The sequence below is a fragment of the Paenibacillus dendrobii genome (assembly GCF_009807035.1).
In the GTDB taxonomy this organism is placed as follows: domain Bacteria; phylum Bacillota; class Bacilli; order Paenibacillales; family Paenibacillaceae; genus Paenibacillus_AQ; species Paenibacillus_AQ dendrobii.
This window is the reverse complement of the sequence record NZ_WUBI01000003.1, coordinates 1-230,686: the sequence shown is the minus strand read 5'-3', so window position 1 is coordinate 230,686 and position 230,686 is coordinate 1. Positions and strand designations below refer to the sequence as shown.

Annotated in this window: 209 protein-coding genes, 1 rRNA gene, 2 pseudogenes, 2 riboswitches and 1 other annotated feature (1 of these 215 cut by a window edge); of the genes and pseudogenes, 160 read left to right on the top strand and 52 right to left on the bottom strand. The window is 50.0% G+C overall.

What is annotated here, in order from left to right; all coding sequences use genetic code 11:
- The 17 genes from GRF59_RS19215 to GRF59_RS19135 form a co-directional block, all read left to right on the top strand.
- Positions 1-126 carry the final stretch of a DEAD/DEAH box helicase gene (locus GRF59_RS19215; protein WP_160499339.1) on the top strand. The gene continues 2,961 nt to the left of window position 1, outside the view, so only the last 126 of its 3,087 coding nucleotides appear in the window; the start codon falls outside the window, past its left edge; it ends in the stop codon at positions 124-126.
- A gap of 31 nt (positions 127-157) precedes the next feature.
- On the top strand, positions 158-895 hold the full coding sequence (locus GRF59_RS19210) for a hypothetical protein (protein ID WP_160499338.1): 738 nt from the start codon (positions 158-160) through the stop codon (positions 893-895).
- 125 nt (positions 896-1,020) lie between these two features.
- Positions 1,021-1,854, top strand: a complete 834-nt coding sequence (locus GRF59_RS19205; RefSeq protein ID WP_237391920.1) for a M15 family metallopeptidase — start codon at positions 1,021-1,023, stop codon at positions 1,852-1,854.
- Between the two features lie 253 nt (positions 1,855-2,107).
- Positions 2,108-2,872 (top strand): VWA domain-containing protein, encoded by a 765-nt coding sequence (locus tag GRF59_RS19200; RefSeq protein ID WP_160499337.1) that lies wholly within the window; start codon positions 2,108-2,110, stop codon positions 2,870-2,872.
- Between the two features lie 15 nt (positions 2,873-2,887).
- A complete protein-coding gene (locus GRF59_RS19195; protein WP_160499336.1) occupies positions 2,888-3,343 on the top strand; it encodes a tellurite resistance TerB family protein in 456 nt (151 codons plus the stop codon).
- A 254-nt stretch (positions 3,344-3,597) separates the two neighbouring features.
- Entirely contained in the window at positions 3,598-4,197 is a 600-nt protein-coding gene (locus GRF59_RS19190; RefSeq protein ID WP_160499335.1) for a TerD family protein, read from the top strand.
- Positions 4,198-4,225: 28 nt separating this feature from the next.
- On the top strand, positions 4,226-4,807 hold the full coding sequence (locus GRF59_RS19185; protein WP_160499334.1) for a TerD family protein: 582 nt from the start codon (positions 4,226-4,228) through the stop codon (positions 4,805-4,807).
- Between the two features lie 106 nt (positions 4,808-4,913).
- The gene (locus GRF59_RS19180) at positions 4,914-5,495 is read left to right on the top strand and encodes a TerD family protein (RefSeq protein WP_160499333.1); all 582 of its coding nucleotides are present in this window, start codon (positions 4,914-4,916) and stop codon (positions 5,493-5,495) included.
- Positions 5,496-5,501: 6 nt separating this feature from the next.
- A complete protein-coding gene (locus tag GRF59_RS19175) occupies positions 5,502-6,788 on the top strand; it encodes a TerD family protein (protein WP_160499332.1) in 1,287 nt (428 codons plus the stop codon).
- Positions 6,789-6,817: 29 nt separating this feature from the next.
- On the top strand, positions 6,818-7,615 hold the full coding sequence (locus GRF59_RS19170; protein WP_160499331.1) for a TerC family protein: 798 nt from the start codon (positions 6,818-6,820) through the stop codon (positions 7,613-7,615).
- Between the two features lie 134 nt (positions 7,616-7,749).
- The gene (locus GRF59_RS19165; RefSeq protein WP_160499330.1) at positions 7,750-8,988 is read left to right on the top strand and encodes an HpcH/HpaI aldolase/citrate lyase family protein; all 1,239 of its coding nucleotides are present in this window, start codon (positions 7,750-7,752) and stop codon (positions 8,986-8,988) included.
- Positions 8,936-10,291 (top strand): phosphoribosyltransferase family protein, encoded by a 1,356-nt coding sequence (locus GRF59_RS19160; RefSeq protein WP_237391919.1) that lies wholly within the window; start codon positions 8,936-8,938, stop codon positions 10,289-10,291. Before GRF59_RS19165 ends, GRF59_RS19160 begins: the two co-directional genes overlap by 53 nt.
- 22 nt (positions 10,292-10,313) lie before the next feature.
- On the top strand, positions 10,314-11,459 hold the full coding sequence (locus GRF59_RS19155; protein ID WP_160499328.1) for a cysteine protease StiP family protein: 1,146 nt from the start codon (positions 10,314-10,316) through the stop codon (positions 11,457-11,459).
- A complete protein-coding gene (locus GRF59_RS19150) occupies positions 11,456-12,307 on the top strand; it encodes an HAD family hydrolase (RefSeq protein ID WP_160499327.1) in 852 nt (283 codons plus the stop codon). Before GRF59_RS19155 ends, GRF59_RS19150 begins: the two co-directional genes overlap by 4 nt.
- Positions 12,304-13,317 carry an ATP-grasp domain-containing protein gene (locus GRF59_RS19145; RefSeq protein WP_160499326.1) on the top strand — a complete coding sequence of 338 codons (1,014 nt, stop codon included), beginning with the start codon at positions 12,304-12,306 and terminating at the stop codon, positions 13,315-13,317. The genes GRF59_RS19150 and GRF59_RS19145 overlap by 4 nt, the downstream gene beginning before the upstream one ends.
- A 64-nt stretch (positions 13,318-13,381) precedes the next feature.
- Entirely contained in the window at positions 13,382-14,065 is a 684-nt protein-coding gene (locus GRF59_RS19140; RefSeq protein WP_237391918.1) for a hypothetical protein, read from the top strand.
- A 21-nt stretch (positions 14,066-14,086) separates the two neighbouring features.
- Positions 14,087-15,184, top strand: coding sequence for a toxic anion resistance protein (locus GRF59_RS19135; RefSeq protein ID WP_160499324.1), 1,098 nt, complete (start codon positions 14,087-14,089; stop codon positions 15,182-15,184).
- A 261-nt stretch (positions 15,185-15,445) separates the two neighbouring features.
- Here GRF59_RS19135 and GRF59_RS19130 read toward each other — a convergent pair whose 3' ends face one another.
- From GRF59_RS19130 to GRF59_RS19120, 3 genes are all read right to left on the bottom strand, one after another.
- Positions 15,446-16,063 carry a GTP pyrophosphokinase gene (locus GRF59_RS19130; protein ID WP_160499719.1) on the bottom strand — a complete coding sequence of 206 codons (618 nt, stop codon included), beginning with the start codon at positions 16,061-16,063 and terminating at the stop codon, positions 15,446-15,448.
- A 334-nt stretch (positions 16,064-16,397) separates the two neighbouring features.
- Entirely contained in the window at positions 16,398-16,766 is a 369-nt protein-coding gene (locus GRF59_RS19125) for a hypothetical protein (protein ID WP_160499323.1), read from the bottom strand.
- Positions 16,767-16,830: 64 nt separating this feature from the next.
- On the bottom strand, positions 16,831-18,981 hold the full coding sequence (locus GRF59_RS19120; RefSeq protein ID WP_160499322.1) for an ATP-dependent helicase: 2,151 nt from the start codon (positions 18,979-18,981) through the stop codon (positions 16,831-16,833).
- A gap of 295 nt (positions 18,982-19,276) precedes the next feature.
- Between GRF59_RS19120 and GRF59_RS19115 the strand changes: the two genes are divergently transcribed.
- Positions 19,277-20,125: a zinc ribbon domain-containing protein gene (locus tag GRF59_RS19115; protein WP_160499321.1), complete on the top strand. Its 849-nt coding sequence runs from the start codon at positions 19,277-19,279 to the stop codon at positions 20,123-20,125.
- A 124-nt stretch (positions 20,126-20,249) separates the two neighbouring features.
- Complete coding sequence (locus tag GRF59_RS19110) at positions 20,250-21,092, top strand: TrmB family transcriptional regulator (protein ID WP_160499320.1); 843 nt, start codon at positions 20,250-20,252, stop codon at positions 21,090-21,092.
- A gap of 36 nt (positions 21,093-21,128) precedes the next feature.
- Here the strand turns inward: GRF59_RS19110 and GRF59_RS19105 are convergent, their stop codons facing one another.
- Positions 21,129-21,761, bottom strand: a complete 633-nt coding sequence (locus tag GRF59_RS19105) for an NUDIX hydrolase (RefSeq protein WP_160499319.1) — start codon at positions 21,759-21,761, stop codon at positions 21,129-21,131.
- A gap of 134 nt (positions 21,762-21,895) precedes the next feature.
- On the opposite strand from GRF59_RS19105, the gene GRF59_RS19100 reads away from it, so the two are divergent.
- Positions 21,896-22,201: a hypothetical protein gene (locus GRF59_RS19100; protein ID WP_160499318.1), complete on the top strand. Its 306-nt coding sequence runs from the start codon at positions 21,896-21,898 to the stop codon at positions 22,199-22,201.
- Positions 22,202-22,245: 44 nt separating this feature from the next.
- Here the strand turns inward: GRF59_RS19100 and mscL are convergent, their stop codons facing one another.
- Positions 22,246-22,773, bottom strand: a complete 528-nt coding sequence (gene mscL, locus GRF59_RS19095) for a large-conductance mechanosensitive channel protein MscL (protein WP_160499317.1) — start codon at positions 22,771-22,773, stop codon at positions 22,246-22,248.
- Positions 22,774-23,038: 265 nt separating this feature from the next.
- Positions 23,039-23,139: riboswitch (purine riboswitch) on the top strand.
- Positions 23,140-23,280: 141 nt separating this feature from the next.
- Here mscL and GRF59_RS19090 point away from each other — a divergent pair.
- The gene (locus GRF59_RS19090; RefSeq protein ID WP_160499316.1) at positions 23,281-23,853 is read left to right on the top strand and encodes a xanthine phosphoribosyltransferase; all 573 of its coding nucleotides are present in this window, start codon (positions 23,281-23,283) and stop codon (positions 23,851-23,853) included.
- Between the two features lie 75 nt (positions 23,854-23,928).
- Entirely contained in the window at positions 23,929-25,296 is a 1,368-nt protein-coding gene (locus GRF59_RS19085; protein WP_160499315.1) for a nucleobase:cation symporter-2 family protein, read from the top strand.
- A 110-nt stretch (positions 25,297-25,406) separates the two neighbouring features.
- Here GRF59_RS19085 and GRF59_RS19080 read toward each other — a convergent pair whose 3' ends face one another.
- The 4 genes from GRF59_RS19080 to GRF59_RS19065 form a co-directional block, all read right to left on the bottom strand.
- Positions 25,407-26,303, bottom strand: coding sequence for a diacylglycerol/lipid kinase family protein (locus GRF59_RS19080; RefSeq protein WP_160499314.1), 897 nt, complete (start codon positions 26,301-26,303; stop codon positions 25,407-25,409).
- Between the two features lie 96 nt (positions 26,304-26,399).
- Positions 26,400-26,741: a DUF4870 domain-containing protein gene (locus GRF59_RS19075; protein ID WP_160499313.1), complete on the bottom strand. Its 342-nt coding sequence runs from the start codon at positions 26,739-26,741 to the stop codon at positions 26,400-26,402.
- A gap of 165 nt (positions 26,742-26,906) precedes the next feature.
- Positions 26,907-27,191 (bottom strand): transposase, encoded by a 285-nt coding sequence (locus tag GRF59_RS19070; RefSeq protein WP_160499312.1) that lies wholly within the window; start codon positions 27,189-27,191, stop codon positions 26,907-26,909.
- 14 nt (positions 27,192-27,205) lie between these two features.
- On the bottom strand, positions 27,206-28,321 hold the full coding sequence (locus GRF59_RS19065; RefSeq protein WP_160499311.1) for a serine hydrolase domain-containing protein: 1,116 nt from the start codon (positions 28,319-28,321) through the stop codon (positions 27,206-27,208).
- A 359-nt stretch (positions 28,322-28,680) separates the two neighbouring features.
- Here GRF59_RS19065 and GRF59_RS19060 point away from each other — a divergent pair, with 359 nt between their 5' ends.
- The 15 genes from GRF59_RS19060 to GRF59_RS18990 all read left to right on the top strand — a co-directional run bounded on the left by GRF59_RS19060 (position 28,681) and on the right by GRF59_RS18990 (position 41,629).
- A complete protein-coding gene (locus GRF59_RS19060) occupies positions 28,681-28,869 on the top strand; it encodes a hypothetical protein (protein WP_036651115.1) in 189 nt (62 codons plus the stop codon).
- 180 nt (positions 28,870-29,049) lie between these two features.
- The gene (map, locus tag GRF59_RS19055) at positions 29,050-29,799 is read left to right on the top strand and encodes a type I methionyl aminopeptidase (protein WP_160499310.1); all 750 of its coding nucleotides are present in this window, start codon (positions 29,050-29,052) and stop codon (positions 29,797-29,799) included.
- Between the two features lie 377 nt (positions 29,800-30,176).
- Positions 30,177-31,220 (top strand): cytochrome c oxidase subunit II, encoded by a 1,044-nt coding sequence (coxB, locus tag GRF59_RS19050; RefSeq protein WP_160499309.1) that lies wholly within the window; start codon positions 30,177-30,179, stop codon positions 31,218-31,220.
- A 78-nt stretch (positions 31,221-31,298) separates the two neighbouring features.
- Positions 31,299-33,149 carry a cytochrome c oxidase subunit I gene (gene ctaD, locus GRF59_RS19045; protein ID WP_160499718.1) on the top strand — a complete coding sequence of 617 codons (1,851 nt, stop codon included), beginning with the start codon at positions 31,299-31,301 and terminating at the stop codon, positions 33,147-33,149.
- Entirely contained in the window at positions 33,146-33,772 is a 627-nt protein-coding gene (locus GRF59_RS19040) for a cytochrome (ubi)quinol oxidase subunit III (RefSeq protein ID WP_160499308.1), read from the top strand. Before ctaD ends, GRF59_RS19040 begins: the two co-directional genes overlap by 4 nt.
- 3 nt (positions 33,773-33,775) lie before the next feature.
- Complete coding sequence (locus GRF59_RS19035) at positions 33,776-34,099, top strand: cytochrome C oxidase subunit IV family protein (protein ID WP_160499307.1); 324 nt, start codon at positions 33,776-33,778, stop codon at positions 34,097-34,099.
- Between the two features lie 99 nt (positions 34,100-34,198).
- Positions 34,199-35,110: a cytochrome c oxidase assembly factor CtaG gene (gene ctaG / locus GRF59_RS19030; RefSeq protein WP_160499306.1), complete on the top strand. Its 912-nt coding sequence runs from the start codon at positions 34,199-34,201 to the stop codon at positions 35,108-35,110.
- Between the two features lie 30 nt (positions 35,111-35,140).
- On the top strand, positions 35,141-35,605 hold the full coding sequence (locus GRF59_RS19025; RefSeq protein WP_160499305.1) for a DUF420 domain-containing protein: 465 nt from the start codon (positions 35,141-35,143) through the stop codon (positions 35,603-35,605).
- A gap of 547 nt (positions 35,606-36,152) precedes the next feature.
- Positions 36,153-36,818 carry a DUF4850 domain-containing protein gene (locus GRF59_RS19020; RefSeq protein WP_160499304.1) on the top strand — a complete coding sequence of 222 codons (666 nt, stop codon included), beginning with the start codon at positions 36,153-36,155 and terminating at the stop codon, positions 36,816-36,818.
- A 230-nt stretch (positions 36,819-37,048) separates the two neighbouring features.
- Positions 37,049-37,768 carry a hypothetical protein gene (locus GRF59_RS19015; RefSeq protein ID WP_160499303.1) on the top strand — a complete coding sequence of 240 codons (720 nt, stop codon included), beginning with the start codon at positions 37,049-37,051 and terminating at the stop codon, positions 37,766-37,768.
- A 77-nt stretch (positions 37,769-37,845) separates the two neighbouring features.
- The gene (locus tag GRF59_RS19010; protein WP_160499302.1) at positions 37,846-38,256 is read left to right on the top strand and encodes a GntR family transcriptional regulator; all 411 of its coding nucleotides are present in this window, start codon (positions 37,846-37,848) and stop codon (positions 38,254-38,256) included.
- Entirely contained in the window at positions 38,257-39,171 is a 915-nt protein-coding gene (locus GRF59_RS19005; protein ID WP_160499301.1) for an ATP-binding cassette domain-containing protein, read from the top strand.
- Between the two features lie 2 nt (positions 39,172-39,173).
- The gene (locus tag GRF59_RS19000; protein WP_160499300.1) at positions 39,174-40,076 is read left to right on the top strand and encodes an ABC transporter ATP-binding protein; all 903 of its coding nucleotides are present in this window, start codon (positions 39,174-39,176) and stop codon (positions 40,074-40,076) included.
- Positions 40,069-41,364 (top strand): ABC transporter permease, encoded by a 1,296-nt coding sequence (locus GRF59_RS18995; RefSeq protein WP_160499299.1) that lies wholly within the window; start codon positions 40,069-40,071, stop codon positions 41,362-41,364. The genes GRF59_RS19000 and GRF59_RS18995 overlap by 8 nt, the downstream gene beginning before the upstream one ends.
- A gap of 82 nt (positions 41,365-41,446) precedes the next feature.
- Complete coding sequence (locus tag GRF59_RS18990; protein WP_160499298.1) at positions 41,447-41,629, top strand: hypothetical protein; 183 nt, start codon at positions 41,447-41,449, stop codon at positions 41,627-41,629.
- A 183-nt stretch (positions 41,630-41,812) separates the two neighbouring features.
- Here the strand turns inward: GRF59_RS18990 and GRF59_RS18985 are convergent, their stop codons facing one another.
- From GRF59_RS18985 to GRF59_RS18965, 5 genes are read right to left on the bottom strand one after another with little or no spacing between them, the layout of a single operon-like run.
- Positions 41,813-42,904, bottom strand: a complete 1,092-nt coding sequence (locus GRF59_RS18985; RefSeq protein ID WP_160499297.1) for a GerAB/ArcD/ProY family transporter — start codon at positions 42,902-42,904, stop codon at positions 41,813-41,815.
- A gap of 14 nt (positions 42,905-42,918) precedes the next feature.
- Positions 42,919-43,143, bottom strand: a complete 225-nt coding sequence (locus tag GRF59_RS18980; RefSeq protein ID WP_160499296.1) for a hypothetical protein — start codon at positions 43,141-43,143, stop codon at positions 42,919-42,921.
- Entirely contained in the window at positions 43,140-44,339 is a 1,200-nt protein-coding gene (locus GRF59_RS18975; protein ID WP_160499295.1) for a Ger(x)C family spore germination protein, read from the bottom strand. Before GRF59_RS18975 ends, GRF59_RS18980 begins: the two co-directional genes overlap by 4 nt.
- The gene (locus GRF59_RS18970; RefSeq protein ID WP_160499294.1) at positions 44,336-45,439 is read right to left on the bottom strand and encodes a GerAB/ArcD/ProY family transporter; all 1,104 of its coding nucleotides are present in this window, start codon (positions 45,437-45,439) and stop codon (positions 44,336-44,338) included. The genes GRF59_RS18975 and GRF59_RS18970 overlap by 4 nt, the downstream gene beginning before the upstream one ends.
- A 29-nt stretch (positions 45,440-45,468) precedes the next feature.
- Positions 45,469-47,034 carry a spore germination protein gene (locus tag GRF59_RS18965; RefSeq protein WP_160499293.1) on the bottom strand — a complete coding sequence of 522 codons (1,566 nt, stop codon included), beginning with the start codon at positions 47,032-47,034 and terminating at the stop codon, positions 45,469-45,471.
- A gap of 419 nt (positions 47,035-47,453) precedes the next feature.
- On the opposite strand from GRF59_RS18965, the gene GRF59_RS18960 reads away from it, so the two are divergent.
- The gene (locus GRF59_RS18960; RefSeq protein ID WP_160499292.1) at positions 47,454-47,900 is read left to right on the top strand and encodes a GNAT family N-acetyltransferase; all 447 of its coding nucleotides are present in this window, start codon (positions 47,454-47,456) and stop codon (positions 47,898-47,900) included.
- 26 nt (positions 47,901-47,926) lie between these two features.
- Here the strand turns inward: GRF59_RS18960 and GRF59_RS18955 are convergent, their stop codons facing one another.
- Together GRF59_RS18955 and GRF59_RS18950 are read right to left on the bottom strand one after the other, a co-directional pair.
- On the bottom strand, positions 47,927-49,585 hold the full coding sequence (locus tag GRF59_RS18955; RefSeq protein WP_160499291.1) for an ABC transporter substrate-binding protein: 1,659 nt from the start codon (positions 49,583-49,585) through the stop codon (positions 47,927-47,929).
- Between the two features lie 122 nt (positions 49,586-49,707).
- Positions 49,708-50,718, bottom strand: coding sequence for an ABC transporter substrate-binding protein (locus GRF59_RS18950; protein WP_160499290.1), 1,011 nt, complete (start codon positions 50,716-50,718; stop codon positions 49,708-49,710).
- 292 nt (positions 50,719-51,010) lie between these two features.
- On the opposite strand from GRF59_RS18950, the gene GRF59_RS18945 reads away from it, so the two are divergent.
- The 4 genes from GRF59_RS18945 to GRF59_RS18930 all read left to right on the top strand — a co-directional run bounded on the left by GRF59_RS18945 (position 51,011) and on the right by GRF59_RS18930 (position 55,596).
- Positions 51,011-52,045, top strand: coding sequence for an NAD(P)/FAD-dependent oxidoreductase (locus tag GRF59_RS18945; protein ID WP_160499289.1), 1,035 nt, complete (start codon positions 51,011-51,013; stop codon positions 52,043-52,045).
- A gap of 232 nt (positions 52,046-52,277) precedes the next feature.
- On the top strand, positions 52,278-52,871 hold the full coding sequence (locus tag GRF59_RS18940) for an RNA polymerase sigma factor (RefSeq protein WP_341480112.1): 594 nt from the start codon (positions 52,278-52,280) through the stop codon (positions 52,869-52,871).
- Complete coding sequence (locus tag GRF59_RS18935) at positions 52,868-53,788, top strand: hypothetical protein (RefSeq protein ID WP_237391915.1); 921 nt, start codon at positions 52,868-52,870, stop codon at positions 53,786-53,788. The genes GRF59_RS18940 and GRF59_RS18935 overlap by 4 nt, the downstream gene beginning before the upstream one ends.
- A gap of 233 nt (positions 53,789-54,021) precedes the next feature.
- Positions 54,022-55,596, top strand: coding sequence for a sigma-70 family RNA polymerase sigma factor (locus tag GRF59_RS18930; RefSeq protein ID WP_160499287.1), 1,575 nt, complete (start codon positions 54,022-54,024; stop codon positions 55,594-55,596).
- 240 nt (positions 55,597-55,836) lie between these two features.
- On the opposite strand, the gene GRF59_RS18925 is transcribed toward GRF59_RS18930, so the two are convergent.
- Positions 55,837-56,715, bottom strand: coding sequence for a LysR family transcriptional regulator (locus GRF59_RS18925; protein WP_160499716.1), 879 nt, complete (start codon positions 56,713-56,715; stop codon positions 55,837-55,839).
- 145 nt (positions 56,716-56,860) lie between these two features.
- On the opposite strand from GRF59_RS18925, the gene zwf reads away from it, so the two are divergent.
- From zwf to gndA, 3 genes are all read left to right on the top strand, one after another.
- Positions 56,861-58,414 carry a glucose-6-phosphate dehydrogenase gene (zwf, locus tag GRF59_RS18920; RefSeq protein WP_160499286.1) on the top strand — a complete coding sequence of 518 codons (1,554 nt, stop codon included), beginning with the start codon at positions 56,861-56,863 and terminating at the stop codon, positions 58,412-58,414.
- A 63-nt stretch (positions 58,415-58,477) separates the two neighbouring features.
- Positions 58,478-59,143 carry a fructose-6-phosphate aldolase gene (gene fsa, locus GRF59_RS18915; RefSeq protein ID WP_160499285.1) on the top strand — a complete coding sequence of 222 codons (666 nt, stop codon included), beginning with the start codon at positions 58,478-58,480 and terminating at the stop codon, positions 59,141-59,143.
- Positions 59,144-59,176: 33 nt separating this feature from the next.
- A complete protein-coding gene (gene gndA, locus GRF59_RS18910; RefSeq protein ID WP_160499284.1) occupies positions 59,177-60,595 on the top strand; it encodes an NADP-dependent phosphogluconate dehydrogenase in 1,419 nt (472 codons plus the stop codon).
- 132 nt (positions 60,596-60,727) lie between these two features.
- On the opposite strand, the gene GRF59_RS18905 is transcribed toward gndA, so the two are convergent.
- Positions 60,728-61,795, bottom strand: coding sequence for a LacI family DNA-binding transcriptional regulator (locus GRF59_RS18905; protein WP_423802971.1), 1,068 nt, complete (start codon positions 61,793-61,795; stop codon positions 60,728-60,730).
- Between the two features lie 527 nt (positions 61,796-62,322).
- Between GRF59_RS18905 and GRF59_RS18900 the strand changes: the two genes are divergently transcribed.
- The 6 genes from GRF59_RS18900 (at position 62,323) to GRF59_RS18875 (ending at position 72,256) form a co-directional block, all read left to right on the top strand.
- Entirely contained in the window at positions 62,323-63,219 is an 897-nt protein-coding gene (locus GRF59_RS18900) for an ABC transporter permease (protein WP_160499715.1), read from the top strand.
- 17 nt (positions 63,220-63,236) lie between these two features.
- On the top strand, positions 63,237-64,118 hold the full coding sequence (locus GRF59_RS18895) for a carbohydrate ABC transporter permease (protein WP_160499282.1): 882 nt from the start codon (positions 63,237-63,239) through the stop codon (positions 64,116-64,118).
- Between the two features lie 56 nt (positions 64,119-64,174).
- A complete protein-coding gene (locus GRF59_RS18890; protein ID WP_160499281.1) occupies positions 64,175-65,773 on the top strand; it encodes an ABC transporter substrate-binding protein in 1,599 nt (532 codons plus the stop codon).
- Between the two features lie 90 nt (positions 65,774-65,863).
- Complete coding sequence (locus GRF59_RS18885) at positions 65,864-67,327, top strand: glycoside hydrolase family 32 protein (RefSeq protein ID WP_160499280.1); 1,464 nt, start codon at positions 65,864-65,866, stop codon at positions 67,325-67,327.
- A gap of 41 nt (positions 67,328-67,368) precedes the next feature.
- Positions 67,369-68,250, top strand: coding sequence for an ROK family protein (locus GRF59_RS18880; protein WP_160499279.1), 882 nt, complete (start codon positions 67,369-67,371; stop codon positions 68,248-68,250).
- A 181-nt stretch (positions 68,251-68,431) separates the two neighbouring features.
- Positions 68,432-72,256: a GH32 C-terminal domain-containing protein gene (locus GRF59_RS18875; RefSeq protein ID WP_160499278.1), complete on the top strand. Its 3,825-nt coding sequence runs from the start codon at positions 68,432-68,434 to the stop codon at positions 72,254-72,256.
- Between the two features lie 164 nt (positions 72,257-72,420).
- Here the strand turns inward: GRF59_RS18875 and GRF59_RS18870 are convergent, their stop codons facing one another.
- Both GRF59_RS18870 and GRF59_RS18865 read right to left on the bottom strand, forming a co-directional pair.
- Entirely contained in the window at positions 72,421-73,800 is a 1,380-nt protein-coding gene (locus GRF59_RS18870; RefSeq protein ID WP_160499277.1) for an Nramp family divalent metal transporter, read from the bottom strand.
- Between the two features lie 295 nt (positions 73,801-74,095).
- Positions 74,096-74,776, bottom strand: a complete 681-nt coding sequence (locus GRF59_RS18865; protein WP_160499276.1) for a M50 family metallopeptidase — start codon at positions 74,774-74,776, stop codon at positions 74,096-74,098.
- A gap of 174 nt (positions 74,777-74,950) precedes the next feature.
- On the opposite strand from GRF59_RS18865, the gene GRF59_RS18860 reads away from it, so the two are divergent.
- The 5 genes from GRF59_RS18860 (at position 74,951) to GRF59_RS29465 (ending at position 79,650) form a co-directional block, all read left to right on the top strand.
- Positions 74,951-75,574 carry a TetR/AcrR family transcriptional regulator gene (locus GRF59_RS18860; protein ID WP_160499275.1) on the top strand — a complete coding sequence of 208 codons (624 nt, stop codon included), beginning with the start codon at positions 74,951-74,953 and terminating at the stop codon, positions 75,572-75,574.
- A 59-nt stretch (positions 75,575-75,633) separates the two neighbouring features.
- The gene (locus GRF59_RS18855) at positions 75,634-76,851 is read left to right on the top strand and encodes a YhgE/Pip domain-containing protein (protein WP_160499274.1); all 1,218 of its coding nucleotides are present in this window, start codon (positions 75,634-75,636) and stop codon (positions 76,849-76,851) included.
- Positions 76,852-77,212: 361 nt separating this feature from the next.
- On the top strand, positions 77,213-78,907 hold the full coding sequence (locus GRF59_RS18850; RefSeq protein WP_160499273.1) for a DUF4127 family protein: 1,695 nt from the start codon (positions 77,213-77,215) through the stop codon (positions 78,905-78,907).
- A gap of 197 nt (positions 78,908-79,104) precedes the next feature.
- Entirely contained in the window at positions 79,105-79,479 is a 375-nt protein-coding gene (locus GRF59_RS18845) for a hypothetical protein (protein ID WP_160499272.1), read from the top strand.
- A gap of 3 nt (positions 79,480-79,482) precedes the next feature.
- Positions 79,483-79,650, top strand: a complete 168-nt coding sequence (locus tag GRF59_RS29465) for a hypothetical protein (protein ID WP_202128766.1) — start codon at positions 79,483-79,485, stop codon at positions 79,648-79,650.
- On the opposite strand, the gene GRF59_RS18840 is transcribed toward GRF59_RS29465, so the two are convergent.
- Both GRF59_RS18840 and GRF59_RS18835 read right to left on the bottom strand, forming a co-directional pair.
- Complete coding sequence (locus tag GRF59_RS18840) at positions 79,640-79,957, bottom strand: hypothetical protein (RefSeq protein ID WP_160499271.1); 318 nt, start codon at positions 79,955-79,957, stop codon at positions 79,640-79,642. The genes GRF59_RS29465 and GRF59_RS18840 overlap by 11 nt on opposite strands.
- Positions 79,958-80,125: 168 nt before the next feature.
- Positions 80,126-80,707: a DUF6609 family protein gene (locus GRF59_RS18835; protein WP_160499270.1), complete on the bottom strand. Its 582-nt coding sequence runs from the start codon at positions 80,705-80,707 to the stop codon at positions 80,126-80,128.
- Positions 80,708-81,032: 325 nt separating this feature from the next.
- Here GRF59_RS18835 and GRF59_RS18830 point away from each other — a divergent pair, with 325 nt between their 5' ends.
- The 29 genes from GRF59_RS18830 (at position 81,033) to GRF59_RS18690 (ending at position 115,065) form a co-directional block, all read left to right on the top strand.
- Positions 81,033-81,203, top strand: coding sequence for a thiazolylpeptide-type bacteriocin (locus tag GRF59_RS18830; RefSeq protein ID WP_160499269.1), 171 nt, complete (start codon positions 81,033-81,035; stop codon positions 81,201-81,203).
- A gap of 56 nt (positions 81,204-81,259) precedes the next feature.
- Positions 81,260-81,433, top strand: a complete 174-nt coding sequence (locus GRF59_RS18825) for a thiazolylpeptide-type bacteriocin (protein WP_160499268.1) — start codon at positions 81,260-81,262, stop codon at positions 81,431-81,433.
- 54 nt (positions 81,434-81,487) lie between these two features.
- Positions 81,488-81,661 carry a thiazolylpeptide-type bacteriocin gene (locus GRF59_RS18820; RefSeq protein WP_160499267.1) on the top strand — a complete coding sequence of 58 codons (174 nt, stop codon included), beginning with the start codon at positions 81,488-81,490 and terminating at the stop codon, positions 81,659-81,661.
- Positions 81,662-81,709: 48 nt separating this feature from the next.
- Positions 81,710-84,226 (top strand): hypothetical protein, encoded by a 2,517-nt coding sequence (locus GRF59_RS18815; RefSeq protein WP_160499266.1) that lies wholly within the window; start codon positions 81,710-81,712, stop codon positions 84,224-84,226.
- A 31-nt stretch (positions 84,227-84,257) separates the two neighbouring features.
- A complete protein-coding gene (locus GRF59_RS18810; RefSeq protein ID WP_160499265.1) occupies positions 84,258-85,337 on the top strand; it encodes a hypothetical protein in 1,080 nt (359 codons plus the stop codon).
- Positions 85,334-87,178 carry a YcaO-like family protein gene (locus GRF59_RS18805; RefSeq protein ID WP_160499264.1) on the top strand — a complete coding sequence of 615 codons (1,845 nt, stop codon included), beginning with the start codon at positions 85,334-85,336 and terminating at the stop codon, positions 87,176-87,178. The genes GRF59_RS18810 and GRF59_RS18805 overlap by 4 nt, the downstream gene beginning before the upstream one ends.
- A gap of 31 nt (positions 87,179-87,209) precedes the next feature.
- A complete protein-coding gene (locus GRF59_RS18800) occupies positions 87,210-88,073 on the top strand; it encodes an ABC transporter ATP-binding protein (protein WP_160499263.1) in 864 nt (287 codons plus the stop codon).
- On the top strand, positions 88,070-88,795 hold the full coding sequence (locus tag GRF59_RS18795) for an ABC transporter permease (protein WP_160499262.1): 726 nt from the start codon (positions 88,070-88,072) through the stop codon (positions 88,793-88,795). Before GRF59_RS18800 ends, GRF59_RS18795 begins: the two co-directional genes overlap by 4 nt.
- 5 nt (positions 88,796-88,800) lie before the next feature.
- Entirely contained in the window at positions 88,801-89,991 is a 1,191-nt protein-coding gene (locus tag GRF59_RS18790; RefSeq protein WP_160499261.1) for a M20 metallopeptidase family protein, read from the top strand.
- On the top strand, positions 89,963-92,542 hold the full coding sequence (locus GRF59_RS18785) for a lantibiotic dehydratase (RefSeq protein ID WP_160499260.1): 2,580 nt from the start codon (positions 89,963-89,965) through the stop codon (positions 92,540-92,542). Before GRF59_RS18790 ends, GRF59_RS18785 begins: the two co-directional genes overlap by 29 nt.
- Positions 92,523-93,623, top strand: a complete 1,101-nt coding sequence (locus GRF59_RS18780) for a hypothetical protein (RefSeq protein WP_160499259.1) — start codon at positions 92,523-92,525, stop codon at positions 93,621-93,623. The genes GRF59_RS18785 and GRF59_RS18780 overlap by 20 nt, the downstream gene beginning before the upstream one ends.
- Positions 93,604-94,941: a hypothetical protein gene (locus GRF59_RS18775; protein ID WP_160499258.1), complete on the top strand. Its 1,338-nt coding sequence runs from the start codon at positions 93,604-93,606 to the stop codon at positions 94,939-94,941. Before GRF59_RS18780 ends, GRF59_RS18775 begins: the two co-directional genes overlap by 20 nt.
- Complete coding sequence (locus GRF59_RS18770; protein WP_160499257.1) at positions 94,938-96,875, top strand: TOMM precursor leader peptide-binding protein; 1,938 nt, start codon at positions 94,938-94,940, stop codon at positions 96,873-96,875. Before GRF59_RS18775 ends, GRF59_RS18770 begins: the two co-directional genes overlap by 4 nt.
- Positions 96,876-96,890: 15 nt before the next feature.
- Positions 96,891-97,805 carry a thiopeptide-type bacteriocin biosynthesis protein gene (locus tag GRF59_RS18765; protein ID WP_160499256.1) on the top strand — a complete coding sequence of 305 codons (915 nt, stop codon included), beginning with the start codon at positions 96,891-96,893 and terminating at the stop codon, positions 97,803-97,805.
- A complete protein-coding gene (locus GRF59_RS18760) occupies positions 97,789-98,616 on the top strand; it encodes a SagB family peptide dehydrogenase (RefSeq protein ID WP_160499255.1) in 828 nt (275 codons plus the stop codon). Before GRF59_RS18765 ends, GRF59_RS18760 begins: the two co-directional genes overlap by 17 nt.
- A gap of 14 nt (positions 98,617-98,630) precedes the next feature.
- The gene (locus tag GRF59_RS18755; protein WP_160499254.1) at positions 98,631-99,419 is read left to right on the top strand and encodes a hypothetical protein; all 789 of its coding nucleotides are present in this window, start codon (positions 98,631-98,633) and stop codon (positions 99,417-99,419) included.
- Positions 99,420-99,586: 167 nt separating this feature from the next.
- Entirely contained in the window at positions 99,587-100,507 is a 921-nt protein-coding gene (locus GRF59_RS18750; RefSeq protein WP_160499253.1) for a polyprenyl synthetase family protein, read from the top strand.
- A gap of 170 nt (positions 100,508-100,677) precedes the next feature.
- Positions 100,678-100,851 carry a competence pheromone ComX gene (gene comX / locus GRF59_RS18745; RefSeq protein ID WP_160499252.1) on the top strand — a complete coding sequence of 58 codons (174 nt, stop codon included), beginning with the start codon at positions 100,678-100,680 and terminating at the stop codon, positions 100,849-100,851.
- A 53-nt stretch (positions 100,852-100,904) separates the two neighbouring features.
- Entirely contained in the window at positions 100,905-103,280 is a 2,376-nt protein-coding gene (locus tag GRF59_RS18740; RefSeq protein WP_160499251.1) for an ATP-binding protein, read from the top strand.
- Positions 103,258-103,917 (top strand): response regulator transcription factor, encoded by a 660-nt coding sequence (locus tag GRF59_RS18735; RefSeq protein ID WP_160499250.1) that lies wholly within the window; start codon positions 103,258-103,260, stop codon positions 103,915-103,917. The genes GRF59_RS18740 and GRF59_RS18735 overlap by 23 nt, the downstream gene beginning before the upstream one ends.
- A gap of 225 nt (positions 103,918-104,142) precedes the next feature.
- A complete protein-coding gene (locus tag GRF59_RS18730) occupies positions 104,143-104,772 on the top strand; it encodes a TetR/AcrR family transcriptional regulator (RefSeq protein WP_160499249.1) in 630 nt (209 codons plus the stop codon).
- Positions 104,773-104,823: 51 nt separating this feature from the next.
- Positions 104,824-106,314: a DHA2 family efflux MFS transporter permease subunit gene (locus GRF59_RS18725; protein WP_160499248.1), complete on the top strand. Its 1,491-nt coding sequence runs from the start codon at positions 104,824-104,826 to the stop codon at positions 106,312-106,314.
- Between the two features lie 204 nt (positions 106,315-106,518).
- Positions 106,519-107,712: a GGDEF domain-containing protein gene (locus tag GRF59_RS18720; protein WP_237391914.1), complete on the top strand. Its 1,194-nt coding sequence runs from the start codon at positions 106,519-106,521 to the stop codon at positions 107,710-107,712.
- Between the two features lie 171 nt (positions 107,713-107,883).
- Positions 107,884-109,194, top strand: a complete 1,311-nt coding sequence (locus GRF59_RS18715; protein ID WP_160499246.1) for a hemolysin family protein — start codon at positions 107,884-107,886, stop codon at positions 109,192-109,194.
- A gap of 3 nt (positions 109,195-109,197) precedes the next feature.
- On the top strand, positions 109,198-110,355 hold the full coding sequence (locus tag GRF59_RS18710) for an AI-2E family transporter (protein WP_160499245.1): 1,158 nt from the start codon (positions 109,198-109,200) through the stop codon (positions 110,353-110,355).
- A 153-nt stretch (positions 110,356-110,508) separates the two neighbouring features.
- The gene (locus GRF59_RS18705; protein ID WP_160499244.1) at positions 110,509-112,458 is read left to right on the top strand and encodes a helicase C-terminal domain-containing protein; all 1,950 of its coding nucleotides are present in this window, start codon (positions 110,509-110,511) and stop codon (positions 112,456-112,458) included.
- A gap of 337 nt (positions 112,459-112,795) precedes the next feature.
- Positions 112,796-113,272 carry a MarR family winged helix-turn-helix transcriptional regulator gene (locus GRF59_RS18700; RefSeq protein ID WP_160499243.1) on the top strand — a complete coding sequence of 159 codons (477 nt, stop codon included), beginning with the start codon at positions 112,796-112,798 and terminating at the stop codon, positions 113,270-113,272.
- 58 nt (positions 113,273-113,330) lie between these two features.
- The gene (locus tag GRF59_RS18695) at positions 113,331-113,642 is read left to right on the top strand and encodes an ArsR/SmtB family transcription factor (protein ID WP_160499242.1); all 312 of its coding nucleotides are present in this window, start codon (positions 113,331-113,333) and stop codon (positions 113,640-113,642) included.
- A 226-nt stretch (positions 113,643-113,868) separates the two neighbouring features.
- On the top strand, positions 113,869-115,065 hold the full coding sequence (locus GRF59_RS18690) for an MFS transporter (RefSeq protein WP_160499241.1): 1,197 nt from the start codon (positions 113,869-113,871) through the stop codon (positions 115,063-115,065).
- Here GRF59_RS18690 and GRF59_RS18685 read toward each other — a convergent pair.
- Together GRF59_RS18685 and GRF59_RS18680 are read right to left on the bottom strand one after the other, a co-directional pair.
- Positions 115,050-115,784 (bottom strand): ZIP family metal transporter, encoded by a 735-nt coding sequence (locus tag GRF59_RS18685; protein WP_160499240.1) that lies wholly within the window; start codon positions 115,782-115,784, stop codon positions 115,050-115,052. The two genes, GRF59_RS18690 and GRF59_RS18685, sit on opposite strands and share 16 nt — an antisense overlap.
- 225 nt (positions 115,785-116,009) lie before the next feature.
- Positions 116,010-116,657 (bottom strand): peptidylprolyl isomerase, encoded by a 648-nt coding sequence (locus tag GRF59_RS18680; protein WP_202128765.1) that lies wholly within the window; start codon positions 116,655-116,657, stop codon positions 116,010-116,012.
- A gap of 185 nt (positions 116,658-116,842) precedes the next feature.
- Between GRF59_RS18680 and GRF59_RS18675 the strand changes: the two genes are divergently transcribed.
- The 3 genes from GRF59_RS18675 to GRF59_RS18665 all read left to right on the top strand — a co-directional run bounded on the left by GRF59_RS18675 (position 116,843) and on the right by GRF59_RS18665 (position 118,716).
- Positions 116,843-117,772: a hypothetical protein gene (locus GRF59_RS18675; RefSeq protein ID WP_160499238.1), complete on the top strand. Its 930-nt coding sequence runs from the start codon at positions 116,843-116,845 to the stop codon at positions 117,770-117,772.
- 126 nt (positions 117,773-117,898) lie between these two features.
- The gene (locus tag GRF59_RS18670) at positions 117,899-118,273 is read left to right on the top strand and encodes a zinc ribbon domain-containing protein (RefSeq protein WP_160499237.1); all 375 of its coding nucleotides are present in this window, start codon (positions 117,899-117,901) and stop codon (positions 118,271-118,273) included.
- Complete coding sequence (locus GRF59_RS18665) at positions 118,273-118,716, top strand: hypothetical protein (protein ID WP_160499236.1); 444 nt, start codon at positions 118,273-118,275, stop codon at positions 118,714-118,716. Before GRF59_RS18670 ends, GRF59_RS18665 begins: the two co-directional genes overlap by 1 nt.
- Before the next feature lie 86 nt (positions 118,717-118,802).
- On the opposite strand, the gene GRF59_RS18660 is transcribed toward GRF59_RS18665, so the two are convergent.
- Both GRF59_RS18660 and GRF59_RS18655 read right to left on the bottom strand, forming a co-directional pair.
- Entirely contained in the window at positions 118,803-119,084 is a 282-nt protein-coding gene (locus tag GRF59_RS18660; RefSeq protein WP_160499235.1) for a hypothetical protein, read from the bottom strand.
- 48 nt (positions 119,085-119,132) lie between these two features.
- Positions 119,133-120,413: an ArsB/NhaD family transporter gene (locus GRF59_RS18655; protein WP_160499234.1), complete on the bottom strand. Its 1,281-nt coding sequence runs from the start codon at positions 120,411-120,413 to the stop codon at positions 119,133-119,135.
- Positions 120,414-120,717: 304 nt separating this feature from the next.
- Between GRF59_RS18655 and GRF59_RS18650 the strand changes: the two genes are divergently transcribed.
- From GRF59_RS18650 to GRF59_RS18640, 3 genes and pseudogenes are all read left to right on the top strand, one after another.
- The gene (locus GRF59_RS18650) at positions 120,718-122,409 is read left to right on the top strand and encodes a glycoside hydrolase family 13 protein (RefSeq protein WP_160499233.1); all 1,692 of its coding nucleotides are present in this window, start codon (positions 120,718-120,720) and stop codon (positions 122,407-122,409) included.
- Between the two features lie 556 nt (positions 122,410-122,965).
- Positions 122,966-125,005 (top strand): annotated as a pseudogene (locus GRF59_RS18645) (endonuclease MutS2).
- A 263-nt stretch (positions 125,006-125,268) separates the two neighbouring features.
- Positions 125,269-125,694 carry a TipAS antibiotic-recognition domain-containing protein gene (locus tag GRF59_RS18640; RefSeq protein WP_160499232.1) on the top strand — a complete coding sequence of 142 codons (426 nt, stop codon included), beginning with the start codon at positions 125,269-125,271 and terminating at the stop codon, positions 125,692-125,694.
- 67 nt (positions 125,695-125,761) lie between these two features.
- Here the strand turns inward: GRF59_RS18640 and GRF59_RS18635 are convergent, their stop codons facing one another.
- Positions 125,762-126,241, bottom strand: coding sequence for a GAF domain-containing protein (locus GRF59_RS18635; RefSeq protein ID WP_160499231.1), 480 nt, complete (start codon positions 126,239-126,241; stop codon positions 125,762-125,764).
- Between the two features lie 203 nt (positions 126,242-126,444).
- Between GRF59_RS18635 and GRF59_RS18630 the strand changes: the two genes are divergently transcribed.
- Together GRF59_RS18630 and GRF59_RS18625 are read left to right on the top strand one after the other, a co-directional pair.
- Positions 126,445-126,753: a hypothetical protein gene (locus GRF59_RS18630; protein WP_160499230.1), complete on the top strand. Its 309-nt coding sequence runs from the start codon at positions 126,445-126,447 to the stop codon at positions 126,751-126,753.
- A gap of 100 nt (positions 126,754-126,853) precedes the next feature.
- The gene (locus GRF59_RS18625; protein WP_160499229.1) at positions 126,854-127,327 is read left to right on the top strand and encodes a hypothetical protein; all 474 of its coding nucleotides are present in this window, start codon (positions 126,854-126,856) and stop codon (positions 127,325-127,327) included.
- Between the two features lie 120 nt (positions 127,328-127,447).
- On the opposite strand, the gene GRF59_RS18620 is transcribed toward GRF59_RS18625, so the two are convergent.
- Positions 127,448-128,467: an alpha/beta hydrolase gene (locus GRF59_RS18620; RefSeq protein ID WP_160499228.1), complete on the bottom strand. Its 1,020-nt coding sequence runs from the start codon at positions 128,465-128,467 to the stop codon at positions 127,448-127,450.
- A gap of 276 nt (positions 128,468-128,743) precedes the next feature.
- Here GRF59_RS18620 and GRF59_RS18615 point away from each other — a divergent pair, with 276 nt between their 5' ends.
- Together GRF59_RS18615 and GRF59_RS18610 are read left to right on the top strand one after the other, a co-directional pair.
- Positions 128,744-129,469, top strand: a complete 726-nt coding sequence (locus GRF59_RS18615) for a DsbA family protein (protein ID WP_160499227.1) — start codon at positions 128,744-128,746, stop codon at positions 129,467-129,469.
- Positions 129,470-129,515: 46 nt separating this feature from the next.
- The gene (locus GRF59_RS18610) at positions 129,516-129,965 is read left to right on the top strand and encodes a disulfide oxidoreductase (protein ID WP_160499226.1); all 450 of its coding nucleotides are present in this window, start codon (positions 129,516-129,518) and stop codon (positions 129,963-129,965) included.
- A 143-nt stretch (positions 129,966-130,108) separates the two neighbouring features.
- Here the strand turns inward: GRF59_RS18610 and GRF59_RS18605 are convergent, their stop codons facing one another.
- Positions 130,109-130,627, bottom strand: coding sequence for a hypothetical protein (locus tag GRF59_RS18605; protein ID WP_160499225.1), 519 nt, complete (start codon positions 130,625-130,627; stop codon positions 130,109-130,111).
- Between the two features lie 68 nt (positions 130,628-130,695).
- On the opposite strand from GRF59_RS18605, the gene GRF59_RS29810 reads away from it, so the two are divergent.
- The 6 genes from GRF59_RS29810 to GRF59_RS18580 all read left to right on the top strand — a co-directional run bounded on the left by GRF59_RS29810 (position 130,696) and on the right by GRF59_RS18580 (position 136,358).
- Entirely contained in the window at positions 130,696-130,902 is a 207-nt protein-coding gene (locus GRF59_RS29810) for a hypothetical protein (RefSeq protein WP_237391913.1), read from the top strand.
- A gap of 85 nt (positions 130,903-130,987) precedes the next feature.
- The gene (locus tag GRF59_RS18600; RefSeq protein WP_160499224.1) at positions 130,988-131,548 is read left to right on the top strand and encodes a GNAT family N-acetyltransferase; all 561 of its coding nucleotides are present in this window, start codon (positions 130,988-130,990) and stop codon (positions 131,546-131,548) included.
- Positions 131,549-131,632: 84 nt separating this feature from the next.
- Positions 131,633-132,406, top strand: coding sequence for an energy-coupling factor transporter transmembrane component T family protein (locus GRF59_RS18595; protein WP_160499223.1), 774 nt, complete (start codon positions 131,633-131,635; stop codon positions 132,404-132,406).
- A gap of 132 nt (positions 132,407-132,538) precedes the next feature.
- A complete protein-coding gene (locus GRF59_RS18590; RefSeq protein WP_160499222.1) occupies positions 132,539-133,156 on the top strand; it encodes an ECF transporter S component in 618 nt (205 codons plus the stop codon).
- Positions 133,137-134,672 carry an ABC transporter ATP-binding protein gene (locus GRF59_RS18585; RefSeq protein WP_160499221.1) on the top strand — a complete coding sequence of 512 codons (1,536 nt, stop codon included), beginning with the start codon at positions 133,137-133,139 and terminating at the stop codon, positions 134,670-134,672. The genes GRF59_RS18590 and GRF59_RS18585 overlap by 20 nt, the downstream gene beginning before the upstream one ends.
- A 165-nt stretch (positions 134,673-134,837) precedes the next feature.
- The gene (locus GRF59_RS18580; RefSeq protein ID WP_160499220.1) at positions 134,838-136,358 is read left to right on the top strand and encodes an MDR family MFS transporter; all 1,521 of its coding nucleotides are present in this window, start codon (positions 134,838-134,840) and stop codon (positions 136,356-136,358) included.
- Positions 136,359-136,476: 118 nt separating this feature from the next.
- Here the strand turns inward: GRF59_RS18580 and GRF59_RS18575 are convergent, their stop codons facing one another.
- The gene (locus GRF59_RS18575) at positions 136,477-136,944 is read right to left on the bottom strand and encodes a MarR family winged helix-turn-helix transcriptional regulator (RefSeq protein ID WP_160499219.1); all 468 of its coding nucleotides are present in this window, start codon (positions 136,942-136,944) and stop codon (positions 136,477-136,479) included.
- Positions 136,945-137,240: 296 nt separating this feature from the next.
- Between GRF59_RS18575 and GRF59_RS18570 the strand changes: the two genes are divergently transcribed.
- The 3 genes from GRF59_RS18570 to GRF59_RS18560 all read left to right on the top strand — a co-directional run bounded on the left by GRF59_RS18570 (position 137,241) and on the right by GRF59_RS18560 (position 140,674).
- Entirely contained in the window at positions 137,241-138,536 is a 1,296-nt protein-coding gene (locus GRF59_RS18570; protein ID WP_237391912.1) for an MFS transporter, read from the top strand.
- Positions 138,537-138,594: 58 nt separating this feature from the next.
- Positions 138,595-139,314 carry an ABC transporter ATP-binding protein gene (locus tag GRF59_RS18565; protein WP_160499217.1) on the top strand — a complete coding sequence of 240 codons (720 nt, stop codon included), beginning with the start codon at positions 138,595-138,597 and terminating at the stop codon, positions 139,312-139,314.
- Positions 139,315-139,402: 88 nt separating this feature from the next.
- Positions 139,403-140,674, top strand: a complete 1,272-nt coding sequence (locus GRF59_RS18560; protein ID WP_160499216.1) for an ABC transporter permease — start codon at positions 139,403-139,405, stop codon at positions 140,672-140,674.
- A 62-nt stretch (positions 140,675-140,736) separates the two neighbouring features.
- On the opposite strand, the gene GRF59_RS18555 is transcribed toward GRF59_RS18560, so the two are convergent.
- Entirely contained in the window at positions 140,737-142,014 is a 1,278-nt protein-coding gene (locus GRF59_RS18555; RefSeq protein ID WP_341480109.1) for a BaiN/RdsA family NAD(P)/FAD-dependent oxidoreductase, read from the bottom strand.
- Positions 142,015-142,182: 168 nt separating this feature from the next.
- Between GRF59_RS18555 and GRF59_RS18550 the strand changes: the two genes are divergently transcribed.
- From GRF59_RS18550 to GRF59_RS18535, 4 genes are all read left to right on the top strand, one after another.
- Positions 142,183-143,949, top strand: a complete 1,767-nt coding sequence (locus tag GRF59_RS18550; RefSeq protein ID WP_202128763.1) for an ATP-binding protein — start codon at positions 142,183-142,185, stop codon at positions 143,947-143,949.
- A gap of 205 nt (positions 143,950-144,154) precedes the next feature.
- Complete coding sequence (locus tag GRF59_RS18545) at positions 144,155-144,589, top strand: BrxA/BrxB family bacilliredoxin (protein ID WP_160499214.1); 435 nt, start codon at positions 144,155-144,157, stop codon at positions 144,587-144,589.
- Between the two features lie 144 nt (positions 144,590-144,733).
- On the top strand, positions 144,734-145,543 hold the full coding sequence (gene nadE / locus GRF59_RS18540; protein ID WP_160499213.1) for an ammonia-dependent NAD(+) synthetase: 810 nt from the start codon (positions 144,734-144,736) through the stop codon (positions 145,541-145,543).
- Between the two features lie 4 nt (positions 145,544-145,547).
- A complete protein-coding gene (locus tag GRF59_RS18535) occupies positions 145,548-145,754 on the top strand; it encodes a hypothetical protein (RefSeq protein WP_160499212.1) in 207 nt (68 codons plus the stop codon).
- Here the strand turns inward: GRF59_RS18535 and GRF59_RS18530 are convergent.
- Entirely contained in the window at positions 145,739-146,527 is a 789-nt protein-coding gene (locus tag GRF59_RS18530) for a CPBP family intramembrane glutamic endopeptidase (protein ID WP_160499211.1), read from the bottom strand. The genes GRF59_RS18535 and GRF59_RS18530 overlap by 16 nt on opposite strands.
- A complete protein-coding gene (locus GRF59_RS18525; protein ID WP_160499210.1) occupies positions 146,508-147,056 on the bottom strand; it encodes a PadR family transcriptional regulator in 549 nt (182 codons plus the stop codon). The genes GRF59_RS18530 and GRF59_RS18525 overlap by 20 nt, the downstream gene beginning before the upstream one ends.
- 196 nt (positions 147,057-147,252) lie before the next feature.
- Here GRF59_RS18525 and acpS point away from each other — a divergent pair, with 196 nt between their 5' ends.
- Both acpS and mutY read left to right on the top strand, forming a co-directional pair.
- Complete coding sequence (gene acpS / locus GRF59_RS18520; RefSeq protein ID WP_160499209.1) at positions 147,253-147,648, top strand: holo-ACP synthase; 396 nt, start codon at positions 147,253-147,255, stop codon at positions 147,646-147,648.
- 44 nt (positions 147,649-147,692) lie between these two features.
- Positions 147,693-148,853 carry an A/G-specific adenine glycosylase gene (gene mutY / locus GRF59_RS18515; protein ID WP_160499208.1) on the top strand — a complete coding sequence of 387 codons (1,161 nt, stop codon included), beginning with the start codon at positions 147,693-147,695 and terminating at the stop codon, positions 148,851-148,853.
- Positions 148,854-149,002: 149 nt separating this feature from the next.
- Here the strand turns inward: mutY and GRF59_RS18510 are convergent, their stop codons facing one another.
- Complete coding sequence (locus GRF59_RS18510; protein WP_160499207.1) at positions 149,003-149,620, bottom strand: superoxide dismutase; 618 nt, start codon at positions 149,618-149,620, stop codon at positions 149,003-149,005.
- A 639-nt stretch (positions 149,621-150,259) separates the two neighbouring features.
- On the opposite strand from GRF59_RS18510, the gene GRF59_RS18505 reads away from it, so the two are divergent.
- The 6 genes from GRF59_RS18505 to folE all read left to right on the top strand — a co-directional run bounded on the left by GRF59_RS18505 (position 150,260) and on the right by folE (position 155,436).
- Positions 150,260-150,688, top strand: a complete 429-nt coding sequence (locus tag GRF59_RS18505) for a GNAT family N-acetyltransferase (protein WP_160499206.1) — start codon at positions 150,260-150,262, stop codon at positions 150,686-150,688.
- Positions 150,689-150,926: 238 nt separating this feature from the next.
- The gene (lepB, locus tag GRF59_RS18500; protein ID WP_160499205.1) at positions 150,927-151,532 is read left to right on the top strand and encodes a signal peptidase I; all 606 of its coding nucleotides are present in this window, start codon (positions 150,927-150,929) and stop codon (positions 151,530-151,532) included.
- 51 nt (positions 151,533-151,583) lie between these two features.
- A complete protein-coding gene (gene queG / locus GRF59_RS18495) occupies positions 151,584-153,350 on the top strand; it encodes a tRNA epoxyqueuosine(34) reductase QueG (protein WP_160499713.1) in 1,767 nt (588 codons plus the stop codon).
- Positions 153,351-153,407: 57 nt separating this feature from the next.
- Entirely contained in the window at positions 153,408-154,442 is a 1,035-nt protein-coding gene (locus GRF59_RS18490; RefSeq protein WP_160499204.1) for an HD-GYP domain-containing protein, read from the top strand.
- A gap of 78 nt (positions 154,443-154,520) precedes the next feature.
- Positions 154,521-154,778: a YneF family protein gene (locus GRF59_RS18485; RefSeq protein ID WP_423802967.1), complete on the top strand. Its 258-nt coding sequence runs from the start codon at positions 154,521-154,523 to the stop codon at positions 154,776-154,778.
- Positions 154,779-154,842: 64 nt separating this feature from the next.
- Entirely contained in the window at positions 154,843-155,436 is a 594-nt protein-coding gene (gene folE, locus GRF59_RS18480) for a GTP cyclohydrolase I FolE (RefSeq protein WP_160499202.1), read from the top strand.
- Positions 155,437-155,500: 64 nt separating this feature from the next.
- Here the strand turns inward: folE and GRF59_RS18475 are convergent, their stop codons facing one another.
- The gene (locus tag GRF59_RS18475; protein ID WP_160499201.1) at positions 155,501-156,532 is read right to left on the bottom strand and encodes an alpha/beta hydrolase; all 1,032 of its coding nucleotides are present in this window, start codon (positions 156,530-156,532) and stop codon (positions 155,501-155,503) included.
- Positions 156,533-156,804: 272 nt separating this feature from the next.
- Between GRF59_RS18475 and GRF59_RS18470 the strand changes: the two genes are divergently transcribed.
- A complete protein-coding gene (locus GRF59_RS18470; protein ID WP_160499200.1) occupies positions 156,805-157,545 on the top strand; it encodes an IclR family transcriptional regulator in 741 nt (246 codons plus the stop codon).
- A 171-nt stretch (positions 157,546-157,716) separates the two neighbouring features.
- Here the strand turns inward: GRF59_RS18470 and GRF59_RS18465 are convergent, their stop codons facing one another.
- The 6 genes from GRF59_RS18465 to acnA form a co-directional block, all read right to left on the bottom strand.
- A complete protein-coding gene (locus GRF59_RS18465) occupies positions 157,717-159,708 on the bottom strand; it encodes a S9 family peptidase (RefSeq protein ID WP_160499199.1) in 1,992 nt (663 codons plus the stop codon).
- Between the two features lie 126 nt (positions 159,709-159,834).
- Positions 159,835-161,469: an alpha/beta hydrolase family protein gene (locus GRF59_RS18460; RefSeq protein WP_160499198.1), complete on the bottom strand. Its 1,635-nt coding sequence runs from the start codon at positions 161,467-161,469 to the stop codon at positions 159,835-159,837.
- A gap of 80 nt (positions 161,470-161,549) precedes the next feature.
- Positions 161,550-162,647 carry a DUF1648 domain-containing protein gene (locus GRF59_RS18455; protein WP_160499197.1) on the bottom strand — a complete coding sequence of 366 codons (1,098 nt, stop codon included), beginning with the start codon at positions 162,645-162,647 and terminating at the stop codon, positions 161,550-161,552.
- The gene (locus GRF59_RS18450; protein WP_160499196.1) at positions 162,647-163,045 is read right to left on the bottom strand and encodes a GntR family transcriptional regulator; all 399 of its coding nucleotides are present in this window, start codon (positions 163,043-163,045) and stop codon (positions 162,647-162,649) included. Before GRF59_RS18450 ends, GRF59_RS18455 begins: the two co-directional genes overlap by 1 nt.
- 222 nt (positions 163,046-163,267) lie before the next feature.
- Positions 163,268-163,408, bottom strand: a complete 141-nt coding sequence (locus tag GRF59_RS18445) for a hypothetical protein (protein WP_160499195.1) — start codon at positions 163,406-163,408, stop codon at positions 163,268-163,270.
- A gap of 304 nt (positions 163,409-163,712) precedes the next feature.
- Positions 163,713-166,427: an aconitate hydratase AcnA gene (gene acnA / locus GRF59_RS18440; RefSeq protein WP_160499194.1), complete on the bottom strand. Its 2,715-nt coding sequence runs from the start codon at positions 166,425-166,427 to the stop codon at positions 163,713-163,715.
- Between the two features lie 181 nt (positions 166,428-166,608).
- Here acnA and GRF59_RS30040 point away from each other — a divergent pair, with 181 nt between their 5' ends.
- From GRF59_RS30040 to GRF59_RS18410, 7 genes are all read left to right on the top strand, one after another.
- Positions 166,609-166,731 carry a hypothetical protein gene (locus GRF59_RS30040; protein WP_272915007.1) on the top strand — a complete coding sequence of 41 codons (123 nt, stop codon included), beginning with the start codon at positions 166,609-166,611 and terminating at the stop codon, positions 166,729-166,731.
- A gap of 142 nt (positions 166,732-166,873) precedes the next feature.
- Positions 166,874-167,893, top strand: coding sequence for an amidase domain-containing protein (locus GRF59_RS18435; protein WP_160499193.1), 1,020 nt, complete (start codon positions 166,874-166,876; stop codon positions 167,891-167,893).
- Positions 167,894-167,964: 71 nt separating this feature from the next.
- A complete protein-coding gene (locus GRF59_RS18430) occupies positions 167,965-169,059 on the top strand; it encodes a D-alanine--D-alanine ligase (protein WP_160499192.1) in 1,095 nt (364 codons plus the stop codon).
- Between the two features lie 100 nt (positions 169,060-169,159).
- Positions 169,160-169,480: a hypothetical protein gene (locus GRF59_RS18425; protein ID WP_160499191.1), complete on the top strand. Its 321-nt coding sequence runs from the start codon at positions 169,160-169,162 to the stop codon at positions 169,478-169,480.
- Positions 169,481-169,518: 38 nt separating this feature from the next.
- Positions 169,519-170,520 (top strand): UV DNA damage repair endonuclease UvsE, encoded by a 1,002-nt coding sequence (gene uvsE, locus GRF59_RS18420; RefSeq protein ID WP_160499190.1) that lies wholly within the window; start codon positions 169,519-169,521, stop codon positions 170,518-170,520.
- Between the two features lie 191 nt (positions 170,521-170,711).
- Positions 170,712-171,581: an inositol monophosphatase family protein gene (locus GRF59_RS18415; protein WP_160499712.1), complete on the top strand. Its 870-nt coding sequence runs from the start codon at positions 170,712-170,714 to the stop codon at positions 171,579-171,581.
- Positions 171,582-171,687: 106 nt separating this feature from the next.
- Complete coding sequence (locus GRF59_RS18410) at positions 171,688-171,948, top strand: hypothetical protein (protein ID WP_160499189.1); 261 nt, start codon at positions 171,688-171,690, stop codon at positions 171,946-171,948.
- Positions 171,949-172,049: 101 nt separating this feature from the next.
- On the opposite strand, the gene GRF59_RS18405 is transcribed toward GRF59_RS18410, so the two are convergent.
- A complete protein-coding gene (locus GRF59_RS18405) occupies positions 172,050-172,589 on the bottom strand; it encodes an NAD(P)H-dependent oxidoreductase (RefSeq protein WP_160499711.1) in 540 nt (179 codons plus the stop codon).
- Between the two features lie 254 nt (positions 172,590-172,843).
- Between GRF59_RS18405 and GRF59_RS18400 the strand changes: the two genes are divergently transcribed.
- The 8 genes from GRF59_RS18400 (at position 172,844) to GRF59_RS18365 (ending at position 183,159) form a co-directional block, all read left to right on the top strand.
- The gene (locus GRF59_RS18400; protein WP_160499188.1) at positions 172,844-173,197 is read left to right on the top strand and encodes a winged helix-turn-helix transcriptional regulator; all 354 of its coding nucleotides are present in this window, start codon (positions 172,844-172,846) and stop codon (positions 173,195-173,197) included.
- 240 nt (positions 173,198-173,437) lie between these two features.
- Positions 173,438-174,790, top strand: coding sequence for an ABC transporter substrate-binding protein (locus GRF59_RS18395; RefSeq protein WP_160499187.1), 1,353 nt, complete (start codon positions 173,438-173,440; stop codon positions 174,788-174,790).
- A 221-nt stretch (positions 174,791-175,011) separates the two neighbouring features.
- The gene (locus GRF59_RS18390) at positions 175,012-175,968 is read left to right on the top strand and encodes a carbohydrate ABC transporter permease (RefSeq protein ID WP_160499186.1); all 957 of its coding nucleotides are present in this window, start codon (positions 175,012-175,014) and stop codon (positions 175,966-175,968) included.
- On the top strand, positions 175,965-176,834 hold the full coding sequence (locus tag GRF59_RS18385) for a carbohydrate ABC transporter permease (RefSeq protein ID WP_160499185.1): 870 nt from the start codon (positions 175,965-175,967) through the stop codon (positions 176,832-176,834). The genes GRF59_RS18390 and GRF59_RS18385 overlap by 4 nt, the downstream gene beginning before the upstream one ends.
- A gap of 250 nt (positions 176,835-177,084) precedes the next feature.
- Positions 177,085-178,809, top strand: coding sequence for a sensor histidine kinase (locus tag GRF59_RS18380; protein ID WP_160499184.1), 1,725 nt, complete (start codon positions 177,085-177,087; stop codon positions 178,807-178,809).
- Positions 178,810-178,857: 48 nt separating this feature from the next.
- The gene (locus GRF59_RS18375; RefSeq protein WP_160499710.1) at positions 178,858-180,204 is read left to right on the top strand and encodes an ABC transporter substrate-binding protein; all 1,347 of its coding nucleotides are present in this window, start codon (positions 178,858-178,860) and stop codon (positions 180,202-180,204) included.
- A complete protein-coding gene (locus GRF59_RS18370; RefSeq protein WP_237391911.1) occupies positions 180,201-181,817 on the top strand; it encodes a response regulator in 1,617 nt (538 codons plus the stop codon). The genes GRF59_RS18375 and GRF59_RS18370 overlap by 4 nt, the downstream gene beginning before the upstream one ends.
- Before the next feature lie 85 nt (positions 181,818-181,902).
- Positions 181,903-183,159 (top strand): SGNH/GDSL hydrolase family protein, encoded by a 1,257-nt coding sequence (locus tag GRF59_RS18365; protein ID WP_160499182.1) that lies wholly within the window; start codon positions 181,903-181,905, stop codon positions 183,157-183,159.
- Between the two features lie 132 nt (positions 183,160-183,291).
- On the opposite strand, the gene GRF59_RS18360 is transcribed toward GRF59_RS18365, so the two are convergent.
- From GRF59_RS18360 to trpS, 6 genes are all read right to left on the bottom strand, one after another.
- Entirely contained in the window at positions 183,292-184,095 is an 804-nt protein-coding gene (locus tag GRF59_RS18360) for a response regulator transcription factor (RefSeq protein WP_160499181.1), read from the bottom strand.
- Positions 184,088-185,788: a sensor histidine kinase gene (locus GRF59_RS18355; RefSeq protein ID WP_160499180.1), complete on the bottom strand. Its 1,701-nt coding sequence runs from the start codon at positions 185,786-185,788 to the stop codon at positions 184,088-184,090. The genes GRF59_RS18360 and GRF59_RS18355 overlap by 8 nt, the downstream gene beginning before the upstream one ends.
- A gap of 105 nt (positions 185,789-185,893) precedes the next feature.
- Positions 185,894-187,549 (bottom strand): ABC transporter permease, encoded by a 1,656-nt coding sequence (locus GRF59_RS18350; protein ID WP_160499179.1) that lies wholly within the window; start codon positions 187,547-187,549, stop codon positions 185,894-185,896.
- Positions 187,546-188,652, bottom strand: coding sequence for an ABC transporter ATP-binding protein (locus tag GRF59_RS18345; RefSeq protein ID WP_160499178.1), 1,107 nt, complete (start codon positions 188,650-188,652; stop codon positions 187,546-187,548). The genes GRF59_RS18350 and GRF59_RS18345 overlap by 4 nt, the downstream gene beginning before the upstream one ends.
- Positions 188,653-188,682: 30 nt before the next feature.
- Complete coding sequence (locus GRF59_RS18340; protein ID WP_160499177.1) at positions 188,683-189,705, bottom strand: ABC transporter substrate-binding protein; 1,023 nt, start codon at positions 189,703-189,705, stop codon at positions 188,683-188,685.
- A gap of 240 nt (positions 189,706-189,945) precedes the next feature.
- The gene (gene trpS, locus GRF59_RS18335; protein WP_160499176.1) at positions 189,946-190,956 is read right to left on the bottom strand and encodes a tryptophan--tRNA ligase; all 1,011 of its coding nucleotides are present in this window, start codon (positions 190,954-190,956) and stop codon (positions 189,946-189,948) included.
- Positions 190,957-191,110: 154 nt separating this feature from the next.
- Positions 191,111-191,412: a binding site (T-box leader), on the bottom strand.
- A 142-nt stretch (positions 191,413-191,554) separates the two neighbouring features.
- Between trpS and GRF59_RS18330 the strand changes: the two genes are divergently transcribed.
- The 9 genes from GRF59_RS18330 (at position 191,555) to GRF59_RS18290 (ending at position 204,560) form a co-directional block, all read left to right on the top strand.
- The gene (locus GRF59_RS18330; protein WP_202128761.1) at positions 191,555-193,930 is read left to right on the top strand and encodes a glycoside hydrolase family 65 protein; all 2,376 of its coding nucleotides are present in this window, start codon (positions 191,555-191,557) and stop codon (positions 193,928-193,930) included.
- 59 nt (positions 193,931-193,989) lie between these two features.
- Entirely contained in the window at positions 193,990-196,296 is a 2,307-nt protein-coding gene (locus tag GRF59_RS18325) for a glycoside hydrolase family 65 protein (protein WP_160499175.1), read from the top strand.
- Between the two features lie 28 nt (positions 196,297-196,324).
- Positions 196,325-196,960, top strand: coding sequence for a beta-phosphoglucomutase (gene pgmB / locus GRF59_RS18320; protein WP_160499174.1), 636 nt, complete (start codon positions 196,325-196,327; stop codon positions 196,958-196,960).
- Positions 196,961-197,065: 105 nt separating this feature from the next.
- Positions 197,066-197,683 carry a VanZ family protein gene (locus tag GRF59_RS18315; RefSeq protein WP_160499173.1) on the top strand — a complete coding sequence of 206 codons (618 nt, stop codon included), beginning with the start codon at positions 197,066-197,068 and terminating at the stop codon, positions 197,681-197,683.
- Between the two features lie 244 nt (positions 197,684-197,927).
- Entirely contained in the window at positions 197,928-199,727 is a 1,800-nt protein-coding gene (locus GRF59_RS18310) for a sensor histidine kinase (protein WP_237391910.1), read from the top strand.
- Between the two features lie 17 nt (positions 199,728-199,744).
- A complete protein-coding gene (locus GRF59_RS18305; RefSeq protein WP_160499172.1) occupies positions 199,745-201,076 on the top strand; it encodes a response regulator in 1,332 nt (443 codons plus the stop codon).
- 107 nt (positions 201,077-201,183) lie between these two features.
- Positions 201,184-202,101, top strand: coding sequence for a carbohydrate ABC transporter permease (locus GRF59_RS18300; protein WP_160499171.1), 918 nt, complete (start codon positions 201,184-201,186; stop codon positions 202,099-202,101).
- A gap of 1 nt (position 202,102) precedes the next feature.
- Positions 202,103-202,978: a carbohydrate ABC transporter permease gene (locus tag GRF59_RS18295; protein WP_160499170.1), complete on the top strand. Its 876-nt coding sequence runs from the start codon at positions 202,103-202,105 to the stop codon at positions 202,976-202,978.
- A gap of 118 nt (positions 202,979-203,096) precedes the next feature.
- Positions 203,097-204,560, top strand: coding sequence for an ABC transporter substrate-binding protein (locus GRF59_RS18290; RefSeq protein ID WP_160499169.1), 1,464 nt, complete (start codon positions 203,097-203,099; stop codon positions 204,558-204,560).
- 360 nt (positions 204,561-204,920) lie between these two features.
- Here the strand turns inward: GRF59_RS18290 and GRF59_RS18285 are convergent, their stop codons facing one another.
- Together GRF59_RS18285 and GRF59_RS18280 are read right to left on the bottom strand one after the other, a co-directional pair.
- The gene (locus GRF59_RS18285; protein WP_160499168.1) at positions 204,921-206,240 is read right to left on the bottom strand and encodes a glutamate-1-semialdehyde 2,1-aminomutase; all 1,320 of its coding nucleotides are present in this window, start codon (positions 206,238-206,240) and stop codon (positions 204,921-204,923) included.
- Positions 206,241-206,285: 45 nt separating this feature from the next.
- Positions 206,286-207,311 carry an LCP family protein gene (locus tag GRF59_RS18280; RefSeq protein ID WP_160499167.1) on the bottom strand — a complete coding sequence of 342 codons (1,026 nt, stop codon included), beginning with the start codon at positions 207,309-207,311 and terminating at the stop codon, positions 206,286-206,288.
- A 157-nt stretch (positions 207,312-207,468) separates the two neighbouring features.
- On the opposite strand from GRF59_RS18280, the gene bcp reads away from it, so the two are divergent.
- The 5 genes from bcp to GRF59_RS18255 all read left to right on the top strand — a co-directional run bounded on the left by bcp (position 207,469) and on the right by GRF59_RS18255 (position 212,128).
- Positions 207,469-207,927: a thioredoxin-dependent thiol peroxidase gene (bcp, locus tag GRF59_RS18275; protein WP_160499166.1), complete on the top strand. Its 459-nt coding sequence runs from the start codon at positions 207,469-207,471 to the stop codon at positions 207,925-207,927.
- Between the two features lie 240 nt (positions 207,928-208,167).
- Entirely contained in the window at positions 208,168-208,626 is a 459-nt protein-coding gene (locus GRF59_RS18270) for a MarR family winged helix-turn-helix transcriptional regulator (RefSeq protein WP_160499165.1), read from the top strand.
- A gap of 12 nt (positions 208,627-208,638) precedes the next feature.
- Positions 208,639-209,916 carry an ABC transporter permease gene (locus tag GRF59_RS18265; RefSeq protein WP_160499164.1) on the top strand — a complete coding sequence of 426 codons (1,278 nt, stop codon included), beginning with the start codon at positions 208,639-208,641 and terminating at the stop codon, positions 209,914-209,916.
- Positions 209,917-210,164: 248 nt separating this feature from the next.
- On the top strand, positions 210,165-210,617 hold the full coding sequence (locus GRF59_RS18260) for a MarR family winged helix-turn-helix transcriptional regulator (RefSeq protein ID WP_160499163.1): 453 nt from the start codon (positions 210,165-210,167) through the stop codon (positions 210,615-210,617).
- The gene (locus GRF59_RS18255; RefSeq protein ID WP_160499162.1) at positions 210,614-212,128 is read left to right on the top strand and encodes a DHA2 family efflux MFS transporter permease subunit; all 1,515 of its coding nucleotides are present in this window, start codon (positions 210,614-210,616) and stop codon (positions 212,126-212,128) included. Before GRF59_RS18260 ends, GRF59_RS18255 begins: the two co-directional genes overlap by 4 nt.
- Before the next feature lie 79 nt (positions 212,129-212,207).
- On the opposite strand, the gene GRF59_RS18250 is transcribed toward GRF59_RS18255, so the two are convergent.
- A complete protein-coding gene (locus GRF59_RS18250) occupies positions 212,208-212,867 on the bottom strand; it encodes a DedA family protein (protein ID WP_160499707.1) in 660 nt (219 codons plus the stop codon).
- A 135-nt stretch (positions 212,868-213,002) separates the two neighbouring features.
- Between GRF59_RS18250 and GRF59_RS18245 the strand changes: the two genes are divergently transcribed.
- From GRF59_RS18245 to GRF59_RS18205, 9 genes and pseudogenes are all read left to right on the top strand, one after another.
- Positions 213,003-214,289, top strand: coding sequence for a polysaccharide deacetylase family protein (locus GRF59_RS18245; protein WP_237391909.1), 1,287 nt, complete (start codon positions 213,003-213,005; stop codon positions 214,287-214,289).
- Between the two features lie 108 nt (positions 214,290-214,397).
- Entirely contained in the window at positions 214,398-215,387 is a 990-nt protein-coding gene (locus GRF59_RS18240) for an AAA family ATPase (RefSeq protein WP_160499161.1), read from the top strand.
- Positions 215,388-215,395: 8 nt separating this feature from the next.
- Positions 215,396-216,697, top strand: coding sequence for a DUF58 domain-containing protein (locus GRF59_RS30145; RefSeq protein WP_160499160.1), 1,302 nt, complete (start codon positions 215,396-215,398; stop codon positions 216,695-216,697).
- A gap of 1 nt (position 216,698) precedes the next feature.
- Positions 216,699-218,906 carry a transglutaminase TgpA family protein gene (locus GRF59_RS18230; protein ID WP_160499159.1) on the top strand — a complete coding sequence of 736 codons (2,208 nt, stop codon included), beginning with the start codon at positions 216,699-216,701 and terminating at the stop codon, positions 218,904-218,906.
- A 77-nt stretch (positions 218,907-218,983) separates the two neighbouring features.
- Positions 218,984-220,522, top strand: a complete 1,539-nt coding sequence (guaA, locus tag GRF59_RS18225; RefSeq protein ID WP_160499158.1) for a glutamine-hydrolyzing GMP synthase — start codon at positions 218,984-218,986, stop codon at positions 220,520-220,522.
- A 414-nt stretch (positions 220,523-220,936) separates the two neighbouring features.
- Positions 220,937-221,263, top strand: a complete 327-nt coding sequence (locus GRF59_RS30035) for a class I SAM-dependent methyltransferase (RefSeq protein WP_160499157.1) — start codon at positions 220,937-220,939, stop codon at positions 221,261-221,263.
- Positions 221,260-221,691, top strand: a complete 432-nt coding sequence (locus tag GRF59_RS30030) for a class I SAM-dependent methyltransferase (RefSeq protein ID WP_160499156.1) — start codon at positions 221,260-221,262, stop codon at positions 221,689-221,691. Before GRF59_RS30035 ends, GRF59_RS30030 begins: the two co-directional genes overlap by 4 nt.
- Before the next feature lie 699 nt (positions 221,692-222,390).
- Entirely contained in the window at positions 222,391-222,777 is a 387-nt protein-coding gene (locus tag GRF59_RS18210; RefSeq protein ID WP_160499155.1) for a hypothetical protein, read from the top strand.
- Positions 222,778-223,923: 1,146 nt separating this feature from the next.
- Positions 223,924-224,100, top strand: a pseudogene (locus GRF59_RS18205) (GMP synthase (glutamine-hydrolyzing)); the annotation flags it as partial.
- Positions 224,101-224,248: 148 nt separating this feature from the next.
- On the opposite strand, the gene GRF59_RS18200 reads toward GRF59_RS18205, so the two are convergent.
- Complete coding sequence (locus GRF59_RS18200; RefSeq protein ID WP_160499154.1) at positions 224,249-224,521, bottom strand: hypothetical protein; 273 nt, start codon at positions 224,519-224,521, stop codon at positions 224,249-224,251.
- 308 nt (positions 224,522-224,829) lie between these two features.
- Between GRF59_RS18200 and GRF59_RS18195 the strand changes: the two genes are divergently transcribed.
- The 5 genes from GRF59_RS18195 to GRF59_RS18175 form a co-directional block, all read left to right on the top strand.
- A complete protein-coding gene (locus GRF59_RS18195; RefSeq protein ID WP_160499705.1) occupies positions 224,830-225,924 on the top strand; it encodes an alanine racemase in 1,095 nt (364 codons plus the stop codon).
- Between the two features lie 20 nt (positions 225,925-225,944).
- Complete coding sequence (locus GRF59_RS18190; RefSeq protein WP_160499153.1) at positions 225,945-227,549, top strand: N-acyl-D-amino-acid deacylase family protein; 1,605 nt, start codon at positions 225,945-225,947, stop codon at positions 227,547-227,549.
- 46 nt (positions 227,550-227,595) lie between these two features.
- Positions 227,596-228,057 (top strand): RidA family protein, encoded by a 462-nt coding sequence (locus tag GRF59_RS18185; RefSeq protein ID WP_160499152.1) that lies wholly within the window; start codon positions 227,596-227,598, stop codon positions 228,055-228,057.
- Positions 228,058-228,168: 111 nt separating this feature from the next.
- Positions 228,169-228,268: riboswitch (purine riboswitch) on the top strand.
- 161 nt (positions 228,269-228,429) lie between these two features.
- Positions 228,430-229,800, top strand: coding sequence for an NCS2 family permease (locus GRF59_RS18180; RefSeq protein ID WP_160499151.1), 1,371 nt, complete (start codon positions 228,430-228,432; stop codon positions 229,798-229,800).
- Between the two features lie 525 nt (positions 229,801-230,325).
- A 16S ribosomal RNA gene (locus GRF59_RS18175) occupies positions 230,326-230,686 on the top strand; the annotation flags it as partial.

Sequence of the window (230,686 nt, the reverse complement as noted above, 5' to 3'; positions counted from 1 at the left end):
GAGCTGATTGAACATAAAAAGGCGCTGTCCGAGCAGGTCGTTGGCTCCGGCGAAACCTGGCTCACCGAAATGTCCGACAATGAGCTTCGGGAGCTGATTACGCTTCAGGGAGAAGATTGGATGTAGGCATTCATGACAACAGACCGGGAGGGGTACGATGTTAAAGAAGAATGAGCCGTACGAGCTGAGTATTGTACCCGGCTGGATTCACGCGAAAGAGGCTCAAAGCCAGAAATCAGACTCGGGCCCGGGAATCGCGGAAGCAGGCTGGAAAGTGGATATTCCTTACCCGCTGCTTACGATGGATGGACAGGTGGAGATCGGTGAGCGGTTTGCCGGTCATCCGTACGCTTTATATGCTTTGTTGAAGAACGAGGCGCCGTCTTGGCTGGATGGACTGCTCCCGGATGGGGCCTCTTTGCCTGAACAGGCGGTTTGCAGTTGCGGAACAGATGGTTGCGGCCATATCCAGGCAGTCATGGAGGCTGCGGAACAGAAGCTCCGCTCCGAGCCGCTGCTGCGGCTTGTCTTACGGGGGCTCACCCGGGAAAATCTGTTGAACCATGTCTTTCGGGAATGGGCCGAAGAGGTGCCTCCGGCGGCTGAAACTGCGGATGGAGAGGCGCTAAGCAAGCTGGAGGAGAAGGGCAAGGCAGGCCCCTCTTCGGGAGAATGGCTGGCGGAGGCTGCCGAGCAGGGCAAGCTTCATGAGCCGGGCGCCGCTTATCGGGAAGTATCCGTTTCCCCGAAGGCTGTACCGGAAGATGAACTGGAAATTGATGACTGGACGGAATTGCTGCCGAAAGTCAAAGCTGTGCAGCAGGTAGTCCGGCAGATCACCCTGGAAGCCGCAGGGAAGGCAAGAGATCGTTTGAATATGACCAAAGATTCCTGATAACCACCTAACAAACGTCGACGTTCCATGCAAGCGGATCTCGGCGTTTTTTGCCGCTTTTCCGAGAATCAAGTACAATGTACATATGACAGGACAGGTAGAGTAAAGAGTAAGGAGAATGGTTTATGAGCAAGCAGCAAATGTGGAAAAAAGGAATTTGGACATGCCTGCTGATTAGCGCGTTGGTGCTTCCAACCGCCGTGCTAAGCGGCTGTGAGAAAACCGGCGGTTCCGCTAAAGAGCAGGGACAAGCCCTGCAAGGCGCAGGCAAGAGCGAACAGGAAGGGCAAGTTCCCGCGGATCCGGTCATGGCCAAACGCAGCGAGAACTCCCTTCAGACGACGATTAAAGAAGTGGATGGCAAGGAAGTCGTAACGAATCCGGAAGCAATGACCGTTATCGTGAACAAGCAGCGCAGTCTGCCGGATGGCTACGAGCCTGCGGATCTTGTCGAGCCGAACGTTCTGTTTTCCTTTGACGGACCGCATGAGAAACGCCATATGCGGAAGGAAGCCGCCGACGCGCTGGAGAAGCTGTTTGCCGGAGCGAAGGAAGATGGCATCGAGCTTCGTGCCGTATCGGGATATCGATCTTACAGCCGCCAAAAGTCCATTTATGAGAATAATGTCCGGACCAAAGGCGAGGAATACGCTTCACGCGTGAGTGCCGTGCCGGGAACCAGTGAGCATCAGACTGGGCTGACCATCGATGTATCCAGTCCCAGCGTAAAAAACGAGCTCGAGGAGAACTTCGGCGATTCGTCAGAGGGGAAATGGCTTGCCGAGCATGCAGCAGATTACGGCTTTGTCATCCGCTACCCCAAGGATCGTGAAGACATAACGGGTTACGTATACGAGCCGTGGCATATCCGCTATATCGGTACGGATCTTGCGCAGGACGTTGCCAAAAGCGGCATGACACTGGAAGAATATTTTGATGAGGCGAACATTAAGCTGTAAACGGAGTAGAGTTCAACCACAGAGCAGATGTTTCCAAGTTTTCGACTTGGGAACATCTGCTTTTTTTGTTCCAACAGTAAGGTGAATCTATTAGAATCATCATCGTTTGGAAAATATAGGTTGACGCAATATGACATAAGTTGTATACTTTCGACAACCAGACCCTGTATTTGCAAGTAATTAGAGGTTAGAATGTTATATCTATTATTATTTTACTGTATTTACTATTTTCTGCCGAGGAGGTGCTTATGGATTGAGTATTGACCTGCAAAAGAAGGCCCGCGAGCAATTAATCGATTTGTCGAAAAAAGCAAGCATTTCTTTGGCAAAAAAAGGGCTTCAGGGGCAGACGGCACGGGTTGCGCTTGCTTTGGATATCTCCGGATCGATGACGAATCTCTATAAAACGGGGATTGTCCAGAAGGTAACCGAGCGGACGCTTGGACTCAGCATGAACTTTGACGATAACGGCGCTGCAGACGTATTTTTGTTTGGCCTGAAGGATTATGAGGTCGGGGAGATACAGCAGGAAAATTTCTACGATTTCGTGAATCGGAATATTTATACCAAGTACAGATTGGAAAATGGAACGAATTACGCCGGCGTGATGCGGAGAATCGTTAACTACTATTTCCCAGGATCGCTGAGCATGAAGAAGAGCGGCATTTTTGGAATGGGCAAAAAGGAAATTTACATAGACAGAAGCAGCTATCTGAACCAGGAGCCGGTATATGTGATCTTTGTGACCGACGGTAATTGCTTTGACCATCAAGAGACGGCAGAGATGGTTGTACGTTCAGCCGAGCTCGGAATCTTCTGGCAGTTCGTAGGCGTGGGGGATGAAAGATTCGAATTTTTGAAGGCTTTGGATCATTTGCAAGGCCGGTTCATAGATAACGCCAACTTTTTTCAGATCAAAAATCTTGGCCAAATCTCAGACGATGAGCTATATGACCGTTTGTTGAACGAATTTCCATCCTGGATTCAAGAGGCAAAAACAAAATCATTAATTAAGTGATATGGAGGGATTCACATGGCTTCAGTAAGTGCTTTTCAAGGCTGGTTATCGAGAACGAAAACCGGTTTAAAGGATCAGGTCAAACGGTTTAAGAACAAGGATCTCATGGACGCCATCGTTGCAGGCTGTGCGGTTGTTGCGGTCGCCGACGGTACGATTGATGCCAGCGAGAAGCAAAAGATGGCGGGTTATCTGGGGAGAAGCGAGGAACTGAGCGTTTTTAACATGAGCGAGGTCATTGACCGCTTCAACCATTTTGCCGGCAATATGGATTTTGATGTCATGGTTGGCAAACAGGAAGCGCTGCGCGTTATCGCCAAGTTCAAGTCCAAGCCGGAGATTGGCCGGATTATCGTGGGGGTATGCTGCGCCGTTGGGGCCGCAGACGGCAATTTCGATGACCAGGAGAAGGTTGTGGTCCGCGATATCTGCAATTGTCTCGGGCTGAGTCCAGGCGAGTTTGGTCTGTAAATGGCCCGTCACTCCTAGGTATCTTTTCATGCAAATATTCCAGGGAAGCACCTCCTTTTGACCCGTTTGTTTAAGTCTATCGAGGTGCTTTTATATTTCTACGGAAGAAAATAATGAATATGTTTGAAACTTCAACAAAATAACCCCGTATTAGAGGATTAATCCCATAAATAGACAATATATCATTGATATTCTATGAATATGAAAAGTATAATTTATGTGGGTTAACTAGCATAAAAAGGAGGTTGTGGAATATGACGGTTTCTCTGGTCAAGGGTCAAAAGGTTGACCTTACCAAAGGGAATTCAGGATTGCAGAAAGTGATTGTCGGCTTGGGCTGGGATCCTGTACAGACGGAAACAAGAGGCATTTTCGGAATGAAGAAGAAAGCGGCTGATATCGATTGCGACGCTTCTGCACTTCTACTGAACGCGAGTGGAAAGCTGAGCCAATCCAAAAATACGGTATGTTTTCACAATTTGGTCAGTCCCTGCCGTTCCGTGCGCCATTCAGGAGATAATCTGACAGGCGAAGGGGAAGGGGATGACGAACAGATTCAAATCGAGCTATCGAAGGTTCCGGAAGATGTCAGTAAAATTCTGATGGTCGTGAATATCTATCAATGCGAGGCGCGCGGTCAGGACTTCGGCATGATTCGTTCTGCGTATATTCGCGTCCTTAATCCTGCGAGTAACCAGGAACTGATAAGATTCAACTTGACCGAGAATTATGCGGGCAAAACCGCACTTATCGTAGGCGAGATTTACCGACACAACGGCGAATGGAAATTCAACGCCATCGGCGAAGGAACCCATGCGGCCCATATCAATCAATTAGCAGCACTATATTCCTAATCCATCATAAAAAAGCGAGGTAATAATCATGGCGATCAGTTTGCAAAAAGGACAAAAAATCGATCTTACGAAAACGAACCCCGGCCTGACTAAAGTTCTGGTGGGTCTTGGATGGGATACCAACAAATACGACGGCGGAAAGAACTTTGACCTGGATGCTTCAGCCTTTCTTCTGAATGCTACCGGTAAAGTAAGCTCTGAAAAGGAATTCGTATTCTATAGCAATCCACAAAGCTCGAACGGAGCAATCGTACATACGGGAGATAATCGCACGGGCGAGGGCGAAGGCGATGATGAGCAGCTCAAAGTCGATCTGGCTGCCATTCCGGCTGATGTAGAGAAGGTCTCGTTCTGTATCACGATCTATGAAGCCAACGAGCGCAGCCAAAATTTCGGACAGGTATCCAATGCCTTTGTACGTATCGTCAACGAAAGCAGCGGCGAGGAATTGATCCGCTATGATCTCGGAGAGGATTTCTCCGTTGAAACGGCTATCGTGGTGGCAGAATTGTACCGTAATAACGGCGAGTGGAAGTTCAGTGCGGTCGGTAGCGGGTATCAGGACGGACTTGCGGGCCTTTGCCGCGATTTTGGTCTCGATGTAGCTTAAGGTTAACCGGTAATTCTTCGCTTCAGCGGCCGTTCACTCAGAGGGCGGTCCTGAAGCTCATTCTAAAAGATTCTTGCCAATGAAAAAAAGAATGGGGTGTATCTTTATGTCTATCAGTTTGGCCAAAGGTCAGCGCATCGATCTGACGAAAACCAATCCGGGGCTTCAAAAAGTGATTATCGGTCTAGGGTGGGATACCAATAAGTATAACGGCGGAGCGGAGTTTGACCTGGATGCTTCAGCATTTTTGCTTCACCAGGACGGCAAGGCCAAAGGGATCGAGGATTTTATCTTTTATAACAATTTCCAAACCTCTAACGGCTCCGTTATTCATACAGGGGACAACCGTACGGGAGAAGGCGAAGGAGACGACGAGCAGATCAAAATCGATTTCTCGCTGTTGTCGGAGCAAATTCAGCGCATTGGCATTACGGTTACGATTCATGACGCACAGGCACGAAGCCAGAATTTTGGACAAGTATCGAATGCCTTCGTAAGAGTTGTTGACGAATTGAATAACCGGGAAGTCCTCCGCTATGACCTGGGTGAAGATTTTTCCGTCGAAACAGCCGTTGTCATCTGCGAGCTTTACCGTCAAGGAACCGATTGGAAATTCCAAGCTGTAGGTTCAGGCTTTTCGGGCGGGCTTGCCGCGTTATGCAATAATTATGGGCTTGATGCAAACTAAGCGAATATGACGATTTCCTTGGTAAAAGGGCAAAAGGCGGATTTGACGAAAACCAATCCAACACTCGGTCGCATTATTGTCGGCATGGGCTGGCGGAGCCCGGAAAATGTAGAGATTGATTTTTCCGCCTTCATGCTAAACGAGCAATCGAAGGTAACCCGGGATGAAGATTTAATATTTTACGGCAATCCTGTTGGCGGTAACGCATCTGTATCTATTCAGACCGGCGAAAAGCTTATGCTTTCCGGCATCCAAGATCAGGAGCAGGTTACCATCGTACTTCAGAATATACCGCAGCAATATCATAGAGTCGCATTAAGCTTGACCATATACGAGGGAGATCGGCGTAAGCAGAATTTCGCACTTACGGACGGGATGTTTATCAGAATCATGGATGCCTCCACCGGCAACGTCCTGATTCGTTATGATCTTGGCAAGGCGTTCTCCGTTGAAACGGCGATTGTCGTTGGAGAATTATATAGGTATAACGGCGACTGGAAATTTAGTGCCGTAGGTTCAGGTTATTCAGGTGGTCTTGAGGCGTTGTGTGAAAGTTTCGGCATCGAGGTAAAGGCTGAGCCGTCGAGCGCTACTCCCACCCCTAAGCCGATACCTGAACCGGTCCCTGTGCCAATCCCTTCACCCGTTCCTGTTCCGCCTATACCCACGCCAATGAATCAACATTCAACGCCGCCTCCCGCCCCGCTGGCCAAAATCGAACTCAAAAAGCGCGGCGATGTCATTAACCTGCAAAAGGGTTCAGGGCCTATCGGAGAAATCCGGGTGAACCTGAATTGGAATCAAAAGAAAGCGGGATTTTTTGGCGGACGCGGCGTTGACCTTGATTTAGGCTGCTTGTTCGAAATGAAGGACGGAAGTAAAGGTACCGTTCAAGCATTAGGGGAATCCTTTGGTTCGTTTTTTTATCTCCCGTACATAGAGCTCGATGGCGATGACCGGACGGGCATGACCCAAACGGGGGAAAATTTGCGAATCAATGGTGCCCAGGTGCAGGACATCAAACGCATTCTCATCTATGCCTTTATTTATGAGGGAGTCAGCAAGTGGTCTGAGGCGGACGGCGTGGTCACGATCCGTCAGCAGGAGGGACCGGATATCGTCATTCGGATGGATGAGCATAAAAACGGCAAGGGAATGTGCGCTATTGCGATGATTACCAATGTAAATGACCAAACATTTAGTATCGAGAAGCTGGTTCAGTATTTTTCGGGTCACAGGGATATGGATGAAGCCTATCGTTGGGGGTTGCGGTGGGTAAAAGGATCCAAATAATGTGGACAGGCTCTTGAGGAGGACAATTCATGTCGAGCTTTATCCAAAGTTTCATTGATAATTTTTCTAATTTTTTTAATTGGTCTGTCATCGTTCAAACTCTTTCGGATCCGGTGAACTGGGGAGTCATTGGTACATTAATTGTCCTCGAAGGACTGTTGTCGGCGGATAATGCGCTAGTACTAGCGGTTATGGTCCGCCATTTACCGAAAAGCCAGCAGAGAAAAGCCTTGTTCTATGGGATTCTCGGAGCCTATATATTCCGGTTCGTTGCGATAGGAATCGGTACCTTCCTGGTAAAAATCACTTGGATCAAGGTCGTAGGCGGTATTTATCTGCTATGGATCGCCTGCAGCAACCTGTTTGGTCTTGAAATCAAATGGGCCCGCATCGGGGGAGTTCCCCTGATTCCGCATATCGGCAAAAAGGATGACGGAGAGGAAGAAGTTGAGAATAAAGGCTACGGCTTTTGGCGTACGGTGCTTGCGGTCGAGCTGATGGATATTGCCTTTAGTATGGACAGTGTTCTGGCGGCATTTGGTGTAAGCAACCAAGTCTGGGTTCTTTTCCTGGGCGGAATTCTGGGTGTGTTAATGATGCGGGGAGTGGCGCAGCTCTTCCTGAGACTGATCGAGAAATTTCCCGAGCTTGAGCAAACGGCCTTTATTCTGATCATCATTATCGCTGCCAAAATGATCGCCGGAGCATTTGGCTTTGAAGTTCCGCAGCTGTTGTTCTTCGGTGTCCTGATTCTTATTTTTGTAGGAACGCTGATCTTCAGTTCTATTCGCCAAAAGAAAAGCGAACATCAATCGTACGGTAAATGACCTGTTGGCGGCATTACATTCTATATCCCTCCCTCCTGGTCGCTAGGAGGGATATTTTTACCCTGCACGATCTCTGTGTCTAATCAACATGAAGCCGTGCCGGCTCATTCATCCAGGTCATGGAGGGGAAAGACATGCGGTACTTTAATTATCTTTCAAGCGAAGAAGAAAAAGATATTTTTCATTCTTCTCCGATCAGCTTCAGTCATACTTCCGACAAGGAGCTGTTGTCTCATGCCGTTGGTGCTGCGCTCTACATGCCTGCCACAAGGCAGGATATTGCCGATCAGATGATAACCGAAAAGTTTGAGGGCCTTGTATCCGTCGTGCTGGACCTTGAGGATGCCGTGGGTGACGATCAGGTGGATAAAGCAGAGGAGTCTCTTCAAGTTCAGCTCCGTTCCATTCATTCATGTCTAAAGTCCGGCATGGTGACGGAGCAAACCATCCCGCTCATTTTTATTCGCGTCCGTTCACCGGAACAGATGAAGCGCGTGATCGATTTGCTTGGAGAAGCAGTTCAGTGCGTAACCGGGTTCGTGCTTCCAAAGTTCTCTTTACATAACGGTCAGCGATATTTGGAAATTGTGGACGCTTACAACGGCGTCAGAAGTCCGCACTCCCCATTACTGTATGTCATGCCCATATTGGAATCTTCAGAAGTTATTTATCGTGAATACCGTACACAAACGCTGATGAATATTAGAGCGCTGCTAGATGAATATCGGGATTGTATCTTAAATGTGAGGATTGGAGCGACGGACTTTTCCAGTTTGTTTGGATTAAGGCGGAGCCCGGACATGACGATTTATGACATAGGCGTGATCCGCGATTGCATTACGGATATCATCAATATTTTCGGAAGGGCTGAAGATCAATATGTGATTTCCGGTCCGGTATGGGAATATTTCAAGAGTGACAGAGTACTCAAGTCCCAGCTTAGACAGACTCCTTTTGAAGAAAGTGCTGGAAGAAACGGAAGACGGCTAAGAATGCATTACATCAATAAGTATGTTGACGGGCTGATTCGGGAGGTTGCTATGGATAAGGAAAATGGAATGATCGGTAAAACGATTATCCATCCCTCCCATATCCTGCCGGTACAGTCCATGTACGCGGTGACCCATGAAGAATTCATGGATGCCACCCATATCCTATCGAAAAATAATGGTCTTCTTGGAGTGTTTAAGAGCCAGTATGCCAATAAAATGAACGAAATCAAGCCGCATCTGAATTGGGCAAAACGCATCTTGATTCGTTCGAAAATATATGGGGTGTTGAATGAAAACCGGAATTTCACCACGTTACTCGTTAGAAAAAATGGGCAAGAGCAGCATGAAGTCGTATCTTATACTGGACAATTTGACCGTTGACGTGGAGATTACCCGTAATCCCTTTCATCTCTCCAGGGACATATTGTTCCAGATGGCAGCCAGAATCAACAAAAAGAGAAGCTTTTTATTCGTCAGCAAAGTACTGGGCAAGCATATACCTGTCAATCCCTACATTCCCCTTCTGGGCGGAGCGGCACTTGCACTTCTCCTGCACGAGCAGGAAGGTGGGGAGGTCACCGAAAAACTCGAAAAAGTCATGAAGGGACTCCAATTTCCGGATCAGGCCGAATCTGTGTATGGATACCTGAAATCCCGCTTGCTCCAGGTGCATGAAAAAACATTATTTATAGCCTTTGCCGAAACGGCGACAGCATTGGGACACGCGATGTATGATCTGTTCGAAGGCAATGCTTCGTTTCTTCATACGACCCGGGAACGGATTGTCGAAATGGAACCCGTGCTGCAGTTTGAAGAGGAACACTCCCATGCTACCGCACATCGTTGTTATTCAGTGGACGGGGAATTCATCAAGGAAGCGGATGCGATTGTGCTCGTCGATGATGAAATCACGACCGGGAAGACGGCGCTGAACATTATCAGAGAGCTGCATCATACGCATCCATGCGCCAAGTATACGATAGCCAGCTTGCTGGATTGGCGCTCAGAGGCGGACTTAAAACGGTTTGATGATACCGCTCTTGAGCTCGGCGTAAGCATCCGCTGCATTTCGTTGATGTCTGGCAGGGTTGAGGTTCACGGCGAACCCGAGAAAAAACAAGCAGAGGCATTGTCTGAAACATGGAGCGGTTCTTCTCCTGAGTTCGTATGCCACGATGTGAGCGATTGGTTCGATCATGTTGCTTATTCTTCCTGGAATCAGCTGAATGAAAAGAACATGAGCACGTATCTTTCCAATACCGGCAGATTTGGCCTGCGGCCTGGAGATTGCAGAGAGCTGGATAGGCAGGTAAGCCAATGTGCTTCGTTCCTAAAATCCCAAAGAAGCGGGTCCAATGCGCTGTGCATGGGCACGGGCGAATTCATGTATATACCGATGCGAATCGCCGCAGAAATGGGGGAGGGGATAAATTATCAATCTAGCACCAGAAGTCCAATATATCCTTCTTCAGCCCCTGAATATGCGGTTTCCAACAGATTCTCGTTTCATGCTCCTGAGGACGTATCGGTCCTGAACTATTTTTATAATATTCCTCAAGGACAATACGACGAACTGTTTGTGTTTATAGAGCGTCAGATGCCTGCAGGACAGGAAATCTCTTTCATTCAAGCTCTGGAGAGCACCGGGATTCCCAAGATTCATCTGGTTACGTTCAATTCATGAGGAAGACGGAGGGACATGGCAAATGAGTAAGCTCACAATATCCAGGAGGTTGCCTGATCCCGCACCGGTTGGCAGCTATAGACCTGAAGATGTTCTGTTTCTTCTCAAGGATCTGAGCAGCATATCGTTGGAAAGAGGGACCGAGGACCGGGAAGAAGCGATACAATCGGGAACCCATTATTCTGAAATGCTGCCTGTGGAATATCAACCCAGCGCTGAATACATCAAGCTTTTTCATCAAACTCTGCAGGAATCGGCCCGTAAGGTGGCATTGGCCGCCGGCATTGTGTCGGAGCTTGTCATCCGCAAGCGCGGATTCGATATCGTACTGGCATCGCTGGCCAGGGCGGGTACGCCGATCGGCATTCTGATGAAGAGATATGTTAAACAGAGATATGACAAGGACCTGCCGCATTACAGTCTATCGATCATTAGAGGCAAAGGGATTGATGAGAACGCCATACTATACATTCATGAGCGCCATCCGGAACGTTTCATTCAATTTGTTGATGGTTGGACCGGTAAAGGAGCGATTCGGAAGGTCCTGATAGAAGCGGCTCAGCGGATGGATGAGAAGTACGGGATACATTTTGAAGATGACCTGGCAGTGTTGGCCGATCCGGGCTGGTGCTCCGAGACGTTTGGAACAAGAGAAGATTTCTTGATCCCGAGCGCTTGCCTGAACTCGACGGTATCCGGACTGATGAGCCGCACGGTCCTTCGAAACGATTTGATAGGTCCGGATGATTACCATGGAGCCAAATATTACAGGGAATGGCTTACCGAGGATGTATCGAATCATTTTGTGGATACGGTGTCCTTGTACTTTGCAGAAGTATTCGAGGAGGCTGCCGCAGAGGCAGAACGTTTATATCACTCTCCGGCCTCTACGGAAGCAAGCTGGAAAGGCATGAAGGACATCGAGCAGATCCGGAATGAATTTGGTATTAAAGACGTGAATTTGATCAAGCCTGGCGTCGGTGAAACGACGAGAGTACTGCTGAGACGGGTACCTTGGAAGATACTTGTGGACCGGATGGATAACCCGAATCTGAAGCATATTCTGTTGTTGGCAGAAGACAAGGGGGTGCCGGTTGAAGTATACCCTCAGCTGACGTATTCCTGTTGCGGCCTGATCAAGCCCGTGAAGGGCGGTGAGCCTCTATGATATTCGCAAGCGACCTGGATCGGACCCTGATATATTCGATGAACGCGATGGGGGATGATTATAATGCCGAAGCTTGCTTTCCCGTTGAGTCTTCCAAGGAGAATGATCGATACATTTCATTCATGTCCAAGGTCGCGGCACGGCTTTTACGGGAACTTTCGGCATCCGCTTATTTCATTCCTGTTACGACGAGGACGGTGGAGCAATACAGACGCATTTTTTACTTGAACACCACGATCTGTCCGGAGTATGCCATTACGAGCAACGGCGGGAATATTCTCGTGCGGGGCGTACCTGATGAGGAATGGAATGCAGTGGTTAGGGCAGAGCTTCGGAAGAGTGCCAGCGCGAGTCAAGTGTTCAAGCGGTTCGAAGACATGGCTTCGCCATCCTGGGTGCTGCGGACGCAGCATTGCGAGGAACTGTTCTACGCGATTGTCATCAACAGGGAAGCCATGCCTATTCTTGAAGTAGAAGAATTGCGAGCTGATCTCGCGGCCATGGGCTGGGGCCTTTCCGTCCAAGGACGCAAAATCTATCTGGTACCTTCCGGTTTGAGCAAGGGAAAGGCATTAAAACACCTGATGGATCGCCTGGAGGAGCGGGTGGTCGCGGCCGCCGGGGATTCGCTTCTCGATGAGAGCCTGCTCGAAACTGCAATGTACAAACTGGCACCCAGCCATGGAGAATTGTTTAGTCTGTACGGTGAAAAAGGTCCGTCGTATCTGGAGTTTACGAAGCATTCAGGATTGACGGCATCGGAAGAAATCATCCGGAGAGTTATGGAATGGTTTTCGATTCAAAGCAGCGTAACCCAATTTGCATACAGTGAGGGACAAGGAGCATGACAAGAATTTGGTTTAACCGATGGTTTTCCGTGGCGTACCATTACATGAACATGATCCGTGACAACGCGGATGGGCAGGCCTTCGAATTTTATGGAACCCATCCCGATATCCGTCATATGTCTTTGCAAGCGTGTGACCACGCCGAAGCAGAGCCTGTGCTGGAGGGCTTTGAGTATGTGCAATATTGCTTGGATTTTTGCAGACGGCACTCGATTGATATTTTTATCCCCCGGCTGAAGATGGAAGAGATCGGAGCTCACGTCACGCTATTTGAAGAAATAGGTACCAAGGTTATGGTATGCGGCGATGCGGAACTTTTACAGAGCATAACCGTGAAGGACAAATTCTATGAATTGGTGAAGGATACGGGCATCGTCGCGATTCCGGCCTACCATGTGGTTAATACAGCAGATGCTTTTAAAGCAGCGTATTTGGATCTCCGGCAAAGAGGCCACCGCGTCTGTTTCAAGCCTACCCATTCGGAAGGTGGAAACGGGTTTCGGATCATTCAGGATCATCGTAACCCGCTGGAGGAAATATACGGCCGGATCAATCTGAACATGTCCTTTGAGGAAGCGTACAGCATTTTTTCCTTGCAGGAACGATTTGATGACATTATGGTCATGGAACTGCTGGAAGGTGATGAGTACAGTATCGATTGTCTCTCCGACTCGGAAGGGAAACTGATTACAGCCATTCCACGCAGAAAATCCTCGGGCAGAACCTATCATTTGGACAACATACCGGAACTGGCAAGCATATCGGAGAAGGTAGCAGAGGCCTACCATATCCCCTATGTATTTAACATCCAAGTGAAATACAACAAAGGGGTTCCGAAGCTGCTTGAAATCAACCCGCGCATGTCCGGAGGATTGTACATTACCTGCCTGTCGGGTATCAACATCCCTTATCTGGCTGTGAAAACCATATTGGGGCAACCCTTTGAAACTCCGCAGCCAAAGCTGGGCATTAGAGCAAGTTATGTCGAACAAGCTGTGCTGCTTTCCTGAACCGAAGAGAATGTTTAACATAACGTAATCAGGCTTCATGTAAATGGGCAAAAGGGAAGTGTGGATGAAGATGAAACGTTTGAAACTGGCAGGATCTTTTATGATTGGAACCTATGCCATCTCATTAATTTCGGGATTTTTTCTATCCAATCCTATTAATCTGCTAATACCGGCAGCCATTGTTTTTATAGGGATGTTTTTTTTCGGCAATAAGGGAATTCCGGTAAAGGAGATTCCGAACATCCTGGAGCCTGTGCTGGATTCGAAGATCCATGGGGCACAGCAAGGACAAGTTGCAATTGCGGACGAAGTCGCAGCGCCTAGCGCCCAAACGGGGACTTCCGGAGATCCGATATGGGACCCTGTTCATGAGTATATCAGCGTAATCGAACAGATGGTGATGTCCGAAGGGGAGAAGAACACCCTGGATAATGAAATCGTCGAGAAGACCATTGCGCTGCTCGCAAGAATCAACCGGCTGATTCCGCAGTTGAAAGAAATCAACGACGGATCGATTAATCACAACATCCAAAGGCTTGTCTTTAAAGATCTCAATGGAGCTATCAATCCGTTCCTTAAATTAAGCGGAGAAGCCAAGGTTCTTAATCGCAGGCTTTTGCTGAACGGGCTCAAGGATATTGACTCCAAGCTTTCGTTTTATGTGGAAACGATTGAGAGCAGGGATATATTGGAGCTTCAGACACGGATGGACTTAATTCAGGCAAGATACCGAACGACAGATTCGTAAGATGAAGGAGGAGTCAGAACGATGGCTACGACTGCAATGGTGCAGCTGAAAGAAGCGGATATCGCTAAAGTGGAACAGGAAGCAAGGCAGGTCATCTCGCAGGTGTCGACTACCGACACGATGGAACTCGAAGGTCTAATGGACCAGATTGGGCAGATAGGCCAGAAAACGATGGAGAAAGCCGGGCAGTCTCTTACGATGCTCGAACGTCCGGTGAATGAACTGATGTCAGGCAAGCGTTCCGAGGTGACCAATAATATCGTGAAGCTCAGAACGGAAATCGATTCGTTAAGCAAGAGCAAGCAGCTGGGATTTTTCGAAAAAATGCTGCGGAAGACGCCGATTAAAAACTATATCTACAAATACCAGTCGGTGAAGACAAACGTGGACGCCATTGTACAGTCACTGCGCAACGGCAAGGACACCCTGCAAGAAAACGTCGTCTATATGAAGAACTTAAAGCGATCCTCCATTGAAGAAGTATACAATCTGCAGGTGCGGATCGCGATGGGGAACAAGCTGAAGGAATTGTTTGAACAGGAAATTGCCAAACCGGAGAACGAGAACCGCAAGACGCTCTTAGAACGTGGTCTGCGAAAGGTCGTCACGCGCATTCAATCCTTTACGGAAATGATCATGCTTTATCAGCAAGCCATTGCAGGTACCGATATCATCAATGATAATAACGATAAATTAATAGACTCCGTAAACGCAACGATCGACAAGACACAGCATCTGATCACCGTATCCGCGATGATTTCTATGGCGCTTCAGGATCAATTGGATACGATTGAGGCCGTGAATTCAGCCAATGAGAGCCTTCAGAATATGTTCGAGGAGAACTCCCGGTTACTGAAGGAAACAACCCAGAAAACGAATGATTTGCTCGGAAAGCCGGCTATTGAGATGGATTCGGTCAACCGGGCGATGTCGGATCTGTTTGCTGCCATTGATCTGTATGAGCAATCCAACCGGACGATTATTCAGACGGCTACAGAACACACGGCAAAAATGACCGAGATTAACAAGCAGCTTACGCAGAGGCTGGGACTCATGCCCGGGAATAAGCCAGCTCAACAATTGAATACACCTGCTAGCGTATCCAGTTTCCTGGAATAGCAAAAAAAGAAGAATGGCTGTTTGCCCATTCTTCTTTTTGTTCATCCTAGTAGCATGAGAACGAACACGCTCTCATATAATATTTCAAACGAAATTGAAATATATGAAAATGAGGTGTGGAGCAGACATGCTAGGAATGCTTTGTGCTGCCGGTATTATTTTGATATTGATCGTTGTTGCGGCGTCAGAAAAGACAGAAGCTGTCATGGACACAATGGATGACTAGCTATTTCGAGCCCAATCATCTTCGAACATAACGAATCAGTTCTCTTGGATTTTCTCCAAATCTTCTGCTACATAGTCCCCGGATTGCGCCAGAATTTCCTCTCGCAGGCGGAGCATCTGATGATCCAGCTTATCGGCGGCCTCGGCAGCTTCCTTTAATTCACCGACGACATGGTTCGGAACCTGTTTGTCATATTTATAGTAGATAATATGCTCCATGCTGGCCCAGAAATCCATCGCAAGCGTGCGCATCTGGATCTCCACCTTCATCCAGCGAGTCCCTTCAAACAGGATCAATGGAACCGCCACAATGACGTGCAGACTCTGATAGCCGTTAGGCTTGGGATTGGCAATATAATCCTTGATCTCAATAACCCGAATATCATCCCGATGCGAGAAATGATCCAGAAGCCGGTAAATGTCCCGCACGAAGGCGCAAACGATGCGCATGCCGGCAATATCATGAATGTGGGTCAAAATATTATCGAGTGTAAAGTCGAAGCCTTTGCGCTCCAGCTTGTTCATGATGCTTTTCGGTTCCTTGATCCGAACCTTAATATGTTCAATCGGACTGTAACCATCCTGAAGTTTCAGCTCCGTCTTGATGAGTTTAATCTTATTTTGGAGCTCCTCCAAGGCGAGCTGATAAAGCATCGGGAGTTTTTTCCACTCATTAAACTGATTCAGCAAATTGTTCTCGATATCGAGCTTCTGCAAATCCTTTAGCGTGACAGAACCTGTAACAAGCTGATGATTCGATTCTTCTTTCAATGGTTGTTCTCCTATATCTGCTTTTATTTGTGGTGAACTCAGACGAACGGCGCAAGCTTTCGTTTCCCCTATTATTGTACCTGAAAAATAGGAACTTAGGCAAAACCTTACAAAGATAACCCTTCATTGTATGCAAAAAGCCCCTGTCTCAGAATCTCCAAAGGTGGAGCATTCTTCGCGGCAGAGGCTTTTGGATGCGATAAAGGGTACTCTTTGATTATTTGTTTAACGGAGAGCCTTCATAGCCCTCATCATGATAGTCGGTCTGATGAAGCTTGGGCAGAACGTTTAACTCCTCGATCATCCGTTTGGTTTCTTCGTCGCCCACTTCATATAAGTAAGCGTACAAGCCAAGCAGCTTCTCATCGAACTGCTCGGTGGCATCATCATGGTCGGCAGATTTAAAAGGAACGAATGCTCTTTTAAACGTATATTCATCATCCTTCGTTAGCTCGTCCATCTGGTCCCTAAGCCTGGTGACCTGATCATCGGTCAACATCAATTCAAATTCGGTGGAATCATTGGGCACATCTTGAATCAAGTTATGAGTCACAGAAATATAATACCGTTTCTTATCATTTTCCATAAGAAAGATTCCCTCCCTCATTGATGCCGATTCATCGCTAAAATGGTTTATGGCATCAATGGCTTTACTTTTTCTTACACGAAGCGGCCTTATTTGAATCACCGGAAGGTCGCGTTGAGGGAGTGGATGAGCTCTTGGATTTGTGAATTCCGTAAGCCTCCATCAGGAATCGGGAAGGGGCAGCCGGCTTGCCATGGTAATAAGCGGGGGAACTGACATACAGTTTCTCCTTCGCTCTCGTGACCGCGACATAAGCCAGTCTGCGTTCTTCTTCCAATGCAGCCTCGCTTACAATCTGATCTGCTTTTCCGGGAGCCGCGGCTTTCATTTCTTCCGGAGGCTTGTCTTTCAACGCGGATCTGTGCGGGAGAATGCCTTCGCTGGCTCCAATCCAGTATACGTAAGGAAATTCCAAACCTTTGGCTCGATGTATCGTCATGAGCTGGACGGCATCTCCGTCATGCTGGTCTTTCATAAGCTCCATCTGCGCATGTCTCAGGGATAGTTCATCTGCATAGGCGACGAACTGTTCTACCGTATCAAACCGTGCTGCGGCGCTTTCCAGCTCCTCGAGCGAATCCTGGACCATATCTTTGTACTGGGTGTACACCAGAGGATCGCCTGCCTGGATGTATTTATCGTAAAAGAGGCGGCGCATTTCCTGAATCGCATAGGCAGGTTTTAACGTTTGCAGCGACTTGATCAGTCTGATCCGGTCTTTTACGGCCGTCTGCTGGAACGGCTTCAGTTTGTCCCAGCGCGTAAGGTGGATCAGCGGATACTTTTTACGAGTTTCCCTTTCCTGGGTTTGAATGAAGGCTTGTCCTTCTTCTTTCGGAACGTAGAGCGGTCCGAGAGCACCGGGGAGGGATTCCATCCGCCGCGGATTCAAACTCAGTCTCAGGTGATCCATGAGCGGTCTAATCAGGCTCTGGTCATAGAACACGGATGAACTGCCGTACTGCACAAACGGAATTTCGCGCAGCAGCAGCTGCTCGAGAACTGCACGGCTGCTGCCTGCTGTTCGGTGCAGAATGGCAATATCCTTATAGGCCGCGTTTTGGGACTGAACCTGCTGGGAAATATGGTTGACGACCCATAGTGCCTCTTCCTCCGGATGAGCAGGGAGGGCATAATATGGCATCTGTCCGGCAGGACCGGCTGCTTTTAGTATTTTGTCGCGCCGGAAGCGGTTATGCCGCACAATGGCAGTGCCAAGGCCGAGAATGCGACTGTCGCTGCGGTAATTAATATCCAGTGTGACAATTTTGCTCTCAGGATACAGCTTATCGAATTCCAGAATGGATTCCTGGCGGGCCCCGTTAAAAGAGTAGATGGTCTGGTCATCATCGCCGACGACCGCAAGGTTTCGGTGGGCGGCCGCGAGGTACTGCACCAGATCATACTGAATGGTATTGGTATCCTGAAATTCGTCAACCATCAGCCAGGTATATCGATTCTGAAGCTGTTTGAGGAACATGCGGTCGTTCATGCGTCGCCGCAGCTGAAGCAGGATATCGTCGAAATCCCATAAATGGCGTTCCTTCTTCCAGGACTCGTATGCCTCGAGAATTCGTTTGACAGATGCCTCTTCCGATGTTTTGTCCGGAAGTTCTTCTACGCCACGACCTTGCATTTTCCATGACGATAACGCGGCGAGGATCGTTTCCGGCTGATAGGTTTGTGATGGGTCGAGCCTGCGCAGAACCATTTTCATGATGGTGTGCTGCGCATTGAATTCCCCCATAATCTGTTCTTTGCAACCGCTTCTGCGCAGTAGCATGAGTGCGAAGGAATGAAAAGTTCGTGCCTCCACGGCGCGGGCATCCGCAGGAGTGACGCCGGGCATCCGCCCGATCCGCTCCTTGATTTCCTTGGCGGCCTTGCTTGTGAAGGTGACCAGCAGGATATGGGATGCCGGTATACGGCGGACGGCAATAAGGTAAGCGGTACGGGCCGCAAGAACAGTCGTTTTGCCGCAGCCTGCGCCGGCCAGAATCAGCATGGGGCCTTCGCCGTGGCGGACGGCCTTAATCTGTGGTGCATTCAGCAATATGCCGTGGTGCTCGAGCTCCCGGAAGAAGAACGCATCCCGGGCGTGATCTTTCACCAGATCGCGGCTGGTTAGGGATGGAGCGTCGCTTGCCTTCGGTGGCTTGGCGGAAGTCGGCACATGGGCGGGCACGCTAGTGAGCGTCAGCAGTGTATTCACCATGGCTGCACCCTCCTTTAAAAAGTCTGAAAGTGATGTAAGGGATTGCTTTTTTCACAAGTGCCCTATAAATTTGGTATGATATATACACCAAAAACGCATGCAGTCCATTATACCCCGAGAAGGCGGCAATCGAGAAGGCTGATGCACAAGTATTGGGCAGATTTCACAGTGAAGGCGTGACATGGTATCTTTGTAACAAGGATTTGCTGTAACTAAACCATAAAAAACAAAAAACAATACGAGTCGATTATGATTCTTACATGGGATGATTTTGGGAAATTGGAGGAGAAAATCAATGAACATTTTGCAACGAATCAAGGACGGGGCGAACCGTGCTACGGAAAAAGCGCAAGGTGCTGTTGAAGTCGGCAAACTCAACGGGCAGATTACCGAGGTAGAGAAGGAGATGGAGCTTCATTTCGTGGAGATGGGCAGAGCCTTCTATGACGGGTACCGGTCGGAGGATCTTACGGTCGCCGAGCGTGACATGATGAAGCACTCCAAGGCTTGCGACGGTCTGCAGAAAGAGATTGACGATTTACGCCGCCGTATCGCGGAACTGAAAAATGAGAAGCTCTGCAAATGCGGACGTACGGTTGAGCTCGACGCCAATTTCTGCCCGGCTTGCGGTAGAAATTTGAATGATGATCAACCCGCGAAGAAACGCGCCGAATCCCGCCCGGCTTCTTCAGCAGCCGTATTAGAGGAAGAGGACTACGGAGAGACCAAAATTTATAAAGAACCTGTTCATGAATATAAAGAGTATAAAGAATATGAAGAACACGAAGAAGATGAAGAAGATGAAGAAGATGACGTTCGCACTTATGACCGGGAAGAAGCAGGCGCTTCTGCGGAACGGAAGTATGAATATGATTACTCCGCAAGCTCGGATTGGGAGGAGTCTGAGGAAGAGGAAGGTTACCCGGACGAGCGGGAACGCAGGCAGGCTGAAGAACTGGAGCGTGAACGTGAACGCCAGCTGGAGCTTGATCGCCGCATCCGCTACTGGAAAGAAAATAACGAGGAAGATACCGAGAAGACGCCAGCAGATACTCAGCGCGATACGGTGAAATGCCAAATTTGCCGTGCGGATCTGCCTAAAGGCTCCAAGTGGTGCCCACGCTGCGGAGCGGAACAAATTTAATTCATTACCGAAATGATCAATCCTATGAAGTAACCATTATTCTGCACTTATGCATACCGGGATCGTAATGCATCCTGATACAAGAGCAAGACAAGGGTTTTTCGCAGCTTGGGAGGACAAAATGATGGAACAATTGCTACAGCATCTGCGGAACTTGGGTTTCACCGAGATGGAAGCGAAGATTATGGTGGAACTGGCCGGCAAAGGCCCATCCTCCGGCTATGAAGTCGCGAAAGGGCTCGGCGTGTCACGTTCTAACGTGTATGCGGCCCTGCAGCGTTTGGCGCAGCATGGATTTGTGCGGCGCAGCGCAGGAGAGCCTGTACGTTATAGCATGCTGAAGCCTGAAGAACTGACACAAATGATATCGGGGCAGGTAAAAGAATCACTGTCCTTTATTGAAACAACAATGCCGCGCGTCGAGGCGGATCAGCAGCCCTTTTACAGCGTTGAAGGCGATCGTAACGTTCTGGAGACATTAACGCGTGAGTTGGAGCGTGCCGAGCATGAAATCGTGGTCGACGTATGGCGGGAAGAAGCTTCGCTTGTCAGACATGGACTTGAGGATGCCGAGAACCGCGGCGTGAAGCTGCTGTGGTCGTGCATGGGGACGGACGCAGGTGTAAGCCGTCTGCTTCCATGGCCTTCGCTAGAGCAGGAAAAGGATGGCGTCAAACCGGGACGGAGATTCTCATTTGTCATTGACCGCCGTTGGTGCATGCTTGGCATGCGCGGCGAGGACAGCACAACGCAAGGTCTTGTCACGGAACATCCGGTGATGGTGGAGCTTTTGCTTCATCATTTTACGCAGGAAATGGTGCTGTTCGAGCTTGAGCAGGACATCGGGGAAGAGTTGACGGAACGTTACGGTCCACGCTATGAGCGGATCTACCGCAAATATGTCGGGACGGAAAGTCCGCAGTCATCGGAAGAACAGATGGAGCATATACAGGAAAAGGACGCCTAGGCGCCCTTTTCATACATAGATTAGTCTGCGGATTGTTTACAGCTTCTTTAGTTCTTTGAACACGTGGAGATAATCATCACTTTTATGAGGCACGAATTGTTGTAAGCTTAAAGTAGTATCAAAAATTTGCGGCACCCTGTTTTCCGTAATAGAATGGATCCCCATAGCTGGAATGACGGATTTAGAGCCTTCAAACAGCGCAATGGCATCATCCAGATCGGTTTCATAGAGCCCGGCAACTTCTTCCTCTTGAAGCCGGTATGCTGTGAGAGGGAGATTCAGAAGATAGCCAAAGACAAAGCATTTTTCACGGTCGATGAACGGTTTGCCGCCGGCAGTGCCGGTTGCGTAGTAATCAATGGTACCAAGGGATGTGAGCTGATCCATGCGGACGGGAATCCCAAGCTCTTCTTCCACTTCGCGGACAGCGTCCTGGACGGTTTCTCCGGCGGAAAGATGCCCAGCGGCCGTAATATCGTAGCGACCAGGGAAGGTATCCTTGCTGTCCTGCCGCTTCTGAAACAGAATTTTACGTCCTTCTGGCGTATCTCTGGCAATCCAGCAGTGGAAGGAATGGTGGAGATAACCCTTGGCATGCACCTCATCCCGCGGGGCGGTACCCATTTTTCGATCATTGTCATCATAGATATCAAATAGTTCCTGGCTCATAGCTGCCGTAGCACCTCCGGTCATTTCATCATAGGGTAATTATCCCGCAGGTCTGAACGGATGGCAAGCTATTGCAATTTAGGGCATATCGGTTTATATAAAGCTATTTTCATAGGGAAAGAGAGAGGATCAACATGGAATGCATCGTTCGTTTTGAAGTGAAGTACAGGCAAGAATTGAAGCGTCTGCGGGGATTGCTTTTCATTGAAAAAGGCAAAAGGCCAGACGGAGAGCAGCTGATCGAAATGTTTAAGGATATGAAATATCAGGTGGCATTGACTGATCCGGAGAAACTGATATTTACGCCTGTGGAGCCTGGTTCGGATTACGAATACATCCGTGTGACGGAACTGGATACCGGCGAAGAGAAGTATACGGAAGATCATGATCTGAAGAAGCTCATTGGCAGTCTGATGCCACAAAGACCTCCAGGCCTGTAGCCGCGGGTTGCCCCGCGGACCTTGCCTGTTATGAAGCCCTACAGTTAGGCTTGCCCAGGTTCCGTTTCCAGAACGGATGTGCAGTGAGCACAGCGTGTAGCGGCCGCGGGAATTTCGGACATGCAATAAGGGCATTCCTTGGTTGTTTTCTCTGGCTCGGGTTTTTCGTGCTCTTTGTTCTTCAGCCAATTGATACCCTTCACCAGCAGGAAAATACAAAAAGCCACAATCACAAAATCGAGAATGACATTGATAAATTGTCCGATCGCAATGACTGGCGCTCCGACTTGCTGCGCTTCTGCCAGCGTATGGATATGATTGCCGTTGGGCAGGGTTAGATTGGGTTTCAGCGGAATGATGATATCTTTGAAATTGACGCCCCCCAGCACTAGCCCAATCGGCGGCATGATAATATCATTAACGATGGACGTAACGATTTTGCCGAATGCTCCCCCGATAATGACACCAACCGCAAGGTCAATGACGTTGCCGCGAACGGCAAATTCCTTGAATTCATGAATAAAGCCCTTCAATAGGTTCCCCTCCTGATCCTTTTCTATGAATCTACTCATAGTATGGGATAATTTCTTTAAAATAAATCAATTTCATAATACCGTAAGCAGGCTTTAGCCAATAGGATATAGTAGAGTTTATTTGTCTATATCTCGTTTCATTATCTCATTAACCCATTATGAAATTGATTCAAGTATAAACGAGATTGACGCTGAAATCAGCACTTTATGAGTGGTTTTAGCGGCTTTTTTGTGCGTCCCCATCAAATACCTCTTTATTTTTATCACGGTTATGCTGTATACTTCATGCATTGTCTTTACGTTTGAAAACTTTCATACAGCTTCTCGTATATGTGCAGGAATAGGCCTGCATGTCTCTACCCGATCACCGGAAATGATCGGACTACGGGAATAACGAAGCGGTCGGGCTTTTGTCCCGACATCTTTGAGTTGTTTCCGTGAGTCCGCTCTTTATCCGAGTACTGCCCGCAAGGCAGTGCCTGGAAGAGGCGGGCTTTTTGTGTTTCGAAGGATGTGAAGCAAGGAGATTCTTAAGGGGGAAAAGATATGCAGCTGCTAAAGGAAAAAGTATTAAATGAAGGAATTGTGCTCAGCAATCAGGTACTGAAGGTCGATTCATTCCTGAACCATCAGATGGATCCTGTTCTGATGAAGGAAGTAGGAAAGGAATTCAAGCGCTTATTCGCAGACCAATCCATTGACCGCGTACTTACGATAGAATCCTCAGGTATTGCTCCTGGCATTATGACCGCACTTGAGCTCGAAGTGCCGCTGATCTTTGCGCGCAAGCAGAAATCATTGACGCTTCGTGAAGATATTTTTGTGGAGAAGGTATTCTCATTTACCAAACAGGAAACAAACGAGATCACCGTATCCCGTAAGTTCATGAAGCCGGGGGAAAGAGTTCTGATCATTGATGATTTTCTGGCGAACGGTGAAGCTGCCTTTGGACTTGCCCGCATTGTGGAGCAGGCCGGAGCGGAAGTGGCGGGCATCGGCATCGTGATCGAAAAAGCGTTTCAGCCCGGAGGACGTCTATTGAAGGAAGCGGGTTACCGTGTAGAGTCACTGGTCAGGGTGGCTGCCCTCGACAATGGAACCGTTACTTTTGCGGAATAAACGGGATATCAAGCGAGTGAAATCCTAAGAGATATCATTGATCAAAACCAAGATTCAGGGAGGAATGAATTTCGTATGGCACGCACCAATCAAGGTCAGCGCAATGAGTTAATGAAAAGCAGAAATCCGTTCAAAACCTTCTCGCTAGGCATCCAGCATGTGCTGGCCATGTACGCTGGCGCGGTGATCGTGCCCCTTATTGTCGGTGGAGCGCTCGATTTCACTTCAGAACAGCTGACATATCTGATCGCGATCGACTTAATGGCTTGCGGTCTGGCGACGCTGCTTCAAGTTTGGGGCAACCGTTTCTTCGGCATCGGGCTGCCAGTTATGCTCGGATGTGCGTTTCAGGCTGTTTCGCCGATGATCGCCATTGGCATGAAAGACGGCGTGTCCGCAATTTACGGAGCGATCATCGCTTCGGGATTATTCGTCGTCTTGTTCTCGGGGTTATTCGGTAAATTAATAGCTTTATTTCCGCCGGTGGTTACCGGATCGGTGGTAACGGTGATCGGGGTTACGTTAATTCCGGTGGCTCTCAATGACCTTGGCGGTGGTGACAAAGCGAAGGCAATCGGCGAGTTCGGCAGCCTGCTGAACCTGGGGCTTGGTTTTGGGGTTCTGTTGTTTATTATCCTAATGAACCGTTTTGCTAAGGGATTTATCCGCTCGATCTCTGTTCTGATTGGTCTGATTATAGGTACGCTGGTTGCGGCAGCGGCCGGGCACGTGGATTTGACGCCGCTGAAGGAAGCAAGCTGGTTTCACGCTGTCAGACCTTTCTATTTCGGAGCGCCCACGTTCCACGTTTCTTCGATCCTTACCATGATATTGGTGGCGATCGTGAGCATTGCGGAATCAACGGGAGTGTTCATGGCGCTTGGCAAAATCGTCGACAAAGATGTCTCCTCCAAGGACCTTGCCAAAGGATATCGCGCTGAAGGATTGGCAATTGTGCTTGGCGGTTTGTTCAACTCATTCCCTTATACGACATACTCGCAAAACGTGGGTCTGGTTCAAATGAGCCGGGTAAAAACGAGAGACGTTATTTTCGTGGCGGGAGGTATTCTGATCGTCATCGGATTCGTGCCGAAAATCGCCGCGTTGACGCAGTTGGTTCCAACCTCGGTGCTGGGCGGAGCGATGGTAGCCTTGTTCGGAATGGTAGTATCATCCGGCATCCGCATGCTGGGGGGGCAAGTAGATTTGAATAAATTCGAGAATTTGTTCATCATTGCCTGCTCGGTAGGGATGGGGCTTGGCGTTAGCGTGAGTCCGGACCTGTTCAAGCTCCTTCCGGATTGGGCGCGTATCCTGGTGGACAACGGCATCGTAGCCGGCAGCGTCACAGCGATTGTGCTCAACCTGTTGTTCAATGGGCTAAAGGGAGGAAGGCTGCCCAACACGGAAGATACTGCGATAAAAGAAGGACAAGCCGCGTAAGCGGCTTGCCCTTCTTTTTTTAGGATTATAGAATTTATATATTTCAGCGAAGCTGAACCATTGTATGATTGCAAGAAAAACATAAGTGCGTCGATATACGTTTCTTATGGTTACACGGCATAGACCTGAAGCGCATTCGGTTCAACGATAATATCGAACGGGCCGGTGGACATATTCTCGCCGTCGCCGAGGGCCAATCTTTGCTGGTCAAAGTGAATGGATATTTCCTGGCCGCGCATGAATTTCACGAATGGCAGATGTACATGCTTACCACTCAGCACGGTTGGAAACAGACGAAGAAGCTGCAGCCGGGAGCACCCATGTACGATGCATATATCCAGCTGGCCGTCACCGGGATGGGCCTCCGGACAAATATGCAGCCCGCCGCCGTAGCTTTTGACGTTCGAGATGGCGGTAAGCCATGCATCCCGATATGTTGTTGTTTCGCCATCGCAAGTCACTGTGAGGCTGCATGGCTTGAAGGTCAGGAGCGTATGCAGGATGCCGACGATATAGGCAGCACGGCCGACGCGGAAAAAATTGCAGACCTTTTTGTACAAGCTGGTGTTCACATTCTCCGCTACCTGGGCATCAAATCCGATGGCGAGAGCCGTGAGCGTCAGACCGCCGGAAGTGACGATGAGATCGGCAGCCTTGGTCTGTCCGGCGAGCATGATGTCCAGCGCAGATAATGGATCATGCGGAATGCCGAAGCCGCGGGCGGTGTCGTTGCCGGAACCAGCCGGAATCACGGCAAGCGGAATGTTGAAGTCCTTCAGAACAGGTAGTACGCTGTGGATCGTGCCGTCTCCGCCGATGACGGCCACGCCCTGCCAATGCTCCGGTTCGGATAGGGTTTCGGCAATGAGTCTGGCTGCCTGCCCGGCATTCTCGGTAAACAGATAGCGATAGCTGATCGCTCTTGTATCCAGGGCATTCTTGATTTTGAGCCAGGTGCGGTAGCCGTGGCCATTGCCCGACTTTTTATTGACTACAAACAAATACATTTGTTTTCCCCCATGTCTTTCAAAGAACCCTTTGCCTTTATTGTAAGAATTACGGAGCCAAAAGGAAACCCTGAATTAATGGACATATGCGGGATATTACAAATGACGGAGCTGCTTTTCGGCCAAGTCGCCGATCCATGGAAGCTTCAGCCACTTCCCTTGCAGAGAACTGAAGAGAAGAACGACCCACATGACAACGGTCAGGATGGAGAGGAGCCCGGCAATCAGCGGTCCGATCAGGGGGATAAAGCCGGAAAGTACATGGGCAATCATTACGGCTCCGAAAGCAAGCACCGACTGCAGTGCGTGAAACAGGACGAATCGGCTGCGTTTCTCGAGTGCGAGAAACACAATGCCGCCGATGAACGCGAACAGATAGCATAGTGTTGCGGCGATATTTTCAGGCAGGCCAGTGGACGATTTGAAGAAAGGGGACATATTCATACACTCCTTGTCTTACAACGGGATTGTTGTATAAACATATGTCCAGGTGAGACAAGTTATGAGCGTAAAAAAGGCATCTTCTTGAACGCGGGCAATCGGAAATATCCGTGAGCCCGCTCTTGAAGATGCCTTTTGGCATAAAATATCTGAAGTCAATCCTTAGGAAGGGTCGCCGCCTTGCTGTTGTTTGCGGGGATGCGTAATTTTGCCGATCTTGTCCGTGTCGTTTTCCTTCGGAACCAGGCGAGGATCGGTCCGGCCTTCATGATGATTGTCGTAAACGAGCTCGCTCAGCTGCCATTCGGTGGTTCCCAGCATCGGATCAGCCGGGAAATCCTGGCCTCGATGCAGTATTTCCTCGCGTCCCCATTCATTGGTATAGACTCCGTCAACCTCGACTTCTTCACGGGAAACGGGCAGCATGGCTTTGTTTTTGTTTTTCATTCAAGAGTCCTCCTTCAATTGCTGTCGGGATCATTCTGCTGAAGACGTAAAACTGCCTTATTAACGTTCCCATCCTTGCTGCGGATTATCCGTTCCTTGGCGGCAGATCCGTTCAAGGCCTTTAGGATGAATTGCTGCAACAGAGGTTTGGGATTCTTCCAGCGGCTCACCTTGCAATCAGCGGTAAAAACGACGACGGCATCCAGTTCGGGAAACACATAGATTTGTTGTCCGCCATGCCCGTGCGCATAGCTGAATGCTTGTCCGTTCATCTTGCCTGTCCACCAGCCGAAACCGTAATCTCCGAAAGCGGGGTAACCCTCCACTTGGGTCTGCAGCGCCTGGCTTAGCCAGGTAGGGGAAATCACCTTCCGTCCATTCCAATTCCCACCTTCCAGGCAACATATACCGAATTTCACCATATCCCTTGACGTAAGATATAGACCGATATGTCCCATGCTGTGGCCTTCAGGACTGGAAGTCCATTCAGCATGCTCGATGCCCAGCGGCCCAAATAAATGCTCCCTCGCATAGCTGTATGCATCCTGACCCGTACATTCCGAAAGAATGACAGACAGGAGATGGGTGTCAACGCTCCGGTATTGAAAGCATCCCACCATTTCCGGAAGCACCGGCAGGGAGAGGGCATACGAGGTCCAGTGCCTGCTCCGGTGAAAGTGGTGAATGAAGGGTTCCCCCAGCCTTTTGCCGGTCTGCCAGGCCAATCCGGTAGTCATGGTTAATAATCTCCTGAGCGTGAGGGTCCGATGCAGGGCCGGATCGGTTCTTTCTGAAGTGTATCGTTCAAGTATGTTCATGAGCGGCTCATCCAGATCCGGCAGCTGGCAGCGGTCTAGGGCAATTCCCGTCAGAATTGAGGTAAAGCTCTTGGTGGCCGATCTCAAATCATTCAGTGATCCCCTATTCTGGCCATTATAGTATTTTTCATAAATCAGGTCGCCGCTCTGGGCTACGAGAAAGCTGTGCATTTTCGGAAAAGAGTTGCGGATGGCTTCATCGGCCAGGTTCAGTAAATGTTCGTCACAGCCCTCCTTGTCCGGTTGGCGGTAGGGAAAGGGCGGGGGACGGTAGGATGGTGCTCTAAACATCGGCATATCATGGCGTTCCATGTTCAGATCTCCTTTCCAAAGTCCTGAAATGATGCGTGATTTTTAATTGTTATTATGTACTTAACCCGATTAGCCGATGATCAAAGATAAGAACCTTTGAATTCATTGTAAAAAAACTTAATCTATTCATTTTTTTGGAAAGCTGTTTTCGGCAGCAGAATATGATACAATGAAAGGAGTGATTCAGACTTTCCGTCTTAGGGTATGTTACATTTCAGAGCCTAAAGCGGGAGCCGGGAGCGTTCAAGCCCAAACCTAAATAACTAACTGCAAACGACTACTTCTTCATGTCAGGTAAGGTCTTTTCGGCATTCTCTTAATTGGAGCAATCCATTCAAGTGTTTTGGGAGGGAACTATCATGGCAACGAAAGGTCATAACGAAGTAAAAGAAAGTCTGCGGGAAATGACACGGATTTTCCGGCCTAAGGATCCGAAGAAATTTGTTAAGGAATACGTCCGGAAATATCATATTATGGGAGGGTACGAGGAAGAATTGACCTCGGTTGTGGAGCATGAACTCGGAAGAATGAACTCTTCTGTTTCATAATCACTTCAGTGCCGGTACAAAATATAAATAAAGCAATGGATATAGAACCGTATTCCGCGGAGCTTTCGCGGAACTGCGGTTTTTTTTGTGTTGTTAGCTGATTCCCGGCTCAGCGGCTCGCATATAGTGTAACATTCCCCGTTTGATGGGCATTTAAGCGTAGGCGAAAGGGAGTGCAACATGGAAATAAGCTTGAAAAGCAGGGAAGAGATCGGCTATATGCGGGAGGCGGGCCGCATTCTGTCAGCCTGTCACCGGGAGATTGCACAGATGATCGCTCCCGGCATAACTTCTCTTACGATTGATGCTTTCGTTGAAGAGTATTTGTCCAGGTATGGGGCATCTCCCGAGCAGAAGGGGTACCGCGGGTTTCCGTTTGCCATCTGCTCTTCCGTCAATGATACCGTCTGTCATGGCTTTCCGAATGATGTTCCCTTGTCGGAAGGGGACGTGATAACCATTGATATTGTCGTTAACAAGGATGGCTGGCTCGCGGATTCCGGCTGGAGCTACGGAGTAGGGAGGCTGAGCAGACCCTTGCAAAAGCTTCTGCTGAAGACGGAACAGGCACTGTATGCCGGGATTGATCAAGCCAGAATCGGAAATACGATCGGAGACATCGGTTATGTTATTGATAAGGCGGCACGCAAGGGACGATTTGGCGTTGTAAAGCCTCTTGTCGGTCACGGTATCGGTAAACAGCTGCATGAGCCGCCGGATGTGCCGAACTATGGCAGGCGCGGAGATGGTGAAACGCTGGTCGAGGGGATGGTCATCACGGTCGAGCCCATATTTACGCTGGGTTCTACCGGGGCCGTACTATGGAATGATGACGGCTGGAGCATTCAGACGGCGGACGGCACAAGCGGTGCGCAGTTTGAGCATACCGTTGCCGTTACAAGAGAAGGGCCGATGATCTTGACCAATTAGGAGCCGATCGGCTCCTTTTTTTGTTGAAAAATGACGATTTGATGACGATTCAAACCTTGGAAAAAGGGGAAATATGAATGAAAGATAAGAAATGTGGGTATACGAAAAGGGATTGTTAAGGTTCCAAACCGAGGGGCTGAAAGGGGGGTGCAGGCACGGTGGAAACGATTGCAAACGCTTGTGTGGCGCGACTTTCGGCACTTTTCGAACAATTTGTGAACTAGGTCAGAAACATTGACAAAATAGTACCTTAAACTTATATTAAATAGGTGATTGTTTTAATTGACAGTAGCAATTCATCCGTTATAGCGCAGGTGATTGACCGCTGAATGTGTCTTTGGCGGCGCCTGTGAAAATGTACAAAGTGGGGTAGATCAATGATGAAACGGTGGCAGGCTGTAAAGCGACTCCTTCCCTTGCTCGCAGTATTTTCTCTGCTTTTAGCCGGGTGCGGCCGCGAGGACTTGTCGGCATTACGACCACAGGGGCCTGTGGCGGAAGGACAGTACGATTTGATGAAGCTATCAATCACGATTATGATCGTGGTCCTGATCGTCGTATTTGCAATTGCGGTATACGTTTTGATTAAGTTCCGCAGGAAAAAGGGACAAACAGATGTGCCTGAACAAGTGGAAGGTAACTTCAAACTGGAGATTATCTGGACAGTGATTCCGCTTATTCTGGTGTTCATTCTCGCCGTTCCTACGGTTCAAAAGATTTTTGCTTTTGGTGATGACCACTATAATGAAAAGGGCTCCGTACAGGTAAAAGTAACTTCGCACCAATACTGGTGGGAATTTGAATATCCTCAGTACGGCGTGAAAACCGCCCAGGAACTGGTATTTCCAACAGGCAAGAACATCGCTTTCGAGTTGAAAACTGCTGACGTTCTTCACTCTTTCTGGGTACCGTCCCTGTCCGGTAAAATGGACACGAACCCGGATGGAACCATTAACCGGTTCAGCTTTAGCACGGATAAAGAAGGGGTTTACCGCGGTAAATGTGCCGAGCTTTGCGGTCCTTCACACGGTTTGATGGAATTTAAGGTTAAGGCTGTGAACCCGGATTCGTTCGACAAATGGGTTGCGGCAATGAAAGCACCGGCCGTTCTGCCTAAAGATCAGGCACTGGCTGAAACTTTCAAGAAATCTTGCCTGTCTTGCCATGCTGTAGGTGATCAAGGTGGTCCAGTAGCTCCGAATCTTACAGGCATCGGTTCCCGTGAATCTGTTGCCGGTATCTTGCTGAATGAAGGTCAAGACGGCGGCAAACCGGTTAAGGAAAACCTCAAAACATGGCTTGAAGATCCACAAGCTGTGAAACCGGGCAACAAAATGCCAGCTCCAAAAGATTTGGGTCTGACAGATGAACAAATCGATGGCATTGCCGATTACTTGGCTAACTACAAATTGAACTACTAAGCAGCAACAGCAAGATTTTTATAAGAGGGGGTACCAACCTTGGCTCATGCTCATAGTGTCAAGCGCCATAAGGGCTTAATGGATTGGCTTACGACAGTCGACCATAAAAAAATAGCCATACTTTACTTATTGGCTGGCGGCTTATTCTTCGGGATCGGCGGTATCGAAGCGGTATTGATCCGTTTGCAGCTGATCAAACCGATGAATGATTTCGTATCAGCCCAGACCTTTAATGAATTGATTACGATGCACGGTACGACGATGATCTTCCTGGGCGTTATGCCCGTGATCTTTGCACTGATGAATGCGGTCATTCCGCTGCAAATCGGTGCACGCGACGTCGCATTTCCGTTTTTGAACTCACTCGGCTTCTGGACGTTCCTGTTCGGCGGTCTGCTGCTCAACCTGAGCTGGATTATGGGCGGTGCGCCGGATGCCGGCTGGACGTCTTATACTCCGCTTTCGACGACGACATACAGTACAACGCACGGCGTTGACTTCTACACCGTCGGCCTTCAGATTGCCGGTCTCGGTACGCTGATCGGGGGCATCAACTTCTTGGCTACGATCATTACGATGCGTGCGCCGGGAATGTCCTTCATGAGAATGCCGATGTTTACATGGACATCCTTTATTACTTCTGCGATGATCCTGTTCGCCTTCCCGGCCATTACGGTTGGTTTGGTACTGCTCTCGTTTGACCGGATTCTGGGAGCTAACTTCTTCGAAGTGTCCAATGGCGGTAACCCCGTTCTTTGGCAGCATATCTTCTGGATTTTTGGTCACCCTGAAGTGTATATCCTCATCTTGCCGGCTTTCGGCGTTATTTCCGAGGTTATACCGACATTCGCGCGCAAACGTCTCTTCGGATACAGCTCCATGGTGTTTGCAACCATCCTGATCGCCTTCCTCGGCTTCATGGTTTGGGCTCACCATATGTTCACAACGGGTCTTGGCCCGGTTGCGAACGCGCTGTTCTCGATTGCGACCATGCTGATCGCGGTGCCTACAGGTATTAAAATCTTTAACTGGTTGTTCACCATGTGGGGCGGTCAAATCCGCTTTACAAGCCCGAACTTGTTTGCGATCGGTTTTATCCCTACCTTCGTTATGGGTGGCGTTACAGGGGTTATGCTCGCATCGGCTCCTGCTGACTTCCAGTTCCATGACACATATTTCGTCGTAGCCCACTTCCACTACGTTATTGTGGGTGGTCTCGTATCCGGTCTTCTCTCAGGTCTGCATTACTGGTGGCCTAAGATGTTCGGTCGTATGCTGAACGAATCGCTTGGCAAATTGTCTTTCTGGTTCTTTATCATCGGTTTCCATCTGACTTTCTTCGTACAGCATTTCCTGGGTCTGATGGGTATGCAGCGCCGCGTATTTACGTATCTGCCTAACCAAGGCTTCGATACGCTGAATATGGTAAGTACCGTCGGTGCGATTCTGATGGGTATCGGTATCCTCTTCTTCCTGATCAATGCCATCGTAACAGCCTTCAAGCCTAAAGGCGTGGCAGACGATCCTTGGGAAGACGGACGTACGCTGGAATGGGCGATTCCTTCCCCTCCTCCGGAGTACAACTTCAAGCAGATCCCGCTTGTGCGCGGTATCGATGCTTTGTGGAAAGAAAAAATGGCTGGCAACAAAGGCATGACTCCGGCAGAACCGCTCGGACCTATCCATATGCCATCGCCAACGATTCTTCCTTTCGTAATGTCTGTAGGTATTTTCATTGCCGGTCTTGGATTCATGTTCAGTAAAGAGGATTTCTCGAATTCCTTTATGAGCCTGATCTTCAATAACTGGATTGTCGTGATTATCGGTTTGTTGATCACTTTCGGTTCCATGCTGCTGCGTTCCCTGTATGACGATCACGGCTGGCACATCGAAGTGGAAGAGCTCGATGAAGAGGGGGTAAAAGCATGAGTACAACGCATGCAGAAACGGTAGACGGCGCACTGCCGCACGAACCGGAAAAAGCGACGTTGGAAGGCCGCAATAAAGTGCTCAGCTTCTGGCTCTTCCTTGGTGGAGAGGCCGTGCTGTTCGGTACCCTGTTCGCGACTTTCCTGGCGCTTCGCAATCAAACGAACGAAGGGCCAACCGCAAATGAGCTCTTCTCCTTTACGACGACAGCCCTTGCGACTTTGATCCTGCTCGTGAGTAGTTTGACCAGTGTGTTCGCCGTTCAGGCGATGCACCGACATAACGTCGCTAAGCTTCGCGTATGGTTAATCGTTACAGTTATTCTGGGCCTTGGCTTCCTCGGCCTCGAGATTTACGAGTTCTCTGAATATGTCATCGCCGAGAAGTTCGGCATGACGACCAGTGCGTTCAGTTCGGCGTTCTATACGCTGGTTGGCTTCCACGGTGCCCACGTTGCTTTCGGTGTACTCTGGATTTCAGTCCTGATCGGACAACTGTTCAAAAAAGGTTTGACGGTCGTAACGGCGCCTAAGGTTTATGTGTCGGCAATGTATTGGCACTTTATCGACGTCGTGTGGGTATTCATCTTTACGGTTGTTTACCTGCTCGGAAAGGTGGGCTAAGACATGACTTCTGCAGATCATCAGGCGACTCATGACGCAGTGAAACACAGCCAACGTCATGAGGGACCACAAAAGCATATTATAGTATTCATTTTCTCCATCATTCTGACGGCCATCGCTTTTGCAGCCGTTATTGCAGGCGGAGTGAACACGGCTTTCACCGTTTTGTTCCTCCTTCTGATGGCGATCATTCAAGTTCTGGTACAAATGGGTTACTGGATGCACTTGAAGGATCGGGGTCACATGATGCCCATCATTTTCATGATAGGCGGATTCTTCGTAGCCGGTACGGCGATTGTCACAGCATTGTACTGGGTTTGGTGGTAAAATAGAGAAAGAGGCGGGCTTTGGCCCCCTCTTTTTTTCAATGAAGGCGAGCTGTCACAAATTCGACAGAACTGATGCTGCCTGAGAGGAGGTTTTAACATGCTGGGGTTAGAATATTTTAGCTTTAGCGCTTTGTTCAGTCCGTTATTTCTCGCATTTATGCTGATCGTGACGGCTGCGTATTTTGTTGTTATCGGACCGCTTAGTGAGAGGTTTGCCGGCGCTGAACCCGTGTCTTTAAGCAAAAAGATCAGCTTCGTCTGCGGTATGTTTATTCTGTACCTTGCTCAAGGCGGGCCGATCAGTCTGCTCGGACACATGATGTTCACGTTTCACATGACCACGATGGCACTATCGTATCTGGTAGCGCCGCCACTGCTCATGATGGGGATCCCTGCATGGTTGTGGAGAGCGATACTGAAAGTGAATCCGTTCAAGAAGCTCGGCTTTTTTGCCAAGCCTGTCGTTGCGGCGGTCGTGTTTAACGGGTTATTCTCTTTCTATCACTTCCCGGCCGTTCATGATTATGTGATGCTGCATTTTGCGCTGCACAGATTGTATTATCTGGTGCTGTTCATCGCAGCCATTCTGATGTGGTGGACCCTGATTAATCCGCTGCCCGAGAAGGACAGAGCTTCCGGACTTACGAAGATCGGCTTTATCTTCCTGAACATGGTCCTGCTGACACCGGCCTGCGGTCTGATCATTTTCTCGACCAAGCCGATGTACGCGACTTACAGCGATCCGAATATCTGGGCCCAAGCGATGGGATACTGCGTATCCGGAGATCCGTCGAAGCTGTTGCAGGCTTTTGGCGGTCCAACTTTTTTCAACATCATGAGCACAAAGGTAGATCAGCAGGTTGGCGGAATCGTGATGAAGTTCATCCAGGAATTTATTTTCGCGTCCATGCTCGGAAGAGTATTTTTCCAATGGTATAAGACTGAGAATAAAGAAGATGACGATATAGCGCCGGCCGAATATGGCGAAGGTTCGTTGAACCGGGCATAAGCTGATGTATACGAGGTAAGGAGGATTTTCATGGATTTATACATGCTGATGCCGACAGTCAGCACATCTTTTATTGTCATCAGTGCGATTTTGGTGGCAATCGGCTGGGTGCTCATTATTCAGGGCAAACGCGACGCCCACAAAAAGGTAATGATAAGCGGTGCGATCGCGGCGCTGCTGTTCTTCATTATTTACGTTTCCCGAACCGCTTTCGTAGGTAATACATCCTGGGGCGGATCGGACGAAATGAAAGTGTATTACCAAATCTTCTTGATCTTCCACATTACGCTGGCGACGATTGCTGCCGTATTTGGGATCACCACGCTGGTGCTGGCTTTCAAAGAGAAATTCTCGAAACACCGGAAGTGGGGAAGAGTTACGGCAACCATTTGGTTTGTAACGGCCATTACCGGCGTAGCTGTTTATGTCCTGCTGTATATTTTATATCCAGGCGGGCATACCAAGCCGGTGTGGGAAGTCATTTTGGGCGCATAAGATTGGATGATATCCATTCTGCAGTAGACAAGCATAAGAGACCTTTTCAGATGTCCGCAACCGGGCAGGGTGAAAAGGTCTTTTTGTTCGTTCTGACTCATAATAGTATCTGGGCGGAATATCATAAGTCTGCCGTATCATTTGGGTGAGGGGTGGATGGGAAAAATCGCATTTTTACTTGATTCCTATGTTCTTGGACCTAGAATGTGGGTATTAATAAAGGAACGCCATAAAAATAAACGGTAACATTATGCTTCCTGATCACGTTTAAAGTTTATAAGGGTGAACCTCTAAATCACTGAAAAGGTCCGGGATCCACATGAAACGTAACGGCTTTTGGAAACAGGAGGGTCAGAGGGCCAGACGTTATGTTCTGGCAGTAGCAGCTATCGTAACATTACTGTTTACAACCTCGCTCTCGAACCCCGCAAAGATGTCGGCAGACGAGCAACAAGAAACTAGGCAGACAAATCAGAACGAAACGCCACCCGTATCCGGAAAGCCGTCTGATTCAAAGCAAGGCCCGAGTGCAGATGATCCCGAGAGTATGAGCAAGCAACCGGCAGTTCAATGCGGTGTGCTTAAGCTGGAGCAATCGTCAGAAAAACGCATCAAGCAAATTCCGCTGTATTGCATATCAGGCAAATTTTACGGTGAGTATATTCCATCCAATCTTCCGCATAAGGAACTGCCGGTGATTCAAGGAATATCCCTTCCGTCTTCGGATTCGACGCGCTGGGGAGCCTACCTTTTGAATGAAAGCAGTACCTATGGCTATCTCATGCTCGCACCGCGTCACTGGGAGGTTACCCTGGCGGATACAGGTATGGATGGCTCTGTTAAAATCGAGATGCGAGACCCGGCGGACCCTGGCATTCATATGACTTATTTGGATGTTGGTCCTTGTATGGGTTGCGCGATCGGAAAGATTGGGAGTCTTTTTCCGGCGAAGAAAAAATGGGCGGAAGAACAAGGTTTTGCTGAGGATACACCTGTGTTCAAGAGTAGAGTAGAATTGAATGAGCATATCGTGCAATACAGATTGAAAAAGGATGCAGAGGCGTATGAAACATACGGTGCGGCATTTCAGTATCTCGGGCAAAGCAATGCCATGTTCACGATGCTCGAGATCGAAGTACCTGCGGAAAAAGCGCAAGACGCACAGACGATGCTTGATTTTTATACCAGAAATCCCGGAACTTTTGTATATTAATATGGATGATCGATTGTTGAATGATCAGGCTCAGAGCTCTATTAGGGAGTTCGGGCCTTTTTTTTGTGCGAGAAATCGTATTATAAAATTTTCCAAAATATTTATGGAATTCCTATTGCGTGTTGGAAAGTTACACTATATACTGTGTATAAAGATATACACAGTAAGCACACCGATGAGGTGTATATACACACTTAACAGATAACGAAGAATGAGCGGGGGAGAGCCGTTTGGAAAACACGAAGAGAGCCTGGTCCATGATCCTCAAAGATTTGAAAGGCGAGAAAAAGTATTTTATGTGGACGATTGTATTTGCCGCTTACATGGCTTTTACGTTTGGCATGGCGATTAGAGGGCAGATGGAAGCACCCAAGTATGTAAGTCCGGTGACGGATGGTTTGTTTTTACTACTGATGCCGATGCTGGGCTTCTATTTCTGCAGAAGATCCTTTAAGTACTTAAGCGAAGATTCATATACGCATATGCTTGCCTATTTTCGTGCACTGCCGATTTCAGACCATGTGGTGATTGCGTACCGGCTGATGCAAAGCTTTTTGGCCTTTGTGATTAACGGGATCGTGTTCTTCGGTCTGATGTATTGGATTGCCGAGCCAGTCCGCAGCGAAATGACGATTGCAGGCTATCTGGCATTAGCACTTACCTGGATTGGATACGGAATATTGATGACGGGACCATACATGTACTTTGAATTTTCGAATCACGGCAAGGCCTATTTCAGATCGACATTCATCCTGCTCGCAGTGGCGGTGATTACGGCAGCCACTATCAAACTATGCGGCGGCAATCTTCTGAATTTCTCGATTGAAATGGCGGCAAAATGGAGTCTGCTGTCTCCGATCATGTGGTCGATGCTTGCAGCAGCAGCGGCAAGTTTGACGCTTTTTTCAAGAATAACATTACGTAAGCTTAGAAGCAGAGATCTGGTGTAACAAGATAAATATAGGCTCCCCGTCAATAGAGCGCCGAAGCGGCGACTGTTCGAGAAGCAAGAGGTGAGGTGCGAAAGGTGTGGATTCCTATACAACTGAATGAAAACAGCGCTGAACCGCTTTACCATCAGATCGAATCCCAGTTAAGATCGCTGATCATCAGCGGACAAATCAAGGAGGGAACCCTATTGCCATCCATCCGGGAATTTGCAGGAGGATTAAACTGCAGCGTCATTACGGTTCGCCGGGTGTATCAGGACCTGGAAGGCGAAGGGCTGCTGCGGACGAAGCAAGGAACCGGAACGTTTGTCGCCAAGGTCGGGGATTCACAGCGAGAAGTGTTCAGACGGGAAGCAGTAGAAGAGGCGCTGAGCTCGGCAGTCGATGTCGGCATTTCCGTCAAATGCGAAGAGGAAGAACTGAAACAACTGTTCTTAAGGATATTAAATCAGAAATATCATCCGTTAAAGGGAGAAGGTGATGCTTAGATGGAACAGGTCGCCATTGAAATGAAGGGTATTGAGAAGAAAATGCGGCAAAAGCTGATCGGCCCCATCGATCTGAAACTTCCCAAGGGTTATGTCATTGGACTGATCGGGGAGAACGGCTCGGGCAAAAGCACGCTCATGCATATGATGCTGAAAATCGTTTTTCCCGACCGGGGCAGCATTTCCTGGTTCGGCGAGAGCTACAAGCAGGAGATTCCGCAGCATATCCGGTGCCAGATCGGTTTCGTGTCCGAGAAGTCCAGCAGTGAGGAGGATAACCTGACCGCAGAGGAAGCGGCGGAGTTTCGGGCACAGTGGTATCCCGAGTGGGATCAGATGTATTTTGAAGAGCTGCTCGGGAAATTCAAGGTTCCGCGGAACATCAAGCTGAAGAAAATGTCCAAGGGAGAGCGGCGTAAATACGAGATCTCAGCAGCGCTTGCGCCGCGTCCGAAGCTGCTGCTGCTGGATGAACCCTCGTCGGGGCTTGATCCCTTCGCCTGGAAGCTCATGATTGATGAACTGAGAAGCTACATGGAATCGGGCGAGGCCACCATTCTGCTGTCAACGCATATCGTTGATGAGGTCAAAAGACTGGCGGACTATGTGCTGCTCTTGCATCACGGTAAGTTGCATGGCATGGCGGAAAAAGACAGCATGATGGACAACTGGAAAGAGGTTTGGATGAATGGAAGTCCTGAGCTTGCCGAAGATTTGCCGGGAATTATCCAGGTACAGCAGGAAATGCAAGGTGTCTTACGAATGATAACAACGGAGTGCCAAGCGACGGAGCGGATTTTGCATGACTCGGGAATAACGGTTTTAAAGACCCGAACGCTTGAGCTTGATGAAATATTAAGCCTATGGCTAAAAGGCCATCTGCCTGCTGGAACGCAGTCAGGGAAAGGGGAATAAACATGGTATCGCTACAACTGGATCATGTGTTTAAGCAGTATGGGGAGAAGACGGCAGTCAACAACATTTCGCTTCAGGTGGAGCAGGGCGAGATTTACGGGTTATTGGGCGCGAACGGCGCCGGCAAGACAACAACCATGCGGATGGTGCTGGGGCTGATTTACCCGGATGGCGGGGACATCCTTTACCACGGCAAGGCATACAGCAATGAGCTGACGCGGGTCATGGGATATCTGCCGGAAGAACGGGGATTGTATCCGAAAGTGAAGATCAGCGATCAGATCGTTTATCTTGCCCGCCTCCGCGGCATGTCCAAACAGGATGCGGACAAAAGCTTGCGCTATTGGCTCGACAGGTTCGAGGTGCCTGAGTATTACGATAAACGGATTGAAGAGCTGTCCAAGGGCAATCAGCAGAAAATGGGCTTTATCGCAGCCATCGTGCACAAGCCGCAAATCTTGATTTTGGATGAAGCCTTCAGCGGCTTGGATCCGGTGAATGTGGAGCTGCTCAAGGCTACAGTCAAGGAGCTGCGGGACAACGGAACGAGCATCTTATTCTCTACCCACCGCATGGAACATGTCGAGGAACTGTGCCGCCGCATCACGATCCTTGACCGGTCGAATACGGTCGTGCAGGGAGACATTAAAGAAATCAAAAGCCGTTATCCGCGTGAGGAAGTGATTTTGTACACTCAAGGACAAGTGGATCGGCTGGATTCCATTCCGGGAGTCAAGTCGGTAGATCGTGTGGACCGGGGGTATCATATTCATATCCGCACACCGGAAACAGCCCAGTTGATCCTGCAGCATGCGATGGCGGAAACGACGGTGGAGCGCTTCGAAATCAAGGAGCCGACACTGAACCAAATCTTCATTCAAGAGGTGGGGGAGTCCAATGAATAACAATTTGGGAACCATAATCGGATTCACGTTTAAAAATAAAGTCAAAACGAAATCCTTTCTGATCACGACGCTGGTGCTCGCTATCGTCATCACGATCGGCATGAATCTGCCGTACCTGATCAAGCAATTCAGCGGAGGGGATGACGGCAAGGCTACGCAGATCGGCCTTATGTACGGCAGTCAGCAGGAGACCGCGGCGGAGCTGGAGAAGTTTGCGGCGGCTGCAGGCAGCAAGGATTACGCCTTCGTGAAATATGAGGGAAGCAGCGAGGATCAACTGAAGCAGGATGTCAAGGACGACAAGCTGGAAGGCTACCTCAAATTTGAGGAAGACCCAGGTGACAAGTCATTCCCGAAGGTGGTTTACGCTGGCAACGGAGATATGAGTCAGAGCCTCGGCACCTATCTGCAAGGAGCCTTGCAAAACGTCAAAACGACCTTGATTACAAAGGATTCCTTGACGGCGGAGCAAATTGCCGCGTTGAATAAGCCGGTGTCCTTCAGCTCAACGGATATCTCCGATGACGCCAAAGCCAGCGCGGGCAATGATGCGGAGAAGGACAGAAACCAGAAAATCATGAATTACGTGACTGTCTATTTCCTGATGATACTGTTCTTCAGCTCCAACATGATGACAGGCAATATGATCGCAGCGGAAATTACCGCTGAGAAGAGCTCACGCATTATGGAGATTCTCATTACCAGCGTGAAGCCCCTCAACCAGATGTTTGGCAAAATCATCGGGATATTCTTGGTGGGGATCGTTCAGATCGCTGTGTTCGGCATCGTGATCGGAGCCAACCTGATGCTGCCGAATAACGTCGGCATGCTGAAAGAATTTCACCTTAGCCTGACGGATATTAACATGGAGGTGCTGCTGTTCGGCCTGGCCTTCTACATCTTCGGTTACTTCCTGTTCGCGGTGCTGTACGCCGCCATCGGTTCCATGGTGAGCCGTACCGAGGAGCTGGGGCAGGCGGTAATGCCTATTACAATGCTTGGCCTGGCCGCGTTCTACATCGGTATTTTCAGTATCAACGCCCCAGGCAGCATGTTGATCAAAGTTACCAGCTTTATCCCGTTCACGGCGCCGACCGCGATGTTAGTACGTGTTGGCATGGGCGAGGTACCGACGTGGCAGATCCTGATCTCGCTCGCACTCTTGATATGTTCGATCCTCGTGTTCGGCTGGCTGTCTGCGAAGATCTATCGCACCGGCGTTCTGATGTACGGCAAGCGTCCATCGTTCAAAGAGCTGCGCAAGGCGATGAAGGCGTATAAAATCTAGTCATAGGGCACATGGAAATTCAGTCATCAAGTATAAAAAGTGTAGCATACCTTTAATCATATACATTGAGGAGGATTTTCCAATGAGTAAAAAAGCCTTTCAATATGTCATCGCGGCAGGCATGCTGATGATCGTGGGGCCATTGGTTCTGAAGCATACGGGCGTGGTTTTGAATGATTTCACGGATGGATTGCTGTCCGGAGCAGGTATGGGCTGCGTGCTGCTCGCAGTGATCAAGATGCCGCGGAAAATAGTAGAGAAGTAAGCGGAAGAATTGAAGTAATCGAATCCAGGATTCAAAGCAAATCAACATGATCAAAACCCTTATCGCTTCGGAAGAAGTGGTAAGGGTTTTTAACGTTGAGTACAATATTTGAAATGAACAACATTGATATAACTATTGAAACGAAACTTGTTTCTCGAGGTAATTTCCTTCTTGAGATTAGCGTTACGAGGAAGACGGTCGTTTTCTTCGAACGAAAGCGATCGAGAGAAGGCATGCAGGAATAATCGTTTGCATGAGGGGCCCGTAGTAAGCAAAAGTACCGGTGAGATAATAGGTAACATCTTGAAAGGAAGGCAAGCTCCAATACGCGAAAATTATAATTAGAATGCCAAGAGGCAAAACGACAGGTTTAATATCCTTTAGATTTAACCATTGGGCAAGACCAAGCGATGCCGAGTAATAAAATACGGAGACTTTAACAAAGTTGCCGAGAATCCAAATGGCCATGATGATCGCCTCGAAATTCTCGAAAAAAACGCCCATTCTGATGTAGCGAAAGGCGTTTAATACCGGATAGGACATCCCGGATACCCTATCTCCGAAAAGGAGCAGGATGGTAAGGTTGATGGTGGTAAGGCTGATCATGGCAGCAAACACAGAAATCAGTCCCCATTTTCTTCCTTTTCTAATATCGGACAGGAAAGGGAGGAAGAAAGAAATCATGAAAAACTCACTAAACCATGACTGGGGTACGATCGCGCCACGAAGGGACGGCAGGATTCCGTGCTCCATGACCGGGAGAATGTTCCCGGGAGTCAGATCAGGAATCAGCAGCAACAGGAATATGACGGGGAATGCAAAGATGATCGTAAAGATAAACGCACTTCTCGCAACGCTTTCAACTCCATAGCGTACAGAAAACGCGGACAGAAGCAGCAACGATGAAGCGATAAAAATCATGGGCGTCTGGGGAAGAAACGCGTCTGAAATAAAATCCGCATATTCGCGTACAACGGCGCCCGTCGAATGCAAATAAAAAAACAAAAAGAGTAGCCCGAGCACTTTGCCGGCAAGTCTTGGGATGATATGTACACTGTATTGAATCACGGTTTGGTTCGGATACAAACGATGCAATTGGTACGCGATATACATCGAAATAAAACCGACCAACGAAGCAAGTAGGGTAGAAATCCATAGGTCGTTATGGGCATATTTCTCCGTAACACTTGGGACCATGAGAATTGCCGTGGAAACAACGGTTGGATACATCATGAATCCCATCTGCATACCGGAGATTTTTCCTTTTTCGATCATATTTCATTCCTCCTTTACCTCGTATCCAGCAGCTTCGAGAACGGTTTGAATATGGTTTCGAGAACAGTGGCGGGCCCCGCCATATTTTGCAAATCAAACAGGGTCAAAATCCAACCGATCGAGAGCAATGCGATAAAAGCAGCCTTATCCTTCTTGGGAAGTTGCTTCATTCGTGGCCATTCGTATGCGAAAATAGCGGCAATGATCACCATGACGCCAATGAATGTTCCCCATTTCATTTCTTTTTAACCTCATCTTCAGGTATCGCTACCGGCACGGTGCTGAGTCCAGGTCTGCGAATGTTCACGTGAATGTCCGTTTTCACCTGAATTGTCGGATAAACTTCATCCCATCGGTTCTTAACTCTCCCCCATTGCCTAGGGTATGACCTATGAAAATCTTCTGCAAACCCGAGTATATCTGCTTTCATCGTTTTTTGAACTTCATCTAAAGCCAGTTCGATTTTATCTTTAATGCTATCTTGGACCGCAGCTTCCATGGCATGAAGCAGATCCAGATTCATCGGATCCCAATTGGTCCCGTTTTGAACCAGATCGCCGCTCGTTTGGATGCTCAACAGTACCTGCCATTTTCCGTTGACGATACGGGGCGTTTGATGGATCACATGATGATTGGGGTTGATTGTAATAAATCCGCTTTTGGCGTCTTTGGGTCTCACCGTGATCGTCGCTTTCTCCATTTTTTTAGTCAACCATAAAACCCCCCTTGTTGTTTGTAGTGTGATATCCCCGATCAACTTGTCCTCCTTAAAAACCGCAGTGCCGGCAATGTACGGAACTCCTTGGGACGGTTGCTCCCCTTCTTCAGGCGGGAGGATATCAAGCATGGGAAGAGCCGCCGCTTTACTGTCTCCGCCCAGCATGATAATGAAATCCTTCATGGTCACTTTAAGTCCTATCTTAAGCTCCGATAGCTTCCTCATCATATCCGCGGAGTATCGTTCGAGGGGAGGGAGAAGGTTGAGAGTCTCGATCGCTTTTCCCTTACTTACGAACATATACGCTCTTTCCCTAGGCTGGGGATGTCGAGCCAAAAAATCCATTTCCTCTCTAACGCCCTTGCGAGCGAATTCCTCACCAAGAACAAATACTTTACAGTGCCCCCAGAATACTTTGCGGGGAAGCTTGGTCTGAATTTTGGAGACCGCATCTGCGATATTCTGTCCTCTGCTTGATCTTACCAAGGTTAACTTTTGTCCTCCTCCGCCCTGCGAACCGCCACTGTTGCTTCCCAAAGCCCGTGGCATGAATACTTGAAGGGATAGCTCGATGCCATCGCGTTCGTCCTTATCGATCGCCGCTGCCGTGACAAGAGCCATATCATTAATCTCCGTTCGATCCCAGCATCCGCAAAGCATTTGAAGAATGCCTAACAACGCGGCAATGCGACCAACAATAAGCGCTTTGTGTTTCATGATGAATGATCACCTTTCGAATCCCGCATCCGAATATATGCAATCAGCAACAAGAGTGCGGGAATGAGAGTTTGAAACAGGAGCGAGTAGAATGGAAAAACAAAAGTGGTATAGTGGCTAAGGGCCATTTGGCTAGGCATGCTCCAGAAACTAATGATGATCGTCAGAATTCCAATCGGCCATGCAACGGGACGATAGTCTGAAAGGTTTAGCCATTGTGCTGTACCAAGCACAAGCGCGTAATGAACGACCGAGAACTTGACGAAGTTGCCGATTACCCATATCGCAGTAATGACCGATTCCACATTTTCAAAGAAATCAGCGAGACTTATGTATCGTGTGGCCGTTAATAGCGGGTACGTATAACTTGAGATATTTCGGCCAAACAAACAAAGAATCACGAGATTCGTAACGACCAATGTTAATGTCGTCGTGATGAGGGCGACCCAGCTCCATTTCTTTGCTTTTTTCTTGTCTGACAGAAAGGGAAGAAGGAAGGAAATAAGAAAGAATTCAGCAAACCAGCCCTGAGGAGGAATGGACCCTTGCAGGGATGGTGTTAAACCATGTTCCAGAATGGGAAAGAGATGTTCCGCATTGCAATTCGGCAGGATCAGCAGGATTAAAGCAATGAACGCAATCATATAACCAGGCACAATAATTTGGGCCGCCCGCCCGATTCCTTCAATGCCGCCCCTTACAGCAAGGGTACAAAGTAAGATCATGGTGGCAACCAGTATAATCAGTGGAGTTCGGGGGAGTGTCGTACCCACGATGAAATCCGCATAAATTCGGACGCCATGACCGTTCATGACGATATAAAAGAGCAGATAAGCGAGACCTAGCAACTTCCCCGGAAACGGACCCAGAATACGCGCTGCATATTGGATGATTGTAAGCTTGGGGTAGAAACTCTGCAGCTTGTAAGCCGTCATGATTGCAATTAGGCCGGCGAAGGAAGCCCAAATAGGAGATATCCACACATCATTCTTCGCATATGTTCCGCTAATCGCCGGAATCGAGAGGATAACCGTACCCACTACAGCCGCAAAGAGCATAAAAGCCATTTGTGCAGATGATATTTTTCCTTTCTCCAGCATCGTATGCAATCCTCGTTTCTTGGTTAGGGTTATTTGTTGCGATCCGGCCCTGGTTTTTGCGCCGGGGCTTGCCGGTATTGGTTGAATTCTTCCTCTGTCTGATGGGGGCGGGTGTTCATCATCCACCATGGAGCACGCATGGCTACATCTTTAAGGTCGGCACTTCGGAAGGGGGCAATCGGGCTAAGATAAGGAATCCCGAATGACCGCAAATTGCACAAATGGATCAAGATAGCGATGAGTCCGAGCATGATCCCCAGCAACCCTAAGGCCCCCGCGAGGAACATGACGGGAAAACGCAGTATCCGAAAAGCTATTCCGATGTTATAACGTGGAACCATGAAGGAAGCGATCCCTGTTATGGCAACCACAATAACCATGGGAGCCGAGACGATGCCGGCTTGTACGGCCGCTTGTCCGATGACCAACGCTCCGACGATACTGACAGCGGCACCAACCTGTTTGGGCAAGCGGACGCCGGCTTCACGCAGCACTTCGAATGTCACTTCCATAAGCAATGCCTCCACGAGGGCTGGAAATGGGACGGATTCTCTTGAAGCTGACATCGTGATTAATAAGGATGTCGGAACCATTTCCAGATGGAAAGTCAGGATCGCTACATAAAGAGAAGGAAGCAGCATGGACAGGGTGACGAAAGTATACCTGAGCCACCGGATAAGCGTACTGATTAAAAAGCGCTGATAGTAGTCTTCCTGCGATTGTAGTAAGGAGAATAAGGTTGTCGGGACGATCAACACAAAGGGAGTTCCCTCCGTCAAAATCGCCACTCGCCCTTCCAATATGGCGTTGCAAGCCGTATCGGGGCGTTCAGTCGTCTTCACTTGCGGGAATGGTGAAAAGGGGTTGTCCTCGATCATTTCCTCAACGTAACTGCTCTCCAAGACGCCATCAATCTCAATCCGGCTTAAACGAGTGCGGACTTCCTCAAGTATGTTTTTGTCGACAATGCCCTCAACATATGAGATCAGGACTTGCGTTTGGGTGTAACTTCCGATTTTAACGGGTTCTATTTTCAAAGCGGGACTTTTAATGATTCGCCGCAGTTGCGCTGTGCTTACGCTGATCGTTTCCGTAAAACCTTCACGGGGTCCCCGAATTCCAGCCTCGGCTTCAGGTTCTTCGATCGCCCGCTTATCCCAGCGGTTTAACCCAAGGGCATATCCACTAGAGTCGCCCTCGTGAAATAAGACCGGCTTACCCACGGAAAGAGCTTCAACACAATCCTCGTAGGTTGACAGAGCGTCGATTTTGGAAATGTTCACTTTCTTCTCAAATAATTGACGAAGAGATAACCCTTCCTCGAATTCTTCCATGAGAGGACGCAAGAGGTTCGTGTTGATTTCTTCAGTGTCCGAAAGCCCCTCAATATAAATTAAGGTTGCTTGTGTTTTGCCGCCGATCAAAAAGGAGCGAAACACGACATCTACGCTATTCGAATAAATTTTCCGCAAAGTCTCCACATTGGTTTGTTGGTCATTGGAAAGAGGGGAAGTCGTTGCCGCCCGGGATGGTTGTTGTACGGATCGGAAATACGGCTTTTTGCTCTGGCCCAATAATCTATGTAAATTTCTCATCAACTGAACTCCCCCTGACTATTCATGTATAAGAGTATCCTTTTTATTGGAACCATTCCAAATTCCCCCTGGCTGTTATTATGTCAATAACAGGAAGTTACCATTCATTTCACCATGGGTTTTATAAAGTCCGGATTTTCTCCGCTGTAAATGGAATGATCTTCGGAACGAACTTGAGTAACACGAAGGCCCGCTGGTTCCGGAACGACCGTACCTGACCTGAACACGGGTGATGTTTAGGAAGGGCAAAGGAGCAAGTAAGATGATACTTCACTGGAGAAACGAAAAAACAGCCGGATGATGATCCAACTGTTTTTTCGTCCAGGTTAACTCGATTAAACCATCCGTGTTATGCTAATCCGAGCGAAGATTGATTACACTAGAAAATATTTCATCGAACTGGAAGGCGGTAGCAGAGTATGAGCCCTATTTTTGAACCGGGTAAAAGCGATTTCGACGAGCTGATCGAGGTATGGGAAACATCCGTCAGGGCGACCCATGACTTCTTGCAAGAATCAGATATTAGGTGGTTGCGCCCGCAAGTACGCAACGAATATTTTTATGCCGTTAGGCTGTATGCTTTTAGGAATGAGGATGGCAAGATTCAGGGCTTTATCGGCGTTGCCGAGGGAAAGATTGAGATGCTATTTATCGCGCCGACTGCACGCGGGCAAGGAATCGGCAAGAAACTCCTGCAGTATGCAGTCACAATTTTAGGCGCGACGGAGCTGGATGTGAACGAACAGAATCCTCAAGCCGTGGGGTTCTATCTGCATCAGGGTTTCGAGGTAGTTGGGCGGTCTCCGCTCGATGGGATGGGCAAGCCGTTCCCTTTGCTGCATATGAAGCTATCTGCTGTTAAATGAATTGCCCATATTTAATCCAACGGTTTTCAAGTCCGTGACAACAACCGGGGCAGCCATTCCAGCAGCTGTTCCCGTGTAAATGCATCCCCGTAGTTCCATTTCTCCGCCTCAATGACATATACCTGGCCGCTTTGTGCCGCTGGAAGGCTGCGCCACAGAGGGGATTCCATCATTGATGCGGCTGCTTGACGTGAAGCAGGTTCCGCAGATAGAAGCATGAAAATGCGGTCACCGGCATACTCGTGTAGTCTCCTCGGCGATATTTCCGCATACCCCAAGCCATCGGCGAGCATTAATCCAACGGGCTCCGTCGGCTTAAACCCCGAGGGATGATAGAGGCTCGAGGAGAGTCCGGCCACTCCCATGACAAACAAACGGCCGCCGCGATCATAGATCAAGACCGAAGCGGTTTCCCCCGGCCGAATGTGGCCTTGCATGCGGGACCACATAGCCTGCGCTTTGGCCCCGTATGCGTCAAGCCAGCGCTGGGCCTCGCTTTTTCTTCCGAGCATTCGCCCAAGCACCTGCATCCGCTGCTCCAAGGGGGCATACGAGTTGAACGTCACGGTGGGGGCGATTTTGGACACCCATCGGTATTGCTTTTCATCCGCGTTCGCGAAAATGATGAGATCGGGCTTTAGCGCCATCGTTTTGTCGGCGTTGAACGGATAACCGATATCATGAACCTGCGGCAAGGTTTCCTGGGCCAGCGGGCGAGGCGCGGAACCGGGATTGTCGCTGCCGACCGGCTGAATGCCCAGCGCCAGCAAATCTCCGAACGTTTCCCCGTAGTAGACGATGCGCTCCGGCGACGCGGGAATGTCCACTTCATGCCCCGTCCAGTCGCGGATTCGCTTACTTCGTTTCATTTGGCGCGCATACTGTTTGGGCGTCAAGCCCGTAATATGGCGAAAACGGCGGTTGAAATAGTACTCGTCCGCAAAGCCGACCTCATGGGCGATGTGACGCAGAGGCTCCTGGGTATGCAGCAGCAGTTCCTTGGAGCGGTTAATGCGAAGCTCGGTCAAATAATGCAGCGGCTTCTTGCCCGTTATTCTTTGAAAGATCGGGGTATACCGCCAGGTCGTCAGATGAGCCAGCTGCGCGAGATATTGAACGGTTATATGTTGATGCATATAGTGATCGTGCATGTACCGGATCGTATTTTTCACGGCTTGCACAGGCGTAAGCGTCGGCTCGGCTTGCAAATTCTGTTCCAGTAGAAAGCCCATCAGCTCTTGAAACCGTATGTTCCGCTGCACTCCGTCAGCTTCCGTATCCACTCCGCCGGTATGCAGGGACTGGATCATGCGGAGCAGGCGCGAGAAGGGGTAAGCTGCGGCTTCGATGCGTCCGGGAAATAGCTCGCCCGCATACGGGCTATACTGCCGATCACTCACTTCAATGACCTGAAAGGTCATTCGGTAGCAACGAAGCGCTTCGTCGTATTCATTTTCCAACCGAAATGGCATATCCGGCGACAGCAGGTAGCACTGCTCGGGTGAGAAACGCAGCATGCGCCGATCCGTATGAAGACAACCGCTGCCCCTGGCGAATACGAGCAAGGTATGCAAGACGGCAGTTTGAGAACCCGAAGTCCAGCCGACAGGCATGTCCAGAAGTTCGATATCCTTCAAGTGAAAGCATAATGATTGCAGCGGAACCGATGACCTCTGATCAGGCATATGTGAATCACCTTCTTCATATGATAATGAGAATCATTATCACTTTTGAATATACTATAACATATATTCGTCAAAGGGAAGAAGCTATTTCATGCGCAAAAGGGGAGATCATGGATGGGCCGTTATTTTGCCATGATTTCCGGGAGCTTCTGAAGCAGCCATTGTCTTGTTAACGCATCGCTTCCCGATTTCAGAATGTCGATAGTATATACATGCCCTTGTTTGACCGCCGGGATGTTCTGCCATAATGCGCTTTTCAGCATGGCATCCGTTGAATCCTGTGCTTCTTTGGCTACGGGAGTCAAAATGAAAATCCGGTCTCCCGCGAATTGGGGCAGCGCTTCGAGCGGGATTTGTTTAAAGCCGACGTCTTCTTGGAGAACTTCCTGGATTTTCGGCGTCGGTTTGAATCCGTCAGGCTGATACAGGATTTGGGAAAGCCCCGTCTTTGCCATGACGAACAGCCGGTCCCCCGGATAGTACGTAAACACGGACGCCGTTTCCCCCTGCTTGATGCCCGCTTGCTGCAAGGCTTTCCACATGGCCTTTTCCTGCACCTGATAATCTGCGACCCACTGCTTTGCCTGTTCTTTTTTTCCCAGAATGTCACCGAGCAGGGGCAGCCTTTCTTCCAGCGGCGCGAAGGTATCGAACATGAGGGTCGGCGCGATCTTGGCCAGCTGCTGGTAAGCCGCTTCATCGGTATTCGCAACCAGAATGACATCCGGACTCAGATTCAGTGTTTTTTCCAGATTGATGGGAAAGCCCACGTCCTCGACACCGGTCAGCTTGTCTTCGTACACGCTTCCCTTCATGGTGCCTGAATCGGAACCGACGGCCTGAACGCCAAGGGCAAGCACGTCGCTGAACGTTTCACCTGCGAAAATAACCCGCTGTGGCGACGTAGGGATGTTTACAGCGTGACCCATATAATCGGTATAGGAACGCGTAGCGCCTGCATCGGCCTCCTTCGCCGCTGTTGTTTCGGAAGATTGGCTTGTAGCAGCGGATGAGGCAGGCGGAGCGGACGACGAAGTTGAAGTTGGGCTTTCCTGTTGGCCGGTGCAAGCCATCAGCAGGAAGCTCATTGCCGCCGTCATGCTGAGGACGGATATTTTTCTTGTGTGATTCATGTGATTTCCCCCATATAAAATGTTGTTAACTATGCATAATAATGATAATCATTATCAATGAAATCATCATAGCGAATGTCCGTTCATGCCTCAATGGACAAAGAGAAAAAGCTGCATTGATTTTGTACAAACCGCCCGAAAATTTAGCCCCGAGGCCGATTTTGTGCAAAGTTTCCGCCTTGTTTGTGCATTGTAGGGAAGGGATCGGCAGGGATAAAATAACTTATATGTAATTGAGAATGAATATCAATAGTTTCGATTACCGGAACATTAACATATAGGAGGGTTTGAAATGTCAGAACCATTGGAATTGTTTGACGTTACGATTATCGGCGGCGGGCCGGCGGGGATGTATGCGGCCTTTTACAGCGGTATGCGGAACCTGAAGACGAAACTCATCGATGCGAGAGAAGAACTTGGCGGACGCATGCTCGTATATCCGGAGAAAATGCTATGGGATGTGGGCGGCTTTGCGCCGATCGTTTGCGGGGAGCTGATCGGGCAGCTGGCGAAGCAGGCCCAGCTCTTCGATCCGACGCTCGCGTTCGGACAGCATATTACCGGGCTTGAAGCCCTTGAGGACGGTACATATGTGCTCGAATCCTCTACGGGCGACAAGCATTGGACGCGCACCGTGATTCTGGCGCTGGGCCGCGGCATCCTTCGTATGGCGAAGCTGGATATCGAAGGTGCCGATCGGTATGAAATTACGAACCTGCACTATGTCGTGCAGGAGCTGGAGCCGTTTCGCGGGAAACGCGTGGTCATCTCCGGCGGCGGCAACACGGCGGTCGATTGGGCGAACGAGTTGGAGTCGATCGCCGAGAGCGTCACCGTTGTACATCGCCGAGACCGGTTCGGCGGCCATGAGAAGCATGTGGAGCGGATGAAATCGCGGGCTGACGTCAGAACACCGTATGCCTTGACGCAACTGAACAGCCAGGACGGGCAAACGATTGGCAGCGTTGAGGTCAGCCACATGGAGACGGGAGCCACCGATGTGCTCGAAGTGGATGCGGTTATCGTCAATCACGGATTAATGTCCGATTTTACAGGAATCAACCGGTGGGGACTGCAAATGGACGATTGGAACGTATACGTAAACGGCAAGCTCGAAACCAACATCCCGGGCATTTATGCCGCCGGAGACTTTGCGCATTACGATAGCAAAGTGAATTTGATCGCGGGAGCCTTCGCGGATGCGGTGCTCGCGGTCAACAGCGCGAAGCTGTTCATGGACCCGGAGGCGCCGCGCATGGCGTACGTGTCCTCCCATAACGACCGTTTCAAAGAGAAAAACAGGGCTCTGGGCGTCGTGGAGGAGTAAAAGGAGGCGTCCCACAACAATCATACACTTGCTGCTGCGGAGAAATGCAGCGGTAAGTGTTTTTTGCGTTGGGCGGGGTATCACCGAAGCGATTCGATTTCGTTGTAGCGACGATGAACCGCTGGTGCAGAATATCATATTAACGGCGCCGGATGTCGAAGCTTAAGATGATGGACATACATAGAAAATAGTGAATTTTTGCAACCCGAACGCTTCTTTTCCTACTTTATAAGTGAAGGCCTTAATCAAACCGAACGGAAGTGATGGAGTGGAAGATCGAGAAATCATACAGCTGTACTTTGCGCGCAATGAAAGAGCGATAGAAGAAACATCCAAAAAATACAGGCATTATTGTACCCGGATTGCCCATAATATTCTGTCCAACGCAGAAGATTCGGAAGAATGCGTGAATGATGCCTTTCTGGGGGCGTGGGAGGCGATCCCGCCGAAGTCTCCTGACAAACTGTCGTCTTTTCTGGGGAGGATCACGCGGAATATCGCTTTGAACCGGTTCGATTATTATACGGCCCGAAAGCGCAGTAAAGAATTCGAGATGATACTTGATGAATTAAACGACTGCTTGTCCTCTACAGACAACGTTGAAAGCAAGTATGAGGAAGAACAAATGGCAGGGGCCATAAGCAAATTCTTGGAGAGCATGAAGGAAGATCATCGAAACATTTTTTTGCGGCGGTACTGGTACTCCGATTCAATGGCGGATATCGCCTCGCGATTTTCCATCAGCGAAAGCAAGACCAAATCGGTCCTTTTCAGAACACGGAAGAAACTCCATAACTACCTGAAGAAAGAAGGTTATGTCCTATGAATAATAGAGAATTCTTTAAAGTTATCGGCAGCGTAGACGGCCATCTCATCGAAAAAGCCGCCACAGCGAAACGAATGAATAAGAAAAGCTACTATACCCGATGGGGATCGATCGCAGCCTGCGTCGCACTGGTGTTAGGATTGGTTATTTATAAATTCCCCCACATGACGCTGCCTGCTTCGCCGCAGATTTCGCAGCAGACGCCGTCCGCTTCCCCAACCGGAATCAGGAAAATTCTAAATTACAACGGGTATCGATATGCATTTGTCAGCGATGGGGCTCAATTTAAGTTCACAGGAGCGGAACCGGTAATATCGCTTGGAACATTGGATTGGGATATGGCTAGCGGTATCGGGCAGAACGGTGAAAAAAACAATGCGAAGAACGTTGCTGAAAAGGATTATGCCGCGACGTTCGCCGTTGGCGGAAAGCTGTATGAAATCCCGGGATATCCATCCCATTTCCGCATTGCGGTAAAGTATGAACAAAACTATTATCTGGCGGAAATCGTGGCGAAGGTTAATGATTCCGCGATCACTGCCAAGGATTATTTGGATATGTCTAACCTGAAAGAGGATACGAAAGACATCCATATTCTAAATCATGTGGGGGACGACGTGCTGAAGAAAGTTACGGATCATGCTTCCGTAGAGTCTATCGTTAAGGGGCTGTACGATGCTAAAATGGCTGATTTAAGCAATAAAGAATACGAGGCCATTGCCGAGGCGCAATCCCAAGGGAAATCGTATCAATTGAAGTTCAATCTCAAGGACGGAACCGACATGGCCATGTATATCATTCCCGATCTACAAGTCGTGTCGATGGGAGATGCTTATTATCGATTGAGTGGTGCTTTCTTCAAGCAATCCGGCGATATTTTTACGGGGCTGAAACAAGAGGCGCTGCCGCTGTACTAGCATGATCCAAGACCAGCCGGATCCGATGTCGATTCGGCTGTTTTTGGCGTTCAACGTGCATTTTGAAGCCGCTAACCTTGGGATGAGCGAGTAATAAAGGCGGCGGAGTAGCCCCTTTTTTCGTATACTCTTGTATGACAGGTTTGTTTGGAGAAATGACTTTGATTCATGCAGGTAACCTTTGAGGGCTACATTGGCACTTAGTTGTAATACGGAAGAAGGGAGGGAAGGGCATGCTTCAGTATATTGAAGAGGCAAAGCAAGGGGACCGGCAGGCCTTTGAACATATCGTTCGGCATTATGCAGGGATGGCGAATGCGGTGGCGTACGAAAAGCTGCATGATTTTCAATTGGCGGAAGATGCCGTTCAGGAAGCTTTTACGGAAGCCTTTCTGCATTTGGGCAAACTACGAGCCATCGAAGCTTTTCCAGGGTGGTTCAAAGCGATCGTGGTGCGGCAGTGTTACCGGATCATCCGCCGTAAGCCGTACCTGGCCGTACCTTATGACGACGTAGCGGAATCGGCAGAATCCCCCATGAGCGTATCCGATATGATTGAGAAAAGAGAAGTTCAGCAGCTGGTACATGATTCCATCGCACAATTAACGCCCAATATGAGGATAGCCGTTCAATTATTTTATCTTCAGGGGTATTCCCTGCAAGAGATTTCCGGATTTCTGGGGGCTTCGGTTCCGGTGCTGAAAAAACGGCTGTTTGATGCCCGCCGCAAGCTGAAAAGTGCGCTTCCCGTGGCTGACGTCATTTCCGTGTTCAACCATTTGTACGAAGGGGGAAAAGGTGTGCTTCATATCGTAAACGGGGATTCGGTGGCGGAGAAGCTGCGAAAGGGCATTGTGCAAGGCGATGTTCTCGTGTGGCGGGAGGTTTATCCGCATGGTCCCGCAACATTGAATGCTTCTGAAGCGGACAATCGTTCCGTCCGGGCGGATTACCTTGAACAGACGCTTGGGATTCCGCCAGAAGAATATATACAGAGTTGTGAAATGCAAGAGAAGATTTTGGCTGATTCGGACCGGTACGACGAAATTGTATGTTGGTTTGAGCATGATCTGTTCGATCAGACCATGCTGAGCTTCTTACTCTATTGGTTCTCGGAGCATCCGCTGCAAAACGCGAAGCTGAGTTTATTATGCATCGGCGAGTATCCGGGAATCGAGTTGTTTAGGGGACTTGGGCAGCTCTCGCGGGCACAGATGGAAACTTTGTCAGGCACATGGAAGTCGATTGGAGCTAAGGAGCTGAACGTGGGCCGATTATTTTGGGAAGCATACACTTCGCAAGATCCGGGACGACTACAGCAATTGCTAAGGGAAGATACGTCCGCGCTGCCGTTTGCTCATGATGCTTTCCAGATGCATTTATCGCGCTTTCCATCTACCTGTAATGGACTTGGCATCGTAGAGCAAACCACGCTGGAGATGGTCGATGCCGGAATACACGCTCCGCAAGCGTTGTTCGAACATGTGGGAAATAAGCTTCACGTGTTAGGCATGGGGGATTTGGAGTACTGGCATATTCTAATGAAAATGTCACAGGAACCATATCCTCTGCTGCAAATCAGCGGCCTGCAGGCGTTTCCGGCTTATAACGATTCTTCGATCCTGCTTCGAAATAGCACTTCTGCTTTGACGGAGCTGGGGAGAGACGTTATGGAAGGTAACCAGGACTGGACCCAAAAGAAAGGATTGGATGCATGGTATGGCGGGGTCCATTTGCAAGGGCGTTGTCCAAGATGGCGTTGGGATTCCTCCTTGCAAACGATCCGTGACATGGGGAGTGAGTCGTAAGTTTAAGCGTTTCCGTTGCTAGGAAGAGATTAGAGGCAAAATCAAAGAACAACGTTGTCCCGAGCGGGCAGCGTTGTTCTTTATTTTAATATAGCGTATTAGATGCGATATAGAATGGTTTAACCACACCTTATCTAATAAAAGGAAATCTGAGGGCAACAGACATCGTAAGAATAATCCGCATGCGCAGTGATGACAAGCCTAAAATCCTTTCGAAGTTCATCTTATATGGCAATTATACTAACGAACCATCTCCAAAAATTTCGTGGCTGCCGTAGAGATTGGCATATTGCGCATAATCATCATTCCGACATTGGAGGGCGGAACCTCAATATCCAGCTCAATCTCGAACAGGGATCCTTCCTTCAGTTCCTTGGATACGAATTCGCGCGTAACGAAAGAAATGCCGAGACCTCTCCGGGCAAACTCGATGAGCAGGTCGACGCTGCCTACTTCAATGTCCGGCTTCAGCTCATGGCCGTATTTTTCAAATAGCTCCGTGATGGCCATCCGTACCCGGCTGTTGCGCGAGAACAGGATCACCGGGTACTCCATCAGCTGCTCCATGGACAAGACCTGTCCTTTGAGCTCCGCATAACGCTCGCCTGCTACGAAACAGTCCTGAAGCTGAATGCTTTCGGTAACCTCAAGCAGGGAATCCACGATCGGCATCCGCACCACCCCCAGATCAATCCGCCCTTCCTTGAGGTAAGAAATGACTTCTGGTGTCGTGCCATGTTTCAGATGCAGTTTAATGCCCGGATATTGAACATGGAAGTCTTCCAGAAAAGGGAGCAGATAATGCTTAAACAACGAATCGCTGCCGCCGATCCGCAGATCGCCGCTGTCCAGATTTTTCAGCGCTACCATTTTTTCTTCTGCCAAGGTAATGAGAATCTGAGATTGTTCAATATATGAAAAAAGAATCTTTCCTTCTTGCGTGAGGGATACTCCCTTAGCATTGCGGTAAAAGAGGGAGATGCCCACCCTTTCCTCAAGCTGCTTGATGGCATGGCTGACACTGGGCTGGGTCAGGTACAGTGTTTTGGCTGCCTGCGTTAAACTTCCCATTTTAGCGGCCCAATAGAAAACTTTATAGAGTTCGTAATTATTAGTCATAGACATGATCTATAGCTCCTCGAAAATATATTGATTACATGTATGGCACTTATTTGTATTATAGTGAATCCAAGAAAAAGAAACCAGAGTTTTGCGGGCGGAATTATCTTTCGTCATTAGGCTCTGAAGGGAAGGAGCAATCGCAATGAATCCTGTCACTTTTGTATTGTTTGGAGCAACCGGGGATTTAGCCAAAAGGAAAATATACCCCGCCTTGTATCATTTATATATGAACGGAGAGCTGCCGGAGTCTTTTTCCGTGATCGGCCTCGGACGTAAGGAACTATCGGACGAGACTTTTCAGGCTCATGTGAAGCAGTCTCTGTATGATTTCTACCGATTGGAAGTCGAAGAAAACGATACCTTGCAAGCTTTTATCAGCTTGTTCGGATTTAACGTCCTTCATATCGACCAGCAAGCACACTTTGTCCAGTTAAACGAACGAGTGGAGAAATGGGAGCGGGAGGCAGGAGGAACGGCAAACCGTTTGTTCTACTTGTCCGTCGCCCCGAACTTCTTCGGCACGATTGCATCCCAAATCGAGGACAGCGGACTCGGCAGCGTAACGGGCTGGAAGCGACTCGTGATCGAGAAGCCATTCGGCCATGACCTCGCTTCCGCGCGTGAACTGAACAGCCAGCTCAGCCATGCCTTTACCGAAGAGGAAATTTACCGGATCGACCATTATCTCGGCAAGCCGATGGTACAACAGCTGGAGGCGCTTAAGGAAGCGAACCCCGTCATTCAGGCGCTGTGGACGAACCGATATATCGCTAACGTCCAGATTACCGCAGACGAAACCGTGGGCGTGGAAGAGCGTGCCGGTTATTATGATCAGGCCGGAGCCGTTCGGGATATGTTCCAGAACCATATGCTCCAACTGCTCATGATGCTGACCATTCATTCACCTCATAATGTTGCCTCGGCGGAGGATGTAAGGCTCAAGAAGAGAAAAGTTCTCGAGGCGCTGGATCCCCTTCAAAGACAGGATGTACACAGCCGTATCATTCGGGGGCAATACGCAGCCGGGAACATTAATGGCAAACCGGTTCAAGGCTACACCACCGAACCCGGCATTTCATCCGAGTCCATGAACGATACGTTTATCGCCGCCAAGCTGCACATCGATAATTATCACTGGCGGGGCGTGCCATTTTATATCCGGACGGGCAAACGCATGCGGTCCAAACAAACACGGATCGTCATCGAGTTCAAAGAACCGCTGAGTTCTTCCCTGCATCCGGATAAGACGACCGTCCCGAATATGCTTGTTATTGAGATTGGTCCGAATGAAGGCATTACGCTTCAGTTGAATACGAGAGACCCGCATCACAAAGAGAAGTTCAAACCGGTTCATATCGATATGTACCCGGACCGGGAAGAAGCGCCGGAAGCCTACGAAACGCTGATTCAAGATGCGCTTCATGGCGACTCCACTTTCTTCGTTCACTGGGACGAAGTCGAGCTGTCCTGGCAGTGGGTTCAGCCGATCCTTGAAGCTTTTGCGGCGAACGAGGTGCCGCTGTATCCGTATGAAGCGGGTTCTCACGGTCCGGCAGCCGCCGATGCGCTGCTTGCTGAAGACGGATTCCATTGGTGGTTCGACGAACCTTCCGAACCTGCTGTTTCTGCAGAGGTGCGGCCAGCGGATCAAGGGAAACTTCAAGCAATCGAACCCGTGTCTGTCAGTTCAGTCTGAGATCAAGTCATCTCATCTAAGGTAGACCGGAATTGGAACTTAAACTTACGGGAGGGTTTTGTAATGAAATTTTTTATTGATACAGCCAATCTAAAGGATATTCAATCTGCCTATAAAATCGGCGTTTTGTCCGGGGTGACAACGAACCCTTCTCTAGTCGCGAAGGAAGGCGTCAAATTCGAGGATCGCATTGCTGAAATTTTGCAGGCAGTCCCGGAAGTCGAATCGGTATCGGCTGAAGTGACGCCGGATGCGGAAACCGCGGAAGAGATGATTGCGCAGGCCAATGAACTGATCAAAATCAACAATCATGATCCTAACATTACGATCAAACTGCCGATGACCCTTGCGGGTCTGGAAGCTTGCCGTTATCTGTCCGCCAAAGGCGTCAAAACCAATGTAACGTTGATCTTTACCGTCAACCAGGCACTTCTTGCGGCCCGAGCCGGCGCAACGTACGTATCACCTTTTCTGGGCCGGTTGGATGATATTTCGGAGGACGGAGTACTTCTGGTGGACAAAATCGCGCAGCTGTTCCGCACACATCAACTGGACGCGCAAATTATCGCCGCATCGGTCCGCCATCCGGATCATGTGACGCGTGTCGCGATGGCAGGCGCCCATATCGCCACGGTTCCGTTTGCCGTCATTGAACAAATCGCGAAGCATCCGCTGACCGAACAGGGACTGGCCAAATTCGCAGCCGACTGGAAAAACAGCGTTCAGTAATCGGTAAAGGGACTTAGGAGGAGAAGAGAAACGATGAGCAAACAACAAATTGGAGTGGCCGGACTTGCCGTCATGGGCAAAAACCTGGCCTTAAACATGGAAAGCAAAGGCTTCTCGGTTGCACTATATAACCGTTCGCCGGAAAAAACGAGAGAACTTCTGGCTGAGGCCGAAGGCAAGAACGTCGTTGGCACGTTCAGTATCGAGGAATTCGTACAATCTCTCGAGTCGCCGCGCAAAATCATGATGATGGTCAAAGCGGGAGCGCCGACCGATGCGCTAATTGAGCAATTGGTGCCTTATTTGCAAGAGGGAGATATTCTGATTGATGGCGGCAACGCCTATTTCCCGGACACCGAGCGCAGATACAAGGAGCTTCAGGCTAAAGGACTCCGGTTTATCGGAGCCGGGGTATCCGGTGGCGAAGAAGGAGCGCTCAAAGGCCCAGCCATTATGCCGGGCGGACAGAAGGACGCTTATGAATTGGTGGAACCGATCCTGACTGCCATTTCCGCGAAAGTAAACGGAGATCCTTGCTCGACTTACATTGGCGAAGGCGGAGCAGGGCACTACGTCAAAATGGTGCATAACGGGATTGAATACGGCGATATGCAGCTTATCGGGGAAGCTTACCACTTGCTGAAGGATGTACTGAACTTTGGAGCTGAAGAGCTGCATGACATCTTTACGGAGTGGAACCGAGGCGAGCTGGACAGCTATCTGATCGAGATTACGGCAGACATTTTCTCCAAAAAGGATCCTGAAACCGGCAAACCGATGGTCGATGTCATTTTGGACGCGGCAGGGCAAAAGGGAACAGGCAAATGGACAAGCCAAAGCTCGTTGGATCTCGGCGTACCGCTTTCCATCGTAACCGAATCGGTATTTTCCCGGTTTTTGTCCGCGATGAAGGAAGAACGCGTGCAGGCCAGCAAGGTTCTGAGCGGACCTAAGAACGCTCCGTATGCAGGCGACTCCAGAGAGTTCGTTGAAGCCGTGCGCAAAGCGCTGTATGCCAGCAAAATCGCTTCGTATGCCCAAGGTTTCGCCCAGCTGCGGTCCGCTTCCGAGGAATACGGCTGGAATTTGGACTTCGGCAGCATTGCGATGATCTTTAGAGGGGGCTGCATCATCCGTGCCCGTTTCCTCCAAAACATCAAGGAAGCCTACGACAAAAACCCGGGTCTGAAAAACCTGCTGCTCGACGATTATTTCGGCTGGGTCGTGAACAATTATCAGGAGGCCTGGAGAAACGTCGTCTCCATCGCCATGCAGCGCGGCATCCCGGTTCCGGCATTTGCATCGGCCCTGGCTTATTTCGACAGTTACCGTACAGAGCGTCTGCCGGCCAACCTGCTGCAGGCGCAGCGCGACTATTTCGGAGCGCATACGTTCCAGCGTGTCGACAAGGAAGGTACGTTCCATTTTCAATGGATGGAGCCGAACGAATAAGCATTAGGAACCCCATATAAGTGTTGAGCAAAAAAGGCAATCTCTACGTCCTGTCCATGACAGGGCCAAGAGATTGCCTTTTATTATGATCTTGGAACGGAGGGGAATCCGGGCGATCCGAATCCGGAGGGACTAACTTGTGTGAATATGCGATGTTTCGATTGTCATGGTCGAATCCCGGAATACCGGCTTGGTCTGGATATGCGTAATCTGGTGGGGCTGCGAAGGCTCCTGGATTCGGGATAACAACATGTTGGCTGCCGTAATCCCCATCTCGTCGCTGTAAATATGCACAGTCGTTAAGTGCGGCTCGACGATACGCGATTCAGGCGCATCGTCGAATCCTGCAACAGCGATGTCTTCCGGAATGTTGATATTTTTATTCTTCAATGATTTCATGACGTTTACCGCGATAAAATCGTTGGCGCATACGAATGCGGAAGGCATGTCCGTAATCTGATCCAGACGTTCGTCCATCCAATCGGCTTCGGAGAAGAACTCGCTGTCCGGATTCAGAACGCATTGGTTAAGATCAAGCTGCATCCCGGCTTCGGTCAGAGCTCTGCTAAAACCCGCCCAGCGTTCATTAAAGCTCTTGCAATGGTTGTAATCACCGATGAATCCAAGGGAGCTGCAGCCGCTCTGAATCAATTTGCGGGTCATGTAGTACGTGCTGTGCTCATTCTCCATCAACAGCAGGTCGGCCTCGAGGTCGGGATAGAGCATGTCTGCCGCGCAATCGATAAAGATAGTGGGAAGTCCAAGACTTGTGATCCGCTTGCTGTATTCCATGTCGAACAATTCGATACATATAATGCCGTCCACCTTGGATATCTCAAAATTGTTCGGCAAGATGAGGGAGTTCCGTTCGATGTCGCGTACGATGTGGATGGATAGATTATAGCCTTCGGCACTGATTCTTTTCTCAAGCCCGCTGATGAGCCGCGAACCGAAGTGGGAAGTGCTTGGCAAATTGGCGGTCAACAGAGCGATGTTTCCCGGGTTTTTGGTTAACAGGTTTTCGGTCTCCATATATGCAAATTGCTTGTATTTAAGTTCGATGGCTTTCTTGATGACCTTGTTCCGGGTTTCGCTCGGAATATTGTCGCTGCCGTTCAGCGCCTTGGAAGCCGTGTTTCTGGAAATGCCCAGCGCATCGGCAATATCTTGAATCGTAACTTTATCTTTCATCATATATATTATTTCACCTCTAACGATTTAGTTCGAGCCGTTTCCTTTGAGTAGTTCCCCGTTGTTTTCTGTCTTATTTATTCTATGACAAATGTATAATAGATTGGCCGAAATAGCAATGTTAATTTTACAAATGCACACATTTGTTTTACATTTTCACACAAAGTTGAATATACCGCAAACATCCCAGCTTATTTCTTAGTGCTCATTTTCAAATACCTAAAGAAAAATCGGCGATTTCTAACATTTTCCAACTTAATGTGACTTGAAATATGACATTTTACTCCAAGCATCCTTAATTATGAACAAAAAACTATTGTCAATTGCACAAATATTTATTTACAAAAGTTATTGACGAATGTTACATCGTTTGGTAAATTGTAAAAGCAGCGGTTAACATCAACGCAATTTGAAAGCCTTTTCTGTACGCTGCATGTACATTTTTTTCTTGTAAGAATGGAGGTTAAGGTTTGGAAAACACGGTCAAAGTCGATCAAAGGGCAGCGGTGCTTAAACGGAGGAGCCCGGTAGGGCGCATGCTCGATTTTCTGAAGAAAAATTATTTCCTGTATATCCTGCTGGCTCCGGCACTCATCCTGACCCTTATTTTCAAATATGTCCCGATGTATGGTGCCATCATTGCCTTTAAAGATTTCAGCCCGATCAAGGGGATTATGGGCAGCGATTGGGTGGGGCTGAAGCATTTTGAGAAGTTCTTGAACTCACCCAATTTCGACGTGATTTTTATGAATACGCTTAAGTTAAGCTTTTTCGGGCTGATTTTCAGCTTTCCGGTCCCGATCCTGCTAGCGCTCATGTTGAACCAAATCCGCAAAACATCGGTGAAAAAGAACGTTCAGCTCTTTCTGTATGCGCCGAATTTCATATCGGTGGTCGTGATTGTGGGCATGTTGTTTATCTTTCTGTCTCCTACGGGACCGATCAACCAGATCGTTTCAGGGATCACGGGCAAACCGCTGATGTTTATGTCTGAACCGGAATATTTCAGATGGATCTATATCTTATCGGATATATGGCAGGCTGCCGGCTGGTCCTCCATCATTTATGTGGCTGCTCTTGCGGGCGTGGATCCGGAGCTGCATCATGCGGCAAGTCTGGACGGGGCGAACCTCTTGCAGCGGATCAGGAACATCGATCTTCCGACCATCCGGCCGATTATGGCGATCGTGTTCATCCTTGCGGCTGGCGGTATCATGTCCATCGGATTTGAAAAGGCGTACCTGATGCAGACCTCGATGAATCTTCCCGCTTCGGAGATTATTGCCACGTATGTGTACAAGGTCGGTTTGCAGTCAGGCGACTATGCTTACTCTGCGGCTGTGGGATTGTTCAATTCGGTCATCAATGTCGTTTTGCTGCTCACCGTGAATTTTATCGTCAAGAAACTTAATGAAGGCGAAGGTCTTTACTAGAAAGGAGCGTAGGTGCTATGGCTGTCAAGCATTCAAGGTTCGACCGGTTTCTGCTGTCCATCAATGTCATTTTCCTGACGCTGGCTGTTCTTATTGTCGTCGTGCCTTTGGTTTACATCGTGGTGGCTTCATTTATGGATCCGACCGTACTGCTCAACAAGGGGCTGTCTTTCCGGATTTCGGACTGGAGTCTGGAGGGATATCAAAAGATTCTGTCCAACCCGGCCATGCTTCGGGGATTTGGGAACTCCGTGTTCTATTCTGCCGCTTTCGCGATCGTTACGGTTATGGTGTCGGTATGCGCCGGCTATGCGCTCTCGGATCAAAGGCTTGCGGGGCGCCACTTCTTCATGACTCTATTTATCATTACGATGTTTTTTGGTGGCGGGCTGATTCCTACATATCTGTTGGTGCGCCAGCTTGGCATGCTGAATACCGTGTGGGCCGTCATCATTCCAGGCGCCGTGAACGTGTGGAATATCATTCTGTCCAGAACCTTTTTCAAGGGCGTGCCGAAAGAGCTGAAGGAGGCTGCGAACGTCGACGGCGCTTCGGATGCGGGCATCTTTTTCCGGATTGTTCTTCCGTTGTCCAAACCGATTATTTTCGTGCTTGCGTTGTATGCGTTCGTGGGACAGTGGAATTCGTTTTTCGATGCGATGATTTATTTGGAAGATTCCAAGCTGCATCCGCTGCAGCTCGTTCTGCGGTCCATCCTCATTCAAAATCAGGCCGCGCCGGGCATGATTAGTGATCAGCTCGCGATGAACGAATTGAAGCGTCTCTCGGAAATGATCAAATACTCGGCGATCGTCATATCCAGCTTACCCCTGCTCGTGATGTATCCATTTTTCCAAAAGTACTTTGAGAAAGGTGTCATGGTGGGTTCCCTGAAATAGGACATCACCTGAGCATAGATGCAATTTTCCATTACTACATTATGGAGGTCATAGAGATGAATAAAATGAGAGCCAAGAAATATGCGGGGAGAACCCTATCTGTCTCCGCACTGGCAGCCCTGCTGATCCTTTCCGGCTGCGGCGGCAGCGGAAAAGCGGCAACCGAATCACAAGATGGCAAAGTGACGTTGAATTTCCTGACGCAAAGCTCACCGCTGGCCCCGGCCGACCCGAACGACAAGCTCATCAATAAACGGCTGGAAGAGAAAACAGGCATTCATATCAATTGGAAGAACTACACGAGTGACGTATTCGCGGAAAAACGGAACCTGGCGGTGGCGAGCGGGGATTTGCCCGATGCGATTTTTGATGCCGGATATGGTGACTACGATCTTCTGAAGCTTGCGAAGGATGGGGTGATCATTCCGCTGGATGACCTGATCGAGCAGCATATGCCGAATTTGAAGAAGGTGCTGGAGCAGGCTCCGGAATATAAAAAGATGATTACGGCCCCCGATGGACATATCTACTCCTTTCCTTGGATCGAGGAACTCGGGTCGGGCAAGGAACGCATCCAATCGGTGGATGACCTGCCTTGGATCAACGTCGAATGGTTGAAGAAATTAGGTCTTGAGATGCCAAAAACAACGGAAGAGCTCAAAAAAGTGCTGATCGCTTTTAAAACGCAGGACCCGAACGGCAACGGGAAGGCAGACGAAATTCCGTTATCCTTCGTGAATAAACCGGGCGGCGAGGATCTGGCCTTCTTGTTCGCTTCCTTTGGGCTTGGAGAGAACTGGGACCACACGGTGGTGACGAATGACGGCAAGGTTGTCTTTACCGCCTCGGAAGATGGTTATAAGGAAGCCGTCAAGTTCGTTCATGAATTGTACCAGGAAGGCTTGATTGATATTGAGTCGTTTCAGCAGGACTGGAACACGTATCTTGCCAAAGGCAAGGATAACAGGTACGGCTTGTACTTTACATGGGATAAGGCCAACATTACCGGCAATAACGATACGTATGATCTGATGCCTCCGCTTGCAGGTCCGAGCGGCGAGGTCAACGTGACCCGAACGAACGGCATCGGTCTGGATCGTGGGCGCATGGTGGTTACCAGCAGTAACAAACATTTGGATGAGACCGCAAAATGGGTCGACCAGCTCTATGATCCGCTGCAATCCGTCCAGGACAACTGGGGGACGTACGGGGATGATAAGCAGCAGAACATTTTTGAGCTCGACGAAGCCAAAGGAATGCTGAAGCATCTGCCTCTGGAAGGCACGGCTCCTGTCGAGCTGAGACAAAAGACGAGCATCGCCGGACCTCTGGCGATTTTGAACGGATATTACGGCAAATATACGACGATGCCTGATGATGCGGCGTGGAGACTGAAGCTGCTCAAGGACGTGATGGTTCCGCACATGAAGGCGGAGAATACCTATCCTAACGTGTTCTTTTCCATCGATGAGCTGGATCGATTGTCAACCATCCAAACCGACATGTTCGCCTACCTGGAGAGAAAACGCACGGAATGGTATCAAAACGGGAAAGTCGACCAGGAGTGGGACGCTTATTTGAAAGAGTTGAATCGATTGGGGCTGCAAGATTGGCTTTCCATTAAACAAGCGGGATATGACCGGAACACAAAATAATAACATGGAAACGTGATTGAAACGGCCGCGTGCGCTTCGCGTTGATGCGGCCGTTTCAGCATGACAGTCATAATGAAGGAGCTTAAATGAATGTCTACAATGCTAAAGCAAAATCATCGGGGGGCGTATCATTTCTCCCCGAAGGAGAAATGGATGAACGATCCGAACGGGATGGTCTACTTTAAAGGGGAATACCATTTGTTTTATCAGCATCATCCGTTTGGAACCACCTGGGGACCGATGCACTGGGGACATGCGGTCAGCAAGGACCTGGTATCGTGGGAGGAGCTTCCCATCGCTCTTGCCCCGGATGAGCATGGGATGATCTTCTCGGGAAGCGCTGTGGTCGATTGGAACAATACGACGGGCTTCTTCGAGGATGAGCCGGGGCTTGTCGCCATATTCACGCATCATGCCGACGTTGAGGGAGCAGAGCACCCGGTCCAATGCCAAAGTCTTGCTTACAGTACGGATGAGGGCAGAACCTGGACGAAATACGAAGGGAATCCGGTGCTGCGGCATGATTCGTTCATCGATTTCCGCGATCCGAAGGTGTTCTGGCATGAACCTTCCTCGCAATGGTCAATGATTGTGGCATGCGGTCAGTCCGTCAGCCTTTATCGTTCCCCGGATCTCAAGAACTGGACGTTTTGCAGTGAGTTCGGAGAAGGGATCGGATTCCATGGCGGCGTCTGGGAGTGCCCCGATTTATTTGCTCTTCCCGTCGATGGGGCGCAAGACAACAGCAAGTGGGTGATGCTCGTAAGTATCGGGGATCATCCGGATTTTACGGAGGGCTCAAGAACGCAATATTTTACAGGGGAGTTTGACGGCACTCGCTTTACGCCGGATGAATGCTCCGTGGCCAAGATCCGGTGGCTGGATCTCGGCAGAGACAACTATGCCGGAGTTAGCTGGTCGGATATTCCGGCAGCGGATGGCAGATGCCTCTTCATCGGCTGGATGAGCAATTGGAAATATGCCAATCTAACGCCTACAGGCGGATGGAGAGGGGCGATGACGATCGCAAGAGAGCTCGAGCTTCGTTCGCGAAACGGCGAAGTCATGCTGGTTCAGCAGCCGGCTCGTGAACTGAAGGCGTACCGGCAGCCTGTTCTTTCCCTTGGACCCAAAACCGTGGAGCAGGCGTCATCCGAGCTGTCTGGCCTTCGGCTTGAAATTTTCGAGATGCATGTCCGCATGGAATCAGCTCAATCCATTGCTTTTAAAGTGAGAGCAGGTGCGGGGCAGGAGACGGTGATCGGATACAACGGGGATACGGAGGCAGTATATGTGGACCGTACCCGATCAGGCGTGACCGATTTCCATCCGGAATTCCCATGCATTCATTCAGCCGTTCTGGAGGACGGCGAAGAGGGACTTGAACTGCGTATTTTCGTTGACAGATCTTCGGTGGAGGTATTCGCAGGCGGCGGCCGGGTCGTGCTGACCGACTTGATTTACCCGGATTCGGCCTCTACCGGAATTTCGGTATTCGCAGACGATGCGCAGATGATCATCAATTCGCTGGATATCTATGAATTGTCCGTATAGACGCAAACGGTAAATCAACACATGTGAGGAGAACCAGTCTAATGCGCATTGGAGCAATTGAGGCAGGCGGAACCAAATTCGTCTGCGGCATCGGAAACGAACATGGCGAGATGGAAGACAGCATCAGCTTTGCCACCGAACATCCGGATATCACCATGCCCAAAGTGATTTCATATTTTAAAGACAAGCAAGCGGAGGCGGTCGGCATCGGCTCGTTCGGTCCGATCAATCTCAAGCCGGACAGCCCGGAATACGGCTATATCACGACGACGCCTAAACCGGGATGGGCCCGGTATCCTTTCCTTGAAAAGCTGCGCAGTCATTTCGCCGTCCCTTTCGGATGGGATACGGACGTGAATGCCGCGGCCTTGGGAGAAGCGGTTTGGGGCGCTGCCCAAGGACTGGACAGCTGCGTATATTACACGATTGGGACAGGTGTGGGCATCGGCATTTATTCCGGCGGGCAGCTCGTGCATGGCCTGGTTCATCCGGAAGGTGGGCATGTACCGGTCAGGCGCCATCCGGAGGACCCGTTTTCGGGCATGTGCCCGTTTCATGGCGACTGCCTGGAAGGCATGGCCTCGGGGCCGGCCATTGAAGCGCGCTGGAAGATGAAGGGGCATATGCTGCCGCCCGATCATCCGGCTTGGTCCATCGAAGCGCATTATATAGCGCAGGCTTTGACCGGGGCGATTCTGATGAACTCGCCGCAAAAAGTCATCCTGGGCGGAGGCGTTATGCAGCAGCACCAGCTGTTCCCGTTGATCCGTGAAGAAGTGCAGCGGAATCTGAACGGTTATGTGCATGCCGAGGAAATTCTGGACCGTATAGAGGAATACATCGTTCCTCCGGGACTTGGGGCTCAATCCGGCTTGTACGGTGCATTGGCCCTTGGATTACAGGCGCTGGAAAAAAACCGATAGTCTCTGCATCTAATCCCGAATCTTTCATTCTGATCATCATCGATCCTTTATGTACGGTCGGCAGCAAACAAGCGGTTCGGCTGTTCATAGGGTGGATGATGATTCTTCTTGCTTAAACGGCATTTAGATAAAAGTATATTTGTAAGCGGTTACCATAAAGCGGAAAGGGAGAGAACAGCGGATGAAAACAAGAAAAGGCATCCTTTGCTTATGCTTATCCAGCATATTAGCATGTTCTGCGGCGATATCGTTCAACGCGGATTCAGGGCAGAGTTGGGCCAGCCCGGCTCCGTCCACTTCTCCGGCATCAGGAGAGCAAAAGGAGGCAGATGCTGTTATAGAAAGCGCAATTCATAGCAATTTGAGCGGGTGGCAGATCCAAGGCAAGGGACATATGGAGAATTCGAACGAAGGACTGCTGCTCACATCGGATTCCAAAGAAAATGTGATGGCAATGTCCGAAACGAAAGCAGACGATTTTATCTATGAGGCGGATGTCATGGTTAAGAGCGAAGGCAACCCGGATGCTACCCTCCTATTCCGAGCAAGTGAAAACGGCTGGTCCTCTTACATGCTGCAAATCGCGCCGGGTGCCGGTATCATTCGTCTGAAAGATGCGGACGGGGGAGACGGAAAGCTGAAGGTGGAAAGGCAGGTCAAGTTAAATCCAGGAGAGATCTACCACCTTAAGGTCAAGGCTGAAGGCGCTAACCTCCAAGTATATTGGGGCAGTTCATACCAGCCCCTTATGGAAGTGAAAGACTCATCGCACATGACGGGGTACCTTGGGCTGCATGTGTGGGACGGTGCGGCGTTGTTTCAGAATATTCAAGTCAGCAGTATGAACGGAAATCTAAACGACGTGTTGGCTTCGCAAGGAAACTGGCAGCCGGATCTCAAGGGACTTAAAGGATCGGGAACAGGCGGGAAAACCGCGCTGCAGACACGCCGGAACCAGTCTGCGGACGTTATATATGAAGGAAACGTCATCTTGGGAGAGCAATCCTCGGCCGGTTTGCTATTCCGGGCGAACGAGCAGGGTACCAAGGGATATGAAGCGGTGCTGATAAGCGAGGGCAACCGGGCAAGGGCGCGGCTGCAAAAGGCCGATGGGACCGTTCTGGACACTTCAGGCATTACCTATCCAGGTACAACGGCAACGAAGCATCATCTTGAGATTAGAGCCATTGGCCAGCGGATTCAGGTATTCGTAGACGGTTACTCGCCGGCAGCCATCGATGTGAAGGACGGAAATATCGCAAGCGGTTTTCACGGCCTTGTGGTGAACAAGGGTACGGCTTATTTTCAAGATGTATATTCCACGCCGAGCGAAGGTTACTATACGGAAAAATACCGGCCTTCGTATCATTATAGTCCGATAAGGGGCTCGGCGAGCGATCCGAATGGGCTGGTCTATTTCGATGGGGAATACCATCTTTTCCACCAGGATGGGGGTCAGTGGGCGCATGCCGTCAGCAAGGATTTGGTTCACTTCAAAAGCCTGCCGATCGCCCTGCCCTGGAACGATCTCGGACATGTATGGTCCGGCTCTGCGGTAGCCGATACCACGAACGCGTCCGGTCTGTTCGGGTCCTCGGGCGGCAAGGGGCTGATCGCCTATTACACGTCCTACAATCCGGATCTGCCTGGAGGCAACCAGAAAATCGGGCTGGCTTACAGCACCGATCATGGCCGTACCTGGCAGTATGCCAAGGATCGTCCCATCGTGATCGACAATCCGGGCAAGAACGGAGAAGATCCCGGCGGATGGGACTTCCGCGATCCGAAGGTCGTACGGGACGAGGCAAACGGACGGTGGGTGATGGTCGTATCCGGCGGTGATCATATCCGCTTCTTTACCTCCAGTAATCTGCTCGACTGGACATTAACGGATAACTTTGGCTACGGGGACTATGTCCGCGGAGGCGTATGGGAGTGCCCGGATTTGTTCCAGCTTCCGGTCAGCGGTACGGGTCAGCGCAAATGGGTGCTGATGATCAGCACCGGGGCAAATCCGAAGACGCAGGGATCGGATGCGGAATATTTTATCGGCGAACTGACGCCCGAAGGGAAATTCATCAATGACAATCCGGTAGGTCAAGTGCTGAGAACCGATTGGGGCAAGGAATTTTACGCCTCGATGTCCTTCTCGGATATGCCTGATGGCCGCCGGGTTATGCTCGCCTGGATGACGAATTGGGATTACCCGTTCAGTTTTCCGACAACGGGCTGGAAAGGGCAGCTGACCATCCCCAGAGAGGTATCTCTGAAAATGACGGATGCAGGCGTCCGCATGGTTCAGACCCCAATTCGCGAGCTTGCTTCGCTTCGCAGCCAGATGCTGCAGGTCGCAAGCCGGGAGGTTACACCGTCATCGGAAAATATATTGAAGGGCATCGTATCCGGCGCTTACGAAATACAGGCTGAACTGGAACTTCCGCAGGGAGGAGCCGCTTCGGAATTCGGCTTCCTTCTGCGCCAGGGCGGAGATCAGAAGACGGTCGTGGGCTACAAACCGGGAAACCGGCAAATCTTCGTGGATCGCTCTGATTCCGGAACAACCGATTTTTCAAGCCAATTCACCACAAGGCATGAAGCTTCGCTTGAGCCGGAGAACAAGCGGATCAAGCTGCGCATTTTTGTGGATGAATCCTCGGTCGAAGTGTTCGGGAACGATGGCAAGGTCGTGTTCTCTGATGTCATTTTTCCGGATGCGGCAAGAAGAGGCATGAGCTTCTATGCGAAAGAGGGCAAAGTGAAGATCGTTTCACTCCAAGTTTACAGCCTGGGGAACATCTGGAGAGAGGGGCAGGAGCCATCGGCGGGAATCGTTATGGATCAAGACCTGCTGGAGCTGTCCAAGGGACAGACGGAAGAGTTGTACGCATCCTATGCCCAGGGTTCCGGGAACGGATTAAGCCCGATCAAGTGGAAATCGAGCCGTCCGGATATCGTTTCGATCACTTCCTCGGATCAAGTGCATGCGGTCCTAAAGGCAGGCCAAGCCGGAGAGGCGGTCATCACAGCCTCGGCTCCGAACGGAAAAGTATCCGCCAGCACTGCGGTTAAGGTCACCAGCGGGACATTCGACACCAATCTGACCGGATGGAAGCCGGATCTTTCGGCATCGAAGTGGGTCGTCACCGAGCATGGGATACGCGGCAGTTATCCGAGCGATGCGAATTACATGGCGAAGGAACATGCCGGAGATTTTACGTATGAAGCGGATATGCGGCTAGGCGAAGCCGGCAGCGCGGGGTCGATCCTGTTTCGTGCCAGCGAAGACGGGCGAAGCGGATATTATTTCAACCTGGATCCGACATTGAAAGCTATCCGTCTGTTCTATAAAGTGGATGGCCGGTTTGAGGATCGTCAGGTGCTGGCGAAGGTCCCAAGGTTTATCGAAGCGGGGAAAACCTACCATGTCAAAATTCAAGCGAGCGGTCCGCATATCCAAGTGGACCTCGACGGCGAAAAGGTCGTAGACGTGAAGGACGGTACGTTTGCGGAAGGAAGTTTCGGCTTGAATGTGTTTGGCGGGCAGGCGTATTATCAGCATGTGCATGTCAGTCATATGTCGGATGCAGCTCTGGTCGCAACCCGTCTGGTGAATGCAGGCTCCGATCTGGCCCTTCATGTGGAACAATCGCAAAACGGAGAGCGGGTGACGGTCAGAGTGCCGGACGGCTCTTCCAAGCAGCAATGGGTGCTTGTTCCTACCGGAGACGGATCATTCTCGATCCGGACGAAAGAGGGGAAAACCTTGGATTTGGATACAGGTCAAAACCGCATTCAGCTCTACGATTATCTCGGCTTCAACAATCAGCGGTGGAAGATCGTGAATAATGAAGACGGCACCGTAACCATCATTTCCGTTCATAGCGGCAAAGCGCTAGAAGTATCTGCGGACGATACGCAGCTGCAGTTGGGCGAGATCAAACCTGGCGAGCGGCGGCAAAGCTGGAGCCTCAGTCCGCATACGGCGATGGAGACAGCAGGAATTTAAGTGAAGTGGGAATAGATGAAATAACATGAGACAAGGACCTTTCGATCGCCATATGGATGGCTGCGAAAGGTCCTTGTCTTTTTAGAAATAGAGGAAGAGATGCCGGCCAATGCCTTCAATTCGCAACTGGCGGTCTTTAAGCTTTACGTCGCTAATCCATTCCATTAGCCTAATCCGGCAAAGGTACCATAAATCAGAAATACGTTCAGCACTGACAGAATGATGGCGATGGTCCATGACAGATACTTCACCCAAACGGGGTTGCCGAATTCGCCCATCCGTTTTTTGTCGCTTGTGAATATGGTCAAAGGAATGATTGCAAAAGGTAATTGTACGCTCAGGAACACTTGCGTATACAGCAGCAGTTGTTCTACCGCATTTTCTTTGCCTCCATACACAATGACGCAGATAATGACGGGAACTACCGCGATGACCCGCGTAATGATTCTGCGCAGCCAAGTTGGCATTTTCATTCGGATAAAGCCTTCCATGACAATCTGTCCGGACAAGGTCCCCGTAATCGTCGAGTTTTGACCGGAGGCCAGCAGGGCTACGGCAAACAATGTGCTGAGCACCGGACTTGCAATCGCTCCGACAATGGCGTTATCGGACAGTGCGTTGTACAAATCCGTGAAGCGGCCCAAGTCGCTGGAGGTACCGAAGAACATGGCAGCTCCCAGGATCAACAGCAGGCAATTGATGACAAAAGCAATACTGAGCTGAAGGTTCGAATCGATCGTCGCAAAGCGCACGGCTTCTTTTTTGCCTTCACGGGTGCGATCGAATTGACGGGTTTGAACCAAGGAAGAGTGCAAGTACAGGTTGTGGGGCATGACGGTCGCCCCGACGATACCGAGTGCGATCAGCAGCATGCCGTTATTGGTCGCAATTTCAGGGCTGGGAATGAAGCCTTGAAGCAGAGGGCCAATACTTGGGCTGGATAAAAGCACCTCATAAAAGAAAACAATAAAAATGGTTGCGATTAACGTAGCCACAATGGCTTCGATTTTCCGGAATCCGACTTTCGTCAGCAATAAGAGCAGAAGTACGTCTAGTGTGGTGATTAATACGCCGACGAGGAGCGGGATTTTGAATAATAGCTGCAGCGCCACCGCGCCCCCGATGACTTCGGCGATATCCGTCGCCATGATGGCGAGTTCCGTCAAAATCCACAATACAACGGCAACCGGTTTGCTGGTAGCTTGGCGCGTAGCCTGGGCCAGATCCATTCCGGTAACAATTCCAAGCTTGGCGCACATGCTTTGCAGCAGCATGGCGATCAGGCTGGACAGTAGAATGATGCTGAGAAGAGTATAACCAAATTGTGCCCCGCCTTGTATGGATGTTATCCAGTTTCCCGGATCCATGTATCCGACGGCGACCAGAACGCCAGGGCCGCTGTAGGCGGCTAATTTCTTCCAGAATCCTGCATTCTTCGGAAGCGAAACGGTGTTGTTGATTTCTCCCAGGCTCTGTCCATTAGCAGAACTGAATATATGATGTTTTTGTGGTGTTGTTTCTTTAATTGAAGTTGAGTTCTCCATAAAAAATCCCTTCATTCGTTTTGATTTTTTACGCTCGTGACTATTTAACTATATTTTGCCCTAGGTAAACATTTTTGTCAATGGCAAATATATTTTTATTGGACTAACTAGTTTTCCGTTGTGCAAGAATGGATGTTATTTCTAGTTGCCGTCGGACCTGGCTAACCGATTTATGCGGTTCATAAGGGAATTTAATATTAAAAAAAGACCTGAGGAAAGCTTCCTCCAGGTCTTTAAGCTTGGTATTCCATTGATCGATGTTGAGCAGTGACTGAAATCAGACTTGTTTTTAAAGCTACATGTTCAAACGCGAAGCCGTCTTGGGTTGACCGAAGCCCCGTTTGAAGAGCAGTGACGTCGAAAGCTTGGCGGACCAAAGGGAGACAGCCGCAAAAACCAGACACCACAAGAGTGCAGGCACATGCGTGACTTGGGCCAAATTGGCCGCGTCGCCTGCAGCTCCGGGATGATACAACGATAATGAAAGGATGACGAATGGACTGACAACGGATTCGACCAGGCAGATGAAGGCAATCAGGATGTAATAGCCGCTGCGCAGCCATGGCGGAGCCATGAAAGCTACGAGAGCGCTCAGGATGGCGAAGCCCGCGCACCAGATGACGCCATAGCCGTTGCGTACGAAAAGTACGGCCGCGATGGCAGCCAGCGCCATGACGATGATAAGACCGGCACGTTCTTGTCTTTTGGCATAAAGGAAAAACAGAAGCAGGGAAAAGAGGGCAGAGCCGATATATCCGGCAAGCGAGATCGGAATCGACTTCCAGTTCGCGTCAAAAGACGAGAGCGTGACTCCGCTTTGATTGCTGTACAGATAGATCACCATGACCTTCCCCGATAACACGAGTGTAACCAGTCCGTGCGACAGCTCATGAACAAGCGTATCGACATTGCGGAAGAACGCGGAGAATGGCAGAAAACGCGTTAAAATACTGGTCAGAAAGACGACCAGAACCATTTTTAGCCAGCTACGAATGGTTTCCCCCTCATTTCTATATGTTTTACTTTCATCTTACCTGGCGCCGCCAAGAAATACCATATGGATCATCACGCCGCGACGGTATTTGACTTATGATAAAAAACCACGTATTATTTCGTTAAACGATCGTATAATGAAAAGGGGGTGTTACCGTTGAAGCGAATTTCAAAGACATCACGTGATCTTCAAGCAGAAGAAAGAAAAAAACAAATTCTGCAAGGAGCAAAAGAACTGTTCGCTCTTCACGGTTTTCATGGCACTTCTGTTCGTACGATCAATAAGCATGTCGGCATTACGGACGGGCTTTTGTATCATTATTTTCCCGGGGGAAAACAGGAAATTCTGGAGACGATCTTTCATGAATCCCAGGGAGAGAGAATGGCCAGCATGGACCGGCTGATTGCATCCATCCATCCTGATTTACCGCTGGAAGAGGGGCTTTATCTGTTTATTTTAGGTATGGTAAGGACAATGACAGGGGATAGGGATTTTATTCAGATCATGTTCCGGGATTCTGCGACCATTTTGTCCGACCAAAAGGATTTTATGTCAGAGATGATCCAGCAGCGTCACCAGGCATTAGCCGAAATTTTGGAAAAACGCGGAAAGGCCGGGGAAATCAAGGAGATGGATTACAGGCTTGCAGCCTATCAAATCATGTCAGTGGGGATAACGACCATATTTAAGGAAGTGTCCTTTATTAAAGTGATGCAGATGGATCTAGAGACGTACCTGCGCAAAATGGTTCACTTCACCGTCGGCCTTTGGCGTCCGTGATCTCTTTTTTTTGCAGTTTTGTTCACCGAGCGTTTAGTGAAAATGAAGGAGTGATGATTATGAAACATTTTTTTAGTCAAAAGCATCCATATTTGGCCGTTATTCTGGTGTTTGCCGTCATGCTGCTGCTTGGCGTTGCCCAGCTTGGCTCATCCGTTAATCCGGTGCCAAAGGAAATGCCGGTTATCCTGATCCAAAATGATCAAGGTGCAAAGCTTCCTAACGGACAGCAAATGAATTATGGGAAGCTGATCGGAGACAAAGTGACCAGCTTCAAACCGCAGAACGGTGAAGATCCCGCTCCGCTACTGTGGGACAACGTGAAAACGGAGAAAGATGCTCTGGATGCCATGAATCACGAGAAAGCTTATGCGGCCGTCATGATTCCTGCGGACTTTACGGAGAAGCTGTCCAGCTTGATGTCTCCGCAGCCGCATAATCCGGAAATTACGGTATATGTGAACCAGGGGATGAATTATACGGGGGCCAATATGGTCAACCAGATATTATCCCAAATGCTTACCGGGGCAAGCAGCCAAATCAGAGATCAGATGTTGGGTCAACTGGATCAGAAGGGCGGGACCTTGAACGTTGACCAAGCTAAGGCATTTGCCAATCCTATTGTCATCCATACCCAAAATATTAACGCGGTAGGCAGTCATAGCTCGAATGGCAATGCGCCTGTCGTATTAACGCAACTAGTCTGGTTCGGAGCGATGATCTCCACCATCATGCTCTTTATGGCGGCAGGCAAAGCAACGCAGTCGGGCAGCAGCCTGCACCGGTTAAGCATCCGATTCTCTCAAATTCTTATGGGAGCTGTCACCACAGCGATAGCATCTCTAAGCATACTTCTGATTACAGGAGGTTGGCTTGGATTGTCCATTCCGGATTATACCGATATCGGATTGTTCCTGTTCTTCGCGGGTTTTATGTTTTTCCTGATCCAGACGGCCGTGGTCAGTTGGCTGGGATTTGCCGGAATGCCGTTGTTTATTCTGGTATTCTTTTTCGGGCTGCCCATTCTGACACTGCCGGCAGAACTGCTGCCCCAGTTTAGCCAGAATTGGCTGTATTCTTGGATCCCGTTGCGGTTTTCTGTTGAAGGGCTGCGAGATTTATTCTATTTCCGCCAAGGTTTCAATCTGAGTGATCCGGAATGGACCTTGGGTATTCTTGGAGCTGTCGGTCTTGTATTGACGCTATGTTCGGTCCTGAAACAATCTAAGCCCAAGCAGCAGGTGGCTGCAGATGTAACCCAGCCTAGCGGCGTGTAAGGAAATGCGTTTGAAATATATCGGCGGGCTCCACATAATCATTTCGATTTCATAGGTAGCATCCTTTTGCCCACTGCAACGGCTTGTAAAAGAACAGCAGTGGGTTTTTTAATGGAAAAAATGAGAACGTAAGTTCTTATTTTTATATTGCGTATGGTTACGGTGTATGATATTATGTTTTCAAGAAGGATACCAAATATTGCCTGAACCTTCACGTTTTGCGATACCAGATGTCCGGAAATCTGTGTGATGCATCCCGTCGAAATAGGCATCTTACATGTTTGAATGCATTCATTTTTTGATTTATTATATTGCGTTACGTAACGGTATATTATATTCCATCTGAAAAGGAGAGATTTTTATGAAAAAAGTTCTGTATGTACCACTGGACGATCGTCCGGTGAATTTGGATGATGTTGTCGTGCAGGGGAAAGCTGCCGGCATCCAAGTCATTGTTCCTGCTGCCGAGGATGTGAAAAACCGTTTAGATACGCAGGCGACTTCCACGGGAACGACACTTACGTCTACCTTTGCCCCGGTCTTTGGAAATACCTCGAACATTCGCCAGTTTATTGTGGATCATATGTCTGAAGCAGACGGATTCATCATCTCCACGGATATGCTCGCTTACGGGGGCTTGATTGGAAGCAGACGTTTCCGGACCAGCGGGGGAGGGACTTACCCCGATTATGACCCGGCGACAACCGGATTGTTGGACGTCATTCGCCAAATCAAGCAGTCTTGTCCCCATAAGCCCGTGTATGTGCTGGATACCATTATGCGTTTGGCGACGACTGTCTTTGTAGAAGGTTTGACCCAGGCAGCCTACGATGAGGCACGTGCCTTTGCACAACAGCCGAGACTTACGGCAACGGATTTTGAAGCCATCATGGCAGGGTATGACATCAAGCCCGACGGCACGAACTTCGGCGTCCCGGTTCATTTTGATAAAGAACAGTATTACAATGCCCGGCGCCACAAATTCAAAACGAATCATTATGTTCTGGATCAGCTGCTTCATGCGGGATACATTGATTTTCTAGCGATCGGCGTCGATGATTCTTATACGCAGGGCGTGCAGGCGAATGAAATTGCTTTCCTGGAAGGGTATGTGAATGACCATCTGGGCGGCAATGACGGTCAGAATCCAGGTAAAGTGATTATTCTCCCGGATGCGGACGGACTGGGATATTCCCTAATGGGGCGGATGGCAAGCCATCTGCACCGCTGCGGCTCCAAGCCGAGATATAGGGTGAAATACTTTGGACCTGACGGCTCGACGATTATCAATCCTTATGAATATATGAGCGTGCATGAGAATATCCAGCACCATGTGGAAATGATCGGCGGACGCTTTGTCACCTCCGGCCCGTGTGACGCGGAAATCGTCGGGATTACAAGCGCCAGCCAGGCTGCAGATGCCGTAAGCCATATGGAAGCCAACGACGCGAATCATGTGCCAACGATTGTGATCGACTTCGTCGGGGGCGGTGCGGCGGATGAAACGGTCACGCAGGCATTGCTGAACAGCCAATCAACAGGGGGGCTCCTTGGATACAGCGGCTGGAATACGGCAGGGAATAAGATCGGGCTTGCGCTGGGGATGGCTCAGTCCCGATATGCCTTCTTGGTAACGGAGAATCGTCCTCATGCCCTTGCTGACGCCGTTAATGCTCATGGCTCGCTGCTGTTCAAGCGGTTCCTGAAGGATTACTACTATAAAAAGTTAACTATTGCGGAAATCCGGACTTATTCAAGAGCACATGCTCTGTTTACCAATGTTCCGTATGCCGACCAGAACATGCGACTTTTCAACACGCCGGCAGATTATGAAGTGCTGGTCCAACTTCTGCGTGAACGGATGCAGACCAATACGGGGACGCTTGCGCAGCGGAACGCTTTCCTGCTGGGCACGTCACGCAGCATCCGGCAGATCAAGAAGCATGGCTGGACATATTCGAAATATGCCAACGCCGCCCTGGATTTCGACAATCCGGATTTTATCTGGGACCGTGCTTTTGAAATTACGCTAAGACCAAGTGTGACATTGCACTAATGAATCATGATGCATTCAAAAAAGGGCAGCCCTTGCTCAATCGGCGGGCTGCTCTTTTTTTATGGACTAGTATTCGTAGGAGCCATGTAAAGGATCTTCATCTTCAATGGACCGCACGGTTTACTTTCATCCGGATTAGTATATTGCGTAACGATACAATGCATACTATAATACAACCGGAAGCGAGGAGATTTAGAATGAAATATGGTCTCAATTTATTTGGATATACCGTCGATTGCGATTTAACGTTTCCGAATGGGAAAATGCACATGGAAATCGCGGAAGAAGACCAAGCTTCGCTGCGGGCCTATCTGCTGCGAGTACTGGTCAAATATGGGCGCGAGCCTAGGCAGAAGGATAGTCTGGACAACCTAATTCGGGATGCGATCGAGATTGAGAAGGGCATGAGCGGTCATTTAAGCGAACCCCGGATCAAGCTGCCTTATGAATTTCAGCCGGATATCAAAGAAAAGCTCATCGAAGCCGCTGAATTGCAGGAGATGTCTGCGACCCAGCTGCTCATTCGTCTCATTGAAAGAAAGCATCAGAGCGTGTTTGGGGAGGAAGGCTAAATCATGGCATACGGCAATAAAGTGAAATTTCATTATGATGTTCCGGTGTATATCAAGCAGATGCTGGCAGACACGGCCAAGAAATTAAACATGACCGCTACCGAGCTTCTTTCGAGGACCATTGAAGAGGAGTATGCGCGTGTGAAAGCCGAGAAGGACGTTAAGAAGTAATGTTCAGCTCCTCCGCCATTTTGGAGAGTTGTTGGATGCTGGAGAGCGGCAGACTTTCATAGGCATAGCCTGAGTCCCAGCGATCCGTAGAAAAGCAGTGGCACACGGTGTAACGCTCGACTGCATTTTGTTCGATGAGCAGCAGCTGAAATAGATCTTCATCTGCACACAGCTTGTAAAAATACTGCGAGTTGGTGTCGGTTTCCATCAGCAGGATGGCGGCTTTCCTGATTTGTTCCGGCAGACGGGAGCTCCATTCGCCATGGGCTGCGGCGGAGCATGCGGATGGATAGGTTATCGTGTTCATAGCGATTCCTCCAGTCTTTTGTGGCTAATAATGACATTAGCTCTAATAATGTACGAGTTGACCTTCATATATTTTACCAAACATACGTTTGTGGCAACGCCGAGTTTTCGGCTGAAAAAAAGGGATTTCCAGGCGTCTTTTAGACGACGGGAAATCCCTTTTGCCGTATTAATTGGCTGCCGGCGATTCATGCCGCATTTCAGCATATGCCGGTTTGCCCGAGAGAAGCAGATAAATACCGAAGACAAGCTTGATGCCGATATCGATATATGCGATCAGATGGAAGCTGACACCTTCATCGAGCATTCCGTATAGAGCATCCGCGGTGAGCAGCACGGCAATCACGAGCATGGCCGGCCCATGCACCCATGCCATCGGGATAAAATGCAGACCGATCGCAAGAAAAGCGCCCAACCAGATCAAGCGGTAATTGCCGTCGCCGAAATGGGGTCCGCCGATCAGCACCATGAGTACAAACATCAAAATGATGGAAAAGAGCAGCATACGGTTTTGCAGACGGCTTGGTTTGCCATAAGACAGCTTGCGGTTCACCATTTTATTGCCGAGAATGCCAAAGATTCCGATCACGTATCCAAAAGAGAAGACCGGCATCAGGATCAGCTGATCTCCGCCTGCCATCAGGCCTGCGAAGATCACCAGCGCCACCCAGATCAGCCATGCCCCGCAAACCCTCTTGTTCAAAAACTCCGTTGTCCATAATGTTCCCCCTGATGATGTCCGTTCCTTCATATTCCTGCCTCCCTTACATCTGGTTCAGTAACCATTATAGACCAGTTATATTGGCTTGAAACCCTGCATTTGAACCAAAAAAAACCGATTTTTCTCCTTCCTGAGTACCGCAACGCGATGGTTTTCGTATCCGCAATGTAAGCCGCAACGGATTTGTGGTGATCCCTAATAGGGTATTCGGTGAAGCATGTCAGAAGCTGTGTTACTCTTTTTACAGGAAGCAATTAACAAATGCACCAAGATTTTTTTGAAGGGAGACATTCCTTTGGGAACCTGCTTACACGTTAACTTGCCCCGAGCCCAAACGATAAGGAGGTGAACGTATATGAGCAACCTGAACAAGGAATTGAACAAAGAGCTGGAAAACTTGGACCTCGAATTGATCGAGCTGGACCAAGTCGAGGCGATCCCGTCTACGGCAGCAACAAGCGGCAGCGGCAGCAGTTCTACTTGTGGATCTTCATCCTGCTCTTCCTGCTCTTCATCCTGCGCATAGTCAGGGAGGAGGAACTTCGGAATCATTCTAATTCTAATTGTTAAGGAGATGTCTATATGAGCCAATCGTTGAACAAAGAACTGAACAAAGATCTGGAGAATCTCGACCTCGAGCTGATTGAACTGGACCAAGTGGAGGCCATTCCATCCACGGCGGCGTCCAGCGGCAGCGGCAGCAGTTCCACTTGCGGATCTTCTTCCTGCTCATCGTGTTCCTCATCCTGCGCGTAACTACGGATTTTCGTTCTAATCTTACTAAATTATAAATTTGAAGGAGATGTCTATATGAGCCAAACATTGAACAAGGAATTGAACAAAGAACTGGAAAACCTCGACCTGGAGTTGATTGAACTGGACCAAGCGGAGGCTATTCCCTCCACGGCGGCGTCCAGCGGCAGCGGCAGCAGCTCAACCTGCGGGTCTTCCTCCTGCTCTTCCTGCTCTTCCTCTTGTGCTTAATAACCCGGAAGCAGCTTGCGCATCACGGAAGCAACCTTCATTTATGATATGGATTCAAAAACCTTGGATGAGGCGGTTACCGCCGCTTCATCCAAGATCATTACCGGAGGAGGAGCCTTGGTGTCAGAGCCTTTCGTATTTATTCGGCAGAATCATCTGCCATCCCAATGCATGCAGAGCATCAAACAGGATTTTTACAGAATTTTTGACGGTTATCATGAAGAACTGACGGCTTATGCGAGGCAAAAGGAGAAGCTGCGGGAGCAGCTATCCGGGTGCATCGAGAGCGAGCCGGAAGCAAGAATCGCCTATATCCGCCTTCAGCAAGGACTGAAGAAAGGCAGAGTGGAGATCGACAAGATCCCCAAGCTGGACCGGGTAGACACGGATCTAGTCCAATCGATCCAGTCCCACTTACTCGGGAAACAGGAGCTTGACAGGAAGGCAGACAGCCTTCGGCGGCAATTCGAATGCCAACATAAACAGCAAGAGGAGCTGCTCTATGAGCTGTTCCGTACGCAGCGCAGTGTTCAAAATGCACTGTTGCTCACCAACTTTGAAATGTATTGTTCCTTGAACAATTCCTATAATTCCAAAAAATCAGGAAAGGTATGGAAAATAATGATGCGTTCCTTTGCCAAGACGGCCCCTCTATCTTCCTATACCTCCAACAGCATCTTGGGGGATAACAAAGCTGGAAGCCGCATCAACATGGCCCAGTGGATTCTACTGGCGCTGTTTGACTATTTTCTGCTGCTGCCCGAAGTCATCCGGATAAGCCGATTCCGGGTTGCATACGAACTGGAACCTGGTGGCAAAGCGCTTATGACAACCGGGTCCGGAGAACCGAAACAGGTCAGCCAAGGATTATATCAACGGGAGAAGCGACGCTTCCGAATGACGGACCCCCGGCTTCAAGAACTTTCCTCCGGAAGCATCGTCACATTCGGGGAGCTAGCTGCCATACTCGGCGAGGATTCCGGACAACTGGATCTGACCGTCCGGAAGCTGCTTGCCGCGGGTTATCTTCGGAATACGCTTGAGAGTAAGGCCGAGCATTTGACCCTTGCTTCGCTGATTGATGAGATTTCCTCCTTTCGGATTGCGTCGGAACGTCTGGACCGGCTGGTCCGTCATTTGGAGGCTTTGCATCAAATTGCGGGCCGAATGGAACAGACGGCAGAAGTGCATAGACGGGAGTCCTTGGTCCGGTCGGCACAAAAACATGTGGCGGACTGCTGCGAAACGGTTATGTGGAAGGGGAAATACCCATTGGACCCCTTTAACGAGGACAGCTACATGTCCATAAAGCCGCATGAGATCAAGCATGCGCTCGCAGCCGAAGAAGCGTTAGAAAAGTGGTCGGGGATTTTTCCTTTGTTTGATTACCGGTTGATGTTCCGGCGGTATATGGGGCATCTCTTAAAGGACCGGCTGCCTGCTTCGTACTCGGAGCTTCGCCAGACATTGTCCGGCTATGCGGATGTGTACGAGAAAGAGGCGGCTCCGCGCCGCTCCTTCCGCGGCACGCTCTTCGAAACCTCGGAGGACATTCTCCGGCATGAGCAATTGAAGGATCGGTACAGGGAACTATTGCGGCCTGCGGAGTCCGGAAAAGACGTGGCTTTGAATGCAGAAGATATTCTAGCTTTGAAATCGGGATTGAAAGAAATGGGTATCACCCGATCGGCGACAGCCCAGCTCCTCATTCAGCCGGCGAAGGATGGAAAGTACGTGGTGAATGACTTCAAGAACAGTTATCTTGCCTATTCCATCTACCATGATCCGGATCAGCATGAGCGTATTCTCCGGAGAATACGGGCGGTTTTGGAATGTGATGACGCCGTGTTATTGACCTATTCACCTTCCTGCGGATTTAACCCTAACGTAAACGGGTTTGCGGACCGGTTCTATTTGACGAATGAACCTCCCGTTATGGATAACGGGACATTCGGCAGGAAAGCGGAGCCGGTAGATTTGAACGAATGCCAGCTGGAATGGAATGAAGCACACAACCGTTTTGAACTTCGCGCAGAAAACCTGCGGGGCATTGCCCTCTATACGGGCAGTCTTGCGCCGGCATGCCTTCCTGAGGATTACCGGAATATCGCGCTCCTGAGCCAGTCCGGCTTCTTAAACGGCAGTGGCCTGGAGTACAACGAGATATCGCTTGACGATAGCCGGAAGGTGGGCCGAATCAGCGTGGGGGATCTAATCATTCAGAGGCGCAGGCATATTCTCAGCAGCGGTTTGATCGAGAACCTGACCTGTGATTTGGACGGTTATTCGGCTTTTCACGAGGTGCTGAAGGCCTATGGTATTCCGGTGTATTCCTTCGTAAGGTTGTTTCCGGTTCGCCAAGGCAGGCTTCATATCGAATACGGAGCGACGGGGATCCATAAACCGATTTTTTTTGACGCGGAAGAGCCGCTTTATTTCATCGAAATGCTGAAGCATATCCAGCGAAGCCGTAAACAGTACGGAGAGCTGGCGGTTGTATTGGAAGAGGCGCTGCCGAATCCCTACGAAACCGAATATACCGCTGAGTACGTGTATGAGATGTAAATAAGACCCGAATCTGAAAGGAGAGAGCAGGATGAGCCAAAGTCCAATACGGATTATCGACGGGCCGGACGGCGTTGAACTGCTGGGTGCCCAGCGGGCGATTCGCCTGAAAACGGCAAGCTACGATGATATCGTCCGCGTCTTTTCCAGGGTGAAGCCTGGAATTCGGGAAATGGCATGGGTCGATGGTGTCCGCGCCAAGCTGGCAGGCGATTCGGATATGCCTCATCTGCTGGAGCCGTATGAACTGGGCAGCCGCATTGTGCTGACGAAGGGAGCATGTCCCCGCTGCCTGGGATTACAGTATCCGGTATCCGGTGCGGTGAGATCCTTGCTTCCCGCCGCGCTGTTAGGCCGGCATTGGACAGGAAATCGCATCGTCCATCTGGATGAAGGAGGCCTCGTTTCGATCGCTGTACTGCCAGAAGTCGCTCATGCGGCATGCTGCCCGATTAGCAAGAGTGCGCTGGATCGACTGGAAGTGGAAAAGCGGGATGAGAGCGTACTGGAGCAGGAACTGGTCAAGGATGCGATCCGGTACGTAAATATCAGCTTCGACCGTTACTGGACGCTGACCGCAGACTTCGGGGAGCGCATCGTCCGCTTCGATGGCCCAAGCAAGAGACGCGTGCTGGAAGATATGTATGCTTACATGCTGCAGAACTGTTACAGCTACCACTCTCTATCGCCAGGACTGACGGCACGTGCCGCATACTTATTGGATATCAACAGCCATGGGTTGGCTGATGGAATAGAGAAGGAGCAAGGCATACTGGAAACGGCGAAATATCCGTTTTGGAAATCAGGGCCGGTATCGTTCCCGCCCTGGATGAAATACCAGCGGATTGAAGGGCTTATGGAGGTCTTCTCTGTGGAATGGAAGATGCGCGGAATCCTATGGAGAGCATTCGGAGAGGATCCAGAAGATGCGCTTTTCCGGCTGTGGAACCGGATGCGGGACCGGAAGTCGGAGGGATTGGAAGCATGCGAAGGCATGTACCGCCATGTCAGCCAAAACAGCGATGTCGGGAGAAGGATGCTGCTGCGGTATGAAGACGGCTTTTCCCGTAAATACGGTTTTGCTTTGCTGGGAGGGGGTGGTGACCCATGATCGGAGCATTGACGCTAGAGGACACCCTTCGGAAGCGGGAGAGCTGGACGGTACTCGATATCGGCGAGGAACGATTGCCCTGCTTCATTACTTACGGAGACCGTGCAGCGAATGCTGCTTCTCCGAAGCCAAGGCATCCGAGGTTTGCGATGCTGCATGTGGATGCCCATGAATGCATCATCGGTCCGGTCTTTCAATATGAAGAGATGGGTTGTCCGGATTGTTTCCTGAAACGTAAGGCGACTAATCTGAGGGATCATGAGTATCGTCTCGGAAATGCACAGAGCCTTCTTTTCGGAGACGTTCAGATGGATGTGAGTCTCGTACTGGCAGGCTTTCGGATGCTTCTCGGCAATGCCGGACATTCCGGCAGGCTCGATTATTACCGGCTGGATGGACGGGAACAGATGAAGCGGCTGAGCTATTGGCCCGCCGAACGCTGCGACCGCTGTTCCGAAGGAGCGCCACCGGACGATGCCCGGGCGTTTGAATCGGCCTTTCGTGAGCAGCTGATGTATGCATACGGTGACAGCTACCGCAAAGAGGATACCCGCTTCCCTGAAGAATTGTTCAGTCCGGATAACGCGGATTCCAATTTCATTGTGTATAAAGACCGGAACACCCAATCTTTTTTCTCGGTTTCAACCTTTTTCAGGGTCGGACGGGAAGAGAAATACGGCATAGGCATTGGCAGTACGACGGATTACAAGTCCAGTGAACGCAAGTCGCTTTTCGAAGCGCTCGAACGGTACGCGGGTATGCATCCCCGCGGCAGGGAGCGATGGAGCATCTGGGCAAGTTACGAGGGGGTGCGGCAGTCCGGCCGTCACGCGATTGACCCTACTGTTTTTATTGATGACGTGACGGGCACAGCCAGCAGCCTCATCACCTACACAGCAGATCAGGTTTTACCTTGGATAAACGCCTACTCATGGAACCAACGTCAGGCAGTATATATCCCGGAAAGCCTTGCTTATTACAAAATGGACCAGGGCTATAAAGGCGCCAGACAACGCGTGTATAAAGGGAACTCCAACGGCAATGCGCTGGGGACCGGAATCTTGGACAGCGTATACTACGCCTGCCTGGAATTGATAGAACGGGATGCATTCCTCAATCACTGGTATTTGCGTCACACTCCGGCAGGTATCAAGCTGGAATCGATCGGGAACGAGCGGATCCGGTACATGATCGGCAGGCTGGAACTGCTGGGATACAGCGTTAAGCTGTTCGACATCACCATGGACACCGGCATTCCCGTCATATGGGCGCTGTGCCTGGGGCAATCTCGCGACCAATTCGCGGCGTATTGCACGTCAGCGGCTCATCCGGATCCGGAAAAGGCGGTCTTGAACGCTCTCGAAGAAATGCTTCTCGCCATGGAATATTACGATACGCATACCGATGAAATCCGCGAGAAAGCAAAGCGAATCCGGCAGGAGGGCGTGCGTGAGGTAGAGGACCATCCGATTCTGTATTATTTGCAAGAAGAAAGGCATCACTTCGATTTTCTGTTCGATAGCCGCATGGAGGACTTCCGGGAGCGTTTTGCAGAGGATTACGAAAAGCTTCATCATTGCGTGATCGATCTGGCCGAAGAGACGGCTGGATTGCTTGACCGGTTGAGCAACCTGTTCGGCGATGTCCTGCTCGTCCGGCAAACGCCGGAGGGATACACGCATATCGGTCTTGAAGCGGTGAAGGTACTGATTCCCCATCTGCAGCAGCTGTGGTTCGGAGAAGAGCACCGGGTTCTGAGCATGAAGCGTCTGCAGGCGGCTGCCCTTTTCTGGGAAAGACCGATGGGTGACATTCAGCTAGCACCGCATCCGTTTCCTTAAATCAATAATAATGGGAAAGAAGGAGATATTCATGTTATTAACATTTAATAACGTTCAAAAGAAGTTCAAGGAAAAACAGGTGCTGGCGGGAGTGACTTTCGAGATCGACGAAGGGGAGAGCATCGCGTTGATCGGCCCGAACGGTGCAGGCAAAACGACCATGATCCGTTCCACGCTAGGTCTAGCCCCCATTGACGGAGGAGAAATTGTTCGCAATTTCGATACGCGCAAAGATGTGGGCGTCATGCTCCAGCACGATTTATTCCCGGATAATCTGCGGGTCAAGGAAGTGATTGAGCTTCACAAAAGTTACAGCAAATCCAAAGTCAGCACGAATGTCCTACTTGAGGCAGGCGACCTCGTCAAAGAGGCCAAGTCCATGGTCCAAAGCCTGTCAGGTGGACAAAAACGGCGGCTGTCGTTTGCCCTTTCGCTTGCCGCCGATCCCAAGCTGCTGTTCCTGGACGAACCGACCGTTGGCATGGACGTGACGGCCTGCCGGATGTTTTGGAATAAAATCCGCGAAATTCAGGAGCAGGGCAAATCCATTTTTGTCACCTCCCATCATCTCGACGAGCTGAATGATTACTGTCGCCGGTTTATTTTTCTGAAGGATGGGAAAATCATCGCTGACGTTCGCAAAGAGGATCTCAATACCCAGAAGGTTATTGTGGTTCACCACGCGTCTGCAGAGGAGGCGGTGGACCTTCAGCGCCAGTTCGGCGGCTTGGTGGAGGACCGCAAGCTGTATGTGATGGACCCGAATAAGCATTCCATTCTCTGCTCGTATTTGCAGCAGCAGGGGATTACGTTCGAGGAACGGCTGAAGGAAGTCAAGGATTGCTACCGTGAGATCTATGATATCAAGGAAGAAGAAGGAGTGAAGCAGGCATGATGACCATTGTCCGCTATGAAATTTTAAAGGTGCTGCGCAATAAACGTTTCGTATTTTTTACGCTCATTCTGCCGCTTGTTTTCTTGGTGGTGCTGAACGCATTCGTGAAGCCGGATTCGGATCAGGGTCAGTACATTACGTATCTTGCCGTATTCTGTACCTTGTTCGGAACGGCCGGCAGCGGACTGAACACGCTTAGTACGCGCGTATCCAAGGAAAAGTCCTACATCGGAAGCATCTATGCGGTGACGCCTTATTCCCCGGGCAAATTCATTTTCGTTACGGCGTTTGTCCAGCTCCTGCTCAATGTGCTGATTGCCGCAGTGATTATCGTTTTCGGTCTTGCGGTGTTTCATCTGAACATAGACGGCATGCTGCTCAAAATGGAGCTGCTCGCTCTGTACTCCAGTCTGTATTACATCTTTATCGGACTGACCCTCGGCTTTTTGCTGGATGTCGTTTCGCTCCAATCGATTTCGTTTCCATTATATATGGGGTTCATGGCGATGAATCTCACGAAGGATCTCGGACTCAAGCTTCCGGACTTCATGGTCCATATTCAAAAGTTCTTCCCCGGCTATTACCTGAACAAAGCGGTAGGGACCATATCCATCGGTGGCGATGCCATGCGCGACATTGGGATGCTTACGCTGAACATCGTGGTCCTTCTGGTAGTTACGCTGTTTGTCTATCGTTATAAAAGAAACACGATTACCGGGTAATCGCCATGGTGGAAGTATATGAGGAGCTGCGGCGGATTCGGAGGGACCTTCATCAAATTCCGGAGCTTGCGGGAGCGGAAAGCCAAACTCGCGGTTACATTGAGCGTTATATCCTGCAGCATACGCGGCAGATCCGGATCGATCATCATTCGGAAAAGGGTTTGATCGCCTGTTATGACGGCGGACCGCAGCTTCCAACGGTTGCTTTCCGCGCCGAGATGGACGGCTTGCCGATCCAAGATGCCAAGGAGGTAGCTTACAAAAGTCGCCATGAGGGCATTCATCACGCCTGCGGCCATGACGCCCATATGGCTATTGTGCTGCAGCTTCTGAGATGGGTGGATGAGTCAGCGCCCCGGGTGAATCTAATCTTTATCTTCCAGCCGGCAGAGGAGGTATGGGGAGGAGCGAGGGAACTGATTCCCCTCCTCCAGGGCCGGAACATTGCCTATATGTTCGCTCTTCACGTTACCCCCGATCTGTATCCGGGATACTTTTCGCTCCGAAGCGGTCCTGCGCTGGCCGGCTGCTTGACGGCCGAGCTGGAGCTTGAACTATACGCGGGGCATGCGGCGGACCGGCAGGATTTTATGGCAGTGCTGGCAGAGGTGCATGCTTTTCAACAGTCTTACAACGACGGACGACGGTTATGCAGGATCACTCATGTGGAAACGAACGGCTACTATAATGTCATACCTGATCGTCTGCAGCTGTTTCTATCGTTTCGGTCTGCAGACGAAGAGGTGAACCGTAACGGCTACGGGCAACTGCTGCGTAAGCTTGGCGGTGCCGAAGCCGTGCGAGGCATCCGGTCAAGCCGGGTGATTTCGGAGTATCCGGCTTATGCCAACGATCCCATTTTGACCGATCGAATCCAGGGGCTTCTCGGCAAGAGATTCGGAACCGGATACGTGCTGGAATCCCCGTTTCTATTCTCCAGCGACGATTTTGCCTTTTATGCCAGGGATCTACCAGACGTCAGAACATGTTACTACTTCATTGGAGCATACATACGTGAGCATAACGCGGTGCATACCGCGCAGTTTGATATCGGCGAAACGGCGCTTCTGTATGGCTATGAAAGCTTCCGGGCCGTAATCCGGATGTTTGAGCAGGCCGGGCAGCGTGCCGCAACACCCCCAAATTCGGAAGATAGGAGTGATAAGGATGAAAGTATCTCCCCTCTACATATATAGGGAAACCCATTTTCCGCTTGAGCGGGTCGCCCGGTATATGGGCGATCTGGCGGAAAGGTACGGGTCGGCCAAGGCGCAAAAGGCGAAGTCCGAACGGCGTATCGGAGCGGTCACCGAGGAGATGGAGCGGCAAATTGGCCGCATCGAAGAAGACGGGGACCGGATGGAAGCCATCCGTTTCAAAAGGGATTTCTTTAACGGACGTGTCTCGGCCGTGGCGCGCTACGAGCGGATCAAACATGTGTTTTCTCCGGAGGTCCGGCAGGAAACGGAGCAGATTTTCGAATCCCGAGAGGCAGCGCAGAAGGGTTTAGCCGCTATTGAAGCGGAGTTTGAAGCTTGTTCCGAAGATGACCGGGAATGGCTCCAGCACGTGTATCGCGAAGACAGCGAGCTGCGCGACGCCGTTATGTTCATGAATAGCGCGATCGTCCCCAAGCTGGAAAAGTATTTGCAGACGCCCGTGAAACAGCATGACCGGAGCCTGCGGAAGCTGGACTATACGCTCATCAAATTTTTGACGCGCGCCAGCATGAAAACCAGTCCGTTTGCGAATTTGACCTATTCGGGCATGGGAAACTTCAACGGCCCGGAACAACACGGCGTGAAGAGGTTGTACCCGCGCATCAATGATTCTATTTTACTTCAGGTCTTTGACAAGCTTTGCCTTGATCCGGAACTCATAATCCGTCTTGAATACCGCCTTAATGCCACTTGCGTGGAGCTGGAGGGCAAATATTATATCACCGTGCTGCAAAACTCGAAGGGAGAACGCCAGCTGTACAAATCAAGGCAGGGACTGGTCACGCTCCGTTCCAATGAAGCCTTCAGGACGTTATTCGGCAAATTATCCGTGCAATCGGCGCTGTCTTATGACGATATGAGAGAGACCTTCACCAGCCTCGGCATCGATGAAAGCAAGGCGGATGATACGCTGCTGCACCTGATCCGAAACGGCGTTCTGGAACGTACCGATGTATTGAATGAACAGGCTGGCGAACTTTTGGGCGAGCTGATTCGTAAATTGGAACGTTACGGCCTGGAGCATCCGTGTCTTGAGGTGCTTAAGAGTCTGCGCCATCTGACCGGACAATTGACGGATAATTTCGACCGCAACATGGTCGAGCGGCTGTATGAAGGCTTGGAGGAATTGTCCGCGATGTGCGGAACGGAAGCGATGCCTCGCCGGAGCATGCTGTATATTGACGGCATTGATGAAACGGTGACCACCCGCAGCTTTCGGGAGCAGGAGCATCGTTTAAATAGACTTTCCCAGTATCAACAGCTGATGATGTGTTTTGACACCGTAGTAAAGATGCAGTTTGCCGCGGGAGAGTTTTTCAGGCAGCACTATGGCAGCGCCTTTGTTCCGGCCAATTCGCAGGAGGCCTCTAAGGTACTAAGGGATATGGCCGAGGTCATCTTTTCAGATATGGAAATGATGAAGGAAACATATGGTTTCTTCAACTGGAAGAAGGCCTATATGCATCCGCGCATCCGCCAGCTGCACGAAACAGCGGGACAATTGGCCTCTTTTCTGAATCATGCCCCCGATGAGCAGGAGATTGTCATCCCAGATGATCAGCTGAACAAGTGGCTGGGTCAGATTCGGGAGGTTCTGGGGGAACGGCTTCTATCCCATTCTTTTTTCGTACAGGAAGACGGGGAACACATGGTAGTCAACCATATGTATAAGGGATTTTCGATCTATTTTGCGAGATTCCTCAAATATCTGAAGGATACGGGGCAGGCATACCCGGATTATCTCAGCGAATGCTTTGACCGCAACCGGGTCGCAGACATACGCAATACCTTCGGGTTTAATGCCAATATCCGCAAACGGACCGTGCAGCGTGAAATTGCGCTTCCGATCCAGTCGATGACCGAGTCGGACCAATTTCTGTCCTGGCTTGACCTTGGCCTCCGTTATAATGCCTCGACGGGCAGTGCGGAGTTTTTCGAGCAGGAGAACGGCGAAACGATCCGTCCCCAGTTTCTCGGTACTTTGGTCCTTGTCGCCGCGCCGGCGATCCTCACGACATTCGACGTGCTCTCCTCCCATGGAACCAGCTATTTCGATTTAGGGGAGCTGGTCATCCATGAAAGGATGAAGGAAGCGGGAATGAATCAAAGTGACGTCATTCACGTACCGCGGATCAGCCTTGGGGATCATGAACTGATCGTCTCTCGCGCCAAGTGGTTGATTCCCTCGCGTACGCTGCTTGAATTGCATAAGGAAAAGGACCGTTTCGGCTCCTGGCAGCGCGTCCTCGATTTTGTGGAGGAACACGGAATTCCTCTCCGCTTTTATGCCCGTGCGTTCATAACGGACATGAAGGACATGTCCGAAGGCGGCGAACGGAAGCCGCAGTTTATTAATTTGTCCTCGCCGCTGCTGTTCCAGCTGTTCATCCAACAAGCGGGCAAGACGGAATATCTCGTGATCGAAGAAGAATTTCCGGTCGCAGATCCGCAGCAGGGCTGCGTGAGGGAATATACCTATGAAATTACCTGCGGGGAGGCGTATGGCGATGCGGCTGCGAACCATTAGCTGCTTCTTGTATGACAGTGAGGCAGCGGCTTTATTAATACAGAGCTTGATCCGGTATATCCATGCGGGAAGCCTGAAGAATGTCATCCTTCAGAAGGGGTGGGCACACGGATTTCATATCAAGACGATTATTCCTTTGTCGGAAACGGATGAGGGACTCGAGCAGACGATCCGGCGTACGGCGGAACGCTATGCGAAGGAACGGAGTACGGAAGAGTATGAGAAATACGAGCAGATGCTTCATAAGCTTGCCAGGATGGAAGCCTACTCCGGCGATTATTTACCCTTGTACCGTGACGGGGAAGTCATTGTGGAGGAAGTGGATCAGCTGACAAGCGGCAATCCGCTGTGCAGCGCACGGATCAATTACGGAATCGAACTGCTGAAAAGCCAATTGTTTACGGATATATATGAGGAATGGAAGAGGCTGTCCGAAGACAAGCAAAACGTGGAGTGCGCCAAGATGTTCCTGATTACAGGCAGCGGAAGTCCAGGGGGCCTACAGGTGGGTTATCTGTCCCTGCGCTCCAACTTCGAATATTTCAAAACGCAGCTGGATGAGATGAAAATGGAGGCCGCTGTGGAAAGAAAAATTAGGGATGCCTTAATGAGCAGAACTCAGGTGGAGAAGCAGTTTATCACTGAAGGGGTCCAAAAATTCTCAAAAGGCCAGTATGAACGGGAATTCATGTTTGAACGGCTGGGCATTTTTATCCGTTCACTTACTTCCATGCTTGGTCAGGCCTATGATGACGGCGAACTGAAAGAGGAGAAACTTGCGCATGGGGACGACTTTTTTGAACGTCATGATCAGGTGAGTGATTTCCATCAGACGTTTTACTCCAATCCTCAGTTTCTCCAGCATTATCACGACCGCGGTTTCATTGTTTACCGTTTCGTGGCATCCGCCCTATACTCGCTGATGCCGATGCTCGGAATATCGCCGCTGAGGCGGCAGAGGATTACGGGGTTGGTGGCAGAGTGCGTGGAATGTGGCTTTGATATGGATTGGCAGGATGCGTACCGCAACCTGGAAATGAAAATGGCAGGTGAAAGCGATCATGGCAAACTGGTTCATTAAACAGGAAGATAAACTCTTTGTATATGAAAAGAAGGGGCTTCATCGTTTGCATATGCCTCCGGAAACCGAGCAGATTTTGAGGAAGTCCGTATTTGACGGCAACGACAGCAGATTGGTCCCGATTGAACAGTCATTAGCAGACCGCCTGCTGAAGAGGAGCACGGGAAGCGGGTCCGGTGCTCAGCTTCCCGGCAAGGCGGCCGCTATCCGCATTGCCGAATCGCTACAGCCGCCGGTTCCGGGCGCATGGCAGATGCTGCATCTTGATGCAGCCCGATCGGTTTTATTCAGAAACGTCACGGCGATGAACTTCGCGGAGCTGTTAGCTGCTGCAGAGAACGGTGGGCGGGTGGAAAACGATGACCTTCTGCTGGATATCTATGCCGGTCATATGGCGGTCGCGGGAAGCTTCCATGCCGAAGATGCCGGCAAGCCAGATGCCAAATGCGTTCTGCTCCTGAGCAAGACAGGCAAGCAAATGGCCGTGCAGCAGGAAATGCTGAGTGACTATCCGATTGAGTCATGCGACCTGATGGATGTGCTGGCGAAAAGCCGGGTCTCCGGTTGGACGGATATGATAGACGCGATGGAAAAACTGGAGGGACGGATCGTTCCGAATTTCTTATATCGATCGAATGCATGGAGCCAGGTGCCCTACAAGCTTGCCCAGGCGGAAGACGGTAGCTTCTTCGCGGGAGAATCGGGCGCAGAGCAGATCGTATATGCTTCCTGCCGTAATCTGGAGCTGCTGCTTAAACGCATGGATCCGGATTCGGAATGGCTGGTGACAGCCGGACGGGAGCACGGGTTAAAGAGATTGGCCCAATTCCTGCTGGAACACGAGGTAGAGGGGCCCGATCAGCTACTGAGGGATATCATTTCATATAAAAATACGACCCATGATCGTCGGATTCATGCCATGATTGACCGTTTTGTCCCCGAAGCGGATACGCTGCAGATTTATGTAGAGCATGCTCTTGGCAGTCCGATCTGGGCGGCATCTGCCGGTTATCAGGGAAGGGCATGGACGGACAAAGTCTATGGCATTTCGTCAGATCAGGTTGTTCATGAAGCTCTTATCCGCTTCTATGCGTTGGTCCGTCAAAATGGAATCCGAAATGAAGAGCCGGGTACCTTTCAGGTTCACGGAGAAGAGGACTCTAGCATGGAAAAAGGGGAGTTTACGGGAGATCCTGCAGCAGCGCTGGCCAAGTACGTGTCTGCAAAATATGAAACCGGGCTTGTGTTAGTGTCTCATCTTCATCAAATCGGCATATCCATGATGCGCTTACGCAGCAAAGGGAGGGGAGAGGCATGAAGGAGCTTGTCCTGTATGAATCGGAAAGCTTGCTGCTTCAGGAAGTGTTGCAGGAATTGGAGCGCCGCGGCATGCTCTACCGTCTGACCCAAGAGCGGCAAGATAAGCATGGCCGTATTCTTCATGTGATTACGGACGGTCTGGCAGAGGAGGTATTCGCCCCTTTTTATCGGGCTGCTTCACCAAGCTCAGGCGGAGTTTTTTTCTATCATCAGCTGCTGAATACACTGCTTGTGGGTCCATTTTTCAAGGGCGGGGACGAAGCATGTTTGGCATGCATGAACCGCAGGCTTCAAGCTGGAGGGAAGGAAAACCTGATTTCTTTGGTATACGGGGAGCGGAATTCGTATTCACCTCACCCCCAGTCGGCTGAGTTTATTGTCGATCTGATGGAAGCTGGCCAGCTATCAAGAGAACTGCCGGAACGGTATGCCGGGCGGGTAGAGCATGTCCAGTTTGACGCGCTGAGGGCTGATTCTTACCTGTTGAATCGTCACGGGAACTGCCCGATATGCGCACCGGAGGCTCCGAAGCGCTCGCAGCCCTTTATCAATGGATTCCAAAGCCGCTTGAAACCGGATGGCCGCACATACCGTCTTCATTCCAAGTTGGAGACCGGAGCGATTCTGCAGCGCTGGTTTGACCGGGATAGCGGGACGATTACGCACACTTACCGCGAGCTTCGCTCTTCGATGATCGAAGCCGGAGGCATGGAAATTCGTGTGAATTCATCCTATGTGGAGACCGGGTTTGGGAGGGCATACCGCCGGCCGGATGCCGAGAAACTGGGAGTGCTGGAGGCGGTTGAGCGTTACTGCGGCATGTGTGACCGCAAGTCTTCTCCAGCCGAGAAGAGATCCTATGATGAAGTCAGGGATCAGGCTGCCGATCCGGCGGATTTCGGTCTGCATGATGCTGCGGACAGGGCGCATCCGGCATTTCGCCTCAAGACATACTCGGAGGAATTGCCCGTATACTGGACGCCTGCCTATTCGGTGAAGGAGCACCGCGAAGTGCTTGTCCCCGAACAACTGGTTTATTATGCCGACGGCCACTTTAGACAATCGTCCAACCGGTTCGTTTACGACAGCTCGAACGGCTTGGCGTTAGGAAGTACCCCGGAGGAGGCCGTTTTGCATGGGTTGTTTGAATTGATAGAACGCGATAATTTCCTGTGTGCTTGGTATAACAGGCTTGCGCTTCAGGAGCTCGATATCGAGGATACGGGGCTGGATGAACTGAAGCAAATCATGTACTTTTTGGAACTGGAGGGCATCCGGATACGCTTCTTCGACATTACGATGGAGCTTCCGGTTCCAAGCGTGTGGGCGGTAGCCTATGATACTCGCGAAAATGCAGTTATGAAAGCTTATAATGCAGCCGCGGCTCATTTTGTGCCTGAGAAAGCCATTGAGTCGGCAGCGATGGAAGTGATTACCTCGCTTCCGATATACGAAGATGCCTTGCGCCGGGATGAAGCCATGCAAGAACGCGTCTTGCAGCTGACGGGGCATCCGGAGGCCGTAACCGAGTTCGAGGATCATGTGCTGTATTACGCCAGCGAACAAAACTGCAGAGGCTTGGACTTCGTGCTGAATGTGGATGAAGCGAACAAGCAGTCGGTTCGGCGGGTGTACCAAGATCTGTTCTATGAAAGCGATCGTTTTACCGATGATGACCTGGCGAAGGATCTCGAAGAGTTATTCTCCGAGGTGATCAAGCATTATAAGAACATGTACGTGGTTGACGTGACACCGGATGAAGTCGCAGGATTTGGTTTTTACGCGGCCAAGGTGCTGGTACCGGGCATGCTTCCGATGACCTTCGGACACCAGCATAAACGCGTCATTACGGAACGGCTGGTGCGCGAACGATTACGGCGGGGTCTGAAGGAGGATTTTGAAATGAATCCTGAGCCGCATCCATTTCCATGAAGGAGGAGATTTCAATTGGAGTCCTGGAAAAGTGACCGAATTTATTATCAGAATTATGCCAATTATGACGGACTGATCATGCGACTGGCTGAAAGGCTGGAGAAGCTGGTAGAGGATGGACGGATATCCAAGTGGTTTTTCCTCCGGTATTGGGAAGATGGACCGCACATCCGCATCCGCTATCTTTCGGAGGAAGAGCTGGCGGCGGATCAGCTGTTTGACGAAGCCAAGGCATGGATCAAGCAGCATCCCACTGAACGCAAGCTTACGAAGGAAGAGTATTTCCGCCACCATAAGTTTGACGGCGATCCCCTTGCCCTGGAGCAGCAGGAATGGTATGAAGAAGGCGATATTATCGCAAAGCCCTACGAACCCGAATACGATCGGTATGGAGGGAAAGCGCTGATGCCGCTGACCGAAACGCTGTTTCTCGAATCCAGCCGGCTGGCGGTCCTGCTGCTGAAGCTCATGAGGGAGTCATCTTTCACCGCACGTTTATTGGTGGCTATGACGGTGGTCCAAGAGCTGGCGGAGGGCTGCTTCGAAAATATGCCGCGGCTCGGAGCCGTCCAATCCTATTACCGCAAATCCGCAGACAGCTGGAAGCGCCTGTATCGGCTCGAAACGATGGATCTTCCCGACCGGTTGGTGCAAGGGATAAGCAATAACCCCCGGTGGAAAGAGGCGGTTGTTCGTCTTCTCTACGCGGACGGGGAGTATGACAGAATGAAGGGCCGGCTGCTTGCCGGATATGCATCGATTGGGGATGCGCTGGAGGATGAGCAGCAGATTCGGGCGATTATCTACTCGCATCTTCATATGCTGAATAATCGCCTTGGCATCGGACCCGAATATGAATATGCCCTATATGAAACGCTATGGAGCTTGGGTTCCAAACAGGAGGTGGGTTTGGATGCAATTATCTCATAAGGACATTTCCGAATTTTATGATTATGATCTGCTGTTCGAAGAACTGGCGAACAGCGAGCCGCGTTCCGTCGCTTGGCGTTACAACCAGCGGCCGCTGGATGATTATGAATTCTCCAAGCACGAGGTACCGCTGGCGGATTTCCAGGATAAGATCATGCTTGAACGGGAAGAGGAATGGCCGGAGGAAATGATCAGCGGGCTTGATCAGCTCCTGCTTGAACGAAGATCCACATTCGTCAACGGCATGGGTGCAAAGTGGTCCTTATCGGATGTGAGCGCATTGTTGACCTGGTCTGCGGGTGTCCGGGATATTCATCGGCACATGGGCAGCCAGGGGACCGAAGAGGTCATTACGATGCGAACCTATCCCTCGGGCGGTGCGATGTACTCTATCAAATTGTATATGTATATCCGGAATGTAGAGGGACTGGAGGATGGCGTGTATTACTATGCCCCCCTTCAAAAGGAGCTGTACCGTTATGGGGATGCGATTTCCATGGAGCAGCTTGAACGTATGCTGCCGATGACGCTCTACAAGACCGATGCACGAAGCTCGATGCTGGAAGGCGTGTCCATACTGTTGTTTTTCATTGCGGATCTGCAGTACAGCTTCAAAAAGTACGGACGCCTTTCTTACAAGCTCTCACTCATTGAATCGGGGCATATTGCCCAGAACATCCAGCTTGTGAGCACAGCGCTGAAGAAGCATACGCTGCCGATCTGCGGTTTCTTCGCGGATAAGGTGGAAGAGCTGCTGCAGCTACGCGAGCAAAAATACAAGCACTGCGTGTACGCTATGATACTGGGTTAAAGGAGGAACCTTGGATGCTGAACGCATTTTTTGAACTGCAGCCGGTCGCTGACCGACTGCAGATCATCAATCGCTACCGTTATGACCAGCCGCTGTTCACAATAACGCATCAAAGACCGGAGCAGCTGAAACTCATGCTGGAAAGTCCCGAGATATCGGCGAAGGCCCAGGGGGTTGAAAGCTTGTTCCGCAGGGGGATCTTGGTAGATCCGTTTCATTCAGCCGGGCTCGAGCGGTTTAGACAGTTTTTTTCGCAGGTCAGCCATGACGTGGATTTATACTCCCTTTCCTTGGTCGTCATGAGGGAATATCTGCGGTCGGAGTTTGCCGTCATCTCTTTGGTCGAAACCGATCTGGAATTGGATCTATGGCAGCCTATTCGTTCCAAGGGAGAGGACGCGCCCCGCAACTATCTGGTTCTCTACAGCGAACCGGAGCAGCTCCGGCAGCTGAAACAGGGGATGGTGAACGTGGAACGGGGTGACACGCTCTTTTTGTGCCGCGTCACCAAGGGGGAAGTCTCGGAGATTGGTCCGCTGTACGTCACTCATCCTACTTTTTGCTTAGACTGCATGGTCAGCAGGCTTGATGCTTACCATATCCGCTGGACGACTCCCATGATAATGTCCGGCCAGCAGCTTTTGGAAGAAGAGTTCCTGAAATCGATGATAGACCATTACAGCTCGTACATTACGCTGCTCGCCACCGTCCATGAACGGAAAATACTGCTGCGGAATCGGGAGAGCAGCTTTACAAGCCTGATTTCTCCCCGTTCTTCCCGGTGTCAATGCCAAATAAGCTGAGATTTCTTACCTGCGGTCCCGAGAGGATTGCAGGTGTTTTTTTATTTATTTAAAGAAGGGGATGCCTAATGAATATTTAAATAAGGAAAACTCTGGAAGTCAAAACCTTAATCTATTAAACTAATAGTTAAATATTGGGTTAAATTGGAGATATAGGGGGATGGAGCATGAAGGATTTCGAAGTGAGAATCATGTCCGAATTAGTAGAATATGCAGAAGCGTTCTTCAAAGTGGAGGTTTTGCGCGAGGCGGCATTGGCGTCGCTGCAGGTGAAGCAGTCCGAGTCTCTGCTATTCGGCAAATTGACGGTGCTGCATTACCGGATGTTTGGAGGGGAAGATTCCGAAATTTACAGAGCGGCTGCCGCAGTGGAACTGATGATTCTGGGGCTGGACATTATCGATGACCTCCAGGATGAGGACCATAATGACATGCCGTGGCATATGCTTAGCAAGGATATCGCCCTCAATTTGGCGATCGGTTTCCTGACCTTATCCCAAGAGGTTCTTCTCGAGTGCGCTTTCCCACTGGATAGAATTCATAAGTCGGCGCTTTATTTCAACCGCCAGATTCTCGTAGCCATCAACGGTCAAACCCTGGACCTTCTGAACGCGATTGAGGATGAAGCTTATTATCTGGACATGGTAAAACAGAAATCCGCAGCTCTGCTGGTTTGTGCCTGTATGACGGGCGTGATTATGGCCACCGGACAAATGGATGAGCGGGTTGCGGATTATGCACAAGAGGTCGGTATAGCTGCGCAAATCAAGAACGACTACCGGGATTTACTGGACTGGGGCAATAAAAATGACTTTCTTCGCCGCAAAAGAACGCTTCCGCTGCTATATCTGCTGTCTGCGGCCGAGGACCAAGCGGATAGCTGGATCGGGGACTACATAGCCGGCCGGCTGGAGCTTGAGGAGGTGCTGCCGCGTTCCGGAGAATTCGGCGCCGTGGTGGAACGGACAGGCACGGCTTTGTACACATCCGTCCGGATGCGTTCCCACTATTACCGATTTCTCAGCATTATCGAAAGCATGGAGATCGATCCGAAATGGCGTGATTTGATGATCGAGGCTGCGCGCTGATATCTCCGGACCGCAGAGTTGAAGCGAACGCAAGGTAACCACGCAAAGGCCGCATAAAAGCACGCAACGGGTTTGCGGTAAATACGTGACAGGTTGTCGTTTTGCAATGGGTGTTGACCTGATATATTGAAATCAAGGAAAACAAATGAACCCATTGGGAGGTAACGACAATGTTAAAAGAGATGATTCGTAAAATGGTAATGGAACCTGATTTTATGGCCCGCATTCAAAATGGGCAGCTGCAGCTGGCAGGCATCTCCGCTCTGGAACAGCGTGCACTCATGGACGTCATGCAAGATCGCAAGCCTGATGAATCTCTTCGCAAAACAGTGTACTGGTGCTAAACCCAAGCCCCTGTTATCATTACATAATCTGATTTACCTGGAGGCATACTTCATTGTCGAAATGGATAAGCAACATGAAACTCGGTGCAGGACTGATTGCGCTTTTCGTGCTAATCGTGTATCTGGCCAGTGTCATCATAAACCAGAGGGATATGGGGATCGATGTAACGCTGAACAAGAACAACCAAATCGTTGTCGCGGGCGTCGAACCGGGCAGCTGGAGCGATGGCGTCATCAAACCTGGCGACATCGTCCTGCGCTTGGACGGAGCCGATCCTCATCAATCGGAAATGATTCAAAAATACGAAGTCATTGAAGGTGCGGACTATCTGGATATTGAGCGGATGGGACCCGACGGCAACTCGGCGGTATTGTCTTTTGCTGTGGACCGCGGCGTTTCGATGCACGGCATGCTGCTCTATCTGATCATTCCCGGTGCTTCTCTCTTGATACTCGGGGTTTTCTCTGGGTATGTATTTTGGAAGCAAAGAGAAGACCGCGCATCGCACCTCTTGATTTTGTTTTTTTTAAGCATCGGCATGAGCTATTTCAGTTCGGCCGCATCGGGTCTGGTTAATCCGATCGGCAGAATTACACTGGGTTTCAGTTTTGCCAGCGTTCCCGTTTTTTTCATTCATTTCATGCAGGCATACCTCCGGCGCTACAAGGAGAAGTTCGTTTCCAAGACGGGGCTGGCAATATTGTACAGTTTGGCTCTGCTTGTGGGTTTTCTGCTGGTGCTGAGCGTGATTCCGGGAGTATTCATTCATCCATATGAAACGACGAGTTTGCTTGTTTTTTTCGTTGCAGCCAATTTCATTATCGTATACAAACTCATATATCAATTCATCAAGCACCGCTCCGGTGAGCTTAGGTCTCTTTTTAAATTTGCTCTGACCGGACATACGGTTGCTTTTCTGCCGTTTTTGCTGTTTGACGCCATTCCCGGCTTTTTCGGCTTATCCCTGGCTCCGGCCAAGCTGACAGCCATCTTTTTACTCGCGATTCCGATTGTCTACTTCTATCTGTTTGTAACGAAGAGACTGTTTGATATCGATTTTGTTCTGAACCGCTTTTTTTACTATACGACCATTTCTTTTATTCCGGCGCTGGTCATTATCGGATTTATGGCTTTTATTATGCATCAGAATCAGTATACTTGGGTGAAGTGGATTCAAGTTTTTTTTCTCGTGTATCTCATGATTACCTTGTTTTTATTCGCCAAAGAGTTTATGGACTACCGGCTTCGGCCGCATTTTCTTAAGGAAACCCATGATTTCCAGGGAAGCATTGACCGTTTCTCCAAACGGATCTCGAAAGTGATGAACAGATCCGATCTGGAGCAGGTGATCGAACGTGAAGTATGCATGATCCTGCCTGTGCGGAGCGTATCTTTCCTGAAAATCGTTCAGGATAAAAACACGGAACACCTTACGGTTTATGGGGATGGAAGAGCCGATCCCGAGATCGAAGACGCCCTGCAAAAATTGGCCCATAAGCCTGCGGTTGGAGACATCATCCGATTACCGCAAGGCGTTGGCTTGGTGACGGGCAATTACGGAACGCAGCAGCATGTTCTATGGATCGACGAGAAGGTAAACCATACCAGCCTTAATCTCGATGAACGAAACTGGCTCAAAACGATCGCCCATTACAGCGGCATCGTCTATGAAAACTTGTATCTAATTGAGGGACTGATCGAGAACCTGGAAATGGAGATGAAAAATCAGAAAGAAGCACCTTCCTGGGTGCTCCGCCTGATTTTTACTTTATCCGAGAATGAGCGCCGGAGGCTGGCGTCGGATCTTCACGACGCAGCACTGCAGGATCAATTAATATGGTATCGGAAACTTGAATCCCTGATGCTGGATCATCCGATGGAAGAGGGGCTTTTGGATCAACTGGAGCTGATCAAGGAGGGGCTTCTGGATGTGATTCACCAAATCCGGCAGACCTGCAATGAACTGCGCCCGCCGCTCCTGAAGGAGATGGGGATTGTGGAGGCTCTCGAGCAATTGATCCAGCAGGAACAGATCCGTTCCAATTATTCCGTTAAGCTTCATACCGAGCCGAAGGTGATTGAGCTCAATGACGTTCAGATTCTGGCGGTGTACCGCATCGTGCAGGAGCTCCTGAGAAATGCGGATAAACACGCTGGAGCGTCGCAGATCATGATCGAGCTGGAGCAGCGCGGTAATGAGTTGTTTTTTTACTATCGGGACAACGGTCGCGGCCTCCAGTTGACGGAGCTCACCGATTCGTTTAAACATATGGGTATTTCCGGAATCAAGGAACGGGTCCGCAGCCTCGATGGGGAAATTGTTTTTAATTCGGAGCCTGGAAAGGGCTTCGAGGTCCAGCTGACATTGCCGCTTGATGCCCACAGTAATGAAGGAGGAGAGAACGATGATTCGTATTTTGTTAGTTGACGATCATCCTTCGGTTTGTGAAGGGACCAAAAACATGATTGAGCAGGACCCGGACATGGAAGTGACGGTATCCTATTATTCTCCTGAGGCGCTGGAAATGGCCAAAAATCAGGAGTTCGACGTGATGCTGTTCGATCTCAACATCCCCGTGATCAGCGGTCTGGAGCTCACCAAGCGTCTGATAAGCATCAATCCGGATTTTCGGATCCTGATTTATACCGGCTATGAAATCAGTTCGAATTTTAATCTGCTCGTGGATGCGGGCGTATCCGGCGTGATTAGCAAGACGGCCAGTCGGGACCAGCTGCTCAATGCCATTCGCTGCGCGCTTCGCGGGGAAGCAGTCATCCCCGTGTCGCTCTTCAGACAGCTGAGACGGAGCGAGGTGCGGCTATCTTCCGCTCGCAACGACAAGACGATGGACGATGTCTCCATCAATGAGCGGGAACAGGAAATCCTTCAGGAGGTCGCCGGAGGGAGCAGCAACAAGGATATCGCAAGCAAGCTTCTCATGAGCCAGCGTACGGTCGAATATAACTTGACGCGCATTTTTGAAAAGCTGGGAGTCAGGTCGCGATCGGAAGCGATCGTGGAAGCCAAGCGGCTGGGACTTATTCATAACGGAGAATTTGTATAACGGAAATAATTCTTTAAAAACCTTGAATTCTCAAGGTTTTTTCTTTTGTATGATTTATGGATTTATTTATATCGGCGCAGGTGGACATTCCTATATCATTTTTGTTTTGGGTCATATTCCAAAATATGTTGACATTTACATAGTCAGCCGTTAAATTAAACGATGTATTAAACAGTGTTTAAATTAAATTTTATATATTGGGAGAGGAGGAAGGAGGACGCTTTGATGAAGGATGACAGCTCGGTACATACAGCAGGAACAGATACGAAAATGGACATATTGAATGCCACCGTCGAGCTGATCCGGGAAGAAGGAGTCGCGTGCGCGACGCTGCGCAGAATTGCGGAGAAAGCGGAGACCAATTTGGCGCTCGTGAATTATCATTTCGGCTGCAAGGATAAGCTGATCTCCAAAGCGATCGGCAAACTTGTAGGTACCTTCGATGATGCTTTCGCCATGCTGGAGGATGAAGCGCTGGAGCCGCTTGAGCGGTTGAAACAGTTTTTTTACCGCTACCTCTCACATTTGCAGCAGTATCCCGGACTTGCCAAGGAGATGATGGATCAGAGCCGCCTGATCCTCTGCTCGCAGCATGAATATGCACGCTACAGTCAGGTCATGAAAACCGAAAAACTGGTCGGCACGCTGCAGGAAATTACCCGCGAAACCGACGAAGCCGTGCTAAGCGGCATGATGGCGCAGCTATACGGCGCGGTATTTTATCCGGTCATTATGCATTCTTACATGAATATGTCCGGAGATGAGCCTGCCCCGGATATCCACCTTCCGGAGCTTGAGCAGCAAATCGAAATGCTCTTCAACCTTTATTTTCACAAATACACCCAGAAGCCTTAGGAGCATCGCGAAGACTGTATAAACTATATATAGAAATGAGTGGAGAAACCTATGTCTAAACCATTGGCGGGACATCCCGCCGAAGAAGCGCCATTCTCGCTGAAGGCAATCCTTCCGCCGCTGTTGGCGGTTGTCGTCGGCATGATTATGGTTATTTTGGACGGGACGGTCGTGAACGTGGCGGTACCGAAACTTGTGGACTTCTTTCACAGCGATCTGAAAACGATCCAATGGGCCATCACTGGTTATACGCTGGCACTCTCGGCCGTCATTCCTCTTGCGGGCTGGATGACCGACCGTTTTGGAGCTAAACAGGTTTTTGTTACGACTATTATTATGTTCGTCCTTGGCTCGGCATTGTGCTCCATAGCACAGAGCGCGGCCCAGCTCATTATTTACCGCGTGATCCAGGGTCTTGGGGGAGGCATGGTGGCTCCGATCGGGATGGCGATGGTATTTAAACTCGCGCCGCCGGAGCGCAGAGGCGCCATTATGGGCATGCTGGGTGTGCCCATGCTGCTTGCGCCAGCCCTTGGACCGGTGCTATCCGGATGGTTAGTGGAATATGCTACCTGGCGCTGGATCTTTCTGATCAACGTCCCGATCGGCGTGGTCGCGGTTATCTTAGGTATTGCTTATCTGCCTAAAGCGGATCATCATGCATCCAAAAAGTTGGATCTTCTGGGTATTATTTTGGCACCGATTGCTTTCTCCATGCTGGCATATGGCGTTAACGAAGGCGGAAGCGTATCTTGGACGTCCAAGGGAGCGGAGCTTGGCCTTATTGTAGGCGGGGCCGCATTGATCCTGTTTATTCTCGTGGAGCTCATTCACAAAAGTCCGCTGCTCGAACTGCGCGTATTCCGTTCCACGGATTTCACGCGTGGCATTATTCTCGCTTGGATCATGCAGGCCTCCCTGTTTGGCTGCATGCTGTTCGTTCCTCTGTACCTGCAGAACATTCGGCAGTTCACGCCGCTCGAAACCGGGCTCATCCTGCTTCCGCAGGCGCTGTGTTCCGGGCTTGCGATGCCGATCAGCGGCCGGGTCTTCGATAAGTACGGCGCGCGGCCGATTGCTTTCGTGGGTCTGACCATCATTGCGGTAATGCTGTTCCTGCTCGGCCGGATTGAGGCTTCAACATCGCTTTACTACATTATGCCGGTTCTTGGCGCGATGGGCTTCGGGATGGGCTTATCGATGATGCCGCTGAATACGCATGTGTTGAACGCAGCCCCGCGCCAGTGGGTCAACCGCGTGACGCCGCTGACGACGGCCATGCAGCAGGTCGTTGTGTCCTTCGCGATTGCGGGCATGACTGGATTCATGACGAGCCGGGTAACCGATCACATGACCGAAGCGGGCCAAAGCGCAAATCCGCTGACAGCCGCGGTGCAGAGCTTCGACGACGTGTTTATTCTGTCCGCCTGTCTGGCTGCCGTGGGCGTTGTCCTCTCTCTAATCCTCCGCAAGCCGAAGGAGATGCAAGTCGTTTCCGGAGAGGAAGGAAAGCCGGATCCGTCGCTCATGATCGGACACTAATGTTTGCAATGAAGGTAAAGGCCCGCGGCTGTTTCACTGAAACGGCTCCGGGCTTTTTGCCGTGAATTTGTTGCCTTTGCCGTCTTGTCCGCAAAATAGCGGAAACTTCGACATTTTTTTGCATAATATGATCTGTAATTTTTTGTAATCTGGTATAATCATCTCAAATGGTTATCAATTCAAGAAGATGGTGATTAGGAAAGCATGATTTTATCATTGGATATGAAGACCGCTTTTGTTTCGGTTGTGCTCGGGCATCTTTTCACCGTCGTATTAATTAGTGCCTATCGGTATGGACATAAAAAGGACAAGCTGATCAACACGTTTTATGTCTCCAAATGGCTCGAGGTCATCGGATGGGGGCTGGTTATATTCCGTGGAAGCGTTCCCGAATATATATATCTCAGCGTTGTGAATTCGATCCTTTTCGCCGGAAGCGCGGTGGAAACGATCGCTCTTTCCATGGTGCAGCATGCCTATAACCGTAAGGTAAAAAGGAGATATCTCGCCTTTACGTTATTCAGTATCATCGGGTTTAACATTCTGGTGTTTCTGGACAATGCGGAAAGCACAAGGATTGCCTTTGCTTCTTTTTGCACGGGCATGTTTTTGGTGTACCCGGTATACCGGATGATGACAAGCAGCTATACCTCGAAGCTCAAGCGTCTTATGGGCTATCTGTACGGGATCGTTGTCATCGGACTGTTCAGTCGCTCGGCCATGTCGCTTTTTACGGGAGAGTCCATGGGCTTTTTTACGCCGAATGTATATCAGGCCCTTTCTTTTTTATCCTTGTACCTGATTATGATTTTGGAGAATACGGGGTTCATCCTGCTGTATAAGGAGCAGGCGGACGAGCGGTTGATCCAGATGGCCACTAGCGACGATCTGACCGGTACGTTAAACAGAAGAACCTTTATCGAGCAGGCGGAGAGTTACCTGACCCAGCTGTCCAGAAGCAGATCCTCGGTTTCCTTTATCCTGTTTGACATTGATCACTATAAAAATATCAACGATACCTATGGACATATTGCCGGTGACCGCGTGCTTGCGAGTATGTCTGCGCTGATTAAGGAAAAGCTGAAAGACGTGGGCCTTTTTGGCAGGTTCGGAGGCGATGAGTTCGCCATTTTGCTGCCGGGCATGGACGAGAAACAGTCCGGCGAGGCAGCGGAGCAGCTGCGTCAGGCGGTGGAGCGTATGCAGGTTTCATCGATTCCGGTAAACTTCACGATCAGCATGGGCATCGTAACCCTGGACAGGAGGTTTGAGCCGGACGTGAGCAAGCTGTATAAATGGTGTGACCAAGCTTTGTATGAGGCTAAGCGACAGGGAAGAAATCGCGTAGTTCGCATCCGGTTTACGAATGAGAAGCAGGGGGTTATTGAATATGTATAGCGTGGATTTACGCGATGAGGCCTTGGTGTAAGGGGAAACTCCCGAAGCTGATGCCTTTTTTTGAAAGAATTCCTTCTATCGGAATTGAAACCTAAGTCGCTGAAATACCGTATAAGCATGTTAGTAACCATTCAATCATTTATTAATTTATCCGAAGGAGAAGATGCATCAATGGAAAGTGACAGGTATATTTTAAATTTAGTTTTGGTGGCACTAATGATTGGGTTATCGGCCTTTTTCGTGGCGGTCGAATTTGCGGTGATCCGCGTACGGGCAAGCCGGGTGGACCAGCTGATGGCTGAAGGTCGCAAGGGTGCCGGCGCGGTAAAGAAGGTACTGGAAAATCTGGACGGGTATTTATCCGCCTGCCAGCTCGGCATTACAATCACATCACTCATATTGGGTTTCCTCGGGGAACCGACGGTGGAGAAAATTCTTCATCCCTTGTTCGAAAAGTGGCATTTTTCCGAAGGACTGAGCTCAGTATTGTCTCTAATCATTGCCTTCGTTGTCATTACGTATCTGCATGTGGTTATCGGGGAATTGGCGCCGAAAACCGTGGCGATCCGCAAAGCGGAAACCATCGCCCTCTGGTTCTCGCCTCCGATTATCTGGTTCAATCGAATCATGTACCCGTTTATTTGGCTGCTCAACGGCTCGGCGAATCAGCTTGTCAAGTTGTTCGGCATCAAACCCGCCTCGGAGCATGAAGAAGCACATTCCGAGGAAGAGCTGCAGATTATTTTAAGTGAAAGTCATGAAAGCGGAAAAATTAACGACAATGAATTCGGATATGTAAGCCGGATCTTTGCGTTTGACAATATGCTGGCCAAAGAGATCATGGTTCCGCGTACCGATATGATCTGTCTTGATAAAAATAAACCGCGGGAAGAAAATGTTGAAATTATTAAAGAGCAGCAATATACCCGTTTTCCGCTCATCGATGGCAGCAAGGACAACGTGATCGGCATCATCAATACGAAGCAATTTTTCCTGGCTTATGAAGATGACCCGCATGTGGATGTAACCACGCTGATTCATCCGGTCATGGCCGTTTCGGAGGTCACTCCGGTCAATGTTCTCCTGCAGCGGATGCAGAGCGAAGGCACGCACATGGCGCTGCTGATCGATGAATACGGCGGGACTTCAGGCATTGTAACCATAGAGGATATCATCGAGGAAATCGTTGGCGAGATCCGCGACGAATTTGACGCTGACGAAGAAGAAGAGATTAAGGAGCTGGAAAAAAACCACCTTATTGTCGACGGGATGGTATCCATTTCGGAGATCAACGATTATTTCAATCTTGATATTGATACCAAAGAATGGGATACCATTGGCGGATGGCTGTACAGCCAGAGCAATGAGATGGAGGAGAAGGATACCTTCATGCAGGACGGCGTTGCGTTTACCCTTCTAGAAAGGGAAAACAACCGTTTCTGCAAGCTGGAAATTATCAAGAAAAGACGAAACGAGGAATAAAAGATGGACAATTCTTCCGTGAACTGGGCGAGCCGCTTCAAACGGTTTTTCTTGAATAACCGGTTTGTATTGTTTTTGCTGGTTCTGCTCTTGATTGGCGTCAACATTATGGTGCTTAGCAAAATATCTTTTATTTTCCATCCGGTCATCGTCCTGTTGAAAACCATCGTATTACCAATCATTCTCACGGGAATCGTGTATTATTTGCTGAATCCGATCGTGGATTTTCTGGAAAAGCACAAAGTGGGACGAATTCAGTCCATTTTGATGCTGTACGTATTTATTATCGGCATTATTGCCGTGCTGCTGACGCTTGTCATACCGGTGATCCGGGAACAAATTACGGACCTGGTCAGCAATTTTCCAGAGTACAGTGAAATGGTGAGAATACAGTTTGAGCATCTGATGGGAAGCAAGTTGGTTAACCAATTTCAGGATTCCATCAACTTCGATCCTCAGGAAGTCATCAGGACGATTTCTCAGAAGGCAACTTTATTCTTGAATAAGACGTGGACGGGGATCGGCGGCTTTGTCGGCAACTTGATCGAAGTGGTCCTTTCCATCGTGACGGTACCTTTTATTCTGTTCTACCTGCTGAAGGACGGCAAGAAACTGCCGGGCTTTATTCAGAGCTTCGTGCCGACGAGACTGCGCGGTGAAACCAACCGGGTCATGAGCGAGATGAACCATCAGATCAGCTCCTACATCCGGGGCCAGATTATCGTCAGCTTCTGCATCGGCGCACTCTTGTTTATCGGCTACATTATCATCGGTCTGAAATATTCGCTGATCTTGGCGGTTATTGCGGCCTTCACGAGCGTGGTTCCTTATCTGGGTCCCGCGATTGCCATTACGCCGGCGCTGATCGTTGCGCTCGTGACATCGCCGATTATGCTGCTGAAGATGGTCATCGTATGGACGGTCGTCCAGTTGATCGAAGGGAAATTCATATCGCCGCAGGTGATGGGCAAGACACTCAAGATTCACCCGATTACGATTATCTTCGTGATCCTGACCAGTGGCAATCTGTTCGGCATTGTCGGTATATTGCTGGCAGTTCCGGGTTACGCGGTGCTTAAAGTGGTCGTTTCTCACATCTATCAATGGTTTAAAATCCGTTCGCGCTTATATGAAACGGAGCCGGTAAAACCGGAGGTATAGGAGCAGCAAGATCAGGCCGCGGGCAACCGCGGTTTTTTCTTTTTTTCTATGAACCATTGTAATTCCGCTTGCGGCGTGTGATAATGGGATGTTCGTCTTCATGGACAAGTGAAGGGGAAAGATTTTCAAGTGAAAGCTGGAGGTAATTTAAACGTGGAACGGTACCCTTTTACGTATGATCCTGCACGGCCTTTTATTCAGCAAGCGGGTGAATGGGTGGCGGATGTATTTTACGACTTACTGCCTGATGCGGGCTTCGAGGTCCGCGATGAGCAGATATATATGGCGTTTCAACTGGAAAAGGCATTTGCCGAGAAAAAAACGATTTTTGCTGAAGCCGGCGTCGGCACGGGCAAAACGCTGGTCTATCTACTATACGCCGTGTGCTACGCGCGATATACGCGCAAACCGGCCGTCATTGCCTGCGCCGATGAGTCCCTGATTGAGCAGCTGGTGAAGCCTGAGGGCGATATCGCCAAGCTGGCCCGGCACCTGGATCTGATGATCGATGCGCGCCTTGGCAAATCGCCGGATCAGTATCTGTGCCTGCGGAAGCTGGACGATGCGCGCGTGAAGGGCGATGAAGAGATGCTGTGGGACGGCATTGCTGCCGGACTGCCGGATTTTGTGTATTCCCATGCGCCCATGCAGTCCTTTCATGCCTACGGAGACCGGCGGGATTATCCGCAGCTGAGCGATGAGCAGTGGCAGCAGATTAACTGGGATTCTTTCCAGGACTGCTTCACCTGCGACAGGCGCCACCGCTGCGGGCAGACATTGTCCCGGGATCATTACCGGCGTTCGACCGATTTGATTATTTGTTCGCATGACTATTATCTGGAACATGTCTGGACATATGACGGCCGTAAACGGGAAGGCCAGCTGCCTCTGCTGCCGGAGCACTCCTCGGTCGTTTTTGACGAAGGACATTTGCTGGAGTCAGCCGCAATGAAGGCGCTCGGGTACAAAATGAAGCATGTTGTGTTTGAAGAGCTCATTACGCGGCTGCTGCAGAATGAAATCCGCGAGACGCTTGCGGTGCTGATTGATGAATCCATCGTGCAAAGTGAAGCGATGTTCTCGGCATTCGGGCGTTCTAGCCGTTTGATAGCAGGCTCGGACCGGAAAGAGATCATGCTGAGCGAAGAGCTGCTCCGCGAGGTGCACCAGTTCCGAAGCCTGCTGACGGCGATTGAGGAAGAGCTGGTGTTCGAAAGCGAACTGTATACGCTTGACGATTACCAGCTGCGCATCGTAGAGGAGCATCTGGAAATGATGCAAAAGGCGCTGATGCTGTTCGAGCGTTCGGAAGCCTTGATCTGCTGGGTGACGGACAGTCCGGAAGGGCTAACGCTTTCGATTATGCCGAAGAGTGTGAAGGAAGTGCTGGAAGAGCATGTATTTGGTCTCAAAATGCCGATCGTGTTCTCTTCGGCTACTTTATCCGTAGACGGTTCTTTCCGATACGTGGCGGACAGCCTCGGGATCAACAGTTTCCTGTCCTTCTCGGTGGCATCGCCTTATGAATATGAGCAACAGATGGAGGCGCTCGCGCCGGCGTGGAATCTCGCCGAAGGCTTCGACGGCAAAATGAAGGAAGCCGCGCGGCTGCTCCAAAAAACCGGCGGCAGAGCGCTGATTCTCTTCAAAACTAGAGAGGAGCTGCGCCTCTTTAAACAAGAGGCTGCAGCAGAACCGGCACTTGCGGGCATGAAATTCTATTTCGAGGGTGACGGGGAAATCAGCCATCTGATTTCGGCATTCCAGCGTGAAGAGGAGAGCGTGCTCTGCGCGGTCAGCCTATGGGAAGGCCTGGATGTGCCAGGCCCATCACTTTCGAATGTCATCATTTGGTCGCTGCCTTTCCCGCCGCATGATCCGGTGTTTATCGCGAAGCGGAATGCTGCTGTTGACCCCTTCGAAGAAGTGGATCTGCCTTACATGCTGCTGCGGTTCAGACAGGGCATCGGACGCCTGATCCGCTCGCGGGATGACCGCGGAATTGCCGTGATTCTGGGTGAGGAGCTGCGCATGAATTCTACGGTTAAAGAGCGTGTGTTAGCAGTGCTTCCAGATGGCGTAGAGCTGCAGGAGCAGGCTTGATATTTATGATCATGAATCATTTACGGGATCAACATTTCAGCGTATAAAATAGCAGGTGGAAAACTCCAATATTGGCGCCGCAGAGACGTCTGATATTGGAGTTTTTTTGAGGACTGATACGCTGCATTCGCCCGAGAAATTGCCGCAATACGGGTTGACTGTTTCAAATTATATTTTTCACATGATATTCATATGCGCTTCCATATCCTAGGATGTTGCACTTCGATAATCCAATCCGGATTTGATTCTGTCCGAGCTTGAAAGGTATAATGAATATACAAGTCAACTAAACTGACCAATTTTTAACTTTTATTCATAGCAAGGAGTTGTACACCTTATGCCTAAAACACCCCGTCGACATCAAGATGATTTGGCATCACTGTTTTCGCTCGCCTTCAGCACACTCAATCAGGAGCTTCACCAGCGGCTGAATGAGCTTGGATTCGGAGATATCAGGCCGATGCACGGATTTTTGTTCCAAGGGCTGATTCCGGACGGGGCCACGGCAAAGACGTTGGTTGACCTTTTGGGTATTTCCAAGCAGGCGGTAAGCCAGATGCTGGATTACCTGGAGGAGCGCGGTTATGTCATCCGAAGACCGCATCCCTCGGACGGGAGAGGCAAGCTGGTTGTGCTCACGGAGCGCGGCTGGGCGCTCCTCAAGGCCAAGGAGAGCATCTATTCGAAGATTGAAAACCGCTGGGGAGGGATCATCGGTCCTGACCGCCTGAATATGATGCGTTCCGATTTGAAACAGATTATTCAAAGCGTTGGCGAAGGGGAGTTGAAGCAAAAGCTGCGCCCCGTGTGGTAAACAAGCCTTTTCGCGCAGTCGTTAATCATTTCATGAAAAGTAAAGGATCGAAGAGCATATGGAACCGTCCTTAATCTTAAAAGCATTATCCAACGAAACTCGCCGGCAAATATTGTTTTGGCTTAAACATCCGGAGCAGTATTTTGATGAAACGCCATATCTGGAACAGGGGCTTACGCTTCAAATCGGTGCCTGCGTGAGCGATATTCAGGAGCAAGCGGGACTGGCCCAGTCCGTGATCTCCAGTTATTTATTAATGATGCAGAAGGCCGGGCTGCTGGAAGCCGAGCGGGTGGGCAAATGGACCTTTTACCGACGCAACGAAAAGACAATTCAAGCATTTGCGGAATATATTCGAACCGAATTATAGAAAAATAACCGGAAAATTTATATTTAGAGCATAGCTGAAAAAGGAGGCAACTCCTTTTTTTTGTTTATATACATTTACATATCTAGATAATTAGATATATAATAGCGGATGTTAAATAATGAACATATGCGAGACGGGAGGCAAGTAAAGGGAGAGCCCCGTCAATACATATCTAGATGTATAGATATGTATTTTGCGAAATGATTGGGATAGGAGAGAGATTAACATGAGAAAAGGCAGTCCGCTGCTTATTTTGATTCTGGCTTTGGGTGTGTTTGGTATCATTACGACCGAAATGGGAATCGTGGGAGTGCTACCCCAGGTGACTCAAAAATTTAATATTTCGACAACGCAGGCAGGACTTCTGGTAAGTATCTTCGCTTTGGTTGTAGCCGTATCGGGTCCTTTCGTTACGCTGCTTGCTTCGGGGATGAACCGGAAGGTTATCCTCAGTGTATCGGTGCTTATGTTCGCGATTTCCAATGTTTTTTATGTTTTGACGGGAAGGTTTGAGGTACTGCTTGCCTTTCGCATTATTCCTGCCATTTTTCATCCCGTCTTTTTCTCCATCGCGCTGGTTACGGCGGCGCAGCTTGTTTCACCGGAAAAAAGCGGTCAGGCGGTCACGAAAGTATTTGCAGGCATCACCGTTGGCTTCGCGTTTGGCGTACCCCTAACCTCCTATTTGGCGGAGCAGATCTCGTTAGGGGCGGCGTTTCTGTTCGCAGCTGTCGTGAACTTGATCGCTTTTGCAGGGATTCTCATTCTGCTGCCCTCCATGCCGGTCCGTGAGAAAATGTCTTACGGCAGGCAGCTTGGCATTTTGCGAAAGCCCGCCGTGTGGCTGAACATCGCGGCCGTTTGCTGCATTTTTGCGGCCATGTTCTCGGTATACAGCTATTTTGCCGAATATCTGGGGCAGGTTACCCACATGAACGGTTCCTGGATCAGCATCATGCTGATGATATTTGGAGTGATCATGATCGTGGGCAACTTCCTGTTCGGCAGTTCGCTGCAAAAAAACATGATTCGGACGGTCGCTGTTTTTCCGCTTCTTTATCTGGTCATTTACCTGCTGGTCTATGCATTGGGTACTTCATTTGCTCCGATGCTGCTCGTTGTTTTTTTATGGGGAATGATTCATTCAGGCGGGCTCATTGTCAGCCAAACCTGGCTGATGACGGAGGTGAAGGATGCGCCCGAATTCGGTAACAGCTTGTTCGTTTCCTTTTCGAATCTGGGCATTACGCTGGGGTCCTCGCTTGGCGGCTGGTTCATCTCCCGGTTTGGTATTCATCAGCTGATCTGGAGCGGCATGCTGTTTGCGGCGGTTGCCTTGGTATTGATTATGGTCAAACTGAAAATGGACCGTTCCGGCCATGTGCAAGCTTCTGAGACGAAAAGCGTTTATTTCAGCAAATGAGTCAGTGCAATCATGGTCAGCAGGCCGAATATAAATGAAAATGTGGAGGCACGCTCATTGCCATCTCCGTGGCTCTCCGGAATGAGCTCTTTATATACCACGAACAGCATGGCTCCGGCTGCAAAGGCAAGGCCGTATGGAACGACTGCCGTGAAGTTTCCGGTGAACTCCAGTCCGATCCAGCAGGCCGCGAGCTCCAGGACGCCCGTGAGCGTGGCCAGGAGCAGAGCGGTTCGCCGGCGTAGTCCGTGCGTAATAAGGAACAATGCGGTCAGAAATCCTTCGGGAATATTTTGCAGCCCGATGCTGAGGGCAACGATGGTCCCGAGATCCTGATTGCTGCTGCCGTAGCTGACACCCACGGATAAACCCTCCGGTAAATTATGCAGGGCCATCGCGGACAAGAACATCAGTGAGCTTGTCTTGCCTCTGTTCGAAGCCTGCGGTGAATGCTCCAGATTCTGATGGGGAATGAGCAGCTCGAGCAGGGTAAGAATGGCTGTGCCCAGAAGTGTGCCAATCGTCAAAATCCACAGGTTAGACAGCTTGAGTGCCGACGGGATCAGGCCATAAGTCGAAGCAGCGACCATAATGCCTGCGGTAAATGCCAGCAGAATATCTCTTCCACGGTGAGTCACCCTATTAAACAGCAACGCAGGCAGTGCGCCCAAAGCCGTGCAAATAGAGGTAGCCAAACAGCCCATCCAAATGGTATTCATCGTTTCCTCCCGGTCAAAAAAATGGCGGAGCTTAAATCAACCTTGTACCAAAATATGTGCAAGCTCTGCTCACTATGCGAAAAACGATTTCCAGGGATGCTGCCAAGACCAGGAGGTGAGCTCCATTTTCAGCAAATTTCAGGAATGGGCTGTTACGGATATTAATACAATAGACAAAGGACCGCCATAGCAGCATTATGAGCTGCTATGGCGGTCCTTTATCGCTTATTTTTCCTTGATTTTAATGCTGTCGATCGTTACTTTCTCGGTTGGCTTGCTGGTCTCGCCCGTGTCGGGATTTGCTTCAACCGGCGTAGCGGCGATCTTCTTCACGGTATCCATGCCATCCGTCACTTTACCGAAGATGGTATAGTTCGGCTGGGAGTTCAGGAAATCGCTGTCTGCCCCTGTACAGATGAAGAATTGACTGCCGTTGGTATTCGGACCGGCATTGGCCATGGCCACGATGCCAGGCTCGTATTTATAGCTGGTTTTCTCATCCTCGAAGGAGTACCCCGGACCGCCTGCTCCGGTTCCCGTAGGGTCGCCGGTTTGAATCATGAACGATTCAATAATGCGGTGGAAAGTCACATCGTTGTAGAATCCTTCCTTAGACAAGAAGACAAAGTTGTTCACGGTTTTCGGAGCGTCTTTGGCAAACAGCTCAATCGTGAACGAGCCCTTGGAGGTTTTCACTTCAGCCTGATAAGTTTTGCTTGTGTCAATTTTCATTTCCGGAGCGCTTGTCCAGCTTTTTGGCTCTGTTGATTTTGGCTGCTCTGCCGATGTTTCCTCTTTTTTACCGCATCCGCCAAGCGCGAGCGCAACCACGATCATTAGCATGAGCGGAAAGTATGCTTTTTTGAATTTCATGAAATTCATGTTCACTCCTTTATGCAATCTGATCTAATCATATCGATTTTTCGCTGTAAAATCTAGCTTACGCGAGAAAGGACTTCTTAAGACAAGGGGAGAGGCTTCCGGATGAATTGAAACTTCTCTCGATCAAGCACGTTTAAGAGGGTAATGAATGTAAAAATCGACTTGGAGGGATGAGGATGTTTGAAGCGGCGAATGCCCGTTTGGCCGAACTGAAGGAAAGCATACGCAATAAGTCTCGATGGGAGAAACGCCTTCAGGAGCTTGAGACCGAGTTGAGGGACCGCGAACGGGAAGCGGACGGCTGGAAACAGCGCCTGGCGGATGAAGAGAAGGATGTGGAGCGATTAACCGGAGTTTCCTTGTCCGGCTTATTCTTCAGTCTGATCGGCAAAAAGGAAGAAAAGCTGGAGCGTGAGCAGCTGGAGGTACTGGAGGCGAAAGCAAAATTCGATGCGGCCGTGAGGGCTGCGGAGGATATGAGACAGCAATGCGAGGAAACCAGGAAACAACTGCAGGATGTGCGTTATTCCGATTTCGAATACGAACGAATCCTACAGGAGAAGGAGCAAATCATTTTGCAGCAGCATGGGGAACTTTCGGAGTTGTCCGAGCAGCAAACTGATATGGCTTTGCACCTGAAGGAGATGAAGGAAGCGGAACAGGCTGGTCATTCCGTGCTTCATGATCTGGAACAGGCAAGGGATTATCTCAATTCAGCCCGTAACTGGGGAACCTACGATATGCTTGGCGGGGGCATGATGTCCACCCATATCAAGCATAACAAGATCGATGAGGCCATGGACTATATCCATGATGCACAGACGAGTCTGCGCCGGTTCGGCAGGGAGCTGCAGGACGTGCAGATGAATCTGTCCATTGAGGTGGACATTGGAAGTTTTCTCAGGTTCTCGGATTATTTTTTCGATGGTTTCATTGCCGATTGGATGGTGCAGGGAAGGATCAACGATACGCTGGCTCAGGTGGAAGAGAAACTCGATGCGGTCAAAGAGGTGGTTCGTCATCTGGAGACCGAGCATCGGAGCTTGGAAACAAGACTTACGGATATAAGAAGAAGATATGAAATGATAATCGAGCAGGCAGACTAATTATCCTAAATCATGGAAAATGAACCTTTAGCCGCATGACCCGTTCAGGATGGACCTTTATAATTAATCCTTAATACCTAACATCACGGCGACTACTAAACAATAATCGAAAGGAGCTGAGGCGTTATGAGTTTTTTTGACAAGCTGAAGTCGGGTGTTGCCGAAGCAGGCAACAAAGCCAAAATCGCGGTGGAAGTGAACCGTCTCAAGATGCAGAATTCCTCCAAGCAAAAGGAAATTGAGCACGAATACGAGCATATCGGCAAAATGGTATTTGATTCACTGAAACAGGAGAACATGTGCACTGCGGAGCAACTGCAGCCGATGGTTGACCGAATTGTGCAGCTTCAGGATGAAATTCAGCTGAACCAGCACCAAATCAATGTTATTTCGGATGAAAAGAAATGCGCCTGTGGTCACACCGTGCCGATTGCAGCCAGGTTCTGCCCCGAATGCGGACATCAGTTTGTGGAGATCGAAAAACAGGAGGGCGATGTGTAGTGCAGCAATTTTCCGTGGTTTTGCAAGAGACGAGGAAGTGGTTTCAATCCTTTAGATTGTATGGCGTTCTGGCTCCCTTCGAGCTCCACTTGCTATTTGGGGCTCTCGGGATCCAGTTTCTGCATAAACTGCTGATCGCCATTCTTCCCATCTCTTCCTACCATGCGCTGAGCGTCATTTTCGTGACGATTCCGCTCCTTGTCATCGCTCATTATGCATTCTGGATTGGAGCATGGCTGACGCTGGTTTCAAGTAACGTGAAGTACTTACCGTATGCGCTCTGGATTAATGCATTCATCATATTATTCCCTTTCACCAGCATCGGATTGAGCGGTCTGGTCAAAGTACTTGTATACGTGGGCATGGGATATGTATTGTTCAGATACACGGCGTCCAAATATGCCAATATTAGTTCAAGCGGCCGGGAAACGCATAAACTATAAGTTTCGCAAAAATGCAATATACATAAATGAAAGTCTGAAAAATAAACCCCCGGGAAGGTTAGCCTTCCCGGTGGTTTCGTGTTCTATTAGTCTTTCCATTCCACGCTGCGGAAAAGTCCATGCTTCATGAGTGCCAGGACAAAATCGGTATAATACGCTTTGCGCACGATTGCACCATATTCATGGTTTTTATAGATATAGAAAAGCGCATCGGTGTATACATCATTGTCCTCAAAATAACGCCGAATTTCCTTTAACCGCCCCAGATAAGGCTCCTCTTGAAGCAGTCGGATACGAAACTCCACATCTTCTTCATTGACGACCTCCGTAATGACAGCAACTTCCTCGTTGCAACGATACGTTAGCATTCGTGCTCCTCCGATCGATGAATTTAGGCCATTCATAGCCTGGATCTCTTACATTAAATACCTTAAATAGACATAGCCACTGGCTAGGATGACGGAGAAGATCATGATCGGAAAACCATATTTCAGGAATTTGGTGAATTTCAGCGGGTATCCCTCTTTGGCAGCCATACCGGCAACGATGAGGTTAGCACTGGCGCCAATGAGGGTCCCGTTTCCGCCTAGGCAGGCTCCAAGGGCAAGACTCCACCATAAAGGCTCCAGATTGCTTACGCCCATATTTCCCATATCCTGAATCATAGGGATCATGGTTGCAACAAAAGGGATATTATCGACAAAGGCGGAAGCGATGGCACTCATCCATAGAATCAGCATTGATGTGGAAGCCACATTACCGCCGGTGAGACCAACCGCCTTCTCTGCCAGCGTAGAAATAACGCCCGTTTCAATCAGACCGGCAACCAATATGAATAGTCCCACAAAGAAGAAAATGGTTGGCCACTCGACCTTGGCGAAAGCCTCCTCCAGCATATGCTCTCCAGTAAGAAGCAGAAGGAGAAAGGCGCCAGCGAGGGCCACCGTGGCGGATTCGATGTGAACGAGCTGGTGAATGAAAAATCCGATAATCGTAAGACCCAGTACCGTCAGACATTTAATCATGAGTTTTTTGTCGGTCAAAAGCTCTTTTTCATCCAGATCCATGATGCTCTGCATCAGCTCCGGCGTTGTTTTGATCTGTTTGCGGAAAAGAAGGATAAAGATAGGAATCAAAGTGGCTAGAATAATGACCGCAATCGGCATCAGATTCTGAATGAAGGCCATAAAGGTCAATTCCTTGACCGCGCTCCCGATCATGATGTTCGGCGGATCGCCGATCAGCGTGGCCGTACCGCCGACATTGGAGGCGATAATCTGCGCGATCAGGAAGGGGAGCGGATTGACCCGCAGCTGGCGAGTAATACTAAAGGTAACGGGTACCATCAGCAGCACGGTGGTCACATTGTCCAGAAAAGCGGAGCCGACAGCCGTGAGAAGCATAAGGGAAATCAATATGGCGAGCGGCCGTCCCTTGGCTTTTTTGGCGGCCCAGATGGCCACGAACTTGAACAGCCCGGTTTCTGCGGTAATATTGACGATGATCATCATCCCGATCAAGAGACCCAGCGTGTTGAAATCGATATGATGGATCGCGGTTTCTTGATTCACAATGCCGAAAATCACCATCAGTGCGGCGCCGATCATGGCGACTATGGTGCGGTGGATTTTCTCCGAGATAATCAGTGCATAAGCCACTAAAAAGATAACAATAGCCAAAATAGTTTGTTGTTCCATAAGTTCCTCCCGTTCAATTCTTGGATGTGATCCGGTAACAGTAGATTTAGCATTGATTCATGCTTCAATTCCTCCCTTTGAACATCAGGAGAATATTGACACATGCGGACCCCAAGAAGGACGAGTAGGCGAAAAAAGACAAAAAGAGCCCGCACGTGGCAGGCTCCTCCGAATGTTATCTATGCGTTTTTGAAATAACTTGCCCCTATGTGAAAGGGGAATGTGAATATTGGTTTACAATAATTATAAAGTGTTCACGCCGGCTTGTAAAGCAAAGCCGGACCTTAACGGGAAAGGAGACGTTATGAATAAAAAGTGGTGGAAGGAAAGCGTCGTATATCAAATCTACCCGATCAGCTTCTTGGATACGAATGGTGACGGCATCGGGGATTTGCGCGGGATTATGTCGAAACTGGATTATTTGAAGGATCTTGGGATCGACGTAATATGGATCTGTCCCATCTATAAATCGCCGAACCATGACAACGGTTATGATATTAGCGATTACCAGGATATTATGAAGGAATTCGGAACGATGGACGATTTTGACTTATTGCTGCGAGAGGCCCATGCACGGGGACTGAAAATCATGATGGATCTGGTGCTGAATCACACCTCGGACGAGCATCCCTGGTTTATCGAATCCCGTTCCTCTAAGGACAATCCGAAAAGGGATTATTATATATGGCGCAAAGGCAAGAACGGCGGTCCTCCGAACAATTGGGAGTCGTATTTCAGCGGCTCGGTGTGGAAGTACGATGAGACGACGGATGAATATTACATGCACCTGTACTCGAAGCATCAGCCCGATCTGAACTGGGAAAACCAGCGTGTCATTGACGGCATGCATGAGATGGTAGAATGGTGGCTGAAAAAAGGGGTGGACGGGTTCCGGTTTGATGCCATTGCTCATATCGTAAAGGCTGCGGGCCTCCCGGACGGGGATAATCCGAACCATCTGCCGACGGTTCGCGCTTATGATCTGTTTTCCAATCTGGAAAACGTGCATACGCTCCTGAATAATCTTTATGAGCGCGTGCTCTTCCATTACGATATCATGACCGTGGGCGAAACCTCGGGGCTGGGTCCGGAGCAGGCGCTAAGTTATGTGGGCGACACCCGCAATGAACTCAATATGGTTTTTCAGTTTGAGCATATGCAGCTGGATGCGGCTTCCGGGGGTTCGGGGAAATGGAATATCCGCCCGTGGAATCTGCTGGAGCTGAAGAAGGTCATGAGCAACTGGCAGACGGTTTTGCATGAACAGGGATGGAATGCGAACTACTGGTGCAACCATGATCAGCCGCGCTCGGTCTCACGTTTCGGGGACGATACCAGGTACCGAGTAGAATCAGCCAAGATGCTGGCAACCTTTATTCACATGCTTGAAGGGACACCATATATTTATCAGGGCGAGGAAATCGGTATGACGAACATCGCTTTTCAGTCCATTGATGATTATCGTGATGTGGAAACGCTCAATTTCTACGAGGAGCAGATGAACGAGGGCGTGCCAGAGGAGAAAATCATGCAGGTGATCTGGAAAAAAAGCAGGGACAACGCCAGAACGCCCATGCAGTGGAATATAAGCGAGGAGGCGGGGTTTACGAAGGGAAGGCCGTGGATTCGTGTGAATTCCAATTATGCGCTGATCAACGTGGAGGATGCGCTGAAGGATCCCGATTCCATATACTATCATTACAAAAAGCTGATTGCCCTTCGCAAGGAGCATGAGGTCATCGTTTACGGCAAGTACGAGCTGCTGCTCGCGGACGATGAGGAGATCTACGTATATACGAGGACGCTTGGAGGTTCCCGGCTGCTCGTTATTCTTAACTTTTTCGGGAATGAGCCGGAGCTGACGCTGCCGCACGATCTGAATCTGGATACCAGGGAGCTGCTGGTTTCCAACTATCCGGTCAAAGGGGATGACGATCTCAGCCAAACGTTCCGCCTCCGTCCTTATGAAGCCAGGGTGTACATGCTGAAGGCTTAATGGCTTGACATGAATGAAAAAAATTGTTAAATTTACCTCATCCTAAACCAAGGGAGAGATTTTGATGACGGTGGTTGTTCTTAACTAATCAAATTCCATATGAGACCACAGGAAAGATGCAGGGAAAGTTTGCCTTTAGAGGCAGCTTTGTTTTCCTACGCCTTATCCGGCAGAGACAATTGGCCGTGCTGTTTTCAATACAGCCGACACGGATTGACTTGGGGTCTTGGAAATAGTTAAGAACACGCGAAGCATCAAACGGCACCTTGGCTGCTGTTTCATTCTTTGTTATCCATAAGGCTGATATATCCGGTTAATTTCGGGTACATGGCCTTTCGAAAACCGTGCTCTTGCAGCACGGTTTTTTTGCGTTATAAGAGAATCGGGGATCTTATAACGCAAAATGAAGTGCTGCTCTTGCTGGAGAGTACATTTATTTCGGGATGACAATGAGCATGAAGCTGTCAGGAACAAGGGACAAGGAATCGCGTAGGCGTTCTTTGTCCCTTTTTTGCATTTTAGCCCATAAAAAAGAAAAAGGAGGTTCATGTAACCCATGGACAATATCACAAACAGCATGCTGGAGTATGACAAATTAAAGGAAAGCCTGAGGGAATATGCCGTATCTTACGCAGGCAGAAAACATATTGATGATCTGGCTCCGGGATTCCATTTACGGGCGATTGAGACCGCACTTCTGGAGACAGCGGAAGCGAAGGCTTTGCTCGACAAAGGTGCAAGCGTACCGCTGCCTTCGCTCGAGGGCATAGAGCATATCGCATCGCTGCTCCATACCGGATACCTGTTCTCCGAGCAGGACTTCACGGCGGTTCAGACCTTTTTGCACAGCTGCGGCCAGCTTCGGAAATATATGGCGGGCAAACGGGACATTGCGCCGACGGTCAGTACGTACGCTACATCGATGCAGGAGCTGCCACGCCTGAAAAGCGAGATCGAACGCTGCATCCGGTTCGGCAAGGTCGATGACCAAGCGAGCAAACAACTGGAGAAGGTCCGCAAGAAAATCGCCGTCATCAAAGAGCGGATCCAGAAAAAGATGAGTTCGATCTTGTCGAGGCACGGTTCCATTCTGCAGGAGCATTTGGTCAGCGTGCGCGGCGGACGCTACGTCGTTCCGGTGAAGCGGGAGTACCACAAGCAGATCAAAGGCGCCGTGCTCGACCAATCGACGAGCGGTCAGACGGTGTTCGTGGAGCCGGAGGAAATCGCGCAGCTTCAGATCGAGCTTGGCATGCTGGAGGCTGATGAGGCGCGCGAAGAAGGGATCGTGTTGAGTATGCTGACAGGCATGTTGGAAGCATCCAGTGCTGATCTTCAGCTCAACATCGACATTACGGGGAACTATGATTTTATTTTTGCCAAAGCCAAGTACGGACGCTCTATCGGGGGCAGATCCGTTCAATTGAACGATGCGGGTCATATCCGCCTTAAGGGAGCGAAGCATCCCTTGATGCTGAAGACCATGGTGCCGCTTCAGCTCGAGATGGGGAAAGGGTATCGGTCCCTTATCATTACCGGCCCCAACACCGGCGGAAAGACGGTAGCGCTGAAGACGCTGGGACTGCTTACGCTCATGGTACAATCCGGACTGCTCGTACCCGTGGAAGAAGGGAGCGTGTTCGCCGTATTCGGTAACGTCATGACGGCGATCGGCGACGGACAGAGCATTGAGCAGTCGCTCAGCACATTCTCCGCGCAAATCCGCAGATTGATTGCCATGGTTCGTGCCGCTAACCATTCCACGCTGCTGCTTATTGACGAGCTTGCCGCAGGAACCGATCCGGGGGAGGGGATGTCCCTTTCCATCGCGATTCTGGAGGAACTTAACCGCCGCGGCGCGATGATGATGGTGACGACTCATTTTAACGAGCTGAAGGGATTTGCTTCACGCACCCCCGGATTTCAAAACGCAAGGATGGAATTCGATGTGGATACGCTGGAGCCGCTGTACCGCTTGACGATCGGGGAGTCGGGCCAAAGCTACGCAATTGAGATTGCCACCAAGCTGGGCATGCCTGCGGGCATCGTCGGGCGTTCCCGGGATATTTTATAGGGGCATAAGCCGCAGCCTGCTGAACCCGAGACAGGGACTTCTACCCAAGTGCCGCGAAGCGTGGACTTAGAGCAGGAGACGGATTCGGAAGAGCGAGTCCATTGGACGGGGAATCGTGCGAGCCATAAAGAAAGGAGCGGGAAAAGAAACCCTGCGCATGCGGAGAAGAAGCAATTACCAAAGGAGGAGCCGGCAGGTGATCTGGAGGCTGAGACCGTGGAAAACGCCAAGCCACGCCGGCTTGAGGTCGGAGACGCGGTATATGTCAGCTCATTCGGCCGTACAGGAATCGTCTATCAGGAGGAGGATGCCAAAGGCATGGTCGGAGTGATGATCCAAAAGCAGAAGCTGAAGATCAACCGAAAGCGGCTCAAGCTATACATCGAGAAGGGCAATCTCTATCCGGAGGATTACGATTTCGATATTGTTTTTGACAGCAAGGAGAACCGGAAGAAAAGCAAGCTGATGCAGCGGAAGCATGTGGAAGGGCTGAGCATTATCCGTAAACCCGAGGACCGCTGAATTCCGACCAAGCAGGGGAATAGCTGGATACACGCTGTTTCCCTGTTTTTTATGAAAATACCTGTATAGCCGGATAGAAGCGGTTGAATTTTGATAGGGCGGGTAAAGAAATAATAAGTGATGATTTACCTTTTGCGCCAAATTGTATCGGGTTATTAACTCGAGTTCATCAAGATTATCCAGTTTTCAACATATGATATAGGCAAGTTTAGTAGAGAGAATGAAGGAAGAGAATAGCTTTATAGATGGAGGGAAATCAATGTATGAAACCAGAAGAAATGGACCGTAAGCTGGAGCCGGCCGTGCGAGGGTTATCCGAACAGGATGTGCTGAGCCCGTATAACGACGCGACTAATGACAGAATACTCGAAAGTAAAGAGATCATGCAGAAATGGACCAAAGAGGACTATTTGAATTCTCAGCAAAAGGTGGATCGCATTAATCAGGAACTGACGGATGCCATCGTAATCGGCGAATCGCCCGACAGCTCACGAGTGCAGGATATTATCCGTCAGCATTATGAATCCATGACGCAGTATTACACACCTACGGCTGATGTATACAAAGGGCTTGGAGAACTTTACGTGGAACAACCCGAATACAAAAAGCTGTTTGACACGTATCATCCCCGGCTGGCGGTATTCCTTTGTGAAGCGATGAGAATTTTTGCTGAACATGAATTGAAATGAAGCGTCCGACACAAAATGGCCTTCTGCAGCAGCAGAAGGCCATTCCTGTAATTAAATTTACAACAAATTACAATTTTTCGCTGATAATCCGGGCGAATTGCTCCAGAAATTGCTGCTCGTCATGATCGAAACGTCCCTTGAGCGGACTATCGATATCGAGTACGCCTAGCAGCTGCTCATTTTTGATGAGCGGGATGACGATCTCGCTGTTGGAGGCCGCATCACAGGCGATATGCCCTGGAAATTCATGTACATCATCGACTACGAGCGTTCTGCGTTCAGAAGCGGCTGTGCCGCATACCCCGCGATTCAGCGGAATACGAATACAGGCTGGAAGGCCTTGAAAAGGTCCAAGTACAAGCTCTTGACCGTCATAGAGATAGAAGCCGACCCAGTTGATATCCGGCAGGAAGCTGTTCAGCAGTGCTGAAGCGTTAGCCAGATTGGCGATGGAGCTGGGTTCATCGTGAATGAGAGATTTCAGTTGTTCCAGAACGGACGAGAATTGTTCACTCCGGTTTCCTTCATAAGGAAGTGCTTGAAACATCATACTCCACCCTTTCTTTTAACCGATGGTTAATTATAAACGATAGTATACAGGATTAACCCCCGCGTCAAGGGGGAGATGGGCCTTTTAGACGTGAAAGAGAGCGTCACAAGATTGTTTCCTTATCTTATAAGCAGGGTAAGGAATGGATAACAAGCAATGACTAACTAGAAGAAAGCGATCACGGGAGGGAGAGAGGCAGCATGCGTGCAGATATGCAAAACTTATTTATGGGAATCCATATGCTTTATCATGCTCACACCAAGGATTTAACAGTGAGGGATATGGAACCTGAACTGGAGCGCCACGGATACAAGGTGGGTGAGCGTGAAGTGAAAAAAGAGCTGGAGCACCTGACCGAGCTGAATTTCCTGACCGCGCACGGTGATGAGTACAGCCTGACGGGAACCGGCATTGAGGAGTTCAAGGAAATCCAGATGATGCTGAAGGAGCTGTGCGGCGAGGTACTGGAGCCTGTACAGAAAAGCGAGAAAGAAAGAACGGAAGCTTGAAACAGATAAACAAGCGCCTCAAGTCAGATGAATGCTGGAGCAAATTTGAAAAACAGCCCAATGCAGAATGCATATGACATCTTAGAAGGAGCGTAAAGTGATGATAAAAAGAGTAGCAATGACGGGTTTGATCGCTAACGCAGTTGTGATGCCGCAGGCGCTCGCTTCCGGCACGTCGGTGTCCGGCGCTCAAGCGGCACACGGAACCTGGTACTGGTTAGCGTACAGCGCTGCGATTCTTTTGTTTGGCTTCGCCATTTATATCATGTCCGGAGCGCGAATGAAGCGGCGGGTGAGCATGCTTAGGGTCGCTCTTCAGAGCGAGCTCGATATCGTCGACGGACTTTTGTCCGATAATGAAAATGCCTCCAATTGGACTGAGCCGAGGGCAGGTTATGAGCAGGAAAGCCTTCACTTGGAGCTGACGGAACTCAGAAACAGACTGAATGCAGATTTGAAGGAGCTTAACCGCAAGGATGTATCCGTGTTTAATCTGGTGGGACTCAGCAGCATCGCCAAACGATTCACAGCTGAAAAAAGAGCGATCCGCGCGCAGCTTAGGACACAGGCCTAAAGGCAGTGGAAACGGCATGATTCCCCCTGCCTTCGAATAAAGCGACTTTCATATGCGATACAAGTAACCCCCGAGAGCAGATTAAATGCTCCGGGGGTTTTCAGTTTTCAGTTGCGGTCCTTAAGGATGGGGAGCTTCCGTCAGGTTAAGCGCGGCATATTCGTCCTGCTCCTGCCACATGTCCTCGGAAACGGGTTCAGGGGAATCGACGCGGGAACTGCTCTCTCCGGATAGAGCTTCCTGTACGAACTCTTTCACTGAAGACTTATAGAGCGTTGGATTCGTGTCAATAGCAAATCCATGAATTGCCCCCTCAACGAATAACAGCCGCTTGTGACCGGATTTGGCAGCGAATAAATCCGCGCTCATTTGCGGTGGAATGTAACGGTCCTTCGTGCCGTGGATAAACATCACGGGAACGCGGCTCCCCTCAACCGTTCGGAGCGGACTTACCTGATTCAGCGCAAAACCTGCCTTCCAGCGGAGTCTTGCGTTGACCAAAGGAAGGAAAACAGCAGCCGGAATGTGGTTCAGCCTCTGCATCTGATGATGCATCAGGCGTGTGAGATCAGAATAAGGGCAGTCGGCTATGACGAATTTAACGACCGGATCCGGGAGCGACAAGTATTCCAGTACGGTGCTGCCTCCAAGGGAAACTCCGTGCAGACCGATAATGCAATCCCTGCCGAAGGTTTGCGTAATGAAACGGATCCATGATGCCACATCATGCTTTTCATGATAGCCGTACGTGGTGTATTTGCCTTCGCTTTTCCCATGGCGTCTCTGATCGATCAACAGCAGGTTGAAGTTGTCCTCGTAAAACATTTCCATGAACGGGATAGAAGCGGGCAGAGACGTCGTATACCCATGCACGAGAATGACCCACTTTTCCGACGCCTGTTCGGCAGGCACCATGACACCGTTCAGCCGCAGGCCGTCATGACTCGTAATCTGTACGTCTTTTTTCGGTAGAGGATCATAAAATTCCCGCAGGCGCGCTCCTGCCCGCTCCAGAGCTTCAAAGGTCTGCTGATGGTTCAAGGCCTTCATCTGGGTCATCTGCACGAAAGCGTATTGGGTTATGCCTGCTGCCGCCAGCGCGGCAGCAGCCACGGCCAAGGCGGCAATCCACCATTCCATTCCATTCAACCTCCAACCTGGGTGCAATTTCAGTAGGGTTTAGTATATACGGGAAAACCCGGATTTAATCTGACAAATGTGACAAAATACGCCGGAGGGGGCTTCAAACAGCAGATGTGAACGAAACTGAACTATTAGGATATAGCCTTTCAAAGAGTGAGATGCTAAAATAAAGTAGAAGAGATTTGCTTTGTCACTAGACATAGAGATGAACTAAAGAGATCATGCCAAGGCGCCTCTAACTTTAGTTCGAAGAAAGGAGAGGGTCGGCAATCTATGAAAACGAAGAAAAAGCCGGTGAATAAAGCAGCACAGAAAAAAGCAGAGCGGGAACAGCAGGAGAAGCGCATGAAACGTGTCATCTGGATCACAGGTGCATGTATCGTGGTATTGGTGGTGCTGCTTCTGGTGATTAAACCGAATTCGGCCAAGGGAGATTTTGATTATAGCGCGCTCCCAGTGCTCGGCAATCCGGATGCCCCGGTTAAAATCGTGGAGATGGGCGATTATAAATGCCCAAGCTGTCAGTATTTTACCCAGGCGGTTTCCCCAGAGCTGCAGAAAGATTATATCGACACAGGCAAGGCGGCCTTATACTTCATGAATTATCTCATCATCAGTCCGGATGCGGATTCGATGACTGCCGCTCTGGCTGCGCAGTCCGTATTCCATCAGAACAAGGATGAATTCTGGAAATACTACGATGCCATCTACAAGAATCAGGGAGACGAAACCACCGAGTGGGCAACACCGGATTTCCTGGTTAACCTGGCTCGCACCGAAAACATCAAGGTTGATTACGACAAGCTTCGCAAGGACATTGATGATAAGACGTATAAAAAAGAAGTTGAAAGCCACAACGAGACAGCGAGAAGCCTGCATGTCATGAGCACGCCGACCTTGTTCGTCAACGGAGAGAAGGCCTCTGAGAAGGCTTCCATGGACTATACCGAGCTGAAGCCTTTCATTGAGTCAAAGCTGGCTGAACAAAATACGAAATAACGATTGCGGATTGGATAAAATCCCGTAAACAAAGGAGTTAAAAACGATGGAAGGCAACCGTTTCTTGGCGTCTATTCGCCCATATGCCTTATATATGGCATGGATCGTATCCATCGTGGCTGTGGGCGGAAGCTTGTACTTAAGCGAAATCATGCATTATGAGCCCTGCAAGCTGTGCTGGTTACAGCGGATTTTCATGTATCCGCAGGTTATCCTGCTAGGGATCGCAAGCTACAAGAACGACCGCAAGATCATTCCCTATGCCATCACACTAAGTGTCATCGGGGGCTGTATCTCCATCTATCACTATGCGGAGCAGAAAATACCGGCACTTGCCAAGGCGCTGCCCTGCACTGTCGGTATCCCGTGTGATTTCGATTATCTGAACTGGTTCGGATTCATTACGATTCCACTGTTGGCATTGATTGCGTTTATCCTTATCGTTTGTTTCCTGCTCGCGGGCCGCGAAACAGCTGAGGAAGCTCAAGAAGCTTAATATGGAACCAAAACGCTTGTCCCTGGCGGGACAAGCGTTTTTTTCTGAAAATAAGACTTATAATTTCTAGGGATCGAATCCTTGTGTTGCAACAACAATCGGTATAAGAAATCCTGGATATAAAGATCAGGAATAAAAATGTCTTACAGCGTTTCTATCTCAAAAGAAACGTTACATAATTTTTTGACAAGACTAATCTCTTGAGCTACATATTCAAAGTGTTCTAACTGCCACGCCTTGCACATGATTCTAATAAATTCTCCTTTATGATGAATATCCGTGTATCCATCATGCTCATAAAATGGTTTATTAACAATTTTTATCTTCTCAATTTCATCGATGCTCCAAATGAGTTGATCGTCAATTACCAAATACCTGTGAGTGAAGTTTACAACAATTTGCTTTTGTAATTTAAGGTTGGGGATGTTGTAGCCCCCATGCTCACAAAGTGCTATTACATTCTCAGAAATCATAGCAAGATGTTTACTTTCAATATTTAGTTCATACTTTTTGAGAATGCTATTCCATACATAAATGGAACCACCACGGTCTAAAAGAACACTTCCTCCAAAAGAATTTATAGGGAAATAATCGTCATTGTTGACGACGATATAATCAAAATCAAGAAATTCGTTAGGGAAATTAATCATATTTTTCAGCATTAGAATTTCTCCTTTAAGGTTTTATTATGAAAGAATATCATTGTGAGTAATTAACTGAAAAGAGATAGATGAAAAATGATCTGAAGACACCGGACACACCCGCACCACATAACCGCATCGCGACGGGCGATTTTATCGGCTTAAGGTGGGAGAGCGTCGCGAATGCAAGAACGTTAACGAGGTCTGTCTTGAAAAAGAGTCGATCGACGTTTTTCCCGGAACGAAGCATGAGAGCGGTTCGGCCAATGCGTCCCGTCCGTAGCGGCCATAAATGATCGCCCTGGAGGCACGGCTTGCTCCTAAGATGCTCTGCGGTGTACAGTGAATGTGATTTTGTTGTTAGAGAGGAGGGCGAGCTGAATGACATATAGATGCGCAGGAGTGATTCCCAGACTTGGGGGAGAACGAGTTAGGCTGCGTCCGCTGTCTGTTGACGATGAGGAGGCCATGTTCGAATGCTGGTCCGATCCGGAGGTTCGCCGCTATTCTGATCTTCCCGAAATGCCGGCTCCGTCTGCAGCAGGAGAAATGATCGGGATTCTGAACGGCTTGTCCGTAACCGAAGACGGGCTTCGATGGGGCATTGAAACCCGGGAAGGCAAGCTGATCGGCAGCTGTGGCATGAACTGGTGGCAGCTTGAAGGGGCTTACCGCGGGGAGATCGGCTGCGAACTGTCCCGTCCATACTGGGGAGAAGGGTATATGCGAGAGGCTATGCAGTTGGTGATTGCTTATGCTTTCACCGACATGGGGTTGAACCGTATTGAAGCGCTGACGGATCCCCGCAATCTGCGTGCGGGGAGGCTTTTTCGCTCCCTCGGCTTTCAGAGGGAAGGGCTTCTGAGACAATACCGGCACACGGATAACGGTTTTGTGGATGCCGATATGAATGCACTGCTGCGTGACGATTGGAAAAAATAGAGATCGATTCGGAGCATTTTCAATAGGCAGCGTTTGGAGTACGATGTAAAAGGAATAACATGATTGGGGTTGGGGAGGAAGGTTATGTTTACTGCCTATCAACAGGGAGAGTCGCAGCTTCACCGTACCGACCCGCTGAGCAAGCTCGTTTTGCTGTTTTGCATTGCGCTGCTGACCATGAGACTCCATTCTTCGCTGGGGCAGGCACTGCTGCTGTGCATGGTTCTTCTTCTGGCAAGATGGGGCGGCAGCATGGCCTGGGACAGGCAGGCGAAAGCACTCGCGCTGCTGGCAGGATTTGCGGTTCCGTATTTTCTGGTGACTTTGTTCACCGTGCCGGGGGAGCACGTGCTGGCTGAATGGGGACCGCTGCGGTTGACGCGGGAGGCCTTGGATTCGGCTGGTTCGGTCACGCTTCGCATGTTCACCGTATTTTTATCCTCTTACGTATTTATGTTTACGACGGATCCAAGAGATATGGTTATATCATTGACCACGCGCCTAAGGATCCCTTACCGCTTCGCTTTTGGATTATCAATGGCACTGACATTTCTGCCGCTGCTGGAAGAGGAGGGCAAAAGCATCTCCGCCGCCCATCAGGTAAGGGGCCGCGGAAAACCGGATGGTATTCGGGGCAAATTGGAGTGGTGGTGCACTTTCACAATAGCGGTGATGCATAATGCGATCAGAAGGATTCAGCAGACGGCAGGAGCGATGGAAGCCAAGGGTTTTGGGGCTTACAGGGACCGGACATTTCTCCGCGAGGGCATGCCTGTGCGAAAAGGACTATGGGTTGCGGCCTCAGCGGTAACGCTGACTGCAGGATTGTGGTGGTACATCCATATTGTAAACCTATAAATATATTGTGGTTGACGTTGGAATCGGGAAGATGCAAAATAACATGGAGAGCTTTGAACGGAAGAGAAACGGCAAAGCCGTTCTTCAGGATGTAAAGGTTCATCTTATTTACGGTTTAGGAGTTGACATTAGATGGAAACCTCATCACAATCTAAGAGACGTTATCGTTCTTTCACCACACTGGATATTGTGCTTATGGCTATGCTGGCTGCAGCCAATGCTGTCATGACTTTTTATTTGTCTTATATCAATAAGATGCTGAACAGCCTGGGCGGCCCTGTAGCGACATCGACCATCGTCGGAGTGTATATGGTATACGGTCTGCTCGCATATTACATTATTCGTAAGCCGGGTACGGCAGCCATTACATATGGAATCGGCGGAGCCATTCAGTGTTTTGTGGGGAGTTCTTACGGGATTGCCTCCGCGATCGTGGCGGCGCTGTGCTACATGGTTGTGGCGGAAGCTGTTTTTGCGCTTGCCCGCTACAAGCGCTGGGGCACAGGCATGTTGATGCTTGCCGGAGGAGCCATGGTTCCTCTATGGTTTGTTTGCGCAGCCGAAATGTTCGGCTATACGGCGTGGAGCGGGCAGGTGCTTGCTTTTACGCTGCTCATGCGTCTCATAAGCGGTATCGTACTTTGCGGTTTACTGACCAAGGTGCTTGGAGACATGCTACAGCGAAGTGGACTCTTGCGGCGGTTTGCCATTGGAGGAAAGAGAGCGGAGCATGTCCAAGGTATCCATTAAATGTTCGAATCTATCTTATTATTACGATGACGAGCGGGAACCGGCGCTGCAAGGCTTGACCTTGTCGGTACCGGAAGGAGAATGGACGGCGGTCATTGGCCCGGGCGGCAGCGGTAAGTCCACGCTGTGCCAGCTGCTGAGCGGTTATCTGCCGCGAAGCGGCGGGGGCTTAAGAGAAGGGAAGCTTGAGCTCGCCGGGCTTGATCCGGCATCGGCTGAAATTGCCGATATTTCGCAGCTGTGCGGGATCGCATTCCAAGATCCCGATGCACAGTTGGTGCAGGGAACACCCCAGGATGAGGCTGCCTTTGGCCCGGAGAATCTGAGGGTGCCGCCGCCGGAAATCGAGCGGCGGGTAGAGGAGGCGCTGGCGGCGGTCGATTTGGTAGAACGCCGCCATTCACCGGTGCGAGAGCTGTCGGGCGGACAGCGCCAGCGCACGGCCATCGCCGCGGTTTTGGCGCTTCGCCCCGGCATCGTCGTATTTGACGATGCCTCGGCAAGCCTGGACCCCGCGGCCCAGGAGCAGTTCGTGCAGCTTTGCCGCAAGCTGCACGGGGAAGGCCGGACGCTGATCACCGCGTCCGGCCGGTTCGACGATGTCGCACGCTCTGCAGAGCGCGTCATCGTCCTGGACGGCGGCCGCGCTCTGCTGGACGGGCCGCCGCAAGAGCTGCTGCGCACGAGCCGGGACAGGCTTGCGCAGCTTGGGCTGCTGCCCCCATGGGAGGGGGCAGCCCCCGGTGCGGGTCCCCGCCGCATGGCGGACCCGCACGGGCATGCGGCGTCGGCGCATATGACGCCGCCCCGGGCTGCCGCTGATTCCGGCAGCCTCTTGCAGGTCGACCGGCTGAGCTATGCCTATGCCGGTGCTTCCTCTCTGGCGCTTCACGAGGCCAGCTTCGCTATGAAGCCGGGCGAGTGGGGCATCATCACCGGAGAGAACGGCTCCGGTAAAACAACGCTGACCCGCCTTCTGATGGGACTCCTCCCGGTGCCGCCGGGAACGGTTTATTGGGAAGGCAGGGATATGTCGGCTTGGGGTGTCCGGCAGCGGGCAGATACAATCGGTTACGTCTTTCAGCAGCCGGAGCATCAGTTTGTTGCCCATACCGTATGGGACGAGCTGGTATACGGCCTCGGGAGCAAGAAAGGGCGCATTCAAAAGCTGGATTCGACTGAGCGTGAAGCAGCCGAAGTATTGCTTCACGCTGCCGGATTGGAACGAAGGCGCAGCGTTTCTCCTTACCTGCTCAGCCAGGGAGAGAAAAAACTGCTGAGCATCATCGGCCAGTTTGTTCATCCGAAGGCGCTCTATATTTTGGATGAACCTACCTCGGGCATCGATTTCGGCGCAGCAGCCAAGGTTGTGCAGCTGTGCCGCGAGAAGACGGCAGCCGGTTCGGCTGTACTGATGATTACGCATGATCCCGCCCTGTTTGAAGATGAGGCGTCTTTCATGCTGAAGCTTCTGCCGCGCGCTGCTGCGGATTATCTGAGACTGGTCCAATGGTAAGCCTGTTATGGCTGATGGATAAAGAATTATGGCAAACAAATCCGCCCTATGAAGAGAAGCCGCAATCCAAAGACGGAGTGCCTGCTCGATATCTTCAGCGAGGGGTGGATATGTTTCGTTACGGGGACGTTTTTGTCCTGTCTCGTCGTTCAAGAAAGGAAGCATATGTCAATAGTTCCTGGTATTAATCATTCGCAACGCAAATTTATATTGACGGGTATCTTGGTTTCAACCTTCCTGTCGGCTATTGAAGGAACGGTGACAGGCCCTGCCGGGCCTGCCATTATCAGCAGTTTTGGAGGCATGAAGCTGCTGAGCTGGATCTTTACGGCATTTCTGCTGACCATGGCGGTTTCGACCCCCGTTTTCGGTAAGATCAGCGATTTGTACGGCCGCAAGCCGGTGTTTCAGATCGGCTCGCTGCTGTTTATCATCGGCTCGCTTCTGTGCAGCTTTTCGCAAAACATGGAACAGCTGATTATTTTTCGGGCCATACAAGGGATTGGCGCCGGGGCCATCGTGCCCGTGACCTTTACGATTATCGGGGACGTGTACCGGATCGAGGAACGCGCCAAAATCCAGGGAATGATCAGCTCGGTATGGGGGATTTCCTCCCTGATTGGCCCATTGGTTGGCGGTTATTTTGTAGATTATTTGAACTGGCGCTGGATTTTCGGCTTTAATGTTCCGTTCGGACTTATCTCCATGTGGCTGATTGCCCGCTATTTTCATGAAAGCCGTGACAAGCGGGAGAAGACACCCATTGATGTGGCCGGGGCAGTGACGTTCACGATCGGCATGACTGCGCTGCTGTTCGCTCTGGCGACGGGTGGTCAGTATTTCAGCTGGAGCTCGCCGCTGCTGATTGGCTGCTTCATTCTGTCTGGATTGCTTCTGCTCGCCTTTGTCTTTATTGAAAATCGTGCAGCAGAGCCGATGCTCCCCCTAAAACTGTTCCGTATCCGGGACATTTCGGTATCTACGGTGGCAAGCATTTTGACCAGTGCGCTGCTGATCGGCCTGACCACCTATACTCCGCTTTGGATTCAGGGCGTTATGGGTAAGAATGCGACGATGTCGGGTCTGACCATGGCACCGATGTCCATAGGATGGCTGTTCGGATCCGTATTCGGAAGCCGGCTGATTTTGACCGCAGGTTCACGCAAGACAACCGTGATCGGTCTGGCCGGCATTGTGATTGGCGCAGCAGGGCTGGCATTTATTACGGGGTCAACTCCGCATTATGTATTATTGATTTACACCTTTATTTACGGTGTGGGCTTTGGTTATTCCACGACCGTGTTTACGATCATCGCCCAGTCCTCTGTCGGCTATTCGCTCCGGGGCGCTTCGACGGCCTTGAATACGTTTGTGCGTTCCTTGGGCCAGACCGTTGGCGTTGCCGTGTTCGGAACATGGATCAACCTGAGCATTGCGAACCGGATTGCCCGCCAGCCGGGGCTTGAAGACGTAAAGCAGGAGGAAGTAAACCAGCTGTTGACGCCGGAAGGAAGCGCAGGCATGCCGCAGGAGATGTGGAATCAGCTGAAGCATATTCTGGAGGGAAGCCTTCATTCGTTATACGTAGTAATGGCGGTTATTGCTGTAGTCAGTCTGATTTCTGTTTTGGCGCTTCGGAATACCGTGCCTTCGTCGGATGAAGAAGAGCAGGCGGAAAAAGCCTAATCCTGAAGTTTGGATACAATCAAAAAGGACATCTCCGGATAGCGATAGCCGCTTGGAGATGTCCTTTTTTTTGATGATGTGTGATTGTTTTCCGCTCAAGCCGAAAGGGATAAATGGTTTACTTCCGCTGAGATGGCGTCAATCGCTCTGCCTGCATTCCGAGTTTCTTCAGCAAATCAATCAGTTGCGCCTTTTCCTCATCGTTCAGGCCGCTGAAGGCGTGATGAATCCGTTCGGTATATTTGGGATATAAATCGTTCATCAGCGCCTCGCCGACGGGGGTGAGTTCCGCGTATATGACGCGGCGGTCGTTCGGACAGGGCCTGCGGTGGATGTATCCCCGTTCCTCGAGCTTGTCGATCACATATGTGACGTTTCCGCTCTGCAGCAGAAGCTTGGAGCCGATCTGCTGGATCGGCTGAGAGCCCTTGTAGAAAAGCACCTCCATTACGGCGAAAGCCGTCGGATTAAAGCCTTCGATTTTGCTGCTAATGACGGCGTGTTCGTTGATGCTTTTGAAGCTTTTGGCGAACACCCGGTACAGATGCAGGGACAACTGGGCATCACGTTCCTGTGCATGAATCATGATTACTCCCGCCTTTATATTCATTTACTGAGAGCCGTCAAGGGCACAATTTTGCATAATCCTTAGATTTGTATTCTTATCATATCGCTTGGCCCGGATGAAAAACATGTGATTTGTCACATTCCATCGGCTTTGAAACATTAAAATTTGTATTAAAATTTCATTCTGGGGATCGAAGATTCAATCGGTCCCGGGGCGGATGGAGGAAGTTCTCATTTTTAATACAGTTATCATAACGATTGAAGATGAGGGAGTGGCCGGAGATGAGGGAAAATACCTCAAGGAAAAAGGAGAGCTTGACGCGAAACCGCCCGTTTATGCTGCTGATGGGGGCGCAGTTGGTTTCGGATATGGGAGATTGGATGCTGATGCTGGCTCTGTTCACCATGGTGGGCTTGAAAATGAATGCAACTCCCTGGGAAATCACGATGATTTCGCTATGCATGGCGGTACCCATGATGATCGGAGGGCCATTCGGCGGATATTTAAGCGACCGGCTGAACCGCAAGCTCTTGATGATTATCTCGGACGTGGCCCGCTTTGCCATTGTTGGAGCGCTGTTGTTCACGGATTCGATGTGGCAGATTTATATCGTTCTTGTCCTGAAAGGAATGATGGCGGTCCTTTTCTCGCCTTCCAAAAGCGGTAAAGTCAAGGAGTTGATTCCATCCGCGCAGATGAATCAGGCTGTATCGATCAGCTCCGGCATTGAACAAATCACGAAAATTATCGGCCCTGCCCTTGGGGGAGTCCTGGTAACCTTGATCGGAATTAAATCTTGTTTTGTACTGGATTCGCTGTCCTATCTATTGTCTGCTATCTTGTTGCTGGGCGTTCCGCGTTATGCTACAGTGGCACAAGAGGAGAACCTGGAAAATACAGACTCCAAAAAGGCTGACGAAAAGCTCTCTTTCTGGAAGGAAATGAGTGCTGGCGTGAAGCTGATCGGAAGCATACCCATTCTTGCGGCTAGCGTATGGACGATTTTTATCATGCTCATGGTGGTGACGATTGCCGATTCTCAGGTTGTGGTCCTGTTCCGCGGAATTCCGAATGTTTCCGAGAATCTATTGGGCTGGTGCATGGGATCGAGTGGGCTAGGAACGCTGGTGGCTGCATTACTTGGCGGTAAGATTCCTTGGAATCCGCTTAAGAAGATCGGGCTTGGTACGGCGATCACGGGTGTTGTTTTTGGTCTGGCGGCGGTGATGATTAATCTGGCAGGTGTCATCAGCTGGACGTATGCCGTTTTGTTTGCTTCCTTTTTCTTTGCAGGATTTGGTGCCGGCTGGACCTACATCCCGTTCTCGACTCTGCTGCAGCAGCGGACACCGGTAGCGTTAACGGGCCGAGTATTTGGCGCGGTCAACAGTTTGAACAGTACGGCTGTAATTCTCGGTCCAGTCTTCGGCGGTGCCTTGGTGACCGCGTATGGCGCTGTGCCCGCGTTTATCCTTTCAGGATCGCTGACGGCACTGATCGGGCTCTTGCTCCTCGCCGGGCGGCGCATGATTGAACAGAAGGATGAGCGCCAATCCGCCGTCAACACCGGGCTGGTGCAAAGCCAGGCCACCCCGGAAGCGGGGATATAGCCTCAACGGCGAAAGGCTTAGAGTTTATACCAGATAAGAAGGCAAGGGGGTGTTTTGCATGGAAACGGGAAGCGGGGAATCTGTCCTGCTGGACGTATATATTGAAGAGGCAGGGTATGAGGAAAGCCACCCGCGCATTCGAGATATCGGATTTCAGGTTCGGGCTGGGGAATTGCTGGGCTTGATCGGCCCGAACGGGGCTGGAAAGAGCACGACGATCAAGACGCTGCTCGGACTCCTCAAGCATGCGAAGACCCGTGTTAACTTTAATGGAAGCTCCGGAAGGCATGCTTATATTCCGGAGCAGCCGGTTTTTCATGATGATTTGACGCTTTGGGAGCACCTGGATCTCGCGGCAGCCGTATATGGCCTGGATTATGAGTCTTTTCGCCGGCAAGCGGACAGGCTTCTGCGCCAGTTTGGCATGGAAGAGGTAAAGCATGATCTTCCGGGCGGATTCTCCAAAGGGATGAAGCAGAAAATGATGCTGATGCTCGGATTCTTGAGTGAACCGGATGTGTACATCGTGGATGAGCCGTTCATCGGTCTGGACCCGCGCGCGACGAAGGATTTTTTGCGGTTGTTGGATGAAGAGCGCAGCCGCGGAGCTGCAGTGCTAATGTCCACGCATGTACTGGATACGGCTGAGAAGATATGCGACAGATTCATTATGATTTCATCAGGAAAAGCCGTTGCGGAGGGGACACTTGCGGATATCCGCGAAAGTGCCGGGCTTCCAGGGGCATCGCTGTTTGATTGCTTCGATACACTTACATAAAGCCGGGTCATGCAAATGGGTTCATTTTGGAAGTTGCGAACCGCATCAAGCGGCCCTTTAGCTCCAAACCATAGGAAAGGAATTGAATATGACCGGGAGGAAAAATGAAGGATATCTGTTTCCGAGTCCCGCGAGCCTCTTCAGGCGGCGGCTGAGGAGCCATTTTAAAGATACCGCAGCCGTCGTGCGTTCGGTGGCCGATGACTGGACGGTGTTTCTGTATGTATTGATTCCCGGATTGCTGCTGGGTGGGAGGCTGTATTACGGTTTATGGAAGGAGCCGCTTCCTGAGTGGTCCGGACAGCTTTCGTTCGCGGTCATACCGGTTGTGCTTCTGCTGATTACGTTTATGGGAAGCGTTCTTTTACTTGTTCGGGAGGCCGATGTCCTGTTCATCGTTCAACGTAAGAAGTGGCTGCAGGGCATTATGCTGCGGAGCGGTCTGTACAGCATGGCTTCTGCAGCGGTGAAGACCTCCGTCTGTTATCTGCTGCTGCTGCCATTTCTCGTCAGGCAGTTTCATGAACATAGTTTGTTCATAAGCTGCTGCCTTGCCTTGACCATTTCCTTCGAATGGGTGTTGATGTGGTCCAAGCATCTGATCCGAGTGCAGGCAGACGGATGGCGGAGAAGAATGCTGTATATTCCGTTTGTCTTTATACCCGCCATCTTGTACGTAACGGTTGTTATACTTTTCAGGCATCAACCGGTTGTTCTCGGTGTTGGAGCAGGTATTCTGGCTGTTTTGAGTCTATTGCTTCTCAGCATGAGGCTGCGTCTCCGGGGGACGTTTATGAACGATGTGCAGGAGGATTTAGTCAAACAGACAAGCCTGACGAGCCTTGCGCTGAGCCAAGCTATAGACAAGCCGCGCCGGATCCGCAGGAAGACCTGGGTATTTCCGAAATCCGGCCCTGTGTTCCGCTCGACTGCACCTGCCAAGCGAATTGCCGGAGCGATGATCAAATCGCTGCTGCGTTATCCCCGGCAAAGACTCTTGTATCTGCAATTCACATCGGTGAGCTCCGTAGTTCTTATTTCGCTGCCTGCCGGGATTCAGATCCTTGTGTTCGCGGCGCTTCAGGCGCTTCTCGTATACTGGCTGTTTTTACAGTGGTTCAACTTCAGGGAGGATGCGTTCGTTTCTTTGCTGCCTTGGCCGGATGAACCAAGCTTTCAGGCAGAGATCTTAGCTGTTCGAACTTTGATATTGCCGTTTGCCGTGGTGACATCGGCTATCGTCATGTTCACGAGAGTCGTTCCTTGGGTAGCGGCATTCGGTTTCATTCCTCTGGCTGTGGCTGTTTGCGTGGTCGTTCCTTACGCCATGCTCATGTTTTTACTGAATAAAAAATCATAAGCAAAAGCCCGGATTTCATGAAGAAATTCGGGCTTTTATATGTGAAGCTTCATATATTGTCATCAAACGGAAGGGCCGCCTGCAGTCTGCGCGGCATGCATGCCGGCTGTATAGCCGGTGGAAAAGGCCGCAGTGATATTGTAGCCGCCGGTATAGCCGTGGATGTCCAGAATTTCACCGCAGAAAAAGAGACCCGGCATCAGCTTCGATTCCATCGTTTTGGGATTGATTTCTTTGAGGTTGACTCCGCCTCCGGTTACAAAGGCTTCCTCAATCGACTTGGTGCCGGTGACCTGTATGGCAAACTTTTTCAGAACATCCACAAAGGCTGACCACTGCTGCTTCGGCAGGTGGGCAAAGGTGGCGTCGCCGTCGAGCTCGGCCCGGTCCAAGAGAAGCGGAAGCATACGCTCCGAAATGGTTCCTTTAAGCACGTTTTTGATAGCTTTCTTCGGCTCCGCTGCCAGCTTGTCCCGCAGCATACGGTCCAGCTCATGAGGAGGGAGATCGGGAAACAGATCTACGGCCATCTCCACCTGATTGACCTTAAATTTATTTTTTACCTGGCGAATAAACTGGCTGCACCGAAGTGCAATGGGACCGGAAAGGCCGAAATGGGTGAAAATCATATCCCCGCGGTGTCCGATGCTTTTTTTGCCCTTCGGTGTCCATACCGAAAGTTCGACATCCCGCAGTGACAACCCCTGCAGCTCTTTGGAGGTGATCCAGCTCTCACGTGACACGATCGGAACCTCGGTAGCGTACAATTCGGTAATCGTATGTCCAGCGGCCTCCGCCCATGGATAACCGTCTCCCGTTGAGCCGGTATGGGGTACCGATTTACCGCCTGTGGCGAGAATGACTGCAGATGCGCGTAATGTTGTCCCGGAGGCGGTCTTAACGCCTGAGGCTTGTCCACTTTCATAGAACACTCCCTGGACAGGAGTGTCCGTCTTGATCTGCACGCCAAGCCTGCGTACTTCTCCCACAAGCGTGTTAACCACGCTTGCAGCCTTATCGGACACCGGAAACATTCTTCCGTTATCCTCTTCCTTCAGGGCGATGCCCAATCCCTCAAAAAAATTCATGATATCGATGTTGTTGAAATGCTGAAAAGCACTGTATAAAAAGCGCCCGTTGCCCGGAATATGGGCAATCAGCTCCTCGGTTTCTTTGGCATTCGTCACATTGCAGCGGCCGCCACCCGAAATGCCGAGTTTGCGTCCAAGCTTGCTTCCTTTATCCAGAAGGATAACCGAAGCACCGTTTTTGGCAGCTGCGATGCATGCCATAAGACCCGCAGATCCGCCTCCAACGACAATGACAGGATATGGTTTCACGTATTTTTCTCCTTTTGCCCGGCAGATTCCCGGGGCCATGTTTTAATTGTACCTTTTTAGGATATATCAGGGTATATTGTAATATAGTGTAGGCTGTGATTTAATCAACATGTACATCACTTTTTTTAAGTTAATTTATTTTCATCGCTATTTCCTGCAGAATCAGATATGCCAAGGTGTCATCCAAGTGAATGGATCTGTATACGCTGCCCGAATGGGGAGGAGGGACTTGCGATTATTTATGCGCTGAAAAATATTATAACACAGGTACTTATGGCGGGTTCGTTTGCGTTTTTGTTCCCGCTGAGCCTGGATAAATATGTCCGTATGCTCAGACGGAAGAGGAAGCTGGGTCCCACGGGTTTTGAATTTGTCATCATCGTTTCCAGCGCATTGAGCATCCTGCTGTGTTCATTGTTTTCCACCCCGCTGCTTCATCTGATACCTCTTAACCTAGGTATACTGCCGCTATTTATTGGCATGCTCTACGGAGGGTATAAAAGCGGTCTTCCCCTGGTGGGGCTTTATCTTCTATGTGATTATCTTTTCAACGAAACATGGTCTATCTCAGGATTAATTCTACATACAGGCATGCCGCTGTACCCCTTGCTTGTCTGGATGTCTCCGAAATTTCGCAAGGGAACCCTTACCGACAAAGTCAATAAGCTGTGGATGTGTCTCCTGCCTGCCATGCTCCTAATCACGGCGTCCCCGATTATTGAAGATCCCAGCGTAAACTTTTCCAATACAGGCCCGCTGCTTATGATTTTATTTTACATTATGGTGAGCGTTTTTGCTGGCGGGGCACTGATTTATGTAATTGAATTCGCGCTTGAGAAGCTGCTGCTGAAGGAACAGATTAAGGGCATCTCCGAAAAATACCTCCGAGAGGAGGAGAAGCTCCAGCAGGTCATGGATCTGGCTCCTCTATGCATGGTATCCGTAGATACGGATGGCAACGTTACCAGCATTAACGAAATGATGATGAATTTATTCAAAAGCCGTGATCCCGAACTTACCAAAAACGACATTCTTGGACATCCGCTCAGCGTCTTCGTCGATATGGTGGAGAAGGATTATATCAGCTACCGGATTGGCCAAGCCTTAAAGGGCTTCAAGATGAATAATGAACTGATCCGCATCGGGTCGCAGATCCACTATACGAGTACTTCGCCGCTAACCAATGGCTATACCGGCGAGATTCTTGGGGCGGTGCTGGTTATTCAGGATATAACCGAGCTGGAGCGTCTGAAGAGCGAGCTTGGAAATGTAGAGAGGCTCAGCCTAGTCGGGCAGATGGCTGCCAGCATTACGCATGAGATTCGAAACCCGATGGCCGTTGTGCGAGGCTTCCTCCAACTGATGAAGGAAAAGAGCCCGGAGTCGCTGGACCATTATTACCGGATTGTCATGGAGGAGTTGGACCGGGCGAACGGCATCATTAACGATTTCCTTTCCTTGGCTCAAAACCGGATATCGGAAAAGGAACAGTGGCATCTCCATCAGATTATCAACGATCTCAGCCCCCTGCTCTGGGCGGATGCCAATTTGCGGGGGCAAACGATTGAGCTTGTCATGGATGAACGGGTGCCGAAGCTGAACCTGAACGCCAAGGAAATCAAGCAGATGCTGCTCAATCTGGCGCGCAACGGGATGGAGGCGATGGACGAAAAGGGGAAACTGACCTTACAGACACGTCTTAAGGAGAAAGAGCAAACGGTGGAGCTGATCGTAAGAGATACTGGGATGGGGATGTCCAAAAGCCGTCAGGAGAGGTTGTTCGAACCTTTCTTTACAACGAAGGAAAAGGGGACGGGATTGGGTCTCGCCCTGTGTCTGAGCATCGTGGAGCGTCACGGCGGCAAGATTATGGTAGAGTCGGAAGAAGGCAAAGGCACAACGTTTATCATTCAGCTGCCTTTGGCGGAAGTCTGAGTCCGAAGCCTCGCAACGTGCTTTCTATTCCAGTGATGTCTCTTGATTTCAACCTTGTTGAAGGTATAATATTACTTATGTGCAGTATAAAAAGAACTAAAGTTTGATCTGTACTCTTCTTGGCTTATCAATGTAGCTGGACAGATTGTTATGTTTTTAGTTCGATTTATATATCTGAACTATGCGGATTAAGGAGTGATAAGAAATGTCTATGTCTTTTGACAGATATATGAGAGATATGATTCAGCCGATGAGGGATGAGCTTACGAGTCTCGGTATTAAGGAGCTCAGAACACCCGATGAGGTCGAAACGCATTTGCTGGATGCCCCGGGAACAACCCTAGTGGTAATCAACTCGGTGTGTGGATGTGCAGCGGGTCAATGCCGTCCTGGCGTGGCTCTGGCGCTGCAGAACGATTTGGTCCCCGACAATCTGTTTACGGTATTTGCCGGGCAAGACAAAGAAGCAACAGCCAAAGCAAGAGAATACTTTGCTCCATACCCGCCTTCCTCTCCTTCGATCGCCGTTTTGAAGGATGGAGAGCTTGTTCATTTCATTGAACGCCATCAGATCGAAGACCGTTCGGCTCAGGAAATTGCCGAAGATTTAGCTGAAGCGTTTGACCGCGTGTGCCGTTAATCGGCCGCAGCACGTGATATAAAAGCCCCGGATAATCGGATCTCCGATATATGCGGGGCTTTCGTGTATATGTAATGGTAGACTGCTTTGGCGGGCAATCTAAAAGCATACGAATGACAGAATGATGAAAAGAGGTGCCAAGAAATGAGCCTGCAGGAAGAAATCATTGCGGAGTTGGGCGTTAAGGCAGTCATCGATGAAGAAACGGAAGTCAGAAAAAGAGTGGATTTCCTGAAATCCTACGTAACGGATGCCAAGGCCAAAGGACTGCTTATCGCGATCAGCGGTGGTCTCGACAGTGCCGTGGTTACCGGATTATGCAAGAAGGCAACGGATGAGCTTACGGAGGAGAACGGCGCGGAATACATGACGCTGGGTGTCTTTCAGCCTTACGGAGAGCAGGAGGACATTGATCACAGCTACGCTGTAGCCAGAGCATTTGATCTGAAACATACGGCAGAGACCAATATTGAGGATACCGTGACTGAGATAGCGCTTGAAGCAGAGCAAGGGCTGAAACAGCTTGGAGTGCACCGCCATTTGACGCCGCAGGGCAAAGGCAATGTCAAAGCGAGAACCCGGATGGTGATGCAATACGCCCTTGCCTTTGAGCTGAACTTACTGGTGGCCGGGGCGGATCATGCTTCCGAGGCCATCACGGGCTTTTACACCAAGTGGGGCGACGGGGCCGTGGATATTACGCCGATGAGCACGCTGAATAAGCGTCAGGTGCGGCAGCTGGGACGATATCTCGGTGTTCCGCAGGAAATCCTGGACAAGGTCCCGACCGCGGGATTATGGGCAGGACAGACCGACGAGAAGGAGCTTGGCATCTCCTATGACGAAAACAGTGATTATCTTGAGGGTAAAGAGATCAGCGCTGCCGCGAAGGAACGTTTGGAGAGCTATTACAAGCGAACGGCACATAAGCGAAATCGGATTCCGGGGATTTAGAAGCTTGGGGAAGGAATTAGCAGCCGGCGTGGACAATGAGCTGAATATTCTGCTAAATATAGTTGTGAAAAAGAATAACCGGCAGGATTGGCTGTACACAAAACAAAAACGGGCTATCAAGGTTGTAACCTTGGTGCCCGTTTTTTTGTTTTCAGAAGTTGAAACTTGGGTCAAAGCAGCGGAGCGGACTATTTCCTACGCCATTTCTTGAGTTGCATCAGAAACCCGCGGTATAGCAGGTTCTTTTTTCAGGCTCAGAACGAGCCAGACGCAGTGCAGAAGAAGAATTCCTAGAACGACATAGTCCCACACGGAGACACCGCGGCCGTCTTGACCCAGAAACTGAAGCAGATTATGTATGAAATGGTAGATGATCAGCGGGATGATATTTCTATTTTTAACGATGAGTAAAGCTAAGGCTGCGCCGGTGAGGAGAGCATAAACAAGCTGCACGACGGTATCCTCTACGCTTTGTCCGGAGAGCATGTTAAGGACGTGGGTGACTGAGAAAAGCAGGCTTGAGGTAATGACGGCGGCGGTGACGCTTTTTTTGCGGAGAAGAATGTGCAGGATGAGTCCCCGGTACACCGTTTCTTCCACGAAACCGACCATGAGGGTAAAGAAGACGAAGAACAGGGCTTCCTTCCATGTAAAGCTTCTGAATCCGTTCAAAGCGACGCAGATCAGCGCAAGGACCAGGGGAAGGTAATAAATCCAGTTCTGCGGCGCAATTGCACTTAGCGATTGAAATCCGTATCGTCCCCAGCTTTTTTTCAAGGTCAGGAAGATGATCAGCACAAGCGATATTGGAATAAACGCAATCAACACCGGCGCGGTATAGCTCAGTTGTTGAATGGTTGCGTAAGCCCCGGCCATAAACATGGCAACGAGGAGGAGCAGTTCGATGATCACAACGCTCAAGACGGGACGCTTTTCGGTGAATGGGGTCTTGCTGACACTCGCATTATTGGTTTTTGTTTTCATGGTTCTGTTCAGCTCCTTTAATTAATTGCTCAACATATTCTTTTTCCATATTAAAAAAATGCTTGCCGTAGGATAGTACGGATACTCTGAAGTAATGCTTCTGCGGGTCGGGAATTTCAGCGAGTTCTCCCGCCACGATCTGTTCGACTGCATGCAGACGGCCGATTTCCTGATTCAGCTTGTGCATGTATTCCGTAAGACGCAGGTGCCGGGTCTTATCGTCCAGATAATCGTAGAAAAAGACTCTCACTAAGAATTCATTGCGGCTGAGTGCAAGCGGTTCTCCAAGCCACAGGATGAAGCTCTCGCGGCCCGCGGGTAGAAGGGAGTAGATTTTCTTATTCTTGCTGTTGCCTTCCTCTTCGGCGACGGATACCCATTCTTTGTCGGTCAGGCGCTTCAGAGCGGGATAAAGACTGCCGAAGCTTGCCTTGTAAAACATGCCAATGGACAGGTCGATGGTTTTTTTCATGTCATAGCCGCTCATGTTACCTTCCATCAGCAGCCCCAAAATGATGTATTCAAGCATTGGCTTCACCTCTTATGTATCGACTCGATATATCGACTTGATATATATAATATAATGGGTATTTGGATATCGGTCAATACTTATTTACAAAAATTTCTTTTTGAATCTCGGATGAAATATTGTAGACATAACTCGCATCACAGGAGGTCTCCTGCTACAATAAGGTTTGAATGTCTTGGAAGGATGGTGTAGTTCAGTGATTCACGGGATCGGGCATGATGTGCTGGAAATCAAACGGCTTTCCCTTTTGCTCAGCGGGCAGCTTGGGTATCGGTTTATGGAACGGGTGCTCACGGAGAAAGAGCGGGAGGAAGCCAGAAAAAGAGGCGGAAAGCTGACGGAGTTCGTGGCCGGCCGCTTTGCGGCTAAAGAGGCGATTTCCAAAGCTTTTGGCTGTGGAATCGGCAGAGTTATCGGCTTCGGCGACATGGAGATTCTGCCGGATCCCATGGGAAGACCCATAGCCGTTTTGAGTATGGGCGCATGGGAACGTCTCAATCTTCCGGGGGAACCGGAGTATATCATTCATTTAACTATATCCCACCAGACAGAGCTGGCTTCAGCGTTCGCAGTCATTGAACATACAGTTTAGACGCTTTCAGGGAGAAGAAAGCCGGAAGGATTTGACACAGACATATGAATCAAAGGGAGCAAAAGAGATTTTTCAGCCAGCATTTGCTGGAGTGGTATATGCGCAATAAAAGAGATCTGCCGTGGCGCCGTCACCGCAATCCATACTATATTTGGGTATCCGAAATCATGTTGCAGCAGACGCGGGTGGATACGGTTATTCCTTATTTCAACCGGTTTATTGAGAAGTTTCCGACGGTCGAGGATTTGGCGGATGCGCCGGAACAGGATGTGCTCAAGTGCTGGGAAGGACTTGGCTATTATTCGCGTGCGAGAAATCTTCAGGCGGCGGCCAAGCAGGTGAAGGAGCTGCACGGTGGACAAGTGCCCGATGACAAGCAATCCGTATTTGCTCTGAAGGGAGTTGGCCCATACACGGCGGGAGCGGTACTCAGCATCGCCTTTAACAAGCCGGAGCCAGCCGTGGACGGCAATGTCATGCGTGTGCTTTCCCGTTATTTTTTGATTGAGGAAGACATTATGAAGGGTAGTACGCGTTCGTTCATGGAGGGACTGGTCGTAGAGCTGATCCCCGAGGGACGGGCATCGGACTTTAACCAGGCTCTAATGGAACTTGGAGCGCTGGTATGCACGCCCAAATCGCCGCACTGTCTGACCTGCCCGGTCATGGAGCACTGCTCCGCGCGGCTTGAAGGCGTCGAGGAATCGCTCCCCGTGAAGACAAAGGCCAAGCCGCCGCGTCCGGAATACCGGGTGGTCGCTTTGGTGGAAGGAACGGGCGAGCATTCAGGCAAAGTCCTGATCCGCCAGAGGCCTCAAAGCGGCCTTCTTGCTAGAATGTGGGAGCTGCCGCATGTGCAGGTTCCGCAGAGCCGCAGCGGCCGTCTGCCGGACGAACCGGCGATGGATATCCTGACAGGCGCATTGCTGGATGAAGGCATTACGGCACGACCGGAGGGATATATGATGGATGCAGAGCATACATTCAGCCATATTCACTGGAACCTTCAGGTGTACCGCTGCCGCGAGGAGAATATTCCTTTAGCCGCGGAATCGAAGGAGATCTATAGGCTTGAGCATGAGCGCTCCGATGAAGAGGCTCAAGTTCATCAGCAACGCTGGATCACAGAAGAGGATATGGCGCTCTATGCCTTTCCAAATGTGTTCCTGAAAATCCTCAAGGAGCACTTCAAGGGTCAGGCATAGACCGGAAGCCCGCCAGCGGCTTGAAGAAACGCAGCCTAGTCAGGGAGTGATTGTCAGGTAGCAACGTTATGCGAAAAGCCATAAAAAAGAACCGCCCTAATGGGCGGTTCTTTTGTCTATGCGCTGAAGGCTTACGCCCGGAAATCACCTTACGGTTGAACGATTTCCTGGTAACGTTTGCTGACAGCATCCCAGTTTACAACGTTCCAGAAAGCAGCGATGTAATCAGGGCGTTTGTTTTGATATTTCAGGTAGTAAGCATGCTCCCATACGTCCAGACCCAAAACCGGAGTTTGGCCTTCCATGATTGGGTTGTCTTGGTTAGGTGTGCTGGTAACGGCAAGCTTGCCGTCTTTGTTCACAACCAGCCAAGCCCAGCCGCTGCCGAAACGGGTTGTAGCCGCTTTGGCAAAGTCTTCTTTGAATTTATCAAGACCGCCAAGGTCTTTGTCGATGGCGTCAGCCAGCAGGCCGCTTGGTGCGCCGCCGCCGTTTGGTCCGATGATTTCCCAGAAGAGGGAGTGGTTCGCGTGGCCGCCACCGTTGTTGCGAACGGCAGTACGGATGCCTTCAGGCACGCTGTCGAGGTTCGACAGAAGCTCGTCAAGGCTTTTATTTTGCAGTTCAGGAGCGCTTTCCAAAGCTGCATTCAAGTTGGTTACATACGTGTTATGGTGACGATCGTGGTGGATCTCCATTGTCTGTGCGTCGATATGAGGCTCGAGCGCATTGTTAGGGTAAGGAAGTGCAGGTAATTGAAATGCCATGATAAATACCTCCTGTAAATGTTTTTATAAGGAATCAATTTTGCAATTGATCCTATTCATAAAGAAGCTTTTGCGGTGCAAGAGCGTCCTTTATTGACCGGATTATGTAACAGTAAACACATCCATATAAAGTGAACTAAAGTTTAACCTTGCATCTCTTTTCGTTAGTTCAATTCATTCAAGTACAATTAAACCGTATTTTTTCAATTAAATCAACATTTATGTTTAAAAAGTCATCTTAAGGCGGAGTGACCGCACATAACCCGTATTATCCATTACCCGATTGACGAATTATTATGCGTCAGAAATTATCCATTATATGGCTATTTGACTAAAATTACAATGAAAACGCTTGCTATAAAGCGCTTTCAAAAGAAAACACGTGTTTTTTAAAGAAAACTATGGTTTAATGAATGATAAAGAAGGAATTTAACGGTTTTTGTCGTAATATTTATTCTGGATATTAAGGAAAGTTGTCTTTCGATGATCTTTTACAGAAGACAAACCGCCTTCGGCGGAAGTTTTCCTTGCAATATAAGAACGTGAACTTTTCCAAGTTTATACCTTTCTTATATTCTAAGGTGAGCTTGATCTTCCAAGGAGATTCAAACAAGCTGACGAAAAAGGGAGATTTAAGACATGCATGTTCGTTCCTTTCAGTTAAGTGACTGTACCGACGTCACCGAGTTGATGCAGGTTGCCTTGTCCGAAGAGTGTTACCGGAATACGATGGGACCGTTCTCCAGGCAGTTGTCCTGGGATTCGGAGCTGATTATGATTGCAGAGGAAGACGATGAAATCGTGGGAGCCTTGATCGGTACGATCGAGCATAACCACGGCTGTTACTACCGGATTGCGATTCACCCAGACTACCGCCGCCAAGGGATTGGCAAAGCTTTGGTATCTGCGATGGAGCAGCGCTTTCAGGTCCGCAAAGTGAGCAGGATCATGATTGCCGGAGACGAACATAACAAAGCTGCGATGCCGCTTTACGAAGCCATGGGCTATGGCGCGAACAAAATCCTGGAAGCCTTCCAGAAGCTCAGCATCATTAGTCCGCAGCACTAACGTGAGTTCGACAGATACGGAAAACGATGGCCCCAAGTTATACAAATTATAAACTTCTTGATGGTCTCTATCAATTGATTCACGTGCATAAATCGTAGAAATTTCAAAGATGGACAACCTATTGTTATCGAAAAAAACAATATTTTCTATATTGAGCATATCTTTACTGCCGTTGCAAAACCGCGTAAGATATGCTTTTCTGTATATAAGGGGAATTTGTCTATAAATGAGGTGTAGCATGAATCAAGTTCAACAGCATGAACCCGGGAGTTCGGGGGCGCACCCGGCTGGAAATCCGGAAACGGAGCCGAAGCCGCGTAGTCTGTCCGCCGAGGTATGGGACTGGGCTAAAACGATCGTGATCGCTTTTGTCATCATGATGCTGCTTAATTTATTCGTCTTCAATCTGTCCATGGTCAAGGGACAATCCATGCAGCCAACGCTGTACGAGAAGGAACGGCTGTTTATCGATAAAATCGTGTATGATTTCAAAGCGCCAAGCCGGGGCGAGATCGTCGTGCTGCATGATCCGAGCGACGGACCGGATAAAAAGGAATTCTTGGTTAAACGGGTGATCGGCATTCCAGGCGATACGGTTGAGGTCAAGGATCACAAGCTTTACGTGAACGGACAGCTCAAGGTTGAGCCGTATACAGAGGTGGAGATTCAGGATCCTGATTTTGGACCGCTCAAGCTGGACAAGGATCACTATTTCGTGATGGGCGATAACCGGCATGCCGGAGCCAGCAAGGACAGCCGGTCTTTCGGCAGCGTGACGTCCAAAGCGATTGTTGGCAGGGCGGAGTTTATATTCTGGCCGGTATCCCAAATTAAAGGGTTGTAACGAAGGCGATGTCATCAAGGCTGAAAAGGAGGCGTGAGCTTTTTGACTAACATGAGACACTCTGCTTATGCTCCTCCGTCTTCTCCTTGGGAGCAGTTGAAGCGTGAAATTAAGGAAGCGGCTGCGGATTTCGGCATTGACGAGATCGGCTTTGCTGCTGCAGATCCGTTTGACTCGCTGAAAGACATTTTACAAAACCACCGCGATCTCGGTTATGAGTCCGGCTTTGAAGAGCCGGATTTGGACAAACGAATTACCCCCACGCTACCTTCCGCTGAGCCTGCCTCCCTGATATCCATCGCTATTGCCTATTCTTCCAAAATGACGGACGCACCCAAAAACGAGCCTGGCAAGTACCGTGGCGTTTTGTCGCGTTCATCCTGGGGCAAAGACTATCATCATGTATTGCGCGAAGCGATGGGCAAGCTGGAGGCTTTTATCCGCGAACGGGTTCCTGATGCGGTACTGGACAGCATGGTGGATACCGGAGCGCTTGTGGACCGTGCCGTTGCGGAACGCGCAGGTATCGGCTTCAGCGGCAAGAACTGCTGCATCATCTCCCCGAAATGGGGTTCCTGGATCTTTCTTGGGGACATGGTGACGAACATTCCTTTTCCCCCGGATACGCCCGTGACAGAGGACTGCGGCGACTGTACCCTGTGCATTGATGCCTGTCCGACAGGGGCGCTCGTAGGGCCCGGGCAGCTGAATGCCCAGCGCTGCATCTCGTTTCTGACGCAGACCAAGGGGTTTTTAACAGACGAGATCATGCGGAAGATCGGCAACCGCTTATATGGATGCGATACATGCCAGGTGATATGTCCCAAAAACAAGGGGAAGCACTGGACGCATCATGAGGATTTGCTGCCGGTGCCGGAAAAGGACAGACCGCTTTTGCTGCCCATACTGGATTTGACCAACCGTGAATTCAAGGAGAAATTCGGGGAGAGTGCCGCTGCATGGCGGGGCAGAAAACCCATCCAGCGCAATGCGGTCATTGCGCTTGGCAATTACAAAGATAAATCTGCGGTGCCCAAACTGGAAGAGGTACTGCTGAATGACCCACGGCCTGAGCTGCGGGGAACCGCTGCCTGGTCGCTGGGACGCATAGGAGGCGAAGAGGCATTGAACATCATGAATAAAGCCATAGCTGCCGAGCAGGACGAGAAGGTCAGAGAAATGCTCGGCGAAGCGAAGGAACAACTTCAATCGCAAACGAAAGCGGAAGCAGCAGAAACAGAAAGTGAAGCACCGGAATTCTCATCGGCTCTCGGTGGTGAGCCGGAAACGATCTATTATGATGAAATGCAGTCCAAGATCGGTCCACTAACCTTATGTGCTACGGACAAAGGATTATGCCTGATCGAATTCGGCAGCTTTAGCGTGAAGGAAGCCGTTCTGCAAAAATGGTCCCGTACCTGGTGCGGCGGAGGCGATTTTGAACATAACGATGAGCGGCTTGCAGACGCCAAACGCCAGATGGGTGAATACTTCGCCGGACAGCGCAAGGAATTTGACGTGATGCTGGATTTGCGCGGAACGCCGTTTCAGCTACAGGTTTGGGCGACACTTGCCGATATTCCATATGGAGAGATCCGTTCTTACGGGGCCATAGCCGAAGAGATCAAACGACCCAAAGCCATCAGGGCAGTGAGTGGAGCTGTCAATAAAAATCCGGTTCCGGTCATCGTTCCCTGTCACAGGGTTCTCGAAAGCGACGGCAGTCTGACAGGGTATCGTGGAGGGCTGGAGAACAAGCGCCAGCTGCTGCTTCTGGAGGATGCACTTCCCGCAAGAAATACGCGGATCGAAGAGTAAAGCGGTGGAAAGCTGTCCGGATTTTGGCGGCAGCCGCTGAAAATCGGGGGAAGAGTCATGAGATATATAAGCATTGATAATGTGGAGCCCGGGCAATTTTTAGGCAAAACCATTTATTCCGGCAACGGTACGGTACTATTGTCTGCTGGAGTCCAGCTTACGGTGTACATGATCAGCACCCTAAACCGGATTGGAGTCACGATGTTATATATTCAGGATCCGCTATTCGAAGATGTGGATACGGATGACATGCTCAGCGAAGCGACCAAGCAGAGCATCATTCAGGAGATGAGCAATGCTTTCGAGGCGATGCGTTCCGGGAAGGACTGGAACACCCATTTGATCGGAAGCAGCGTGGAGAGTCTATTGGAAGATGTCATGAGCAACAAGGAGATGCTGGTCCAGCTGACGGATATTCGCACCAACGACAATAACCAATATATACATGCAATGAATGTTTGCTTGCTGTCTTCCGTTATGGGCATCAACATGGGTCTGAATTATCAGCAGTTGAAGGAACTGGCCACGGGCGCGCTGATGCATGATATCGGGAAAAGCGGAATGAGCGAAGAGGACGATATCGTTCCGGGTCTCAAATCCCATCATACATGGAGAGGCTTCGAAAAGCTGAAGAATAAAAGGGATTTCAGTCTTCTCATTGCCCATGTGGCATTGCAGCACCATGAACGGGTGGATGGATTTGGCCTTCCGCGCGGTCTCACGGGCGACGAGATTCATTTGTACGCCAAAATCGTATCGGCTGCCGATACGTATGACCGGCTGATCCACCCGCTGCTTCCTGCTGCCAAAAGACTGCTGCCCCATGAAGCTTGCGAAGAAATGATGGCCATGTCGGAGAAGCAGCTTGATTACGAGGTGTTGATCCAATTTAACCGGATGGTTTCGATTTATCCCAACGGAGCGGCTGTACGATTATCCACCAAGGAAACGGGAGTCGTCGTACGACAGCACCGCGGTCTTCCGGGCCGTCCCGTAGTTCGTATTGTGCGTGGAGAATCCAGTCACTTTGATGTCAAGGAGCTGGATCTTGCGCAGGAAACGACTGTTTTTATTGAGGCGGTTTTATCGTAGAAATCCATTTGCTAGCCACACGGGGACATGCTATGATAAGTTCGTGTTGCTAAGCACGCAAAGTAATGATTTATAAATATGAGGTGGCGGATAATGCAATATGTCATTCCTGCGATTACGTTGATTGTCGGCTTAATCGGCGGCTTTTTTATCGGCGTGTTTTATCTTCGCAAGCAAATGGAGAAAATGCAAAGTGATCCACAAATGCTGCAAAAAATGGCCAAACAGATGGGGTATAATTTGAATGGTCGCCAAATGCAAAAAGCCCAGCAAATGATGAAAAACCAACAGTTTTCGGGTGGTAAAAAGGGGCAAGGCGGCGGCAAACGCAAGTAATATGGCAAGGATGTTTATGAATCAAGAATAGAAAATCAGTAGGTCACGAGAGGAGGTAATTGCCGTGGCTGGCGTTAAAGATTACGCAAACACCCAGGTTCAGCAAAATCGTGAACAAATTGAGCATCATATAGAGCAAATATTGAAATTGATCGGCGAGGACCCGCAGCGGGAGGGACTGCTTGAAACTCCTGCGCGTGTCACCCGGATGTATGAGGAGATTTTCGCGGGATATGAGGTGGACCCAAGGGATGTGCTCGGCGTTACCTTTGACGAGAATCATGAAGAATTGGTTATCGTGAAAGATATCGTGTATTACAGCCAATGCGAGCATCATATGGCGCCGTTTTTCGGAAAGGTCCATATCGGTTATATTCCCAGCGGGAAAATTGCCGGTCTCAGCAAGCTGGCGCGTCTGGTTGAAGCTGTGACCCGCCGTTTGCAGGTGCAGGAGCGCATTACGTCGCAAATCGCCGATATTATGGTCGAAGTCCTGGAGCCGCATGGCGTGATGGTCGTGGTCGAAGGCGAGCATCTGTGCATGTGCTCCCGCGGTGTGAAAAAACCGGGAAGCAAGACAGTAACATCCGGAGTCCGCGGTATTTTCCGGGAAGACCCGGCGTCCAGAGCTGAGTTTCTGTCTTTGATCAAAGACTGATTCCACAAAAAAGAGGCATCACGGAAGGTTGTATTTCACCTCCAGTGATGCCTCTTTTTTGTCTTTACGGCTTATTTTTGACGATAGGTGCATTATCAATATCTTTCTGTTCAGCCAGTTTTACATTGCTCAAAAAGGTAGAAACGCGGCGCAGGTACTCGCGCGGGTGCTCGCGGAAAATGAGCTCATGGTGACTGCCTTTGACGATCCATACATCGGAGTAAGGGTTCGTCTGGTTTGCAGCCAGCTTTTCCGCAATGGGGTAAGGGGCTTTCTCATCCTCGGTTCCGTGCACGAAAAAGATCGGGAACGGATAATCTTCTTTTTTAACCTGCTGATAAGGAATTTGATGAAGACTGGTTCCGTTCAACACAGGGAAGAGCAGTTCCAAGATCTCGAGCGACGGATGCCGCGGCAGATCAATTTGGTTTTTGATATTATGATACAACGTATCGGGCTCCAGTAAAAAGGTGCTGTCCAGAATCATGGCGTCAACATCTTTGGTCTGGAGTCCAGCCTGCAGAGCCGTGCCTGCCCCCATCGAGAATCCCCATACTACGATCTGCTTGGCTCCCCGTTCTTTGGCCAGCTCAATCGCTCCAAGCAGCTGCTGGGACTCGACCTTGCCTCCTGTAGCTGCGGCCTTGCTGTTCTGTGATGCAAAGCCGTAATCGAACATGATCACGTTAAAGTTCATACGGTGGGCATAATGGGCCAGGTCATACATCGGAATCCAGGTTTCTTCCCGGTTGGCACCATATCCGTGGCTGAAAACAATCGTTTTCTTCGATCCCGCCGCAGGTATATACCAGCCATGCATCATCCGGCTGCCATCCAGTGCCGGGAAGTTCACGTTCTCGTAAGACATGTGCTTGGCCTGCATCGGATTGGAGTATAGCGGCGCGACGGTGGGATTGGACAGGACCCAGGCAATATATGCGTGAAGCGCGATAAAGCAGAAGATCAAAAAGAATAACACGGATAGCAGCAGTGCTACCAGAATATGCTTAAAACGTATGAGCCGCGGAGTTAGCGGTATGGGTGTTTCGGTCAGGGGAGGAGAAACGCGGGCGTCATTTCGTGTTGCCATGTTCATGCTTGGCCCCTCCTTTAAAAAGAATTGCTAATTATAGTTTAGCTTGTAGGGAATGAAACGGAAACAGATAAAATTTTACTCTATATCCTATGCTGTGGGACGCCTAAAGTCAATCGGCCTGGACTATTTGTTAATGAAATGTAATAGAGGCTGGTGCAAATGATGGATAAAAGAAGGAATTCTGCGAAAATGTAGACTTTAGGATTCGAATTTCTTATAATTATTGTAACCATGTTTCATGTGGTGAAACATTAGGAGGGGCGGGAACTTGAATGGAAGACCGCAAATTGACCGTACGCGCCGTCGAGCGCGCACTTGATATATTGATGTGTTTTACCAAAAGCAGCGAGCTTGGATTGACGGAAATCGCAGGACTGATCGATCTGCACAAAAGCACGGTGCATCGCCTGATGACGACACTTGAAGAGAAGGGCTTTGTGGTCCGGGATGCAGCGACTGAAAAATACCGGTTGGGACTTAAGGTTTGGGAGTTGTCTACGCACCTCTCCAAAAGCGATGATCCTGCGGTGTTGTTTCTGCCTGGGATGGAACGTCTGCGAGACCGCCTTGGAGAGACCGTGAGCCTATACTTGCGGGACGGAAAGGATCGCTTGCGGATTCAGGCGGTACAGAGCAATCAAGCGATCCGACGCGTCGCCCAGGTCGGAGCGCGGCTCCCGCTCTATGTAGGCGCGTCCAGCAAAGTGCTGGTAGCCTTTGCTTCTCCGGAAGATCAACAGGAGTTGTTTCTTGATTCCGAGTGGCCAGAGATGCCTGATTCCGGCGCATACATGCGTATGCTCGAGGAGATAAGAGAGCGAGGGTATGCCACGAGCTTTGAGGAGCGAGAACCGGGCGCAGCTGCCGTAGCTGTACCGATCGTGAACCGTAGTGGCGTTGTGGCTGCAGCGTTGTCCGTGTCCGGGCCTGTCGGACGGATCTCAACGGATACGCTGCATGAATTTGCTCCTGTGCTGATGGAAGCTGCGCATGAGATGGGTTTGATGATCTAGGCTTGATCAGAAGGGGAGAACAGCACATTAAAAGACCACTGGAGGTTTTACTTTCCAGTGGTCTTTTGTAGTGTGTGATGGTCGAAATTGTCCACATTCAACTTCAGTGCAATGAATTAGTAGCAGCGTCCTCACACGGATGATTCATTTTCTCTGACACGTTTGGACGAATTACCTCTCGATGTTCTCTTCAAACCAGCGCACGATATGGCTGAGACGTCTGGTACGCAGATGAGGGTTGCCGCTGCGGGACAGATTATGATCTGCGCCTGGGAATCGGATCAGCTGCGCCTTCTTTCCGAGCCGTTTCAAGGCGATGAACATCTGTTCACCCTGTTCAATAGGGCAGCGCATGTCCTGCTCGCCGTGAAGGACGAGGAGTGGCGTATTCACGTTCTTCACGTAGGCCAGCGGCGAATGCTTCCACAGCTTCTCTACATCATCCCATGGATTGCCCCAGATTTGATCCTCGGTAAAGTGATAGCCGATATCGCTGACGCCATAGAACGAAAGCCAGTTCGAGATAGAACGCTGCGTGACAGCCGCCTGGAAACGATCCGTATGACCGACGATCCAGTTGGTCATAAAGCCGCCATAGCTGCCTCCGGTCACGCCGAGGCGGGAGCCGTCGACGTATTCGAATGCATTCAAGACATAGTCCGTGAAATCCATCAAATCTTGATAATCACGCCCGCCGTAATCACCGCGAACCGTGTTCACATGCACCTGGCCATAGCCGTGTCCGCCGCGCGGATTCGTGTAGAAGACGGCAAACCCGGCAGCAGCGAGCAGCTGGAATTCATGCATGAACGTGTGGCCATACATGGCCTGCGGTCCGCCATGGATTTCGAGTACCGCCGGTACCTTGGTGCCTTCCTTGAAGCCGATCGGCTTCATGATCCAGCCCTGCATCGGCCAGCCGTCGCCTGTCGTAAACCGGAATTCTTCCGGCTCACTGAGCAGAAGCTCGCTCCAAAGGCCCGCATTGCAGTCGGTCAGGCGGGTCTCCTGGCCGCTGGACGAATCCATCCGGAACAGGTCTCCCGGATGCAAAGGATCTGCGGCCGCGATGACTAGATCACCGTCAGGCGCAAGTGCAAATTGATAAATCTCGCGGTCACCTCCGGCCATGATCTCGTAGTCCGAACCGTCGAGTGCGAAGCGGGCGACCTCGACGCGACCGTTCTGGCTGACCTGGATGTATACGGACCGTTGATCTGAACTGTAGACAGGAGGCGTCCCTGCACCGGAGCGCATATCGCTGACGGCGCTGTGGCCAAGCTGAATGTCCAAGTCCGTATATAATGCATGATAATTCCCGCCATCCGCAGGAATGAGGTAGATGCGGGTCAGCGTCGCGTAACCGCAGGACAGATCATCGGCGAGCATGAGAATCGACTCGCCATCAGGGGTGTAGCTGACATGTCCAATGCTGATTTTGCCGTCAGTAAGCAGGCGTGGAGCACTGCCTTCACGGTCTGTTACATACAGGTCGTTGGTAGATCTCAAATCGGCATCCGTTACGTCATCCGTAGGCAGCTCTGTCGTATATGCGATTCGTGCCCCGTCTGGAGACCAGCCGAATGCACCCACATCGAAGGCTCCGGATGTGATTTGTTTGCAGCTTCTGGCAGCGATGTCAAAAACGTATAAATGAGTTCTGCGGCTGTCCATCAGTCCGATGCCGTCTGCTTTGTAGCGGATGCGATCCACGATTTTTTCTTCAGGCAGTTTATCCTTATCCTTCGAGTCTACGGGCTCTTCCGTACCGTCAGGCGCCTCGGCCTTGAGCAGAAGGGCCGCACCATCCGGCGACCATTTGAACGCGCTTACACCATGTTTGAGATCAGTGACCGCTTGTGCTTCACCTCCGCGGGCAGGCAGCAGCCAGACTTGCCGCGCTTCGCCCTTTTTGCGGAGAAAAGCCAGCTGCGAGCCATCGGGGGACCAGTGAGGAGCTCCGTCCTGCTCACCTGCGGTGAACGGAACATCAGCGCTTCCATCCGGGTCAATCAGGCGGATTTGGGTTACATATCCATCATTCTTGCTGTTGACCGATTTCAGTATGTACGCAGTCGAACCGTCTTCAGGAGAAACTGCCGGGTCACTAACCCATTGCATGCGATGTAGATCCTCGGCTGTCATCACGCGTTTTTCACTCATTGAAATAGACCTCCCATAAAGAAAAATGAACACTAGCCTGTGGCTTGTGTTCATTATCCCAGAGATTGGATGGCAAATCCATCCCTCGGATGAAGCCGGGGGACATACTACAGCGTTATTTATTCTTTATTTACGCTTCTGAATCCAGGCGGCAATATCAGAGATGAGTTCAGAAGATACATTGGAGGGCTTCGCATATTCAGCTCCGGTAGAAATACCATCATAGTTTGCAAGCAGATGGTTCATTTTCGGATAAGATTTGAATTCGACGTCGCTGCGGTCTTTCAGCATGCTTTCCCACTGTTTAAATTGTTTCATGGTTACCTGCCAGTCATTTTCTCCTTGAAGGACCAGCATCGGTGTGTGCTGCGTCTGTGCGAGAACGGTTGGCTTGTAGTTCTTCTGCTCAAACCACCAGTAGGCAGGGGAGAGCGGGAAATTCTCAGGCATATGGTCCAGCGTATACTGCGGATCATTAACAAGATTGGCAATGCCGGTCCAGACCGCTGCCTGCTGTTCATATGGAGTCGTGTCCTGGCCCATTTCTTTGATGCGTGCCACTAGCTCCTGCTGCTGTTCGATCAGGGTATCCGCAAAACCCGAACTCGGGCCGGAGAGCAGAATGGCACCGGCAATATCATGATTCTGATCGGCATCGATAATCAGCGGCATGGCAAAGCCGCCTTGGCTGTGACCGGCAACAAAGACATGCTCTGCGTCTATCTTCGGTGTTTGTTTCAGCAGTTTGACTGCGGATATGGCGTCGTCCACGGTTTCCTTTTTCAGCGTGAACTTGGGATCGCTTGCGATCTTAAAGGTATGCTCATACGTAACCTTGTCATAGCGCAGGACTGCAATCCCTTTTGCAGCCAGGCCGACGGCCAAATCTCGAAGCGGCTTGGCAGCTCCGGTAGAGGTATCGCGGTCCTGAGGACCGGAACCGTGAACAAGAACGACCGCAGGGAATGGGCCATCGCCTTGAGGCAAGGTCAGGGTGCCTGGCAGGGCGAGGTCGCCAGTTCCAATACGCATCTCCTGTTCGGTATAGGCTGCAGGATTGTCATACGCCGGCTTTTGGTATCCTGCGGCACTGGCAGGGGAGAGAAGCATATCATCCACCAGCCCATCGGCACTCAGCCGGAGTGTGATATTTAGAGGGATCTGGCCCATTTGGACGGAGTAGGTTACGTTATGATGAACTGCGTTGTCCTGTTCTGTTTTGAGAGGCATGCCAGATACAGCTTTGCCATACAACTGCTCATAGTTGCTCCACAGCATATTCAGAGCTTGCACAGGCAGGGATTTTTTGAGCGTAGGGCTCATATAATCAGCGGCTTTCGTACCGTTGCCGGCTTGGAGCTCTTTGAAGAACGAATCTGCCTTGTTATCTGAATCAGATGAATCACTCATGCTGCCACTGCTTGCTGATGCATCCCCAAATATGCCGGGTAGAAAAGCTGCGGGGACCAGTGTTCTTCCAGCAACGAGGCGGACGGAGCCGCCTACCTGTACGGTTTTGCCGTTGAGTATTCCTTGAGTCTCGCCCGGAGTAATAACCAGTGTCTGGTCATCCTTATTCAGCGTGATGGTATGAGCAGATTGATCCCACTGAATCTGCACACCCAGCTTTTCGGCAATGTCGCGTACGGGTGTATAGGATGCTTCTGCTTGGGAGCCCGAGGCGGCAGCGACTACTGGTACGGAGAGGGCAAGAACGAGAGAAGCGGCTGCAACCTTGCTGATTTTCGAAAGCTTTTTCATGATTTACAATCCTCCTCGAAAGATGTTTAAGGCCTCTTTTATTTTGTTCTACCATGGATCTTCTCTTCAGGGAGAGTATATTACCCTGCAAAAAAGCCAACGGCAGTGATAACAACCAACGTAACTACGAATACCATCCAGGCCGCAGGCCGGGCGAAGTTCACTGTCCAGCCGATCCCCATCCGCTTTTCTACAAACAGGGCCGGGTCGTCAGGATTAAAATAGATAAAGCCCAGCTTCCAGAAACGGTCATCATTGACCGTGGTTGTACCTGTACCCCGACCATGCCCGCCAATGCGGCGGCCACCCTGTCCCGTGGTAAGCGAGAGAATTAATGCCATGATAACAATCAGGGCCGGCATCAGCAGCGTGACTAACATCAATATGCTTCCTTGAAGCTCAAATCTCATATTCAGCTGGATGAACGAAAGCATAAGCACCATGATCATGCCGGATACCGTGTTGAACATGGACCATCTGAGACGGAAGATCGCATTTTGCGCAGCGGATTGCTCCGGGTGATCGGGATTGATCTGTTGTTTGCTTTTGAGGATCGTCCGGTTGATGAACATAAACAGCGCAATCATGACTAGCTGCATCAGGTTGGGACCAAGAACGGTACGGATGGATTTTGCCACGGAGCGGGTAACCTCGCCCTCCCAATTGAATTTCATGGAAATACTTGCTGGAAAATGATCATAATACACCAGCGCGAGTCCCGCGCTTACGAGCATAACGCCGATATGGAGTATAAACCATTTGTTGGATATCGCCATTTTTTTGCTGCGGAACCGGGTGTCAATTGCAATTTTCCCGGTCTTCAGCATGGCTGGCGGCATAGAAGCTTTTACTTTTTTCATTTTCAAATAATAGGCCAGATTCATGATCATAGAGCAGACGACTGTCGCAATAATGTACGAGGACAGGACGTAAGGTTGGCCTGCTTCGTCCGTCATCATCAGCACGACCAGACATGCGGCGAGCAGCAGGGTATATAGTATTCCGCTGATCCAAGCAAACTGTTTGCGCATTTGGCGGAGCAAAGGGCTATGGTACATTTCTTCACTGACAGAAATGCCAAAACTGACGGTTTCCCTTGATAGAAACGGCATGGCAATCAGTGAGAGGGAGATCGGAATAAACATAACGACAGTCATTAAAGCGGATATCCAAAACATTAGGCATTCTCCTTTTCGCCGTGTGAAATGTCCTCATATAACGATTCTACGATTTGGAGCAGGCGTTCTTTATCCATGCTTCTGCAAATCGCTTCTGCGATCATCGGCCGGAACTGTTCGGCTTGCTTTTGTTCATACTCGGGAGTGATTCCCGGCATACCGTCAGGATTGACGACGACTCCCTTTTGCCGGTGTATCTGGATAAAACCTTCCTGCTTCAGCAATGTGTATGCTTTGTTAATGGTATGCAGGTTGACGCCGATATCCGAGGCCAGGCTCCGCACGGAAGGCAAATCTTCTCCAGGTTTGAGCTCTCCGCTGGCAATGCCTTCAATTATCTGGTTCATCAGCTGCGTATAAATGGGAAGGTCAGACTGCATATCCAAACGGATGATCATGTGAAGCCCCTTCTTTCAGCATTAGAATTAATGAGTTGTCTGTTATACTACAAATATAACAGATGGAACAATGTTGTGTAAATAGGATGGACATGCAGTCATAAAAAAAGAGCGTCTGCCTAAATGCAGTCGCTCTTTTACGATATGAATCTTATGGGTGGAAGGGGAAGCCACTCATAAGGAGGGATATGTGCGGTTCAGCGATTCCTTCATGTTAACAGGTTAACGTTTTTGACTCAGCTTCTCCGTAAGAACCTCTTTAAAGGTCATAGGCTTACTCATGGACGTATCCTTTTTAGGCGGCGCCGTGACCTGGGGTCTTGGATAAGCATGGTGAAAGGGCATCATTTGTGGAACATTCATCATCTACTCTTCCTCCCTTTTGCAGGTCCTTGTATTAGCAATATTCGCATTTCTAATTCGGTATATCTTATGTATGCAGGAACTGTTAAGAACCGGCTCTGATTCTCTTTACCCGCCTTGTAGTGCCTTTAAACGGATGATCCGATTTTTGGGAAAATGGTCATGCGATTTTAGGGCTGACGGATGAGGATAGGACCGCAGGGCTAATCATCTGAAAGATGCTACATAGACAACGAAAAAAAGGCATCCCGGAAGCCATTTTCATGGATCAGGGATGCCTTTTTTCAATCGTAATATTACGTGATTATTGATTAGCGATCATTTGACGAAGCACGGTTTGGAGAATACCGCCGTTATGGTAGTAATCCACATCGACCATGCTGTCCAGACGCGCTGTTACTTGGAATTCGAATTTAGTGCCGTCTTCGCGGATGGCCATAACAGTCAGGCTTTCACCTGGCTTCACGTCATTGCTCAGTCCAACGATATCGAAGGTTTCTCTGCCTGTCAGACCGAGGCTCTTCCAGCCATGACCTTCTTGGAATTGCAGAGGGAGAACGCCCATGCCCACCAGGTTGCTGCGGTGGATACGTTCGAAGCTCTCAGCGATAACCGCTTTAACGCCCAGGAGGAAAGTACCTTTGGCAGCCCAGTCACGGGAGCTTCCTGTTCCGTATTCCTTGCCTGCGATGACAACGAGGTTGCGGTCGCCATTTTGATACTTCATGGAAGCATCGTAAATGGACATGACTTCATCCGTAGGCAGGTAAGTCGTTACGCCGCCTTCCGTTCCAGGTGCAACCTGGTTACGAATCCGGATGTTGGCGAATGTGCCGCGCATCATGACTTCATGGTTACCGCGGCGGGAGCCGTAGGAGTTGAAGTCTTTGCGCTCTACGCCATGCTCTTTCAGGTAGAGACCTGCAGGGCTGGTTGGCGAGATATTGCCGGCAGGAGAGATATGGTCGGTAGTAACGGAATCTCCCAGCAGGGCAAGCACGTTCGCGTCTTTGATATCCTTGATGTCGTTCAGGTCGGTACCCAGGTTCTCGAAGAACGGAGGGTTTTGGATATAAGTGGAGTTTTCGTCCCACTCATAGAGTTCGCCTTCCGGAACCGGAATCGCATTCCAGCGTTCGTTGGCAGTAAATACGTTCGCGTATTTCTGACGGAACATTTCCGCGTTCAACGACAGGCTGATCGCATCCTTGATTTCTTCGGATGTAGGCCAGATATCTTTCAGATATACAGGCTCGCCCTTTTGGTCATGACCGATTGGATCGTTTTGCAGATCAATGTTGACGGTTCCTGCCAGTGCATAGGCAACCACGAGTGGTGGCGAAGCCAGGTAGTTGGCTTTAACCTGAGCATGGACACGACCCTCGAAGTTACGGTTACCGGACAGAACGGCACCTACGGTCATGTCGTTGTCGGCAATGGCTTGGCTAACTTCGTCCGGAAGCGGACCGGAGTTACCGATACAAGTCGCACAGCCGTAGCCGGCTACATAGAAGCCGAGAGCTTCCAGGGAAGTGAGCAGATCCGCCTTTTTCAGGTAGTCGGTTACAACCAGGGAACCTGGAGTCAAACTGGTTTTAACATAGCCAGGAACAGTCAGGCCACGCTCAACCGCTTTTTTGGCCAGGAGTCCTGCGCCCAGCATAACGCTCGGGTTGGAAGTGTTCGTACAGCTTGTGATCGCCGCGATTACGACAGCGCCGGTTCCCATTTCGCTGGTAGAACCATCTTTATGTTTTACGGTTACTTTTTCTTCGATTTTGGCATCACTCAAGCCGTATCCGCCTTTTTCAATCGGTGTACGGATGATGTCATTGAAGGCTTGCTTCATGTTCGTCAGCTCGATGCGGTCCTGCGGACGTTTCGGTCCGGCAAGGCTCGGTACGACGGAAGCCAGATCGAGTTCGATGACGTCCGTGAACTCAGGATCTTCCGTATTTGCGGTGCGGAACATGTTTTGTGCTTTGTAGTAAGCTTCAACCAGGTCGATTTGCTCATCGGAGCGGCCGGTGTTACGCAGGTAAGCCAGCGTTTCGCTGTCAACCGGGAAGAAGCCGACGGTAGCGCCGTATTCCGGTGCCATATTTGCTACGGTCGCACGGTCTGCCAGACTGATGTTGGAGAGACCAGGGCCGAAGAATTCTACGAATTTACCGACAACGCCTTTTTTACGCAGCAATTCGGTAACCGTCAGCGCAAGGTCGGTTGCTGTAGCGCCTTCAGTCAGGCTGCCTGTCAGCTTGAAGCCGATAACGTCAGGAGTTACGAAGTACAGTGGTTGTCCGAGCATGCCAGCTTCTGCTTCGATGCCGCCAACGCCCCAACCGACAACGCCAAGACCGTTGATCATGGTCGTATGGGAATCAGTACCTACGAGGGAGTCAGGGTAAACGACGGTTTCGCCGTCAATGGTTTTGGTTGCTGCAACAGATGCGAGGTACTCCAGGTTAACCTGGTGAACGATACCCGTAGCCGGCGGCACCGCACGGAAGTTGTTGAATGCTGTTTGAGCCCAGCGCAGGAAGCGGTAGCGTTCCTCGTTGCGTTCGAATTCGACTTCCATGTTATAGTTCAGCGCTTCGCTATTGCCAAATGCATCGACCATAACCGAATGGTCAATAACGAGATCAACCGGTACGAGCGGATTAATGCTTTTCGGATCTCCGCCTGCTTTTTTCACGGTGTCGCGCATTGCGGCAAGATCTACTACGACCGGTACGCCGGTAAAGTCCTGCAGTACGATACGGGCAGGAATGAACGGAATTTCCTTATTGTGGTCCAGACCTTCGTTCCATTTAGCCAGTTGATTAACATGCTCCTCGGTAATCGCGCGTCCGTCAAATTGGCGGATAGCCGCTTCCAAAAGCACTTTAATGGAGAATGGAAGCTTGGAAATGCTGCCGAGTCCTTGTTCTTCGAGAGCCTGCAGGCTGTTGTAACGGTAAGACTTTCCGTTTACTTCCAGACTGCGGACTGTGTTGAACTGATCCTTTGCTGTCATACATGTACCTCCTTGAGAATGTGGTCAGTGTGAACGTTTCAGTGGGATGGCTTTGGTGATAAGGGCAATCACTTTGCCGTTCCTTGTTTCACTAGATGAAACATAATTTCAAAATAGTGAGGTTTGTTTTTAGTATACCGTTTACAGGCCGGGGAGTAAAGAACTTTTTGCGTCTATTTATATGAAACGAAAGGATGGAATTACGGTCCCGAGAACATGCTTCAGAACACTCGAATCGTTGCAGTACCAATGGTTTGTGATCAAGGAAGCGATGATTATCATTCTTTCCCTTCTGCGTCTGTAAAAAACCTGGAATCAATTGCGGTTCATAGCGGCTCGTTTATGTTCATATATGTATTAATAAGAAGCCGTTTCATAAAGGTTCATGGACTGTTCTGCAGGTTGCAGCGGCTGCAAGTAACGGAAATGAGAGGGGAATAGAGCGGATGGAGAAGGAATGGAAACAGACACTCTACACCTATGTGAATCAATATAATCAGCATCAAATTGACTACAGATCGCAGCAAACGAAACAGGTGGTTACCGATCCCGCTTATTTAATGGAAAAGGCTCAGCGTTCCTCGCGTCTCTCGCAGTGGTACACTGAGCGGGGAGCCCGCCCGCTGCGCAGCGAAACGAGGGCCAAGCTGCTGCGGACAATCCAGAATACACCGGATCAGGCCGTCATTGACGTGCAGCTGTATGTGCAGCTTTTTTATGAAAAGGGCGGGGTCAATCATATGGAGGAGATCATCCAGCGGGAGCGTCTCACGCTTATTCGCGACGGAGATGACTGGGTGATTGTGTCCGTAGAGCATCTGACACCCGAGAAGCATCCGGTGGCTGCAGGCATGAATGTGCCGGGAGGAGCGCAGGATTATTCTTATCAGCAGCCAAGCAGCGGTCCGCAGCCGTATTTGAACTCCTACGTTCTCCAGGGCGGCGGCATCGGCCGCAAGTCCATCCGGTACCGGCGCGAGGAGGCGGCGGCTTATGCGGATAAATGGTGGAATTCCTTTAATCCGGAGTTTGCGGAATTCGACGTGGATTGCACCAGCTACGTCTCGCAATGTCTCTTTGCAGGGGATGCGCCAATCAACTATACTGGTAAAAGAGAAACGGGCTGGTGGTATAAAGGATATGTAAGCAGCAAGGAATGGTGGAGCTACAGCTGGGCCGTGTCCAATGCATTGGCCAGATATCTCACGGCAAGCACGTGGGGAATCCGGGGTGAGATCGTGGAGCGTCCCGAGCAGCTGATGCTGGGTGATCTCATTTTCTACGATTGGGACGGAGACGGATCCTTCCAACATTCGACAATTGTGACCGCTTTCGATGCCGGCGGGCAGCCGCTCGTCAATGCGCATACGGTCAGCAGCAGGCACCGGTTCTGGGACTATAAGGATTCCTACGCATGGACCGAAAATACCGTATACCGTTTTTTGCATATCCCGGACTACTTCTAGAGCGTTATAATGATTAAAGAGTACGACAGCAGGAGCAGCCTGCAATACAGTGAAAAAGAAAGAGGTTTGGCATGGGGAACAACAAAACAACCGTAGGCCTTGTTTACGGCGGCAAATCAGGCGAGCACGAAGTGTCGCTGCAGACGGCTTATGCTGTTATGAACGCCTTTGATTACGATAAATACGAGCTGATTCCGTTCTATATCACCAAACAAGGGGAGTGGAGAAAGGGCGGTACGCTTTCCGCACCCCTCGAGAAGCTGGAAAAGCTGAAACTGGAGCATGACAGCGAAGGAACCGAAGGAGCGCTTAGCGCCATCTTCAGCCGCTTGTACGGCGGAGAAGCAGCGGTAGACCTGATGTTCCCGCTTCTTCACGGAACCTTCGGCGAGGACGGTACCATTCAGGGCCTGTTTGAAATGGCAAACGTACCGTACGTAGGCGCAGGGGTACTAGCGTCCGCGGCTGGAATGGATAAGGTCGTGATGAAGAAGCTGTTTGCACAGGCAGGGCTTCCGCAATGCGGCTTTTGCTATTTTACCAAGTCCCAGTGGGAACAAAGCAGCTTTAATCTAATCGTGGGCGTTGAGGACGATCTGGGCTACCCATGCTTCGTAAAGCCGGCTAATCTTGGATCGAGCGTCGGGATATCCAAGGCCAGAAATCGCGAGGAGCTGGAACGTGCGGTCGAATTGGCATTCCGCTATGACGTGAAGGTTATTGTTGAGGAGTTTGTGGATGCCCGCGAGGTGGAAGTGGCCGTTCTGGGCAATCAGGAGCCCATGGCTTCCGTTCCGGGCGAAATCGTCTCCTCTGCAGATTATTACGACTATGCAGCAAAATACACCGACGGTCAATCGGAAATGGTCATTCCGGCCGCAGTAGATCCGGAGGTAGCCGACCGTTTGCGTGAAGCGGCACTCATAGCTTTCCAGGCGATTGAAGGCAGCGGAATCACGCGGGCTGACTTCTTTCTCCGCAAGTCCGACGGAGCGATTCTGATCAACGAGGTCAACACGATGCCGGGCTTTACGCCGTACAGCATGTATCCGCTCTTGTGGCGGGAGACGGGCCTGAGCTACCGCGCGCTGCTGGACCGGATGATCGAACTGGCTATGGAGCGTTACGAAAGCAAGCAGGCACTTAACTACACCAACGAACCGTAAGCTTTAGCATCTGAGAAGATATGCATGATTTCAAGAGGTGTCCGGCCGGCGCAGCAAGAGGCCCGGGCACCTTTTAAATTCTGAAGAGGAAGGTGCATAGATGGGATTTCAAACCGAATTCAACTCCGTATGCAAGTTCAAAAGTGAGCAGGAGCTGTACGAGCTCATGGAATACGGCCGCGGCAAAATGGTCAAACAGGGCTTTCGCGTCTTTCCTACCGGTCAAAAAGTGATTGCTTACACGCCGGAAAACGTGGCGGTAGCCATCGTTAAGATTGTGGGCTGCATCGCCGAGATCAACTTTCAGGGGCAGGAAGTTACCGAGGTTGAAATGGAGCTGATTCGTAAGCTGAATGAGGAAGAGTCACGGATTCAAACGGATTTGGCTTATGAAATGTTTTTTGGGGAACAACATCCTTAAGGGCTTTCTAACTTGAGACCATAAGGAGTAGAGAAATCATGATCGTCAGGTTCGGCTATGTGGCCATGTCTATGCTTATCAAGGACTCATCCCCTTCCAAAACAATGACGATGGCGAGCTTCAGCAAACTGAATGACCGGGAAGCGGCCATTCGCAAGCTGGAACGGATCGCAGAGGGGAATTTGCACAACACGCTTAGACTGCTGAAGCATAATAACGGCAATGACATTCAGCTGTACCGGTTTTCCTCCAAGCTGATTCCCCTGGCAACCCACGATGACTTAAAGGAATGGGACCCGTTCGTGGCGTTGGAGGGTGCTTTTGCCGAGGTTGGAAAGTATGTGCGTGAACATGAGATGCGAGTATCCTTTCATCCGGATCATTTTACCGTGCTTAGTACGCCCCGGCAGGAGGTTCTGCAGAACTCCATCCGCGATTTGCGTTACCATGTAAAAATGCTGTCAGCGATGGGGCTGAATGCAACCGCGAAGAATAATATTCATATCGGCGGAGCGTACAAGGACAAGCCATCGGCTGCCGGACGGTTCAAGGAGCACTTTGCCCAGCTGGATCCGGATATTCAGGAGAGGCTGACACTAGAGAATGACGATAAAACATTTACGGCTGTTGAAACGCTGGAGGTATGCAAGGCGACCGGGCTGCCCATGGTGCTGGACATCCATCATCAATGGATCAATAATGACGGGGAGAAGCCTTGGGAGATCTGGCCTGATATTCTGCAGACATGGACAGGGGCGCTGGCTCAGGCCGATGCCGAACCGGACAAGCCGCTGCCGCCTAAAATCCATATTTCCAGTCCGAAGAGCGAGAGCGATCCGCGCAGTCATGCCGACCTGGTTGATCCGGCTCCTCTGCTTGCTTTCCTGAGGGAAATCGCAGGCATTACGCCCGCGATTGATGTAATGATTGAAGCCAAGAACAAAGATGTCGCCTTATTTCACTTGATGAAAGATTTAGCTGGTTATTCATCGGAGGGGATTAAGATACTGGATGGGGCAAGTATCGAAATTTCAAGCTAATCCGATAGAATCGGTGACGAAATGTGCATTTGTCCGGAGGCAGCTGCGGGTTTTGCCCGGAGCCGCCAATTCGGGCGAAACTTTAAATCTCTCATTACGTATATTTTTAGAAGTATGAATATATCAGGGGAACCGGCTTTGAAAAGCCGAAGGTTTTTCTTGACGATAACACAGAAAGTAGAGTGAGAGCTTTGAACCAAGAGGATAAGACTCCTTATGTCGTGACGAGCAAAAGCTATACCGCTGTGGCGATAAATGCCGCTTCCAAAGCGGGTGAATGGATTAAAAGCAGATTGGGCACCGTAAAACAATTAAATACGAAATCGGCCGTAAGCGATCTGGTGACGGAAGTGGACAAGGGAGCGGAACAGATGATCCGCAAGCTGATCTTTACCCACTTTCCGGATCACGCGCTTCTCGGCGAAGAAGGCGTTGAGCCTGGACCGGAAGCTTCCGCAAAGGCACTGGAGAAGGTAGCGGAAGAAGAATACCTCTGGATTGTAGATCCTGTCGACGGAACCACCAATTATGTGCATGGTTTCCCGTTCTTTTCCGTTTCTATTGCACTCGCACATAAAGGTGAAGTGATCGTTGGCGTGATTTATGACCCTTCGCGGGATGAAATGTTTGTCGCTGAAAAAGGCAAGGGAGCCTATGTTCATGGCAAGCGGATGAGCGTATCCGGTGAAACGGGTCTGGAACAAAGCCTGCTGGCTACCGGTTTTCCGGTGGGACGCGACAGCACGCTGCCGGTGAATATGGCCGGCCTTGCGTATCTGGCGCCAAGAGTCCGCAACATTCGCTCGGGCGGCTCTGCGGCTCTGCATCTCGCCTACGTTGCCGCAGGCCGACTGACCGGTTTTTGGGAGATCGGACTGAATGCTTGGGATATCGCGGCAGGTGCGTTAATGGTGACAGAGTCCGGCGGGCAAATTACCGACACCGCGGGTAATCCTTACACGCTTGGCGTACGTCATGTCGCTGCTACGAACGGGGCCGTTCATGCGGAGCTGGTGCAGGCTTTGAAGGAAGCTTCGGCTACGGGCCTGGACAGCAAGTAAGTTCGGTTTCCCCGGTTATCCGGGGACGTTTCAACCCGCTTGGCGCGGGGTAAACATATCGCACAGCGCCCTTTGGCGCTGTTCAATCGCAAAGGAGTGTCTGGCTATGAGTGAAAATCATGATCTCGAGCGTCAGCTCAGTGAGATGCTAACCGAAGGCGAAATGGAAGATCGGCAGAACCGCAAGGAACAGGAGCGGGAGCTCATCTCACCAAGATATGAGGTGCGGATTCAGACCCAAATGGACCCGATCGTGGAAGAGACGCTGAAATATCGCAGTATGGCGCGGGAACTGGATGACCGGTATGACCGATATTTGGACAAAGCCAAGCAGGGAAAGCCGGATTCTACTCCCCCGAAGGAATAGATTGTGAAGAACCGCGTCATGGCATGAATAAAGCGAAAAAAAGATAAAAGAAGCGGGCAGGGTGCATATTCACCTTGCCCGTTTTTATTTTGCCGTTCCTATTAATGAACCAGGACGCGAGATGGAGTCTGAATATGCTCTGCGTAACGAAGCCCTTCTTTTTCCAAATCATCATCTTCCGCCGAGCTTACACCGTATACAACGAATGGTGGAAGGAAAATGCCGCTGCATTTGGTAACGGTTCTCTGAATGGGTCTTAAAAGCTCGCTGATCGTAAATTCATCTGCGCCGCCGGCGCGGTAGGCATTTTTCGTTCCGCCGGCCGTGGTAGCAACCATGAATTCCTTGCCGTTCAAATGCTCTCCGCCGGGCCCATAGGCCCAACCGGACGTAAATACGTCGTCAAACCATTTTTTCAAAAGGGGAGGGGAGCTGTACCAATAAAACGGGAATTGGAACACGATCCGGTCGTGGGCAGTCAGAAGACTCCGTTCATGATCCGCATTGATGTTCCAGTCGGGGTACGCTTCATATAGATCTCGTATGGTTAGGTCGTTATGCCCGTCAAGTGCCTGAATTAGCCCCAGGTTGACTCTGGAATGGCTGAGATCGGGATGAGCCACAATCACCATGGTTTTCATTTTGATCATCCTTTCGCTTGCCTTCTATAGTGTGAATCCAATTCCAGTATTCTTCAGTTTGAGGCTTTTGAAAAGTACGCTCTTTTTCCATACCAGGTCCTGAAAAACATACGGTGGATGCAGCTTGACAGGTTCGCCAGTACGGAAAAACGTACTATGTACGATCCAGAAGAGTACTGTTATAAATCGGTGTGCTTTGATAAAATGACGAAGAGGGCGAAGAGCTATGGCGGGAAGCGAGGTGAGCCGGCGAAATGAGTGCAGATGGAAGCGGTAGCGGCAGCACGGATGGGATTATGACGACCCTGCAGGTAATCGGAGGGAAATGGAAGCCGCTGATTTTATTTATACTGCTGCATGAGGGGACCAAGCGTTTTGGGGAACTCCGAAGGCAGCTTCCGAACATTACTCAAGGAATGCTGACCAATCAGCTGCGCGAACTGGAGCACGACGGGCTTATTCGTCGCAAAGCGTATCCCGAAATTCCGCCCAAGGTTGAATATTCCCTCTCCGAGCATGGAAGGACGTTAAGCTCGGTACTTAGGGATATGTGTGGTTGGGGATACGATCATAAGGAATTCATAGCAAGCTCCATACAGGAAAGATGAAGCAGGTAAACGGCCTGAGAAGGCTGTATGTCTGGATGGGTCTGCGGATATCGGATGCGAACATTTTATATATTTCATTTATACATTGAAACGCCGGGGTGAGCTATCCTCCGGTGTTTTTGGCGTGCCGTAATAATTTCAACCCTAAATCGAAAGTTTGCCTCCTCAAAATTTGCCGCTCTCTCCGGTAGACTGAATTTTGTAAACGTCAAACCTATTTTCGAGAGGGGTAAAAAGCAAATGAAAAGAGGCAAGAAATGGCCCATGCTGCTGTTGTCGCTGATGCTGACTGCATCACTCGCCGCATGCGGAGGTAAGAGCGGTACGCAGGATGCCCAGACTCCTGAGAAGACAACCGACAACAATACGACGGCACAGACGGATGATGCCAAAAAGGATTCCGATGAAAAGGTAGAACTGAGCTTTTGGTCGCTCGGAACCACCAATTATGAGGAGCTGGGCAAGGAGTACACCAAAGAGCATCCGAACGTGACGATCAAATTTCAAAACACCTCCGACCAGACGGCCCACCACAACAACCTGACCACCGCGTTGTCGGCAGGTTCGGGAGCTCCTGACATTTTCATGCTTGAAATCGGATTCATGGAGCGGTTTATCACCGCCGAGGATAAATTTTATAACCTGAATGATCTAGGTGGTAAAGATATTGCGGGAAATTACCTGGACTGGAAATGGAAACAGGGGTCTTCCAAGGACGGCAGCTTCCAGATCGGCCTTCCGACAGACATCGGTCCAACGGTCGTATACTATCGCACGGATCTGGCAGAACAGGCCGGACTTCCAGCCGAGCCGGACGCGTTCGGTAAGGAGATCGATTCTTGGGATAAATTCGCCGCCGTGGCGAAGCAGTTCAAGGACAAAACCGGCAAGCCATTTGCCGATCTGACGGATCTGGTCTACAACGGTATCCGCGACCAATCCGACGGTGAAATCTATTTTAGCAAAGAAGATGGTTCCTTCATCGGCGATAAGAACCCTCAAGTGAAGAAAGCATTCGATTTTACGGTTAAAGGCATCCAGGAAGGCTGGATCGGCAACACGCTGCTGTGGTCTCCAGAGTGGGGTCAAGCAACGAATGACGGCGGCTTCGAAGTCATGCTCGGACCTGCATGGATGGCCGGCAACATCAAGAGCAACGGGCCGGATTCCTCCGGCAAGTGGAGAATCACCCAACTTCCGGAAGGTGCAGGCAACTGGGGCGGTTCGTTCCTGACGCTGCCGAAGCAGGGCAAGCATCCGAAGGAAGCGTACGAGTTCATTTCTTGGCTGGATGACAAGGAAAATCAGCTGGAATCGTTCAAATCGAAGGGTCTCATGCCTTCCATTCCAGCGCTGTATACGGATGAAGCTTTTACAGGCTTCAAGGATGACTTCTTTGGCGGTCAGGCAACGGCTGTTGAATATGGTAAAGCGGCACAACGCGTAAAACCGGTGTACTACGGTCCGCTGCATGACCAAGTGGATACCTTCTTCAAGGATGCACTCAAAAACGTGCTCGAGAAGAAAGCCGATCCTGCGAAAGAGTGGGACGCAGCCGTCGAGAAGGCGAAAACGCTGGCGGCGCGGAGCTAAGCAATTGGTGTAGTGCTTGGTGACCGCTGCGGAAACGGATCATTCTTCCGATCGCTGCGCTGCTACAGAACGATTCCGTCCCCTCCGCTATCTATGCTCTTTAACCAACATTTAATCTTAAAATGAGACAGCATCATTATCACCCCGGTTCCGTATGGCGGAGGCTAGCCCCCTCCCCCGGCGGGGCCGGATTATTCTAGAGTACTTCATGGAGGTGCCTCATGGCAGAACCCGTAACCGCAGTTCAATCCGTTTCGGCCGGCAAACGGCCTTTCTGGACGGAGCAAAGGCGGAGCCGGTTAACGGCCTATACGTTTATATCCCCCTTTTTTATTTTGTTCGCCATCTTTGGCTTGTACCCGATTTTCTTTACGATTTACCTGTCCTTCTTCAAGTGGGATGCGCTCGGACCGATGAAATACGTCGGCATCAAAAACTATGACCTGGTCACAAGTGACCCTTTATTTTGGACTTCATTCACCAACACGCTCATTATGGGCGTCATGGGAACCATTCCGCAGCTGATCATCGCGCTGCTGCTGGCGGTCATGCTGAATTCGGCGATGACCCGTTTCAAAAAAACCTTCCGCGTTCTATTTTTCATGCCCAACATTACGTCCATTGTTGCTGTTACACTCGTTTTCAGCACGCTGTTCGGCAATAACGGCATGATCAATTGGCTGCTGAACCAAATGGGGATGGAGAGCATGGCCTTCAACTCCGGCTGGTGGGGCGTGAAGATCGCCATATCCACGATGGTGATGTGGCGCTGGACGGGCTACAACGCCATCATTTTCCTATCCGGTCTGCAGAGCATTCCGCTGGATTTGTACGAAGCTGCACGCATCGATGGTGCGAACCGGCGTCAGCAGCTGGCTTACATTACCCTGCCGCTTCTGAAGCCGTTCATCGTATTCGTCACGCTGATCTCGACGATCGGCTCGCTGCAGCTATTTACGGAGCCTTACGTATATCTCGGGCAGTCGGGAACCGGCTCCACACGCCAGGAAGGCATCACCATGGTCACGTATCTGTACAGTGAGGCATTCCGCAATGGTTTCTTTGGCACGGCGGCGGCTACAGCGGTCATGCTGTTCATTATTACCATCATTTTCTCCATGATCAACATGTGGGTTTCGAATCGTATGGAAGGCGACACGGGAGGTGGCAAGGCATGAGTTCGAATACATTAACGGCTTCCTCCAAAGCGCCAGGCGATAGCGGCATTGTCAGCAAAACTTTGTTTTATTTGCTGCTGATCATCGGTGCATTGGTATCTATTTTTCCTTTCTACTGGATGTTCGTCGTTGCGACCAATGACCGCGGGGCCGTCTTTCACATTCCGCCGTTGCTGACGATCGGTGGCGAGTTCTTCCATAACTTTCAGCGGGTGCTGGAACGGACGGATTTCTTTCAGGCTTTGCTAAACTCGCTGTTCGTGTCGTCGATGGTCACGATATCGGTCGTGTTCTTTTGTACGCTTGCCGGATATGCCTTTGCCAAATTCGAGTTTCCGTTTAAAAATGCGCTGTTTTACTTCGTCATCGCAACGTTGTTCGTCCCCTCCCAGCTGAGCGTGCTGCCAACCTATATCATTATGGCGAAGCTGCACTGGATCGACACATACCGCGCGCTGATCGTGCCGGCGATGGTCAACGCCTTCGGCATTTTTTGGATGAGACAATATGCGGCAACGGCGGTGCATTCGGAGCTGATTGAATCCGGACGGATCGACGGGGGAGGGCATTTCCGCATTTTCTGGAGCATCGCTGTTCCGGTCATTACGCCTGCGATGGCAACACTCGCCATCCTGAACTTTATGAATGTATGGAACGATTTCTTCTGGCCTCTGGTCGTCCTGAAGAACAGCGAGCATTTCACCATTCAAATTGCGCTGCAGCAGCTCTTCTCCAACCGTGACGGCTTGGATTACGGCATGATCATGTCCGCGACCTTTACGGCCACGCTTCCGCTGCTTATTGTGTTCCTGCTGTTCAGCCGCTGGGTTATTGCCGGTCTCACCTCCGGTGCGGTCAAGAGTTGAAACGATTCATGCAGATCATACGGATTGGAGTAAAGCTGACAAATCGCTTCCAATCCGTTTATTTCAAGATGATAGAATCTATAAATTTCAGCGAAGCTGAACCATTGTATAATCGCAAGAAAAATAACATCTTAATGCGATCTGTCTCCTGTGAAAATACGACGATAGATATTTTTCTTGTGCAAGGAATTATTAACATGATGAAGAATAATAGAGTGAAGCCACAGATCAGGGCGCAGGAGGAAATGCCATGAAGCTCCGCCGTAAAATCTTGCTTGCTATTATTCTTCTTGTGTTTATACCGGTCATCGTCATGGGCGTCGTCACGTATTATAATTTTTCGAACGCCATGGAGAAAAAATCGAATAACTTCTATTGGATCTCACTCCTTGAGACGGACCGGAAATTGAAGTTTGCCCTGAACGAGATCAATTCCATCTCGAATGCCGCGATCACGCAGCCCGCGATTCAGCAGGCCCTGAAGAATCAGGACTCCATCATGACGTATGACCGCAAGCAGGAAATCAATAATTTGCTTATCAATCACCCGATGATTACTTCATTCAGCCTCTACTCCAAAACCAATCTCATCTATCAATACAATGCGCCCTTGTCTTATGCAGATATGCAGCATCAAGTCTGGTTCAATGACATGGAAAAAGCCGAGGGCAGGCCGGTCTGGTCCGGTCCGGGGGAGAACGGCTCTGCCGAGATAGGCAAGCCGGTCATGATTCATGCAAGAATCATCAAGGACTATTATTCGCTGGAGGATATCGGCTATCTCGTCATTTACGTGAAGCCCGATATATTGGATCAGGTATTCTGGGAATCCGCCACCTTGAAGAGCGGGGATATTCTGCTTGTGAACAAGCAGGGCAGCGTCGTTTTTAACAAATCCGGCGGTCATGTCGGAGAAAAGGTGCATTTTCCTTTCCTTACGGATGGATTTCATCAGGATAAGGATTACTACGTGGACACCTACCAGCATGAAAAATCATTGATCACCTTTTTGCCGTCTCATAATGAGCAGTGGTATTTGGTCGCGGTAACCCCGCTGAAGCTGATCCGTTCCGAATCGGTTTCGATCCGCAACATTGCCGTGATTCTGGTACTGTTTTCGCTGCTGTCGGCCTTATGGTTCGACCAGTTCTTTATCCGGAGGCTTGTCCGCAGCCTGATCAGCGCCGTTAACGGCATGAAACGGGTGAAGCAGGGCATCTTCGTGCCGATCCAGTCCCATGTGGAGCGCTTTGACGAGACGGATCTGCTGATCGACGGCTTTAACCGCATGAGCCAGCAGATTCAGGAGCTGATCCAGCAGGTCGAGACGGAACAGACGCGCAAAAAAGAAGCCGAAATGCAGGCTCTGGTCGCCCAGATCAACCCGCATTTTATATATAATTCCCTGGAATCCATCAATTCCATGGCGGTCCTGGGAGGAAACCGGGATATCAGCAAGATGGTCATCTCGCTTGGCAAGCTGCTGCGCATCAGCATCAGTGAGAACCACGAGCTGATCACGATGAATATGGAATTCGAGCATGTTCGCCATTATATGAATATTCAAAAATACCGTTTCGAGGATCGCTTCGAGTACGAGATTGATCTGCCTGAATCACTGAGGACTTTCATGACGCAAAAGCTGATTGTCCAGCCGATCGTGGAGAATGCCCTGTACCATGCGATTGAGCCGATGGAGGAGAAAGGCTATATCCGAATCACGGCACGGGATGCCGGCAATGACATTCTGATCGATGTGACGGACAACGGACCGGGATTCGATCAGGTTACGCTCATGCATCTGGGGGACGAGAACGCAGGCGGCGTGAAAAAATACCGCGACAGCGGCGTGGGGCTGAAAAACGTGCATGAACGCCTCCGCATCCGGTTTGGCGGCCATTACGGCATTTTCATATGCTCTTCACCAGGCTATGGGTCAACCATCCGCATTCGACTGCCCAAAATCATGCCATAGATTGCACAGCCGAGTGAAAAGGGGGAATGAGCCGTGAAGAAATTACATATGAAGAAATGGCTGAACTGGAGCTGGGCTCTATTGTACGCAGCGGTGCTTACCGTCACGGTCACATTGGTGGCACGGGGCAATCACAGCGCGATCGAAGAGGATACCACCGAAAAAATCACGCTCACCTTCCGTCACTTCTGGATTGCCGAGCATGACCGTCCGATGCTGAACATTTTCGAGGATATCGTCCGGCAGTATGAAAGCGCCCATCCCAATGTGAAGGTGAACTTTGAGGGGATGGACCAGACGATCCACCGGGAACAGAAGCTGAAAAGCGAGATGGTGACCGGTACGCCGCCGGATATGTTCGTGCTCTTTGGCGGGGCGGAGATTGAACCGTATATCCGCTCGAACCGTCTGATGGATTTGACGGATTTCGTGAAGAACAACCATCTGGAGAGCGAATTCAAAGACCTGCAGTTGTGGACCTTTAACAAACGGATTTACGGTCTGCCGATCGAAGGCAATGCGGAGCCGCTGTATGTGAACACGGAAATTTTCAATAAGCTGGGCCTGGCGCTGCCCGAAACGCTCAGCCAGCTCAATGAGGCCGTAAAGGTGCTGAAGGAAAACGGGTATATTCCGTTTGCGCTGGGGAATGAAGACCGCTGGCCTGCAGCGATTTTCGCTCATTATCTGATGGAGCGATACAGCGATTCCAAACAGATGGATAATATCGTTCAAGGGAAGAACGGAGCAGCCTTTCAGAACGGCGGGTATCTCAAAGCTTTTGAACAACTTGAGGAATGGGGCAGGGAGGGAGCCTTCGGGCCGTCTCCCAATGATCTGTCGACCGAAGAGGCTATTGATCTGTTCACGCATGGCAAGGCGGCAATGTACCTCAATGGCAACTGGGACATCACCTTATTCCATAATGAGCAGGCGCCGCCCGCATTTCAAAACGAGGTTGGCGTCATTCCGTTTCCGGCGCTGAACCCTGGTGGGCAGCGGTCCATGGCAGGCGGATATACTTTCGGGATCGGGCTCTCCTCGAATCTGACGGAAGCGCAAGAAAAGGCTGCTTTTGAGCTGATGCAGGCTTTTTACTCCAAGAATGTCCAGGAGCGGATTGTGTACGAAGGCCTGCGGATTCCATCCATGAGGATCGATTTTGATGCCCAGAAGACAGGACCGATTTTTACGCAGGTCACGGGTCTGATGGAACAAACGGCTCAGACCTTTGTCCCGTATGACAACATTTTATCGCCAGAGGTAAAGCGATCGTTTTTGGCCGTTGTCGAGCAAATGATCAACCACCAAATCTCGGCAAAGGATGCGCTCGCCCGGATGGATGAGTCACTGCAGCAGTACTGGAACCTGCGGAGCAGCTCTATTGTGAAATGAACCTGGAACAGGGGGTGAAGAAGATGGGAACAGCAGCCAAATATAAGGTCATTCTGGTGGACGACGAGCCGATGATCCTGCGCAGCCTGCAGGCCGCCATAGGTTGGAATGATCTCGGCCTTGAAGTGGTCGGAACGGCTAGAAACGGGGAGGGAGCCCTCCATCTGATCAGCGAGCATTCGCCGGACATGATTATCAGTGATATCCGCATGCCCGGAATGGACGGCATTGCCCTGATGAAGGAAGTACTGACAGGCAGCCCGAGGAGGATATTTATCGTCATCAGCGGTTACGGCGAGTTTGAGTACGCCAGGGAAGCGCTCCGGCAGGGCGCATTCGATTATCTCCTGAAGCCGATCGACCACGATGAGCTGACCGGGATGCTCCAGCGCGCGGCTGCGCAGCTGGATGCCCAGATGGAGAGCGACAAGCTGCTGCATTCCGTGCAGGTGCTGTCCGTGATGGCGCGGGAGCGGATGTTCTCGGAATGGATCGAAGGCAACGACCGGCCGCTGACCTATATGCAGTGGATGGAGCACAGTGAGCTGGAGCAGGACTATTTTATGGCGGTAGTACAGCTGGATCACTATCTCCGCCTGAATGAGCAATGGCTTATGGATGAGAAGCGGCTGTGGCTGTTTGCAATCCGCAATATTTTAGAGGAATGGTCCCTGCAGCACGGCGGGCTGACGGTGTTCCCTTTTCACAGCGGCGAATGGATCATTCTTTTTCCTGAGGAGCTGCAGGCGGATAAGGCCATGCTTGGCAATGATCTGATCTATCAGATCAAGAGGTATTCCAAACTGAGCTGCTCTGTCGGAATCAGCCTGGGAAACAAAGGGATTCGTCAGCTGAGCACAGCGTATCAGAGCGCAACCCGGGCTCTTTACCAGCGCTTCTATTCCGAACAGGAAGGCGTGTTCATTGATCAGGAAGGTTCGGGGCAAGATTCGCAGCCCTCGGATCTCAAGTATCCCAAACATCTGGAAGCGGCTCTGATTGAAAGCGTACGCACGCTAGATTCGCTGCGGCTGGGATCGCTTTTTGATGAGCTTAAGCTGTACATCGAGCAGCATGCTGCGGCGAAGGAGGCGGCTGAACGCCTGCTCGTGGAAATCGCGGTTGTGTTGTACAGACAGATGGAGTATGCGAACCTGCTCGCGGAATGGCCGCTGGACGGTCTGATCCAGGATCTGCGCGAGGCCGAGAATTTGAATGAGCTGATCGGCATGCTAAAAAAGGCATTCACGAGACAGATGGCAGAAAGCCTCCGCAACCAGGTGAAGGAGGACGGCCACTCGCTGGTTGAAAAGGCAAAGCTGTATATCATGAATCATTATCCCAAGGATCTGAGCATTGAGGAGGTGGCGGAGTTCGTCGATTTGAGCATCAGCCACTTCTGTACGCTGTTCAAGCAAATGTCCGGATATACCTTCCTGGAATACTTGACGGAATGCCGGATGGAGAAGGCCAAACATATTCTGAGGAACACCAGCGTAAAGGTGTATCAGATCGCGCCGATGGTAGGCTATCAAGACCCGAAATATTTTACGCAGGTGTTCAAGAAAGCGACGGGCCGCACGCCTTCCGAATTTCGCGAGGAAACGGGTTAACCCTTCTAACAGAAGATGGTAAACTAGAGAGAGCCCTGCACCGCAAAGGCAGCACGGGCTTTCATTTGTGAGAAGGAGTGATTGGATGCGGAATTCTTTTAAAAAGTACATATCGACGGTATCGGCCGCGGTATTGTTGTCGTCTATGCTGTTGGGAGCAGCCTCGGCAGCGCCGAATGCCCAGACTAGCGCGAAGCAGCCGTACCGCATCGTAGCTCTTGGCGATTCGTTGACGGTTGGTTATGAACCGGGCAAGAGCGAAACGGAGCGGCCTTATGGCTTCGTGGACCGGCTGCAGGAGCAGGCTCTTCTTCATGGCCGGGCGGAGACGGTAAACGTCGGCATTGCCGGACTGAAAAGCGGAGGGCTGCTGAATTTCGTGGAAGCGGTGAAGAAGGGGCAGGCCATCACGGCGGATGAGATTCAGCCTAATCTCCCGGATCCGCGAACACCTCAAATCGGTGCAGCCGTCGCGCAAACGAAGACGGACCTGTCTGCCGCAGACGCAATTACAGTTACGATCGGCGGAAACGATATGTCGGAGCTGTTGAATACGGCGGGCAAGCTGAGCGAAACGGATCTGCAAACACGCGTTGACCAATTATTCAAGCTGTATACGGACAGCATGGGCGTCATTGTGGCCGACCTGCATGAACTGAACCCGGATGCACTGATCGTGGTCGCCGACCAATACCAGCCGATGCCGGAGATTGCGGACAGCGCGTTATATCCGAAGCTGGAGAAGACGGCCGAAGCCTTTACCGGTGTGATTGATAAGATGGCGGCTGATTTTGGATCTAAGGGCGTGAATGTAAAGATAGCGCATGTCGCCAAGGAATTTGTCGGCGGGGAAGGCACGATGACTCATATTATCAAGGACAGGGACATTCACCCCAACCAGCTTGGATATGAAGCGATGGCGAAAGTGTTCTCCGAGACGATCTGGGGCAGCTATACCAAGCTCACGGCGCATGAAGCGGGAAGCCCGATGGGCATTATCGTGAAAGGCAAAGAACTGAACACACCTTACAAGCCGGTGATCCGCCAGAACCTCAACTTCGTGGCCATCAAGGATATCGTGGACGCCATTGGCGCAACATCCAAATGGGACAATAAAACATCCAGTGCAACCATTGCCTATGAAGGTCACACGGTTGTCATTACAATCGGCTCCAAAACGGTGAAAGTGGACGGTCAAGCGGTGCCGGTCGACGCAGCCGCCTTCCTGAACATGGTGGGCAAAGAATCGAAGACTTACGTGCCGCTGGCGGCGCTGGCTTCAGGCCTGGGTCTTGACGTGCAGTACGTATCCAATCTAAGAACGGTCTTTATTAATCCATAATATAGCTCGAAAAGCATACTAAAGAAAAAACCAGCTGTTCAAGGCCCAACAGGCCGATGAATAGCTGGTTTTCTTTTGCGAAAGTGATCAGGATACGAAAAATCGATTAAACAGCCTCCGGCGTTGCTTCAGTTACACGGGGCCATCGGCCTTCGAATTTTTCCAGTGATACTCCTGAAACTGGCTTGGCGTGCAGTGCGCATACTTTTTGAAGATGCTGATGAAGTATTTATAATCGCTGAAGCCGATGTCATTGGCGATGGTGTACACCTTCCCGTCCCCGGCTTTCAATAAATCCATCGCTTTATGAATGCGGTAGCGGTTCAGAAAGTCATTAAACGTATAGGTCGTTTCCGACTTGAATTTTTGGTTCAGGTACGTTGCGCTGACGCCAAGCTGCTCGACAAGATCATGGATGCTGATTTTGCGATCGTAGTTCTCCTGGACATAATCGATCATTTTCGAAACATATTTGGATGTTTTCATATTCTTGCCCAAGAATTCCGGATTGATGACGTCTTCCTTCGTTTGGGATTGGGTTGCCATCGATTTGAACTTCAGCATCCACTCCACCTTGGTTTTGGCGGATTCGAGGGCCGCGATCAGCTGTTCTTCCTCCAGCGGCTTGACCAGAAACTCGCTGACGCCGAGCTGGATCGCTTTTTTGGCCAAATGGAATTCATTATAGCCGGAGATGATGATACTGCTGAACGTATGGACCTTCAGGCCTTGTTCGATCATCGCAATTCCATCCATGATCGGCATGTTGATATCCGTAATGACGATATCGGGCCGGTGTTCGCTGATTTTGCTTAAGCCTTCCTGTCCGTTGCAGGCCTCATCAATGACGACACAGTCATATTTGAGCCAGTCGATACTGTACAGGATGCCTTTCCGGATCATATCCTCGTCCTCGGCCAGCAGTACCTTAAACATCTTGATCACCCATTTCGTAAGGAATTGTCAGCGTCACGCAGGTACCGATTCCTTCGCTGCTGCGGATATCGATACCCGATTCCTCTCCGTATAAGAGGATCAGGCGGCGGTGAATATTGTATAGTCCGATATGTTCCGTAGTATTATGATGATTTTTTAATATTTGATGCACTTCCTCCAGTCGTTCGGGGCTCATGCCCGGCCCGTTGTCCAGCACCTGCAGAACAAGCTTGCCATCCGCCGTGTAAACGATGATGTCTATATTGACGCTGCTCTGGTCCTTGTACCCGTACTTGATGGAATTTTCGATCATGGCCTGCAGCAGCAGCTTCGGAACATAGATGTTCCCGGCGTCGTCCTTAATTTGAATGTTGTAATTCAGCCGTTCCTTGAAGCGGATCTGCTGCAGGTTTAAATAGTCGCGCACATAATTCAGGTCATCATTCAGCTTCACACTGCGCTCGTTGCCGATGCTGTATCTAAGAAGGCGGGACAGAATCATGACGATGTCCTGAGCCTGCTTGGCATCTATTTTGATGGCATAACGCAGCGTCTCGAGCACGTTGAAAATAAAATGCGGATGAAACTGCGACTGCAGCTGCTTCACTTCGACCAGCGTGCTGATGCGGGACAGTTCTTTATTTTTCTCCAGCAAATCCTTGAGCCGATCCAGCATGTTGTTGTACTGCTCGCCCAATATTTCAAACTCATCTCCGGTGTGGATATCAACGTATTCATTCAAGTTGCCTTCCCGCAGCTTTCGCAGCGCGTATACCAGCTTATCGATCGATTCCGAGTTGCGCTCGGACATTTTTTGGGCAAGAAAATGAATGATGATCCATAGCAAAAGGCTTGTTGCCAAAATGAAGATGGACAGCGTGTAAAGCGTATAACTTTCCGACCTAACCGAATTCAGCGTGTGCACACGTATGGGAGTGTCTTGGACCTCGCGCGTGTGCATATAATATTTGCCGCCGTTAAGCAGGACTTGGTTGTTGCCTTCCTGCTTGGGAGCAAATTTATTCAGGATTCCTTTAGTGATATTGCTGGTCGTCGCAATAATCGTGTGATGCTCATCGGTGACCACGGCCACTTCGGTGTTTTGCACAAAAATGAGCTTCTGCATGTCCGCCTCCAGCAGTTGAAGAACCAGATAGCCGATCACGTGACCGTCTTTAAGAATGGCCTTGCCAAACGTATAGTCGGTGTATCGGTCATGGGAATAGCGGAAGCTGTTCATCTCCGTCAGCAGGGCTTCGGGTTTCAGGGAGATCCGGTGGATCAGACTGCCAAAGGCCAAATCCGAGCTGACCTCATCGGGAGCAGCGGAGGATGCCAGAAATACCCCTTGGGTGTCCACAATATGGAAGATGCTTTTGACCTGCTGACGATTGTTAAAATCATAAAATTCAGCATATACATCTTCACTGTCCAGATGGTTGCTGACGTAATTCACGACGGAAGGAGAGGCCGCCATGCGCATGGCTTCCGCTTCATATTGCGTGTACACCCCGGAGATGGACTGGCTGATCTTGAGCGAAGCTTCGGCCGTTCTATTGGTTAACGTAATCCTGCCGTTGATTGCGGTGAACACAAAAAACAACACGATGAGAATGGCGAACGGGATCATGGTATACAGCCGAAACAAATGACGTGTGGACTCCTGGAAATTCCGGTTTTTTTTGCGCCGCATATGCCCCTCCTATCTTGCGAACTGCTTGCTATGATGCCATTCTTTATGCAAAACAAGCCGGCCCTGTGAAATCACAGGTACCGACTTGAACGACAAATGCCATTCTTACATGGAGATTTCTTTTTGGCCGGACAATTTCAAGAAGATCAGCAGCGATACGACGGTAATGACGGTTAAAACGGTGGATAGTGCCGCTGCCACCCCGTAATTGCCCCGCACGACTTCGGTATAGATGGCAACCGTTACTGTTTTGGTCTTGGCCGTATACAAAATGATGGATGTGCTCAGTTCGGTGATGATCGTGACCCAACTGAGGATCGCGCCCGATACGACGCCGGCCAGCATCATCGGCAGCGTGATCTTGAAGAAGGTCTTCATCTGCGATGCGCCGAGACTGATGGCCGCCTCCTCAATGCCCCCGTTAATCTGATGCAGGATCGCGGCGCTTGAACGGATGGTATAAGGCAGACGCCGGATGACGAATGAGACGATAATGATGATAGCTGTTCCGCTGATAACGAGCGGCTTATGATTGAAGGTGATCAGCAAAGCGATACCGAGAATCGAGCCTGGCACGATATAAGGGAACATGGTGAAAATATCGAGCGTGTTGGTTAACGCATTTTTTCGGCGGACCGTCACGTAAGCAATCAGTACCGCGAGCAGAATAATGATGACCAGCGAGGAGATCGCCAGCACGAATGTATTCTGGATGGCGCCGCCGATGCTGTCGAATGCATCCCTATAGCTGTCGAGCGAATATCCTTTGACAAAAATTCTGCCGGATGTCTTCTGAAATGAAGTATAGATGACGTACAACTGCGGCAACAGTGCAAGCAGCGTATACAGGTAAATCACGATGTGGGCAAGAATGCTGCCAATGCCGCTTTTTTTCTTCGGTTCGATCGGATTCAGAGCGCTCATCGTATAAGATTTCCGGTTGGATACGAACTTTTGCAGCAGGAAGACGGCCGTTGCGAAAATGACGACAATGACGCTGATCGCTGCGGCAAATCCGTCATCGCCGCCAACCTCACTGATAAACTCGTTGAAGATCAGAACAGGAACGGTCTTATACCCCTCACCGATCAGCATCGGTGTGCCGAAATCGGCGAGAGCGCGCATGAAGACCAGCAGGCCGCCCGCCATCAGGGTCGGAGTAATCAGGGGAAGGAGTACCTTCCGCATTTTGCTGATACCCTTGTAGCCCATGCTTTCAGCGGCTTCCATCAGGGATTGGTCGACGCTTTTGAGTGCGCCGGACACATACATAAAGATAAGCGGCACCATTTGCAGGGTAAGTACGAGCAGAATACCGCCAAAACCATATATATCAGGCATGGTTATTCCAAAAACGCTTTTGACGAATTTGGTAATGACACCGTTTCTCCCAAGCAATAGGATCCAGGAGTAAGCGCCGATAAACGGTGCTGACATCGACGAGATCAGGATGAGAATTCGAATGGTCGAGCTTCCTTTGATTTTGACCGTAGACATAATGTAGGCCAGCGGTGTCGCGATCACGGCTGCCAGAATGGTAACGCATACCGTAACCTTAATACTATTAAAAAGTGCGTTCAGATAATAGGGCTTGCTGAAAAACTTCACAAAGTAAGCGAGCGAAAAGTCGCCTGTCGTTCCGTTGTAAAAACTTTTAATAAGCATGGTGAACAAAGGCAATGCGAGAAATACGATATAGAATAAAAAGATTAAGAGCGAGATATTGGTCCAGACATCAAATCTTTTGCGCGACCGGTTCATAGCTGAACTCTCCCCGTATAGTTCAATTCTCCCTTGATGTCGTAGACATTGATTTTATCGGGTTTGACCGTGAGGTAAACCGTTTGTCCCGGGGACAGGAGCTCCGCCGTTTGGGATTCCTGCGTAATTTCTACGCGCTGGCCAGATGCCAAATCCACAAAATAATGCGTATGCTGTCCCAAAAACACGCTGTGCACAATTGTTGCCTTCATGCCCTGTTGATCCTGACGGATGTTGAATTCTTCAGGGCGGACCGAGATTTGCACCGGAAGAGTGCTTTTCATTTCGGATTTTGGAACTTGGATATTTGCAATCGGCTCTTGATAGCCTTGACCCATCTGTAAGCTGTATTGGCCATGTTCATGCTGTAAGGTTCCCTCGATGATATTCGTGCGTCCGATAAACGTAGCAACGAATACATTGGCGGGACGCTGATAGATTTCCTGAGGCGTGCCCAAATGCTGAATGACACCCGATTTCATGACGGCGATCCGGTCGGATACGGCCATGGCTTCTTCCTGGTCATGCGTGACATAAACCGTTGTAATGCCGACTTCACGTTGAATCTCCTTGATGGCATTGCGCATGTCGATTCGCAGCTTGGCATCGAGATTGGAGAGAGGTTCATCCATGAGCAGCACATCCGGTCGGATGACGATGGCCCGGGCGAGCGCGACACGCTGCTGCTGACCGCCGGAGAGGTTCTTGGGCATACGGTCCTTATATTGCTCAATTTGGACGACTTTTAGAATCTCATCCACCTTTTCGGCAATTTCAGGCTTGGATATTTTGCGGTTCTGGAGGCCGAAGGCGATGTTCCCTTTAACGGTAAGATGGGGAAAGATCGCATAGTTTTGGAATACCATGCCGATATTCCGCTTCCCTGGCTCCACGTTATTGATGACTTTGTCGTTGAAGTTGATCGTTCCGCCTTCAATGCTGTTAAAACCTGCAATCATGCGGAGGAGTGTCGTTTTCCCGCAGCCGGAGGGACCCAAAAGGGTGAAAAATTCGCCCTTTTGAATCTCTACGGACAACTCGGGGATGACGGTGGTTTCTCCATATTTTTTGACGAGATCTTGAATGGATATGGTCACGCTCATCGTGGTCACCTGCTTCTTTTCATAGAGTCATTATTTTACGCTTGTGAATACATCGGTATATTTTTCGACGATTTCGGATTTATGCTCACTGACATAGTCCGTATCTTCATCGATCATGTTGATTTGGCTGTACGGAGTCATGTAATCGCCAAGCTTGGCATCCTTGCGAAGCGGGCGGTTGGTCAATTGCGTACCGAAGGCATCCTGTGCTTCCTGGGATAGAATGAAATCGATGAATTTCTTGGCATTGTCCATATGCGGCGCGTCTTTCACGATACCGGAGGCTGCATCCAGGAACACGGCTCCTTCTTTCGGATAAACCACTTCTACAGGAGCGCCGTTGCGTACATAAGTGCTGGCTGGATCCTCGTAGGTCAGACCGACTACATATTCGCCGTCGGCAACGCTCTTATGAACTGCGCCGGAACCGCTGGCGATTTTGCCGTCCAGGTTTTTCACGAGCTCGCTGACATAGTTCCAGCCTTGTTCGCTTGTGTAATCGCCGCCCATGGCTTTCAGCATATTCGTCAGCTGCGCGAAGGCGGAGCTGGAGCTTGCCGGATCGGCAGAAGCAATTTTGCCTTTCAGTTTCGGATTCAGGAGATCGGCATAACTTTCGATTTTAATGTCGCCGACCAGGTTCTTATTGACGAGTAAAACGCTTCCATCAGAAATGTAAGGGGTTGCAAAGCCGGTTGTATTGCGGTGACCATCGAGCAGATATTGATCGTTAGTAGATACATATGGCTCGTACAGATCCTTGTGCTCGCGGTAACCGGCCATGGATCCGCCGAACATGACGTCTGCGTAAGGGTTTTGTTTCTCGGATTGTAAGCGCTTAATAATTTCGCCGGTACCAGCCGTTACGAGTTCAACGGTAATCCCGGTTTGCTTCTCGAACATAGGAATGATCGTTTTGATGATTTCTTCACTGTTTGGGCTGTAGACTACGAGCTTATTTTCTTTTTCTTTACTAGACTCGCTGCTGCCACAGCCGCTGAGTGCCCCCAACACTAACATGCATGCCACCAAAAGAATGGAAAACTTCTTCATTCGATTCAGCTCCTAAACTGTATGATTATTTCTGATGCAAATTTATTGTAACAGCACTAATACAGTTTAAAAAATCCTACAATCCGCAATCATCGTCTAATATTCGCAACTAAAATGTTCACTTTAGGATGATGTTTTTTCCTGTGATCTATCCGATTGTGAAAGCGCTTCCGTAATAAGAAAAGTTTTCCACGCAAAAAACTGCCCCCGGTCGATGGGACCAAAGGGCAGTCGTGAAAATTATTTGAAATAGTCGATTCCCATTGCTTCGCGCACTTCACCCATCGTCTGGCGGGCAACGCTTCGGGCACGTTCCGTGCCGGCCATCAGAATATCATCGATATCCTTCGTGCGGTGCTTGTAAAGCTCCCGACGCTCGCGAATCGGCTCGAGCACGTGCTCGATAGCCGCCGTCACCATCGCTTTGCAGGCAGCACAACCGATGGTTCCCTTCATGCAGTTTTCCCGGATATCTTCGCAGCGATCTGGACGGAAAATAGAGTGATAGCCGTATATCGTACAGATATCGGGATGACCCGGATCTGTTTTATGAACGCGCGCGGGGTCGGTTTTGGCTCTGCGTATTTGCGTGCGTACTTCTTCGGAGGAAGCGTCCAGGCAGATGGCATTGCCAAGGCTTTTGCTCATTTTGCTGCCGCCATCGAGTCCTTCGAGCCGCTCGCCGACAAGAATTTGCGGTTCGACCAGCACGGGGGCGTACAGCTCGTTGAAACGGCGCACGATCCGGCGGGTCTGTTCAATGTGGGGAATCTGATCCTCACCGGCCGGAACGAGAGATGCTTTGCAGAACGTAATGTCCGCGGCCTGGCTGATCGGGTATCCGAGAAAGCCATAATATAGATCGTCGTAACCGCGTTCCTTGGCTTCATGCTTTACGGTCGGATTATGGCGCAGCGAGCTGACGGTGACGAACATGGAATACATACAGGTCAACTCGGCAATTTCAGGGACCATCGATTGCACGAAAATCGTGGCGCGCTCCGGGTCGATCCCGGCGGACAGATAGTCGAGCGCCACTTGGCGCACGCTTTGGGAGAGCAGCCCGGGGTTATGAAAATGAGTCGTTAATGCCTGCACATCCGCCAGCATAATATACGTCTCGTATTGCTGCTGCAGCTGTATCCGGCTCTTCAAACTGCCGACGTAATGGCCCAGATGCAGCTTTCCGGTCGTACGGTCTCCGGTCAGAACAATTTCCTGCTTCGGTTGAATCGATGCTTCGGTTTTCATTGGAATTCCTCCTGATTATTAGGTTGAATGCTGTTCTTTCGCTTCGCCGCCACCAGCCGCCATCCATGGCCATCACCTCCTTATCTTGAGCACAAAAAAAGCCCCGTCCTGTGAAAAGCGGTTGTCCGGGAGTAGTCACTCCGGTACGTCGCTTTCCAAGGACGAAGCTGTTAGCTTCGCGGTGCCACCTTGATTGGCCGCCTTTCATTAAGGAGAATGCAGCCCTGCTCAACAGGTACGGATTCAGCCGCCACATGCATAGTGCTTCCTCGATACCCTGCCCCAGTTAACGGTGGGGACATGCCGCCTGTCCTACTGATCACCGCAGCAATGGCGGCTTTGTTCAGACCGGTCACTCCGAAGCCCACTTCCGCGTACATCGTCACCGGCTTGCACCAACCGCCGGCTCTCTGAAGACGTTTGTGTCCACGTACTCTTCTTCATCATCGTGAATATGGGGATTATTGTAACGTATCCGGCAGCAAAAGGAAATAGGCGGTTTGAATCCGTACAAATGCACATAAAAGGCTGAGCGCTGCACATTGGGCGTTTATTGTCTTTTCGATATGCTGGGAGCAGGAGCGGATCCGCCGCATAGATGAAAACGATACAGGCGGCTATTCGTTTCTCATTACGGGACGAGGAGAGAAAAAGAGTGGCTAAAATCGCTGATAAGTATTTGCAGGTTGATCCCTGGTCAGTTGTGGAAGAAGGATTCGATCCGGAGCGAAACCGGGTGTCCGAATCCATTTTCGCCCTGGGGAATGAATATATGGGTGTGCGGGGTTACCCCGAAGAAGGATATAGCGGCGACACGCTGCTAGGCAGCTATTTTAATGGATTATATGAAGAAATGCCGGTACAGGGTCATTATCGGGGCACCATCCGTTCTTTACGTTTTATGGTGAATGCGGTGGACTGGCTGTATACGCGGATTACCGTTGACGGTGAGCAGCTGGACCTTGCCCAAAGTCGCTTTTCCGGCTTCCGGCGGGTGCTCGATTTCCGCAAGGGTACGGTGCACCGGGAGCTGGTATGGCATCTGAATGATGGCAAAGAGCTGAAGGTTACGTTCGAACGGCTGGTCAGCATGAAGAGATCCCATGTCGGGGGACAGCGAATCACGCTTACGCCGCTGAATTTCTCGGGGACGGTACAGGTTCGCTCCGGACTTGATTTTGCCACTTTGCACGAGGATCAGGGGCGCCGTTTCTGGGCTGTCATCCGCCAGGAACGGACGCTGAATGGCGCAGCGATGCTGGGGAAGACCGCAAATACCGGGAACCGTTTGCTTTCCGCGTATACGCTGCAAGTAGAGGGGGGAATTGTTCTAGGCTCGGAGCCGGTGGAACAGGAGCATCTGGCAGGCACCGATCTAACGCTTCATGTGGAGCTAGGACAAACGACGATCGTTGATAAAGTGGCAGTGAATGCTGCGAACGTGAGCGCCGAAGAGTCGGATTCCGCAGTGTGGGATCAGGGAATGGCTCTGCTGGGTCAGTCGGACGGAATCAGCTATGACGAGCTTCGTCTGGAGCAGGCGGCATATTGGGAGGAAATCTGGCGGACATCGGATATCCGAATCGAAGGCGACCCCGAAAATCAGCAGGGCATCCGTTTCTGCATATTCCAAATGTATCAGACGTATCACGGCGATAACCCGGGCTTCAACATCGGTGCCAAAGGACTGACGGGCGAAGCGTACCGGGGCCTCGCGTTCTGGGATACGGAGACCTACTGCCTCCCGTTCTATCTCTTTAACAATCCGAAGGCGGCGAAAAGCCTGCTGGAGTTCCGTTACCGCTCGCTGGACCATGCGATGGAACGTGCCCGCGAGGTCGATTGCGAAGGAGCGTTTTATCCGATCGCGACGATTGACGGCACCGAGAGCTGCGATCTATGGCAGCACTCCAATCTTCAGCTGCATGTGGGTACCGCCGTGGCGCACGGACTCTGGCACTATGACCGCATTGTCGGCGACAAGCCCTTCCTGTATGAGAAAGGAATCGAAATGCTGATTCAGATCAGCCGTTTCTACGCGACGCGCGGTCAGTGGGGACAAAAGAGCGGTCAATACGGTTATTTCGGCGTGATGGGGCCGGATGAATTCCAGCTGATGGTGAACAACAACTGCTATATCAACCTGATGGCGAAAAAGCTGTTCGAGTATACCCGGTCCGTCGTGGAAGAAATGAAGGCGGCAGCGCCCCAAGAACTTGAGGCTGTCACTGCCAAAACGGGGCTGCGCGAGGAGGAGCTGGACAACTGGGCTCATTTGGCCGCGAATATGAAAATCCTGTACGACGAGGAGACCGGCCTTTACGAGGAGCATGACGGCTTCTTCGACATGCCGCATATCGATATCCACTCGATCCCGGTGACGGAGTTCCCGCTGTATTCCCACTGGTCTTATGACCGCTTGTACCGTTACGACATGATCAAGCAGCCGGATGTGCTCATGTTCATGTTCCTGTATAACAGCGAATATTCGCCGGAGGCCAAGCGGGCGAATTACGAATATTACGAGCCGCGGTGCATTCACGAGTCCTCACTGTCTCCGTCGATTCATTCGATTCTGGCGGCGGAAATCGGACGCCGTGAAGAAGCCTACAATTTTTTCGAATTCGCTACACGGCTTGATCTGGACAACTATAACCGAAATACGCGGGAAGGACTCCATACGACCTCCATTGCCGCAGCCTGGATGAACATCGTGTACGGATTCGGCGGCATGCGCTCCGACGGTGACGGCCTTGCGCTTGCTCCTTCCATTCCGCAGGCATGGGACGAATACAGCTTCAACATGACGTACCAGGGCAGCGTGGTTGAAGTCAAAGTTGACCAGCGTCAGGTTCATGTGCGCGTGACCGAAGGGGATAGCGTCCGTATTCAGGTGTACGGAGAGACTACGGAGATAACGAATGCGGGCATTCAACTTCCGGTACCCGCCGCAGCTGTAACAGCGGCGGAGTAAACGGAGCCGTAAACATCGGAGCGGCAACAATTCATAATGGATAGGGGGAAGGCGTTCTCATGAGTTGGATCGTTAGGGAAGAGGGATTTGATCCGCAGCGGATCACCAATCACGGCAGCAAATTCATGACAGGAAACGGATATATGGGGTATCGAGGTACCCTGGAGGAGTTCTCCAAGGAGCAGCTGACTGCTGTGACGCTTGCGGGCGTATACGATCAGATCGGCACGAAATGGAGGGAGCCCGTGAATGCGCCGAACGGACTCCGAACGAGGCTCTTCGCAGATGGGGCTGAACTGAGTGTATTAAACTCAGCCGTGGAAAAGCATGTGCAGGAGCTGGATATCGCGCGCGGAGTCCATGCCCGGGAGACGGTATACCTTACGGAAGACGGCGCCCGGGTCACGTTCCGGTCGGAGCGTTTCGTCAGCATGGATCAGCTGCATCTCATCGCAAACCGTTTCACCATTCACAGCGATAAGGACGTCCGGCTCACGCTGGAAACAGGCATCGATGGAGGGGTATGGGATATCAACGGCCCGCATTTGAAGGAGGCCGCGTACACTTCTTATGAGGGAACGTTGACCGCAGCAGCAAGCACGCAGGAATTGGGGATTCGGGTGGCTGTTGCGGAATGTCTTGCAGGACCGCAGGAAGGACAAGAGGAAATTGCAGCAACCGAAGACGGGATCATCCACCGGATTCTGCTGACGCTTCAGGCCGGAAGCACCTATGAATGGGTCAAATATGTATCCGTTTATACCAGTTTGGATGATGCGGAGGACGCGCTGGAAGCAGCGGTCTCCAGCAGCCGAAGCGCGTTGAACACAGGTTATGACGCGTTGCTTCAGAGCCATGAGGAAGTTTGGGAACAACATTGGGCCCTGTCGGATGTGGAAATCGAAGGGGACGATGAGGCGCAGCATGCGCTTCGCTTCAGCATCTACCAGCTGCTCATTATAGCTCCGGCAGCGTCGGAGAAGGTATCCATTCCTGCTCGCGGTCTGTCCGGGCAAGTATACAAAGGGGCGGTATTCTGGGATACGGAGATGTTCATGCTCCCCTTTTTCCTCTACACGCAGCCGGAGATAGCGAGAAACATCATGATGTACCGCAAGCATACGCTGGACGGAGCGAGAAGAAAGGCGGCCGAATACGGATATAATGGTGCTTACTATGCATGGGAAAGTCAAGACAGCGGTGATGATGCCTGCACGCTGTTCAACATTACGGACGTGTTTACCGGCCGGCCGATGCGGACTTATTTCCGCGACAAGCAGATCCATATCAGCGCCGACGTTGCGCACGGGATCTGGGAGTATTATAAGCTGACGGGGGATACCGGATTTCTGATAGACGGCGGAGCTGAAGTAATCTGGGAATGCGCGCGGTTCTTTTACGCCTACGCAGGCTATTATCCGCTCAAGCGGCGTTACGAGCTGCTGGATGTCACCGGACCGGATGAATACCATGAACGCGTCCATAACAATGCGTTCACCAACTACATGGCTCGGCATACGCTGCGGGTCGCCGTGCAGATGATGGATGAGCTGGAGCAGCAAGCACCGGAGCTGTACGCAAAGCTTGCCGGGGAACGCGAAGGCACACCGGGCTTACAGGAAATCCGGGAAATCGCGGAGCAACTGTACGTGCCGCAGCCCGATGCGCAAACCGGCGTCATCGAGCAATTCGACCGGTATTTCCAGCTCGAGGATCCGTCGCTACAGGAGTTGAAAGCACGGATACTGCAGCCTAACGAATATTTGGGCGGCGGCAACGGCATCGCGACGACGACGCAGATTATCAAGCAGGCGGATGTCGTGCTGCTGATGCATTTGTTCAAAGATGAATTCGCGCCGGAAATCAAAAAGGCGAACTGGGAGTTCTATGAACCGCGTACCGAGCACGGCTCGAGCCTGAGTCCATGCGTCTATGCGCTGGTCGCCTCGGATATCGGAATGCCGGACTGGGCTTATCCGTATTTCAAGCGGACGGCGACCATTGACCTCACGGGGGATTCCAAACAATATGTAGGCGATTTGTACATCGGGGGTACGCATCCTGCAGCAAACGGCGGGGCATGGATGGCGGCGGTACTCGGCTTCGGCGGGCTGCAGGCGGATGAGCGGGAAGTTCGGCTGAATCCGGCCCTTCCGTCGGAATGGTCCGCGCTTGGGTTTAAGATCCGGGTCAGAGGGCAGGCTTTTGACATACGAATCACCCGCGAAGATGTCCGGATCACATCCCCTGCCGGGAACGCCTCGGAGCAGCCGTTCCGCGTGGAAGGACGCGAGACCCTCGTCAGACCCGGACAAAGCGTCACGGTCAGCTTGAAGGGACTTGCTCCTGCGGGCGGCAGTCATTAAACATAGAAGAGCAGAGGAGAAATGAAACATGCTGGAACATATGAAGGGCGCTATATTTGATTTGGACGGCGTGATTGTCGATACGGCCAAGTACCATTTCCTTGCTTGGCGCGAGCTGGCGAAGGAGCTGGGGTTCGAATTCACGGAAGAGCATAACGAGCGGCTTAAAGGGGTCAGTCGTGTGGAATCGCTGCGGATTCTGCTGGACATCGGCGGCATCGAGGCTTCTGAGGCTGAGCAGCAGCGCATGGCGCAGGAGAAGAATGACCGCTACGTGCAGTTTATTTCGCAGCTGGATGAGTCGGAGCTGCTGCCGGGCGTCAGGCAGTACCTGACCGGCCTTCGGGAGCGTGGGGTGGGTATTGCGCTTGGCTCCGCCAGCAAGAATGCGGAGTTCATTCTGGAGCGGCTTCACATTTCCGGTCTGTTCGATGCTGTTATCGATGGCAATAAGGTGTCCAAAGCCAAGCCCGATCCGGAGGTATTCCTGAAGGGCTGCGAAGCCCTCGGTCTGGCTCCATCCGCATGCGTCGTATTCGAGGATGCGGCTGCCGGCGTAGAAGCGGGAAAAGCTGCAGGCTGCAGCGTCGTCGGCATCGGCCGTCCCGATATTCTCGCGGAAGCGGATCTCGTGGTCGGCGGACTGGCGGATCTCGTGGAATAACATTCGTATTCTTTAAACTTCTTTATTTTTTATTGATAAATACCAAAGACCTGGCGGTTATCCTTAAGATGTAACGCAAAACGTACGCTTAAGGGAGGAACCGACATGCATTCGGTTGAACATGCAAGAAACGAGCGGATCCATACCGGGCAGGATCAATCCGGTTCAGACCCAGCCGACCCCAATCATCCGATCCGCATGGCGATCAAGCTGGGCGTGACCCTGCTGTTCATCGTCTATCTATATGTGCTCGTCAAGGTGATATTATTCAAGTTTGGCGGATCGAGTCCCGGCTTTTACCTCCAGCAGCTTGCGGATAGCGCGGCGCATCCGGGTCGCGTCGTGCAGCGGCTAAGGCTGGCAAGCAATCTCGTTCCTCTGCATGAAATCACAGGCAATATCCGCAATATCCGGAATCCGTCGAGCTTCATTAACTTCTTCGGAAATATCGCCGCCTTTATGCCGCTCGGCTTTCTGCTGCCGCTGGTCTTTAGCTTTCGCTCTGCGCCGATGCTGAAGGTGTTAGTGATTTCATTCGGCGTAAGCCTGACGCTGGAATCGCTGCAGCTTGTGCTAGGTATCGGCACCTTTGACGTGGACGACATGATCATGAATACGGCTGGCGGCATGCTTGGATATATCGCATTCCGGGTGCTTCGCTTCATTTTCTTACCGGATGTGCCCGGCAGAAGGGCTCAACAGCATGTATCCGGTCGGCAATAAAAACATATCGATGAGTGCTTTTCATGAAAGCGGCCCTTGGGCCGCTTTTTTTCTTTTTAACCGTTTCTTCCATAAAAAATATACTGGCAAGCTGTGAAAAATGTCTTACACTAGAGTTACATTTCTTGTCAAGCTCCGTGCAAAAGTCCCAAATCTTATAAATAGCCATGATTATCGTAGAGATGCACATACTTGCGCTATTTTAGAACTGATATATTGAAAGAACCCGGAGGTGTTTTGGCAGATGAAGCCTCATAATCCATTAACGAAAATGAACGTCAAGCAACAGTTGATTCTGCTTTTTCTTGTGCTCGTGATTCCGCTTTTCATACTGAACAGCTACGGCAACAGCAAGGCAGGGGAAATTCTGAAGCGCCATGTGACGAACGCATATATAGAGCTTAACAAGCAGAACTTCAAGCTGATCGGCAGGGATATCGAAACGATCAACAAGGTGACCTCCACCGTCTTTCAAAACTCCATGATCCAGCAGCTCAGCACGACCGGCGACGAAACCATTCTGACCCGGGTGAAGAATTACGAGAAGATTGAAGTGATGTTAAATACATATTCCCAGGAAACCGACGAGCGGGAACCGTTGTATTACTCCCTTTTCGTGTATGATCCGGATAATTATTATTTTTTTGCGCCTTATTATCCCGAATCCAAAAAGGCTGGCGTGTATTTCTTCTCCGATGAAAAAGAAAAGCCGGAATGGTTCGATGAAGCGGTATCCCGCAAGGGAAACGGTTATTTGAAGCTCACCCAGCATCTCTCGCCGCCCGTTAAAGGGCAGAAGGATCAGAAAACGCTTTTGTACGTCCGGGCTATCAACAATATTTATAAAGGCGGCACTATCGGCGTTCTGGCTGTGACGAACGTGGACGCCAAAATCGGCGAGTCCTTGAAAACGGTGTCACTGCCGGAGGGAGAGTTGTACTTTACCGATTGGAAGAATCATATCTTGACGACGACCGAGAAGGGAAAAGAGGGCTATCTGGACCTTCCTCCGGAAGCGGAGCCCGGCAACTCGACCAGCGGCGTGAAGGATGTCATAACCAAGGACTTTATCTATGTGATCGACTATAACTATGTGCTTCAACAAAAGCTGATCTACAAGGTGCCCGTCAAGGCGCTTCTCCAGCAGCAGGATGAGATCAAGCGGGTCATCCTGATCATATCGGTAGCGTATTTTGTGGTCGGATTGATCATCATTTTATATTTCTGGCGCTCGTTGATGACGCCGCTGCAGAAACTCGTCTATTTCGTTCGCAGGTATGAACCCGGCAATATCGTGCCGCAGACGCCTTACCGGAAAAGAAGCGACGAGGTCAGCGTGTTGATTTCCACCATTTACGATATGGCGCGAAGGCTGAACGATCTCATTCATTATAAATACACTATGGATTTGAAGCAGAAGGAATCCCAGCTCGCGCTCCTGTACCAGCAGATCAATCCGCATTTACTGTATAACACGCTGGAGAGCATCTATTGGAAAAGCACGATGGAGGGGAATACGACCTCCGCCGAAATGATCAAGGACTTGTCCAAACTGATGAAAATCAGCCTCAGCCGCGGCCGCGAGCTGATCACGCTGGAGGAGGAACTGGAGCATGCCACAGCCTATATTAAACTCCAGCAGAACAGGTACGATTATTCGTTCAGCGTGGAGATGAACATTCCGGAACACTTAAACCATGTCAACATTCCGAAAATAACGCTGCAGCCCTTAATCGAAAATGGCATTATTCATGGCATTAAAAATATGGGCGAAGACGGTGAAATAAGGATTATCGCCGAAGAGAGCCAGGGCACGATGTATATCCGCATTTCTGATAACGGATTTAAAGCGGTAGATTATGAGGCGATCCATAAGGCACTGAATGACGATTCGCCGAATCCGTCGACAGGCTATGGCATCCGCAATATCCATCAGCGTTTGCAGCTGCATTTCGGTCAGGAATACGGGCTTACTTACGAGAAACGCCCCGGAGGCGGAACGACCGTTACCGTGTCGCTTCTGATCACCCGGCAGGACGATTAAAGGAGGAAACGAGAGATATGTACAACATTTTAGTCGTGGATGACGAGCCGCTCATTTGCAAAGGTCTGGCGGGACTGCTGAATACTTCGGGACTCGGCATCGGCCAGATCATTACGGCGACAAGCGGGGAAGAGGCGCTGGATTACATCCGGATGGAGAATATCGATCTTCTGATTACCGATATCCAGATGGGTGAAATGTCCGGCATCGAGCTGATGCATCAGGCCAAAATCGTAAAACCGTGGGTTCAAGCCATTATTATTTCAGCACATGAAACGTTCCAATATGCGCAGATGGCCATCCGCCTCGGTGCCCGGGATTATCTGATCAAACCGCTGAACAGCGAGCAATTCCTCGATTCGGTCCGCAGCGTTCTGCTCAAGATGGATAAGCCTCTGCCCCGGACGGAGGAGGCGCTTTCTGCGGGTCATGAGGATTTTCGCATGGATGAGCCCATGCCGGAGTACATTGAACCGCTGAATCTGCTGCTTACCGAAACCGTGGAGCACCCGGATGAGCCCTATCCGAAAGAAGAATATTATCACAGCTTTGGCGTCGTGGGGCCGTATTTCTCCGTTATTAAAGTCAAGCTTGCCCTTGTCGATGGGGAAGGCAAAAGCCTGTATTCCGACAAGGATATCAAGCTTTTTCAATATGCTTCCTTGAATATCATCAAAGAGCTCGTGGATCAGGAGTGGAATGCCCAAGTATTCTATGCGACAGATCGCAGCATCAATCTGATCGTGCAGTGGAGCGAGGAAGAATATGCGGAGCAGCATGTGGGCCGGATCAATCAACTTGAAATGATTGGACGCAGCATGCATCACCATATCGCCAAATATCTGAAAATGGAATGCACCGTCGGCATCAGTCAAATTTTAAAAGGAATGCAGTTCTTGAATGTGCTCAGCCGGCAGGCTGACAAGGCTATGATGTGGAGCGGGGAGCATGGAGATTACCATGTTTTTTATTACGGAGATTTCAGTTGGCATAACTATGCCCAGGATCCCAATGCCGAGGAACTTACAACTCAAAGCAACCGGATCGTAGAGCAGGCAAAAACATATATCGAGGAAAATTACAGCCAAAAAGGCCTTACGATACATGAAGTAGCCAAGCGGAATCATGTGAGCCCGAATTATTTGAGCTATCTGTTCAAAAAAATCACCGGCTCCAATCTGTGGGAATATGTCGTCAAGCTGCGGATGGAAGAGAGCCGGTCGCTGCTGCTCCATACGGATTTGCGCCGATATGAGATTGCCGAGCGCGTCGGATATGAATCGCCGGAGCACTTCAGCAAGATTTTCAAAAAGTACTACGGGGTCAGCCCAAGCGACCTGAAAAAGTAGAAGAAGTATGATCAACCATAATTCACATAGAACTAGACATGTTCCCGGGCTCCTCCCTTTTCTACAATGAAATTAAGCTTAATACTAACATGGAATGAGGGAGAACAATGGGGGAGCCAGGGGCAGTACTGCAGCCGGTTATAGAGAACAAATCCGCCAAACGAAGAGGCCGCTTTAAAAAGCATTTTTGGGGATATATGTTTCTGTTGCCGGCTGTCGCGATTTTTATTCTGTTTTTATGGGTGCCGATTGCCAAGGGGGCGCTTTATAGCTTTTACAGCATTGATTTCGTTAAGGGAAACACATTCGTTGGCTGGGATAACTACGCGAGGGTATTTCATGACCCGGATGTGTGGACGGCCATCAAAAATACGCTTTATTACATGTTGTTGACCATGGTAATGGGGTTCTGGGTACCGATTGTTGCTTCAATCGCGATTTCGGAGCTGCGCAAATTCCAGGGCTTTGCGCGTATCGCCGCGTATTTGCCATTTGTCGTTCCCGGCGTCGTGCTGTACGGCATGTGGAGATGGATGTATGATCCAGTCGGACCGATCAATGGCATGCTGAGCTGGTTTGGCGTGGATCCGGTCTCTTTTATATCGGACAGCAAGTGGTCGATGATCGCCATCGTGTTCATGGAGACCTGGCAGCAGTTCGGTTCGGCGATGCTGATCTATTTGGCCGGCGTTCTCAGTATTCCAAGGGACTGGTACGAGGCGGCGGAAATCGATGGTGCAGGGGTATGGAACCGGATCCGCTACATTACGCTGCCATCCATGCGCAGCTTGATCGTCCTGATGCTGATTTTACAGATCGTAGGCACGTCCCAATCCTACCAATCGCAGATGGCTTTGCTTGATGGAGGACCGAATAACGCCACGCTGACGTATGCGCTGTTAATCGTCAAATATGCGTTCACTCGGCTCGATTATGGAACCGCAACTGCGATGGGCATGCTGATGTTTGTCGTGCTCAGCCTTGTTGGAATACTTCAGTACAAGCTGAACAAGGAGGACTACTGATATGAGCAAGCAGTACGAAAGGGGTATCCTGTCGGAGTCCGATCTGCAAAAACCCTTCAATAAACTGGTATATGGCTTTATGATTCTTTGCATTCTGGTCATGATTGTCACCATGCTGTATCCGATTTTGATGACGATGTTTAACGGTCTGAAGACCAATCAAGAGGTCAACACATTTCCGCCGCATTTCTTCCCGGAGACGTGGAACTGGAGCAACTTCAAGGAGGGCTGGGAGTACATTAACCTCCCGATGTTTCTGAAGAATACCATGCTGGTGTTTGTCGGTAATCTGGTCATGACTATTTTTGTACTGGGATTGGCATCCTTCAGTATCTCGCGTTTGAAGGTGCCGTTCCACCGGGGAATCTATTTTTTCATTCTAATGACGCTGTTCATTCCGGCCTCCAGCTACATGATTCCGAACTTCGTTAATCTGAAGGATCTGGGACTGTTGAATACATTCTGGGCTTTCTGGTTGCCGGCGGGGGCCAGCGCATATTATTTTCTGCTGATGAAGAACTTTTTTGACGGCATTCATCCGGAAATCTTCGAAGCGGCGCGAATTGATGGAGCATCCGAGGTCACGAGCTATATCCGGATCGCGGTACCGCTGTCCGTCCCTATTTTCGCCACGCTGGCCATCTTTATTTTCTCTACCGCATGGAATGACTGGTTCTGGCCGTCTTTGGTTCTCCACAGCGAAGAGAAATACACCTTGGCCACGGCTATCTACAAATACGTCATCAATGCACGCAGTATGGACAACAGTATCAAGTTTACAATTCTGTTCATGGTTATGGTGCCACCGATCCTCGTATTCCTGGTGTTCCAGCGGTTTATTATGCGGAGCGTCAACCTGTCTGCGGTTAAAGGATAGATTCATAGGAACATCGTAGGCCTGCACATGAAGGGCATACGATTAGACATCGCTCGAATGCAACATCTCTCTTATGATGAAAGAGTAAAAATACTTTGAAGCGAAAAGGGGAGTTTCAATGCGTAAGTTCTCAATGGTGCTGCTCAGTCTGATGTTGTCAGCAGCTATGCTCGCTGCCTGCGGTAGCGGAAGCAAAACGGCAGAAGAAAATAAAACGGGAACCGATTCCCAAGGCACCCAGAGCACAACCGATACGGGGAATAAAACCGAAGAGCCGGCAAAAACGGATGATATCTCGCAGAAAAAAGTTACGATTAAGATCCACTACCCGCTGCCGGATCAGAAAGAACAGAGAGCTCAGGAAGACGATAAAATTAAACGCTTCACGGAAAAATATCCGAACGTGACGATCGTCAAGGATGACTGGCAGTACAACGTCAACGAAATCGGCATCAAAATGGCTTCGAACGAAGCGCCTACGTTCTATAATACCTTCGCTACGGAAGCCCAAATGCTTGTGGAGCACGGCTGGGTAGCAGACATCAGCGAACTGTACAACAGCTGGGAGTATAAGGACGAGATGAATCCGCTCCTGCAAAACCAGTTTATGGTGGACGGCAAAGTATACGGCATCACGCAAAACGGTTATGTGACTTCCACGGTGATCAATAAAGGTCTGCTGGATGCCAAGCAGGTACCGCTTCCGGATATGGATTGGACCTGGGATGATATGTACAATACTGCTAAAGGCGCAACCGATGCGAAAAAAGGCATCTCGGGTATTGCTCCAATGGGCAAAGGGAATGAATCCGGCTGGAACTGGACCAACTTCCTGTTCGAAGCAGGCGGCGAGATCCAAAGCAATGAAGGCGGTAAGTATACGGCTACCTTCAACTCCGATGCAGGGGTGAAAGCTCTTGACTTCTACAAGAAGCTGAGATGGGATGCCAATGCGATTCCACAGGACTGGGCACTTGGCTGGGGAGATGCGCTTAACGCATTCCAACAAGGTCGTACAGCGATGGTTATTGCCGGTGCATTTGACATTATCGATTCCGCGCTCAATCAAGGCGGTCTCAAGCCTGAAAACGTCATTGCTTACCCAATGCCGGCTGCCGAAAAAGGCGGCAAGCACATCGGTATCCTAGGCGGCAACTATCTGGTCATCAATCCGAATGCTTCCAAGGAAGAGCAGGAAATAGCGTTCCGTTACATCACGTTCGACTACTTCACGGATAAAGGCCTGGAAGCGCTCGATGCGAACATTCAAGAACGCAAAGGCAAAAACAAATATTACGTTCCGGCTCCGCTGAACTACTTCAGCGATGAATCAGAATACGCGAAAAAAGTAAACGCCATCTATGACAAATACGATAACGTATACCGTTATGACGCTAATATGCTGAGCCTGATCGACGGCAAGCCAGAAGCGCAGTACGGTACGCAGGATTACTATAGCGCCATGTCCAATGTCGTGCAGGAGTCCTTCTCGAAAAAAGGCACGGATTCCAAAGCGCAGCTGGACGCAACGGCAAAAACCGTGCAAACGAAATTTTTTGATAATATCAAAGCTGCCCAATAAGCGTTGAGCGAGAACAAAAGAAGAGGTTCCTCCAAGTCAGAGATGACTTAGGGGAACCTCTTTTTGATTAATAATAAGTGAAGCCAACTCAACTCAGCTCAGCTTCATAGCACCCAAGTAGCGGAGAGGATGAACGATTGCGGAGAAGCGGAGCGGTCGCCTTTGTTATCGTATTATAACTTTATAAAACCGTTCAAAATAATCCGATGACAACAGCGATTGAAGCAACGTTCATTCTCGCAGTGTCCCCACAACCGACAAAAGAGCTGCCTCAGGTCATTTGACCTTTGAGACAGCCCTTTATTTAGTTAATGCGTGGCATTATACCAGCCAGCGTTGCATCAGCTTCGCAAGCCCGAATTACTTACGGCCCTTGGCCATCTCGCGGAAAGACTCTTCCGCAGCGGCTAGGGTCGCGTCGACGTCCGCATCCGTATGCGCCGTCGTCAGGAACCAGGCTTCATACTTGGAAGGCGCCAGATTGATGTTACGGTCCAGCATATGGCGGAAGAATGCCGCAAAGGCTTCTCCGTCCGTATCCTGCGCTTGGTCGTAGTTCGTGACCGGATGATCGCAGAAATGCGTGGACAAGGAGCCGCGGATCCGGTTGATCGTCAGCGGCACGCCGTGGCGGTCAGCCGAGGCTTGCAACCCATCGGCAAGCTTGATGGCGAGACGGTTCATCTCTTCGTAGACGCCCTCACCCTGCAACACTTCGAGGCAGGCAATGCCTGCGGCGATGGAGGCCGGGTTGCCGGCCATGGTGCCTGCCTGATAAGCGGGGCCGAGGGGAGCAACCTGCTCCATCACTTCTTTGGTGCCGCCGTAGGCGCCGATCGGCAGTCCGCCGCCGATGATTTTTCCGAGAGCGGTTAAGTCAGGTTTGATGGCTTCATGGTTGTCCAGTCCGGCGAAGGTTTGTGTTGAACCGTAATGGAAGCGAAAAGCTGTGATGACTTCATCGTAAATGACGAGCGAGCCGTTATCATGCGTCATTTGGCATAGGCCTTCAAGGAAGCCTTTTTCCGGCATGACCATGCCAAAGTTGCCAACGATCGGCTCGACCATGACGGCAGCAACATCCTTGCCCCATTTGTCCAGGGCATCACGAAGCCCGTCCAGATCATTAAACGGCACCGTAATGACCTCCTGGGCGATGCTGGATGGAACGCCTGCGCTGTCCGGAGTGCCGAGGGTGGAAGGACCGGACCCTGCCGCAACCAGCACCAGATCGGAGTGACCGTGGTAGCAGCCGGCGAATTTGATGATCTTGCTTCGTCCCGTATAGGCACGTGCGACGCGGATCGTCGTCATGACAGCTTCGGTGCCCGAATTGACGAAACGGACCTTGTCCATGGACGGGATGGCTTCCTTCAGCATGCGGGCCAGCTTAATCTCAAGCTCGGTCGGTGTGCCGTACAATGTGCCGTTTTCAGCCGCTTGCGTAATGGCTGCCGTAATATGGGGGTGGGCATGTCCGGTAATGATCGGGCCATATGCCGCCAGATAGTCGATATATTGGTTGCCGTCTTCATCCCAGAAGTGGGCGCCTTTGGCTCTCTTCATAAATACGGGCGCCCCGCCGCCTACCGCCTTGAATGAACGGGAGGGACTGTTGACGCCGCCGACGATGTGCTGGAGTGCTTCCTGGTAAAGCTGTTCTGAACGTGAACGATTCATGGTTGATTCAACTTCCTTTCGTTATTAAAAAGCAGGAGGGCAGCCCTAGTTGCTGCTGCCCGAACTGCTGTTTTGGGTTTCCGACTCGGTTTTGCCATCGCTGGAGACGGGCACCGGTGTCGGCTTGTTGAAAATATCCTTGATGTAATCCTTCAGCGCCGTCTCACTCGACACGGTGAGAACGGCCGCGCCGCCAATTGTTTTCTCTTTGAGCAGCTTCATGGGAGGAATCTGTTCGCTGCCGGCCATTTGGCTCTTGTAGCCGACGTTTGCCAGCTTCCACATGTCGTTGACGGACAGGTTGGTGTCAATATAAGGACTGACGCCGTTCAGGATGTCCGGAAGCTTCATAATAGAGGTTGTGGACTGCATTTTCTCGGCAACAGCCTTCAGAAAAGCGCGCTGTCTCTCCGTCCGGGTAAAGTCCGATGTAGCGTCATGACGGAAGCGAACATATTGAAGCGCCGTCTTGCCGTCGAGATGCTGCATGCCCTGCTTCAGATCGATATCATACTCATGCTTATCCGCGGCACTCGGATAGTACATATCTTTCTCCACGTAGAAGTCAACGCCGCCAACCGCATCCACCAGCTTGATAAAGCCCTGGAAGTCGGTGTAGACATAGTACTGGATTTCGATGCCCAGCAGATCGCCGACGGCCTTCATGGCCGTGTTCGGCCCGTGCGTGATCGCCGTGTTGATGCGGTCCTTCCCGTGCTCTGGAATATCCGTGTACGTATCGCGCAAAATAGAGAACAAATTAATTCGTTTTTTGACGGGATCGAGTGAGGCTACCATCATGCTGTCAGACCTGGGAACTTCGCCTTCTTTGAGGCCGCGTGCGTCAACGCCCATGAGGAGGATGTTTACAGGCTCAGTGCCTTCCCATTTGGGAGGATCGGGAACCTTGACTTCTACGGGAGATACGTTCTTAAAGGGAGAGGCTTCTCCGGTTTTTTGCAAACCCTGCAGACCATTATAAATCGAAGTAAAATAGTATACCGCGTAGCCGATTACAGCGACCAGAACGATGGCTATAATCCACAATATCGTTTTTTTCCTTGAGGTCATTCCTTCTCTTCCTTTCAATTATCCTGATAAAGGAGGTGGTTGTCTGTTTCGACATTTGTAGGTTAAGGATTCATTTATTATAATTTTTTTTGTGTATACAATCAATTTTACGTTAAGAAATAGCATCCATGCATTGTCGAAAGGAGACGAACGAATCATGACAGAACTTGCAATCGGACAAGAGGTCCCTGATTTTACCCTGCCGGCAGCCGGCGGTGAAGAAGTCACGCTCAGCAGCTACCGCGGCCGAAAGGTTATATTATATTTTTACCCGAAGGACATGACGCCGGCCTGTACGGATGAAGCCTGCAGCTTCCGGGATTCCTATCATATATTGGAAGCGAAAGGAGCAGCCGTGCTTGGCGTCAGTCCGGATCCTGTCAAATCCCACAGGAAATTCAAGGATAAGTATGAGCTGCCCTTCCTCTTGCTGTCAGACGAGGATCATAAAGTCAGTGAGCTGTATGGTGTGTGGCAGCTAAAAAAAATGTATGGCCGTGAATACATGGGCATCGTCCGCTCGACCTTTCTGATTGATGAAGAAGGAAAGTTGCTGAAAGAATGGAGAAAGGTCAGAGTAAAAGGACATACCGAGGATATTTTATCCGCACTATAGTGATCGTTTCGATTCCAAATGGTTTGGGATATATTTCAGGCACTCTCTTGTAGAGTGTCTTTTTTTACAGTTTTTTTGGGGGGGATTCCTGCTGCATGATATTTTATAAATTAGAATGTTTGAACTAAATGGTATGAAAACAATATGAAAATTCAATGAAACAAATCAAAAATCGATTTACAACTTAGAATATTCGAAGTATAATGAAATTTATCCGCTTTTGAGGAGGAAGTATGCGAATTGGATAAACAGCATGACATTACGGTAGAGATGTTACTTGATGTATATAGTGAGCTATCCACAAAAATGACTGGTCAGCGTATTCGTGCCTTGAATGATCATCTCCGCGAGCATGAATTATCCCTGAACCAATTTTTCATTCTGAATATCGTTGGCCGCGGCGGAGCTTGTCTGTCAAGTCATCTTGCCAAAACGCTGAAGCTAAAGGCAGCATCCATCACGTATCTGGTGGATTCCCTGGAGAAGAGGGGGCTGGTCGAACGCTTGGAGAATCCAAACGATCTACGTAGTCACTTTGTCAGCATAACGGATCAGGGGCTCGGCATTTCCACCTATCCATTTCAGCATTCGCTTGCCGCCGAGTTTTTCGCTAATTTGAGCCAGGACGATATTGAAATCCTCTACGTGATGATGCGCATCATGAATCGTAAGTTAAATGCACAACCCGCAACAGAGTAGGAGAGTGGTATTTTGAAAAGATTGTTAAAGGTGAAGTTTGCCTGGTTTCCTGTATGGTCCACGGCGGTGCTCATGCTTTGCATGATATGCGTCTATCTGCCGGTCTTTAGCGGCTCAACGCAAAAATTAACCGATTTTCCGTTGATCGTCGTCAATGAAGACCAAGGCATATCCTCCATGAACATGGGTCAAAAGATTATGGATAACCTGGTTGAAAAGCAAAATGGGCATTCATTTAAATGGACGATCGAGTCCAGTAAGGAAAAAGCCCTTGAGGACATAAAAAACAACAAAGCTTACGGAGCTATCGTCATCCCGTCCGACTATTCGGCTTCGCTCGTCCAGCTGCAAAAGACGCTGATGACTGGGGAAACCGAAGGAAAGCCGGTCAAGCTGGAGGTGCTGCTGAATGAGGGCGGAGGTCAAATGGCAACATCGGTGGCTTCCAACGCACTTGGAGCGGTATCTGCATCCGTGTCGAACGGCATCAGCAAGGGGATCAAGGAGAGCATGATGAAGCAGGGACTTCAGGTCTCGCCACAGTCCACCTCGCTGCTGGATGCGCCGGTTCAGGCGACAACAGCCAACGTGCTTGGTCTTCCTGCCAATGTCAATAAAGGCATGACACCGTTTGTAATGGTGCTGATCTCATCGATTACGGGTCTGATGGGTGCCAATATGATTCACGGATATTTGGGCAAAATCGCCGAGGGCATGGCCCGTAAAGGCCATCCGCTCAGCTCGGCCAAACTGTTGGTTACGGAACTTCTGATGGGAATTATATTGGCAGTGCTGGTCACTTCCGCGCTGCTTACTTTCGTGTTTGGCGTCTTCGGCAGCGCCCATACGGCAAGCATTTGGAGAATCTATCTGTTCATGCTTTTATGCTGCCTCACCATGTACTTCTTATTCAAAATGATCAGCATATTCCTCGGCAAATGGGGGATGCTGGCAATGTTCCCGCTTAATATTCTCGGAATCTTTGCAAGCGGCGGTGCCATTCCGTTAACGACACTGCCGGAATTCCACCGCATTTTCAGCTCTTTCCTTCCTACCCGCTATATGGTAGACGGCATGCGTGCCCTATTCTATTACCACGGTCATATGCAGGCAGGCCTTGGAACGGCGCTGAAATATATCGTGACTTATTTCATCATGTTCCTGTTTGTCTGTGCAGCCATGGTAATGATGGCGCATAACAAGGATAAACAGAGCAAGAACGGTCAATCGTCAGATTCCCGGCAATCTTCGCCCAATGGGCAAGAGATGGGAATGCTCGCCGCCGAGTAATCCCTACAAACGAATGATTGGAAGAAAGGCCGCTCGATGCCATCATGTCAAGGCATGTCAGAGCGGCCTTTTTGATTCGAAGGACGAAATCGAAATGAAAGCACTACAATAATAATTGAAAGAAGAATGTAAAATGATATGTAAATTTGTTCTTATATTTTTGTTGACATAGAAACATGTAGGCATTAAACTAATTCGTATGCGAAATATTAGGGTATGGAATAGATTATGAAACAGGGTGAACTGGTTTGGATTCGCAGAAACATATTCTTGAATTGTTGTACTCTTTTCGGCAAGTGCACCTGAGCTTTTACCAGCTGTTCTGGAAGGATGCGGGAGCGCTTGGAACCACCTGGATTCAATATCTAGTACTGCGAACGCTTCGCGATCATCCGGATATCGGACTCACGGAGCTGGCAGATTTCATTCTTATAGGAAACAGCACGACCAGCGGTGTCGTGGACAGGCTTGTCAAAGCGGGGATGGTTGAACGCAAGCGCTCCGAGACAGACCGAAGATCCATCACGCTGAGAAATACAGAGGAAGGGGATGAATTGCGAAAGCGGACGGAAAACACCTGTAACTGTTATCTTGAACCTCTTTTACATATCAGTGAAGAGGATCGGAGTCATATGCTTCAGACGCATCAACAGATTATCGACATACTTACACAAAAAGGGAGAGAGAGAAGTACATTATGAATAGCAGCCAAGCTCAGTCAATAGAGCACATTAAGAAAGGGCCGATTATCGCCGCTTTGCTCATCGGCGCTTTTGTGGCGTTTTTGAATCAAACGCTGATGAATGTTGCCCTACCTAAGATTATGGATGATCTTGGAATCCAGGCTAACACGGGGCAATGGCTAACGACCGGCTACATGCTGGTTAATGGCGTTTTGATCCCGGTCACAGCCTTTTTGATTGCCAGGTTTACGACAAGGCAGTTATTTATCTCAGCGATGTCGCTGTTCTCGATAGGAACGTTGATATGCGCCTTGTCGCCATCCTTTGCCATTTTGATGATCGGCCGTTTGATTCAAGCGGGTGGCGCAGGGATTCTGATGCCGCTCATGACGGTCGTATTCCTGAACATTTTCCCTATTGAAAAACGCGGATCGGCCATGGGCATGATGGGGATTGCCATGATTTTGGCACCGGCGATCGGGCCAACATTATCCGGTTATGTCGTTGAACATCATTCTTGGCGCGTTCTGTTCTATATTATTTTGCCATTTGCCCTCATTGCGACATTAATCGGTATTTTCTTCTTGAAAAACGTAACCAAGGTAACCAAACCGAGATTCGATGCGGTCTCTGTCATCCTGTCCACCATCGGTTTCGGCGGGCTCTTGTATGGATTCAGTGACGCGGGTACCGACGGCTGGAACAGCCCTAGAGTTATCTGGACGCTCGTGATTGGCGCGATCGCTCTCGTTGCATTCGTTTGGAAACAGTTTATTTCCAAGACTCCGATGCTGGAGTTCCGGATCTTCAAATATAACATGTTTACGCTGACGACGATCATTAACGTCATTGTTACCATGGCGATGTATGCAGGTATGATTCTTATGCCGCTGTTCCTGCAGAACATCCGTGGCTTTACACCGATGGAATCCGGTCTGATGATGCTTCCGGGTGCCATTCTGATGGGGATCATGTCGCCGATTACCGGAGCGATTTTCGATAAAATCGGTGCACGTTGGCTTTCGGTCATTGGCCTGGCAATTACGGTAGGCATGACATATGAATTCAGCCGTTTGACAGTAGATACATCGTATGCGCACATGATGATTATTTATACGGTCCGCATGTTTGGTATGTCTCTGATGATGATGCCGATCCAGACTGCAGGTCTGAACCAGCTGCCACGGAGCATGAATGCGCATGGTACGGCCATGTCCAACACGCTGCGTACGATTTCCGGCTCGATTGGTACGGCCATTCTGGTGACGGTAATGACCTCGCAAACGAAGCATTATGTTACCGAAGGTATTAAATCAGGTGCAGCCAAAGCAACGGACAAGGCTCAAATGGCCGCATTGTCCGCGCAGTCCATGGTTCACGGTATCAACGATGCTTTCGTCATTGCTACATGGCTCAGCGTCGCTGCGCTGATCCTGGCCTTCTTCATTAAGAAGACCAAACCGCAAGATGAAAACCTGAAAGTGGAAATGAACAAAGTAAGCGGAACGACGGCTAACGCAAAAGGTTAATGCCATTATCGATTCGATAAGTAGAAAAGACGCACCTGCCCTGGGCAGGATGCGTCTTTTTTCGTCTACTGCGACCTATCTATTTTAACGTTTTGGATATCGGTTTAGGCTTAAGTTTGCGCACCAGCTTGTACATCAGCGATGAGAGCGGCTTTCTGAAGCGGTAGATCAGGAAGGTGAGAAGGATCACCACAATCGCTCCGACTACCCAGATCGAGTATTTTTCCACGACGTGAAAGGCCAGGTTCCATTGCGGACCAAAAAGCTTGCCGATGCTCAGGAACAGCACAACCCATAATAATGCGCCGCTGTATGCATACAGGGCAAACCTCCGGAAGGAAAGGTTGATCATCCCCGCGAAATATCCTGTGAAATGGCGTACCCCAGGAATGAAGTAACCTAGAAAAACCAAGCTCTGGCCGTATTTGTTGAACCACTTCTGAGCACGCTCAAGCTTATGTTCAGACAACAGCACCCATTTTCCATACCGTTGTATAAAAGGAAGTCCAGCCTTCAAACCAATGAAATACGTGATGGTAATCCCAATGGTCGTGCCCAAGAATGCGAGCGCGAGCAGCCAGCCGAAATGCAATTTACCCGCGTAGGAGAGATACCCCGCATAGGCCATCGTCGTTTCACCCGGGAACGGGAGCGCGATAAACTCCAGAACGAGACCCAAAAACAAAACGATGTAACCATAATCACCAAACAATAGCTGTATCCACTTCAATAGTTCCAACGGACTCACTCCAAACCAGATCCAAGTTGTGCTTGCTTCTTGCTTTAAAAAGTCAGACTCAAAGTCTATTTTCAAGCCATCCACCATATAATCTACCAGAAAGCAGAATTCATAGAAATAGTGGAGGTATTCGTCATGGTTAATTGGTTGTTACATCGTAAAAAAAGAGCGGCTTGCTTCGGACTTGTTGTGCTGCTGTTGATGCTTTTTTCTTTTCCCGGAGAAGGCTCGTTTCTTTGGCATCCGCAAGAGGCTGCCGCGAAAGCACCGGACCAGCCGGAAAGCAAGCAGCAGGTTCAACCGTTCTATGCTTCTTCACCATCTCCCCAAGCGAAAACTGCCTCAGCGGCAACCGGCAAAACGGTCTACCTTACGTTTGACGATGGACCGAGTGCTTTAACCGGCGAGGTTCTTGATATTTTGAAAAAAAATAATATCCATGCCACCTTCTTCGTCCTCGGTGAGCAGGTCAAGCGTAACCCCGAGCTGCTGCAGCGCATTTATGAAGAAGGACATGCTATCGGCAATCATACGTATAATCATAATTATACAGAACTTTATAGCGGATTTCCTGTCTTCTGGGATCAAATCAAGAAAACCGAAGAAGAGATAAACCGGATTACCGGGATCCGTCCGCAATTGGTGAGAGCGCCCGGCGGAACGGCGGGGCACTTCGATGATACTTATTTTAGTCTAATGAAGCAAGGAGGATACATCGTAACGGATTGGAATGTGGATAGCGGCGATTCGAAGCGCAAGGGAGTGCCTGAAGCCGAAATCATCAAAGGGGCCGAAACGCCGGTGAAATCCGATCAGGTTGTGCTTTTGATGCATGACGGAAGCGGCCACGGCGAGAGCGTGAAGGCATTGCCGAAGGTCATATCCTGGTATAAGAGCAAGGGCTTTCAATTTGGGGTTCTGTCGCCGGACCAAGAGCCTGTACAGTTCAAGGTGAATGCCAAGGCCAAGCAGTTAAAGCGGGGCGCTCCGAGCGAGTCCTGGGTACAGTCTCATGTTGCCGGTAACACGGCTTTGTTTGACAATGGCAAACCGCTCCGACTTGAAGTGGGGCCACAAGAAACGACGCTTCAGCCCGGCGAATACCGGTATGAGAACGGACACTATCTGGTTCCGGTCCGCGCAGTTGCGGAAAGACTTGGCGGCACGGCGGTCTGGGATGCAAAAACGCAGACGGCGGGCGTCACCCTGCTCGCGGATACGGATACCGTGTTAAAGATCGATACGAATTCCGGTCTGCTGACGGTGATGGTATCGGGCAAGAAGACATCTGCACTGTCCACATCCGTAAGCCTGATGAACGATGCGGTCTGGATACCCGTGCGTGATTTCTTTGCCAGCGCAGGGTATGCGAATATCTCAGCATCCGAGAACAATGAAGAGCGACGGATCAAAGTATTCTAAGAATCTATCAAAATCCATATAAGACAATGTCTACTTCCTTTCATTTATGGAGAGACTGAATTTCATAGATTTCGATCAGAAATTCAACTCCCAAATGAATCGGAGGTTATGAAATTGTCTACTCCTTCTATACAAGATCAGGACTTCGCGCCTGAACTGCTTGAACGGGTCATAGCCCGTGTAGGTACGGTCATTGTCGGAAAAGAAGCCCAGATCAGGCTGGCACTTATGTCCATGCTGTGTGGCGGACACATTCTGCTTGAAGACATGCCGGGTGTTGGCAAAACCATGCTTGTAAGGGCGCTTGCAGCCTGCCTTGGCGCGAGCTTCGGCCGCATTCAGTTTACGTATGATTTGATGCCGGCGGATGTGACGGGGACCTCAGTATACCGCCAGCAAAGCGGTACATTCGAATTCCGCCCCGGACCGATGATGTCTAATCTGGTGCTTGCCGATGAGCTTAATCGTGCTTCGCCGCGGACTCAATCGGCCCTGCTTGAGGCAATGGAGGAGCGCCGGATCACCGTAGACGGCATGACTTACCCTTTGCCGCGCCCGTTTTTGCTTTTGGCGACGCAAAATCCTCTGCAATTCGAAGGGACTTACCGGCTTCCCGAAGCGCAGCTGGACCGCTTCCTCATGCGAATTCAGCTCGGATATCCGGAGCCAGAGCAGGAAATGGAGCTGTTATCCCGCATGCAGGGCGTGCATCCACTGGAACGAATCAAGCCGGTGATGCTCGCGGAGGAAATGGAAAGCTTGCAGCGTGAGGTCAAGGGAGTTTTCGTAGATGACTCCATCAAGCTGATGCTGGTGCAAACGGCGGATGCTTCAAGGCATCATTCCAAGCTGCAGCTGGGAATCAGTCCTCGTGGAACGCTTGCCTGGATGCTGGCTTCGCAGGCAGCTGCCTATATGGCAGGACGCTCGTACGTGATTCCGGATGATGTCAAACATACGGCTGTTCCTGTGTTGGCTCACAGGCTGCTTCTTAGCCATGAAGCAATGCTGGCCGGTGTGCAAAGCGAGGATATTGTGCAGGAACTGCTAACGCGTCTAGTCGTCCCTCATGCTGCGCGTAAAGGGGTACGGCCATGAGGAGGCGGGTGGCTGAGTGGACAGGCGGCGCTGTTATACTTGGCATTTTGGCCGTTTTGTATCGCTGGCATGGGGGAGCCTCGGCGCTTTATATGCTGATGTTAGCGGGATTGATTATGGTTTCCGGCCTTCTGATGCAATGTTTGGGTCTGCGGGGCATTACCGTTAACCGTCAAATGTCACAGTCCGTCATCCCCGCTGGCGAAACCGCGGAGATGAAGGTGCAGGTGAAGTTTCGTTCATTCATGCCCATTGCGTGGCTTGCCGTGGAAGACTACTATACCGGAGGGAGCAGCCGGCAAATTCTCTTTCCGGGATTTCGGCGCAGCTTGGAGTATAGCTGCGAGCTTCGCGGTCTGCCGCGCGGCGTATATTCCTTTGATGCCTGCCTGTTTGAATGGGGCGGGCTGTTCGGCTGGTTTAAGGGCGGTCGTGTGCAGAGGTCTGAAGGCCGTCTTGTGGTCCTGCCTCGGCCGTTTCCGATAACGGGCGTTTTCGATTTGCCTTCTGCTGCCGCTGCGCAGGCGGCGCTGCAGTCTGTGCAAATGGCAGAACACCGAAATGGCATCAAAAGTCCCGAAGTCAGAGAGTACCTGCCTTCCGATCCGATGAACCGGATTCATTGGAAAAGCTCTGCAAAACGCGGAAGTCTTCAAACCTCTCTGCCAGAGGATGAGCGTGACCCGTTCTGCCTGGTGGTTTTGGACTGTTCATTTCAGGGGTATGTTAGCGGCGAAGAAACAGAGGAACAGAAACGGGAAATCGAAAGTTTATCTTTTGAGAGAGCTGTATCGACAGCCTCCGGAATGCTGGGCGAGATGATGCGCACCGGCGCGAGAGGCAAATTCGTATGCGGGGGATTGGATGTCAACGAGAACCGTTTGACGGCCACAGACGAAGGTGGGGCTGCGAGCAGCCGCGATGCTTATACCCAAATGCTTGCCGCATTGTCCACGGTCAGGATGGGAAACGGACCGGCGCTTTCGTCAATAATAGATGAAAAAGTACAAAAGATGGTACCAGGTACGCGTGTCATTGTCATTACCGGTAAGCTGGACAAGCAGGGGGCTGACGCAGCCGCACGTCTGCTTGCCGGTGGCGTGCAGGTCGACTGTTATTGCACCGCATTGTATGGTCAGCCAGACAGCAAGGAAGGCGGCAAACAGGGCAGACAGTCGGGGAACGCTTCTTCATTTGCGACGGCGGTCCATGTATCGCGGATGGGTGTCAGAATGTTTGCCGTCAATCAGGATCTGGTGACAAGAATCGGTTTGATGGAACAGGCTCCTCAAGGGGAGGGCGCGGTCTAACATGGAGAATGGAAAAGATCCTCTATTGTACCGGATATGGATTTCGCTGCCTTTGATGGGGCTTTTCATGGAATGGCTTATTCCGTTAAAGCCGCTGGATGTGATGTCAGTCAGCAGAGAATGGTTTGGGGTCATGTATATATTTACGGGGCTGCTGCTTCTGCTGGGAGTATTTTGCTTCAAATGGGCCATATCCCTGCCGTTATACGGGCTTTGCACGGCCGGAGTATGGGTCTATGTCATCCGATTAAGCGGCGGAGAGACCGGGCCTTTGTCATCGTTCACCTTGCTGCTGCAGGATGTGAAGCTGCTTGTCTCTACGGGGAATTTTTCGATGATGAGCCAGGAATCCCGAATGCTGGTGCTTATGATTGGCTGGGCTTTACTTGTCTACTCGGTGCAGTCGCTAGCGCTTCTGCGCAGCAGCGTTCTGTTGTTCGCGGCAGCCACGCTGCTGTATTTATTCTGTCTTGAAACGCTGCTGAATCTCCCGGTCTATGGAGACATTATCCGTACCAGCGCCTTGATTCTGATGCTGCAGGGAATGGTTCATCTCTCCCGTTTAAGGGAAAGCGGCAAATCCCATGTCATTCATAGATCCGTATACAGCCTATGGGGATTTTCCCTCGTCGGTCTGGTGCTGGTTCTGGTGGTCGGGAGCTGGGCCGGAGGCAGCATTACACAGGCTAAACCCACAGCGCGCATCTCTTTGCAGCAGGCTGCGGACCGTCTGGCGGACTGGGTGCGGACTGGTTACAACGGCGGTGAAGCGGCTGCGGTTACGGGATACAATTTATCAGGCGAAGAAGATGATATGGGTGTTCCTTTGCATCAAGGCAACCGCATTTATTTTACGGCGCAAACGCCGATCGCCACGTATTGGCGGGGGGAAACCTTCAGCGAATATAATGGCCGAAAATGGTCCGAGCCCGAAGATACCGTAAATACGGGTTATGCACCCGGCGTGATCCCGGGGGAGCGGGACAACCCTTCTGCTGGAATGAAGACGGTCATTCAACAAATTACATTTGAGCAGCCACTCTTGCAAAGCTTTCCGCTTTTTGGAGGCGGAATGATAGCGGAAGTGATGGATCTGCAGTTATCTGCGGCCAGGTCGGCCTTGCCTGCAGCTATCGAGCATAACACTGATGCTGGTACAGTGAGGGTTATGTTAGACAGGGGGCAGCCGCAGGTGGAAGGTTACACCGTAAAGGTGGACATTCCCGACAGCGATCCTCAGCGTCTTGGCAGCGAATCCGGAGTCGATCCGAAGCTCGTTAGAGAACGTTATCTGCAGCTTCCGAACGGGCTGCCTGAGCGTGTCAGAAATCTGGCTGCCGAGATCACAAGGGGAGCTGCAAACCGCTACGAGCAGGTTGAAGCTGTGAAGAGCTATCTGAATGAACATGAAACCTATACGCTGGAGACGAGAGTGCCGCCCGAAGGACAAGATTTTGTTGACGACTTTCTGTTTGAGACCCACGAGGGATACTGCAACCATTTCTCCACGGCCATGACGGTACTCCTCCGCAGCAAAGGGATACCCGCGAGATATGTGAAGGGATTTGCACCGGGCATCCAGGACGTGGGCCATCAAGACCGCTATATCATTAGCGAAGGGGACGCGCATTCCTGGGTCGAGGTGTACTTTCCGGAGTCAGGTTGGATTCCCTTTGATCCAACGCCGGCGCTTGCCATTTCCAGCGGGACAGCCCAGCCTGTTTCTTCGTTGCATCAGATGTCCGCATCTGGAGGGGACCTTCTTCTGAAATATGCCGGATTAGCTGCAAAAGAACTATTCCGTACTGTGGATTTTTTTTGGAGCAAGAAGCTGATATGGGGAACCGGATTCGCTCTTGCAGGTCTGCTGACGCTGATCGTAATTTCGTTTATGCCTTGGCTGAAGCTTCTGCCGTTGTGGCTCCGCCTTCACGTGACACGCCGCCGTTTCCCTGCCAAAGATGATCTCTTGAAGTGCGCGCGTCCGGTATGGGCAGCTCTTGACCGTCGCTTCGGAGCTGCTCCCGCCGGGTTTACGGTAAGAGAGTATATGGACAGCCTCCCTGTTGAACAGGAAGAAATGCGCAGCCTGTTGTACGATTTTACCGCTGATTGGGAAAGGATAGCTTATGATGAAGGTCCCTTGGACAGAAGTCGGTGTATCGCTTTCATGCGCCGCTGTCTGAGGATCTCCAAAAAAGTGGCATAAGCTTGCCTGCCTGGTTTTCTTGACGGTATGAATTAACGTTGCGTATAATTAATTTCAACAATTGAGGGAGGCACGTTATGAACAAGCCAAATGAAATCATCGTTGTCCTGGACTTTGGCGGACAATACAATCAACTTATTGCACGACGCATTCGCGATTTGGGAGTATACAGCGAATTGCTGCCTTTTAATACACCGGTAGAGAAGATCCGGGAGCTTTCCCCGAAAGGGATCGTATTTTCCGGAGGGCCTTCAAGCGTATATGCTGAAAATGCACCCCATGTGGATCCGGCGGTTTATGAACTGGGCGTGCCGATCTTTGGCATTTGCTACGGCATGCAGCTGATGGCTCAGCAGTTGAACGGTAAAGTGGAACGTGCATCGAAGCGCGAGTACGGCAAAGCGGATCTGGAATTCGCGCCGAATACGACATTGACGAAAGGGCTTGAATCCAGACAAACGGTATGGATGAGCCACGGGGACCATGTGGTTGAGTTGCCGGAAGGCTTCAAGCTGGATGCGGGAACGGAATCGGCCCCTATCGCTGCGATGAGCAACGCGGACAAGCAGCTTTATGCGGTTCAATTCCATCCGGAAGTACGCCACTCTGTTAACGGTAATGAAATGATCCGCAACTTCCTGTACGAAGTGTGCAAATGCGATGGCAACTGGACCATGGAAACCTTTATCGACGATGCGATCCGCGATATCCGCGATCAGGTTGGCGACCGCAAAGTATTGTGCGCGCTGAGCGGCGGCGTAGATTCTTCGGTCGTAGCGATGCTGATTCACAAAGCGATCGGCGATCAGCTGACTTGTATGTTCATCGATCACGGCTTGCTGCGCAAAGGCGAAGCAGAGAGCGTAATGGAGACTTTCGTAGGCAAATTCGATATGAAGGTTGTTAAAATTGACGCGCGCGAGCGTTTCCTCGGCAAACTTGCCGGTGTGGACGATCCTGAGAAAAAACGCAAAATTATCGGCAACGAGTTCATCTATGTATTTGATGAGGAATCCGCTAAATTTGACGACTTTGATTTCCTGGCCCAAGGCACACTGTACACGGATATCGTAGAGAGCGGAACGGCAACGGCTCAAACGATCAAATCGCACCACAATGTAGGCGGACTGCCTGAAGACATGAAGTTCAAGCTCATTGAGCCTTTGAAAACCTTGTTCAAGGACGAAGTACGCAAAGTCGGCGAAGAATGCGGCCTTCCGGAAGAAATCGTATGGCGTCAGCCGTTCCCGGGTCCGGGTCTTGCTATCCGCGTACTGGGTGAAGTAACCGAAGACAAGCTTAAGATCGTGCGTGATTCGGATTACATTCTGCGTGAAGAGATCGCCAAGGCTGGCCTTGACCGCGAAATCTGGCAGTACTTTACCGCCCTCCCGAATATGAAGAGTGTCGGCGTTATGGGTGATGCGCGTACCTATTCCTACACTGTGGGTATCCGCGCCGTAACATCCATCGACGGTATGACCGCCGACTGGGCACGCATTCCTTGGGACGTGCTTGAGAAGATTTCCGTGCGTATCGTCAACGAAGTGGATAACGTAAACCGTATCGTTTATGACGTAACTTCGAAGCCACCTGCAACGATTGAGTGGGAATGAATTGGTTTGAAATGATGCTTTTAGATGCCAAGAAGCCTTGATATACAAGGGTTTTTCGCACCATCGGCATGATGATTTCCAGTTGACGTGCAACAATTGAGTGCTAAAAATTACTCTCTTTTATCTGTGTTGTTAACCAGGTAGAAGGGAGTTTTTTTATGACTAAAATCAATGAACTAATTCAAGATTTTAAGCTTAACCAAGTACCATTTTCGGGATGGTTGTAAAAATAGAAAAACATAACATTATTGAGCTAACGGGCAGAATAGTTTAAACCAAACAAGGTCAGAAAACCACGGCAACTGCTCCTTGCTTTATTAGCCTATGGTAGGTTAGGTAACAAGGAGATGAATTATGAAGTGTCGAAAACTAGTTTAGGTGAATTAGAAGCATATTTTTTTGGGGGGGACAGAAATGACCAAAGAACATGAAATTCTGGAAATCAATAAGGACGGTTGGAATAAAGTAGCTGACCAATTCTTTGAAGGTACATTTAATACCTTAGGATACGGTATATATTCTCCCGATGAAAATGAACTTAATTTGTTGGGTGATGTGAAAGGTAAAGTGATCCTTGAAGTTGGTTGTGGGAGCGGTCATATCCTTGAATACTTGGCAAATAAATGCGCTAAAGAATTATACGGTGTAGACTTTTCTACAGCACAATTGAACGCCGCTAAAGGGGTTACCTCTTACTTAAGTACACCAATTCACTTCATAGAGTCTCCAATGAAGATATGATAGAATTGCCAGAAGCATATTTTGATATTGCAGTGTCTATATACGTTCTTAGATGGACGGTTAACCTTGATAAAACATTAAAGAATGTATATGATTCACTAAAATCAGGAGGAGTATTTGTATTTAGCTGGGAACATCCGGTTCATAGTGTATTGGAGTATGACGAAGAAAAATTATTTTTTCGTCGTTCTTACGTTGATGAAGGACCTGAAAAACATGAGTCGTGGAGATCAGTACCTATAATAATGAATTATCGAAGGATAAGCACATACATAAATGCTTTAGGTAAAGCTGGTTTTATTATTGACCAAGTTGTTGAAGAGACAAGGATTCCTGAAAATGATAATAGTAAACCAAGTAAATGGTATTCTGCCGAGAAAGCAAGAATTATTTGCCCAGATATAATTATTAAAAGCCACAAACTTTAAGCTAACGGGAAACAATAGCTCAATGAAAACATTTGAAGGCAGCTGACTTTGTCGGCTGCCCTTTTCTCAACAACGGGAAGTCTAGTTCAGAAGCAGGTGAATGTATCATCCAATATGTAGTAGTATGGGATTCTCCTGAAACGAGTAACGGGAGAGTAGAAAGGGATATGGTCATCTTCTTTCAGTTTTAGGTGGTTCGAGCTAAAAATGTTAGAATAAGGAGTATGAAGCTGAGACAGTTATGTTAAATTCTGCGTTAAGCGACTATATTTTTAAGTAATTATAATTGCAAATATATTGATAATTTACGTTAATCCGTTAACGGAGAAGCATACTTCTCCTTAAATAAAATTGTGATTTTATTGGCTCCTTGCTACTCTGAGTGGAAATAAGGACATGTGATTTTACATGGAGAGACGGGCATGATACGCTCCTTAGCGACGCGAAGGCTTGCTACTCACAGTTTTTCGTGAGAACTCATGCCCGTAGAGGCTCCATTTCAAATCACTCGATTAGTCTCATAAGTGTGCTTCCCCACTAAGTAGAGCGAAGAACCAAAAAATTAGGAGGAGCAGATTTGGGAAACAAACGCCTAACTTTCTATCCAAGAGATAAATTTTGTTCTAAAATGAATTTTTTAATGTTCTTATAATCCCCACTGTAGAAGAACAAAATCCTTCTATTAAGGGAACCATTAGCTTGAATGGTGCTGAACCTTTTGCAGCAACTGGTGAAACTGCTTCAATGGATTTTTACCATATCGCTACCGATAAAACTCTTAATAGATTTACAAAGGAATGGAAAACCAATCTTTATGGTAGTTTTTCGTATGATCCAAATACATACGTTGTAAATACCGTAACTGGACCAACAGTTAATCTTGCTTATGCAAGTTGGGGTTTAAACTTCTCACCATATCTTAACCAAGTATCTGCTAGAAATTCAAAATCCGGATTTAAAGCAACATTTACTGGTTCCTATCAGATGGCTTGCACGGCGATTATCGATTTTGGTATTTCTTATACCTTAGATTTTGGAAACTATACCGATTCTTTTGACGCCTACGCTTCTGGATTACAAAATTAATATTTTTTAACCCCTAATATAGTTCAATCTAGACTACTTAAATGAAGTAGTTAGATATCGAACCATATTAGGGGGTTTTTCTTGTTTCTCTATTTGAAAAGGAGAAAAAAAGCTTTAAAGAAAAATTTTACTGTGAATGTATATTTATAGTGGGGATTCTTGAATTACTTAGAGGGAAAAGATCGTCATTATTATATTTAGTCTGAACATGAGCGTATATCCAAGAAGTCCTAAGAAACATTAATCCGAAAGCATTGCTATTGGAGCTTAGGAAGGTTACGATATCTGAGTCGATTGGTAATGCATATAAGGGGTGGGCGAATTGTCATTTATCTCTAAGAATAGTAAAAAAAATAAAGTCTTTTTAAATTCATTTTATATTGTTTATTCTATTTTAATGTTAATAGCTTATTATGGTTATGTATTGTTGGATCATCATCGATTAAATAAATCGAAAATCTATATATCGAAATCTAGTTTGACACAGCAAGATTTTCTTGCAATAGAGCGGCTTGGAAATTTGATATCAAATTTTGAACAAAGTTTTCTATATTTATTCATTATAGCGATACTTATCATTTGTACTCTTTTTCGAAAAAATATTAAAGTCGTTACAAAATTCCTATTGTTAAATATGGCCTTATTCATAGGGATAATACTAATAAATTATATTATTTTTTGTATGACTCACCTACCTATAGGTAATCTTATGCAGCCATTAGCATATCCATTGTGTATATTAATGGGGGGATTTATCTATGTCTTATCCTTATGGGTATTTGTACGACGTAACAAATATAATTAGGAAATATAAACCAACACATAAGTAGCTACCTTATAATAATAAGGCAAGGGCAAGTACACAGCTAGTAGGGTTCTTACCCTGCATTAAAGCAGAAGTAATCCGTCAACTTTCTCAGGGTTTGGATGGATTACTTCTTTTTCATATCCTTAAAGAATTTCGCTAATATCTTGACATATTGGCTGAGCGTAAACATGATTGAAGTGGCTGACCTTATTGAAAAAATGTACGGTCATCAATGCTATGTCATTTTTGTGTTTATACTTGAAATTTTAAAAACCACCTGCTACGATTGAATTACAAAAAATAACGTAATAATCGAATAGTAATTTACTCAATTGAAGTACACCGTAGGCATCCGCGCCGTAACATCCATCGACGGTATGACCGCCGACTGGGCACGCATTCCTTGGGACGTGCTTGAGAAGATTTCCGTGCGTATCGTCAACGAAGTGGATAACGTAAACCGTATCGTTTATGACGTAACTTCGAAGCCACCTGCAACGATTGAGTGGGAATAGGCTTCTAGCTGTATCTGATGCATATGAAATCCGTTTTCCTCTGTTCGAGGGAAACGGATTTTTTGGTCTATCCATGCACGAAAAGGCTGCAACTGACGCGGTAAGCGCCTGAAGCAGCCTTTTTCATTTGTATTAGACCTCAGCTCAGCTACCCTTCGTTCTGCCCGTTTTGCGAATTCTCCGGGACCGGGTCCTCGCCAGGAAAGTGCCTTCCCTCTTCTTCATGCAGCTCCTGATTTTCGTAGCCGAACCGGCGCGGGCTGTGCTGTCCTTTGCGCCACGGCGAGCTTTTGCCGATAGACTCGGCTGCCAGGCTTGAGCCGTATGGTCCTTCGGGGAACTCTTCCGCGACTAGATCGTTGTGCTGAGATTGGACGGTGGAAACATCATTGTTTTCAATATCGGAATCCGGTGTAAACAACTTAAACGCACCTGCCTTTGTTAATGTATTAGAACGAATAAAACGCATGGATCATCAGTGTGATAGAGCAAAAATCTCTGCTAAATGCGGTTTTTATTCCGGTTGTTGATTATGGTTTTCATAGGGTAATGTCTCCTGCGCGTATGTTTTCTATCCCTTACGTGTACGCTGTTTCCATGAATTTTAATGGATAAGGCCATTTATTTCGTTGATTTTTATTATTTCAATCCTTATCTCATTGCGTATATCGTATATAATGGAGTCTAAGTACAGACGTCTGAGAGGAGGAAAGTTAAAGCGTGCTAACAATGGAGTCTTTGGAAACGCCTTGCATTCTGATTGATGAACAAGTTGTGGAACGCAATATCGATGATATGGCGGAATGTGCCGCCCGTAGTCAAGTGAAGCTCCGTCCGCATATTAAGACGCATAAAATTCCCGGGTTTGCGCTGAAACAGCTTGCCAAAGGGGCGGTGGGCATTACGGCGGCCAAGGTAAGCGAAGCGGAAATCATGGCGGAGCATGGCGTCAAGGATATTTTCATCGCCTATCCGGTGGTATCGCCATCCAAAATCAAACGGGTGATTAAACTGGCAGGTCAAATTCATGTCGTTGTCGGCGTGGAAAGCATCGAGGGAGCAAAGATTCTTTCGAGGGAGGCCGTCGAAGCAGGAGTAACCCTCTCCGTTCGACTGGAAATAGACTCCGGACTTGCACGTACCGGGGTAGCACCGGATAAGGCTGTAGAGCTAGCGCAGCAGATCGTTGCACTGCCGGGTCTTGATTTAAGCGGTATTTTCACGTTTAAGGGGGCTGTCTTCCAAGGTGCCGGTACGACGGATCTGGAGGCAGCGGGTCAGGAAGAAGGACGTATCATGGTCGAGACGGCTGAGAAGCTGCGAGCGAGTGGCATCGCCATCCGCGACGTCAGCGTCGGTTCGACGCCAACCGCTCCGTATGCGGCTGCCGTCGAAGGCGTGACCGAAATCCGCCCGGGAACGTACATTTTTTACGATCGCATGCTTGAAGTCATGGGGGCGTGCTCCAAAGAGAATTGGGCCGCGAAGGTTCTAGTCACCGTTGTAAGCGTTCCCGCCGATGACAGACTCGTGGTGGACGGCGGCAGCAAAACCTTTGCGACCGACGTACAGCCGGGCCAGCATCCGCTCCATTTGAAGGGGTTTGGTGAAATCATCGGCCATCCCGATGCGGTTTTCGAGAAAATGAATGAAGAGCATGGGATGATTCGTACCAATGGACCGCATGGTTTGCATGTCGGAGACATTCTTGAAATCGTGCCGAATCATATTTGCCCAACGATCAATCTGCATAATGAAGTATTCGTAACAGAGGAAGGCGTAATTCGGGCCGTACCTGTATTGGCGAGAGGGAAACTGGCCTAGAGAAGCGGGGGAAAGTCAAAATGCTGGATATCATTATTGAAAACGGGAGACTCGTGGATGGAACGGGAAACCCGTGGTATTTTGGACAGCTTGGCATTAAGGACGGTAAGATAACCCATGTGGGCAGAACCGATGACGAAGCTTTGGAGAGGATCGATGCCAAGGGACAAGTGGTTGCTCCGGGTTTCATCGACGGACACTGTCATTCGGACCTTTTGATTTTGGACCAGCCTGAGAGTGAGTTTAAAATGCAGCAGGGTGTTACGACGGAGGTCGTGGGCAACTGCGGCCTAGCTCCAGCACCTTACTTCAAAGACAGGGCCGCGGAACTGAAGAGCTATATCGAGCCCGTCATCGGGCGTACCGATTGGCCATGGCCCTGGGAGAACATTGAGGAATACCTGCAGCATTTGGCGAAGACCCCGGCATCCGAAAATGTCTCCACCTATGTGGCACACGGAGCTTTGCGCATTTCGGTCATGGGTTTTGCGAACCGGCCCGCGACCAAAGACGAGCTTGACCGGATGAAATGGCTGCTGGAAAACGGGCTGAAGGCGGGAGCGATCGGCTTGTCCATCGGGCTCCTGTATGCACCGGGCAGCTATACCCCAAAAGAAGAGCTGGCAGAACTGTGCAAGGTGGTAGCGGCATATGGTGGGCTTTTTTCCACGCACATTCGCGGCGAAGGCAATAACCTGCTGGCTTCCGTCAGGGAAGTCATCTGGATTGCGGAGCAGAGCGGCGTATCCCTGCATGTCAGCCACTTGAAGGCAGCAGGCAGAATTAACTGGGGGCAAACCCAGGATGCGATTGCATTGATTGATGAGGCCAGAAGCCGCGGCATGGATGTCACCTGTGATGTGTATCCGTATTCTGCAGGATCGACCACATTGACGACGGTGCTTCCGCCGTGGGTGCTGGAGGGAGGAATTGACTCCACGCTTCAGCGAATTGCGGATCCGTCTGTACGGAAGAAGATCAAGCAAGAGCTTCGAGAAGAACAGACCACTTGGGATAACCTGGTGTGTTCAACCGGATGGCAAAGTGTGTTTGTCTCGTCCGTCCCGTCGGCCGCCGGCAAGCTGCTGGAAGGTAAGCATATTCTGGAGATCAGCGAGCTGTGGGGTATGGATCCGGAGGATGCGGCGTTGGAGCTTCTGGCGAGGGAAAATGGCCAGGTATCCATTGTCTATTTTCATATGTCGGAAGAAGATGTGCGGGAGGTCATACGATATGATTACTCTCTGATCGCATCGGACAGCCTGGGCTGTGTTACCGGCAAACCGCATCCGCGTTCCTACGGCACCTTCCCGAGGTTGTTCGCGGAGTATGTCCGCAAGCAAAAAACGCTAACCTTGGAGCAGGCCGTCCGCAAGGTGACTTCTTATCCCGCGCAGCGGTTCAAGCTCGGCAAGAGAGGTTTGTTGGTTCCGGGCTACGCTGCCGACATTGTCATTTTTGATCCGGCTACCATTAACGATACAGCTACATACCAAGACCCGATCCGCTATCCGGAAGGGATTTCGGCGGTGCTTGTGAATGGCCGGAAAACCATGGAGCACCAGCAGCATACGCATGAACGCCCGGGTGTGTTTATTCCGGTGCAGCACTGCTGCCGGCATTAATCTTCCGTGAATCACACGGCAATATAACTAAAGGAGATGACCCGTAATGGCTAAAATCGAAAAAATTCTTGAAGAAAAAGGTATCGTATTGGAAAAGGTGCCTGTCCCGGTAGCGGAATACGTTCCGGCTAAAACCGTCGGCAACCTGGTGTACACTTCCGGCAATGACTGCCGTATCAACGGTGTATTGAAGTATACTGGTAAAGTGGGAAGTGACCTTACGGTTGAACAGGGATACGACGCTGCCCGCCAGGTCATGATTAACCTGATATCGGTACTCAAGGAGCATCTGGGAGATCTGGACCGCGTGAAGCAAGTTGTCAAAATGCTGGCTTTCGTAAATTCCGCGGACGGTTTTGTCGAACAGCCTTATGTCATTAACGGGGCTTCCGAGCTTCTGGTCGAGGTTTTTGGCGAAAAAGGCAAGCATGCTAGATCAGCCATTTCTGCCAACGAACTGCCGTTTAATACGCCCGTAGAGATCGAATTGATCGTTGAAATCGAATAGGAATCGATAAATCTCACTAATTCCGAACGATAACTGTATCCAATTGTTTGAATATTCGTTTTTTCTATTGACAATTTTCGCCCATCTCCCTAGAATAAATGTTGTGAGAAACGACAATTTATAAATAATTTTCGTATAATCCCGGGAATCGGCCTGGGAGTTTCTACGAGATCACCGTAATGATCTGGCTACGAAAAGAAGAGATGGCGGATAACATGCATGCGCTTGGTACACCTTATTGGTAGGGTGATCCTTAAGAGCGTATGCACGGACAAACTTCTCTTTCTTTTATGCATCATGCCTGCGGATCGATGACGGTCTGCGGGCTTTTTTGTCGTCCTGACTCAATTTTCTAAGGGGGATTCAGTTAAAATGGAGCGTTTCTTTAAGTTAAAGGAACACGGAACGAATGTACGGACAGAGATTATCGCCGGCCTTACTACCTTTATGGCAATGGCATACATCCTCTTCGTGAACGGTTTGTTTCTAGGGGAGAATGGTGCCGGCATTCCGAATGAGGGCGTATTCTTCGCGACGGCAGTTGGTGCAGGTCTGGTTACGATCATTATGGGATTGTTCGTTAATATTCCGATTGCGTTGGCGCCGGGCATGGGGCTTAATGCTTACTTTATGACGGTGGTTCTTAGCTCGAATGGTGCCATTACCTGGCAGGCTGCACTCGGTGCGGTGTTTATTTCGGGTATAATCTTCATCATTCTAACTGTCACCAAGGTTCGTCAAATGCTCTTGGTAGCTGTTCCTCAAAACTTGAAAAGCGCCATTACGGTTGGTATCGGTTTGTTTATCGCCGTGGTCGGCTTCAAATTGAGCAACCTGATCTCCATTTCGGTGAATGCGGGTACGGATGCAAGCAAACCGATTGGCGGAGCAAGTTTCAACCTGATGCTTAGTGATTTCTTTTCACATAAAGATGCTCTTCTTGCCTTGATTGGCCTTTTGTTTATCGCCGTGTTGATGGTGCTTCGCGTCAAAGGCGCTCTCCTGATCGGCATCGTGGTTACGACCCTGATCGGTATTCCGATGGGAGTAACGGATCTGAGCGGACTGACTCATGCGAACTGGCTTCCTTCCTTCTCCAATTTGGCTGTGGGTCAACTGGATCTGAAGGGTGCACTTCATATCGGTCTGTTTGATATCGTATTTATCTTTACTTTCGTTGAATTGTTCGATACTTTCGGTACCTTGGTAGGTACAGCAACACGTGCAGGCTTGATGAAGAACAAAGAGAAGAGCGAGAAAATGATCGGTAAAGCCATGCTGGTAGACGCTGTCGGCGTCAGTGCGGGTGCGGTTCTCGGTACAAGTACCGTTACTTCTTTTGTAGAAAGCGCAGCAGGGGTTGAAGCAGGCGGACGTACGGGCCTTACGGCGGTAACAACGGGCGTGCTGTTCATCCTGTCCCTGTTTATCGCTCCATTGGCACTGGTCGTTCCTTCGGCTGCGACAGCCCCGGCCTTGATCATTGTAGGTGTTCTGATGATGAGCCAGGTGCGCAACATTGAATGGGATGATTTCTTCGAAGCATTCCCGGCGTTCCTAACGATCATCCTGATGCCTTTCACCGGCGGTATCGCCAACGGTATCTCTGCGGGTATCCTGTCTTATGTCATTCTGGCCATTTTCGCCAACCTGGTTACCAAGCGTAAAGTCAAAATTCACTGGTTGATGTGGGTGCTTGCATTAATCGTTATCTTCCGGTTTGTCTTCCTTGGCACAGAGTAATAAATATATATAGAAGAAAAGGGTCGTTTTCCTTCGGATGGAGGGAGACGGCCCTTTTTACTCATTGTAAGAAGACGCATGGATGTTCTCTCCGATATTTAATGCGTCCCGTGCCAAACAACATGGATGGACAGAATGAAATGAATTTAATAAAAAAGGGTTGCATTAATTGTGTACACATGGTATATTCTTATTCCGGCCAAGAAAACACGATAAAGTGAATTCTTAGCAAGCGAAAAGCTTTAAAAAAAGATTTTAAAAAAAGCTTGCATAAAAAGGTCGAGCATGATATACTATAAAAGTTGTCGCCGAAGAAAAGCTTCGCTGATAACGAGAAAGAATTTGATCTTTGAAAACTGAACAACGAGTGAGATACAGACTTCAGTCATGAAGTCGAAACGCAAAGCAGTTCGGTCCCCGAACTGTGGAGCACAAATGAGATTTTAAGTAATGAAGTTTTTGATTGGGGTTTGCCTCATTCAAAAATTCATTATATCTCGTCAGTTTCAAAATGAGCTACAAACTTTCTTGGAGAGTTTGATCCTGGCTCAGGACGAACGCTGGCGGCGTGCCTAATACATGCAAGTCGAGCGGACTTGATGAGAAGCTTGCTTCTCTGATGGTTAGCGGCGGACGGGTGAGTAACACGTAGGCAACCTGCCTGTAAGACTGGGATAACTACCGGAAACGGTAGCTAATACCGGATAATTTATTTCTTCTCCTGGAGAGATAATGAAAGACGGAGCAATCTGTCACTTGCAGATGGGCCTGCGGCGCATTAGCTAGTTGGTGAGGTAACGGCTCACCAAGGCGACGATGCGTAGCCGACCTGAGAGGGTGAACGGCCACACTGGGACTGAGACACGGCCCAGACTCCTACGGGAGG

Excerpts from the sequence above, each read along its gene's own strand:
- GRF59_RS29465 (WP_202128766.1), top strand. The coding sequence starts at position 79,483 with ATGGCATACGGCAATAAAGTGAAATTTCATTATGATGTTCCGGTGTAT.
- ctaG (WP_160499306.1), top strand. The coding sequence starts at position 34,199 with ATGCTGGGGTTAGAATATTTTAGCTTTAGCGCTTTGTTCAGTCCGTTA.
- GRF59_RS18405 (WP_160499711.1), bottom strand. The coding sequence starts at position 172,589 with ATGAAAACCATGGTGATTGTGGCTCATCCCGATCTCAGCCATTCCAGA.
- GRF59_RS18460 (WP_160499198.1), bottom strand. The coding sequence starts at position 161,469 with ATGAAAAAGCTTTCGAAAATCAGCAAGGTTGCAGCCGCTTCTCTCGTT.
- GRF59_RS18975 (WP_160499295.1), bottom strand. The coding sequence starts at position 44,339 with ATGAAACACAAAGCGCTTATTGTTGGTCGCATTGCCGCGTTGTTAGGC.
- uvsE (WP_160499190.1), top strand. The coding sequence starts at position 169,519 with ATGATCGTCAGGTTCGGCTATGTGGCCATGTCTATGCTTATCAAGGAC.
- GRF59_RS18510 (WP_160499207.1), bottom strand. The coding sequence starts at position 149,620 with ATGGCATTTCAATTACCTGCACTTCCTTACCCTAACAATGCGCTCGAG.
- GRF59_RS19140 (WP_237391918.1), top strand. The coding sequence starts at position 13,382 with ATGAAGATGAAACGTTTGAAACTGGCAGGATCTTTTATGATTGGAACC.
- GRF59_RS18800 (WP_160499263.1), top strand. The coding sequence starts at position 87,210 with ATGTTATTAACATTTAATAACGTTCAAAAGAAGTTCAAGGAAAAACAG.
- gndA (WP_160499284.1), top strand. The coding sequence starts at position 59,177 with ATGAGCAAACAACAAATTGGAGTGGCCGGACTTGCCGTCATGGGCAAA.
- GRF59_RS18970 (WP_160499294.1), bottom strand. The coding sequence starts at position 45,439 with ATGCTGGAGAAAGGAAAAATATCATCTGCACAAATGGCTTTTATGCTC.
- GRF59_RS19115 (WP_160499321.1), top strand. The coding sequence starts at position 19,277 with ATGAACATTTTGCAACGAATCAAGGACGGGGCGAACCGTGCTACGGAA.
- GRF59_RS18605 (WP_160499225.1), bottom strand. The coding sequence starts at position 130,627 with ATGCTGAAAAATATGATTAATTTCCCTAACGAATTTCTTGATTTTGAT.
- GRF59_RS30040 (WP_272915007.1), top strand. The coding sequence starts at position 166,609 with ATGAAACGAAAGGATGGAATTACGGTCCCGAGAACATGCTTCAGAACA.
- GRF59_RS18295 (WP_160499170.1), top strand. The coding sequence starts at position 202,103 with ATGAGCAAGCAGTACGAAAGGGGTATCCTGTCGGAGTCCGATCTGCAA.
- GRF59_RS18890 (WP_160499281.1), top strand. The coding sequence starts at position 64,175 with ATGAATAAAATGAGAGCCAAGAAATATGCGGGGAGAACCCTATCTGTC.
- GRF59_RS18560 (WP_160499216.1), top strand. The coding sequence starts at position 139,403 with ATGACCGGGAGGAAAAATGAAGGATATCTGTTTCCGAGTCCCGCGAGC.
- acnA (WP_160499194.1), bottom strand. The coding sequence starts at position 166,427 with ATGACAGCAAAGGATCAGTTCAACACAGTCCGCAGTCTGGAAGTAAAC.
- GRF59_RS18410 (WP_160499189.1), top strand. The coding sequence starts at position 171,688 with ATGAGTGAAAATCATGATCTCGAGCGTCAGCTCAGTGAGATGCTAACC.
- GRF59_RS19065 (WP_160499311.1), bottom strand. The coding sequence starts at position 28,321 with ATGGAACGCCATGATATGCCGATGTTTAGAGCACCATCCTACCGTCCC.
- GRF59_RS18430 (WP_160499192.1), top strand. The coding sequence starts at position 167,965 with ATGGGGAACAACAAAACAACCGTAGGCCTTGTTTACGGCGGCAAATCA.
- GRF59_RS18750 (WP_160499253.1), top strand. The coding sequence starts at position 99,587 with ATGAAGGATTTCGAAGTGAGAATCATGTCCGAATTAGTAGAATATGCA.
- GRF59_RS19085 (WP_160499315.1), top strand. The coding sequence starts at position 23,929 with ATGGCACGCACCAATCAAGGTCAGCGCAATGAGTTAATGAAAAGCAGA.
- GRF59_RS18640 (WP_160499232.1), top strand. The coding sequence starts at position 125,269 with ATGAAACCAGAAGAAATGGACCGTAAGCTGGAGCCGGCCGTGCGAGGG.
- GRF59_RS18685 (WP_160499240.1), bottom strand. The coding sequence starts at position 115,784 with ATGAATACCATTTGGATGGGCTGTTTGGCTACCTCTATTTGCACGGCT.
- GRF59_RS18425 (WP_160499191.1), top strand. The coding sequence starts at position 169,160 with ATGGGATTTCAAACCGAATTCAACTCCGTATGCAAGTTCAAAAGTGAG.
- GRF59_RS18885 (WP_160499280.1), top strand. The coding sequence starts at position 65,864 with ATGTCTACAATGCTAAAGCAAAATCATCGGGGGGCGTATCATTTCTCC.
- GRF59_RS18995 (WP_160499299.1), top strand. The coding sequence starts at position 40,069 with ATGAATAACAATTTGGGAACCATAATCGGATTCACGTTTAAAAATAAA.
- lepB (WP_160499205.1), top strand. The coding sequence starts at position 150,927 with ATGAATCAAGTTCAACAGCATGAACCCGGGAGTTCGGGGGCGCACCCG.
- GRF59_RS18850 (WP_160499273.1), top strand. The coding sequence starts at position 77,213 with ATGAAAAAAGTTCTGTATGTACCACTGGACGATCGTCCGGTGAATTTG.
- GRF59_RS19155 (WP_160499328.1), top strand. The coding sequence starts at position 10,314 with ATGAGTAAGCTCACAATATCCAGGAGGTTGCCTGATCCCGCACCGGTT.
- GRF59_RS18760 (WP_160499255.1), top strand. The coding sequence starts at position 97,789 with ATGCAATTATCTCATAAGGACATTTCCGAATTTTATGATTATGATCTG.
- GRF59_RS18395 (WP_160499187.1), top strand. The coding sequence starts at position 173,438 with ATGAAAAGAGGCAAGAAATGGCCCATGCTGCTGTTGTCGCTGATGCTG.
- GRF59_RS18635 (WP_160499231.1), bottom strand. The coding sequence starts at position 126,241 with ATGTTTCAAGCACTTCCTTATGAAGGAAACCGGAGTGAACAATTCTCG.
- GRF59_RS18770 (WP_160499257.1), top strand. The coding sequence starts at position 94,938 with ATGAAGGAGCTTGTCCTGTATGAATCGGAAAGCTTGCTGCTTCAGGAA.
- GRF59_RS18390 (WP_160499186.1), top strand. The coding sequence starts at position 175,012 with ATGGCAGAACCCGTAACCGCAGTTCAATCCGTTTCGGCCGGCAAACGG.
- GRF59_RS18955 (WP_160499291.1), bottom strand. The coding sequence starts at position 49,585 with ATGCCTGATCAGAGGTCATCGGTTCCGCTGCAATCATTATGCTTTCAC.
- GRF59_RS18700 (WP_160499243.1), top strand. The coding sequence starts at position 112,796 with ATGCCTAAAACACCCCGTCGACATCAAGATGATTTGGCATCACTGTTT.
- GRF59_RS18380 (WP_160499184.1), top strand. The coding sequence starts at position 177,085 with ATGAAGCTCCGCCGTAAAATCTTGCTTGCTATTATTCTTCTTGTGTTT.
- GRF59_RS18960 (WP_160499292.1), top strand. The coding sequence starts at position 47,454 with ATGAGCCCTATTTTTGAACCGGGTAAAAGCGATTTCGACGAGCTGATC.
- GRF59_RS18505 (WP_160499206.1), top strand. The coding sequence starts at position 150,260 with ATGCATGTTCGTTCCTTTCAGTTAAGTGACTGTACCGACGTCACCGAG.
- GRF59_RS18340 (WP_160499177.1), bottom strand. The coding sequence starts at position 189,705 with ATGAAGAAGTTTTCCATTCTTTTGGTGGCATGCATGTTAGTGTTGGGG.
- GRF59_RS18550 (WP_202128763.1), top strand. The coding sequence starts at position 142,183 with ATGCCAAGGTGTCATCCAAGTGAATGGATCTGTATACGCTGCCCGAAT.
- pgmB (WP_160499174.1), top strand. The coding sequence starts at position 196,325 with ATGCTGGAACATATGAAGGGCGCTATATTTGATTTGGACGGCGTGATT.
- GRF59_RS18545 (WP_160499214.1), top strand. The coding sequence starts at position 144,155 with ATGTCTATGTCTTTTGACAGATATATGAGAGATATGATTCAGCCGATG.
- GRF59_RS18325 (WP_160499175.1), top strand. The coding sequence starts at position 193,990 with ATGAGTTGGATCGTTAGGGAAGAGGGATTTGATCCGCAGCGGATCACC.
- GRF59_RS18785 (WP_160499260.1), top strand. The coding sequence starts at position 89,963 with ATGAAAGTATCTCCCCTCTACATATATAGGGAAACCCATTTTCCGCTT.
- GRF59_RS18820 (WP_160499267.1), top strand. The coding sequence starts at position 81,488 with ATGAGCCAAACATTGAACAAGGAATTGAACAAAGAACTGGAAAACCTC.
- GRF59_RS19105 (WP_160499319.1), bottom strand. The coding sequence starts at position 21,761 with ATGAGCCAGGAACTATTTGATATCTATGATGACAATGATCGAAAAATG.
- GRF59_RS18590 (WP_160499222.1), top strand. The coding sequence starts at position 132,539 with ATGGAAACCTCATCACAATCTAAGAGACGTTATCGTTCTTTCACCACA.
- GRF59_RS19080 (WP_160499314.1), bottom strand. The coding sequence starts at position 26,303 with ATGTATTTGTTTGTAGTCAATAAAAAGTCGGGCAATGGCCACGGCTAC.
- GRF59_RS19040 (WP_160499308.1), top strand. The coding sequence starts at position 33,146 with ATGAGTACAACGCATGCAGAAACGGTAGACGGCGCACTGCCGCACGAA.
- GRF59_RS18195 (WP_160499705.1), top strand. The coding sequence starts at position 224,830 with ATGGAGTCTTTGGAAACGCCTTGCATTCTGATTGATGAACAAGTTGTG.
- GRF59_RS18525 (WP_160499210.1), bottom strand. The coding sequence starts at position 147,056 with ATGCTTGAATACATCATTTTGGGGCTGCTGATGGAAGGTAACATGAGC.
- GRF59_RS18990 (WP_160499298.1), top strand. The coding sequence starts at position 41,447 with ATGAGTAAAAAAGCCTTTCAATATGTCATCGCGGCAGGCATGCTGATG.
- GRF59_RS19190 (WP_160499335.1), top strand. The coding sequence starts at position 3,598 with ATGACGGTTTCTCTGGTCAAGGGTCAAAAGGTTGACCTTACCAAAGGG.
- GRF59_RS18385 (WP_160499185.1), top strand. The coding sequence starts at position 175,965 with ATGAGTTCGAATACATTAACGGCTTCCTCCAAAGCGCCAGGCGATAGC.
- GRF59_RS18375 (WP_160499710.1), top strand. The coding sequence starts at position 178,858 with ATGAAGAAATGGCTGAACTGGAGCTGGGCTCTATTGTACGCAGCGGTG.
- GRF59_RS30035 (WP_160499157.1), top strand. The coding sequence starts at position 220,937 with ATGACCAAAGAACATGAAATTCTGGAAATCAATAAGGACGGTTGGAAT.
- GRF59_RS18945 (WP_160499289.1), top strand. The coding sequence starts at position 51,011 with ATGTCAGAACCATTGGAATTGTTTGACGTTACGATTATCGGCGGCGGG.
- GRF59_RS18780 (WP_160499259.1), top strand. The coding sequence starts at position 92,523 with ATGCGGCTGCGAACCATTAGCTGCTTCTTGTATGACAGTGAGGCAGCG.
- GRF59_RS18930 (WP_160499287.1), top strand. The coding sequence starts at position 54,022 with ATGCTTCAGTATATTGAAGAGGCAAAGCAAGGGGACCGGCAGGCCTTT.
- GRF59_RS18725 (WP_160499248.1), top strand. The coding sequence starts at position 104,824 with ATGTCTAAACCATTGGCGGGACATCCCGCCGAAGAAGCGCCATTCTCG.
- nadE (WP_160499213.1), top strand. The coding sequence starts at position 144,734 with ATGAGCCTGCAGGAAGAAATCATTGCGGAGTTGGGCGTTAAGGCAGTC.
- GRF59_RS18305 (WP_160499172.1), top strand. The coding sequence starts at position 199,745 with ATGTACAACATTTTAGTCGTGGATGACGAGCCGCTCATTTGCAAAGGT.
- GRF59_RS18185 (WP_160499152.1), top strand. The coding sequence starts at position 227,596 with ATGGCTAAAATCGAAAAAATTCTTGAAGAAAAAGGTATCGTATTGGAA.
- GRF59_RS19005 (WP_160499301.1), top strand. The coding sequence starts at position 38,257 with ATGGAACAGGTCGCCATTGAAATGAAGGGTATTGAGAAGAAAATGCGG.
- GRF59_RS18870 (WP_160499277.1), bottom strand. The coding sequence starts at position 73,800 with ATGGAGAACTCAACTTCAATTAAAGAAACAACACCACAAAAACATCAT.
- GRF59_RS18925 (WP_160499716.1), bottom strand. The coding sequence starts at position 56,715 with ATGACTAATAATTACGAACTCTATAAAGTTTTCTATTGGGCCGCTAAA.
- GRF59_RS18675 (WP_160499238.1), top strand. The coding sequence starts at position 116,843 with ATGTTTGAAGCGGCGAATGCCCGTTTGGCCGAACTGAAGGAAAGCATA.
- GRF59_RS18485 (WP_423802967.1), top strand. The coding sequence starts at position 154,521 with ATGAGGTGGCGGATAATGCAATATGTCATTCCTGCGATTACGTTGATT.
- GRF59_RS18370 (WP_237391911.1), top strand. The coding sequence starts at position 180,201 with ATGAACCTGGAACAGGGGGTGAAGAAGATGGGAACAGCAGCCAAATAT.
- GRF59_RS18805 (WP_160499264.1), top strand. The coding sequence starts at position 85,334 with ATGATCGGAGCATTGACGCTAGAGGACACCCTTCGGAAGCGGGAGAGC.
- GRF59_RS18900 (WP_160499715.1), top strand. The coding sequence starts at position 62,323 with ATGCTCGATTTTCTGAAGAAAAATTATTTCCTGTATATCCTGCTGGCT.
- GRF59_RS19160 (WP_237391919.1), top strand. The coding sequence starts at position 8,936 with ATGGGCAAGAGCAGCATGAAGTCGTATCTTATACTGGACAATTTGACC.
- fsa (WP_160499285.1), top strand. The coding sequence starts at position 58,478 with ATGAAATTTTTTATTGATACAGCCAATCTAAAGGATATTCAATCTGCC.
- GRF59_RS18680 (WP_202128765.1), bottom strand. The coding sequence starts at position 116,657 with ATGAAATTCAAAAAAGCATACTTTCCGCTCATGCTAATGATCGTGGTT.
- GRF59_RS18610 (WP_160499226.1), top strand. The coding sequence starts at position 129,516 with ATGGAAGGCAACCGTTTCTTGGCGTCTATTCGCCCATATGCCTTATAT.
- GRF59_RS18190 (WP_160499153.1), top strand. The coding sequence starts at position 225,945 with ATGCTGGATATCATTATTGAAAACGGGAGACTCGTGGATGGAACGGGA.
- mutY (WP_160499208.1), top strand. The coding sequence starts at position 147,693 with ATGAATCAAAGGGAGCAAAAGAGATTTTTCAGCCAGCATTTGCTGGAG.
- GRF59_RS18230 (WP_160499159.1), top strand. The coding sequence starts at position 216,699 with ATGGAGAATGGAAAAGATCCTCTATTGTACCGGATATGGATTTCGCTG.
- comX (WP_160499252.1), top strand. The coding sequence starts at position 100,678 with ATGTTAAAAGAGATGATTCGTAAAATGGTAATGGAACCTGATTTTATG.
- GRF59_RS19075 (WP_160499313.1), bottom strand. The coding sequence starts at position 26,741 with ATGTCCCCTTTCTTCAAATCGTCCACTGGCCTGCCTGAAAATATCGCC.
- GRF59_RS18445 (WP_160499195.1), bottom strand. The coding sequence starts at position 163,408 with ATGAATGTTCCACAAATGATGCCCTTTCACCATGCTTATCCAAGACCC.
- GRF59_RS18965 (WP_160499293.1), bottom strand. The coding sequence starts at position 47,034 with ATGAGAAATTTACATAGATTATTGGGCCAGAGCAAAAAGCCGTATTTC.
- GRF59_RS18755 (WP_160499254.1), top strand. The coding sequence starts at position 98,631 with ATGCTGAACGCATTTTTTGAACTGCAGCCGGTCGCTGACCGACTGCAG.
- GRF59_RS19110 (WP_160499320.1), top strand. The coding sequence starts at position 20,250 with ATGGAACAATTGCTACAGCATCTGCGGAACTTGGGTTTCACCGAGATG.
- queG (WP_160499713.1), top strand. The coding sequence starts at position 151,584 with ATGAGACACTCTGCTTATGCTCCTCCGTCTTCTCCTTGGGAGCAGTTG.
- GRF59_RS19165 (WP_160499330.1), top strand. The coding sequence starts at position 7,750 with ATGCGGTACTTTAATTATCTTTCAAGCGAAGAAGAAAAAGATATTTTT.
- GRF59_RS18330 (WP_202128761.1), top strand. The coding sequence starts at position 191,555 with ATGAAAACGATACAGGCGGCTATTCGTTTCTCATTACGGGACGAGGAG.
- GRF59_RS19025 (WP_160499305.1), top strand. The coding sequence starts at position 35,141 with ATGGATTTATACATGCTGATGCCGACAGTCAGCACATCTTTTATTGTC.
- GRF59_RS18830 (WP_160499269.1), top strand. The coding sequence starts at position 81,033 with ATGAGCAACCTGAACAAGGAATTGAACAAAGAGCTGGAAAACTTGGAC.
- GRF59_RS18630 (WP_160499230.1), top strand. The coding sequence starts at position 126,445 with ATGCGTGCAGATATGCAAAACTTATTTATGGGAATCCATATGCTTTAT.
- GRF59_RS18845 (WP_160499272.1), top strand. The coding sequence starts at position 79,105 with ATGAAATATGGTCTCAATTTATTTGGATATACCGTCGATTGCGATTTA.
- GRF59_RS18875 (WP_160499278.1), top strand. The coding sequence starts at position 68,432 with ATGAAAACAAGAAAAGGCATCCTTTGCTTATGCTTATCCAGCATATTA.
- map (WP_160499310.1), top strand. The coding sequence starts at position 29,050 with ATGGAAATAAGCTTGAAAAGCAGGGAAGAGATCGGCTATATGCGGGAG.
- GRF59_RS19145 (WP_160499326.1), top strand. The coding sequence starts at position 12,304 with ATGACAAGAATTTGGTTTAACCGATGGTTTTCCGTGGCGTACCATTAC.
- GRF59_RS18840 (WP_160499271.1), bottom strand. The coding sequence starts at position 79,957 with ATGAACACGATAACCTATCCATCCGCATGCTCCGCCGCAGCCCATGGC.
- GRF59_RS19130 (WP_160499719.1), bottom strand. The coding sequence starts at position 16,063 with ATGCTTTATCAGCTCGCCTTGGAGGAGCTCCAAAATAAGATTAAACTC.
- GRF59_RS19020 (WP_160499304.1), top strand. The coding sequence starts at position 36,153 with ATGAGCAAGCAACCGGCAGTTCAATGCGGTGTGCTTAAGCTGGAGCAA.
- GRF59_RS19070 (WP_160499312.1), bottom strand. The coding sequence starts at position 27,191 with ATGAAAAACAAAAACAAAGCCATGCTGCCCGTTTCCCGTGAAGAAGTC.
- GRF59_RS18490 (WP_160499204.1), top strand. The coding sequence starts at position 153,408 with ATGAGATATATAAGCATTGATAATGTGGAGCCCGGGCAATTTTTAGGC.
- GRF59_RS19125 (WP_160499323.1), bottom strand. The coding sequence starts at position 16,766 with ATGGAAAATGATAAGAAACGGTATTATATTTCTGTGACTCATAACTTG.
- GRF59_RS18620 (WP_160499228.1), bottom strand. The coding sequence starts at position 128,467 with ATGGAATGGTGGATTGCCGCCTTGGCCGTGGCTGCTGCCGCGCTGGCG.
- GRF59_RS18855 (WP_160499274.1), top strand. The coding sequence starts at position 75,634 with ATGAAACATTTTTTTAGTCAAAAGCATCCATATTTGGCCGTTATTCTG.
- GRF59_RS19205 (WP_237391920.1), top strand. The coding sequence starts at position 1,021 with ATGAGCAAGCAGCAAATGTGGAAAAAAGGAATTTGGACATGCCTGCTG.
- GRF59_RS19035 (WP_160499307.1), top strand. The coding sequence starts at position 33,776 with ATGACTTCTGCAGATCATCAGGCGACTCATGACGCAGTGAAACACAGC.
- GRF59_RS18315 (WP_160499173.1), top strand. The coding sequence starts at position 197,066 with ATGCATTCGGTTGAACATGCAAGAAACGAGCGGATCCATACCGGGCAG.
- GRF59_RS18565 (WP_160499217.1), top strand. The coding sequence starts at position 138,595 with ATGGAAACGGGAAGCGGGGAATCTGTCCTGCTGGACGTATATATTGAA.
- GRF59_RS19175 (WP_160499332.1), top strand. The coding sequence starts at position 5,502 with ATGACGATTTCCTTGGTAAAAGGGCAAAAGGCGGATTTGACGAAAACC.
- GRF59_RS30030 (WP_160499156.1), top strand. The coding sequence starts at position 221,260 with ATGATAGAATTGCCAGAAGCATATTTTGATATTGCAGTGTCTATATAC.
- GRF59_RS19185 (WP_160499334.1), top strand. The coding sequence starts at position 4,226 with ATGGCGATCAGTTTGCAAAAAGGACAAAAAATCGATCTTACGAAAACG.
- GRF59_RS18815 (WP_160499266.1), top strand. The coding sequence starts at position 81,710 with ATGGATTCAAAAACCTTGGATGAGGCGGTTACCGCCGCTTCATCCAAG.
- trpS (WP_160499176.1), bottom strand. The coding sequence starts at position 190,956 with ATGAAAACCGAAGCATCGATTCAACCGAAGCAGGAAATTGTTCTGACC.
- guaA (WP_160499158.1), top strand. The coding sequence starts at position 218,984 with ATGAACAAGCCAAATGAAATCATCGTTGTCCTGGACTTTGGCGGACAA.
- GRF59_RS18690 (WP_160499241.1), top strand. The coding sequence starts at position 113,869 with ATGAGAAAAGGCAGTCCGCTGCTTATTTTGATTCTGGCTTTGGGTGTG.
- GRF59_RS18280 (WP_160499167.1), bottom strand. The coding sequence starts at position 207,311 with ATGACCTCAAGGAAAAAAACGATATTGTGGATTATAGCCATCGTTCTG.
- GRF59_RS18880 (WP_160499279.1), top strand. The coding sequence starts at position 67,369 with ATGCGCATTGGAGCAATTGAGGCAGGCGGAACCAAATTCGTCTGCGGC.
- GRF59_RS18660 (WP_160499235.1), bottom strand. The coding sequence starts at position 119,084 with ATGCTAACGTATCGTTGCAACGAGGAAGTTGCTGTCATTACGGAGGTC.
- GRF59_RS18835 (WP_160499270.1), bottom strand. The coding sequence starts at position 80,707 with ATGAAGGAACGGACATCATCAGGGGGAACATTATGGACAACGGAGTTT.
- GRF59_RS19060 (WP_036651115.1), top strand. The coding sequence starts at position 28,681 with ATGGCAACGAAAGGTCATAACGAAGTAAAAGAAAGTCTGCGGGAAATG.
- GRF59_RS19210 (WP_160499338.1), top strand. The coding sequence starts at position 158 with ATGTTAAAGAAGAATGAGCCGTACGAGCTGAGTATTGTACCCGGCTGG.
- GRF59_RS18355 (WP_160499180.1), bottom strand. The coding sequence starts at position 185,788 with ATGCGGCGCAAAAAAAACCGGAATTTCCAGGAGTCCACACGTCATTTG.
- GRF59_RS19090 (WP_160499316.1), top strand. The coding sequence starts at position 23,281 with ATGCAGCTGCTAAAGGAAAAAGTATTAAATGAAGGAATTGTGCTCAGC.
- GRF59_RS19100 (WP_160499318.1), top strand. The coding sequence starts at position 21,896 with ATGGAATGCATCGTTCGTTTTGAAGTGAAGTACAGGCAAGAATTGAAG.
- GRF59_RS18475 (WP_160499201.1), bottom strand. The coding sequence starts at position 156,532 with ATGAACATGGCAACACGAAATGACGCCCGCGTTTCTCCTCCCCTGACC.
- GRF59_RS18730 (WP_160499249.1), top strand. The coding sequence starts at position 104,143 with ATGAAGGATGACAGCTCGGTACATACAGCAGGAACAGATACGAAAATG.
- GRF59_RS18470 (WP_160499200.1), top strand. The coding sequence starts at position 156,805 with ATGGAAGACCGCAAATTGACCGTACGCGCCGTCGAGCGCGCACTTGAT.
- GRF59_RS18615 (WP_160499227.1), top strand. The coding sequence starts at position 128,744 with ATGAAAACGAAGAAAAAGCCGGTGAATAAAGCAGCACAGAAAAAAGCA.
- GRF59_RS18435 (WP_160499193.1), top strand. The coding sequence starts at position 166,874 with ATGGAGAAGGAATGGAAACAGACACTCTACACCTATGTGAATCAATAT.
- coxB (WP_160499309.1), top strand. The coding sequence starts at position 30,177 with ATGATGAAACGGTGGCAGGCTGTAAAGCGACTCCTTCCCTTGCTCGCA.
- GRF59_RS18580 (WP_160499220.1), top strand. The coding sequence starts at position 134,838 with ATGTCAATAGTTCCTGGTATTAATCATTCGCAACGCAAATTTATATTG.
- GRF59_RS18895 (WP_160499282.1), top strand. The coding sequence starts at position 63,237 with ATGGCTGTCAAGCATTCAAGGTTCGACCGGTTTCTGCTGTCCATCAAT.
- GRF59_RS19180 (WP_160499333.1), top strand. The coding sequence starts at position 4,914 with ATGTCTATCAGTTTGGCCAAAGGTCAGCGCATCGATCTGACGAAAACC.
- GRF59_RS19195 (WP_160499336.1), top strand. The coding sequence starts at position 2,888 with ATGGCTTCAGTAAGTGCTTTTCAAGGCTGGTTATCGAGAACGAAAACC.
- GRF59_RS18985 (WP_160499297.1), bottom strand. The coding sequence starts at position 42,904 with ATGATCGAAAAAGGAAAAATCTCCGGTATGCAGATGGGATTCATGATG.
- GRF59_RS18450 (WP_160499196.1), bottom strand. The coding sequence starts at position 163,045 with ATGATCATCCGTTTGGATATGCAGTCTGACCTTCCCATTTATACGCAG.
- GRF59_RS18585 (WP_160499221.1), top strand. The coding sequence starts at position 133,137 with ATGTCCAAGGTATCCATTAAATGTTCGAATCTATCTTATTATTACGAT.
- GRF59_RS18710 (WP_160499245.1), top strand. The coding sequence starts at position 109,198 with ATGGACAATTCTTCCGTGAACTGGGCGAGCCGCTTCAAACGGTTTTTC.
- GRF59_RS18530 (WP_160499211.1), bottom strand. The coding sequence starts at position 146,527 with ATGAAAACAAAAACCAATAATGCGAGTGTCAGCAAGACCCCATTCACC.
- GRF59_RS18300 (WP_160499171.1), top strand. The coding sequence starts at position 201,184 with ATGGGGGAGCCAGGGGCAGTACTGCAGCCGGTTATAGAGAACAAATCC.
- bcp (WP_160499166.1), top strand. The coding sequence starts at position 207,469 with ATGACAGAACTTGCAATCGGACAAGAGGTCCCTGATTTTACCCTGCCG.
- GRF59_RS18825 (WP_160499268.1), top strand. The coding sequence starts at position 81,260 with ATGAGCCAATCGTTGAACAAAGAACTGAACAAAGATCTGGAGAATCTC.
- GRF59_RS19170 (WP_160499331.1), top strand. The coding sequence starts at position 6,818 with ATGTCGAGCTTTATCCAAAGTTTCATTGATAATTTTTCTAATTTTTTT.
- GRF59_RS19135 (WP_160499324.1), top strand. The coding sequence starts at position 14,087 with ATGGCTACGACTGCAATGGTGCAGCTGAAAGAAGCGGATATCGCTAAA.
- ctaD (WP_160499718.1), top strand. The coding sequence starts at position 31,299 with ATGGATTGGCTTACGACAGTCGACCATAAAAAAATAGCCATACTTTAC.
- GRF59_RS18290 (WP_160499169.1), top strand. The coding sequence starts at position 203,097 with ATGCGTAAGTTCTCAATGGTGCTGCTCAGTCTGATGTTGTCAGCAGCT.
- GRF59_RS18775 (WP_160499258.1), top strand. The coding sequence starts at position 93,604 with ATGGCAAACTGGTTCATTAAACAGGAAGATAAACTCTTTGTATATGAA.
- GRF59_RS18245 (WP_237391909.1), top strand. The coding sequence starts at position 213,003 with ATGGTTAATTGGTTGTTACATCGTAAAAAAAGAGCGGCTTGCTTCGGA.
- GRF59_RS18600 (WP_160499224.1), top strand. The coding sequence starts at position 130,988 with ATGACATATAGATGCGCAGGAGTGATTCCCAGACTTGGGGGAGAACGA.
- GRF59_RS18595 (WP_160499223.1), top strand. The coding sequence starts at position 131,633 with ATGTTTACTGCCTATCAACAGGGAGAGTCGCAGCTTCACCGTACCGAC.
- GRF59_RS18980 (WP_160499296.1), bottom strand. The coding sequence starts at position 43,143 with ATGAAATGGGGAACATTCATTGGCGTCATGGTGATCATTGCCGCTATT.
- GRF59_RS18795 (WP_160499262.1), top strand. The coding sequence starts at position 88,070 with ATGATGACCATTGTCCGCTATGAAATTTTAAAGGTGCTGCGCAATAAA.
- GRF59_RS18935 (WP_237391915.1), top strand. The coding sequence starts at position 52,868 with ATGAATAATAGAGAATTCTTTAAAGTTATCGGCAGCGTAGACGGCCAT.
- GRF59_RS18720 (WP_237391914.1), top strand. The coding sequence starts at position 106,519 with ATGATTTTATCATTGGATATGAAGACCGCTTTTGTTTCGGTTGTGCTC.
- GRF59_RS18455 (WP_160499197.1), bottom strand. The coding sequence starts at position 162,647 with ATGTTTTGGATATCCGCTTTAATGACTGTCGTTATGTTTATTCCGATC.
- GRF59_RS18950 (WP_160499290.1), bottom strand. The coding sequence starts at position 50,718 with ATGAATCACACAAGAAAAATATCCGTCCTCAGCATGACGGCGGCAATG.
- GRF59_RS19000 (WP_160499300.1), top strand. The coding sequence starts at position 39,174 with ATGGTATCGCTACAACTGGATCATGTGTTTAAGCAGTATGGGGAGAAG.
- GRF59_RS18670 (WP_160499237.1), top strand. The coding sequence starts at position 117,899 with ATGAGTTTTTTTGACAAGCTGAAGTCGGGTGTTGCCGAAGCAGGCAAC.
- GRF59_RS19150 (WP_160499327.1), top strand. The coding sequence starts at position 11,456 with ATGATATTCGCAAGCGACCTGGATCGGACCCTGATATATTCGATGAAC.
- GRF59_RS18400 (WP_160499188.1), top strand. The coding sequence starts at position 172,844 with ATGAGTGCAGATGGAAGCGGTAGCGGCAGCACGGATGGGATTATGACG.
- GRF59_RS18350 (WP_160499179.1), bottom strand. The coding sequence starts at position 187,549 with ATGAACCGGTCGCGCAAAAGATTTGATGTCTGGACCAATATCTCGCTC.
- GRF59_RS18790 (WP_160499261.1), top strand. The coding sequence starts at position 88,801 with ATGGTGGAAGTATATGAGGAGCTGCGGCGGATTCGGAGGGACCTTCAT.
- GRF59_RS18735 (WP_160499250.1), top strand. The coding sequence starts at position 103,258 with ATGATTCGTATTTTGTTAGTTGACGATCATCCTTCGGTTTGTGAAGGG.
- GRF59_RS18240 (WP_160499161.1), top strand. The coding sequence starts at position 214,398 with ATGAAATTGTCTACTCCTTCTATACAAGATCAGGACTTCGCGCCTGAA.
- GRF59_RS18255 (WP_160499162.1), top strand. The coding sequence starts at position 210,614 with ATGAATAGCAGCCAAGCTCAGTCAATAGAGCACATTAAGAAAGGGCCG.
- GRF59_RS18365 (WP_160499182.1), top strand. The coding sequence starts at position 181,903 with ATGCGGAATTCTTTTAAAAAGTACATATCGACGGTATCGGCCGCGGTA.
- GRF59_RS18465 (WP_160499199.1), bottom strand. The coding sequence starts at position 159,708 with ATGAGTGAAAAACGCGTGATGACAGCCGAGGATCTACATCGCATGCAA.
- GRF59_RS18310 (WP_237391910.1), top strand. The coding sequence starts at position 197,928 with ATGAAGCCTCATAATCCATTAACGAAAATGAACGTCAAGCAACAGTTG.
- GRF59_RS18180 (WP_160499151.1), top strand. The coding sequence starts at position 228,430 with ATGGAGCGTTTCTTTAAGTTAAAGGAACACGGAACGAATGTACGGACA.
- GRF59_RS18285 (WP_160499168.1), bottom strand. The coding sequence starts at position 206,240 with ATGAATCGTTCACGTTCAGAACAGCTTTACCAGGAAGCACTCCAGCAC.
- GRF59_RS18345 (WP_160499178.1), bottom strand. The coding sequence starts at position 188,652 with ATGAGCGTGACCATATCCATTCAAGATCTCGTCAAAAAATATGGAGAA.
- GRF59_RS18625 (WP_160499229.1), top strand. The coding sequence starts at position 126,854 with ATGATAAAAAGAGTAGCAATGACGGGTTTGATCGCTAACGCAGTTGTG.
- zwf (WP_160499286.1), top strand. The coding sequence starts at position 56,861 with ATGAATCCTGTCACTTTTGTATTGTTTGGAGCAACCGGGGATTTAGCC.
- GRF59_RS18655 (WP_160499234.1), bottom strand. The coding sequence starts at position 120,413 with ATGGAACAACAAACTATTTTGGCTATTGTTATCTTTTTAGTGGCTTAT.
- GRF59_RS18865 (WP_160499276.1), bottom strand. The coding sequence starts at position 74,776 with ATGGTTCTGGTCGTCTTTCTGACCAGTATTTTAACGCGTTTTCTGCCA.
- mscL (WP_160499317.1), bottom strand. The coding sequence starts at position 22,773 with ATGAGTAGATTCATAGAAAAGGATCAGGAGGGGAACCTATTGAAGGGC.
- GRF59_RS18810 (WP_160499265.1), top strand. The coding sequence starts at position 84,258 with ATGAGCCAAAGTCCAATACGGATTATCGACGGGCCGGACGGCGTTGAA.
- GRF59_RS29810 (WP_237391913.1), top strand. The coding sequence starts at position 130,696 with ATGAAAAATGATCTGAAGACACCGGACACACCCGCACCACATAACCGC.
- GRF59_RS18715 (WP_160499246.1), top strand. The coding sequence starts at position 107,884 with ATGGAAAGTGACAGGTATATTTTAAATTTAGTTTTGGTGGCACTAATG.
- GRF59_RS18575 (WP_160499219.1), bottom strand. The coding sequence starts at position 136,944 with ATGATTCATGCACAGGAACGTGATGCCCAGTTGTCCCTGCATCTGTAC.
- GRF59_RS19120 (WP_160499322.1), bottom strand. The coding sequence starts at position 18,981 with ATGGTGAATACACTGCTGACGCTCACTAGCGTGCCCGCCCATGTGCCG.
- GRF59_RS18650 (WP_160499233.1), top strand. The coding sequence starts at position 120,718 with ATGAATAAAAAGTGGTGGAAGGAAAGCGTCGTATATCAAATCTACCCG.
- GRF59_RS18360 (WP_160499181.1), bottom strand. The coding sequence starts at position 184,095 with ATGTTTAAGGTACTGCTGGCCGAGGACGAGGATATGATCCGGAAAGGC.
- GRF59_RS18695 (WP_160499242.1), top strand. The coding sequence starts at position 113,331 with ATGGAACCGTCCTTAATCTTAAAAGCATTATCCAACGAAACTCGCCGG.